Annotated in this window: 172 protein-coding genes and 6 pseudogenes; 92 read left to right on the top strand and 86 right to left on the bottom strand. The window is 72.2% G+C overall.

From position 1 onward, the window contains the following. A partial coding sequence (locus ACIP93_RS30095) for a MerR family DNA-binding transcriptional regulator (protein ID WP_401764081.1) occupies window positions 1-178 on the bottom strand: 178 nt, incomplete at its 3' end. Window positions 179-281: 103 nt separating this feature from the next. Here ACIP93_RS30095 and ACIP93_RS30100 point away from each other — a divergent pair. Both ACIP93_RS30100 and leuE read left to right on the top strand, forming a co-directional pair. Then, the gene (locus ACIP93_RS30100; RefSeq protein ID WP_401763702.1) at window positions 282-806 is read left to right on the top strand and encodes a GNAT family N-acetyltransferase; all 525 of its coding nucleotides are present in this window, start codon (window positions 282-284) and stop codon (window positions 804-806) included. 152 nt (window positions 807-958) lie between these two features. Next, window positions 959-1615, top strand: coding sequence for a leucine efflux protein LeuE (gene leuE, locus ACIP93_RS30105; protein WP_345227620.1), 657 nt, complete (start codon window positions 959-961; stop codon window positions 1613-1615). 110 nt (window positions 1616-1725) lie between these two features. On the opposite strand, the gene ACIP93_RS30110 is transcribed toward leuE, so the two are convergent. Then, window positions 1726-2775, bottom strand: a complete 1050-nt coding sequence (locus ACIP93_RS30110; protein ID WP_401763705.1) for a methyltransferase domain-containing protein — start codon at window positions 2773-2775, stop codon at window positions 1726-1728. Window positions 2776-2860: 85 nt separating this feature from the next. On the opposite strand from ACIP93_RS30110, the gene ACIP93_RS30115 reads away from it, so the two are divergent. Further along, the gene (locus ACIP93_RS30115; protein ID WP_401763708.1) at window positions 2861-3439 is read left to right on the top strand and encodes a helix-turn-helix domain-containing protein; all 579 of its coding nucleotides are present in this window, start codon (window positions 2861-2863) and stop codon (window positions 3437-3439) included. 146 nt (window positions 3440-3585) lie between these two features. Continuing rightward, a complete protein-coding gene (locus ACIP93_RS30120) occupies window positions 3586-3981 on the top strand; it encodes a hypothetical protein (RefSeq protein ID WP_401763711.1) in 396 nt (131 codons plus the stop codon). Between the two features lie 15 nt (window positions 3982-3996). Here ACIP93_RS30120 and ACIP93_RS30125 read toward each other — a convergent pair whose 3' ends face one another. The 3 genes from ACIP93_RS30125 to ACIP93_RS30135 all read right to left on the bottom strand — a co-directional run bounded on the left by ACIP93_RS30125 (window position 3997) and on the right by ACIP93_RS30135 (window position 6240). Further along, window positions 3997-4764, bottom strand: coding sequence for an N-acetyltransferase (locus ACIP93_RS30125; RefSeq protein ID WP_401763714.1), 768 nt, complete (start codon window positions 4762-4764; stop codon window positions 3997-3999). Window positions 4765-4905: 141 nt separating this feature from the next. Continuing rightward, a complete protein-coding gene (locus tag ACIP93_RS30130; protein ID WP_345227630.1) occupies window positions 4906-5313 on the bottom strand; it encodes a DUF4440 domain-containing protein in 408 nt (135 codons plus the stop codon). Between the two features lie 138 nt (window positions 5314-5451). Continuing rightward, complete coding sequence (locus tag ACIP93_RS30135) at window positions 5452-6240, bottom strand: alpha/beta fold hydrolase (RefSeq protein WP_401763717.1); 789 nt, start codon at window positions 6238-6240, stop codon at window positions 5452-5454. A gap of 75 nt (window positions 6241-6315) precedes the next feature. On the opposite strand from ACIP93_RS30135, the gene ACIP93_RS30140 reads away from it, so the two are divergent. After that, a complete protein-coding gene (locus tag ACIP93_RS30140; RefSeq protein ID WP_401763720.1) occupies window positions 6316-6960 on the top strand; it encodes a TetR/AcrR family transcriptional regulator in 645 nt (214 codons plus the stop codon). 21 nt (window positions 6961-6981) lie between these two features. Here ACIP93_RS30140 and ACIP93_RS30145 read toward each other — a convergent pair whose 3' ends face one another. From ACIP93_RS30145 to ACIP93_RS30160, 4 genes are all read right to left on the bottom strand, one after another. Beyond that, entirely contained in the window at window positions 6982-7275 is a 294-nt protein-coding gene (locus ACIP93_RS30145; protein ID WP_401763723.1) for a hypothetical protein, read from the bottom strand. A gap of 91 nt (window positions 7276-7366) precedes the next feature. After that, entirely contained in the window at window positions 7367-7750 is a 384-nt protein-coding gene (locus ACIP93_RS30150; RefSeq protein ID WP_189823634.1) for a DUF6009 family protein, read from the bottom strand. A gap of 157 nt (window positions 7751-7907) precedes the next feature. Next, on the bottom strand, window positions 7908-9551 hold the full coding sequence (locus ACIP93_RS30155) for a phage/plasmid primase, P4 family (protein WP_401763726.1): 1644 nt from the start codon (window positions 9549-9551) through the stop codon (window positions 7908-7910). After that, window positions 9548-10681, bottom strand: a complete 1134-nt coding sequence (locus ACIP93_RS30160) for a bifunctional DNA primase/polymerase (protein WP_401763729.1) — start codon at window positions 10679-10681, stop codon at window positions 9548-9550. The genes ACIP93_RS30155 and ACIP93_RS30160 overlap by 4 nt, the downstream gene beginning before the upstream one ends. 1553 nt (window positions 10682-12234) lie before the next feature. Here ACIP93_RS30160 and ACIP93_RS30165 point away from each other — a divergent pair. Together ACIP93_RS30165 and ACIP93_RS30170 are read left to right on the top strand one after the other, a co-directional pair. After that, window positions 12235-12672, top strand: a complete 438-nt coding sequence (locus ACIP93_RS30165) for an ATP-binding protein (RefSeq protein WP_380836887.1) — start codon at window positions 12235-12237, stop codon at window positions 12670-12672. Between the two features lie 100 nt (window positions 12673-12772). Beyond that, a complete protein-coding gene (locus tag ACIP93_RS30170; RefSeq protein WP_401763732.1) occupies window positions 12773-13219 on the top strand; it encodes a protein phosphatase in 447 nt (148 codons plus the stop codon). Window positions 13220-13240: 21 nt separating this feature from the next. On the opposite strand, the gene ACIP93_RS30175 is transcribed toward ACIP93_RS30170, so the two are convergent. After that, window positions 13241-14167: a LysR family transcriptional regulator ArgP gene (locus tag ACIP93_RS30175; protein WP_401763735.1), complete on the bottom strand. Its 927-nt coding sequence runs from the start codon at window positions 14165-14167 to the stop codon at window positions 13241-13243. Between the two features lie 69 nt (window positions 14168-14236). Here ACIP93_RS30175 and ACIP93_RS30180 point away from each other — a divergent pair, with 69 nt between their 5' ends. The 4 genes from ACIP93_RS30180 (at window position 14237) to ACIP93_RS30195 (ending at window position 18413) form a co-directional block, all read left to right on the top strand. After that, on the top strand, window positions 14237-14869 hold the full coding sequence (locus ACIP93_RS30180) for a LysE/ArgO family amino acid transporter (protein ID WP_401763738.1): 633 nt from the start codon (window positions 14237-14239) through the stop codon (window positions 14867-14869). A gap of 179 nt (window positions 14870-15048) precedes the next feature. After that, the gene (locus tag ACIP93_RS30185; RefSeq protein ID WP_345227652.1) at window positions 15049-16203 is read left to right on the top strand and encodes a ParA family protein; all 1155 of its coding nucleotides are present in this window, start codon (window positions 15049-15051) and stop codon (window positions 16201-16203) included. Next, entirely contained in the window at window positions 16200-17498 is a 1299-nt protein-coding gene (locus ACIP93_RS30190) for a ParB/RepB/Spo0J family partition protein (RefSeq protein ID WP_401763742.1), read from the top strand. The genes ACIP93_RS30185 and ACIP93_RS30190 overlap by 4 nt, the downstream gene beginning before the upstream one ends. Before the next feature lie 132 nt (window positions 17499-17630). Beyond that, window positions 17631-18413 (top strand): ATP-grasp domain-containing protein, encoded by a 783-nt coding sequence (locus tag ACIP93_RS30195; RefSeq protein WP_401763745.1) that lies wholly within the window; start codon window positions 17631-17633, stop codon window positions 18411-18413. A gap of 415 nt (window positions 18414-18828) precedes the next feature. Here ACIP93_RS30195 and ACIP93_RS30200 read toward each other — a convergent pair whose 3' ends face one another. After that, window positions 18829-19413, bottom strand: coding sequence for a MarR family winged helix-turn-helix transcriptional regulator (locus tag ACIP93_RS30200; RefSeq protein ID WP_401763748.1), 585 nt, complete (start codon window positions 19411-19413; stop codon window positions 18829-18831). Between the two features lie 68 nt (window positions 19414-19481). On the opposite strand from ACIP93_RS30200, the gene ACIP93_RS30205 reads away from it, so the two are divergent. Further along, a complete protein-coding gene (locus ACIP93_RS30205) occupies window positions 19482-20210 on the top strand; it encodes an SDR family NAD(P)-dependent oxidoreductase (RefSeq protein WP_401763751.1) in 729 nt (242 codons plus the stop codon). Window positions 20211-20509: 299 nt separating this feature from the next. Here the strand turns inward: ACIP93_RS30205 and ACIP93_RS30210 are convergent, their stop codons facing one another. After that, window positions 20510-21910 carry a phenylacetate--CoA ligase family protein gene (locus tag ACIP93_RS30210; RefSeq protein WP_401763754.1) on the bottom strand — a complete coding sequence of 467 codons (1401 nt, stop codon included), beginning with the start codon at window positions 21908-21910 and terminating at the stop codon, window positions 20510-20512. Continuing rightward, complete coding sequence (locus ACIP93_RS30215; protein WP_401763757.1) at window positions 21907-22551, bottom strand: TetR/AcrR family transcriptional regulator; 645 nt, start codon at window positions 22549-22551, stop codon at window positions 21907-21909. Before ACIP93_RS30215 ends, ACIP93_RS30210 begins: the two co-directional genes overlap by 4 nt. Window positions 22552-22685: 134 nt before the next feature. On the opposite strand from ACIP93_RS30215, the gene ACIP93_RS30220 reads away from it, so the two are divergent. From ACIP93_RS30220 to ACIP93_RS30230, 3 genes and pseudogenes are all read left to right on the top strand, one after another. Next, the gene (locus ACIP93_RS30220) at window positions 22686-23297 is read left to right on the top strand and encodes a YdeI family protein (RefSeq protein WP_401763759.1); all 612 of its coding nucleotides are present in this window, start codon (window positions 22686-22688) and stop codon (window positions 23295-23297) included. Between the two features lie 212 nt (window positions 23298-23509). Continuing rightward, window positions 23510-25898 (top strand): annotated as a pseudogene (locus ACIP93_RS30225) (ATP-binding cassette domain-containing protein). Between the two features lie 51 nt (window positions 25899-25949). Continuing rightward, window positions 25950-26567, top strand: coding sequence for a DinB family protein (locus ACIP93_RS30230; RefSeq protein WP_401763762.1), 618 nt, complete (start codon window positions 25950-25952; stop codon window positions 26565-26567). Between the two features lie 592 nt (window positions 26568-27159). Here ACIP93_RS30230 and ACIP93_RS30235 read toward each other — a convergent pair. From ACIP93_RS30235 to ACIP93_RS30245, 3 genes are all read right to left on the bottom strand, one after another. Further along, the gene (locus ACIP93_RS30235) at window positions 27160-27393 is read right to left on the bottom strand and encodes a ferredoxin (RefSeq protein WP_401763765.1); all 234 of its coding nucleotides are present in this window, start codon (window positions 27391-27393) and stop codon (window positions 27160-27162) included. Between the two features lie 3 nt (window positions 27394-27396). Beyond that, window positions 27397-28575: a cytochrome P450 gene (locus tag ACIP93_RS30240; RefSeq protein WP_401763768.1), complete on the bottom strand. Its 1179-nt coding sequence runs from the start codon at window positions 28573-28575 to the stop codon at window positions 27397-27399. Between the two features lie 231 nt (window positions 28576-28806). Next, complete coding sequence (locus ACIP93_RS30245; protein WP_401763771.1) at window positions 28807-29613, bottom strand: LysR family substrate-binding domain-containing protein; 807 nt, start codon at window positions 29611-29613, stop codon at window positions 28807-28809. An 87-nt stretch (window positions 29614-29700) separates the two neighbouring features. Between ACIP93_RS30245 and ACIP93_RS30250 the strand changes: the two genes are divergently transcribed. Both ACIP93_RS30250 and ACIP93_RS30255 read left to right on the top strand, forming a co-directional pair. Further along, the gene (locus ACIP93_RS30250) at window positions 29701-30093 is read left to right on the top strand and encodes a DUF5997 family protein (protein WP_401763774.1); all 393 of its coding nucleotides are present in this window, start codon (window positions 29701-29703) and stop codon (window positions 30091-30093) included. Between the two features lie 248 nt (window positions 30094-30341). Then, entirely contained in the window at window positions 30342-30794 is a 453-nt protein-coding gene (locus ACIP93_RS30255; protein ID WP_345227995.1) for a nucleoside deaminase, read from the top strand. A gap of 63 nt (window positions 30795-30857) precedes the next feature. On the opposite strand, the gene ACIP93_RS30260 is transcribed toward ACIP93_RS30255, so the two are convergent. Then, a complete protein-coding gene (locus ACIP93_RS30260; RefSeq protein ID WP_401763776.1) occupies window positions 30858-32063 on the bottom strand; it encodes a serine hydrolase domain-containing protein in 1206 nt (401 codons plus the stop codon). A 253-nt stretch (window positions 32064-32316) separates the two neighbouring features. On the opposite strand from ACIP93_RS30260, the gene ACIP93_RS30265 reads away from it, so the two are divergent. Together ACIP93_RS30265 and ACIP93_RS30270 are read left to right on the top strand one after the other, a co-directional pair. Then, window positions 32317-32814, top strand: coding sequence for a pyridoxamine 5'-phosphate oxidase family protein (locus tag ACIP93_RS30265; protein ID WP_401763779.1), 498 nt, complete (start codon window positions 32317-32319; stop codon window positions 32812-32814). Next, complete coding sequence (locus tag ACIP93_RS30270) at window positions 32802-33386, top strand: hypothetical protein (protein ID WP_401763781.1); 585 nt, start codon at window positions 32802-32804, stop codon at window positions 33384-33386. The genes ACIP93_RS30265 and ACIP93_RS30270 overlap by 13 nt, the downstream gene beginning before the upstream one ends. Window positions 33387-33399: 13 nt before the next feature. On the opposite strand, the gene ACIP93_RS30275 is transcribed toward ACIP93_RS30270, so the two are convergent. Then, window positions 33400-34680 (bottom strand): erythromycin esterase family protein, encoded by a 1281-nt coding sequence (locus tag ACIP93_RS30275; protein WP_401763783.1) that lies wholly within the window; start codon window positions 34678-34680, stop codon window positions 33400-33402. A gap of 327 nt (window positions 34681-35007) precedes the next feature. Between ACIP93_RS30275 and ACIP93_RS30280 the strand changes: the two genes are divergently transcribed. Further along, the gene (locus tag ACIP93_RS30280) at window positions 35008-35529 is read left to right on the top strand and encodes an AAA family ATPase (protein WP_401763786.1); all 522 of its coding nucleotides are present in this window, start codon (window positions 35008-35010) and stop codon (window positions 35527-35529) included. Window positions 35530-35723: 194 nt separating this feature from the next. Here the strand turns inward: ACIP93_RS30280 and ACIP93_RS30285 are convergent. Together ACIP93_RS30285 and ACIP93_RS30290 are read right to left on the bottom strand one after the other, a co-directional pair. Next, window positions 35724-36488: pseudogene (locus ACIP93_RS30285) on the bottom strand (alpha/beta hydrolase fold domain-containing protein); the annotation flags it as partial. Between the two features lie 160 nt (window positions 36489-36648). Next, window positions 36649-37206: a quercetin 2,3-dioxygenase gene (locus tag ACIP93_RS30290; RefSeq protein ID WP_401763789.1), complete on the bottom strand. Its 558-nt coding sequence runs from the start codon at window positions 37204-37206 to the stop codon at window positions 36649-36651. Between the two features lie 195 nt (window positions 37207-37401). Between ACIP93_RS30290 and ACIP93_RS30295 the strand changes: the two genes are divergently transcribed. From ACIP93_RS30295 to ACIP93_RS30320, 6 genes are all read left to right on the top strand, one after another. Then, window positions 37402-37893, top strand: a complete 492-nt coding sequence (locus ACIP93_RS30295; RefSeq protein ID WP_401763792.1) for a MarR family winged helix-turn-helix transcriptional regulator — start codon at window positions 37402-37404, stop codon at window positions 37891-37893. 138 nt (window positions 37894-38031) lie between these two features. After that, window positions 38032-38349 carry a hypothetical protein gene (locus ACIP93_RS30300; protein WP_345227697.1) on the top strand — a complete coding sequence of 106 codons (318 nt, stop codon included), beginning with the start codon at window positions 38032-38034 and terminating at the stop codon, window positions 38347-38349. Between the two features lie 50 nt (window positions 38350-38399). Further along, the gene (locus ACIP93_RS30305) at window positions 38400-39212 is read left to right on the top strand and encodes a class I SAM-dependent methyltransferase (RefSeq protein WP_401764084.1); all 813 of its coding nucleotides are present in this window, start codon (window positions 38400-38402) and stop codon (window positions 39210-39212) included. Window positions 39213-39272: 60 nt separating this feature from the next. Further along, the gene (locus ACIP93_RS30310; RefSeq protein ID WP_345227699.1) at window positions 39273-40352 is read left to right on the top strand and encodes a dihydrodipicolinate reductase; all 1080 of its coding nucleotides are present in this window, start codon (window positions 39273-39275) and stop codon (window positions 40350-40352) included. A gap of 5 nt (window positions 40353-40357) precedes the next feature. Next, window positions 40358-40837: a carboxymuconolactone decarboxylase family protein gene (locus ACIP93_RS30315; protein WP_401764087.1), complete on the top strand. Its 480-nt coding sequence runs from the start codon at window positions 40358-40360 to the stop codon at window positions 40835-40837. A gap of 404 nt (window positions 40838-41241) precedes the next feature. Next, on the top strand, window positions 41242-42186 hold the full coding sequence (locus tag ACIP93_RS30320) for a DUF4344 domain-containing metallopeptidase (RefSeq protein ID WP_401763797.1): 945 nt from the start codon (window positions 41242-41244) through the stop codon (window positions 42184-42186). Here ACIP93_RS30320 and ACIP93_RS30325 read toward each other — a convergent pair. Beyond that, on the bottom strand, window positions 42183-42779 hold the full coding sequence (locus ACIP93_RS30325; protein ID WP_401763799.1) for a GrpB family protein: 597 nt from the start codon (window positions 42777-42779) through the stop codon (window positions 42183-42185). The genes ACIP93_RS30320 and ACIP93_RS30325 overlap by 4 nt on opposite strands. 380 nt (window positions 42780-43159) lie before the next feature. On the opposite strand from ACIP93_RS30325, the gene ACIP93_RS30330 reads away from it, so the two are divergent. Further along, entirely contained in the window at window positions 43160-43975 is an 816-nt protein-coding gene (locus ACIP93_RS30330) for an alpha/beta fold hydrolase (RefSeq protein WP_401763802.1), read from the top strand. Window positions 43976-44165: 190 nt separating this feature from the next. Then, window positions 44166-45596, top strand: coding sequence for a CoA transferase (locus ACIP93_RS30335; RefSeq protein WP_401763805.1), 1431 nt, complete (start codon window positions 44166-44168; stop codon window positions 45594-45596). Between the two features lie 19 nt (window positions 45597-45615). Here the strand turns inward: ACIP93_RS30335 and ACIP93_RS30340 are convergent, their stop codons facing one another. Beyond that, window positions 45616-46824: an epoxide hydrolase family protein gene (locus tag ACIP93_RS30340; protein WP_401763807.1), complete on the bottom strand. Its 1209-nt coding sequence runs from the start codon at window positions 46822-46824 to the stop codon at window positions 45616-45618. A gap of 143 nt (window positions 46825-46967) precedes the next feature. Here ACIP93_RS30340 and ACIP93_RS30345 point away from each other — a divergent pair, with 143 nt between their 5' ends. From ACIP93_RS30345 to ACIP93_RS30355, 3 genes are all read left to right on the top strand, one after another. Continuing rightward, window positions 46968-47540, top strand: coding sequence for a CGNR zinc finger domain-containing protein (locus ACIP93_RS30345; RefSeq protein WP_401763809.1), 573 nt, complete (start codon window positions 46968-46970; stop codon window positions 47538-47540). 58 nt (window positions 47541-47598) lie between these two features. After that, window positions 47599-48327: a 4'-phosphopantetheinyl transferase family protein gene (locus ACIP93_RS30350; RefSeq protein ID WP_401763812.1), complete on the top strand. Its 729-nt coding sequence runs from the start codon at window positions 47599-47601 to the stop codon at window positions 48325-48327. Between the two features lie 79 nt (window positions 48328-48406). Next, window positions 48407-48994 carry a GNAT family N-acetyltransferase gene (locus ACIP93_RS30355; RefSeq protein ID WP_401763814.1) on the top strand — a complete coding sequence of 196 codons (588 nt, stop codon included), beginning with the start codon at window positions 48407-48409 and terminating at the stop codon, window positions 48992-48994. 55 nt (window positions 48995-49049) lie between these two features. On the opposite strand, the gene ACIP93_RS30360 is transcribed toward ACIP93_RS30355, so the two are convergent. The 5 genes from ACIP93_RS30360 to ACIP93_RS30380 form a co-directional block, all read right to left on the bottom strand. Further along, window positions 49050-50627 carry a PLP-dependent aminotransferase family protein gene (locus tag ACIP93_RS30360; protein ID WP_401763816.1) on the bottom strand — a complete coding sequence of 526 codons (1578 nt, stop codon included), beginning with the start codon at window positions 50625-50627 and terminating at the stop codon, window positions 49050-49052. Window positions 50628-50659: 32 nt separating this feature from the next. Continuing rightward, window positions 50660-51379, bottom strand: coding sequence for a phenylalanine--tRNA ligase beta subunit-related protein (locus ACIP93_RS30365; RefSeq protein WP_345227726.1), 720 nt, complete (start codon window positions 51377-51379; stop codon window positions 50660-50662). A gap of 1 nt (window position 51380) precedes the next feature. Beyond that, window positions 51381-51983 (bottom strand): LysE family translocator, encoded by a 603-nt coding sequence (locus ACIP93_RS30370; protein ID WP_401763821.1) that lies wholly within the window; start codon window positions 51981-51983, stop codon window positions 51381-51383. Between the two features lie 157 nt (window positions 51984-52140). Beyond that, on the bottom strand, window positions 52141-52791 hold the full coding sequence (locus tag ACIP93_RS30375; RefSeq protein ID WP_345227730.1) for a GNAT family protein: 651 nt from the start codon (window positions 52789-52791) through the stop codon (window positions 52141-52143). Window positions 52792-52960: 169 nt separating this feature from the next. Beyond that, window positions 52961-53545, bottom strand: a complete 585-nt coding sequence (locus ACIP93_RS30380) for a CGNR zinc finger domain-containing protein (RefSeq protein ID WP_401763824.1) — start codon at window positions 53543-53545, stop codon at window positions 52961-52963. A gap of 295 nt (window positions 53546-53840) precedes the next feature. Here ACIP93_RS30380 and ACIP93_RS30385 point away from each other — a divergent pair, with 295 nt between their 5' ends. After that, window positions 53841-54326, top strand: a complete 486-nt coding sequence (locus tag ACIP93_RS30385) for a hypothetical protein (RefSeq protein ID WP_401763826.1) — start codon at window positions 53841-53843, stop codon at window positions 54324-54326. Window positions 54327-54350: 24 nt separating this feature from the next. Then, a complete protein-coding gene (gene cutA, locus ACIP93_RS30390; RefSeq protein ID WP_401763829.1) occupies window positions 54351-54719 on the top strand; it encodes a divalent-cation tolerance protein CutA in 369 nt (122 codons plus the stop codon). A gap of 15 nt (window positions 54720-54734) precedes the next feature. Here the strand turns inward: cutA and helR are convergent, their stop codons facing one another. Next, a complete protein-coding gene (helR, locus tag ACIP93_RS30395; protein ID WP_401763832.1) occupies window positions 54735-56963 on the bottom strand; it encodes an RNA polymerase recycling motor ATPase HelR in 2229 nt (742 codons plus the stop codon). Between the two features lie 327 nt (window positions 56964-57290). On the opposite strand from helR, the gene ACIP93_RS30400 reads away from it, so the two are divergent. Continuing rightward, window positions 57291-57929, top strand: a complete 639-nt coding sequence (locus ACIP93_RS30400) for a GNAT family N-acetyltransferase (protein WP_401763835.1) — start codon at window positions 57291-57293, stop codon at window positions 57927-57929. A gap of 98 nt (window positions 57930-58027) precedes the next feature. Further along, window positions 58028-58957 (top strand): PaaX family transcriptional regulator C-terminal domain-containing protein, encoded by a 930-nt coding sequence (locus tag ACIP93_RS30405; RefSeq protein ID WP_401764090.1) that lies wholly within the window; start codon window positions 58028-58030, stop codon window positions 58955-58957. On the opposite strand, the gene ACIP93_RS30410 is transcribed toward ACIP93_RS30405, so the two are convergent. After that, window positions 58882-59820, bottom strand: coding sequence for a helix-turn-helix transcriptional regulator (locus ACIP93_RS30410; RefSeq protein ID WP_401763837.1), 939 nt, complete (start codon window positions 59818-59820; stop codon window positions 58882-58884). The two genes, ACIP93_RS30405 and ACIP93_RS30410, sit on opposite strands and share 76 nt — an antisense overlap. Window positions 59821-60031: 211 nt before the next feature. Here ACIP93_RS30410 and ACIP93_RS30415 point away from each other — a divergent pair, with 211 nt between their 5' ends. Then, entirely contained in the window at window positions 60032-60853 is an 822-nt protein-coding gene (locus ACIP93_RS30415; protein WP_401764093.1) for an NAD(P)H-dependent oxidoreductase, read from the top strand. A gap of 117 nt (window positions 60854-60970) precedes the next feature. Here the strand turns inward: ACIP93_RS30415 and ACIP93_RS30420 are convergent, their stop codons facing one another. Next, window positions 60971-62893 carry an ATP-binding cassette domain-containing protein gene (locus ACIP93_RS30420; RefSeq protein ID WP_401764096.1) on the bottom strand — a complete coding sequence of 641 codons (1923 nt, stop codon included), beginning with the start codon at window positions 62891-62893 and terminating at the stop codon, window positions 60971-60973. 324 nt (window positions 62894-63217) lie between these two features. Further along, the gene (locus ACIP93_RS30425) at window positions 63218-63841 is read right to left on the bottom strand and encodes a CGNR zinc finger domain-containing protein (RefSeq protein WP_401763840.1); all 624 of its coding nucleotides are present in this window, start codon (window positions 63839-63841) and stop codon (window positions 63218-63220) included. Between the two features lie 87 nt (window positions 63842-63928). On the opposite strand from ACIP93_RS30425, the gene ACIP93_RS30430 reads away from it, so the two are divergent. Next, a complete protein-coding gene (locus ACIP93_RS30430) occupies window positions 63929-64672 on the top strand; it encodes a metallophosphoesterase (protein ID WP_401763843.1) in 744 nt (247 codons plus the stop codon). Here the strand turns inward: ACIP93_RS30430 and ACIP93_RS30435 are convergent. Next, window positions 64654-65406 (bottom strand): sirohydrochlorin chelatase, encoded by a 753-nt coding sequence (locus ACIP93_RS30435; protein WP_401763846.1) that lies wholly within the window; start codon window positions 65404-65406, stop codon window positions 64654-64656. The genes ACIP93_RS30430 and ACIP93_RS30435 overlap by 19 nt on opposite strands. Beyond that, complete coding sequence (locus tag ACIP93_RS30440; protein WP_401763848.1) at window positions 65403-66569, bottom strand: uroporphyrinogen-III synthase; 1167 nt, start codon at window positions 66567-66569, stop codon at window positions 65403-65405. The genes ACIP93_RS30435 and ACIP93_RS30440 overlap by 4 nt, the downstream gene beginning before the upstream one ends. Before the next feature lie 182 nt (window positions 66570-66751). Here ACIP93_RS30440 and ACIP93_RS30445 point away from each other — a divergent pair, with 182 nt between their 5' ends. Genes ACIP93_RS30445 through ACIP93_RS30465 form a run of 5 tightly spaced genes read left to right on the top strand, consistent with a single transcriptional unit; the run spans window position 66752 to window position 74602 of the window. Beyond that, window positions 66752-68953, top strand: a complete 2202-nt coding sequence (locus ACIP93_RS30445; RefSeq protein ID WP_401763851.1) for a molybdopterin oxidoreductase family protein — start codon at window positions 66752-66754, stop codon at window positions 68951-68953. Next, entirely contained in the window at window positions 68950-70272 is a 1323-nt protein-coding gene (locus tag ACIP93_RS30450; protein WP_401763854.1) for an NAD(P)/FAD-dependent oxidoreductase, read from the top strand. Before ACIP93_RS30445 ends, ACIP93_RS30450 begins: the two co-directional genes overlap by 4 nt. 50 nt (window positions 70273-70322) lie before the next feature. Further along, complete coding sequence (gene nirB / locus ACIP93_RS30455; RefSeq protein ID WP_401764098.1) at window positions 70323-72866, top strand: nitrite reductase large subunit NirB; 2544 nt, start codon at window positions 70323-70325, stop codon at window positions 72864-72866. Continuing rightward, window positions 72863-73246: a nitrite reductase (NAD(P)H) small subunit gene (locus tag ACIP93_RS30460; RefSeq protein WP_401763856.1), complete on the top strand. Its 384-nt coding sequence runs from the start codon at window positions 72863-72865 to the stop codon at window positions 73244-73246. Before nirB ends, ACIP93_RS30460 begins: the two co-directional genes overlap by 4 nt. Window positions 73247-73255: 9 nt before the next feature. Beyond that, window positions 73256-74602, top strand: a complete 1347-nt coding sequence (locus ACIP93_RS30465) for a nitrate/nitrite transporter (protein WP_345227765.1) — start codon at window positions 73256-73258, stop codon at window positions 74600-74602. 115 nt (window positions 74603-74717) lie between these two features. Here the strand turns inward: ACIP93_RS30465 and ACIP93_RS30470 are convergent, their stop codons facing one another. Further along, on the bottom strand, window positions 74718-75788 hold the full coding sequence (locus ACIP93_RS30470; RefSeq protein WP_401763860.1) for a YihY/virulence factor BrkB family protein: 1071 nt from the start codon (window positions 75786-75788) through the stop codon (window positions 74718-74720). Between the two features lie 67 nt (window positions 75789-75855). Further along, entirely contained in the window at window positions 75856-76509 is a 654-nt protein-coding gene (def, locus tag ACIP93_RS30475) for a peptide deformylase (protein ID WP_401764101.1), read from the bottom strand. A gap of 82 nt (window positions 76510-76591) precedes the next feature. On the opposite strand from def, the gene ACIP93_RS30480 reads away from it, so the two are divergent. Together ACIP93_RS30480 and ACIP93_RS30485 are read left to right on the top strand one after the other, a co-directional pair. Continuing rightward, entirely contained in the window at window positions 76592-77089 is a 498-nt protein-coding gene (locus ACIP93_RS30480) for a winged helix-turn-helix domain-containing protein (RefSeq protein WP_401763863.1), read from the top strand. Between the two features lie 102 nt (window positions 77090-77191). After that, window positions 77192-77515 (top strand): L-rhamnose mutarotase, encoded by a 324-nt coding sequence (locus ACIP93_RS30485; protein WP_345227770.1) that lies wholly within the window; start codon window positions 77192-77194, stop codon window positions 77513-77515. A 103-nt stretch (window positions 77516-77618) separates the two neighbouring features. On the opposite strand, the gene ACIP93_RS30490 is transcribed toward ACIP93_RS30485, so the two are convergent. The 13 genes from ACIP93_RS30490 to ACIP93_RS30550 all read right to left on the bottom strand — a co-directional run bounded on the left by ACIP93_RS30490 (window position 77619) and on the right by ACIP93_RS30550 (window position 94683). Beyond that, the gene (locus ACIP93_RS30490; RefSeq protein ID WP_401763866.1) at window positions 77619-78428 is read right to left on the bottom strand and encodes an NAD-dependent epimerase/dehydratase family protein; all 810 of its coding nucleotides are present in this window, start codon (window positions 78426-78428) and stop codon (window positions 77619-77621) included. Between the two features lie 170 nt (window positions 78429-78598). Continuing rightward, window positions 78599-79567 carry a carbohydrate kinase family protein gene (locus ACIP93_RS30495; protein ID WP_401763869.1) on the bottom strand — a complete coding sequence of 323 codons (969 nt, stop codon included), beginning with the start codon at window positions 79565-79567 and terminating at the stop codon, window positions 78599-78601. Window positions 79568-79728: 161 nt separating this feature from the next. Beyond that, complete coding sequence (locus ACIP93_RS30500; RefSeq protein ID WP_401763872.1) at window positions 79729-80676, bottom strand: pseudouridine-5'-phosphate glycosidase; 948 nt, start codon at window positions 80674-80676, stop codon at window positions 79729-79731. A 51-nt stretch (window positions 80677-80727) separates the two neighbouring features. Beyond that, the gene (locus ACIP93_RS30505; protein ID WP_401763875.1) at window positions 80728-83229 is read right to left on the bottom strand and encodes an Hsp70 family protein; all 2502 of its coding nucleotides are present in this window, start codon (window positions 83227-83229) and stop codon (window positions 80728-80730) included. A 44-nt stretch (window positions 83230-83273) separates the two neighbouring features. Then, complete coding sequence (gene grpE, locus ACIP93_RS30510; protein ID WP_401763877.1) at window positions 83274-83948, bottom strand: nucleotide exchange factor GrpE; 675 nt, start codon at window positions 83946-83948, stop codon at window positions 83274-83276. After that, window positions 83945-84313: a hypothetical protein gene (locus ACIP93_RS30515; RefSeq protein WP_345227790.1), complete on the bottom strand. Its 369-nt coding sequence runs from the start codon at window positions 84311-84313 to the stop codon at window positions 83945-83947. Before ACIP93_RS30515 ends, grpE begins: the two co-directional genes overlap by 4 nt. Window positions 84314-84320: 7 nt before the next feature. Continuing rightward, window positions 84321-86954: a hypothetical protein gene (locus tag ACIP93_RS30520; RefSeq protein WP_401763880.1), complete on the bottom strand. Its 2634-nt coding sequence runs from the start codon at window positions 86952-86954 to the stop codon at window positions 84321-84323. A gap of 339 nt (window positions 86955-87293) precedes the next feature. Continuing rightward, on the bottom strand, window positions 87294-88526 hold the full coding sequence (gene mmsB / locus ACIP93_RS30525) for a multiple monosaccharide ABC transporter permease (protein ID WP_345227794.1): 1233 nt from the start codon (window positions 88524-88526) through the stop codon (window positions 87294-87296). Window positions 88527-88534: 8 nt separating this feature from the next. After that, window positions 88535-90097, bottom strand: coding sequence for a multiple monosaccharide ABC transporter ATP-binding protein (gene mmsA, locus ACIP93_RS30530; protein ID WP_401764104.1), 1563 nt, complete (start codon window positions 90095-90097; stop codon window positions 88535-88537). Window positions 90098-90129: 32 nt separating this feature from the next. Further along, on the bottom strand, window positions 90130-91254 hold the full coding sequence (gene chvE / locus ACIP93_RS30535) for a multiple monosaccharide ABC transporter substrate-binding protein (RefSeq protein ID WP_401763883.1): 1125 nt from the start codon (window positions 91252-91254) through the stop codon (window positions 90130-90132). Between the two features lie 4 nt (window positions 91255-91258). Beyond that, complete coding sequence (locus ACIP93_RS30540; RefSeq protein ID WP_345227799.1) at window positions 91259-92260, bottom strand: hypothetical protein; 1002 nt, start codon at window positions 92258-92260, stop codon at window positions 91259-91261. A gap of 243 nt (window positions 92261-92503) precedes the next feature. Then, the gene (locus ACIP93_RS30545) at window positions 92504-93532 is read right to left on the bottom strand and encodes a zinc-binding dehydrogenase (protein WP_401763886.1); all 1029 of its coding nucleotides are present in this window, start codon (window positions 93530-93532) and stop codon (window positions 92504-92506) included. Continuing rightward, on the bottom strand, window positions 93529-94683 hold the full coding sequence (locus ACIP93_RS30550) for a mandelate racemase/muconate lactonizing enzyme family protein (RefSeq protein ID WP_345227808.1): 1155 nt from the start codon (window positions 94681-94683) through the stop codon (window positions 93529-93531). The genes ACIP93_RS30545 and ACIP93_RS30550 overlap by 4 nt, the downstream gene beginning before the upstream one ends. Before the next feature lie 254 nt (window positions 94684-94937). On the opposite strand from ACIP93_RS30550, the gene ACIP93_RS30555 reads away from it, so the two are divergent. Both ACIP93_RS30555 and ACIP93_RS30560 read left to right on the top strand, forming a co-directional pair. Then, complete coding sequence (locus tag ACIP93_RS30555) at window positions 94938-95711, top strand: IclR family transcriptional regulator (protein ID WP_345227811.1); 774 nt, start codon at window positions 94938-94940, stop codon at window positions 95709-95711. After that, window positions 95708-96577, top strand: coding sequence for an SMP-30/gluconolactonase/LRE family protein (locus tag ACIP93_RS30560; RefSeq protein WP_401763889.1), 870 nt, complete (start codon window positions 95708-95710; stop codon window positions 96575-96577). Before ACIP93_RS30555 ends, ACIP93_RS30560 begins: the two co-directional genes overlap by 4 nt. A 4-nt stretch (window positions 96578-96581) precedes the next feature. Here ACIP93_RS30560 and ACIP93_RS30565 read toward each other — a convergent pair whose 3' ends face one another. After that, window positions 96582-98150, bottom strand: coding sequence for an aldehyde dehydrogenase (NADP(+)) (locus ACIP93_RS30565; protein WP_401763892.1), 1569 nt, complete (start codon window positions 98148-98150; stop codon window positions 96582-96584). Between the two features lie 219 nt (window positions 98151-98369). Here ACIP93_RS30565 and ACIP93_RS30570 point away from each other — a divergent pair, with 219 nt between their 5' ends. Together ACIP93_RS30570 and ACIP93_RS30575 are read left to right on the top strand one after the other, a co-directional pair. Next, complete coding sequence (locus ACIP93_RS30570; protein WP_401763895.1) at window positions 98370-98951, top strand: DinB family protein; 582 nt, start codon at window positions 98370-98372, stop codon at window positions 98949-98951. An 87-nt stretch (window positions 98952-99038) separates the two neighbouring features. Further along, entirely contained in the window at window positions 99039-99869 is an 831-nt protein-coding gene (locus ACIP93_RS30575; protein ID WP_401763897.1) for an alpha/beta fold hydrolase, read from the top strand. A 9-nt stretch (window positions 99870-99878) separates the two neighbouring features. Here ACIP93_RS30575 and ACIP93_RS30580 read toward each other — a convergent pair whose 3' ends face one another. The 4 genes from ACIP93_RS30580 to ACIP93_RS30595 form a co-directional block, all read right to left on the bottom strand. Beyond that, window positions 99879-100781, bottom strand: a complete 903-nt coding sequence (locus ACIP93_RS30580) for a carbohydrate ABC transporter permease (protein ID WP_401763899.1) — start codon at window positions 100779-100781, stop codon at window positions 99879-99881. After that, window positions 100778-101758 carry a sugar ABC transporter permease gene (locus tag ACIP93_RS30585; RefSeq protein WP_345227825.1) on the bottom strand — a complete coding sequence of 327 codons (981 nt, stop codon included), beginning with the start codon at window positions 101756-101758 and terminating at the stop codon, window positions 100778-100780. The genes ACIP93_RS30580 and ACIP93_RS30585 overlap by 4 nt, the downstream gene beginning before the upstream one ends. A 4-nt stretch (window positions 101759-101762) precedes the next feature. Beyond that, window positions 101763-103034, bottom strand: a complete 1272-nt coding sequence (locus tag ACIP93_RS30590; protein WP_401763902.1) for an ABC transporter substrate-binding protein — start codon at window positions 103032-103034, stop codon at window positions 101763-101765. Between the two features lie 80 nt (window positions 103035-103114). Further along, window positions 103115-104383: a Gfo/Idh/MocA family protein gene (locus tag ACIP93_RS30595; RefSeq protein WP_401763905.1), complete on the bottom strand. Its 1269-nt coding sequence runs from the start codon at window positions 104381-104383 to the stop codon at window positions 103115-103117. A 125-nt stretch (window positions 104384-104508) separates the two neighbouring features. Here ACIP93_RS30595 and ACIP93_RS30600 point away from each other — a divergent pair, with 125 nt between their 5' ends. From ACIP93_RS30600 to ACIP93_RS30615, 4 genes are all read left to right on the top strand, one after another. Further along, on the top strand, window positions 104509-105660 hold the full coding sequence (locus ACIP93_RS30600) for an ROK family transcriptional regulator (protein WP_401763908.1): 1152 nt from the start codon (window positions 104509-104511) through the stop codon (window positions 105658-105660). Between the two features lie 283 nt (window positions 105661-105943). Further along, window positions 105944-107938, top strand: a complete 1995-nt coding sequence (locus tag ACIP93_RS30605; protein ID WP_401763911.1) for a discoidin domain-containing protein — start codon at window positions 105944-105946, stop codon at window positions 107936-107938. A gap of 182 nt (window positions 107939-108120) precedes the next feature. Beyond that, window positions 108121-109017, top strand: a complete 897-nt coding sequence (locus tag ACIP93_RS30610) for a SigB/SigF/SigG family RNA polymerase sigma factor (RefSeq protein ID WP_401763914.1) — start codon at window positions 108121-108123, stop codon at window positions 109015-109017. A 342-nt stretch (window positions 109018-109359) separates the two neighbouring features. Beyond that, window positions 109360-109656: a DUF5133 domain-containing protein gene (locus tag ACIP93_RS30615; protein ID WP_401763916.1), complete on the top strand. Its 297-nt coding sequence runs from the start codon at window positions 109360-109362 to the stop codon at window positions 109654-109656. A gap of 69 nt (window positions 109657-109725) precedes the next feature. Here the strand turns inward: ACIP93_RS30615 and ACIP93_RS30620 are convergent. The 4 genes and pseudogenes from ACIP93_RS30620 to ACIP93_RS30635 form a co-directional block, all read right to left on the bottom strand. Further along, window positions 109726-109842 (bottom strand): annotated as a pseudogene (locus ACIP93_RS30620) (DNA-binding response regulator); the annotation flags it as partial. 475 nt (window positions 109843-110317) lie between these two features. Next, entirely contained in the window at window positions 110318-111238 is a 921-nt protein-coding gene (locus tag ACIP93_RS30625; RefSeq protein WP_401764107.1) for an alpha/beta fold hydrolase, read from the bottom strand. A 51-nt stretch (window positions 111239-111289) separates the two neighbouring features. Further along, window positions 111290-111724, bottom strand: a pseudogene (locus tag ACIP93_RS30630) (GNAT family N-acetyltransferase); the annotation flags it as partial. A gap of 131 nt (window positions 111725-111855) precedes the next feature. Beyond that, a complete protein-coding gene (locus ACIP93_RS30635) occupies window positions 111856-112845 on the bottom strand; it encodes an aminoglycoside phosphotransferase family protein (protein WP_401763919.1) in 990 nt (329 codons plus the stop codon). A gap of 39 nt (window positions 112846-112884) precedes the next feature. Between ACIP93_RS30635 and ACIP93_RS30640 the strand changes: the two genes are divergently transcribed. Next, complete coding sequence (locus ACIP93_RS30640; protein ID WP_401763922.1) at window positions 112885-113823, top strand: DUF389 domain-containing protein; 939 nt, start codon at window positions 112885-112887, stop codon at window positions 113821-113823. A gap of 92 nt (window positions 113824-113915) precedes the next feature. Here the strand turns inward: ACIP93_RS30640 and ACIP93_RS30645 are convergent, their stop codons facing one another. Then, a complete protein-coding gene (locus ACIP93_RS30645; protein WP_401764110.1) occupies window positions 113916-114293 on the bottom strand; it encodes an ATP-binding protein in 378 nt (125 codons plus the stop codon). Here ACIP93_RS30645 and ACIP93_RS30650 point away from each other — a divergent pair. Next, window positions 114199-114414 carry a hypothetical protein gene (locus tag ACIP93_RS30650; protein ID WP_345228027.1) on the top strand — a complete coding sequence of 72 codons (216 nt, stop codon included), beginning with the start codon at window positions 114199-114201 and terminating at the stop codon, window positions 114412-114414. The two genes, ACIP93_RS30645 and ACIP93_RS30650, sit on opposite strands and share 95 nt — an antisense overlap. Before the next feature lie 27 nt (window positions 114415-114441). Here ACIP93_RS30650 and ACIP93_RS30655 read toward each other — a convergent pair whose 3' ends face one another. Together ACIP93_RS30655 and ACIP93_RS30660 are read right to left on the bottom strand one after the other, a co-directional pair. Next, complete coding sequence (locus ACIP93_RS30655) at window positions 114442-114750, bottom strand: hypothetical protein (protein WP_401763924.1); 309 nt, start codon at window positions 114748-114750, stop codon at window positions 114442-114444. 229 nt (window positions 114751-114979) lie between these two features. Next, a complete protein-coding gene (locus tag ACIP93_RS30660; RefSeq protein ID WP_401763927.1) occupies window positions 114980-115549 on the bottom strand; it encodes a MarR family winged helix-turn-helix transcriptional regulator in 570 nt (189 codons plus the stop codon). A gap of 46 nt (window positions 115550-115595) precedes the next feature. Here ACIP93_RS30660 and ACIP93_RS30665 point away from each other — a divergent pair, with 46 nt between their 5' ends. Then, window positions 115596-116585 (top strand): EamA family transporter, encoded by a 990-nt coding sequence (locus ACIP93_RS30665; protein WP_401763929.1) that lies wholly within the window; start codon window positions 115596-115598, stop codon window positions 116583-116585. A 43-nt stretch (window positions 116586-116628) separates the two neighbouring features. Further along, complete coding sequence (locus ACIP93_RS30670) at window positions 116629-116958, top strand: DUF4288 domain-containing protein (RefSeq protein ID WP_345227861.1); 330 nt, start codon at window positions 116629-116631, stop codon at window positions 116956-116958. A gap of 148 nt (window positions 116959-117106) precedes the next feature. On the opposite strand, the gene ACIP93_RS30675 is transcribed toward ACIP93_RS30670, so the two are convergent. The 3 genes from ACIP93_RS30675 to ACIP93_RS30685 form a co-directional block, all read right to left on the bottom strand. Continuing rightward, complete coding sequence (locus tag ACIP93_RS30675; protein WP_401763932.1) at window positions 117107-117610, bottom strand: cupin domain-containing protein; 504 nt, start codon at window positions 117608-117610, stop codon at window positions 117107-117109. A 77-nt stretch (window positions 117611-117687) separates the two neighbouring features. Further along, on the bottom strand, window positions 117688-118209 hold the full coding sequence (locus ACIP93_RS30680) for a hypothetical protein (RefSeq protein WP_401763934.1): 522 nt from the start codon (window positions 118207-118209) through the stop codon (window positions 117688-117690). Window positions 118210-118249: 40 nt separating this feature from the next. Beyond that, window positions 118250-118597 (bottom strand): CbiX/SirB N-terminal domain-containing protein, encoded by a 348-nt coding sequence (locus ACIP93_RS30685; protein WP_401763937.1) that lies wholly within the window; start codon window positions 118595-118597, stop codon window positions 118250-118252. A 312-nt stretch (window positions 118598-118909) separates the two neighbouring features. Here ACIP93_RS30685 and ACIP93_RS30690 point away from each other — a divergent pair, with 312 nt between their 5' ends. Continuing rightward, complete coding sequence (locus ACIP93_RS30690) at window positions 118910-119881, top strand: quinone oxidoreductase family protein (protein ID WP_401763940.1); 972 nt, start codon at window positions 118910-118912, stop codon at window positions 119879-119881. A gap of 278 nt (window positions 119882-120159) precedes the next feature. On the opposite strand, the gene ACIP93_RS30695 is transcribed toward ACIP93_RS30690, so the two are convergent. Beyond that, window positions 120160-120612: a VOC family protein gene (locus ACIP93_RS30695; protein ID WP_401763942.1), complete on the bottom strand. Its 453-nt coding sequence runs from the start codon at window positions 120610-120612 to the stop codon at window positions 120160-120162. 69 nt (window positions 120613-120681) lie between these two features. On the opposite strand from ACIP93_RS30695, the gene ACIP93_RS30700 reads away from it, so the two are divergent. The 4 genes from ACIP93_RS30700 (at window position 120682) to ACIP93_RS30715 (ending at window position 124040) form a co-directional block, all read left to right on the top strand. Next, window positions 120682-120900: a hypothetical protein gene (locus ACIP93_RS30700; protein ID WP_401763945.1), complete on the top strand. Its 219-nt coding sequence runs from the start codon at window positions 120682-120684 to the stop codon at window positions 120898-120900. Window positions 120901-120993: 93 nt separating this feature from the next. Further along, the gene (locus ACIP93_RS30705; protein WP_401763948.1) at window positions 120994-121806 is read left to right on the top strand and encodes a MerR family transcriptional regulator; all 813 of its coding nucleotides are present in this window, start codon (window positions 120994-120996) and stop codon (window positions 121804-121806) included. A gap of 183 nt (window positions 121807-121989) precedes the next feature. Beyond that, complete coding sequence (locus ACIP93_RS30710; RefSeq protein WP_401763951.1) at window positions 121990-123561, top strand: serine hydrolase domain-containing protein; 1572 nt, start codon at window positions 121990-121992, stop codon at window positions 123559-123561. Window positions 123562-123614: 53 nt separating this feature from the next. Then, window positions 123615-124040 carry a hypothetical protein gene (locus ACIP93_RS30715; protein ID WP_401763954.1) on the top strand — a complete coding sequence of 142 codons (426 nt, stop codon included), beginning with the start codon at window positions 123615-123617 and terminating at the stop codon, window positions 124038-124040. A 183-nt stretch (window positions 124041-124223) separates the two neighbouring features. Here the strand turns inward: ACIP93_RS30715 and ACIP93_RS30720 are convergent, their stop codons facing one another. Beyond that, the gene (locus ACIP93_RS30720) at window positions 124224-125225 is read right to left on the bottom strand and encodes an ABC transporter permease (RefSeq protein WP_401763957.1); all 1002 of its coding nucleotides are present in this window, start codon (window positions 125223-125225) and stop codon (window positions 124224-124226) included. Window positions 125226-125367: 142 nt separating this feature from the next. On the opposite strand from ACIP93_RS30720, the gene ACIP93_RS30725 reads away from it, so the two are divergent. Next, window positions 125368-125994, top strand: a complete 627-nt coding sequence (locus tag ACIP93_RS30725; protein WP_401763960.1) for a TetR/AcrR family transcriptional regulator — start codon at window positions 125368-125370, stop codon at window positions 125992-125994. A gap of 350 nt (window positions 125995-126344) precedes the next feature. Here the strand turns inward: ACIP93_RS30725 and ACIP93_RS30730 are convergent, their stop codons facing one another. Together ACIP93_RS30730 and ACIP93_RS30735 are read right to left on the bottom strand one after the other, a co-directional pair. Beyond that, the gene (locus ACIP93_RS30730) at window positions 126345-126617 is read right to left on the bottom strand and encodes a hypothetical protein (RefSeq protein ID WP_401763962.1); all 273 of its coding nucleotides are present in this window, start codon (window positions 126615-126617) and stop codon (window positions 126345-126347) included. 37 nt (window positions 126618-126654) lie between these two features. Further along, window positions 126655-127158 carry a hypothetical protein gene (locus ACIP93_RS30735; RefSeq protein WP_401763964.1) on the bottom strand — a complete coding sequence of 168 codons (504 nt, stop codon included), beginning with the start codon at window positions 127156-127158 and terminating at the stop codon, window positions 126655-126657. Window positions 127159-127590: 432 nt separating this feature from the next. On the opposite strand from ACIP93_RS30735, the gene ACIP93_RS30740 reads away from it, so the two are divergent. From ACIP93_RS30740 to ACIP93_RS30770, 7 genes are all read left to right on the top strand, one after another. Further along, entirely contained in the window at window positions 127591-128127 is a 537-nt protein-coding gene (locus tag ACIP93_RS30740) for a DoxX family membrane protein (protein WP_401763967.1), read from the top strand. 348 nt (window positions 128128-128475) lie between these two features. Further along, window positions 128476-129399, top strand: a complete 924-nt coding sequence (locus ACIP93_RS30745) for a phosphatidylinositol-specific phospholipase C domain-containing protein (protein WP_401763970.1) — start codon at window positions 128476-128478, stop codon at window positions 129397-129399. Between the two features lie 201 nt (window positions 129400-129600). Beyond that, the gene (locus ACIP93_RS30750) at window positions 129601-130017 is read left to right on the top strand and encodes a nuclear transport factor 2 family protein (RefSeq protein ID WP_345227889.1); all 417 of its coding nucleotides are present in this window, start codon (window positions 129601-129603) and stop codon (window positions 130015-130017) included. Between the two features lie 547 nt (window positions 130018-130564). Next, complete coding sequence (locus ACIP93_RS30755; RefSeq protein ID WP_401764113.1) at window positions 130565-132208, top strand: glycoside hydrolase family 6 protein; 1644 nt, start codon at window positions 130565-130567, stop codon at window positions 132206-132208. A gap of 343 nt (window positions 132209-132551) precedes the next feature. Next, window positions 132552-133508 (top strand): alpha/beta hydrolase, encoded by a 957-nt coding sequence (locus ACIP93_RS30760; RefSeq protein ID WP_401763973.1) that lies wholly within the window; start codon window positions 132552-132554, stop codon window positions 133506-133508. Between the two features lie 169 nt (window positions 133509-133677). After that, on the top strand, window positions 133678-136533 hold the full coding sequence (locus tag ACIP93_RS30765) for an AAA family ATPase (RefSeq protein ID WP_401763975.1): 2856 nt from the start codon (window positions 133678-133680) through the stop codon (window positions 136531-136533). Between the two features lie 109 nt (window positions 136534-136642). Next, on the top strand, window positions 136643-137905 hold the full coding sequence (locus tag ACIP93_RS30770) for a hypothetical protein (protein WP_401763978.1): 1263 nt from the start codon (window positions 136643-136645) through the stop codon (window positions 137903-137905). A gap of 174 nt (window positions 137906-138079) precedes the next feature. On the opposite strand, the gene ACIP93_RS30775 is transcribed toward ACIP93_RS30770, so the two are convergent. From ACIP93_RS30775 to ACIP93_RS30785, 3 genes are all read right to left on the bottom strand, one after another. Beyond that, window positions 138080-139162, bottom strand: a complete 1083-nt coding sequence (locus ACIP93_RS30775; protein WP_401763981.1) for a chitinase — start codon at window positions 139160-139162, stop codon at window positions 138080-138082. 207 nt (window positions 139163-139369) lie between these two features. After that, a complete protein-coding gene (locus ACIP93_RS30780) occupies window positions 139370-140110 on the bottom strand; it encodes a hypothetical protein (RefSeq protein ID WP_401763984.1) in 741 nt (246 codons plus the stop codon). 231 nt (window positions 140111-140341) lie between these two features. Further along, window positions 140342-141184, bottom strand: coding sequence for a MerR family transcriptional regulator (locus ACIP93_RS30785; protein ID WP_401763987.1), 843 nt, complete (start codon window positions 141182-141184; stop codon window positions 140342-140344). A gap of 129 nt (window positions 141185-141313) precedes the next feature. Here ACIP93_RS30785 and ACIP93_RS30790 point away from each other — a divergent pair, with 129 nt between their 5' ends. Continuing rightward, entirely contained in the window at window positions 141314-142582 is a 1269-nt protein-coding gene (locus ACIP93_RS30790) for an erythromycin esterase family protein (RefSeq protein WP_345220053.1), read from the top strand. A 7-nt stretch (window positions 142583-142589) separates the two neighbouring features. Beyond that, window positions 142590-142946, top strand: coding sequence for a DUF427 domain-containing protein (locus ACIP93_RS30795; RefSeq protein ID WP_345220052.1), 357 nt, complete (start codon window positions 142590-142592; stop codon window positions 142944-142946). 73 nt (window positions 142947-143019) lie between these two features. On the opposite strand, the gene ACIP93_RS30800 is transcribed toward ACIP93_RS30795, so the two are convergent. From ACIP93_RS30800 to ACIP93_RS30810, 3 genes are read right to left on the bottom strand one after another with little or no spacing between them, the layout of a single operon-like run. Then, window positions 143020-144597 (bottom strand): sensor histidine kinase, encoded by a 1578-nt coding sequence (locus tag ACIP93_RS30800; protein ID WP_401763991.1) that lies wholly within the window; start codon window positions 144595-144597, stop codon window positions 143020-143022. Between the two features lie 34 nt (window positions 144598-144631). Beyond that, entirely contained in the window at window positions 144632-145390 is a 759-nt protein-coding gene (locus ACIP93_RS30805; RefSeq protein ID WP_401763994.1) for an ABC transporter permease, read from the bottom strand. Window positions 145391-145395: 5 nt separating this feature from the next. After that, window positions 145396-146316, bottom strand: a complete 921-nt coding sequence (locus ACIP93_RS30810) for an ABC transporter ATP-binding protein (protein ID WP_401763997.1) — start codon at window positions 146314-146316, stop codon at window positions 145396-145398. A 140-nt stretch (window positions 146317-146456) separates the two neighbouring features. Here ACIP93_RS30810 and ACIP93_RS30815 point away from each other — a divergent pair, with 140 nt between their 5' ends. The 5 genes from ACIP93_RS30815 (at window position 146457) to ACIP93_RS30835 (ending at window position 151804) form a co-directional block, all read left to right on the top strand. Then, a complete protein-coding gene (locus ACIP93_RS30815) occupies window positions 146457-147110 on the top strand; it encodes a response regulator (protein WP_401764000.1) in 654 nt (217 codons plus the stop codon). A gap of 158 nt (window positions 147111-147268) precedes the next feature. Further along, window positions 147269-148252 (top strand): D-alanyl-D-alanine carboxypeptidase family protein, encoded by a 984-nt coding sequence (locus ACIP93_RS30820; RefSeq protein ID WP_401764003.1) that lies wholly within the window; start codon window positions 147269-147271, stop codon window positions 148250-148252. Window positions 148253-148376: 124 nt separating this feature from the next. Further along, a complete protein-coding gene (locus ACIP93_RS30825) occupies window positions 148377-149345 on the top strand; it encodes a pirin family protein (protein ID WP_401764006.1) in 969 nt (322 codons plus the stop codon). Between the two features lie 799 nt (window positions 149346-150144). Beyond that, entirely contained in the window at window positions 150145-150426 is a 282-nt protein-coding gene (locus ACIP93_RS30830) for an alpha/beta hydrolase-fold protein (protein WP_401764009.1), read from the top strand. Window positions 150427-151243: 817 nt separating this feature from the next. After that, the gene (locus ACIP93_RS30835; RefSeq protein ID WP_401764012.1) at window positions 151244-151804 is read left to right on the top strand and encodes a hypothetical protein; all 561 of its coding nucleotides are present in this window, start codon (window positions 151244-151246) and stop codon (window positions 151802-151804) included. Between the two features lie 140 nt (window positions 151805-151944). Here the strand turns inward: ACIP93_RS30835 and ACIP93_RS30840 are convergent, their stop codons facing one another. From ACIP93_RS30840 to ACIP93_RS30850, 3 genes are all read right to left on the bottom strand, one after another. After that, complete coding sequence (locus ACIP93_RS30840; protein ID WP_401764015.1) at window positions 151945-152184, bottom strand: hypothetical protein; 240 nt, start codon at window positions 152182-152184, stop codon at window positions 151945-151947. A 7-nt stretch (window positions 152185-152191) separates the two neighbouring features. Further along, the gene (locus ACIP93_RS30845) at window positions 152192-152338 is read right to left on the bottom strand and encodes a hypothetical protein (protein ID WP_401764018.1); all 147 of its coding nucleotides are present in this window, start codon (window positions 152336-152338) and stop codon (window positions 152192-152194) included. A gap of 123 nt (window positions 152339-152461) precedes the next feature. Then, window positions 152462-153070 (bottom strand): HD family hydrolase, encoded by a 609-nt coding sequence (locus ACIP93_RS30850; RefSeq protein ID WP_401764020.1) that lies wholly within the window; start codon window positions 153068-153070, stop codon window positions 152462-152464. A 222-nt stretch (window positions 153071-153292) separates the two neighbouring features. On the opposite strand from ACIP93_RS30850, the gene ACIP93_RS30855 reads away from it, so the two are divergent. The 4 genes from ACIP93_RS30855 to ACIP93_RS30870 are packed head-to-tail and all read left to right on the top strand — an operon-like array spanning window position 153293 to window position 156832. Next, window positions 153293-154138 (top strand): hypothetical protein, encoded by an 846-nt coding sequence (locus ACIP93_RS30855; RefSeq protein WP_401764023.1) that lies wholly within the window; start codon window positions 153293-153295, stop codon window positions 154136-154138. Beyond that, complete coding sequence (locus tag ACIP93_RS30860; RefSeq protein WP_401764026.1) at window positions 154135-155454, top strand: cysteine desulfurase; 1320 nt, start codon at window positions 154135-154137, stop codon at window positions 155452-155454. Before ACIP93_RS30855 ends, ACIP93_RS30860 begins: the two co-directional genes overlap by 4 nt. Continuing rightward, window positions 155445-155882, top strand: a complete 438-nt coding sequence (gene sufU / locus ACIP93_RS30865; protein ID WP_401764029.1) for a Fe-S cluster assembly sulfur transfer protein SufU — start codon at window positions 155445-155447, stop codon at window positions 155880-155882. The genes ACIP93_RS30860 and sufU overlap by 10 nt, the downstream gene beginning before the upstream one ends. Continuing rightward, a complete protein-coding gene (locus ACIP93_RS30870) occupies window positions 155879-156832 on the top strand; it encodes a nucleoside hydrolase (RefSeq protein ID WP_401764032.1) in 954 nt (317 codons plus the stop codon). The genes sufU and ACIP93_RS30870 overlap by 4 nt, the downstream gene beginning before the upstream one ends. 38 nt (window positions 156833-156870) lie before the next feature. Here ACIP93_RS30870 and ACIP93_RS30875 read toward each other — a convergent pair whose 3' ends face one another. From ACIP93_RS30875 to ACIP93_RS30885, 3 genes are all read right to left on the bottom strand, one after another. Next, window positions 156871-157146 carry a hypothetical protein gene (locus ACIP93_RS30875; protein WP_401764034.1) on the bottom strand — a complete coding sequence of 92 codons (276 nt, stop codon included), beginning with the start codon at window positions 157144-157146 and terminating at the stop codon, window positions 156871-156873. Further along, window positions 157136-157522, bottom strand: coding sequence for a hypothetical protein (locus ACIP93_RS30880; RefSeq protein WP_401764037.1), 387 nt, complete (start codon window positions 157520-157522; stop codon window positions 157136-157138). Before ACIP93_RS30880 ends, ACIP93_RS30875 begins: the two co-directional genes overlap by 11 nt. 63 nt (window positions 157523-157585) lie before the next feature. Then, complete coding sequence (locus tag ACIP93_RS30885; protein WP_401764040.1) at window positions 157586-158524, bottom strand: LysR substrate-binding domain-containing protein; 939 nt, start codon at window positions 158522-158524, stop codon at window positions 157586-157588. A gap of 458 nt (window positions 158525-158982) precedes the next feature. Between ACIP93_RS30885 and ACIP93_RS30890 the strand changes: the two are divergent. The 4 genes and pseudogenes from ACIP93_RS30890 to ACIP93_RS30905 all read left to right on the top strand — a co-directional run. Then, a pseudogene (locus ACIP93_RS30890) lies at window positions 158983-159272 on the top strand (regulatory protein RecX); the annotation flags it as partial. 299 nt (window positions 159273-159571) lie between these two features. Continuing rightward, complete coding sequence (locus ACIP93_RS30895) at window positions 159572-159979, top strand: ribonuclease domain-containing protein (RefSeq protein ID WP_401764043.1); 408 nt, start codon at window positions 159572-159574, stop codon at window positions 159977-159979. A gap of 10 nt (window positions 159980-159989) precedes the next feature. Next, window positions 159990-160271, top strand: a complete 282-nt coding sequence (locus ACIP93_RS30900) for a barstar family protein (RefSeq protein WP_401764046.1) — start codon at window positions 159990-159992, stop codon at window positions 160269-160271. Between the two features lie 514 nt (window positions 160272-160785). Further along, a complete protein-coding gene (locus tag ACIP93_RS30905) occupies window positions 160786-161955 on the top strand; it encodes a S1 family peptidase (protein ID WP_345220033.1) in 1170 nt (389 codons plus the stop codon). A gap of 628 nt (window positions 161956-162583) precedes the next feature. On the opposite strand, the gene ACIP93_RS30910 is transcribed toward ACIP93_RS30905, so the two are convergent. Further along, window positions 162584-163738 (bottom strand): tyrosine-type recombinase/integrase, encoded by a 1155-nt coding sequence (locus tag ACIP93_RS30910; protein WP_401764049.1) that lies wholly within the window; start codon window positions 163736-163738, stop codon window positions 162584-162586. Between the two features lie 94 nt (window positions 163739-163832). Here ACIP93_RS30910 and ACIP93_RS30915 point away from each other — a divergent pair. Together ACIP93_RS30915 and ACIP93_RS30920 are read left to right on the top strand one after the other, a co-directional pair. Then, window positions 163833-163997: pseudogene (locus tag ACIP93_RS30915) on the top strand (pirin family protein); the annotation flags it as partial. A gap of 1094 nt (window positions 163998-165091) precedes the next feature. Then, window positions 165092-165277 (top strand): hypothetical protein, encoded by a 186-nt coding sequence (locus ACIP93_RS30920; RefSeq protein WP_401764052.1) that lies wholly within the window; start codon window positions 165092-165094, stop codon window positions 165275-165277. 93 nt (window positions 165278-165370) lie between these two features. Here the strand turns inward: ACIP93_RS30920 and ACIP93_RS30925 are convergent, their stop codons facing one another. The 4 genes from ACIP93_RS30925 to efeO all read right to left on the bottom strand — a co-directional run bounded on the left by ACIP93_RS30925 (window position 165371) and on the right by efeO (window position 170125). Continuing rightward, window positions 165371-166285: a hypothetical protein gene (locus ACIP93_RS30925; protein WP_401764055.1), complete on the bottom strand. Its 915-nt coding sequence runs from the start codon at window positions 166283-166285 to the stop codon at window positions 165371-165373. 451 nt (window positions 166286-166736) lie between these two features. Next, window positions 166737-167666, bottom strand: coding sequence for an iron uptake transporter permease EfeU (gene efeU / locus ACIP93_RS30930; protein ID WP_401764057.1), 930 nt, complete (start codon window positions 167664-167666; stop codon window positions 166737-166739). 16 nt (window positions 167667-167682) lie between these two features. Next, a complete protein-coding gene (gene efeB, locus ACIP93_RS30935) occupies window positions 167683-168942 on the bottom strand; it encodes an iron uptake transporter deferrochelatase/peroxidase subunit (RefSeq protein WP_345220028.1) in 1260 nt (419 codons plus the stop codon). Between the two features lie 22 nt (window positions 168943-168964). Then, a complete protein-coding gene (efeO, locus tag ACIP93_RS30940) occupies window positions 168965-170125 on the bottom strand; it encodes an iron uptake system protein EfeO (protein WP_401764060.1) in 1161 nt (386 codons plus the stop codon). A gap of 1090 nt (window positions 170126-171215) precedes the next feature. Between efeO and ACIP93_RS30945 the strand changes: the two genes are divergently transcribed. Next, window positions 171216-171548, top strand: coding sequence for a hypothetical protein (locus ACIP93_RS30945; protein WP_401764063.1), 333 nt, complete (start codon window positions 171216-171218; stop codon window positions 171546-171548). Between the two features lie 142 nt (window positions 171549-171690). Here the strand turns inward: ACIP93_RS30945 and ACIP93_RS30950 are convergent, their stop codons facing one another. Beyond that, on the bottom strand, window positions 171691-171825 hold the full coding sequence (locus ACIP93_RS30950) for a hypothetical protein (RefSeq protein WP_401764066.1): 135 nt from the start codon (window positions 171823-171825) through the stop codon (window positions 171691-171693). Window positions 171826-171961: 136 nt separating this feature from the next. Between ACIP93_RS30950 and ACIP93_RS30955 the strand changes: the two genes are divergently transcribed. Next, complete coding sequence (locus tag ACIP93_RS30955; RefSeq protein ID WP_401764069.1) at window positions 171962-172084, top strand: hypothetical protein; 123 nt, start codon at window positions 171962-171964, stop codon at window positions 172082-172084. Between the two features lie 64 nt (window positions 172085-172148). Here ACIP93_RS30955 and ACIP93_RS30960 read toward each other — a convergent pair whose 3' ends face one another. Beyond that, window positions 172149-172700, bottom strand: a complete 552-nt coding sequence (locus ACIP93_RS30960) for a DUF1203 domain-containing protein (RefSeq protein ID WP_401764072.1) — start codon at window positions 172698-172700, stop codon at window positions 172149-172151. An 879-nt stretch (window positions 172701-173579) separates the two neighbouring features. Between ACIP93_RS30960 and ACIP93_RS30965 the strand changes: the two genes are divergently transcribed. The 4 genes from ACIP93_RS30965 to ACIP93_RS30980 all read left to right on the top strand — a co-directional run bounded on the left by ACIP93_RS30965 (window position 173580) and on the right by ACIP93_RS30980 (window position 175779). Further along, the gene (locus ACIP93_RS30965; RefSeq protein WP_345220023.1) at window positions 173580-173921 is read left to right on the top strand and encodes a metalloregulator ArsR/SmtB family transcription factor; all 342 of its coding nucleotides are present in this window, start codon (window positions 173580-173582) and stop codon (window positions 173919-173921) included. A gap of 3 nt (window positions 173922-173924) precedes the next feature. Then, a complete protein-coding gene (locus ACIP93_RS30970; RefSeq protein ID WP_401764075.1) occupies window positions 173925-174434 on the top strand; it encodes an SRPBCC family protein in 510 nt (169 codons plus the stop codon). Beyond that, a complete protein-coding gene (locus tag ACIP93_RS30975) occupies window positions 174434-175054 on the top strand; it encodes a dihydrofolate reductase family protein (protein ID WP_345220021.1) in 621 nt (206 codons plus the stop codon). Before ACIP93_RS30970 ends, ACIP93_RS30975 begins: the two co-directional genes overlap by 1 nt. A gap of 158 nt (window positions 175055-175212) precedes the next feature. Then, window positions 175213-175779 carry a GNAT family N-acetyltransferase gene (locus ACIP93_RS30980; protein ID WP_401764078.1) on the top strand — a complete coding sequence of 189 codons (567 nt, stop codon included), beginning with the start codon at window positions 175213-175215 and terminating at the stop codon, window positions 175777-175779. The last annotated feature ends 486 nt before the right edge of the window (window positions 175780-176265 follow it).

The raw sequence follows: 176265 nt of genomic DNA on the forward strand, positions 1-176265 counted from the left end.
CCAACCCCAACCCTCCGACTTGCAGGTTCGTTATCGCCACCCCCCCCGCCTGGTGGGCGCCCCGTAACCGGGGTAACCGTTGCCCCGCGGGGGGCGGGGCCCCCCCCCCCCCCGCCTCGTAGTACCGCAGGGTCCGGGTGCTGACCCCGGCCCGCTCCGCCAGCTCACCGATGCGCATGAGGACGACGCTAAACGTTGACCCCGGCGTCAAGGCAACGGCCAACGGCACCGGAGAAGCCCCGGAACCTCCCCGAAACATGTCCCGGGCACAATGCACGCCCATGACGACCACGAAGCCCCTGACGCCGACGGGACCCGCGAAGCCCACAAGGCCCACACGGATCGAGCAAGTCGGCTGGGACGACCCCGACGCCACCGCCCTCCGCGCCCGGCAGCGCGCGGAGATCGCCGAACGCTACGGGACCCCGGACAGCGAACCGGGCACGCCTCCGTCGGCGGACGACATCGCGGTCTTCGTCGTCGCCCGCACCGAGGACGGCACCGCCGTCGGCTGCGGCGGGCTGCGCGACATCGGCGCTGGCACCGGCGAGGTCAAGCGCATGTACGTGACCCCGGACCAGCGCGGCGCGGGCGTCGCGCCCCTGGTCCTGGCGGCGCTGGAGGACTGGGCGCGGGCCCGGGGCTGGACCCGTTTGCGGCTGGAGACCGGCCTCGCCCAGCCGGACGCCGTCCGCTTTTACACCCGTCGCGGATATCGCCGGATCCCGAACTTCGGGCCGTACGAGGGTCTGAGCACCTCCCTTTGTTACGAGCGCGAACTGACGCCCTCACCCGCCTCCGCCTGACACCGCTGCCGGTGCACCGCCAGGCCGAAGCCCTCCGGAACCTCGGACGGGCGCGTCCCGGCCCAGGGCGTCCAGACGGCCCCCGGACCGGCCCGCTTCCGGTATGCGAAAAGGCGGAGCAGGACAGGGCGTGCGCATGTGACACTCCCCCCATGCTGGGTGTAACCGATCTCCCGACCTACCTCATGGGTCTCGTCCTGATAGTTCTGCTGCCGGGACCGAATTCGCTGTACGTACTGTCCGTCGCGGCTCGCCGGGGCGTCCGCTCCGGGTACAGAGCCGCCGCGGGCGTCTGGTGCGGCGACGCCGTACTGATGGTGCTCTCCGCCGCCGGCGTCGCGTCCCTGCTCCAGGCGAACGCGCTCCTGTTCGGCATCGTGAAATACGCGGGAGCGGCCTACCTGACCTGGCTCGCGATCGGCATGATGCGGGCCGCGTGGTCGATGTGGCGCACCCGGCACGAGAACACCGACGCCGTGGCCCCGGCGGCCGAGGCCCCGACCGCGGTCGAGCGCCCGTACCGGCGCGCTCTCGTGATCAGCCTCCTCAACCCGAAGGCGATCCTCTTCTTCATCTCGTTCTTCGTGCAGTTCGTGGACCCGTCCTACGCCTATCCCGCGCTCTCCTTCATCCTGCTCGGCGTGCTCGCCCAACTGGCGAGCTTCCTCTACCTCACCGCGCTGATCTTCAGCGGCACCCGGCTCGCCACGGCCTTCCGGCGCCGCAAGCGGCTGTCGGCGGGGGCGACCACGGGTGCCGGGGTGCTGTTCCTCGGGTTCGCCGTGAAGCTGACGCTGGCCGGCGCCTGACCTGGGCCGACACCGCCCTCGTACCGCACCGAAGTCCCCCCGTGCAACGACCGGACGCCCGCAGCGCCATGACGCTGCGGGCGTTCGCCGTCCTTCCGGCGCCGGGGCCGTTACCGCTGTTCCGGCCTGCGGGCCACCCACAGCGTCCGCGACGTGACGACCGTGAGGTCGTCGCGGCGCAGGATGCTCTGCGGACCGTCCTCGTCGAGGAGCGCGGCGAGCGCGGCCCGGTCCTCGGCACCCAGCAGGTCCACGAGGCGGTCCCGCAGCCGCCGCAAGGTGGCCTGCGCGTACCGCCCCGTCGCGTCGGGCAGCGGTGCGGTCAGGCGGATGTCGAAGCGCCGCTCCGACTCGACGGCGAACCCGGCGGCCGCCAGCCGCGCACCCCAGTCGGTGCCGAGGTGCGGTACGGCCTCGGCGTGTTCCCCGGCAACGGCGGTGTACAGCCGCTCCTCCAGCCCCGGCCGCCCGAGCGCGGCCTCCGCCGCCGCGGAGAGGAAGCGCGGGAACGGCGACGCGTCCATCTCCGCCACGGCCAGCAGCCCGCCGGGCCGCAGCACGGCCAGCAGTTCGGCGAGGGCACGGTCGGGGTCGGCCATGTGGTGGAGGGACGCGGAGGCCCACACCAGATCGACGGGTCCGAGGCCGCCCGGCCAGTCCGCGTCCAGATCGGCTTGTACGGTACGGAGCCGGTCCCCGGCGATCCCGGCCGCGCCCACCTTGGCGGTGACGCGCCGCAGCATCTCCTCGGAGAGGTCGACGGCGGTGACTTCGGCACCCGTGAACTGCTGGAGCAGCGCGAGGGTGCCGGTGCCGGTGCCGCTACCCAGGTCCAGGATGCGGCGCGGCGGCGTGGCCGCGGTCAGGCCGGCCAGCAGGGCCATGACCTCGGCGAGGTAGGAGTGCAGGACCTCGGCGTCGAGGTCGAGGACCTCGGCGAGCCCGGCCTCGTCCGCCGCGGAATGCCCGCCGTGTCCGTGCTCATGGCCGTGCCCGGCAGAGTGCTCATGGCCGTGCCCGGCAGAGTGACCGTGACTGTGCCCGGCCGAGTGCCCGTGCCCGGCCGAGTGCTCGTGCCCCGCACCGTGGCTCGGCAGCCCACCGGGCCCGTGCCCCGCCCCCTTCCCGTGGTTGTCCGGAACCTCGTTCTGCTGCGCCATCGTCCTGCTCCCGACTCTCGTTCCAGCTCCTCTTCCGACTTCCGACCGTACGCCGCCCTTGCGCACTGGACATACAATCTTGCGCATGACGCAAGACGGAGAGCTCGACAACCTGGTCCGCAAGAGAATCCGGGGCCTGCGCGTGGCCAAGGGCTGGTCCCTGGACGAACTCGCCGCCCGCTGCTATCTGAGCCCGTCCACCTTGAGCCGCATCGAGACGGGCCACCGCCGGATCGCCCTCGACCAGCTCGCCCCGATCGCCCGTGCGCTGGGCACCTCCCTGGACCAGCTCGTGGAGACGGTCTCGGACGACGACGTGGTGATCCGCCCGCAGCGCGACGAGGCTCGCGGCCGGACGACGTGGATCCTGAGCCGGGAGCCGGGCCCCCAGGGCATGAGCGTGGCCAGGATGCGGCTCACGCAGCCGGCCCCGCGCGGCAGCGCGGACTCCCAGCGGGTCCACCCGGGCAAGGACTGGTTCACCGTGCTGTCCGGCACCGTCGAGCTCCTGCTCGGCGAGCGGACGATTCTGGTCGAGGCCGGCGAGGCCGCCGAGTTCTCGACGATGATTCCGCACGCGTTCGGCGCGTACGACGGCCCGGCGGAGATGCTCTGCATCCTCGACCACGACGGCGAACGCACCCACCTGCGCCCGAAGCCCTGATCCGAACCCTCCCTCCGCGCCCTGGCCGGATCGCGTCCCCGCGCCACCCGGCCCCATGACACCCTCGGCATACCGCCCGCCACCTCCCCGCACCCGAAGGAGCAGCCGCGTTGGCCTCCCGCCCGGCAGTCCCCCGGAAAAGACCCGTGCTGCTCCTCCTGCCGCTGGGGCTGGTCCTCTGGCTCGCCGCGGTCTGCGTCGCCATCGCGCACGAGCCCCCGGAGGGCTCCCCGTCGGCCACGGCGCTGAGCACCGACGTCACACGGGCCGTCCGCAACCAGGACGCCGACCGCCTCCAGCGTCTCTTCGCCCCGGACACGGTCGGGGACGACTACGCGACGACCCTCCTGGCACGTCTCACCGGTGCGGGCCCGACGAGTCCCCCGGCCACTGTGCGAACCGCCGACGGCGGACAGTTCCTCCACCTGGGGACCACTGCTGCCGACGGCCGCCCCACCTGTCTGACCTGGCAGATCACGCAGACGGACGACCGGTGGTACGCCGACGGCATCCCGCCCCTCGCCCCTCCGGCCTGCCCGTGACGCCCGCCAGCGCTCCTACGCGACCGACGGCGTCACCCGGTGCCGCACCCATACGTTCGGTTCGACGTACACCGCCCGGTCGTGTTCCAGCGAGCACCGCACGGGCACGAGCGCCCCGGGAACCTCCACGTCCCCGTCCTCCTCGAAGGGCAGCCCGGTCCACTCCCGCCACTGGGCCAACGAGCCGCTCACGGTCATCGACGCGGGCGCGACCCTGTGCACCGTGCCGCCCGCCTTGACGTGCACCCTGAGCCACGGGTCGGCCGGCAGTCCGTCCTCGCGGAGGTCCTGGACGTACGAGGACAGGGGCACCGTCGGCCGCAGGTGCTTGGCATTGGGACGCACCGGTGCGAGCAGGGTGTCGTGCCCCTGCCGGCCGATCGCCCCGCGCATCGCGTCCAGCATGCGGTACGACAGCCCGCGGCCGAGGTGGTCGGCGTCGATCGTGATCTCCAGCGCGCTGGCGACCGTCGGCCGGTTCCCGGACCGCCGGTCCTCGGACGCCCACAGCAGCACCTGGTCCCAGCCCCGGTCCGGCATCTCCTCGCGGCCGTCGAGCACCGCGCTGAACGGCACGCTGAGCCCGCGCGCGACGACGCGGTCCCCGTCCGTCGCGACCACGCAGTACTCCGGGAACTCCTCGACCACCCGGCCGAGCAGCGCGTTGACGACCGGTTCGTGCGCGGTGAACTCCGGCCAGGTGTCGGCGATTTCATACGCTCGCCCGATCAGTTCGGGGCGCTCGGCGAACGAAGTGATGCGAATGCTGTCGTTCTCTTTCACGGAACGGCATTCTGCCCCGCTCGTACCGCCCGTGACCAGCGATATCGGCACGCCGTGCCCCCGACCGCACGCCCCGGAGGCCCCCGGTGCGCGGACGGCGACACCCCCACCGGCGCCGAAGCGCCGCCCGTTCCGGCGCGCCTACCGCACGTCGTCCCACGCCATCGAGCTCATCCGCCAGCCGTCCGGCGTCCTGAGGAACTGGGTCGTCTTGCGGCCCGCCCCCTCGAACCACTCTCCGTCGCGGAAGCCGGACTTGCCGTACTCGCTGAACCGGTGGGCGACCGTCCCGAAGATCTCGGTCCGTTCGGCGACCTCCCACTCCGAGAACTCCGTCAGCGTCCCGTCGCTGAGGATCCTCTCCCGGGGCGCCACGAAGCCGTCCAGGTCGTAGATCACGGTCTGCCCAGCAACGTTGCTGATGATCATCCCTTCCGGAATGAACACCTCCCGCACGACGCCGACGTTCGCGTGCCGTCCGCCCCGGTTGTCGAAAGCGCCGAGGAAGACCTCCATCAACCGGTCGAGCTCCGCCTTCACTCCGGTCACGCACTGCTCCGACGTCCCCGGGTCCAGGGAACCCGCCGGTTCGGTTCCCGTTTGCCCCGCACCTGACTCCACCACGCCGTCTCCCCGTCCGAGGGCCGCGTCCACCACGCGCCCACCGCGCCCGATGTTCGCCCACCGTCACCCCGCGAACAAGCCCCGGTGCTGTCGCGCGCCGGGTCCCTGCCCGGCCGCGCACCCCCGGTGCTCCACGACGGCCGCCAGATCCTGCACGGTACGGGCGACCGCCTGCGGGTCGGACAGGGTCGAGAGGTGTCCGAGGCCCGGCCACACCGCGAGGCGGCCGTCGCGGCAGGCGGCCAGGAAGGCGCGTTCGTCACCGCGGAAGGGGTCCCGGGAACCGTTGACCAGCCAGACGGGGCCGGGGTAGTCGGCGAGCAGGGCGACCGGATCCGTGGCGGTGACGGCGTCCGCCACGTCGCCCATGGCCTCGCAGGACAGCCCGCCCGCGCTCATGGCGGCGGCCGCGGGCGCGGACAGCACGCGCCGGAAGCCCCGGACGCTGAGCCGCTCGGCCGTCTCGGGGTGGCGGGCCCCGAGGTGGAACTGCCGACGCAAGAGGGAGGCGTACACGCCCCGAGGTCTTGCCGTACAGCCGAGAGCCAGGACGCCCGCCACCTTCTCGGGATGCCGGGCCGCCGTGGCGATGGAGACGTACCCACCGGTCGAGAGCCCCACGAGCAGGGCCCGGCCGCCGAGTTCGTCGATGGCCGCGGCCGCCGCGCCGACGGCGCCGTCCATGGTGAAGCGTTCCCCGCGCCGTCGCCCGTGACCGGGCAGGTCGGGAGCGGCCGTCCGGCGGCGCGCGGGGCCCGCGTCGAGGGCCCGCATGACGGGATGCCACATCGTGCCGCTGACGCGGACACCGTGCAGGAAGACGACGGGCAGCACTGAGCCGATGGAGGTCATGGCGGCAAGCTAACATCAAAAGCAACGCTACGTTGCGTTGTTTTTGGACTTCCCGCCTTGCTAGTGTCAGCAGCCATGAACGCCCAACAGCCGCCGCGCGCCTCCGGGGTGGGGAGCGCGCCCGTGAAGCGGACCAGCGGTCCCCGCAAGTCCCAGGAGATCTTCGACGCCACCCTCGGCCTCCTTCAGGACAAGGGGTACGAGGGCCTGACCGTCGAGGGCGTCGCCGAGCGCGCCGGCGTCAACAAGACGACCCTCTACCGCTGGTGGCCCTCCAAGGGCGCGCTGCTCGGGGCGGCTCTCGTCAACAGCACCCAGCTCGGCTTCCCGCTTCCCGACACGGGCTCGCTCCAGGGCGACCTGGAGACGGTCCTGAACTCCGTCGTCACCCTGCTCACCACCCAGCCGACCGCCAACATCGCGATCGCCTCGCTCGGCGCCGTCGCCCAGAGCCCCGAACTCGCTCTCCACGCCCGGAACTTCTTCGCCGACCGGCTGGCCAGGGAGCAGCCGATCCTCGATCGCGCGATCGCGCGCGGGGAGCTCGCCCCGGACACCGATCCGGCTCTTCTGATGCACCTCATGGACATGCTCGCCGGGGCCGCGTGGCTGCGTGTCGCCTTCCGCCAGCTCCCGCTGGACGAGGAATTCGTCACGCGCACGGTCCGCACCGCCCTGCACGGCGCACTAGAACAGCCCCGGCCGCTGGGACATCCCTAGCCGCCCGGACCGCCACGCCCCTCAGGAGGCGGCGGCGTCCATCGCTTCCCGCAGCTTCGCCACCGTCGCCGCGGCCGCCGCCCGTTCCGTCGCGTCCTCGCTGATCCGCGCGCGCTCCTCCAGCAGCACGACCGCCGCCTCCAGCACTCCGACGTGCACCGGTACCGTCCGCACGCCCGCGAGAGCCGCCCGCGCGCGGTCCGCGGCGGAGTCCACGGCCGTTCCGGGGCCGGACGGGATCAGGGTGGAGACGCCGCGCCCGAGCGCGGGACGGTCTCGGTCACGGAACGGCGGCTGCACCGGAGCTGAGGTCACGCGGCCAGTTTCACCCATCGGGGACCGTCCGCGTCCCGCGCTGCCGGCTCCCGGGACACGACACCCCGGAACATCGGGCCATGCTCGCGTATCAGGGCATCGCTATGGCCGCGGCCGACGCGCCCTGCTGCGAGCGCGGGGTCTTCTCGCCGACCTTCTGCGGATCGATCGTGCGCGGATCGACGGCCTCACCGGGCGCGCCCTCCGCGTAGTACCCGCCGGGGGCGGTGTCGCGGTCGTGCGGCAGCAGGAAGAAGACCCGGCGTTTGTGCAGTCCGCTGTCGGGGTCGGCCTCGGCGTGTTCGTCGAGCTCGGTGTAGCCGACGAGGCGGCCGTCCCGGGCGTAACGCGGCTTGCCGCGGCGGCGCGGGGTCTTGTCGAGAGCCTGACGCACATAGTCGAGGTCGTCGGGGCTCTCCAGCCACACCACCGCATTCTCGTGGGCGAGATCGCTCTCGTTCAGTAGCGAGCTCATGGCTGAAGCCCCTCCTCGTTGTGTCCGGCCACGCACCGGCCTCTGTTTTCTCGCTCCGGGCCGGGTCCGGTCTTCGGGTCCCGTGAGTGCGTCTGCCCGGAGGCTCGGTACCCATCGTAAGGCTGCCCGCTGTCACGGCACAGTGCACGAATGGGCGTCATGTGATTGCCAAGCCGTTCGAAGTACCGGAAACGGCCCCCGCGACCGCCGGATCTTCCTCGTCCGTGAGCAGGCCCAGACCCGGGTAGTACTTCTTTCCGCTGGACTTCATCATGTCGTTCGGCGACGCGAGACCGAGTTCCTGACGGATGCGGCTGGCGAAAGAACGCGAGGTCGCGGGCCGGATTCCCTCACTGGCGTTGCACCAGGTGCCGTAAGCCGCGTACAGCACTCCCTGCTCGACCCGGAGGTCGGAGGAGCGGTCGGGCCCGTTGGCGGTGGGCGGACTCTTGACGCAGCACTCCTTGAGGAATCGGCCGATGTGGTCCTCGGTCGACTCGTACGCCTCGGTGGCCATACGTACGGAATCAGGACCCGTGAGCGGGTCCCGGGTCTCCAGGTAGCTCATCGCACCCTCGATCAGCCAGTGCAGGATGCCGGGCCCCTCGTCGCGCACGAGCTCGAAGGCCAGGTTGTCGATCTTGTGCTTGTTGGGCACGACGCGCTCGAACGGGATGAGCCGGATGCGCCGCCAGAAGGCGTGGCCGCCGGTGCCGACCTCGGGGCGGTGGTTGCCGAGCAGCCACAGCTTGTGGGTGGGTGCGAACGAGAAGTAGTCCTGGCGCATCCGGCGGGCCTTGATGCGGTCGCCGCCGGTCAGCAGCTTGACCCGGGACTCGTCGAACTTGTCGTTGGGCTTGAGCTCGGAACAGACCATGATGCGCCGGCCGTGCAGTTCGGTGAGTTCGGTGGAGTGCTCGGAGAACTTGCCCTTCTCCATCAGGAAGCCGGGCGGGGCGGCGTCCGCGTAGTCGCCGAGGATCTGGATCATCACGTCGAGGAGCACGGACTTGCCGTTGGCGCCCGCGCCGAAGAGGAACGGCAGGACCTGCGCGCCGACGTCCCCGGTAATCGAGTAGCCGAGCAGCAGGTGCAGGAACCGGATGGTCTCCAGTCCCTTCTCGTCGTCGCCGAAGGTGTCGTGGAGGAACTTGTGCCAGCGCGGCGTCGGCATGTTCTGCGGGCCGACGCTGGTGGCCCGCGAGTGCATGTCCTTGACCGGGTCGGGCTTGTGCATGTCGCCGGTGTGCAGGTCCACGACCCCTTCCGGGGTGCACAGCGCGTACGCGTCGCCGTCCAGGACGTCCGGGTCGAGCGTCAGCGCGGGAGACGCCTTGGCCTGGGTGAGCAGGGCCTTCATGCCGGGCGTCGACATGGTGCGCTTGCGGTGGGCGTAGAGCTCGCGGTCGCTGAAGAAGCCGCGCGGGTCCTGCGCGGGCATCTGTTCGGCCATGTCTCCGGCAGCCCACAGGGCGGCCTTCTCGCCGCCGGTGCGCTTCCAGCGGTACTGGTCCCAGGAGTACCAGCCGAGGCCCTCGACGTGGCGGAACTGGTCGCCGTACAACTGGGCGAACAGCTTGGCGTTGCCCCGGTCGGTCAGCATGTGCGGCAACTGTCCGAGCGTGTCGTACGACTCGTTCACGGCGAGCGGCCCGGGCGCGCCGGCGGGGCCCGACGCCGGCTGGCCGGGGAGGGGCGTGCTGGCGGTCGCGGTGTCCGAATCCGGTTCGGGAACCGGGAATTCGAGCATCTGCTGAGCGGCGGCAGTGGCGTCGAAGCTCATGCTCTCGGCGCTGCTCATGGGCGTCCTTGGGGGTGGAGCGGTCGGATGGCACCTGCGGCAAGGCCGGAGTCGATGATGGTGGAGTTGCGCTGCGGCTGGTGCGGGCGAGCCGTCTGGGCCGCCTGGGTCAGGAGTTCACGTGCCTGCGGTTCCGCGAAGTGGCCGCCGGCCACCAGACCGCCCGCGGTGTACGCGGCCCTGTTGAGCTTTTCGGAGAAGCTCGCGCCCTCCGGAATCGCCGCACAGGCCGCCACCTCGGCCAGGAGAGGGTCCAGAAGCCTCTGTGCCGCCCTGGGGGCGCTGGGGGCACGTAGACCGCGCAGATGGGCCCCAAAGGCCGCAGAAGGCGCCTGAGGGGGGTTCAGAGCTTCGAGGGGCTGCTGCCCGGGTGTTTCGCGCGCCGGTACGTCGCCGGGGACGCGCGTGGCGACAGGGGTCTGGGCGCGCACCTGGACGACGTGCCCGGTGCGGGTCAGCTCGTCGGCGAGCCAGTCCGGCAGCGGGGCCGGCATCCGGGCGTCGCCGACCGGGGCGTAGGTCCCCTGCGGGATCCGGTTGGTCGGCGCGACGATGTATCCGTTGTCCGCCCGGATGTCGACCTGCCAGGCCAGCGCCACCTTGGGGCTCGAACCGGTGGAGGAGCGGAAACGGGTCTCGGGACGGGTGTTCCGGTACCAGATGTGCAGACCTCCCGAGGGAGTGCGCACACGCAGGGTCGTCTCGTCCTTCGCCGGATCCTGGTGGCCCCGGTAGGCGGCGAGCAGGGCGAGCGTGTCGAACCCGGAGGCCAGTCCCGTCAGGTCGACACGCGGGTCGATGTGAATGCCCGGCAGGAGCCGGTCCCGGTGCGGCACTTCGGCACTGTGCGCGTCCACGTCGAGCACGACCAGTCCTGCGGGGCCACAGGCGACGCCCACACCCATCGTGGGGTGCGCGCCCCACCAGTCGTCGATCCGGGCCGCGTTGGTCGTGGCGGCCCGGAAGCCGTGGCACCACCGTCCTGCGGGGATACAGGGGCAGTCCCGGGTCTGGTGGCCGACTTCCCGGCACGCGTTGCAGTTGGCGGCAGGCGTCTTCCGGCCCGGAGCCAACGGGTGCACCGGCCAGCCGTTGCCTGCGCACCAGCGGGCAACGTCGTGTGCCCGCACAGTCCCTGGAGGGACTGGGGTACTGGTCTCACCGTGGCGCGGCACGCGGTCGTCCTTGTCGGGGTCAGAGGTCGTGCGTTCTGGTGCTTTTCAGTCCCTGTCAATGAAAGCGCTGGTCAGCGCCCTATTGGTTTCTGTATGAGGGACTGAAGGGACTGAACTTTCCTATGAGCTCCTGAGCCTAGCGCAAGGGTGGGCATTCTCCGCGAGGAACTGCCGTTGTATCAGTTCTTCAGTCCCTTGAGTCCCTTTGAGCCCTCGGCGGGTGGGCGGTCTTCCTCCCGGGCCCGTTCACGTGGGCGGCGGGCGACTCCTGCGGGGCGGGCGGGTGCCCCGAGACCGTATGTCGCACACGTGTCCGAGTGTCGGTCATTTCTGCGCCTCCGTGAAGCCAGGGACTGAACGGGCGGGGACGGACAAGTTCAGTCCCCGCCCTTCAGTCCCTCGGTAAACCTGCAGGTCAGCGGGTTGCGCCTGCCGCTGGCAGGGACTGAAAGGGACTGAAGGGACTGAAAATTCTAGTTATGAGCGCTTCAGGCTTATACCTGTCTACTACACGCGTCCGCATACACGCGCGCACACAATTGGGGTGGATACTGCGAAGTTGAGTCCCTTCAGTCCCTCAGTCCCTTGATCAGAACTGGGCTGACTGCTCTGACCTGCGCTTTTACCGAGGGACTGAACGAAGGGACTGAACTTGTCCGTCCCTCCGGGTTCAGTCCCGAGCACCCTGCCGACCAGTCGGGAATGAGCCGCACGACCGAAGGGGGCACGGGTGTTCCTCATTGGGTCGTTCAGTCCCTTCGGACCCTCCTCGCGGTCTCCAGTCCCTCGGCCGGCTCCGATCGTGGCTGTCGGGTCGACCGGATGGATCTCCGGTGTCCGCGCGGCCGGGAGGAAATTTCGTACGCAGCAGCAACCGAGGATCAGGAAGCACGGCGGCCGGTAAGGGCCGCCGCCCCAGGCAGGAAAGCCAGGGTGCATTTTCGGCCACGGTTCGGATGACTCCCTCAGGGGCAGCCCAGTCGACGCCCGGCCAGGACAGCGTGAGATCCTGTCGGGTCGGGAGACGTCCGTGGCGCTGAGAAGCGGTTTTCTCTTTGTACGGGCGGAGTTCCCGGGCATCCAAAACCAACAGGGACCAAGGGACTCAAGGACTGGGAAACTCAACCGTCGTACGGAGGTTTCTTGCCAGTCCGCTCCTGGGACGGTCCTCCGGGCGGGACCGGGCCTCTTCCACCCGTTGGTACAGGATGTCGTCTCCGTCACTCGTACGAGCTGAATTTCGCACCTGCAACGCCTCAGGGATGTTCCCGCGACGACTGAGTGCCGATAGACCGGGCATACGCCTGCCTCAAGGCGGTACTACCGATCACGGATTGGGGCGTACGCGCATGAACAGCGAGCAGTTGGTCCAGCAGACCGTCGAAGAGCGCGGCCGGCGGCGGGCAGTGCAGGCGTCCCCCCAGCGCTTCTCCGGGACGACGAATCCGTTTCCCGCTCGTTCGGGGATGTCCTGGCGTACAGGGGCGGTGCGGACCCCGTCCGACCGCATGCCCGGTCCGACGCGCGGCTGGGGGACCGAAGGCGTCGCCCATGCACGGAGGGCTGCGCGGGACTTCACCGAGGGCCTCTCCCCCGCCCCCGCTGCGGACGCAGCCGATTCCCTCGTTCTCGTCGTGTCCGAGCTGGTGACCAATGCGGTCCGGCACGGCGGGGGCCGCTACACCCTCGCCTTCTCCGCCTCCCCCGACACCCTCACCGTCGCCGTGGGCGACCCCAGCCCGGAGCTCCCCCACGAACGCACTCCCGACCTCGACGACGGGAGCGGCGGCTTCGGCTGGCACCTCGTGCAGCTCCTGGCCCAGGAGGTGACGATCGTGCGGGCCCGTCACCCGCGATCCCGGTGCACGCCGAGGCAGCCCGCCATCACTGAGACCGGGACGGCACCTGTCACCGGCAAGACGATCCGTGCCGTACTCCCCCGGTAGAGGAGTCCCGACGGCGCGGGTGCCCTGCCTGCGGCTTCCTGGCGAGGGAATCTGCCGTATCGCAGCCCCACAGAGCCGAGGCGTCGCTTAACGTGAACGCATGATCGAGCCTGACACCGCAGCGCCCTGGGACGTCGCTGATCCCGGCGTGCTCCGTCTGCCGTCCGGGCGACTGGTCCGGGGCCGGGGGCTGCGCCGTCCGATGCCGCCGGGGACCACTCCGACGTACGCGATCTACCTGCTCGGCAAGCAGCCGCCCGCAGTCGCCTGGGAGGCTGCCTGGTTGCGCTGGCCGGACTTCCGCCTGCCCGCCAACCGGGCCGAGGCCCGCCGCCTGCTCACCGGAGCCTGGGACCGGGCGGGGACCGACCGGGTGGAACTGGCCTGCGAAGGCGGACGAGGACGGACCGGTACCGCACTCGCCTGCCTGGCCGTCCTCGACGGTGTCCCTGCCGCGGAAGCCGTCGACTTCGTGCGTGCGCACTACGATCCGCGTGCCGTCGAGACCCCCTGGCAGAAGCGGTACGTGCGGAACTTCACCGCCTGACCCAGGGCCGGCGTCCGCCCGTCACCCCGGTGGCAGCAACTCCTCGGCGGCGGTGGCGGCCACCGCCGCCGCGACCGCCGCCAGGGCCGGCGAGTCGAGCTTCCACTGCTGCCAGAACAACGGGACGTCCATCGTGCGGTCGGTCGCAAGGAGCGTCAGCGCCCCCGACCGCAGCAGAGGCAGTGCGTGGGCCTCCGGTACGAGCCCCCAGCCGAGCCCGGCGACCACAGAGGCACAGAAACCCTCGGAGGTCGGCATGTAGTGCCGGAAGGCGCCCGCAGTGGGCAGCGGGGCATCAGTCCCGCCCAGCGAGCGCACGAAGACGTCCTGAAGTGCGTCCCGTCGGTCGAAGGACATCACCGGGGCCTCCCGGAGCCGGTCCACCAGCCGTCCCGACGCCAGGTACCGTTCCTCGAACTCCGGACTGGCCACCGGCAGGTACCGGGCCCGACCCAGGGCTCGCACGCTGCATCCCGCCACGGGATCGGGCGACGAGGTCACCGCTGCCATCACCTGGCCTTCGCGCAGCAGGGCGGTGGTGTGGCCCTCGTCCTCACGGTGCAACTCGAAGCAGATCGCGGGTTCCCGCGGAACCCGGGTCAGAGAGGGCAGGAACCAGGTCGCGAGCGAATCGGCGTTCACGGCGACGGCCAGCCGTGTCGGTCCCTGTCGCCCCCCGGGCTCCGACGTCAGTCCCAGCTCGGTGCGCGCACCCCGCTCCAGCAGCGCGAGCTGACGGGCGAACCGCACGATCACCTGCCCCGAATCGGTGGGCCGCACCGGCTTCGACCGCATCAACAGCACGCGCCCGGTGCGCTGTTCCAAAGCCTTGATGCGCTGGCTGACGGCAGAGGGCGTGACGTGCAGGGCGGCAGCGGCAGCGTCGAAAGTGCCCTCGTCGACGACCGCGAGAAGGGTGTTGACCTGGTCCAGGGGAAGTTCTTCCATCACGAGCGCTAATGGTACGTAAGAATCTTTAGCTGGACTGAATCCACGCCGCTCCCTAGCGTCGACACCATGACAGACAGCACCTCAGGGATCGTCGCCGCAGTGCTCGCGGGTTTCGGAACGGGTCTCGCCCTCATCGTCGCCATCGGAGCGCAGAACGCGTTTGTTCTGCGACAGGGAGTACACCGTCATGCGGTCCTCGCGGTGGTCGCGATCTGCGCCGTCTCCGACGCCGTTCTCATCGCGCTCGGAGTGACAGGCGTCGGCGCGTTCGTCACGGCCTGGCCCGCCGCCCTGACCGTGGTGGGCCTCGCCGGCGGTGCCTTCCTGATCACGTACGGAGTCCTGGCCGCCCGACGAGTCCTGCGCCCCTCCCCCGAGGCCGCTCTCACCACGACCGGCAAGGCGACCGGCTCCGCCCGTGCGGCCGTGCTCACCTGCCTCGCCATGACCTGGCTCAACCCCCACGTCTACCTCGACACCGTCCTCCTGCTCGGTTCGGTCGCCTCCGATCACGGCTCTCTGCGGTGGGCCTTCGGCGCGGGAGCGATGCTGGCGAGCCTGACCTGGTTCGCCGGCCTGGGCTACGGGGCGCGCCTGCTGAGCGGTCTGCTGGCAAAGCCGGGGGCCTGGCGGGTGCTTGACGCAGTGGTGGCGGTCACCATGGTGGCCATGGGCGGAATGCTGGTCGCCGGAGTGTGAGGGAATTCTCCGATCTGCGAGGGGCTGTGGCGAACCGGCCAGGACCCCGTTCCTTCGGCCTGGCCAGGGGGTTCCGCACCCCTCACGTACCGTCAAGAACCGGTCCTGCCACCCGACACGCAGCCCGTCGGTCCCACCCATGTCACCCAAAACTCCCCGGAGGTGAGTAAGGTAACCGCATGACCGTCCCATACGCCCCGGACGACCGGGAAAAGGTAGTGGCGAAGCTTCCCGCCTCCCTGCGCCAAGAACTCAAGATCAGAGCAGCCGAGTTGGGCGTCGACATCAAGGACGCCGTCACCGAAGGGGTGCAGGCGTGGCGTTCGGACGCCTCCGAGCACCCCGTCGTCGACACGACCGGCGGCAGCTCCTTCTCGACGTACCTCCCCACCGGCCTGTACGGGGAGTTCAAGGACGACTGCAAGGAACGCGGCCTCCCCTTCAACCAGGGCATCGCCCAGGCCATCCGCCTGTGGCTCGGAGCCCACCCCTCCCCCCGTCGGCCCGCCCGCCCCAACGGCGCCCGGCGCATCATCTTCGGCAACCAGAAGGGCGGCGTCGGCAAGACGGCCACGTCCTCCGGTGTGGCCCAGGCCCTGGCCGAGGCCGGCAACCGCGTCCTGCTCATCGACTTCGACCCGCAGGGCCACCTCACCAAGCAACTCGGCTACCAGCTCTTCGACATCGAGGAGCCGAGCCTCGCCAAGCACATGCTCGGCGAGGCCAAAGGCGACCTGCGCGAGCTCCTCGTCCCGATAGAGGAGAGCGGCTTCGCGGGTCGGCTGTTCCTGCTGCCCGCGTGCAAGGACGCCTTCCTGCTCGACGCGAAGCTGGCCACCAGCCGCTTCGTGCGGGTCAAGGAGACCGCCCTGGAGAAGGCCATGGAGCCGCTGGAGAAGGAGTTCGACTACATCGTCGTCGACTGCCCGCCCAGCCTCGGCTACTCCATGGACACCGCGCTCTACTACTGCCGCACCCGCGAGGACGAGGAACCGGAGACCTGTGGAGTCTTCGTGCCGGTGCTCGCGGAGGACTCGTCCGCGGACGCCTACGACATGCTCTACGACCAGATCCAGGATCTGACCGCGGACATGGAGGTCGAGATCACCATGCTCGGCTTCATCGTCAACATGTACGACAGCCGCAAGGGCTACATCGCCACCTCCTCCCTGGACAGTTGGAAGGCGATCGGTGACCCGCCGGTCATCGGCATCATGCCGGAGCGCAAGGAGCAGCGCGAGGCCGTCCGCCTCAAGCAGCCACTCCTCAGCTACGCGCCCGACTGCGAACAGTCCGAGATCATGCGCACCATCGCACGGAGGATCACCTCATGAGCGTCGCCGACCGCCTCGGCACCGGTTCCTCCTTCGGTGGCGTACCGCGCGGCCGAAGCGCCCGTGGACGCGCCAAGGCGCTCGTCCAGGGCGATGTGCCGGAGTACGAGCTGTCCCGCATCCGACTGGAAGAAGTCGCCCCGACCCCCCTCAACCCGCGCCGCAACTTCGGCACGGAGGAGGAGATGACCCGCTTCGGCGAAGAGCTGCGCAACACCCAGCTCGCCGCCTGTGTGGCCATCTCCCGCAAGGCCTACCTCAAGGTGTGGCCGCAGCACGAACTGGCCATCGACGACGCTCAGTACGTCCTGATCAACGGCGAGCGCCGCTACCGGTGCGCCCTGCATGTGGGCCTGGAGTCACTGGACTTCGTCGTACGGGACGACCTGGCGTCCTCGCGCGAGGCCTTCATAGACCACCTGCTGAAGGAGAACCTGGAGCGCGAGGACTTCGATGTCGTCGAACGCGCCCGGGGCGTGCAGCAGTTGGTGCTGGTGTGCAGCGAGGAGTCTCCCTCGGGCGCCCGGGCGCGGGCCGCGAAGCGTCTGGGTCGGGACCGCTCCTGGATCACCAATCAGCTCGCGCTGCTGGACCTCCCCCAGGACCTGCAGAACATGCTCAGCACGGGCTCTCTGCCCGAGCGGGACGGGCGGTTGCTGGCACGGCGGTTGAAGGAGGAACCCGGACTCAGCGTGCCGGCCCTTCTCCAGTACCTCCATGACCACCGGGAGCAGGAGGCCCGAGCCCGCGAGGAAGTCAAGGCGGCCGCCGAAGCGATCAAACGCCGGGGCCGGAGCAGCGTCGAAGAGGCCCTCACGCAGAAGAACGCCGAGCTCGCGGCGGAGCAGGCCGAGGCTGAGAAAGTGTTGTCCGCGGACAACATGCCGCAGCCGGTGTGGCAGGACGCCCCTGCTCCGCGTGTGTCCGAGTCCGCCGCGCCCGTACCGACTGAAGCCGCGGCTCCTGTCGCGGTCCCGGCTCCCGCCCCCGAGCCCGTCGAAAGCCCCGCCCCGACGCCCGCCCCCGTGCGGACCGTGCCGGAAGCCGAGTTGTTGTCCGCGGACAACAACTCCCCCCGCGCGGCTGCCCCGACCACCGACAGCGTCGCTCTCCATGACGACAGTGACGCGTCCGGAGACGGCGACGTGGACACTGCATCCGTACGATCCGTCGCTGCCCGACAACTGGTACGGCAGCTCGGTGCCACGCCGAAGGAACAGGCCCGCACCCTGGCCGCAGGGCTCAGCAGTGAAGAACTCATCGCGCTGATCGAGGAACTGCACCAGCACATGTGAGGCGTCCCCACCGAATCGAAGGGGCACGTATCCGGTCGACCATGCCGGGGCGTGCCCCTTCGGCGTTCTCTACGCGGAGCGAGGAACAGGCTTGCCCCTCTCCCCCGCGCACCCCGCAGCAATACTGAGCCGATGGACAACACCACGCTCGTTCTGCCGCCCCGACTCACCGCGTCCGCCCGTACGATGCGTGAGGCCGCGCGGGAGCGTGGACTGTCCACGGAGCAACTGCCCACCTTTCAAGTGCCTCCCGGGTTGCGAGCCGAGCACATCCATGCGGGGCCCAGTTTCGCGGACGTGGTGGCACCCGTACTCGGCATCGCGCTTCTCCAAGCCCCCGAGGACTGGCTGGCCCGGTTGCCCCGTGCTTTCACTCAGCGGGACATCACTCTCATGCCGCTCCGCCAGGCTCGGGAACTGCGGCGGCCCGCGTTCATCAAGTCGCCCAACGACAAGCGGATCCGCGCCATGGTCTACACCGACGGATCACGCCTGCCGGAGGCCGACGAGATCGACGCGGAAACGCCGGTACTGGTCAGTGATGTCGTGGAGTTCACCGTCGAATACCGGCTGTACCTGCTCGACGGGACGGTCCACACCGGAAGCAGGTACGCGGAACACGGGCGGCTGAGCGTCGGCCCGCTGAGCCAGGACGCGTCTGCTTTCGGTACGGACCTGCTGTCCGCGTGCGGTACGACGTTGCCCTCCGCCATCGTCGTGGACGTCGGTCGGACCGATGGACAGTGGGCAGCGATCGAAGCGAACGCTGCCTGGGCGAGCGGTATGTACAGCGCGGACCCGCAACGTGCTCTCGACGTCCTGCTCCGCAGCACAGGCCTGATCGAATCAATGCCCGCCGACGATCACCGCTTCTTCCGGCACTCCTCTCCCCCGGCGGTCCGATCGGCGCGCTGATTCACTTCCCGGGTCGGTCGGCCCGGGCCTCCACGAACTTGCTGGAGCTTGCTGTTGTCCGCGGACAACACCCCAGAGCCTGGTTGCTCGAAGCGCTTCGGCTCTGTTGTCCGCGGACAACATCTCGGATCCGCGCTGCTCTCCTCCGGTGATGCGCCGGTCCTGTTGTCCGCGGACAACGTTTCAGCTCCACCATCGCGCTTGGTGGTGTGCCGGTCCCGTTGTCCGCGGACAACGTTTCAGCCCTGTTGCCGTTCTTGGCGGTATGCCGCTCTCGTTGTCCGCGGACAACAACTCAACCCCGTTATTGCCCTCGGTGGTGTGCCGGTTCTGTTGTCCGCGGACAACGTCTCAGACCCGCCGTTGTCCTCAGCGGTGTGCTGATTCTGTTGTCCGCGGACAACACCACGCGTGCTCAGTCTTCGCCGACGTGGGTGATGCGGGTGTCACCGAGCCGGTGCTGTACGTCCTGGAGAAGGAGTTGGAGGAGCTCCGTGAGCCGGTCCTGTTGTTCACTGTCGAGGCCACCGATCAGCTCGGCCTCCCTTCCCAGCACCTGGTCGACGGTCTCCTCGACCAGGTCGTGTCCGGCCCGGGACAGTGTGACGTCGACCGTGCGAGGGCGTCCTTCGCCCGGACGGCGCGTTACCAGGCCTTCGCGTTCCGCTCGGGCGATTCGCTGGGAGATGGCCCCCGCCGTGACCAAGGAGCGGCGACTGAGCTCTCGGGTGCTGAGGGTGTAAGGGGGACCGCTCCTCCGCAGCACGCTGAGAAGGTCGAGGGTGGCTGCGTCCACTCCCGCTTGCGCGAGAACGCGCCTGCGGTCGTCGCCGAGGAGCTTGGCGAGCCGCCAGATCGGGGTGACGATTCCGATGGAGGAGACGGGTGTGCCGGGGCGTTCACGTACCCAGGCGGCTGCGATGTCCTGGACCGGATAGCCCGAAGCGCTGTCCGTCGGGTACCGCTCGTCCTTGCCCGCCTTCACTGGTTCTCTTGCCAAAGCACCGCTCCTCTGTTTACGTTTAGATCTAAATTTAGGTCTGAACGGCAAGTTCTGGGAGGCATCGTATGTCACGCACCATCCTGGTGACGGGTGGCGGAACGGGCATCGGCCGTGCTGTCGCCGAACACTTCGCGGCCCAGGGAGACACGGTCGTGATCACGGGACGACGGCCCGGGCCCCTGAACGAGGTGGCTGCACGGAACAAGAAGATGCGTGCCGTGTCCTGCGACCACACGGACCCGGAGGCGCTTCAGCGGCTCCGGGAGGGACTTCCTGGGAGGATCGACGTACTGATCAACAATGCCGGAGGCAATACCGACTTCGACCGAGCATCCGAAGCGGAGCCCGACCTGGCGTCGTATGCCCAGGCGTTCCGGGCCAACTTGGAGGCGAATCTGATCAGTGCCGCTCTGACGACCAAGGCCCTGGAGTCACGGCTGTCGGCAGGGGCGGCGGTGGTGCAGATCGGATCCATCGCGGCCGACCAGGCTTCAGGTTCCTACGGTGCGGCCAAGGCCGCGCTCGCCAACTGGAACCTGAACGTCGCGGCAGAACTCGGGCCCCGCGGCGTCACGGCAAACGTGGTGTCGCCCGGCTACATCGCCGACACGGAGTTCTTCCGTGACCGCCTCTTCGACGACCGGCGCAGCGCTCTGATCGACGCCACCGCAACCGGCAGGGCAGGAGTGCCCGCGGACATCGTGGGCGCCGTGGCCTTCCTGGCGTCGCCGGCTGCCCGGCACATCACCGGGCAGGTTCTGAATGTGAACGGCGGCGCGCGCACCACCAGGTGACGTCGAGCAAACAGCAGGAGCGGCCGCCGAGTGAATGAGCAAGGGCACCCGTTGTTGTCCGCGGACAACAAGCGCATGTGTTGTCCGCGGACAACAGCCGGGGTCGCGGTGGTCCATTGGCGACCCCAAAATCGACGAGAGACGCAATTTTCGCGAATCCGGACAAAAATCGGCCCACAGAATGGGCGCTCAGAGGCCCGAACTCACGAGGGCTGGTGTGATGGGGTCATCGCCGCTGCGGGAGGCTCTCAGTGGCCCTCCTGGGCGTTTTTGGCTTCCTGTGAGGGCTTGGTAGTGACTCAGGAGCCTTCAGAGAGGGGGATCACGGTCCGGTACTTGCCACCGGGCGACTGCTGAGGAGGTTCCGGGGCTCGCACGATGGTCAGCTCGCCGAGGTTGTTGTCCGCGGACAACACCTTCAGCTCCGTCTCCACCGAGCCCCAGACTTCATCTGGCAACGCACCCCCGGTCAGTCGCAGTCGAACGCGGAGTACGGAGGGGGCGGTCTGGACGATCTGGAACAACTCCACTCCGGGCGTGCGGTCGAAGAGCGTGCTGAGTGCCAGCGGACTGAGCCGTACTTCTTCGCCGGAGGCACCGGGGAAGGTCAGGATGTCGCCCGCCCGGCCCTGCACTCGGATCGCGGGCAGTGGGCTGCCGCAGCGGCAGGGCGTCGGCTTCAGGAGGACGCTGTCCCCGAGGTCGTACCGAAGGAACGGTTGCACACGGTTGGCGAGGTTGGTGACGAGGACGGTGTGCGAGTACTGGCCGGGTGGGGTCGGCCGGTAGTCCGCCTCGACCGGTTCCACCACGGCCCAGTCGGAGTTGACGTGGTACCAGCCCTGCGCGCAGCTATAGCTGAGATAGGTGCACTCGGTGGCTCCGTAGGCGGTGCGGACAGCGGTGCGGCCGCCGAAGGCTGCGGCTGTCCGGTTCACGTCCGCCGTGGTCATGGTCTCGCCTGCCGGTTGCAGTAGTACGGGGTCGATCGTCAGGCGCCCGGCTTCCCTCTCCGCGGTGAGCAGCATGATCGTGCTGGTGTAGCCGATGATGACGGCCGGCCGGTATGCGTTGAGCTGGGCGACCAGTTCGGGCAGCGGGGTGTGGACGGAGAAGACGCGAAGGATCTTGTTGCGCCAGCCTCCTTCGCGGGCCGCGCGACGGTTGCCGGCGAATCCCACGTAATGCCCGCCCACTGCCACGAGTTGAGCGAATCGGCCGCCTCGGGCCGCAGCCCGCAGGATGCCCGAGGGTCCCAGCCAGGTGGTGAGGGCCTGTGACATGAGTGCGGCACCCACGTTCAGGTACCGGTCGTCGAGTACGAACAGCCCGCGTCGGCCGCTGGTTCCGGAGGTGGTGGCCACCATGTACCTGCCCAGGAAGGGCTGCCCGATCTGTTCGGGGTCGTCGACGAAGGCGCGGATGTTGTCGTACGTGATCTCCCGGTCGGTCGACCAGTCGTCGAACCGCTCCATTAACCGGCGCTTGTCAGTGACGGGGAGGAGAGCTGGGTTGTCCACCCGCCGGGGGAGGCCCCGGTAGAGATCGCGGTAGTACGGGGACCCGGCACGGGCCCGGGCCACGGCGTCGGCCAGCCGGGCGCGTTGACGGCGGGCGAGCCCTTCCGTGCCTTGTCGGCGGGCTCGTCGGATGTCCTGGCTGAGCCATGACATGTCTGCCGGAGTGTTGTCCTGCGTCATCGTGAGGTGCTCCTTCGCGGGGGAGTGGAGTGGGCAGGGGGAGGGGAGGGGAAACCGACCTGCCGGAGGACGGCGAGGAAGTACGCCTCGACGTCCTGGGCGGCGGTGGTGTCGGGATACGCAGCCAGGTGCTGAAGTGCCGCGCCGCTGAGTACCAGTTGGAGGGTCTCCGGGTCGCAGTGCGGGGGCAGCTCACCTGCGGCACTGGCGTGCTCAAGGGTGTTACGGACGGCGCGGCCGCGGTGACTTCCGTAGGCCGCGTCGTAGGCGCGCAGCAGCTCGGGCAGGTCGTCCACCGTTCCGTACAGGCGGCGGACGAGCCGGCGGGAACGGGGTTCACTGAGGTGGCGGGCCCAGTCCCGGACCATGGCAGGCACGTCCGGCCAGCTCAGTGCTTCGGGGGTGGTGTTCCGGTACTCCCACTCGATGGCGTGCACCAGGAGTTCCGTCAGGTTCGGGAACCGGCGGTACACGGTCGCCCGCGTGACCCCCGCACGGCGGGCGATCTGCTCGATGCTGGTCGCGCCGCCACCCCGTTCGATCAGCAGGTCCAGCGCTGCGGCGAGGATCGCCTCGTCCGCCTCACGGCTGCGAGGGCGCCCGGGTGGGCGGGGAGGAGGAGCGGCAGGGTCGATCGTCATGCAGAAACGATACAGTGCTGCTCCGTATTTAATCCAGAGGCGTAGAGGCGTAGAGGCGTAGAGGCGTAGAAGGGAGAACCATGGGTCCGACCGTCATGAAGACCGCAGAAAGGGCCTCCCCATAACCTGTCCGCATGACGGAGAACGGTGGAGCAGGCGGGGGCAGCGGGCTTGATCCGATCGATGGCGTCGAGGTCCGCGCCTTCCTGGACGGGAAGGCCTTCGAAAGCTGGCTGGAGGACAACTTCGGCCGCCAGGAAGGCGTTTGGGTCAAGGTGGCGAAGAAGAAGTCAGGAATCCCATCCGTCACCGACGACGAACTCGTCGACACCGGACTGTGCTTCGGCTGGATCTCCGGACAGCGTCGCTCGCTCGACGGGGACCACTATCTCCAGCGGTACGTGCCGAGGCGGCCGAGGAGCCTGTGGTCGCAGGTCAACGTCGACAAGGTGGCGGTGCTGCTCACGCAGGGGCGGATGCGCGAGCCCGGAATGGCCGAGGTGCGCAGGGCGCAGGAGGACGGCCGCTGGACGAAGGCGTACGAATCCCAGAAGAACGCCGTCGCGCCGCCCGATCTGGCGGCGGAGCTCGACGCCGACCCCGAGGCGAAGAGGGCCTTCGACGCGCTGGACAGGACAACGCGCTACCAGTTGATCCTTCCGCTGCTGCAAGCCCTGACACCGAAGGCGCGGGAGGCCCGCAGGGAGCGTGTCCTGCGCGCGCTGAGGTTGCCCGGGGGAAGCTGAGGGCTTCCCTTCGGCGCGGGCACCGCCGATCGGACGGAGAGCGGGCTGTTGTCGTGTCCCGCGTTCATCATGGGAAGCTCCCGGCGTTGCTCGAACCGCGGGGTCCGAAGCCGGATCGGACCGATCGGGCCGATCGGGCCGATCGGGCCGGCGGATGTCGTCGTAGGCCGGTAGGCCGTGAAGGCGGTCGCACCCCACATGGAGGCACCACGATGAGCAGGGCCAGGAGAGCGGACGCGGGCGCGTCCGTGCCGCACGTCGCCGACAGTCATGACGTGATCCGTGTGCACGGGGCACGCGAGAACAACCTCAAGGACGTCAGCGTCGACATTCCCAAGCGCCGGCTGACGGTGTTCACCGGGGTCTCGGGGTCGGGCAAGAGCTCGTTGGTGTTCGCCACGATCGCCGCCGAGTCGCAGCGGCTGATCAATGAGACGTACAGCGCTTTCGTGCAGGGCTTCATGCCGACGCAGGCCCGCCCGGAGGTCGACGTACTCGACGGACTGACCACCGCCATCGTCGTCGACCAGCAGCGCATGGGAGCCGACCCCCGCTCCACGGCCAGCACCGCCACCGACGCCAACGCGATGCTGCGCATCCTCTTCAGCAGGCTCGGCGAACCGCGCATCGGCTCGCCCAGCGCTTTCGCCTTCAACGTCGCCTCCGTGCGGGCGAGCGGAGCCATCACCGTAGAGAAGGGGGCGAAGAAGACGGTCAAGGCGACGTTCAACCGCACCGGCGGCATGTGCACCCGCTGCGAGGGCCGCGGCGCGGTCTCGGACATCGACCTCACCCAGCTCTACGACGACACCAAGTCGCTGGCCGAGGGCGCGTTCACCATCCCCGGATGGAAGTCGGACAGCTTCTGGACGGTGCGCGTGTACGCGGAGTCCGGTCTCCTCGACCCGAACAAGCCGATCCGCGAGTTCACCGAGGAGGAGATGCAGGACTTCCTCCACCACGAACCGGTCAAGGTGAAGGTCGAAGGGGTGAACCTCACCTACGAAGGCCTGATCCCCAAGATCCAGAAGTCGTTCCTGTCCAAGGACAGGGAAGCGATGCAGCCGCACATCCGGGACTTCGTGGACCGCGCGGTCACCTTCACCACCTGTTCCGAGTGCGACGGCCCGGCTCAGTGCGACGGCCCGGTCCTCGAAGATCAAGAAGCTCAGCATCGCCGACGCCTGCGCCATGGAGATCAGGGACCTCGCCGAATGGGTCTGCGGTCTCCGGGAGCCCTCCGTGGGCCCGCTGCTGACGGCGCTGCAGCACACTCTCGACTCGTTCGTGGAAATCGGGCTCGGCTACCTGGCGCTCGATCGTCCGGCTGGCACGCTCTCGGGCGGCGAGGCCCAGCGCGTCAAGATGATCCGCCACCTCGGTTCCTCGCTGACCGACGTCACCTATGTGTTCGACGAGCCCACCATCGGCCTGCACCCGCACGACATCGAGCGCATGAACGACCTGCTGCTCAGGCTGCGGGACAAGGGCAACACCGTGCTCGTCGTGGAGCACAAGCCCGAGACGATCGCCATCGCCGACCATGTGGTCGATCTCGGTCCCGGCGCGGGTACGCAGGGCGGCACCGTCTGCTTCGAGGGAACCGTCGACGGACTGCGCAAGAGCGGAACGGTCACCGGCCGCCACTTCGACGACCGCGCCTCGCTCAAGGCGGCGGTGCGCCGGCCCACCGGGATGCTGGAGATCCGCGGTGCGTCGGCGCACAACCTGCGCGACATCGACGTCGACATCCCGCTCGGGGTGCTCACCGTCGTCACCGGCGTGGCCGGGTCGGGCAAGAGCTCCCTGGTGCACGGGTCGATTCCGGCGGGGGAGGGGGTGGTGTCGATCGACCAGGGTCCGATCCGCGGCTCGCGGCGGAGCAATCCGGCGACGTACACCGGGCTCCTCGACCCGATCCGCAAGGCCTTCGCGAAGGCCAACGGGGTGAAGCCCGCCTTGTTCAGCGCCAACTCCGAGGGCGCCTGCCCCGAGTGCAACGGCATCGGCGTCATCTACACCGACCTGGGGGTGATGGCGAGCGTCTCCACGCCCTGCGAGGAGTGCGAGGGGAAGCGGTTTCAGGCGTCGGTGCTGGAGTACGAGCTCGGCGGGCGCGACATCAGCGAGGTGCTGGCGATGTCGGTGGCGCAGGCCGAGGAGTTCTTCGGATCCGGGGAGGCGAGCACACCCGCCGCACACCGCATCCTGGCCCGGCTCGCCGATGTCGGCCTCGGTTACCTCAGCCTCGGTCAGCCGCTGACGACCCTGTCCGGCGGTGAGCGCCAACGGCTCAAGCTGGCCACTCATATGGGGGAGAAGGGCGGTGTGTACGTCCTCGACGAGCCGACCGCGGGCCTGCACCTCGCCGACGTCGAGCAGTTGCTGGGGCTGCTCGACCGGCTCGTGGAATCCGGTAAGTCGGTCGTCGTCGTCGAACACCATCAGGCGGTCATGGCGCACGCCGACTGGATCATCGACCTCGGGCCCGGGGCGGGGCACGACGGCGGCCGGATCGTTTTCCAGGGAACGCCCGCCGAACTCGTCGCCGCCCGGTCCACGCTCACGGGCGAGCACCTCGCGGAGTACGTCGGCGGGTGACGGGGGTACCGCGGACACCGGATGTCAGTGGGGGGTGGGAAGGTGTCGCACATGACTGAGACCGATCCCAAGAAGGACCTGCACCGTTACCTCAAGTCCGCCCGGGAAGCGCTGCTGTGGAAGGTCGAAGGGCTGTCGGAGTACGACGTCCGACGGCCTCTGACCCCCACCGGCACCAACCTGCTGGGGCTGCTCAAGCACCTGGCGGGCTGCGAAGTCGCGTACTTCGGTGACACCTTCGGGCGCCCGTTCACGGCCGAGCCGATGCCGTGGCTGGAGGACTTCGACGACGATCCCAGCGTGGACATGTGGGCGACCGCCGACGAGTCCCACGCTTTCGTCGTCGGCCTCTACCGCAAGGCGTGTGCGCACGCGGACGCCACCATCGAGGCCCTGGAGTGGGACGCCACCGGCCATGTGCCGCACTGGCCGAAGGAGCGGAGCGAAGTCTCGCTGCACCGCATCCTGGTCCACATGCTCGCGGAGACGAACCGGCACGGCGGGCACGCGGACATCGTCCGGGAACTGATCGACGGGAGCGCGGGTCTCCAGCAGGGCAACGAGAACCTGTCTCCGGTCGAGGGGGTTTCGTGGGAGACGTACGTGGCACGGCTGGAGGAGGTGGCACGAGAGGCGGCGCAGGCGGCGGGGGAGTCCCCGGGGAAGTAGGGGCTCAGTCCGTCGCGGCGGTGAACGCGTCCGCACGTAACAGCAACAGGGGGACGACGTCTGAGACGTCCGTCTCTCCCGCCACCGCGACGGCTTCCGGGGACAGCGTGCGGGGCCGCCCCGCACAGGAGGTCTTCCCGCGGGGCGGCCAGTACGGCCTCGGCGCCCAGGAGGCCTTCCAGAACGGGGCCGAGGTTGCCGTCCGGCCGGCGTTCGCCCGCCGCTGCGGCGACGACCGAGCCGTCGGGCGAGGGCAGGACCGGTCGAGGGGTGAACGGGAGGGAGCCGGGGGCGGAGGCCCGGGGGCAGGCGTCTCGGATGCCGTGACGATGTGCCGTTCTTCGGTCCTTCAGTCCCTCGGTCCCTGGGCGGCCGGTAAGTGTCCTCGCGGTTCGTCGGCGTCTCAACGGGGCGATCTCGCTCGGCGCACTGGCGACGGGGTGCGCCGCCGGGCGGGGACGGAGGGAGGCCCGGTACGGGGTTCGGTGTGATCCGGGACGAGCGGAATCCAGGGTGAACGTGATCCAGGGTGTACGTGATCCAGGGTGAGCCCGTGCCGACCGGCTGCGAGCCGGGTGGCACGGGCGGGTGATCAGCGCAGGCCGATCGCTTGTGCGGGGCAGGTGCCGACGGCCTCGCGGGCGGCGGCGGCGTCGGGGTCGGTCCGCGGCAGGCGGGGGCGCAGGACCTGGACGAAGCCGTCCTCATGGTCCTGGTCGAACACTCCCGGTGCGGTCAGCGCGCACATTCCGGAGCCGATGCACCGGTCGCGGGAGGCCCGTACCCGCCACTCCGCGGCCGGGGAGTCGTCGGGGCGGGATGCCATCGCCTACACCTCGTCCCAGGTGACGGGGAGGCTGTGCACGCCGAAGATGGTCTGGTCCGTACGGAGCGGGATCTCCTCCTCGGCGGCCGCCAGCCGCAGGGACGGGAACCGGGCGAGCAGGGCGGGCAGCGCCACCTGCATCTCCACGCGGGCCAGCTGCTGGCCCAGGCACTGGTGGATGCCGTGGCCGAAGCCCACGTGGCCGATGGCCCTGCGGTGCAGGTCGAGGGTGTCGGGGTCGGGGAAGCGCCGTGGGTCGCGGTTGGCGGCCTCCATGGACAGGACGACGGTCTCCCCGGCCTTGATCAGCTTGCCGTGCAGCTCGATGTCCTCCAGCGCCGACTTGGCACCCGTGTGCGTGATGGTGAGGTAGCGCAGCAACTCCTCGACCGCCTGCGGGGCGAGGGACGGGTCGTCGCGCAGGGCGGCGAACTGGGCCGGGTGACGCAGCAGGGCGTAGGTGCCCAGGGCCAGCATGTTGGCGGTCGTTTCGAGTCCCGCGCCGAGCAGGAAGCTGCCGACACCGGTGAGTTCCTCGTCCGAGAGATCGGTGGAGGTCAGGTCGCCGAGCAGGTCGTCGGTGGGCTCGGCCCGCTTGGCGAGGACCAGCTCGTGCATGTAGCCGCCGAGCGCGGTCATCGCCTCGTGCTGCGCCTGCTGGTCGGAGACGATCGAGGTCAGCTGCAACGCGCAGCGCTGGAAGAAGTCGCGGTCGGCGGCGGGGACCCCCAGCAGCTCGCAGATCATCAGCGCCGGGATCGGCTGGGCGAACGCCTCGACCAGGTCCACCGGGCCGCCCGCGCGCTCCATCGCGTCGAGCTGTTCGGCGGTGATCTCCGCGACGCGCGCGGTGAGTTCGCGCATCCGGCGGACCGTGAACTTGCCCATGAGCAGCTTCCGGAACCGGGTGTGCTCGGGGGCGTCCATCCCCGTCATGTCGCCGGCCGGTGCGGGCGGCAGCTCGCCGATGTCCGCGAAGGGGTAGTGCAGGAGTTCGTACCGGGAGCTGAAGCGGGAGTCGGCGAAGACCGCCCGGACCGTCTCGTACCCGGTGGCCAGCCAGCCGACGTGGCCGTCGGGGAAGGTCAGCCGTACCAGCGGGTCCCGCTCGCGCAGGGCGGTCATCTCGGCGGTCGGGTCGAAGGGGCACCCGGCGTCGCGGCCGGTGGGTATGCGGGGCACCGGCTCGACGGGATGCGATGACAGGGGGCAGGTGGCTGCGGGCGCGGTCGACGTTTCGTGCTGCACGAATTCCTCCAGAGCGACAACAGACGTGTACCTCACGGGTGGCATCAGAATGGCACCAGTGTGGCATCACCGCAAGGGATTCGTGGCACTAAGCGTGTCGGCTGGGCATCCTTCGGAAGTGGTCGGGTGAAAGTCGGGAACAGGACGATCAGGAGGGCGGGGCGGTCAGCGGCGGGGCTTGCCGCGCTTGGGAGAGTTCCGGCTGTGCTTCGCGCCGGCCTTGCCGCCGCCGCTCTTCGTCCTGGCGGAACCCGTGCTCTTGGCGGCGGGCTTGCGGGCCGGCTGCTTGGCCTTGTCCGTCCGCTTCTGCTGCTTCGAGTCGGCGGAGTTCTTCGGGAGAGCCGGGCCCCGGGTGCTGTTGACCGTGCGGCCTCGTACGATCCCGATGAAGTGCTCGACCAGCTCCGTCGGCTCGCCCGATTCCGTGTGGGGCCAGGACAGGGCGACCCGGGACTCCGGGGCGCCGGTGATCGGCCGGTACGTCAGGTCCTTGCGGTGGTGGAGGCGGGCCAGGGACTGCGGCACGATCAGGACGCCGACGCCCGCCGCCACCAGCTCGATCGCGTCCGCGGTGGTGGCCGGACGCTCCTTGGCGGGCACGCCCGGGAGCCGCTCCCAGGCCAGGGTGTCGTCCAGGGGGTGCAGGACCAGCTCGTCGGCGAGGTCCTCGGCGGTGACCTCCTCGACGGCCGCGATGACGTGGTCCTTGGGGATCACGACGACCGTCGTCTCCGTGTACAGGGGAATCGCGGCCAGGTCCGCGCGGTCCACGGGGAGACGTACGAAACCGGCGTCGGCGCCGCCTTCGCGCAGTACGTCGAACACCTCGGCCGGGGCCGCCGCGACCAGGGTCAGCGGGACGTCGGACAGCCGCTCGTGCCAGATCCGCACCCACTTGGTGGGGGTCACGCCCGGGACGTACGCGAGCCGGAACGAAGGGGAGGTGGGGGAGGGTGCTTCCGAGCCTGTCACGCCGGTCAGGTTACCGGCAGCCACCCGGGCGCACCCACGGCAGCCGTGTGGTCGGCGGTGGCGCACACGCTCGATACCCTTGACACCATGACGTCGCACCAGAACACCCAGACCATGAAGCCCGCCACCGCGGCGAAGAAGCTGGGTGTGTACCTCGATGCCACCCCCGCAGAGTTCCAGGAGGGCGTGGTTTCGCGTGCCGAGCTGACCGCGCTCCAGGCCGACCCGCCGCAGTGGCTCCAGGACCTGCGCGCCAACGGCCCGCACCCTCGTCCCGTCGTCGCCAACAAGCTCGGCGTCTCCATCTCCGGTCTCGCCCGCGGCGGTGTCACCGAGGCGCTCACCACCGAGCAGATCGACGCGCTGAAGGACGAGAACCCGGAATGGCTCCAGAAGGAGCGCGCCACGCAGAACGAGGTCCGTAAGGAGACCGTGCGGATCAAGGAGATGAAGGCGGAGAAGGCCGAGAAGCCGCAGTAGTCCCGGCCCCCCGCGCGGGCGGTCGGCTGTCCTCGGGGCGCTCACCAGGGGTGATGCCACGGAAAGCAGTTTTGTAGGAGTCTACGAAGCCGAGGGCTCAGCCTGCCGGGTTTTCATGTCTTTTACCCCTCGCTGCGAACCCCCGGTTGCCTGTGTACTCCCTCACACAAGGTGAACAGAGCCAAAGGGGAGTCATTGTGACCGCGTACGCCGAAGAGAAGAGCATCCAGGAGCTGGAGCGCACCTGGATGGACGAGGCGATCCGCATCGCCACCACCAGCGTGGCGAACGGCGGCGGCCCCTTCGGCGCGCTCGTCGCCAAGGACGGCGAGATCGTCGCGCTCGGCAACAACCAGGTGACCGCGAACCTGGACCCGACCGCGCACGCCGAGGTCAGCGCCATGCGTGCCGCCTGTCAGAAGCTCAACACCTTCTCGCTGGAGGGCTGCGTGCTGGTCACCTCCTGCGAGCCGTGCCCGATGTGTCTGTCCTCCGCGCTGTGGGCGCGCGTCGACCGGATCGTCTTCGCGGCCGACCGGGACGACGCCGCGGTGGCCGGCTTCGACGACCGCAAGTTCTACGACCTGTTCGAGAAGCGGCCCCAGGAGCTGTGGCCCGCGACCATCGAGCGGCTCGACGTGCCCAACCGGAACGAGCCGTTCGAGGCGTGGCTGGCGAAGTCGGACCGCATCGACTACTGAGGCCCGGCGCTGGGGGTGTGTGGAGGGGATGCGGCCCGCACCCCCTCCACACACCCTTCCGTGCTACTTCTGGCAGAACGCGGAGTCCAGCACCTTCACCGCGTTCTCCGGGCCGTCCTTCGTCGGTGCCAGGTTCGCCGTGAGGGCGAGGGACGCCGCCCGGCCGTCGTCCGTGACGCCGTTGCGGGTCGCATGGCCCGGGATGTCGCCGCCGTGGCCCCAGATGGCACCGCCGCAGCTCAGCGGCGTACGCGTCACCCCGAGGCCGTACCGCACGCCCTTGCCGCCCCACTTCTCGGGCACCGGGACCGTGGTGCGCATCTGCTTCAGCTCCGCGGGCTTGAGCAGCTTCCCGTCGAGCAGGGCCGTGAAGAAACGGTTCAGGTCGCTGGGCGTGGAGACGATCTGCCCGGCCGCCCAGCCCCATGAGGGGTCCAGCTCGGTGAAGTCCACCAGCGGCGCCCCGGGCTTCTCCGCGTGGTACGCCTTGGGGTGCTTGCCGCGGATGCGCTCCTCGCCCACAGCGGGGAAGTACGTCTTGCGCAGTCCGGCGCGGTCGATGATGCGCTGGTGGATCTGCTCGGCCAGCGGGCGGCCGGTGACCTTCTCGATCAGCAGCCCCAGCAGCACGTAGTTGGTGTTGCTGTACGCCCAGTCGGTGCCGGGGGAGAAGAGCGCCTTGTGCTCCAGGGCGATGTCGAGGAGCGTGCGGGGCTGGAGGTAGGTGTGCCGGGCCTTGCCCAGGACGTCGGTGAACATGTACTCGGTGTAGTTGGGCAGGCCGCTGGTGTGGTTGAGGAGCTGACGGACCGTTATCTTCCGGCCGTCGATGCCCTCACCGCGCACCAGGCGGGGCAGGTAGCGCTCAATGGGGGCGTCGAGGCCGACCTTGCCCTCGCCGACGAGTTGCAGGACGGCGACGGCCGTGAAGGTCTTGGTGTTGCTTCCCGCTCTGATCTGCCCGTCGACGGGCGCGGGGGCGCCGGTCTTCAGGTCCCCCTTGCCGACCGCGTAGTTGCGGGTGCGGCCGTCGCGGTCGGTGGTGGAGGCGAGGACGGCGGGGTACTTGTCCTGCTTGACGAGGTCGTGCAGGCCCTGGCGGAAGGCGGAGTTCCGGGTGTCCTGGGCGGGAGCGGCCGGCACCGCGTTCGCGGGCAGCACGCTGCCCACGGCGAGCGCGGCGGAGAGTGCGGCCACGGCGGCGATGCCGCGTCGGCGGCGGGTGGCCGTCAGAGTGCGTGCGGGCCGCTGAGGAGAACGTACGGTCATCGGGAACCTTTCCGAGGTCGTGTGCGTGGGTCACGGTCGGACTCCTTCAGGTTCCCTGGGCGAGATCCATCGCCCCATAGGGGCAACAGGCGCATCAGGACGGGGGGCAGCTCCCCGCGGCGAGGGGGGTCAGGTACACCAAGTCCTCGGACGTGCCCCGGTTCTCAGGCACCCCGGTCCTAGGTCCAGTGGCACGGAGTCCCGCGACCGGAGACCGAGGCGCCGGGCACCGTGTCCGCGTAGCGTCCTGGACATGAAGATCACCCGGCAGCCCGACCGGCAGGCCCCGCAACTCCCCGCTCCCCGCACCCCCGAGCAGCGCAAGAAGGACGTACTGGCCCGGCTGGAGCGGGAGTCGGACATCTGGGTGGCCACGGCGGACGAGGACGGCGTCCCGTGTCTGGTGCCGCTGTGGTTCCGGTGGGACGGGGAGGCGCTCTGGCTGGCGACCCGCACTACCAACCCCACCGGCCGCAACCTGCACACGAGCGGTCTGACCAGGCTGGCGTTCGGGGACACCAGGGACGTGGTGCTGATCGACGGGACGGTGGAGAGCTTCAGCGCGCAGGAGGTGCCGGCCGGGGCGGCGGACGCGTTCGCCGCGCACTGGGGCTGGGACCCGCGCCGCTCGGCCGGTTCGGCCACGCCGTACGCGTACTACCGTGTGGTGCCCCGGGCGGTGCAGGCGTGGCACGAGCAGCACGAGCTGCGCGGGAGGCATCTGATGCGGGAGGGCGTGTGGCTGGTCTGAGGCACCGGGACCGCGGCTGGTGGACGGCGGAACTCTCGGAGCCGCTGTACGTGGTGTGCCCGGGGTGCGGGGGCCGGGCGGCGGTGGTGACACGTCCCGGGCTGCCGGACCGTGTGTACTGCACCGACTTGCTGTTCATGCCCCGGCGGCTGGTCTGTGCCGGATGCGGGACGACGGCCGGCTGGGAGGCGCCGACGGAGGGCCGGGCGCTGGTCGGGGTGACCATGGGCGGCACGGAGGACCCGTACTTCGGGCGGCCGTTGTGGTTGCAGACGCGGTGTGCGGGGCGGGTGCTGTGGGCGTACAACGAGGAGCACGTGGGGGTGCTGGCGGACTACGTCGGTGCGCGGTTGCGGGAGCGGGGCGGGTCGAGTTCCACCGGTGCGATGATCCCGCGCCTGCCGGCCTGGCTGAAGCGCGCCGAGAACCGCTCCGACGTGCTGGCGGGCCTGGAGCGGCTGCGGGACCTCGCGGACCGCTCGGCTCCCGAGGAGCGGTCGGATGCGGCGTACGTGCGGGGGGAGCGGCCCCGAGGAAATCGGAACGTGTACTTCCGGGGCGGGCCGTACTAGGCGGAGGCGGCGGTCACGGGGCGGGCCGGGCGAAGGGCTCGGACGGGGTCGAGGTGGAGACGTACGCCAGACCGTCGTACGCGTCGGTCAGGACGACCGGGGTGCGGTGCAGGCGGTAACTCCAGCGGGGGACCACCGCGCCGTGACTCCGGTGCGGGCGGGCGGCGGCGGCCCATTCGCGGACCGGGGCGGGCGCTGTACGCAGGTCCAGGAAGTGGTCGGTGGGTGTGGCCGCGGCGAGCTGCGCCTCGACGAAGTCGGGTCCCGGCGGACCGATCGGGTGGATGGGAATCGACGCGTCGCGGGACCGGGGGCGTCGCCGCCGCAACGGGCCCGGCAGCGTGCGGTGGGCGCGGAAGGCGCCGCGCCCGAAGAGGAGGGCGAGGGCGTAGTACGCGTCGCCGTGGCGGTCGCGGAGGTGGCTGCCGAGAGGCCGGGTCGCGCCGCCGTACAAGGTGGTGGCGATGTGCCCGTTGTGGGCCCAGAGGGCGACTTTCGCGGACGGGTCGGCGGCCAGTTGGGCGTCCAGGGCGTCGGCCATGTGCCGGTCGCGGACGGCGAAGAGGGTCTGCTCGGGGTCGGGGTGCTGCCGGGGTCGGGTGACCAGGTCGGCGGCGCGGACCAGGTGGTGGGCATGGCGTGCGGCGTCGGAATCGTACGGCTGGAGCAGGTGGAGGAGTTCCTCGGCCTGGCGCATCAGCCGCCGGTCGGGGTCGGGGTGCGATCCGGGCTGTGCCCCTTCGAGTACGCGAAGGGCGGCGAGGAGCGCGGCGGCCCGGGCGCGTTCCGGGAAGTGGGGCAGGGCGGCCCGGAGTGCGGTGAGGGCGGGGCCGCACTTCTGCGGGTCGATGCCGAGGAAACGTACCTGCTCCGGCTCGGGGCGTCCTTCGTTGTACGTACGCATCCACTCGACCATCGCGAGGACTTCGCGGGTCCGCCAGGTCCAGAAGCCGAGCCCGGCGACGGCTGCCGCCGCGCTGCCGGTGCCGTGACGGACGTACGCGTCGACGGCGGGGGCGGCGGACTCGCTGGCTTCCATGGCGAGGGCCGTGCAGCCCGACTCCCTCACCAAGAAGGCGAGGAGGCGGTGCTTCAACCGGAAGAACTCGCGCGTGCCGTGCGTGGCCTCGCCGAGGCCGACGATCCGTACGCCGTCGAGGACGTGGTGCAGGGGCTGGAGGTCGGCGGTGGGGGCGTCGGCGGTGAGGCTGTCGAGCGGGACGGCGGCGCGGGCCAGCCAGGTCGTGGGGTCGGCCGCCGGCTGGGCCGTCGGTTCGGGGGGTGGCGTTGACATGTCACGGGACGGTAGTCGTTTCGGTGTGCGTGGGCGGGAGGACGGTGACGAAGCGGGTGACGCAGCTCGCGTGCTGCGGGTCGGCTTCGTGGCCGGTGCCGCCACCGAGGGGGCCCCGGTCGGGTTCGCCGGGGCCCGGGAGTTGAGGGGCGGGCTCTTCGTCGCGGCCCGGTCCGGGACCGGTGGCCAACAGGGTGGTGGGTTCGGCCCGTCGGTGACGGGGCGGTGGTCGACCGGCTCGGCGGATGGCTGAGCGCGATCGTGAACGGGGACGGGGACGGGGACGGGTGTACGGGCGCGGGGTGTTCTAGCGTCCCTCGCACTCGCATGAATTCCGTTGGCAGTGCCGATACGCGGCTGATCGTTCTGCGGGGCAATTCCGCTTCCGGGAAGTCCTCCGTGGCCGCCGAGATCCGACGCCGGTACGGGCGGGGGCTCGCGATCGTGGGGCAGGACAATCTGCGCAGGGAGGTGTTGCGAGAACACGATGTGCCCGGTGGGGCGAACATCGGGCTCATTGACGTGGTGGCGCGGTATGCCTTGGAACACGGCTTCCACGTGGTCGTGGAAGGCATCCTGTACGCCGATCGGTACGGAGCGATGCTGGAGGCGCTCCGGCGGGATCATCGCGGGACGACGCGCATGTACTACTTCGACGTGCCGTACGAGGAGACGCTGCGGCGGCACGGGACGAAGCCGCAGGTGACGGAGTACGGAGACGTGCGACTACGGGAGTGGTACCGGGGGTTGGACGTGCTTCCGGGGGCGATTGAGGAAGTCGTTCCGGCGTCCAGCAGTCTGGCGCAGACGGTGGGGCGGGTGATGGCGGAGGCCTTCGGGGCGGGGTAGGTGTCTGCGGTGGGTTTGCTCGCGGGCAGGGGGGGTTCCGGTCCGGTGCAGGGTGTGCGGGCTGCGGGCTGTCTGGACAGGGGCCCGGCCTCCACCTGAACCCGTGAGCGGGAGGTCGTCGCATGTGGCCGACGGCAGTGGGCTGTCCGCCCGCGAAGCGGGTATGTGCGTGGAACGCAGAGTTCCGCGAAGGCGAGGGAGCGGTTGAAGACGGCCTCCACGGTTGACCCCGGTACGCCGTGCCAGGCGTGGTCGGCGTCCGGGACGGTCCAGAGGTCGACGGGGGAGGCGGAAGTGTTGCGCAGGGCCGTCGCCAGGGATGTGCTGTGCGAGCAGTCGACCATCGTGTCCGCCTCGCCGTGGATGAGGAGGAAGGGCGGCGCGTCGGGGTGCACCCGGGCCAGCGGGCTCGCCTCGCGGGCGCGGTCCGGGGCGGCGGCCGGGGCGCCGCCCAGCAGGAGGGCCTCGGGGGTCGCCGGGGCTTCGGGGGTGCACGGGCCGCGCGGGGAGGTCAGGTCGCTCGGGCCGTACCAGACCACCGCCCCCGCGAGCCCGGGTGCGGTCAGGGCCGGCAGCGACGCGAGGTGGCCGCCTGCCGACTCGCCCCAGACCACCGTCCTGGCCGGGTCGGTCCCCAGCTCCGGACCGCGCAGCCCGAGCCGGCGCAGGGCCGCGTGCAGGTCGTCGAGCGGGGCCGGGAACGTGGCCTCGCCGCTCAGCCGGTAGTCCGCGCACGCCACCGCGAAGCCCGCCGCCGCCAGGCGGGCGAACGGGCCGGGGGACCGGTCGCGGGTCCGGAAGCCCATGTCGTCGCGCCGCCCGCGCCGCCATCCTCCGCCGTGCACGAAGAGCACGAGGGGCGCGGGTGCGGGCGTCGGCGGCGTGGGAAGCCAGAGGTCGAGTTCGAGCGGGCGGCCGCCGGGGACCTCGGCGTAGGGGATGCCGCGCACCTCCCGCACCGAGGACGGGGGGTCCGGGAGGGGTGCGTGATCGGGATGCGGGGCCGCGATCAGTTCCCGTACGGAGGGCTCTCGTACGGAAGTCCGTGTACGGAAACCCCTTGTGCGGAGGCCTCTTGTGCGGAAAGCCCTCGTGCGGTGGGCGCGGGCGTGCGTCCCGTCACCGGGTCCGCCACTCGTGGTCGCGCAGGAAGCGCACGTCGAACTGTTCCGGCACGCTGCCGAACTTGTGCGGTTCCGGGATCACCGGCTCGCGCGGCAGGCCGAGCGCGTCGGCCGGGGCGCCGAGCGTCTCGAAGAAGCGCTCGAAGGTGCCGCCGGGGCCGGCCGCGACACCGACGACCTGGCTGTGCTCGCGCTCCATGCGGTACGCGTGCTTGCAGTTCTTCGGTACGAAGCCGAAGTCGCCCGGCGTGAGCAGCTTCTCCTGCTGGACGCCCTCGGTGTCCTCGACGAACAGCCGCACCGCGCCCTGCGTGACGTAGAAGACCTCGTGCGTGTCGGCGTGCACGTGCGCCGGGATGATGTCGCCCTTCGGGCCCTCCACGGTGAAGAAGTTGAAGGTGTTCTCGGTCTGCTCGCCGCCCGCGTAGACGGTGATCAGGTCGCCGAAGAGGTGTGCGCGGTCGCCCTCGCCCTTCTCGATGAAGTACGGCTTTGTGGGATCGGCCGGTATGCGCGATGCGGTGCGGTAGCGGGTGGCGTACTCGATGGTCATGCGGGCCCCTTGCGTCGTTCGGCGGTCACATGGAATGTCAGGCAGCCTGACATGTGAGATGGGGAAGAGGCAAGCTCCGCGTGCCGGGGGCCCGTGTGCGGGAGGGCGGGGGGCTGTTTGCCTGAGTGCGGTGTTCCGTGTGCCTGGATACGATTCCGGTTCCGCCCGTGCTCACCCGAGGAACCGACGCAGACCATGCCTCCGACCCGCCGCCACGGCTTCCCGCACCTGTTCAGCGATGCCCGGCGCTGGTTCGAGGAGGGGCTGCTGGCGGCGCTGGAGGAGGCCGGGGTCGTCCCCGTGTCGCCGACGCAGGTGCAGTTGTTCGCCGTACTCGACGAGGACGGCACGACCGTCTCGGAGCTGGCCCGGCGGATGAGCGTCACCCGGCAGACCGCGCATCAGGCGGTGCACGGGCTCATCGCCGCCGGTCTGCTCGAACAGCTTCCCGACCCGGAGTCCGCCCGGCGGCGTCTGGTGCGGCGCACCGCGGAGGGGGAGCGCACGCACCGGCAGGCGGAGGACGTGCTCACCCGGCTGGAGGGCGTGCTCGCGGACCGGATCGGCGCGGAGGCGGTGGCCGCGATGCGGGCTTCGCTGGAGCTGGACTGGGGGAGCCCGTTGCGGGCGGAGGCGGGGCAGCCCGAGGCCAGGCAACCCGAGGCGGGGCAGTCCGAGGCGGGCTGACCGGCCCATGCGGCGGGCCCGTATCGGTCAGGGTGTTCGCCCTCGCCCGTCGCGGCGCGCACCGGCCGGGGGCGGTTCCCGGCGGCGCCGCTCGCCGGCCCACCGATTTAGCCCGCCCTGCCCGGGTACGGTCCCAGGATGACCACCTACGTCGTCACCCTCCCCGGCACCCTGCTCGACAAGCTGACTCCCGCCGCCCACGCGACCCTGCTGCGCGAGCTGAGCCCCGCCGACCCCCGGCACACCGCGCTCGGCGAGGCGGAGGACATGGACAGGCTCACCCTGGACGAGGAGAACTCCACCTTCGTCATCCGCCTCGAAGTGCAGGCCGCCACCACCGGCGAGGCCGAGACCGAGGCCCGCCGGATCGCCGAGACGGCCCTGCGCGCGGCCGGTCTGGACGAGAACGCCGCGCCCATGGGCCCCGCCGCCCTGTCCGGGATCGACACCGAGTGAGCGGGGCAGGGCCCCGGGGCTCCGAGGAGTTCGCGCCCGCCGTACGCACGATGATGCGGGCCAACGAGGCGAACTGGGACGCCCGCACCCCCGTCCACCTCGCCAGCCGCTTCTACGACGTCCACTCGCCCGAAGCCCGCCCCGAGCGCTGGTTCGCGGAGTACGAGTGGGCCGACCTCGGAGACCTCGCCGGACGCGAGCTGGCGCACCTCCAGTGCCATCTCGGTACGGAGACCCTGGCCTTCGCCGCCAAGGGCGCCCGCACCACGGGCCTCGACCTCTCCGGCGAGTCCGTCGCGGCGGCCCGCCGGCTGGCCGCCGACGCCGGGCTGCCCGTGACGTACGTCCAGGCGAACGTGTACGACGCCCAGGAGGTGCTGGGCGCCCACCGCTTCGACGTCGTCTACACGGGCAAGGGAGCCCTCTGCTACCTGCCCGACCTCGACCGCTGGGCGCACACCGTCGCCGCGCTGCTGCGTCCCGGCGGACGGCTGTACCTGGCCGAGTTCCACCCCGTGCTCAGCTCCCTCGGGCCGTCCCCCGCCCCCGGTGAGGGGCCCGAACTCCTGTTGCGGGACGACTGCCTGGACGGGCGGGGCGCCGTCCGCAGGGACGCCACGTACACGTACACCGACGGTCCGCCCGTCCAGGACGCCACCGAGTGCTTCGAGTGGACCCACGGGCTGGGCGAGGTCGTGACCGCCCTCGTCGGCGCGGGGCTGCGGATCGTCCGGCTGCGGGAGAGCGACGAGCTCCCGTGGCCGCGCTGGCCGGACATGGTCCGCACCCCCGGCGGCTGGTGGAGACTGCCGGACACCGCGCCGCGCGTACCGCTGCTGTACGCGTTGCTCGCGGAGAAATGACGAGCGGCGGTATGCGCACGGCTATGGGAACCTCGGCACCCCCGCGCTACCCTCCGCCGCATGATTCCCACGGTCGTCTGGGGCACGGGGAACGTCGGCCGCGCGGCTGTCCGTGCCGTCGACGCGCACCCGGAGCTGGAACTCACCGCCGTACTCGTCCACGACCCGGCCAAGGTCGGGCGTGATGCCGGGCACCTCGCCGGAATGGGGAGGGAGGTGGGGGTGCGCGCGGTCGACGACGTCGGCGCGGTGCTGGCCGCGCGGCCCCGGGCGGTCGTCTACGCGGCCTCCGGCGACCTGCGTCCCGACGACGCCCACGCGGACGTCGTCAGGGCGCTGCGCAGCGGAGCGGTCGTCGTCACGCCCGCGCTGTACGCGCTCTACGATCCGCCGAGCGCCCCGCCCGAGCTGGTCGAACCCCTCCAGGAGGCCGCCGAGGCGGGCGGCGGCGCCCTCTTCGTCTCCGGGGTCGATCCGGGGTGGGGGAACGATGTGCTGCCCCTGCTCGTCAGCGGGCTCGGGAGCAGGATCGACGGCCTGCGCTGCCAGGAGGTCTTCGACTACTCGACGTACGACCAGCCGGAGTCGGTCCGCGATCTGATCGGGATGGGGCGTCCGCTGGACTACGCCGCGCCCATGCTGACGGAGTCCGTGCCGACCATGGTGTGGGGCGGGCAACTGCGGCTCATGGCCCGGGCCCTGGGTGTCGAGATCGAGGAGATACGGGAGACGGTGGCCCGGCGGCCGCTGGAGCGGACCGTCACCACCCGCACCATGGGCGCGTTCGAGGCGGGGACGCAGGGCGCGGTGCGGTTCGAGGTGCAGGGGGTGGTGGGGGGCGTGCCGAGGCTGGTGATCGAGCACGTCACCCGCATCCATCCGTCGTGCGCGCCGGACTGGCCCACGCCGCCGGACGGCGTCGGGGCGCACCGGGTGATCGTCGAGGGGCGGCCCCGTATCGAGGTCACCGTCGAGGCGAGCGACGAGGACGAGAACCGCTCGGCGGGCGGCAACGCCACGGCGGTGGGGCGGCTGGTGAACGCGATCGACTGGCTGGTCGGGGCCCCGGCCGGGATCTACGACGCACTGGACGTGCCCCTGCGGGCGGCGCGGGGGCGGCTGGGGAGGGGTTCGGCGTGAGCGGCATCGAGATCGACGTACCGGAGGGCAAGGACCCGATCGAGTACGTGTGGGGTGACATGGTGCCCGGCATCGGCCCGGCCGCGGCGGACTTCTCGCTGGCCGTGTACGCCCATACGACGCTCGGACTGCGCGAGTTCGAGGCGGCGCGGCTGCGGATCGCGCAGCTCAACGGGTGCCTGTTCTGCCTGGACTGGCGGACCGACCGGAACGGCGAGAAGGTCGAGGAGGGGTTCGCGGGGGCGGTCGAGGAGTGGCGCACGGCCGACTCGCTCGACGGGCGGACACGGCTGGCGGCGGAGTACGCCGAGCGGTACGCCCTCGATCACCACGGCCTGGACGAGGAGTTCTGGGAGCGGATGACGGGGAGCTACTCGCAGGGCGAGATCGTGGAACTGACCATGTGCCTGGGCTCCTGGCTGGCGTTCGGGAGGCTCAACCGGGTGCTGGGACTGGACGCGAGGTGTGTGCTGCCGGGGCACTGAGGGCCCGCTGCCTCCAGCCCGATCGGCATGCCGCGCGCGGCTGCCCTGCGAGGACCACTGCGCGCCGCCGACGATCACCCCCGGGGCGGGGGGATGCGGCGAGCGGTCGGTGTGGGCGGGGAGGAGGGGCGTCAGTCGCGGAAGAATTTTCGGGTAGGGGTGCATGCCCGTCGTGGGCGGGGGAACAAGCCCCTTCGACCCGAGCTCGCAGGCACATCCCCCCGGCCTGCTGAGCACCCTGGATGCCCCTCGGCCACTCCCCCCGGCCGCGGGGCATCCGTCTGTGCGGGCGGCCCGGACGTCTGCCTGGCCGGCGGCGGCGAGAAGTCTTCGGTTTGCCGGTCCCTCCGGTCCCTTCAGTCCCCGCCCGGGCCCCGGCGCACGGTCTGGGACAGGATGGGCGGATGACTCTCGGCGATTCGGGTGCGCGGAGGCGCGGCGGGCGTGCGCGGAACCGTGCCCGGAGGGCCGTGCTGGTGCTGGGCGCCGCTCTGCTGGCGGCGACGGCCTGTGCGGGGCCCGGCGGGGCGGAGCCCGGGCCGGATCGGCCGGTCGTGGGGGAGCCGGCGGAGCGGCCGGTTCTCGCCGTGCGGTACGAGGCGCCGGCCGCCGCCGACCGGCCCGGGGTGCGGTTCCTGCACGAGCGGCGGGTGGTGCGGGCGGCCGAGGCCGCGTTGGGTTCGCTGCTGGACTGGCGGGGGCGCGAGCCGATCGCCCTGCTGACGCGTTCCTGCGCGGGGGACGGCTCTTCGTACGACCCGGAGAAGCGCCGGATCGAGCTCTGCTACGACGAGATCGCCGAGACGCGTACGGCCCTCCGGGAAGGCGGGCAGAGGGCGACCGACGACGAGGTGGCGGCCGTACTCCTCGAAACGCTGTACCACGAGGTCGCGCACGCTCTGGTCGACCGGGCCGGTGTCCGGGTCGCGGGCAACGAGGAGGACGCGGCGGACCGTTTTGCCGCGCTGATGCTGCTGCGGGAGGGGGAGGCCGGGGTGCGGCGGGTGCTGTACGCGGCTGACGGGTGGGCGGTGCTCGCCGAGCTGTACGAGGACGATCCAGAGGGTGCGGGGGAGGGCACGGCTACGGCCGGGGGAGGGCACGGTGGGCACTCGTCCGACCGTGACCGTGCCGTCTCCCTGCGCTGCTACGCCTACGGTGCCGTCCCCGCTTCCCGCCGCCACCTGCTCGGCCTCACCGGCCCGCGCGCCCTGCCCGCCGCGCGGGCGGCCGGATGTGCCGACGAGTGGAAGGGCGTGCGCGAGGGGTGGATGAGGGCGCTGGGGCCGGTGTTGCGGACGGAACCCCCAGTAGCCGGCCCCGGAGACGGGCGGGCCCTCGGGGGCTAGGGCTTCCAGCCGGTTGCCGCAGCCCAGGGTTCCGCGACCGTGATCACCAGGTCGACCACCGGGTCCTTCACGTCCGCGTACACGTCCGTGCTGTCGACCACGCCCGCGAGTTCCTGCTTGAAGCGGGCGTACGACGCGATGGCCTCCGGGTGCGCGCGGAACCAGTCGCGGAAGAGGAGCGCGAAGCGTTCGTTGGGCGAACCTGTGCGGCGCACGTGCAGGTTGACGGCGGAGTGGCCGGCGGCCTCCCGGCGCGTCCAGAGCCGTTTGGTCCAGCGCGCCGGGTCGTCGTCGAGACCTGCCGGGACGTGGTCGTGCCGGTGCGGGGAGAGCTGGAAGCCGCGTGCCGCGAGGGGGCCGCCGAAGGCTGCCTCGGCCGCCGACAGGTCCGCGACGCTCGCCTGGAGGTCGAGGACGGGCTTGGCGGTCATGCCGGGAATCGAGGTGCTGCCGATGTGTTCGACCCGGGCGGCCAGGGGCGCGAGGGCGGTCAGCAGGTCGTCGGTGAGGGTGCGCCCCTGGGCCTGCCAGTCGGCGGAGTGCGGGACGAGGACGGGGCGGGTGGCGCCAGGCTGCGCCGGGGTTCCGGTCATTCGGATGAGTCTAGGAGGGGGCGATCGGTCGGTAGGGTGCGGGCGGTGGTCGCGTCGGCACGGCGGAGGGCGGGGATCGTATGACCGGCGAGTGCGCGGCAGGGGCGACCAGTGGCCCGGTGGCAGGGGCGACGAGCGGTCCGGTGCCGGGGGCGGACGAGCTGACACCGGAGGGAAGGCGGTTCGGGCCCGTACCGGGGGAGAGGCTGCCCGGGGCGGCGCTGGAGAAGGGGGCCGGACTCGTGCCTGAGGGGACGCGGTTCGGGTCGGCGCTGGAGGAGGGGCCCGGACCTGTGCTGGAAGGGAGAGGGTCCGGGCCGCCGCTGGAGGCAGGGGGCGGGGTGGTGCCGGAGCGGCAAGGTGTGGCGGCCTTAGGGGCGGTGCGACATGCCCCACTGGTACGGCACTTCACCTTCCCCTCGGACGGTGAGCTCCTCGCCTGCGCCCAGGCGGTCCCGGCAGTGAAGGCGGCCCCGGCAGCCCCGGCAACCCTGACCCCCACCACCCTCCCGCCCCACGCCGTACTCGTTCTCCACGGCGCCGGCAACGGTGACAAGCAGAGCCCCACCGTCCTCGCCACGGCCTTCGCCGCACGCGGGCACCACGCCCTCGCCTTCGACTTCTCCGGCCACGGCGAAAGCACCGGCACACTGGGCCGGTCGAGCCTGCGGCGGCGGTTCGAGCAGGCCCGTGCCGTCGTCGACGCCTGTCTGCCCGCCCGAGCCCCCCTCGTCCTCGTCGGCTTCAGCATGAGCGGGCAGACCGTCGCGGACCTCGCCGCGCACTACGGGCCCCGCGTCGCCGCCGTCGGCCTCTGCGCCCCCGCCGTGTACGCGGCACGGGCCTGGCCGGTGGCCTTCGGCGACGGGTTCACCGGGATCATCCGTACGCCCGACAGTTGGCGGAACTCCCCCGCGCTGGACGTCTTCCGGAGGCTGCCCGCCGGCGTGCGCGCGGTGCTGGTCACGCCCGCCGTCGACGCGGTGATTCCACCGGCGGTCACCGAAGCGGTCGCGGGGGCGCTCGATGCGTCGCGCGCCGCTTACGTGCGGATGGTGCTGCCCGCGGCGGACCACCGGCTGAGCCTGTGGTTCGCGGCGGAGGCACGGTCCCGGGAGGAGTTCGTGGACGTATTGCTGAACGGCAGGCCGAAGTCCGGCCCGGCCCACAGCATGGCCCCATGGGATCGGCCATAGCGGGGGTGGGACTCGTGATCGCGCCTCGACCCGGCCTGCCGGACGCCCGACGTATCCGGCGGCGGCCTTCGCCTGAGCGGAGCAGACCCCTCCAGAAAACCGCTCCTGAGCTCAGAGCTGGTGCGGCACGGAGTGTCGGGCCCAGCGGGACTATTGGCACCGAGTGTCAGGCAGCGGCATGCTGAGTGCCATGACGCCTACGGATCACGACGCCGCCACCCTGCACGCCTGGACCGCCGTGGGAGGGCGGCCGGAACTCGTCGGCCGGGTCTCGTACGCCGGTGCCGGAGACGTGCTGCCGGCCAAACTGCCGGTGCGGCAGCTCGCGCGGGCCACGGTCGGGGCGTGCTCGCTGGCCGCCGCCGAGCTGGTGGCGGCGCGCGGCGGGACGGGGACGCCAGGAGAGCGGGCGGCGGCGCAGCGGATACCGGAGGTGCGGGTGGCGGAGGGTGCGGTGGCCACCGCCTTCCACAGCGAGCGTCACCTCCGGATCGACGGCCGGGCGCCCACCGCCTTCGCCCCGCTCTCCGGTTTCTGGCGCACCTCCGACAACTGGGTGCGTACGCACGCCAACTACCCGCACCACCGGGCCCGCCTGCTGCGCGCGCTCGGCATTCCGGACGACGGCTCGCGCGACGACCGTGCGCTGGCCGGGGTGCTGGCCGCCGAACTCGCCACCCGGGAGGCGGCGGAGGTGCAGGAGACGGTGTACGCGGGCGGCGGCCTCGCGGTGGCGCTGGCCCCCGCGCCTGCCGCCGCCCCGGACGAATTGGTTCCGCTGGTGGAGACGCGGGAGGCGGCCGAGCGCGGCTCCCGGCGGCTGCCCGCCCGCGCCCCGGTGGCGGCCCCCGCCGACGGCGTACGGGTCCTGGACCTGACCCGGGTGCTCGCCGGGCCGGTGGCCGGGCGGACGCTGGCGCTGCTGGGGGCCGACGTGCTGCGGGTGGACGCGCCGCAACTGCCGGAGGACGCGGACACGTACGCCGACACCGGCATGGGGAAGCGGTCGACGCTGCTGGACCTCGGCGCGGCCGGGGACCGCGAGGTCTTCGAGGAGCTGCTGGCCACGGCGGACGTGGTGCTCTCGGCGTACCGCCCCGGCGCCCTGGACCGGCACGGGCTGGCCCCGGAGGCCCTGCTGGACCGCCACCCGGGCCTGGTCGTGGCGCAGTTGTCCGCGTGGGGCTGGACGGGGCCCTGGGCGGGGCGGCGGGGGTTCGACAGCCTGGTGCAGGCGGGGACGGGCATCGCGGCGATCGAGGCGACGGGCGCAGCGGCCGCGTCCGGCCGGCCGGGCGCGCTGCCCGCGCAGGCCCTGGATCATGGAACGGGGTATCTGGTGGCGGCGGGCGTACTGCGCGGGCTGACGGAACGTCAGGAGACGGGCCGGGGCCGCCGGATGCGGTACTCGCTCGCCGGTACGGCCGCATGGCTGATGCACGGGGTGCGGCGGGAAGCACCGTCCGAGGGCGCGTACGACGCCCGGCGCTGGATGACGGCCTGCGAGTCCCCGTACGGAAAGCTGGACCACGCGCTGCCGCCGGTGGGCTACCCGGGCGGTCCGGACGGCTGGGCGCGGCCGGTGGGCCTGTGGGGCGCGGACGCCCCGGCCTGGCGTTGAAAAGGGCTCCCCGCCGGTCTCACCCGGGGCCGGGCCCCTGCCGCCCGGCCGCCAGCACCGCCGCGAGTCCGGCCCGCAGGTCCTGGACGAAGGGGGCCGTGACCTCCAGGGACGGGAAGTGGCCCCCGGAGCCGGGTGTGTTCCAGCGCACGATCCGCCGGTACCGTTCCCGCGCCCAGGCGCGCGGGTACTTCTCGATGTCATGCGGATAGGTCGTGATCGCCGACGGGACGTCGACCCGGAGCCCGGGGTCCAGTGAGTCGTGGCTCTCGTAGTAGATGCGGGCCGACGACGCCCCGGTCCGGGTCAGCCAGTACAGGGTGACGTTGTCCAGGACCCGGTCCAGGGACATCGTCTCGAACGGGCTGTCCCAGGTGTCCGACCATTCGGCGAACTTGTCCAGGATCCAGGCGAGCAGCCCGACCGGTGAGTCGACGAGCGCGTAGCCGGTGGTCTGCGGCCGGGTGGCCTGCTGCTTCGCGTACGCCGTGCGGTGGCGCCAGAAGTCGTACGTCTCCTCGGTCCACCGCAGTTCGGCCTCCGTCAGGCCGTCCGTGGTGGTTCCGGGCGGCGGCTGCGCGAGTGTCGTGTGGATGCCGAGCACGTGCTCCGGGAACCTGCCGCCCAGCACCGTGGTGACGACGCCGCCCCAGTCGCCGCCGTGGGCCAGGAACTGGTCGTAGCCGAGCCGTCCCATCAGTTCGACCCAGGCGGCCGCGATCTTCTCCGTCCCCCAACCGGTCGCGTCCGGCCGGTCGCTGTACCCGAAGCCGGGCAGCGAAGGGGCTACGACGTGGAACGCCGGCGCGTCCGGGTCCTGCGGGTCGGCCAGTTCGTCCACCACGTCCACGAACTCCGCGATGCTGCCCGGCCAGCCGTGGGTGAGGACCAGGGGGATGGCGTCCGGGCGCGCGGACCGGCGGTGCAGGAAGTGGATGCCCAGACCGTCGACGGTCGTGCGGAACTGGCCGATCCGGTCGAGGCGCTGCTCGAAGGACCGCCAGTCGTACGCCGTGCGCCAGTACGTCACGACCTCGACGAGGTCGGCGAGCGGAACGCCCTGTTTCCAGCGGCCGGGACCGGGCGCGGCGCGGTGGACCGTCTCGGCCTCCGGCAGCCGCGCGTCGGCCAGCCGGGCGCGCAGGTCGGCGAGTTCGGCGTCGGACGCGCGGGCTTCGAACGCGTGGACGTCGTCGGAGCGACGGGGTGAGCGGGGCGGGCGGGGCATGAGACCTCCTGGCCGTGGTGGAGCCGGTCGGGCCGCAGGGGAGCCGAACGGGTCGTGCCGGAGCCGGTTCGGCCTGTGCTGGAACCGGCTATGACGGTTCTACTCGCTCTTGGCGTCCGCGCGCAACCGGCTAAGGTGGTTCCATGTCTGCTGCCTTCCCCGACTTCCGCCTCGGCGCCGTGCTGGCGACCAGCTTCACGGGAACCCTGTCGGAGCGTCACGGCGGCTCCGTGGAGCGCATCCCCACCCCGGGGCGGCTGGCCGACTGGCTGGCGGTGAGCGGTCTCGCCGTGGACGGCTGCACCCCGGCCCAGCTCGACCTCGCCCGGGAACTGCGGGAGGCGATCCATGCCGCCGCCACGGCCGCCGCCTTGGAACAGGCGCTGCCCGCCTCCGCGGTCCGTGTGATCAACGAACGCAGCGTCCGGGGGCGGGCCGCCGCGATCCTGACCGCGGAGGGCGAGCGCCGCTGGCAGCTCCACCCGGCCACCGGCGTGGAGGACGCCCTCGGCGTGATCGCCGCCGACGCGGTCGGCGTCATCGCGGGCGATCGGGACGGAAGGCTGGCCCTGTGCGCCTCACCGACCTGCCTCGCGGCCTTCTTCGACACCAGTCGCAGCCGCACGCGCAGATGGTGCGACATGAACACGTGCGGGAACCGTCAGAAGAAGGCCCGCTTCCAGGCGAACCGACGCGGGTCGACCGCCGCCCCGTGAGCTCGAACACCCGCGTGAGATGCTGCCCTTCCGTGTTCCGTCCACTCCCGAGGCCGTCATGTCCGCACCCGAACACCGCGCCCCGGCCCCCCTCGCGGAGCCCCGCCCCCTGACCCCCGGCGCCCTCCCCGGGCCGCTCCCGGCGCCCGGCGCCGTCCCCGACCTGTGGTCCCTGCGCATCCTGGCGTACGACGCCCCGGACGCCCCGGAGGCTCTGGTCCTCCTCGATCCCGCCGAGCGCCGGCGGCACTCCGCCTTCCGGCGCGCGGAGGACCGGGTCCGCTATCTCGTCGCGCACGCCGCCCTGCGCGGGCTGGCCGGCGCGTACCTCCGCCAGGAGCCCGCCTCCGTGCGCTTCGGGCGGGAGGACTGCCCGTTGTGCCCCGAGCCGCACGGGCGTCCCTCCCTCCCCGGCAGCGGGCTGCACTTCTCGCTCTCGCACAGCGCGGACCTGGTGATGTTCGCCTTCGGTACGACGCCGGTCGGGGTCGACGTCGAGATACTGCCGTCGCCGGGTCAGGTCGATGAGGTCGCTCAGGTGCTGCACCCCCGTGAGCAGCGGGAGTTGGCCGCCCTCCAGGGCGACGACCCCGCCCGCGCCGCCGCCTTCGGGCGCTGCTGGTGCCGCAAGGAGGCCTACCTGAAGGGCACCGGTACGGGGCTCGCCGTACCTCTGGGCGATACGTACGTCGGGGCCGGGGAGCGGCCGGGGGACGTTCCGGGGTGGCGGATCGCGGACGTCCGGGCCCCCGAGGGGTACGCCGCCGCTCTCGCGTACGTCACCTGAGCCCCTTCCGCATGAGCCCCTTTCGTACTAGAGCAAAAGTCTGTTGCTCCTAGGTCAAACCTTGGCTACGTTGGGGATCATGCCTGCCGAGACCCCGCGCCCCGTCACGCTCACCGGACGCCACGTGCGCCTCGAACCCCTCACCGAGCAGCACCTCGGCGACCTCTTCCTGGCCGGTGGCCGGGACGAGGAGGTCTGGCGGTGGCAGGGCGGTCCGGCGCCGCAGACGGAGACGGAACTCGCGGAACTGCTGCGGAGCGTGCTCGACGGGCCGTACCTGCCGTTCGCCGTGATCCACCGGGAGAGCGGGCGGGCGGTCGGCTGGACGACGTACCTGGACGTCTCGGAGGAGGACGAGCGGCTGGAGATCGGCTGGACCTGGTACGGGCGCGCGTACTGGCGCACCCCGGTCAACACCGAGTGCAAACTGCTCCTGCTCGGGCACGCCTTCGACGACCTCGGCATGGGCCGCGTCCAGCTCAAGACCGACCACCGCAACGAACGCTCACAGGCCGCCATCGCCCGGCTCGGCGCCCGGCGCGAGGGCGTTCTGCGCCGCCACCGCCGCCGCCCGGACGGCACCTGGCGCGACTCGGTCTACTTCTCGCTGCTGGCGGAGGAATGGCCGGAGGCGAAGGCGCGGTTGAGCGCCCGCCTCGGGCGGTGACCCGCTCCGCGCACGCCTTCCGGGCCTGCCGGGCCGCCGGGCCGCACCGGAGTCCTCACGGGGAGCCGACGTACCCGGGCCGCACCGGCTGCCCGGGGCCGGCCAGCTCCCGCAGGGTCCGGCCCAGGATTTCCACGCCTTCCGCGACGGCACCGGCCGGGCCCGCCGCGTAACCGAGGACGAGGCCCGGGCGGCCGGGGAGTTGGCGGTGCCAGGACAGGGGCTGGCACTTCACGCCCCGGGCGAGGGCGGCCGAGGCGAGCTCCGTGTCGGGGACGCCGTGGGGGTACGTCACCGTCAGGTGCAGGCCCGCCGCCGCGCCGTGCACCACCGCGCCCGGCAGGTGCCGCCCGACGGCGGCGATCATCGCGTCGCGGCGTCGGACGTGGCGGCCCCGGAGCAGGCGCAGATGCCGTTCCAGGCGGCCGGACTCCATCAGGTGGGCGAGCACCAGTTGGGGCAGGACGGCGTTGCCGAGGTCGGTGAAGCGCTTCGCCTCGGTGAGGGCCCGCAGGTGGCGGGGCGGCGGCACCATCCAGCCGATGCGCAGGGCGGGGGCGAGAAGTTTGGAGACGCTGCCGAGGTAGCAGACCCGGTCGGCGAGGAGGCCGCGGAGGGCGGGCACGGGGGGACGGTCGTAGCGGTGTTCGGCGTCGTAGTCGTCCTCGAGGATCAGGCCGTGTTCGGCCGTCGCCCAGTGCAGCAGTTCGCGGCGGCGCTCCCCGCTCATCACCACCCCGGTGGGGAACTGGTGCGCCGGTGTGAGCAGTACCGCCGGGGCGCCGGTGGCGCGCAGCGCGTCGACGCGGACGCCGTCCCCGTCGACCGGTACCGGCGGGGTGGTGAGGTCGCCGTGCAGCAGGTGCTGGCGGGTGCCGAGCGAACCGGGGTCCTCGACGGCGACGCTGTGGACGCCGTCGGCGCGCAGCACGGGGTGCAGGAGGGTGAGGGCCTGCGCCGTACCGGCGACGACGAGGACGTCGCCCGGCTCGACCCGGATGCCCCGGTTGCGCCCCAGCCAGTCGGCGACGGCGCGCCGCAGCCGGGGCGCGCCGCGCGGGTCCCCGTACCCGAGGTCCTCCGCCGACAGCCCGGCCAGCACCTCCCGTTCGGCGCGCAGCCAGGCCGCGCGGGGGAAGGCGGTGAGGTCGGGCTGCCCGGGCGTGAGGTCGATCCGTGCCCCGGCAGCCCGCAGGGCGTCGAAGACCTCGGGGCCGGGGGCTCCGGTGAAGAGGGCCGGCGGGGTTGGTGCGGGGGGTCCGTCCTGGCCCCCGGGCGTGAGCAGGGGCGGCCGGTTGCGAGCCGGCGGGAGGCCGAGCGGGGCGGCGACGACCGTGGTTCCGCCGCGTCGGCGGCCCTCGACGTGACCGTCCTCGGTGAGGCGGCGGTAGGCCTCGGTGACCACGCCCCGCGAGACGCCCAGTTCGGCGGCGAGGACCCGGGTGGGCGGCAGCTTGGCGCCCACGACGAGCCGTCCGTCGGCTATCGCCGTGCGGAGCCGCCGGGCGAGCCAGTCCGCCTTGCCGCCGGAAGGGGCGTCGCCGAGGTCCAGTTGGAGGAAGTCGGAGCCGTACGCGGCGGGGGCGGGGACGAGGGCCGCCCGGGTGGGCGGTGCGGTCGTGGCGTCGCTCATCCGGTCCCCCCTCGTCGGCCGGGGCCATGGTGTCACGCGGGGGAGTCCGGGGGGCCGAAGGCGAATTCCGGTGCCCCGGCGGTGAGCAGGGCCGACACTGGGGATGTGGGCCAGTGCGTGGACAGTTCGCCGGTGAGGGACTTCAGCAGCGCCGGAACCGTTTCCGACGCGCCGCCCTCGTGCATGGCCTCCGTGACGACCAGGATGCGGGTGGTGTGCGGGCCGACCGCCGAGTGCCCGCTCTGGCGGTTGGTCCAGCGGCGGGCGTGCGCCCGGTTCGCGGAGTCCACGAAGGTGACCTCGCCCGGGGCGGGGTGTTCCGTGTCGCCGCCGAAGGTGGTGTAGAGCTCGTCGCCGCGGGCGGGCCGCACCTCCAGGAGCGGGCCCGAGACGCGGTCGGCGTCCAGGGCGGCGACCGGGATCGCGTACGCGACGGAAAGGGCGTTGCACAGGTCCACCACGGGGTGGATGCGGGGGAGCGACCCCTCCTTGCGCAGGCGCCGCAGGAGGGACTCGGAGGCGCAGCGGTACTGCGTCGGCTTCAGGCCCAGACGGCTGAAGGTCCGCCGCCAGGCGAGCACTTCGGGCAACTGTCCCTCGGCGGAGTCCGCCAGCCGGTCCAGCGCGCGGGCGGTGTACTCCGCGACCCGCGGGCCGACGTCGGCGGCCGGATGAACCCCGGAGGCGTACAGCGCGCCCGCGCTCAGCTCGGGGTGGGCGGCCCGGATCGTATCGGCGTGACGAAAGCGCACGTCAGGCCACCGCCAGCCGTGCGCCCAGGCCGACGAAGGACACGGCGAACACCCGCCGGACCGCGGTCAGCACGCGGGGCCGGGCCAGCACGCGGTCCCGGACGGCGGCCGCGGACATCCCGTACGCCGCGAAGACGACGAAGGTCAGGGCCATGAACACGGCGCTCAACTCCAGCATCGCGCCCACCGAACCCGACCTCCCGGCAGGCACGAACTGCGGCAGGAAGGCGACGAAGAACATGGTCAGTTTGGGATTGAGCAGGTTCATCAGCACCCCGGAGACGACGACCCGCCCGGCCGGGCGGCGCTCGGCCGGCCCCACCTCCAGCGCCTCCCTGTCGCGCAGCGTCGCCCACGCCATGTACAGCAGGTAGCCGACGCCGAGGTACTTCACCGCCTCGAACGCCACCGGACTGGCGTTCAACAGCGCCGCGAGCCCGGTGACCGAAGCCAGCAGATGCGGTACGACGCCGAGCGTGCAGGCGAAGGCGGCCACCAGACTCGCCCGGCGGCCGTGGGACAGCCCGGCGGCGAGGGTGAACACCACGCCGGGGCCGGGGGTGAGCACCACGGCGAGGGTGGTGAGCAGGAACGCGGGACTCAAGGGGGACCTCCTGGTTTCAAGGTCCTCTCACTCTGGCGCGGTCATGGCCCGCCGAGAAGAGCCAAAGACGACCGTCCCGGCAGGTCCAATCGGGCCCGGTGCCGGGGACGGCGGGCGATCCGGAGGCGTCGTCGGCACGGGTGCCGGCCGAGCCCCGTCAGGCCCCGGAGGGAGCGGGGGACGGGTCCGAGGCGAGGCGGGCGTGGAGGTGTTCGTCGTGGTACTCGCCGTCGCCGAAGCGGTAGGAGGCGCGGAGCGTGCCCTCCGCGGGGAAACCGGCGCGCAGGGCCACCCGGCAGGAGGCCTCGTTCTCGACGGCGTGGGCGAGTTCGAGACGGCGGACGCCCGCCGTGCGGAGCGCCCATTCGGCCGCGGCGAGCGTCGCGCGGGTCGCGAGGCCCCGGCCGCGCGCGGCGGGGAGCAGCCAGTACCCGATCATCCCGAGCCCGTCGGAGCGGTCGGTCCAGCGCACGCCGAGCCCACCGAGGAAGCGGGGGCCGGCGTCGGGGCCCGGGTCCGTGCCGGGGTCCGTCGCGGGGCCGCCGAGCAGCGCGAAGGTGGCGAGGGTGCCGGCGTCCCAGGCGTCCCCCCGTACCTCGATCCACTTGACGGCGGCAGCGCGGTCGGCGGTGCGGAGGGGGTTCCAGAGGGCTGTCCGGGGATCGGCCGCGCCGTCCATCAGGCCCTGTACGAGGGAGGGCACCTCGATGTCCTTGCGGCTCCAGGGCCGCAGATGGGCGTCGCCGAGGTCCAGTGTGGTGGGCGTGAAGGCGCGCGGGTCCGCGGCGGGGGAGGTGGAGGTGCTCATGGCAGCTCTTTCTAGCGGGGGTCGCGGGGGTGGGGCCAGCGGATTTCCCGGCGGAGGGCCTTCGTTCCGTCCGTCGTGCCACGCCGTCGGTGCCGTCCTCGACCTCGCGTACCGGCCGCGTGCGGACGGGACCCACGGGGCGGAGGCGGCGGGCGGCACCCGCGATGCCTCACCGTTGCGCGTCCCGCCGGCGGGCGCGGTGCTTGGCGGCGTGCAGGCGGTTGCCGCACAGGTTCGGGATGCAGTAGCAGCGCCGGCCCGCCTTGCTGGTGTCGACGAACAGGCCCGTACAGGTCGGCGACTGACAGGGCCGGAAGCGGCTGTGGCCGAGCGTGTGCAGCACGCCGAGCAGGCCGGTGCCCACGAGGGCGGCGAGCTCGTCCGCCACGGAGGCGCCGGGGGTGGTGGCGATGTGCCACTGGAGGCGGCCGTCGTCGTCCCGGAGGAGGGAGAGGTCCGACGTGGCCCTGGCGGTGAGGCGGTTGGCGCCCTCGGCGACCTCGTCCTCGGTGGCGGCCTCCAGCAGCGCGCGCGTCTCCTGACGGAGGGCCAGTACGGCGGCCAGGTCGTCCTCGGCCGGGGCCGTCCCCGGCGGCAGCGCGTCAAGTCGTACGTCGTGCTCGGCGAGGAAGGCGGTCAACGCCTCGGGGGTGGTGAGGACTTCGCCGATGTCCGTGCGGACGCGGGCGGAGGTGTTGACGAGGTCCGTGGCGACCCCCGCCCCGGCCGCGTAATGCGAAAACTGAATTTTCAAGCCTTACTCCCGCGTTTTCCGTGCTAGCGTAATGCGTGAAAGGGAACCATACCCCTTAGCGCGTCCCGGGTCGGCCGAGCTGCCGGGCGTGCGGGAAGGACCGTCGCCCATGCGTCCCCTCTTCCGCCGTGTCACCCGGACCGTCAAGGACGTGCTGTCCGGCATCGACGCCGGGCACGCGATCCGGCACGGCGCACCGGCGCCTCCCCGGGCCGGGGCCCCGTCCCCGGCGCGAGCCCAGGGCCCGTCCCGGCCGCCCCGCCCGTTACCGGCGTCACCCACCCCGGGAGGAATCGTGAACACCCTCGAACCCACCGGCACCGCGGCCCTCCTCGCCTACCTCGACGGCCGTCAGACCCGCTGGCGCATCACCCTCGACGCGGCCGTCGACGCCGCCGGGGACGACCCGCGCGCCCGGCTGCTCGCCGTCTTCGACGCCCTGCGCGAGTGGGCCTGCGGCTCCTCCGTCGACGGCTTCCGCAGCAACGCCTTCATCCAGGCCCAGTACGAGTCCGACCATCCGCACGGTGTCGTCCGCGCGGTCGTCGCCCAGCACAAGCGCACCCTGCGCGACCGCATGCTCGCCCTCGCCGAGGCCACCGGCACCCCCGACCCCGGCCTCCTGGTCGACCAACTCCTCCTGGTCTACGAGGGGTCGACCGTCAACCACTCCCTCGGTACGGTCGCCGAAGCCGCCGCCAAGGCCCACCGCACGGCCCGCCAGCTCATCGCCGCCGCCACCCCGCAGCCGCTGGACGCGTTCTGGGCGGGGCGGGCCTGACGCGGGCTGCGTACGCTCGGTGCCATGACGAGCGCGAACCCCATGCCGGACCCGGTCCTCCCTGTCACCCCGTACGCCGTCCTGACCACCACCGCCGACAGCGAGGCCGGGGCCGCCGAGCTGGCGGACCGCGTGATCGGCGAGCGGCTGGCCGCCTGCGCGCAGGTGTACCCCGTGCGGTCCGTGTACCGGTGGCAGGGGGCGGTCGAGCGGGCGACGGAGTGGCGCATCGACTTCAAGACACGCGGCGAGCTCCTCCCCGAACTCACCGCCCGGATCGGCGAGCTGCACGACTACGACACCCCGGAGGTGGTCGCCGTCCCGGTGGTCGCGGGCAGCCCGGCCTACCTGGAGTGGGTCACGGAACAGACGCGGGAGGCGCAGGCCCCGTAGGAGACGCGAGGAGCCTCACGCGCTCGTCAGCACCACCAGCCGCTGCGTCGCCCGCGTCATCGCCACGTACCTGTCCACCGCGCCCGCGATGCCCCCGCCGAAGTTCTCCGGGTCGACCAGCACGACCAGATCGAACTCCAGGCCCTTGGAGAGCGTCGGCGTCAGCGAGCGCACGCGCGGCGAGACCGGCCGGAAGCCGGCGTCGCCGATGACGCACGCCACGCCTTCCGGGTGCTCGGCGAGCCAGCCGTCCAGGACCGCGTCCAGGTCCGCCGCCGCGCCGCGCCCCACCGGGATGCCGTTGCTGCGGATCGACGTCGGCACGTTCGCGTCCGGCAGGGCCTCCCGGATCACCGGGGCGGCCTCGGCCATGACCTCCTCCGGCGTGCGGTAGTTGACGGTGAGCGAGGCCACCTCGATGCGGTCCAGGCCGATCCGCTCCAGCCGCTCCCGCCAGGACTCGGTGAAACCGTGCCGGGCCTGCGCCCGGTCGCCGACCACGGTGAAGCTCCGCGAGGGACAGCGCAGGAGCAGCATCTGCCATTCGGCGTCGGTCAGTTCCTGCGCCTCGTCCACGACGATGTGCGCGAACGGGCCGGCCAGGAGGTCGGGTTCGGCCGTCGGCAGGCCGTCCTCGTCGATCAGGGTGTCCTTGATGTCCTGCCCGTGCAGCATGCCGAGCGCGCCCTCGCTCTCGTCGATCTCGACGTTCTGCAGGATGCTCTCCATGACGTCGGCCCGGCGCGCCCGTTCGGCGGCGACGGCCGCTTCGTGGCGCTGCCTGCGCGCCGAGGACTCGGGGTCGCCGAGCCGCTGGCGGGCCGCGTCCAGGAGCGGCAGGTCGGACACCGTCCAGGCGTGCGGGGCGTCCTTGCGCTGGAGGGCGCGCACCTCGTCGACGGTGAGGTGCGGAGCGCACTTGCGCAGGTAGGCGGGCACCGACCACAGGTCGCCGACCAGGTCGGTCGGCTCCAGGATCGGCCAGGCGCGGTGGAGGGCGCCGATCAGCTCGCGGTTCTGGAGCAGCGAGCGGCGCAGGAGCTGGGGGGAGACGCCCGAGGACTCGCCGTCCTCATCCGCGTCGCTGTCCCCGTCCCCGTACTCGTCCGCGTGCTTGTCCATGAGGATCGTGAGCAGTTCCTCGCGGATCTGGTCGCGGGCCTCGTTGTGCGGAGTGCCGGGTTCCACGGCGGCGAAGGCGGCGGCCCAGTCGCTCGCGCTCAGCCACACGTCCGCCCAGTGCGTGGAGACCGTCATGCCCTCGGCGGGCGGCTCCTCGTACAGCGCGACGGCGGGCTCGATCGCCCGCACCATCGCGGCGGACGACTTCAGCCGGGCCACCTCCGGGTCGGCCTCGGGCAGCGCGTCCGCGCCCTCGGCGACCAGGTCCGCCACGACGCAGGTCCGCACGCCCTCCTCGCCCAGGCTCGGCAGCACGTCGGCGACGTAGTCCAGGTACGGGCGGTGCGGGCCGACGAACAGCACGCCGCCGCGCCGGTGCCCCAGGCGCGGGTCCGCGTACAGCAGGTGCGCGGTGCGGTGCAGGGCGACGACCGTCTTGCCCGTGCCCGGGCCGCCGTCCACCACGAGCGCGCCGCGCGAACCCGCGCGGATGACGGCGTCCTGGTCGGACTGGATGGTGGACAGCACGTCCCGCATCCGGGACGACCGCTCGCCGCCGAGGCTGGCGATGAACGCGGACTGGTCGTCCAGGGCGGCGGCATGCCCCTCCAGGCCGTCGGCGGTGAACACCTCGTCCCAGTAGTCGCTGATCAGGCCGTCGCTCCAGCGGTACCGGCGGCGGCTGGCCAGCCCCATCGGGTGGGCGTGCGTGGCGGCGAAGAAGGGTTCGGCGGCGGGGGAGCGCCAGTCGACCAGCAGCCGCCGGCCCTCGCTGTCGGTCAGGCCGAGCCGGCCGACGTACACCGGCGCGGAGCCGTCGTCCGGTACGAAGTGGCCCAGGCACAGGTCCAGGCCGAAGCGGCGCAGGGTGCGCAGGCGGGCGGTCAGGCGGTGGATCTCGGAGTCGCGGTCCATCGCCTCACGGCCGAGCCGGCCGGGCGCCCTGCGGGCGGTGTCGAGGTTCGCGGAGAGTTCGGCGATCGTGTCGGCGAGGCTCTTCGCGATGGCGGCGAAGTGGGCTTCGTCGGCGCCGATCAGCGCGGGGGCGGACTTGGCGGAGAGAGTGTCGGACAGGTTGAACGCGCTGGAGGGCAGGGGGGGCGTGGCGGCAGCTTCGGACAACGTGGCACGCAACTCGGGGATCTCCCATTTCTGCAAGGTTCTGGTCAGCCCTGATTTCAGCCCCCGTCGACTCGCGTCGACGCCGGTCGACACCGGTCGGCTCCGGCTGAGATCCGCGATTCTGCACCAGCACCGGGGCCTTGCCGCAAGGCCCCCCATGAGCTATAAGTTGAGAGTGGCAAGGAGAGCGGTTACCTCCTTGCCTTTCTTTTTTGCCCGCCCACGGGTGCCGGACCCCATAAAACTATCGTTGATTGAACGTCCGACGGTGGAGTGTTAGTTTTGGGGGGTCGGCAAGGCAGCAGCCATGAGGGGACGGGCACGGCCATGAGCAAGGACACGGAACCGGGGCCGCACGCCGCGGTCGGGAGCGTGACGCTCCTGCGCGGGCTTCCCGCCGGGGCGCAGCGGCGGGCGGCCGAGCTGTACTGGGAGGCGTTCGGACGCAAGCTGGGCCCCGCCCTCGACCCGCCCGGCACGGCGCTCCCCTTCCTCGCCGCCCACCTCCACGCCGACCGCGCGGTCAGCGCGCTCGTCGACGGGCGGCTGGTGGGCCTCGCCGGGTATCAGCTCGGCGGGCGCTCGTTGACCGGCGGGACCCTGAGCGACGTGCTCCGGGCGTACGGGCCGCTGCGCGGCCTGTACCGCGCCGCACTGCTCGCCCTCTTCGCCCGGCGGTCCGCCCCCGGCGAACTGGTCATGGACGGCATCGCCGTCGACGCCACGGCGCGGGGCACAGGGGTCGGCACCCTGCTGCTCGACGAGGTGGCGGCGATCGCGGCCGAGCACGGGTGCCGCAGGATCCGGCTCGACGTGATCGACGTGAACCCGCGGGCGAGGGCGCTGTACGAGCGCCGGGGCTTTCGGCCCGTACGGACGACGTCGACCCCGTATCTGCGCGGACTGATGGGATTCGGAGCGGTGACGACCATGCACAAGAGCGTGGCGAAGGGGGCAAGGGCGTGACCGGCCGTATCGAGGACACCGGGGGACGGGACGCGGCCGGCCGCGCCGAGGACACCGGGGAGCAGGCCCTGACCGGCCGTGTCGAGGTTCCCACCCGCATGCTCGTCCACGCCCTCGTCCGCGAGGACGGCACCGTCTCCACCGGTGAGCTCTACGGGGTCGCCGACCTGCTCGGCATGAGCGACCAGCAGGTGCGGCTCTGCATCAAACGCCTCGTCGCCGAGGGCCGGTTCACGCATGAGGGGCGCGGACGCAAGGCCGTCCTGTACGCCACCGAGGACACCGTCCGTGCCCTCGCCCCGCACCCCGGCTTCCTCCGCCACGCCTTCCGGCAGGACGCCGGGCTCGCCCCCTGGGACGGCGTCTGGCACCTGGCCGCCTTCGCCCTCCCCGAGACCGAGCGCGCCGCCCGCGACACCCTGCGCGACACCCTCGTCCACCTCGGCGGCGCGCCGCTGCAAGGGGGCCTGTACGTGAGCGCCAACCCCTGGGAGCCGTACGTCGAGGAGGCCGTCGACCACCTGGGCGTACGCGACGCCCTCACCCTCCTCACCACCTCCGACCTGCGCCGGGGCGAGCACCACACCCCCGCCGGCCTCTCCCGCGCGCTGTGGCCGCACGACGAGATCGCCGCCCGGTACCACCGGCTGGCCGCCGTCGCGCGGCCCCGCCTGGCCCGCCTCACCGCGACGGAGCCCCTGGAGCCGGCGGCGGCGCTCACCCTCGCGGTGGAACTCGCCGCCGAACTCGGCCGGGCCATGGACCCCGACCCCCTCCTGCCGCCCGAACTGCTTCCCGCCCCCTGGCCGGGCCGGGAGGCGCGGGCGCTGGTGGCCCGGTGCTGGGAGGCCCTCGCCGTACGGACGGAGACGACGCGGGAAGATCCTCCGGTCCTCTTCCGCGCGTACGCGCAGGTGGCTCGGGAAGCGGTCGACGGCGTACGCGAACGGGCTCAGGCCGACGGCTCCGCGGCGGCCCGCAGCTCCGCCAGGGCGGCCGCCTCCGGCGTACCCTCCTCGGCGCTGTAGACGTGCACGACCAGGCCCGACTGCCCGGGCGCGGCCGGAACCTGGAGGGTTTCGAAGTCCAGGGTCAGCGGGCCGGTCGCCGGATGGTGCAGGCTCTTGCGGCCCGCCGCGCACATCGTGACCTCGCCGCTGTCCCAGACGGCACGGAACTCCTCGCTGAGGGCGGCGAGTTCGGCCACCAGGGCGAGCAGCGCGGTGTCATCGGGGTGCCTGCCGGCGGCCATCCGCAGCAGGCCGACCGCCTCCCGGGCGCGCGCCTCCCACTCGGGGTGGACGACGCGCGAGGCCGGGTCGAGGAAGAGGAAGCGGGCGTTGTTGCGGTCGCGGCGGGGGTGCGGGCCCTGGAGACCGCCGAGGAGCTCGGCGCCCAGGGCGTTCCACGCCACCACGTCCAGGCGGTGGTTGGTGGCGATCACCGGGAGCCGGTCCAGGGAGCGGAGGATCTGGCGCAGGACAGGGCCCACGCGGGCGGCGGGGACCGCTTCGGCGGTGCCGACGGCGGTGGGGACGGGGCCGGGGCCCGCGCCCGTTCCGGCGAGCGCGCTCAGGTGCGCGCGTTCGGCCGCGCCCAGCCCCAGGGCGCGGGCGAGCGCGTCGAGGACCTCGGGGGAGGGCTGGGTGGCCCGGCCCTGTTCCAGCCGTACGTAGTAGTCGACGCTGATGCCCGCGAGCTGGGCCAACTCCTCGCGGCGCAGCCCCTGTACGCGACGGCGGCGGCCCACGGCGATCCCGACCCGCTCCGGCGCGACCCGGCCGCGCCGGGCACGCAGGAACTCGCCGAGCGCGGGGCGGGCGGGCGCGGGGGCGCGGGAGCTCTCCGTGCCGCGGGTGTCTGCACTGCGGGTGTCTGCCGGGCGGGTCATGCCTCCCAGTATGGGCGGCGGCCCCGCGTGGGTGGTCCTCGCGGTACCAGGAACACCGGTCCGCCGGACGCGGAGGGTTCTGGCTCCGCGGCCGGGCCCGGGAGACCGTAACGGCATGAACTCACGTACCCGCGACGGCATGAACTCACGTACCCGCGACGGCATGAACTCACGTACCCGCGACGGCATGAACGCACATACCCGCGACGCCATGAACGCACGCACCGGCGACGGCCTGGGCGCGCGGCCCGAGGGCGAAGCCCGCAAGGTCCTCCTCGTCACCGTCCACCCCGACCCCCGCTCCCTGACCTCCTCCCTCGCCGCCTTCGCCGCCGGCCACCTGCGTGCGGCCGGACACGAGGTCACGGTCTCCGACCTGTACGCGATGAAGTGGAAGGCCGCCGTCGACGCCGACGACTTCCCGGGCCTGGCGGGCGACGAACGCCTCGCCGTGATGGCCGAGTCCGGCCGGGCCACGGTGGCGGGCACGCTGACCGCGGACGTCGCGGCCGAGCAGGAGAAGGTGCGGTGGGCGGACGCGGTCGTGGTCCAGTTCCCGGTGTGGTGGTTCGGCCCGCCCGCGATCCTCAAGGGCTGGTTCGACCGGGTCTTCACCGCCGGCTTCGCGTACGGGCCCGGGCTGCTGCCGTACTCCGGCGGCGACAGCGCGCTCGCGGGCCGCCGGGCGCTGCTGTCGGTGACGGCGGGGGCCCGCGCCACGGCCTTCTCCGACCGGGGCATCCACGGCAGCCTCGCGGACGTACTGCACCCCTTGCAGCACGGGCTGTTCGCGTTCACGGGGATGGAGCCGCTGGACCCCTTCGCCGTGTACCACGCCAACGAGCTGCCCGAGGAACGCTTCGAGGCGGCGAAGACGGCGTACGCCGCCCGCCTGGACGGCCTCTTCACCGACGCGCCGGTCCCGTACCGCACCCTGACGGGCGGCGACTACGACCACGACATGCGGCTGCTGCCGGGCGTGGAGGAGCCGGGCGTGTCGAGCCTGGACCTGCACGTACGGGCGCGCGGCTGACCTGGCTGACTGCACGTACGGGCGCGGCTGACCTGGCTGACCTGTCCGCACGGGTGCGCGGCCGAGGGTGATGCGGCGACCGGCCCCGCCCCGCCGTCGGACGCAGGGCGGCACGGCTCACGTCCCCGGCGGCGCGTACTGTTCCGCCTGCGTGCGGAACATCGCCGCGTACCTCCCGTCCGCCGCCAGCAGTTCCTCGTGCGTGCCGTGCTCGACCAGGCGGCCGGCGCTCAGCACGTGGATCGTGTCCGCGTGCCGCACGCCCGACATGCGGTGGGTCACCAGGACCACCGCCCGGTGCGGGTCCGCCAGGCGGCGGATGCGGGCGAAGGCGGCGATCTCCGCCTCCGGGTCGAGGGCGGAGGTGGGCTCGTCGACGATGAGGACGCTGTCCGCGGGCGCGGTGGCGGTACGGCGGTGGGTGCGGGCCAGCCCGATCTTCTGCCACTCCCCGCCGGAGATCTCCGACGCCCCGTGGAACATCCGGGACAGCAGAGTGCCCAGTCCCAGGGGGAGCCTCCCGACGACGCCCAGGGCCTCCGCGTACGCGACCGACTCCAGCAACTCGCCCTCCTCGGCGGGCGACCGGGGGCGGCCGATGCGGATGTTCATTCCGGCGGTCACCGGCCAGCGTTCGAAGTCCTGGGTGAGCAGGGAGACCCGGGAGAACACCTGCGCCCGGTCCACCTCCCGCACCTCCTGCCCGTCCCACCGCACCGCTCCGTCCTGCGGCAGCAACAGACCCGCGACGACCTTCATCAGCGTCGACTTGCCGGAGCCGTTCTCCCCGACCACCGCCGTCACCGACCCCATCGGGAGGGTCAACGACACCCCGTCCAGAGCGGGTTCCTCCCGGTCCGGATAGCGGTACGTCACCTTCTCCAGCCGGACGGCCGCCACCCGCTCGGCGAGCGCGCCGCCACCGCGCGGGATCGCCCGCCGCCCGGCCTCCGTGAGGAACTTCTCGTGGTCCTGGACGTACAGGCTCTCCTCGTTGAGCCGGTTCACGTGCATCACCAGCGCCCCCAGGCTCGCCGACCCGGAGCGCACCGCGATCACCGCCGTTCCGGCGACGGCCAGTTCCATGTGCCCGGCGACGATCAGCCAGCCGAGCAGCGCGTACGTGCCGACCATGACCGCGCCCGACAGGGCCGCCGCGACCAGCTCCGTCACCGCCTTGCCGGTGGCCAGGCGCTTCTGCTCGGACTCCGCGCTGTGCGCCATGTCCTCGTACGCGGTGAGCAGGTACGGGCCGACCGCGTGGATGCGCACCTCCTGCGCCGCCGACCGGGAGGTGAGGAGCTGCGCGATCAGACGGCTCGCCCGCAGGTGCTCCATCCAGGCCAGCACCGACACGTACCGCTCCTGCGCCACCCGCATCGCGCCCCAGCCGCGCGGGGCGGCGATCAGGACCAGCATCGGGAGCAGCGCCGGGTGCAGCACGGCGAGGACGCCTCCGGCGGCGGCCAGCGAGATGGTGCCGTTGAGCGCGGCGACGCACGCGCCGATCATCTGCCGGGCGGCCTGCGCCCCGAACTGCGCGACGTCGATGAGCCGCCGGAACTCCGGGTCCTCGATGGCCTCCAGCTCCACCGCCGACGCGGCGGCCAGGTACTCGGTGGTCGCCAGCCGCTCCACCATCGGCTCCAGCCGGCCCGCCCGCGACGTCGACCAGCAGGCGAGCACCGCGCCGACGACGGCCGCGCCCGCGCCCACGCACAGGGCGGGCAACGCCTCGTACAGGCGGTCGGCGGGAGCGGCGGCGCCCAGCAGGGCGTGCATGACGGCGTTCACCGCGAGCAGCCCGACGGCGGCGGCGACACCCTGGCCGATCTCGCTGACGCCGACCGCGACGAGGGCGTTGCGGTCCGCGCGCCAGGCCCGGCGCAGGGTCGCGCCGACCAGACGGGGCATCACCCGGACCGCGCCGAGCATGCTCAGCTCCAGGGGCGCGCTGTCGTACTGGGTCCAGCCCGTGTCGTACCGGAGCGGCCCGCCGAACAGCTCGCGCTCGCTGGCCGAGACGACGGGCTCGCCCACGCGGACCCGGCCGAAGAGGCGGGCGAACGCGCGGCGCGGGAGGCTCGGGTTCCTCCGGGGCTCGGTGGTGGCGATGCCGGTGGTGCCGGTGGTGTCCGTGGTGGCGCTCGTACCGTTGGCGTCGTCGGGGCGGTCGTCGGTGCGGGACTCGGTGCGGGACTCGGTGCGGGATTCGGTGTGGTCGTCCGTGCGGGACTCGGTGTGGGCCGTCGGGTCGGTCACTCGCCACCCCCTGGGTCGGGACCGTTCGAGGGTCCGGCGGCCACCCGTGCGGCGTCAACGGCGCGACCAACGGCGCAGGGAGCAGAGAGACGGCAGGGCGTGTCAGCCCGTCCCGGGTGCGGTGCGGTGGAGCCGGTAGTGGCGGGCCACCCGGGCGCGGTTGCCGCACGAGGGTTTGCAGTACTCCTGGCGGCCGTGCCGCTTCAGGTAGTAGCGCACGCAGCGCGGTGCGGTGCAGGCGCGGAGCAGTTCCCGTTCGGGTCCGGTCAGGAAGCCGATGGCGGCCCGGGCGACGGCGGCGGTGAGGCGCACGCGCGGGCCGGGCCCCGCGAGGGGCAGGAGGGTGTGGGTGAAATCGCCCCCGAGGCATGACAGTTGAGGGGTGACCGGCTGCTGTCCGGCGGCCGTGTTCAGCCGTTCCAGGGCGTCGGGCACGGACAGCAGGCGGTTCGCGTCCGCCGGGCTCGGCGGTGCCGGTGCGACCACCCGCGCGAACAGTGCCCGTACCGCCTGACGCAGCGGCACCAGGTCCTCCCGTACGGCGCCGGACGCCGCGGCGGCGGCGAGGTCGGCGGCCGTGAACCCGTACGCGGACAGCCCGGCCTCCTGAGTCCGCAGCCACCGCGCCGCGCCCTCCTCGCCGCCGTCGGTCAGGTCGTCGGCGATCCCGCCGGCCCCGTCGTGCCGGACGGTGCCGGCCAACTCCAGTGCTGGGCAAGGTTCCACGACGTCCGCCTCTCTTGATCGCTGCCGGGTGCGCAGCCTACAGTCCCCTAACGGAAGAACACTGATTATCCATTAGGGGGATGTCGCATGGCCACCTTGCTCGCCCAGATCAGCGATCTGCACCTGGACGGCAGCGCACGCGCCACCGAGCGGGCCGTCCGCGTCATGGATCATCTGCGCGCGCTGCCGCGCCCCGTCGACGCGCTCCTGGTCACCGGTGACATCGCCGACCACGGCACGATCGCCGAGTACGAGGAGGCCGCCCGGCTGCTGGAAGCGCCCTTCCCCGTGCTCCCCTGCCCCGGCAACCACGACATCCGGTCCGCCTACCGCAAGGGGCTGCTCGGCGAGAGCGCGTCGGACGCCCCCGTCAACCGCGTCCACCACCTCGACGGGACCGCTCTTCTCCTCGTCGACTCGACCCTCCCGGGCCGCGACGAGGGCCTGCTCGACCCGGTCACCCTGCGCTGGATACGGGACACCCTCGACGGGCTCCCCGCCACCACCCGGGCCCTCCTCGCCCTCCACCATCCGCCGGTCGTCCTCCACCACCCCCTCCCGGACGCCCACCTGCTCCAGAACCCGGCGGACCTGGCCGCCGTCCTCGCCGAACATCCCCAGGTCACCGCCGTCCTCACCGGCCACGCCCACACCGCGGCGGCCACCTCCTTCGCGGGCCGGCCGCTGCTCGTGGGCCCGGCGGTGACCTGGACGCTGCGGCTGCCCTGGGAGGGCGCCCGGGCCGCGGACCGCGAGCAGCCGCCCGGCCTGGCCTTCCACGTGCTGGACGACGAGGGGCGGCTGACGACGCACTACCGGGTGGTGCTGTGAGCCGGTCGCCCGACGGCGCTCCGCCCCCGGGCGCACGCCTCGTCGTACCGGTCCAGAACCAGGCGCGCCACCGCGTCGTGCGCGCCCAGCGGGGCGGAGGCGACCGTTCCGGCGGTGGCCGCCGCCTTCCGGGCGAAGAAGCCCGGCGTCATCAGGTAGCTCGCCACCGCCACCTGCCGGAAACCCCGCGCGCGCAGCGCGGCCACCGCGTCGGCCGGTGTCGGTGCGCCCCCGCACAGGTAGGAGGCGACCGCCGGGCGGCCCAGCCGGTCGGCGAGCAGCCCGGCCATGGCGGCGGTACCGGCCCGGGAGCGCGGGTCGGAGGAGCCCGCCGAGGCGAGTACCACCGGGCCGGCCGCCGGGGCCGCCGCCTCGGCGAGCCGGTCCGCCAGCGCCGACGCCAGCCGGGGGTGCGGCCCGAGCGCCCCCGCGATCCGGGCACGCACCTGCGGGGCGGCGGCCAGCGCTTCGGGGACGTCGACCCGCAGGTGGAAACCGGCGCCCAGGAGGAGCGGGACGAGGACCACCTCGCCGTGCAGGGCGGCGAGCACGTCGGCGAGCGCGGGCCGGGCGACGTCCACGTACGCCAGGACGACGGGGAGACCGGGCCGCAACTCCCGCACGCGGGAGAGCAGTTCCTCGGTGGCGGCCGTTCCTTCGGGGTCGCGGGTGCCGTGCGCGACGGCGAGCAGGGGCGGGGGCAGGTGTCGCGGCAGGGGGGCGCGCCGGCTCATCCGGGGTCCACCGCCAGCCGGTAGCCCCGCTTGGTGACCGTACGGACCAGTGAGCCGTACGGGCCGAGGGCCGACCGCAGCCGCCCCACCGCCGCCTCCACCACATGCGCGTCCGGCGGGCGGGGCGCCTCGGACGCGTCGGCGGCGGGCCACGCCCGGCGCAGCAGCTCCGCGCGACTGAGGACGGTGCCCGGACGCTCCGCGAGAGCCCGCAGGACCGCGGCGGGGAGGGGGGTCAGGTGGACCGTCCCGGCGGGGCCGGTGACGGCCGCGCCCTGGAGCGTCAGGTCGCCGCCCGCGGTGGCCAGATGGCGTCGGTGGCGGGCCGGCAGCTCCTGGTCGAGGGTGCGGACCAGCGCCCCCAGCCGCCCCCGTTCCGGCCACACGCACGGTACGTCCGCCGCCAGCAGCGGCCGTGCGCACACCGGGCCGATGCAGGCCGCCAGGACGTTCGTGCGCAGGGCGTCCAGGACCTGTTCGCGGCGGCCCGTCCCGTCCGCCGCCGCCAGGAACGCTTCGATCGCGGGCGCACTGGTGAAGGGCAGCGCGTGCACCTCGCCCCGCACGGTCGCCTCGACCAGCCGTCGTACCGCGTCCGGGTCGGCGGCCGGCCCCCACCGGTACACCGGCACCTCCACCACCTCCGCGCCGCGTTCCCGCAGCGCCGCCGTGAACTCCGGGAGCGGCGCGCCGTGTTCCTGCACGGCGACCCGCCTGCCCGCCAGGTCCCGCTCCAGCAGCCACCCCAGCATCTCGTCCACGGCCTCCGACGCGGGCGCGTAACTCTCCCGCAGTCCGGACGCCCGGATCGCGCCGGTCGCCTTCGGGCCCCGGCTGATCACGGTCGCCGCGCGGCACGCCTCGACCAGGCGCGCGCCCGTGCCCCAGCCCTCCGCCGCGCTGATCCAGCCGCGCCAGCCGACGCCGGTCGTGGCGACGACGTAGTCGAGGGGGCGGGCGAGGCAGGCGTCGGTGGCGTCCCGGACGAGAGCGTCGTCGTCGAGCGGCACGATCCGCAGCGCGGGCGCGGACAGGATCTTCGCGCCGCGTCTGCGCAGCAGGCTTTCGAGTTCGTCGCGGCGCCGGTCGGCCGTGACCCCGACCGTCAGTCCGGTCAGTGAGCCCTCCGGCGGAACGGGCGTGGCGGGCGTCGCTGTCGTCATGGCCCGACCCTGGCCGAGCCGTGTTAAGCCGCTGTTGCGGAGGTGTCTCCTGGGAGTTAGCCCTGCGCTACGGGCATGTGTCCCTCGTCTCGCACGCCCCTGCCGCAGACGTGAACGCTCTGTTCCGTCCGCGCAACGCGCGGGATGCGGGGGTGTAACGGCGCGCGGGCACGGTGGGGGCCATGAACCGGACCGCGACGGCCCTCGTCGACACCCACTGCCCGTACTGCTCGCTCCAGTGCGGCATGCGCCTCGGCGCGGCGGCATCGGGGCCCTCACCCGTGGAGATCGTCGAGCGCCCCGACTTCCCCGTGAACCGGGGCGCCCTGTGCGGCAAGGGACACAGCGCAGCCGCCGTCCTCGCCCCGGGCGTCCGCCTCACCGCTCCTCTCGTACGGGACACCAAGGACGGCCCGCTGCGGGAGGCCGGCTGGGACGAGGCCCTGGACCGGGCGGCGTCCGCCATGGCGCGGACCGGCACCCGGCACGGACGGAACGCGGTCGGCGTCTTCGGCGGCGGCGGCCTGACGAACGAGAAGGCGTACCTGCTCGGCAAGTTCGCCCGGGTCGCCCTGCGGACGGCCAACATCGACTACAACGGCCGCTTCTGCATGTCCTCGGCAGCCGCCGCCCACCGCAACGCCTTCGGCCTGGACCGCGGCCTGCCCTTCCCGCTCGCGGACGTCGCCCGTACCGGCTGCCTGGTCCTCGTCGGCAGCAACCTCGCCGACACGATGCCGCCCGCCGTCCGTCACGTACGCGAACTGCGGGACAACGGCGGGACGTTGGTCGTCGTCGATCCGCGCCGCACCCGCACCGCGGACCTCGCCGACCTCCACCTGGCCCCCGCCCCCGGCACCGACCTGGCCCTCGCCCTCGGCCTGCTCCACCTGGTGGTCGCGGGCGGTCACGTCGACGAGGACTTCGTCGCTTCCCGTACGACCGGGTGGGAGGCCGCGCGTACGGCGGCGACGGCGCACTGGCCGGAGCGCGTGGAGGCGATCACCGGGGTGCCGGTGGCCGACATGCGGCGCGCGGTCGAGCTGTTCACGGCCGCCGGATCCGGCATGGTCCTCACCGCGCGGGGGCCGGAACAGCAGTCCAAGGGCGTCGACACGGTGGGCGCGTGGATCAACCTGTGCCTGGCCACCGGCCGCGCGGGCCGCCCGTTCTCCGGATACGGATGCCTCACCGGCCAGGGCAACGGGCAGGGCGGGCGCGAGCACGGGCAGAAGGCCGACCAACTGCCGGGCTACCGGTCCATAGCGGACCCGGCGGCGCGGGCGCACGTGGCGGAGGTGTGGGGCGTCGACCCCGCGGACCTGCCCGGTCCGGGCGTCTCCGCGTACGAGCTCCTGGACTCCCTCGGCACGGAGGGGGGCGTGCGCACCCTGCTCCTCATGGGCTCGAACCCGGTGGTGTCGGCGCCGAACGCCCGGCACGTGACCTCGCGGATCGAGGCCCTCGACACCCTGATCGTGTGCGACGTGGTCCTCTCCGAGACGGCGGCGCTCGCGGACGTGGTCCTGCCCTCCGCCCAGTGGGCCGAGGAGACCGGCACGATGACCAACCTCGAAGGCCGCGTCATTCTGCGCAGGGCGGCCGTCCCCCCGGCGGGGCGGGCCCGGACCGATCTGCGCATCCTGCGCGGACTCGCGGGCCGCCTGGGCCACGAGAAGGGTTTCCCGGCCGACCCGGAGGAGGTCTTCACGGAACTCCGCGCGGCGTCGGCGGGCGGCCAGGCGGACTACTCGGGCATCGACTACGCGCGCATCGAGGCGGAGGACGGAGTGTTCTGGCCGTGCCCGGCGGGGGCGGGCGGGGTCGGGGCGCAGGGTCCGGCGGGGGCGGGCGGGGCGGTGCATCCAGGGACTCCGCGCCTCTTCCTGGACCGGTTCGCGACCCCCGACGGGCGGGCCCGGTTCGCGGACGTCTCGCACCGGCCCGCCGGGGAGGAGCCGGACGCGGAGTACCCCCTGTACCTGACCACCGGGCGGGTGCTCGCCCAGTACCAGAGCGGTGCCCAGACCCGCCGGACGCCCGAGCTGAACCGGGCCGCCCCCGGCGCCTTCGTCGAGCTGCACCCCCGGCTGGCGGCCCGGCTCGGGGTGGCGGAGGGCGAGCGGCTGACCCTCACCAGCCGCCGGGGGCGGGCGACCGCGCCGGCCCGGATCACCGCGGCCATCCGGCCGGACACCGTCTTCATGCCGTTCCACTGGCCCGGCGAGGGCCGCGCCAACTCCCTCACCCATGACGCCCTGGACCCGCAGTCCCGGATGCCGGAGTTCAAGGTGTGCGCGGTACGGGCGGAGAAGGCGCCCCCGGCCAGAATCGGCACTGCGGCGACCACGGCCGGAACCGCTTCCGTGGAGGCGGCCCGGTGACCGCCGCCCCCCGCCGCGTCGCGGTCGTCGGTGCCGGAATGGCCGCCGCCCGCCTCGCCCAGCAGACCCTGGCCCAGGCCCCGCCCGGCACCCTCGAACTCACGCTGTACGGGCACGAGCCCCACGCCCCCTACAACCGGGCCCTCCTCGCCGGAGTCCTCGACGGCCGCTACCCGCCGGGGGCCCTGACCCTGCCCACGGGCGGGGCGACGGTCCGCACCGGCACGGAGATCGTCGCCGTCGACCCCGCGTCCCACACCCTCCGCACCGCTTCCGGGGAAACCTGCGCCTACGACACCCTCGTCCTCGCCACGGGCGCCAACCCCGTCCTCCCTCCCCTCCGCAACCTCCACGCGACCCCGACCCCGGACCACCCCCACGCCGCCCCGCCCCAGCCCCGCACCCCCGACCTCAAAGCGGGCGTCCACCCCTTCCGCACCCTCTCCGACTGCACCCGCCTCGCCGAGGCCACGGGCGCGGGCACGGCAAACCCACCCCACCCCGTCGGCCGCCAGGCCGCCCCCCGCACCATCGTCATCGGCGGCGGCATCCTCGGCGTCAGCGCCGCCCGCGCCCTCACCGCCCTCGGCCTCCCCACCGAACTCGTCCACCAGGCACCCCACCTGATGGAACGCCACCTCGACGCCGAGGCCGCCGCCACCGTCCGCCACGCCCTCGAAACCATGGGCGCCACCGTCTACACCGACAACCGCGCCCGCGCCCTCCGCGGCACCACCTCCGTCACCGGCGTCGAGCTCGCCAACGGCCACGTCCTGACCTGCGACCTCGTCGTCCTGGCCTGCGGCGTCCGCCCCCGCACCGGCCTCGCCCGGGCCGCCGGCATCGAGGTCCGGCGCGGCATCGTCGTCGACGACACCCTCGCCACCTCCGCCCCCGACGTGTACGCCATCGGCGACTGCACCGAACACCGGGGCGCCGTCCACGGCGTCACCGGACCCGCCTGGGCCCAGGCCGACGTCCTCGCCGCCCGCCTCTCCGGTGCCGACCCGCACGCCGTCCACACCGGCGCGCACGCGTCCGCCCGCCTCACCGCCGGCGCCCTGGAGATCGCCGCGTTCGGCGAGGTCACGGACACCGCGGGCGACGCCCTCCGCCTCGCCGACGGCACCCGTGGCAGGTACGGCTCGTACAAGAAGCTCGTCATGCGCGGGGACCGCCTGGTCGGCGCGATCCTCGTCGGCGACCTCGCCGCGATCGGCGAACTCACCCGCACCTACGAGAGGGGCGAGCCGCTGCCGCCGCGCCCCCTCGACCTGCTCGCCGCCCTCCCCGCCCTCCCCGAAGGAGCCGCCCTGTGACGAACACGCAGCCCACGCAGCCCCGGAAGCTCGTCCTCGTCGGCCACGGCATGGTCGGCCAGCGCTTCCTCGAAGCCTTCGCCGAGCGCGGCGGCCACGCCCCCGCCTGGCGGATCACCGTCCTCGCCGAGGAGCCCCGCCCCGCGTACGACCGGGTCCACCTCACCTCGTGGTTCTCCGGCACCAGCGCCGACGAACTGTCGCTCTGGGAACCGGATTTCGGTGACAAGCACGGCATCGACCTGCGCCTCGGCGACCCCGCCGCGGACGTCGACCGCGAGGCCCGCACGGTCACCTCCCGCACCGGGCAGGTCTTCCCGTACGACGCCCTGGTGCTGGCCACCGGCTCCTACCCCTTCGTGCCGCTGGTTCCCGGCCACGACGCCCCCGGCTGCTTCGTCTACCGCACCATCGAGGACCTCGAGGCGATCCGCGCCGCCGCCGAGCACGCCCGCGTCGGCGCGGTCGTCGGCGGCGGGCTGCTCGGCCTGGAAGCGGCGGGCGCGCTGCGCGCGATGGGCCTGGAGACGCACGTCGTCGAGTTCGCCCCGCGCCTGATGGCGCTCCAGGTGGACGACGGCGGCGGTGCCGTACTCCGGGAGAAGATCCAGGAGCTGGGCGTCACCGTCCACACCGGCGCGGGCACCCAGAGCGTCGAGACCGCCGCCGACGGCACCGTCACCGGCATGGTGCTGTCCGACGGCGCGAGCGTCGACACCGACCTCGTCGTCTTCTCCGCCGGGGTGCGCCCCCGGGACCAGCTCGCCCGCGACTGCGGCCTGCCCGTCGGCGAACGCGGCGGCATCACCGTCGACGCGCACTGCCGCACCGAGGACCCGGCGGTCTGGGCCATCGGCGAATGCGCCCTCGCCGTCGACGGCCGGGTGTACGGCCTGGTCGCCCCGGGCTATGCGATGGCGGAAGCGGTGGCCGCGCAACTGACTGGGCAGCAGGGTGAGTTCACCGGCGCCGACCTCTCCACCAAGCTCAAGCTCCTGGGCGTCGACGTCGCCAGCTTCGGCGACGCGCACGGCGCCACCGCCGACTCCCTGGAAGTGCTGTACGCCAACAGCCGCGAGGGCGTCTACAAGAAGCTCGTCATCGGCGCCGACGGCTCCCTCCTCGGCGGCGTCCTGGTCGGCGACACCGAGTCGTACGACCTCCTGCGCCCGCTCGCCCTGTCCGGCGCCCCCCTCACCGCCCCGCCCGAGCAGCTCGTCCTCCCCGCCTCCATCGGCGCCGCGCCAGGTCCGGTCGCGCTGCCCGACGAGGCCGTCGTCTGCTCCTGCCACAACGTCACCAAGGGCGCGATCCGCTCGGCGGTCGCCGACACCGGCTGCGCGGACGTCCCGGCGGTCAAGAAGTGCACCCGCGCGGGCACCGGCTGCGGCTCCTGCGTGAAGCTCCTCACCACCCTGGTCAACGACGAACTGGCGGCACAGGGCGTCGAGTTGAGCCGTGGCCTGTGCGCGCACTTCGACCTCACCCGGGCCGAGATCTACGAGATCGTACGCGTCCGGGGCATCACCACCTTCGCCCGCCTGATCGAGGAGCACGGCACTCCCGGGTCCGGCTCCTCCGAAGGCTGCGAGATCTGCAAGCCGGTCGTCGGCTCCGTCCTCGCCTCCCTCGGCCCCGCCCTCGGCGACGGCGTGTCGGGCCACATCCTGGACGGCGAACAGGCCGCCCTCCAGGACACCAACGACCACTTCCTCGCCAACCTCCAGCGCAACGGCTCCTACTCCGTCGTCCCCCGCATCCCCGGCGGCGAGGTCACCCCGGCCGGACTCATCACCATCGGCGAGATCGCCCGCGACTTCGGCCTCTACACGAAGATCACCGGCGGCCAGCGGATCGACATGTTCGGCGCGTCCGTCGACCAGCTCCCGCTGATCTGGCGACGGCTGGTGGACGCCGGCTTCGAATCGGGGCACGCGTACGGGAAGTCCCTGCGCACGGTCAAGTCCTGCGTCGGACAGACCTGGTGCCGGTACGGCGTCCAGGACTCCGTCGCCCTCGCCATCGAGCTGGAGCTCCGCTACCGGGGCCTGCGCGCCCCCCACAAGCTGAAGTCCGCCGTCAGCGGCTGCGCCCGCGAATGCGCCGAGGCCCAGAGCAAGGACTTCGGCGTCATCGCCACCTCCTCCGGCTGGAACCTCTACGTCGGCGGCAACGGCGGCATGACTCCGCGCCACGCCGACCTCCTCCTCACCGACGCCGACCACGCCACCCTGATCCGCACCATCGACCGCTTCCTGATGTTCTACATCCGCACCGCCGACCGCCTGGAGCGCACCGCCCCCTGGGTCGAACGGATGGAGGGCGGCCTCGACCACCTGCGGGCCGTGCTCGTCGACGACTCGCTCGGCATCTGCGCCGACCTGGACGACCTGATGAGCCGCCACGTCTCCGCGTACGAGGACGAGTGGCGCGCCACCCTCGACGACCCGGACCGCCTCGCCCGCTTCGTCTCCTTCGTCAACGCCCCCGGCACCCCGGACCCCACCATCCGCTTCGTACCGGAGCGCGAGCAGATCCGCCCGGCCGACACCCTCGTCGCCGGCCCCGCCCTGGAAGTGAGGACCCTCGCATGACCAGCACCCCCGTCGCTTCGGCGATGGTCGAAGTGGCCGTCGGGGACGCGTGGTTCCCCGTCGTCCCCTACGACTCCCTCGTCCCCGGGCGCGGAGTCGCCGCCCTCGTCGGCGGCGAACAGATCGCCCTCTACCGCGACCGGGCCGGCGCCGTCCACGCCGTCGGCAACCGCGACCCGTTCAGCGGTGCGTACGTCCTCTCGCGCGGCCTCCTCGGCAGCCGCGACGGTGTCCCGGTCGTCCTCTCCCCGATGTACAAGCAGGCCTTCGACCTGCGCACCGGTGTCTGCCTGGACGAGGACGCGACCCCGGACGGCACCCCGGCCACCCTCCCCGTCTGGCCGGTACGCACCGACTCCCCGCCCACCCACGGAAACTAGGCGCGCCCCATGACGACCACCGTCCGCCCGCCCCGGGCCACCGCCACCCGCCCTCCCCTCGACCGGTGGGAACCGGAGGACCCCGCCTTCTGGGCCGCCACCGGCGCCGGGGTCGCCCGCCGCAACCTGATCTTCTCGGTCCTCTCCGAGCACATCGGCTTCTCGGTGTGGAGCCTGTGGTCGGTGCTGGTGCTCTTCCTCGGCCCCGAGTACGGCATCGACCCGGCCGGAAAGTTCGTGCTGACCGCCGTCCCCACCCTCTTCGGCGCGGCGCTGCGCATCCCGTACACCTTCGCGGTGGCGGTCTTCGGCGGCCGCAACTGGACCGTCGTCACCGCCCTGGCCCTGCTGCTCCCGACCCTGCTCACCGCGTACGTCCTGGAACCCGGCGTCTCCTACACGACCCTGCTGTGCGTGGCCGCCGTCGCGGGCATCGGCGGCGGCAACTTCGCCTCCTCGATGGCCAACATCAACGCCTTCTACCCCCAGCACCTCAAGGGCCGCGCGCTCGGCGTCAACGCGGGCGGCGGAAACCTCGGCGTGCCCGCCGTCCAGCTCCTCGGCCTGCTGGTGCTCGCCACGGCGGGCGCCGGGCACCCCCGTCTCGTACCGCTCCTCTACGTACCCCTGATCGTGCTCGCGGCGGTCGCCGCCGCCCTGCGCATGGACAACCTGCCCGCCCTGCGCAACGACCGGGGCGCCCTGCGCGAGGCCGCCCGGCAGCCGCACACCTGGGTGATGTCGCTGCTCTACATCGGCACCTTCGGCTCCTTCATCGGCTTCGGCTTCGCGTTCGGGCAGGTGCTGCTGGTGCAGTTCGCGGCCGACTTCCCGACGGCGGTCAGCGCCGCGTACCTGACCTTCCTCGGGCCGCTGCTCGGCTCGCTGGCCCGGCCCGTCGGCGGGGCGATGGCCGATCGCTGGGGCGGAGCGCGGGTCACCTTCTGGAACTTCACGGCGATGGCGGCGGGCGCGCTGCTGGTGTTCGTGGCGTCCCGGGCCGGATCGCTGCCGCTGTTCCTGACCGGCTTCGTCGCCCTCTTCCTCTTCTCCGGGTTCGGCAACGGGTCGACGTACAAGATGATCCCCGGCATCTTCCACGCCCGGGCGGAACGCGAGACGGCGGCGGGAGCGGATCCGGCCGGGGCCTCGAACCGTTCCCGCCGCCGGGCGAGTGCCGTAATCGGCATCGCGGGCGCGGTGGGCGCGCTGGGCGGGGTGCTGGTGAACATCGCGTTCCGGCAGTCCTTCCTGACGGAAGGCTCCGGGGACGCGGCGTACCTGGCGTTCCTCGCGTACTACGTGCTGTGCCTGGTGCTCACCTGGGGGGTGTACCTGCGGCGCGGAGCGGCCTGACGCCGGATCGGCGCTGGTGGCCCGGACACCCCGAAGCTACGGACGGCAGGTGGTGGCCATGCCTGGATAACGCAACCCGCCAAAACCCCCGAAGCCGGTGCGACTGGGCCTACAGCTACCCCTGTGCCGTCTGCCTCTGCTTCTGCTTGCGGCGCAGCCGGGCCGGCCACTTGCGGGTGTCACGCGGCTCGACGTACGGCTCCTCCTCGACCGGCAGCCCGCCGCTGATGGCCCGCTGCCGGGCCAGTTCCGCGTCGAACTCCAGCCCCAGCAGCACCGCCAGGTTCGACAGCCACAGCCAGATCAGGAAGACGATCACGCCTGCGAGGGTTCCGTAGGTCTTGTTGTACGAGCCGAAGTTCGCGACGTACAACGCGAAGCCGCCGGACGTCGCCAGCCACAGCACCACGGCCAGCACGCTTCCCGGGCTGACCCAGCGGAACCCGCGCCCGCGCACGTTCGGCGCCGACCAGAACAGCAGGGCGATCATCAGCACCACGAGCACCAGCAGCACCGGCCACTTGGCGATCGACCACACGGTGACCGCCTCGCTGCCGAGCCCGATCGCCTCCCCGGCCCACTGCGCCAGGGAACCGGTGAAGACCACGATCACCGCACTGGTCGCCAGCAGCACCATCAGCACCACCGTCAGCCCCACCCGCAGCGGGGTCACCTTCCACACCGGGCGCCCCTCCGGCATGTCGTAGATCGCGTTCGAGGTGCGTATGAACGCGCCGACGTACCCCGACGCGGACCACAGCGCCGCGAACAGACCCACGATCGCGACGACGCCACTGGTGCCGCCGCTGTTCTGAAGCTGCTGCACCGCCTGCGTGAGAATGTCCTTCACGGCGCCGGGCGCGAGGCTCTGGATGTTGTCGAGCACGGTCTTCGTCGCGGACTCGCCGACCACGCCGAGCAGCGAGACCAGCACCAGGATCGCCGGGAAGACGGAGAGCACGCCGTAGTACGTCAGCGAGGCCGCCCGGTCCGCCAGTTCGTCGTCCAGGAACTCCTTGCCGGTGCGCTTGAGCACGGCCCACCAGGAGTGCTTGGCGAAGTCAGTGGGGCTGTCCGCCTCGTCGGCGGAGCGTGGATCTGGTTCATCGGTGGAGCGCGGGACCGGCTCGTCGCCCGGCCGGGGGGCCGACACGTTCTCACGCTCATTGTCACGGCTGTCTGTCATGCCGTGCCGGGTACCCCCGTACAGGGCGCCTGACCCGGAGAATCACCGGCCGCCCGCCGGACGTCGCCTACTTCCCCCACTTCGCCGCGTTGGCGGCCCGCCGCGCGAACGCCTCCTCCTTCGCCTCCTCCATCTCCCGCAGGGCGCTCTTCCGCTCCCGCCGGGCGAGCCGGTCCAGATAGAGGCGGCCGTTCACATGGTCCGTCTCGTGCTGGAGGCACCGGGCGAAGTACCCCCGCCCCTCCACCACCAGCGGCTCACCCTCCTTGTCCCGCCCCCGCACGACGGCCCGGCCGAGCCGGGGCACCGTGCGGTAGGGACCGGGGACCGAGAGGCACCCCTCCGTCTCCTCGACCAACTCCCGCTCGTCCGCCGGGACCTCGTCCAGCACCGGATTGACGATGTGCCCGACGTGGCGCACTCCCCAGTCGTCCGTCATGTCCCAGACGAAGACCCGCAGGTCCACATCGATCTGGTTCGCGGCGAGCCCCGCCCCCTCCGCCACCTGGTTCGTGGCGAACATGTCGTCGATCAGCCGCGCTAGCCCTGGCGTCCCGAACTCCACGACCTCCCGGCACCGCCGCCGCAGGATCTCCTCCCCGACCACGGTGATCCGGCGCACCGCACCCCGCTCCACCTCCGGCGCGATCCTCGGATACGACGCCACGGGCTCGCCCTGCACCCGTACCCGACGGTCGGGCGCGATCTCGCCGAACCCCATCTCCGTCACCCTCCACCACTGCGGCGCGCGACTGCGCGCGGTGAGCTTGCCGATCGCTTTGCAAAGTAGCACTCTTTGCAAAGTGACCGACGAGATCCAGCAATCCGCCGCCCGCGACCTGCTCCGCCGCGCGGCCCCGCTTCCGCGCGCGCCCAGGACCCTCCCCGAACACCCCTTGCGCATCGCCCTTCTCGACCTGCTCGCCGAGGCCGGCACGCTGACCTCCACCCAGGCAGCCGCCCGCCTCGGCGAGAGTTCCGGCCTCTGCTCCTTCCACCTGCGCCAGCTCGCCCGGCACGGCCTGATCGAGGAGGCCCCCCACCCGGGCGGCCGCGCCAAACCGTGGCGCCTGCGCTGGGAGTCCGACGGGGTCCCGCCGCCGGCCCCCGCCGCCCTCCCCTTCCACGAGGTGCTCCACCTGACCCCGCAGGAGTGCGCCGAACTGACCGCCTCCGTACGGGACCTGCTCACCGCCTTCCGGGACCGCGTCCCGGCACCGGACACCACCCCGACGACGGTCACCGTCGCGCCGCACGCCGCACCCCCGGAGCCCCGTCGCTCACGCCCGCACCGGGCTTGACCTCGGTGAGGTGCGAGGCACCACCGGCCTCTGCGCGGACGGGGACTTCCTATAGGTTCATCCCCAGCTTCTCCCATTGGTTCTCGTGCAGGAGGTGGTCCCGTGCAGCGGGTCGCGCAGGTCATTCGGGTCAGGCCCGAGAAGCTCGCGGAGTACAAGGAGCTGCACGCGGCGGTGCCGGGTCCGGTGCTCGCCCGGTTGCGCGCCGCGCACATCGCCAACTACTCGATACATCTGCTCGGCGACCGGCTCTTCAGCTACTTCGAGTACCACGGCGACGACCTCGCCGCCGACCTCGCGGCCATCGGCGAGGACCCGGCCACCCAGGAGTGGTGGAAGCTCACCGACCCCTGCCAGGAGCGGGTGCCGGAGGCGCGGGAGGGGGAGTGGTGGGCCTCGACGGAGCAGGTCTTCCTCATGGAGTGAACCCGACGCCCGCGGGCGAGCGCCGAACCGCGCTCCCCGCACGTGCCCGGTACGCCCGTCGGCGTTCGGCGGTGCGCAGGCCCCCCGCCGGACGCCGGGCGCTTCAGTGCGGCCACAGGGTCGGCTCGACGCAGAAGTGCCCTCCGACGCGGGTCTGCGACGGGTCGTCGTCCGACAGCTCACCGTGCTCGGCGATGAGCCGTGCGGCGTACGGCTCGGAGTCGTCCCGCGGTACGTAGCCCAGCGCCCGCGCGCTCGAAAGGTCCCACCAGAGCCGGGTGTTGGCGGAGGACCCGTACACCACCGTGTGGCCCACGTCCTCCGCGGTGAGGGCCGCGTGCAGCAGCCGGGCGCAGTCGGCGGGGCTCAGCCAGAGCGAGAGCATCCGGACCGACGTCGGCTCCGGGAAGCAGGAGCCGATGCGCACGGAGACGGTTTCCAGGCCGTGCAGGTCCCAGTACAACTGTGCGAGGTCCTCGCCGAAGCACTTGGACAGCCCGTAGAAGGTGTCCGGCCGGTGCGGCGCCGTGACGGGGACCGGATCGCCGCCCGCCGCCGGGCGGGGGGTGAAGCCCACGGCGTGGTTGCTGGACGCGAACACCACCCGCCCGACGCCGGCTTCGCGGGCCGCCTCGTACAGGTGGTAGGTGCCCTCGATGTTGGCGCGCAGGACCTTCTCGAAGGGGGCTTCCAAGGAGATGCCCGCCAGGTGGACGACCGCGTCCACCCCCCGGACGGCCTCCCGCAGCGCCTCCCGGTCCGCCAGATCGGCGACGACCGCGTCCGGCGCACCGTCCACGGGACGCAGGTCCAGCAGGCGCAGCCGGTATCCGTAGGCGGGCAGCAGCTCCCGCATCAACGTGCCGAGGCCACCGGCGGCGCCGGTGAGCAGAACGGTGCGGGGGGCTGGCACGGGGAGGGCTCCTCAGGGCGGAGAAATCTGCTTCAGAAAGCGCTTTCTATGCTTCCTCGCGGGACTCTGTCAATCCCACCGACTCCTCGGGCGCGCGCGGACCCCGGCTCCACCGGCACGACGGAGCGGAGTGGAACGGAGAGGGGTTCAGGCCGACGGGACGAAGGGACTCACTCGGGCGGACGCGGTGAGGAGCAGGACGGATCGCGGTGCCGCGGCGGACGGGCGCCCACCCCGGCGACCGCTTCCGCGCCCGAACGGCAGCCCGCCGCGGCCGCCTCCGCGGCGGTCGCCCCGGCAAGGCGCGCGGCGAGGAAACCGCCGGTGAAGGCGTCGCCCGCGCCCGTCGAGTCGACCGGAGCGCGGACCGGTTCGGCCGTGACGTGCGCGCTCACCGCTCCGGAGACGGCCAGGAGCACGCCGTGGACGCCGAGGGTGACCGCGACCAGAGGGAAGCGGCGGCTCAGTGCGGCTGCCGCGTCGGCAGGTTCGGGCAGGCCGGTCAGCAGGCGGGCCTCGTCGGCGTTGGGCAGGAGGAGGCCCACGCCGTCGACGGCGGCCAGGAAGCGGTCGGCTCCCAGTTCGGCGAGGAAGCCGGCGGAAGCGGGGTCCACGCTCGTCGGGATGCCCCGGTGGCGTGCCTCCCGCAGGGCGAGGAGGGCGGCGGCACGGCTGGCCGGGGCGAAGAAGAGGTAACCGGAGACGTGCAGATGGCCGATGCCGTCGAGGAGGGAGGGGGACCAGTCGGCGGAGGACAGACGCAGGGCCGCGCCGCTGTCGGTGAGGAAGGTGCGCTCGGCGTCGGCGCCGACGAGGGCGACCACGGTGGCGGTCGGCGCCTCTTCGTCGACGACGAGCTCCGCCCGCACTCCGGCGCGGCGCAGGACGTCCAGATGCCAGGCGGCGGAATCGGTGCCGACGCGTGCGAGCAGCCGCACGTCACGGCAGCCCCAGCGCGCCGCCCAGCAGGCGACGTTCGCCCCGGCGCCGCCGGGCAGGGTGCGGATGCGGGCCGCGGTGTCCGTGCCCCGGGCGGGAGGCGTCGCGTGCCGTACGACCACATCCGTGACGACGTCCCCGATGACGAGCAGGCCGCCACCACGGCTCCCCGGGGCACACTTCCCCCGGTCACCCTTCACGGCGCCACGGCTCCCCGCGCCCCCGGTCACCGGGTCGCTGCTCCCTGCGTCCCCGCTTCCCGCGCCTCCGGTCACCGGGTCGCTGCTCCCTGCGTCCCCGCTTCCCGCGCCTCCGGTCACCTGGTCGCTGCTTCCCGCGTCCTCGCTCCCCGCGCCTCCGGTCACCCCGTCGCCGCCGCCGCTGTCGCGATCCGGGCGGCCAGTGCCACGTTTCCGCGTACCGCCGCCAGGTTGGCCTCCAGGGATGCTCCCGCCGTACGCCGCATCAGGTGGTCGAGCAGGAACGGGGTGACGGCCTGGCCCGTGATGTCCTGCTCCCGGCACGCTTCGAGCGCCTCTGCCAGCACCCGGTCGTGGAGTTCCGGATCCAACTGGTCCGCTTCGGCGACGGGGTTGGCGACGATCAGCGCCGACTCCGGGCCGCCGAGCGCGTCCCGGGCCCGCATCACCTCCGCGACGTCCTCGGGGGTGTGCACCGTCCAGTCGACGGGCACGCCCGAAGACGCGAGGTAGAAGCCGGGGAAGCGCGTGGTGCCGTAGCCGAGCACGCCCACGCCGAGCGTCTCCAGGCGCTGGAGCGTGGCCGGAACGTCCAGGATCGACTTGACCCCGGCGCAGACGACGGTGATGCCGGTGCGTGCGAGCAGCCGCAGGTCCGCGGATTCGTCCTGGGTCTCGGTCCACTCCCGGTGTACGCCGCCGAGTCCCCCGGTCGCGAACACCCGCAGCCCCGCCCGGACGGCCAGGAACGCCGTGGCGGACACCGTCGTCGCTCCGCTCGCGCCCGTCGCCAGCGCGGGTGCCAGGTCCCGGTGGCCCAGCTTCCGTATCTCCGGGTCGTCGGCGACCCTCTTCAACTCCCCCTCGGTCAGGCCGACGCGGGCGCTTCCGTCCAGGACGGCGACAGTGGCGGGGACGGCCCCGGCGGACCGTACGAGTTCCTCCAGTTCCAGGGCGACCCGGAGGTTGCGGGGGCGCGGCAGGCCGTGCGCGATGATCGTCGATTCGAGGGCGACGACGGGGCGGTGGGCGGCGAGAGCGTCGCGCACCTCCGCGGAGAGCGTGGGTTCGTACCGTCGACGGCCGGCCGTGGGCGTGTGGGATGCCATGCCCCATCCCTGGCGCGCGTGGGGCGGGCGCAAACCACCGGTACGACCTCCTCAGCCCCCGACCCCCTCCGGGCGGACCGTCCGGCGGTCCGGGGTGTCCTGTTGCTGGAGTTCGCGGAAGGCGTCCCCGTGGAGGTCGGTCATGCGGGAGAGGGCCGCGTCGCGGGTGGCCGGGTCGTTGGCGGAGGCCGCTTCCTTCAGTTGGGCGGCGACGTCGAGGACGCGGCGGGACAGGGCCGAGGAGAGGCGGCCCTGGGAGGCGGAGGCGATGGTGGAGAGGATGCGGTACAGGTCGTGGCCGAGGCGGTCCTTGAGGGCGATGATCTCCTCGGCGACGGCGCACGCGCCCGGGAGGTCGCCGTCCTTGCGGAGGGCGCGGATCTCCGCGTTGCCGCGGCGCATGGTTTCGAGGTCGTCGGCGGACATCAGGTGCGGGACGTAGCGGGGGTAGAGCGCGGAGAGGGCGCAGGCCCAGCGGACCGTGTCCTGCTGTTCGCGGCGGCGGCGGGCGTCGTCGAGGAGGTGGTCCAGGGTGCCGCTGGTGCTGCCCCCGGCGAGGAGGGCGCGCAGGCGCTGTTCCGTTTCCTCGAACCGGGCCAGTTCGGCTTGTTCGAGTTCGTGCCGCCAGTTGGCGAGGTAGGTGACGTAGTCGCGGTGGACGTTCAGGACGCGGCTGCGGAACTTGCTGGTCAGGGGGTTGCGGTTGAGTTCGACCGCGTGCCAGTCGCCGTTGTCGATGCGGAATTCGAGGTCGATGATGCGGTCGCTGTTGAGGCGGGTCCTGATGACCAGGGAACGGGTGCCGGTGATGTCCTCCTCGATCTCGTGGGTGTGGCTGGCGCAGAGGTCGTTGAGGTGGGCGGGCTGTTGGTCGCCCTCGCGCAGGAGGATCTCCAGCATGTCGCCCTTGCGGCCGGTGAGCTGGAAGTCCTTGACGTGCCAGTCGGTGGGGTAGGACTCGCCCGCCTCGACCAGGACGCGCAGGGAGCCGTCCTTCTGCTGGATGCCGAAGGGGAGGGCGGTCACTTCGAGCGGGGAGGAGACCGCGAACTCCCTGTCGCAGTGGGAGCAGGCGCTCAGGCCCGCGGAGTTGACCATTCCGCAGCTCGGGCACTTCAGGCCCGCGAAGCCGGGGAGCGGTTCCTCGCAGAGGGCGCACAGCATCGCCGCCGCCGGGTTCTCCTCGCCGCACCGCGCGCACTCGACGACCGTGGCCCGCACGGGGGGCGGCGTGAGGGCGGAGAGGTCCTCGGCGCAGACGGGGCAGGCCGCGCTGCCGGACGGGGCCGGGACGTGGCAGCCCGGGCAGTCCACCGTCGGCACGCCGACCAGCGGGGCCGCGCAGCCGCCGCAGGCGTCGGCCGCGACCGGGTTGACCGCGTGACAGCCCGCGCAGGTCAGCTCCTCCAGCAGGGCCGACTGCACCGCCGCGCCCAGGGCCACGCAGTGCATGGGGTCGATGTCGGTACGCAGCCGTTCCTCGCCGAACATCGCCGCGAGGTTCTCCCGTACGAGGGGGATCGCGCTCGAACCGCCCACCAGCAGCACCTGTTCGACGTCCTGCGGAAGGTGGTCGATGCGCGCGAGGGCCCGGGCGGTGTGGTCCATGGTCGCGGCGACCGGGGCCGCGATCAGGGCTTCCAGGACGGGACGGTCCACGCGCTGTTCGAGGGTCGCGCCGTGCGCGCCCAGGGGGGAGACGGTGACGTCCGTGGCCTGCGCGAGCGAGAGCCGGATCTTGGCCTGCTCGGCGGCCCGGCGGAGGCGGTGGCCGTCGGCGGGGGCGGGCACGTAGTCCTGCGGGTTCCTGTCGTTGCGCCAGCGCTCCTCGATGCGGGCGGCCAGCAGGTCGTCGAAGTCCGTGCCGCCGAGCAGGTTGTCCCCGCCCAGCGACATGACGTCGAGGTAGCCGGGCGCGGTGTTCAGGACGGACACGTCGAAGGTGCCGCCGCCCAGGTCGTACACGACGAAGGTGGCCGGGGGCGCGTCCTGGGGCCGGGTCAGCCCGTGGGCCAGCGCGGCCGAGGTCGGCTCCACCAGGACGCGTACGACGTGGAGTCCGGCCAGCTCGCCCGCGGCGCGGGTGGCCGCGAGCTGGCGTTCGCCGAAGTACGCGGGGGCGGTGATCACGGCGCGGTCGAAGACGACGCCGAGGCGGGACTCCACGTCCGTCTTGAGCCGGCGCAGGATGATCGCGGAGATCTGGACGGGGGTGTACCGGTGCGGGCCGAGGCGGATCAGGATGCCGCCGTCGCCGCCCTCGCTGAAGCGGGCCGCCGCCTCGCCCATGCGGCCGAGCGCCTCCTGCACCGCCGCCTCGCCGAACGTGCGGCCCATGAAGCGCTTCACCGAGGTGACGACCCTGCCCGGGTCCCGGTCCAGCCAGCGCAGGGCCTCCTGGCCCACGAGCAGACCGCCGTCCTCCGTGACGCCGACGGCGGACGCCGTGCTGAGGCGGTCGTTCGCGACGGGGAGCACTTCGGGGGCGCCGTTCTTCATCCAGGCGACCACGGAGTTGGTGGTGCCGAGGTCGATGCCGAGGGTTCTGTGCACGGTGCGTACCTTCGTTTCCACGGAGCCAGAAGGGGGAGTGGGGGTCAGGTGCGGCGCTTGCGGCGGTTGCGGCGGCTGGGACGACGGGGCTGACGCCGCGGCCGTACGGGGGTGGCCGTCGGCGGGGCGGCATCGGGTTCGGCCGTGGGCTCGGGATCGGGTTCCGGTTCGGGGTCCCGGCCCGGTACGGCGACCACCACGAGGGCCTCGCGCAGCACCTCGCGGTCCGCGTAGAAGCCGGTCACCCGTTCCTCCAGGACCGTGTCGGCGGGCACGGACGCGCGGGGCTCCCTGGCCACCACGCGCGAGATGCTCGGCACCGCCCTGCTCCCGACCAGGTCCATCGGCTCGACCCCCGCGGCGAGGAGACGCCGGCGCAGGACCCGGTGCGCGGCCCCGAGCTGCTCCTCCAGGAGTCCGGGCCCGGCCTGCGTCGCTCCCGGGCGGCCCGTTCCGTCCGCTCCGTTCGCCTCGTCCGCCGTGGTGCGCCGTACGGCGTCGGCCAGGATGTCGTCGACCTCCAGGAGACCTTCGAGGAGGTCGCGCAGCGTGCGTTCCACCGCGGCGCGCTTCTTCTCGAGGGCCTGCGCGCGGAAGGTCAACTGCTGGACGCGGCGGTCCTGTTCGGTGGGCCGCGCCCGTGCCGGGGACTCGGGCCCCCGGGGCGAGGAGTGTTCCGGGGAGGAGGAGTGTTCCGAGGGGGAGGCGGGCGGGGTCACGAATCGCTCCTGGGGAACGGGCCGAACCGGTCGGGTTCCGGCATCAGCGGGGGCAGGTCGTCCACCAGGTGCCGGGCCGCCTCCAGGACCAGGGAGGTCAGCTCCTCCTCCGACAGCGAACCCAGCAGCGGGGTGAGGAGGGCTGCCTTCAGCCGGCCGCTCGGCCTGGCGAGCGCGTTGGCCGCGCGTGACACGTCGCCGCGCCGCTTCGGGTCCGCCATCCCCTTCAGCCGTGCCGCCCTGACGGCCCCGGCGTCGGCCCCCGGAGCGAGGCCGAGCACGTCGTACGGGGTGGGGCCGAAGGCGGCGGGCCCGCCTTCGTCGGACGGGCGGGGGACGCGGGGCGGGTTCGGCTGTGCTGTCATCGCGGGATCACACGCCTTCGGGAGGGTCGACTTCGGGGGTGTCCTGCTTCCTCGGCCGGGCGCGCCCCTGGACGGCCCGGGCGGCTTCGGAGTCCCGCTCCGCCCCCGCCGGGTCGCCCGCCCGGCGCCGCCGCATCGCGCGCAACCGGTAGGCGTGCACCAGGACCTCGTGGAACTCCGTCAGGTCCCCCTCCGCACCCGTGCAGCGTTCCCGCAGCGCGATGATCTCGTCGTACGCGCTCCGTGCCAGCAGCGCGCTCGCCCACTTGGCCAGGACGTCGGGGAGGCCGGTGTTCTCTTCGAGCGGGTGGTACGAGAGGGACAGCCACAGGGTCTCCGCGTGCGCGCGAAGGCTCGGCTCGTCATAGGCCCGGTACGGTCGCCGCTCACGCCACAGCCCGCGCGCCACGTCGACTTCCGGGGACTCCCCGGAGAACCGCGCGTCCGGGCGGCCGGTCAGTCGGGACGCGGCCTCCCGCATCACGGCCAGGGCCTTGTCGCGGCGGCCCGCGCGGGCGAGGCCCAGGGCCTCCTGGTGCAGGGCCTCGGCGATCAGCCACTTCACGGAGCCGACCCCGGACGGCACGTTCCGTGCCCCCGCTCCCGCGCCCACCGGTGCCGTGCCGGTCGCCGTGCCGGTCGCCGGGCGGGACGGCGGCGGGGGCGGCGCGGGGGCCGGGGGCGCGGGCGGGGCGCCGGGCGCTCGTGCGGTCCTGGCCAGGCCGGCTCTCGCCTGGGGGTCCTCGGGGGACAGCTCCCGGGCGCGCCGGTAGCGTCGTTCCGCTTCCTCCCGTTGGCCGCGCCTCTCGGCCTGTTCGGCGAGACGGAGGGAGACGGCGGTCAGGTTGCGCATCAACTCCCGGTCGCCCGGGACCAGCCGGAGCCCCCGCTCCAGGAAGCCCGCCTGCGCGTGCCCTTCCTTGACCTGCCCGCGCACGGTGGTCCCGGCCCCCACGGCGGCCCGGCAGATCTCGTCGGCGTACCGGGTCACGTCCTGACCCGCCCGCAGCGCCTCCTCGAAGTCGCCCAGCGCCTGCGACCACCGTCTGCCGCGGGCGTGCTCCCCGGCCCGCCGGGCATGGGCGGCGCCGAGGAACCTCAGGGCGGCGGCCTCGTCGTCCGCTTCCGTACGGTCCGGGCGCGAGCGGCCGGACCCGGCCGGGGTCCCGCTGCGCGCCGCCGCCGCTCGGACCCGCCAGTCCGGGCGGGTCTCCTCGACCGCGTCGATCACCTCCTGCCAGCGCCCCTCCCGCAGCAGGGTCGCCAACACCGCGTCCGGGCCGAAGAGTTCCGCCGGCACGAGACCTCCCTGCCCGGCCGGCCGCGTGCGAGGCATGGCGTCCCGGAGTTCCCGCACGCGCCGGCTCCAGTTCGCGCCGAGTGCCCCGACCTCGTCCAGGTAGAGCGGCCCGCAGAAGAAGCCCGGGGCGGCGGGAGCGGGCGCGTCCCGCGCGGGAAGCCCGGCCCAGCGGCTCGCGGCCTCGCACTCCAGCCGCCACCTCAGCTCCAGCGACCGGTGGGGGGCGGTTCCCCCGGCCCGGTCCTGGTCGCGGCAGAGCTGCGTGATCCGGCTGCGCAGGTCGTCGACGGCGGTCGCCCAGACGCCGTCCTCGAAGTCCTCCCCGCACACCTCCCGCATGGCGGCGCGACAGGCGGGCGAGTGCAGTGCGGCGGCCCAGCAGGTCACGCTCTGCCGGGTGGCCGCGAGGCGGTCGTCCCGGTCGAGGGGGGCGCCGGAGGCCAGCAGACGGAGCGCGGCGACCCCGAGGCCGTGGGCCGACGCGAGGTCGAACGGCCGGGTCCGCCAGATCGCGAACCAGTGCCGCCACGCGCCCAGGTGGTTGCCTGCCGCGGTGAGGCGGCGCGCCGTACCGGCGGAGGACTGGCCGTACAGGGCGGACGCGTGGCCCTGGATGTCACGGGCGGTGGGGCGTCCGACGCGCTCCCACTCGGGGTAGCCGCCGCGGGTGAGGGCCCGGTGGAGGGCGAGGGTGCACACGTGCTGGCGGGAGGTGCGGTGCGCGGGGGGCGGGGGCGCGGCGCGGGTGCCGTACGGGAAGAAGGCGCTGACGAGTGAGTCGGTCTCGGCGCGGTCGGCGGGCGCGAGGCCGCGCAGCAGTTCGCTCGCCGCCGACGGGTCGCCGGGGCGTGCCCAGGACCGCAGTACGCGCACGGCCTCCGCGGTCCGTGCGGTGAGGACGGCCGCCTGGGCCAGGTTGGTCAGCGCGAGGTTCAGGCAGGGGAGGCAGCGGTGCGCCCCGTCGCCGTGGCGCACGCCGTGGGCGAAGCAGCAGCCCCCGCCGCACTGGCCGCAGCGGGAGGCGGCCACGCTGCCGCAGTCCGCGACGGAGCACGGACCCGAGACCTGGAGGGTGAGCCGGGCGTCGTGGGGGGCCAGGGAGGCGAGGTACCAGTCGTAGCAACGCCCCCAGTCGCGGACCCGGGCGGCGAGCGCCCCGTGGAGGGCCGCGTGCGCTGCCGCGCGGTGTGCGGGCACCGGTCCGTCCCGGTCGAGCAGGCGCAGATGGCCGACGGCCGCGGCGAAGTCCTCGCGCGCGTACGCGGCGACGGCCTTCCCGAAGGCGCCGGCAGCGGCCCGCTCGTCCCCTCCGGCGGCGGCGCCGGAGTGCTGTGATGTCACTGTGCTCCCCCAACACAGGCAACGGATCAGCGCGGTGGGGGCCCGGGAGGCGTCGCTGAGGCAGACGGCACCCTGGGCTCTGCGCACGCAGGCGAAGCATACGTCCTGACGAGGCGCGGAGTAAGGCCGGTCTTCCCCGCGCGCGGGAGGCCCCGCTGAGGCATGCTTCGCCCGCGAGGCCGCGGGAGGGGTGCCCGGTGAGGTGACGTTGGCGCACCTGCCGCGCCGGTGCGCACCGGAGGTCTGCGGCCCGCGCACGTGTTCCGCCCCTGCCGGTGCGTACCGGAGTTCTGCGGTCCGCGCACACGTTCCGCTCCCGGGACACGGGGTGACGGGCCGTCAGCGTCCCGCCTTGCGCTTGTTCCAGATGTCGAAGCCGACCGCGGCGAGCAGGACGAGGCCCTTGATGACCTGCTGGTAGTCGGTGCCGATGCCGACCAGCGACATGCCGTTGTTGAGGACGCCCAGCACCAGGCCGCCGATGACGGCGCCCATGACCGTGCCGACGCCGCCGCTCATCGACGCGCCGCCGATGAACGAGGCCGCGATGGCTTCGAGTTCGAAGTTCAGGCCGGCCTGCGGGGTGCCCGCGTTGAGGCGTGCCGCGTAGACGCAGCCCGCGAGGGCGGCCAGGACGCCCATGTTCACGAAGACCAGGAAGACGACGCGCTTGTCCTTGACGCCGGACAGCTTCGCCGCGGCCTTGTTGCCGCCGAGCGCGTAGACGTGACGTCCGATGACCGCGTTGCGCATCACGTACCCCAGCCCGATGAGCAGCGCGCACATGATCAGCATGACGACGGGGACGCCGTGGAAGCTGGCGAGCGTGAGGGTGAACGCGATCACGGCGGCGGCGATGGCGACGCACTTGGCGATCCACAGGCTCTTCGGCACGACCTCCAGCGCGTACGCCGACTCGCGCCTGCGGTCGCGGACTTCGCGGTACAGGAGCACGACGAGGGCCAGCGCGCCGAGGACCAGGGTCGGGTTGTGGTACTGGGTGTACGGGCCCATCTCCGGAATGAAGCCCTTGGCGATGTTCTGGAAGCCCTCGGGGAACGGGGCCAGGGACTGGCCCTCCAGGACGATCTGGGTCAGGCCCCGGAACAGCAGCATTCCGGCGAGCGTCACGATGAACGACGGAATGCCGACGTACGCGATGAAGAAGCCCTGCCAGGCGCCCGCGACGGCCCCGATGAGCAGGGACAGGGCCAGGGCGAGGACCCAGGGCATGTCCTGTTTGACCATCATGACGGCGGACATCGCGCCGACGAAGGCGACCAGCGAGCCGACCGAGAGGTCGATGTGCCCGGCGATGATGACGATCATCATGCCGATGGCCAGGATGAGGATGTAGCCGTTCTGCTGGATCAGGTTGGAGACGTTGTTGGGCAGGAGCAGCGTGCCGCCGGTCCAGATCTGGAAGAGGACGACGATGAACAGCAGGGCGACGAGCATGCCGTACTGGCGCATGTTCGTGCGCATGCTGTCGAGGAGGGCGGTGAGGGCGGCCGGACGTCCGGACGGCGGCCCGGCCGGTGCGTCCTCGCGCAGGGGAGTGGCAGTGGTCATGGCGGGCCTCAGCTCCGATTCTTCGTCTGCGTCATGTGGCGCATCAGCGTTTCCTGGGTGGCGTCCGCGCGGGACACCTCGCCGGTCAGCCGGCCCTCGGCCATCGTGTAGATCCGGTCGCACATGCCGAGGAGTTCCGGCAGCTCCGAGGAGATGAACAGGACCGCCTTGCCCGCTGCCGCGAGCCGGTCGATCACCGTGTAGATCTCGAACTTCGCGCCGACGTCGATCCCGCGCGTCGGCTCGTCCAGGATCAGCACCTCGGGGTCGGCGTGGATCCAGCGGCTCAGCACCACCTTCTGCTGATTGCCGCCGGACAGCCGCCCGACCTGCTCGAAGACCGTGGGGGACTTGATGTTCATGGAACGGCGGTAGCCCTCGGCGACCTGCCGCTCGTGGTGCTCGTCGACCACGCCGCGCCGCCGCATCCCGGGCAGGGAGGCCAGGGAGATGTTGCGGTTGATGTTGTCGATGAGGTTGAGGCCGTACTGCTTGCGGTCCTCGGTGACGTACGCCAGGCCCGCCCCGATCGCCGCCGGAACGGTGCGTACGTCGGCCTCCCGGCCGCCGACCTCGACGCGCCCGGCGACGTAACGCCCGTAGGAGCGCCCGAAGACCGACATGGCCAGTTCGGTGCGGCCCGCGCCCATCAGGCCCGCGATGCCGACGATCTCGCCCCGCCGGACGGTCAGGGAGACGTCGTCGACCACGAGGCGCTGCTGGTCCACCGGGTGGCGGACGGTCCAGCCGCTGACGGCCAGCGCGGTGCTGCCCGCGTCCTCGCCCCGGTACGTGCTGCGCTCGGGGAAGCGGTGGTCCAGGTCCCGGCCGACCATCGAGCGGATGATCCGGTCCTCGGCCAACTCGGCTGCTGAGCCAATGGACTGACGTACCGTCAGGGACTCGATGGTGCGGCCGTCGCGCAGCACCGTCACCGTGTCGGCGATGCGGCGGATCTCGCCCAGCTTGTGGGAGATGACGATGCAGGCGATGCCCTGCTCGCGCAGCTCCAGGATCAGGTCGAGCAGCTTCGCGCTGTCCTCGTCGTTCAGCGCCGCCGTCGGCTCGTCGAGGATGAGCAGCCTCACCTCCTTGGCGAGCGCCTTCGCGATCTCCACGAGCTGCTGCTTGCCCACGCCGATGTCGGCGATCGGGGTCTGCGGCTTGTCGGGCAGGCCCACCCGCTTGAGCAGGACGCCCGCGCGGCGCAGGGTGTCGTTCCAATCGACGAAGCCGCGTTTGAGGAACCGCCGTCCGCCGCCGGTCTGCTCATTGCCGAGGAAGATGTTCTCGGCGATCGAGAGATGGGGGACGAGGGCCAGCTCCTGGTGGATGATCACGATGCCGCGCTGCTCGCTGGCGCGGATGTCCCTGAACGCCACCGGCTCGCCCTCGAAGAGGATCTCGCCCTCGTAGGAGCCGTGCGGGTGGACCCCGCTCAGCACCTTCATCAGGGTCGACTTCCCGGCGCCGTTCTCGCCGCAGATCGCGTGGATCTCGGCGTCGCGGACGGTCAGGCTGACTTCGGAGAGGGCCGTGACGCCGGGGAAGGTCTTGGTGATGCCGCGCATCTCCAGCACGGGACGGGCCGCCGCCGGAGCCCTCACCGGAGCTGTCCCGCCGTGAAGTACCCCTCGTCCACCAGGAGTCGCGTGTTCGACTTGTCGATGCTCACCGGCTTCAGCAGGTACGACGGCACGACCTTCTTGCCGTTGTCGTAGTCGGTGGTGTTGTTGACCTGCGGTTTCTTGCCGTTCAGTACGGCGTCGCTCATGGCGACCGCCTGTGCGGCCAGCTTGCGGGTGTCCTTGTAGACGGTCTGCGTCTGCTCGCCGCCGATGATGGACTTGACCGACGCCAGCTCCGCGTCCTGCCCGGTCACCACGGGCAGCGGCTGGCTCCTCGTACCGTAACCGGCGCTCTTGAGGGCGGAGATGATGCCGATCGAAATGCCGTCGTAGGGGGAGAGCACCGCGTCCACGCGCTGGTCGCCGTAGTTCTTGCTGATCAGGTCGTCCATCCGCTTCTGGGCGGTGCCGCCGTCCCAGTCCAGGGTGGTGGCCTGGTTCATCTTCGTCTGGCCGCTGCGGACCACGAGCTGACCACTCGCCAGGTACGGCTGGAGGACCTTCAGGGCCCCGTTCCAGAAGTACTTGGTGTTGTTGTCGTTGGGGGAGCCCGCGAAGAGCTCGATGTTGTGCTTCTTCGCGTCCGGGTCCTTCGACGGGGCGCCCAGCTTCAGCTTGCCGACGATGTAGGTGGCCATCAGCTCGCCGACCCGCTCGTTGTCGAAGGACGCGTAGTAGTCGACGTTCGGGGTGCCCAGGATGAGCCGGTCGTAGCTGATCACGGGAATGCCCGCGTCGTGCGCGCGCTGGAGCACCTCGGTCAGCGCCGAGCCGTCGATCGCGGCGACCACCAGCAGCTTGCGCCCCTTGGTGATCATGTTCTCGAGCTGGGCGATCTGGTTCTCGACCTTGTTGTCGCCGTACTGGAGGTCGGTCCGGTAGCCGGCCTTCTGGAACTGCTTCGCCATGTTCTGGCCGTCGGCGATCCAGCGTTCGGACGCCTTGGTGGGCATCGCGAGCCCGATCGTGCCGCCCTTGCCGGTGTCCGGCCGGTAGCGGCTGCCGCCCCGCGCCTCCTGGCCGCAGGCGGTGACCGTGCTGAGCAGGAGGGCGGCGAGGGCGAAGGAGACGAGGGGTCCTGTGGTGCGGTTGTTGCGCATATGGCTACTTCTCCTCTGACGAGAGGGTTGCGTCGACGGGCCCGCCCGGCGCGGTGAACCGGCGCAGCGCCCCCGGCAGCCGTGCGCCCAGCGGCGACATCCCGCCGTCGGCGCCGTGCCGGGCCAGCAGGTCGAGCACCAGCCGCCCGCGCCGGACGCGTTCGCGCGCCGAGGCGAGCGCGGTGTCCCGGAGCTGCGCGCCGTAAGGGTAGATGCCGGGGGAGCGGCTGAGCCCGAACTTCAGGTAGAGCGGAGCGCCGCGCCGGATCAGCTCGGCGACCTCGTACATCCGGACGTAGCCGCCCAGGTCGTCCGGCGCCTCGACGTACATGTCCATGGGCGCGGCGCTGACCCGGCGGATCTCGGTGAGATGGCCGAGGGTGAGGTCGGAGGGCACGTTGAGGGAGTCCGCGCCGAGCTGCTCGTAGACGGCGTACGACGCGGGGTTGACCGGGCCGGTCAGCGCGGACAGCTTGAAGGTGACGTCGGCGGGCAGGACCGAGGCGGCGCGCATCCGGTGCAGGCTCCACAGCACGCCCTCGTCGGCGACGAGCAGGCAGCGCACCCCCAGCTCCGTCGCCCGTACGGCGTCCTCGACGCATCCGGCGAGCGCGTCGTGGCCCCGGGCGCGCAGTCCGCCGCCGCCGGAGTCGCTGCGGGTGGAGCCGCCGATGTCCCAGGTGCCGCGCGGGCCGGTGAACAGGCACAGCTCGATGCCGCGCGCCGCGCACGCCTCGGCCATCTCGGTGATCTCGGCGTCGGTGAGCATCCAGACGCCGGACCCCTGGCTGATCCGGTGCACCGGAACGTCCAGGGCGGCGCTCTCCTTCAGCACGGCGGCGAGCGCTTCGGGCCCCTCGACCGAGGGGATCTCGGTGCGCCAGGTGCCGCCGTCGGGGAAGGCGTGCGGGGAGGCGTCGGCGGGGTCGACGGCGGGGAAGGGATGCCCTATCCGGGCGAGCGCGTGGGCGCCGGGGCGGCGGGGGGAGTCGGTCGCGGGGGGCACAGGGGGCATGGTGCTCCGTAAGTAGCGTTCGGGATGTCGAACAACGGTCGGGGAAGTGGTCACGAGGCACTGCCGAAGCGAGGCATGGGGCGGAGAGTAGCCCCGGAGCGCCGAGGAAGGGATGCGGACGGCGTGAAGCGATCGTGCAGGGGGCAATTGGGGGGCGGGGTGCCCTGAAGGGGACCGCGGGGGCGGCGGGCAGGCGTGCCCCCGCGCGGTCGGCGGCCCGGCGGCCCGGCGGCGCTACGGCCTCAGCAGCACCTTCCCGGTCGCGGGGTCGCCCCCGCCCACCAGCGCGATCGCCTCCCCGAACCGCTCCAGCGGGAACTCGTGCGTGATCAGCGGCCCCGGATCCAGCAGCCCGAGCCCGAACGCCCGCACCGCCTGCGACCAGGCCGACGACGGCGCCCCGAACACACTGCGCACCTCCAACTGGCTCAGCGAGAGGTGCACCGGGTCGATCCCCGCCGCACCCGGCGCGAACATCCCCGTGAGCACCACCCGCCCGCCCCGCCGGGCCAGCAGACAGGACTCGGCGGCCGTGGTCGGCGCGCCCGCCGTCTCGACCACCAGGTCGAAGTGCCCGTACGCCGACCGGGCTTCGTCCGGCGTCAGCGCCCGCGTCGCGCCGAACCTCCGCGCCTGCTCGCCGCGCGGGGCCCGGGGGTCGACCACCGTCAGCTCCGCGGGCGAGAACGCCGCGAGCAGTTGTACGGCGAGCAGCCCGAGGGTGCCCGCGCCCACCACCGCGATCCGTCCGCCGGGGCCCGGCCGGCCGCACCGTACGGCTGCCGCGACGACCGCGGCGGGCTCCAGGAGGGCCGCCGCGCGCAGGTCGGCGTCGTCCGCCAGCAGGTGCAGCAGCCGTGCGGGCACGGTGAGGTGGTCGGCGAAGGCCCCTGGCTCGGTGAAGCCGGTCTCCGCGTACCCGCTGGTGCACAGGCTCGTCTCGCCGCACCGGCAGCGCTCGCACGCACCGCAGGACCTGAACCCCTCGGCCACGGTCCGGCGGCCGGTCAGCGCGGGGTCGACGCCGGGCCCGACCGCCGCCACGGTGCCGGACCACTCGTGCCCCGGCACCAGCGGATAGCGCACGAAGCCGGGGTCGCGGTGGCCGTCGTACACCTCGCGGTCGCTCAGGCAGAGCCCGGCGGCGGCGACCTCGATCAGCACCTCGCCGGGACCGGGCTCCGGCAGCTCGCCTGCCACCAGGCGGTGCTCCCCCGGCCGGTCGACGACGACGGAGCGGCTGCGGGCAGCTTTGGGGCTCACTTGGGCGCCCTCTTCTCCCAGCCCTCGGCCCACAGGTCGAACCGCGCCTGCTGCTGCGGGAACTCGGCCGCCGCGTCCACGTCCAGCTCCACGCCGAGCCCGGGGGCGTACGAGATCTCGAAGCAGCCCGTTTCCGGGTCCACCCGCGGAGCACCCCTGACGACCTTCTTGATCTCGGCGTCGGCGAAGTCGTTGAAGTGTTCCAGGACCTTGAAGTTCGGCGTGGTGAAGCCGACCTGGAGGGAGGCCGCCGTCAGGACCGGGCCGCCGACGTTGTGCGGGGCGATCAGCGTGTAGTGCGTCTCGGCGGTCGCGGCCAGCTTGCGGGTCTCCGCGATGCCGCCGATGTGGCCCAGGTCCGGCTGGATGATGTCGGCGGCCTGCGACTCGAACAGTTCGCGGAACTCGATGCGGTCGTGGACGCGCTCGCCCGTCGCGATCGGCATGTCCACCTTCGCGGCGACCTTCTGGAGCGCCTTGAGGTTCTCCGGCGGCACCGGCTCCTCCAGCCACGCGGGCCGGAAGGGCGCCATCTCCCTGGCGAGGCGCACCGCCGTGGACGGGCTGAAGCGGCCGTGCATCTCCAGCATGAGCTCGGCGTCCGGGCCGATCGCGTCCCGTACCGCCTCGATCAGCGAGACCGCGTACCGGCTCTGCTCGGCGTCGAGTTCGAGGTGCCCGGTCCCGAACGGGTCGATCTTCAGGGCGCGGTAGCCGCGCTCCATCACCCCGCGCGCCGCCTTGTGGTACGCCTCCGGGGTGCGTTCGGTGGTGTACCAGCCGTTGGCGTACGCCTTGACGCGGTCGGTGACCTTTCCGCCGAGCAACTGCCAGACCGGGACGCCGAGCGCCTTGCCCTTGATGTCCCAGCAGGCCATCTCGACGCACGCGATGCCGGACATGACGATCTCGCCGGCCCGGCCGTAGTCGCCGTACTTCATCCGGCGCACCAGGGCCTCGGTGTCGAAGGGGTCCGCGCCGACGACGTGGTGGGGGGCGGCCTCGTTCAGATAGCCGATCAGGGCGTCGGTGTGCCCGAGCATCCGGGTCTCGCCGATACCGGTGAGGCCCTCGTCGGTGTGCACGAGGACGTAGGTGAGGTTGCGCCAGGGGGTCCCGACGACATGGGTGGTGATGCCCGTGATGCGCACGGAAGTTGCTCCTTCTGAGCCGGGGCTCCGAGCCGGAGAGGGAACGTCTGGGATGTTCGATATTTCGACACACGTTCGAAATGTTGGCGTGACCGTAGCCAGCGGCCCGGAAGGTGTCAATGGGTGGCGCGGGAAACCCCGGAGACGCCGCCCGGCCATTGCCCGCCGCGGCCCCCGGGGCTACTGTGCGTTCGTCATACCGGTCAGCGGCCGGAATCTCGAACACTCAAGACGCGGAGAGTGGGTGGACGGCCATGGGGCGCCATGTTCCCGCAGTGACCAGAGCACTGGACATACTCGAACTGTTCCTGGAGGGCGACGGCACGCTCTCCGCCCCCGACATCACCCGCAGGCTGAACCTGCCCCGCACCACCGTCCACGAACTCGTCACCACCCTCGCCGCCCGCAACTACCTGGTGACCGTCCCCGAGCAGCCGGGCCGCTACCGACTGGGCGTGCGCACCCACCAGTTGGGCAGCCGGTACGCCGAGCAGCTCGACCTCGCGGCCGAGGGCCGGCGGGTGGCCCGCGAGGTCGCCGAGACCTGTGACGAGACCGTGCACGTCGCCGTGCTCGAAGACACCGACGTCATCTACATCGCGAAGGTCGACTCCACCCACGCGGTCCGCATGGTCTCCGCCGCGGGCCGCAAGCTCCCCGCGCACTGCACCGCCGTCGGCAAGATGCTGCTCGCCTCCCTGCCCGAGGCCGAACTGCGCTCCCGCGTCGACGGCCGGGAACTCGTCGCGATGACCCCGCACAGCATCACCGACCCCGCAGCGCTCCAACAGGCCCTCGCCGCGATCCGCGCGCGCGGCCTGGCCACCGAGCACCGCGAGTCCAACCCCGACGTGAGCTGCGTCGCCGCCCCGGTGCGCGACAGCACCGGACGGGTGGTCGCCGCGCTCTCGGTGTCCGTCCCGATGATCCGCTGGACCGAGCAACGCGGGGCGGAGCTGGCCGAGTTGGCCGCCGAGGGCGCCGCCGACCTCTCGCTGCGGCTCGGCCACCGGGGCCGTCCCGCATGAGGCCGCGTACGGAAGGGGGCTCCCGCGTGGAGGTCGCGGTACGCGAACACGCGGTACTCGGCGAGGGCCCCACCTGGGACCCGGTCGCCGGCCGGCTGATCTGGGTCGACATCCTCGGCTCCCGCGTCCACACCTACGCCCCCGGCACCGGCCGCCGCACCGTCATGGCCACCGAGCAGCACGTGGGCGCCGCGAAGCCGACCACCGACGGCGGCCTGGTCGTCAACCTCCGGGACGGCGTGGGGAGTTACGGCACCGACGGGGCCTTCCGCTGGCTCCTGCACGATCCCGTGCCCGGCCGGCGCGGCAACGACGCGGCGGTCGCCCCGGACGGCTCCCTCTGGGCCGGCACCATGCGCTACGACGAGGCTCCCGGCGGCGGGCACCTGGTCCGCGTCGACGCCGCCACCGCCGAACCCACCGCGCTCTTCCCCTCCGTGACCGTCAGCAACGGCATCGGCTGGTGCCCGCTGAGCCCCCGCGTCTACTACGTGGACAGCCCCACCCGGCGCGTCGACGTGTGCGACGTGGCGGACCACCTCCCCGTCAACCGGCGGCCGTTCGTCGAGATCGAACCCGGCGCCGGATTCCCCGACGGCCTCACCGTCGACGCCGAGGGCTGCGTCTGGGTCGCCCTCTGGGACGGCGGCCAGCTCCGCCGCTACACCCCCGACGGCCGCCTCGACCGCACGGTCCGCCTCCCCGTGCCCCGTCCCACGGCCTGCGCCTTCGGCGGCCCGGGCCTGCGCGACCTCTACATCACCACCGCCCGCTCCGCCCGGCGTCCCGCGCACCCGCTGGCGGGCTCGCTGCTCGTCCTGCCGGACGCGGGCCGGGGACTGCCGTCCCCGGCCTTCGGCGGGTGAGCGCTCAGCCCTCCCTGCGGCCGTCCACCACGCGCGGCAGGCCCAGCGGGTTGGACTCGCGGAGCTCCGGGGGGAGGAGGGCGTCCGGGGTGTTCTGGTACGTGACCGGGCGCAGCCACCGCTCGGCGGCCGTGGTGCCGACCGAGGTGGAGGTCGAGGTGGTGGCCGGGTAGGGGCCGCCGTGGTGCTGGGCGGGGGCCACGGCGACGCCCGTGGGCCAGGCGTTGACCAGGACCCGGCCCGCCAGCGGGGTCAGCCGGGCGAGGAGGCCCGGGTCGCCCTCGGCGCCCGCCGCCTCCGGGGCGGAGACGTGGACGGTGGCGGTGAGGTTGCCGGGAAGCCGGGCGAGCAGGGCCTCCGCCTCGGCGGCGTCCGTGTAGCGGGCGACGACGGTCACCGGGCCGAAGCACTCCTCCAGGAGCAGGGCGTGCGCACTCCCGTCCCGGGCGAGGGCGGCGGCGGGCACGGTGAGGAAGCCGGGGCCGACGGTGTGGGCGTCCGGCCCGGGGCCGGGCCGTACCGGGGACTCCACCTCGGGCAGCTGCGCGCGCTCGGCCACACCCGCCACGAAGTTCTCGCGCATCCGGTGGTCCAGCATCACGCCCGCGCCCGCCTCGCCCAGCGACTGCCCGAGCGCCGTGACCAGCCGGTCGCCCGCCGCGCCCGCCGGGGCCAGGACGAGCCCCGGCTTCACGCAGAACTGGCCCACCCCCATGGTCATGGAACCGGCCAGTCCCGCGCCGATCTCCTCGGGCCGCTCGGCGGCGGCCGCCTCGGTGACCAGCACCGGGTTGAGCGAGCCCAGTTCACCGTGGAAGGGGATGGGCACGGGCCGGGCGGCCGCCGCGTCGAAGAGGGCACGTCCGCCCCGTACCGAACCGGTGAAACCGGCGGCGGCGACCAGCGGGTACTCGACCAGCGCGACCCCGGCGTCGAAGCCGTGCACGAGCCCGAGCACACCCTCCGGGACCTTGTGCGCGGCCGCGGCCCGGCGCACGGCGGCGGCGGTCAGCTCGGAGGTCGCGGGGTGGTCGGGGTGGGCCTTGACCACGACCGGACAGCCCGCCGCGAAGGCGCTCGCGGTGTCGCCGCCGGCCACCGAGAAGGCGAAGGGGAAGTTGGAGGCCGCGTAGACGGCGACGACGCCGAGCGGAATCTTGTAGCGGCGCAGGTCGGGGACGGGCGGGGTGGCGTCGGCGTCCGGATGGCTGATGATGACGTCGAGGAACGAACCCTCGTCGACGGTGTCGGCGAAGGACCGCAACTGGTAGCAGGTGCGGGTGAGTTCGCCGTTCAGCCGTACGTCGCCGAGCGCGGTCTCCGCGTCGGCCGCCGCCACCAGTTCCGCGCGTGCCTGCTCCAGTTCCTCGGCGACGGTGCGGAGGAAGGCGGCCCGCACGCCCCGGTCCGCGAGGGCCGGGCGGGCGTCGTGCGCGGCCCGGACCGCCGCGTCGACGGTTTCGGGCGTGGCCTCCGTCCCGACCTGCTCGCGCCGTTCGTCGGTCCGGGGGTCGACGCTCCAGACCGCACGCGCCCGGGAGCTGGACGCGGGCCCTGCGGGTATTGCTGACACGGTGGCCTCTCCTCGCACTACATATCCGATATCTCGAACGGCGTTCACAATGTCGGATGTTGGGGTGGTCCCGGCAGATTAGGCACGGCGGAGAAGGCCGGTCAAGGGACGGGGGCGCCACGGGTGCGGGCGGCCTCCGCGGACCTTGCGGACCGGGGCGGTCCGTGCCGTGCGCGCGCTCCCGGGGCGTTGTCGGACCCCCGTGCCACAGTGAGGTCCATGAACACGATGCCCGACGGCCGACCGGTCCCCCCGCCGCACGCGGACGAACGCACCATGCTGGAGAGCTGGCTGGACTTCCATCGTGCGACGCTGGCCCTGAAGTGCCGGGGACTGGACGACGAGCAGATACGGACCGCCTCCGTGCCGCCGTCCTCCATGACGCTGCTCGGGCTGGTCCGGCACCTGGAGGGGGTGGAACGGCACTGGTTCCAGGAGGTCTTCGCGGGCGAGGCGGTCGACCTCGGTGACCTCGTGCGCCGGGACGGCGGCTTCGCACTCGACGCGGAGGAGGGCGACAGCGCGCGGACCGGCACCGGGGAGGCCGGCGGGCCCGGCGCGCGCGGCGGCATCACCGAAGCGCTCGACGCCTGGCGCGCGACGGTCGACCGCAACCGGGCCCTCTCCGCCGCGGCCCCCCTCGACGCCCCCGGCCGCCTCACCGCGGCGGAGGCGGCGATGGCCGGGAGCGACACGGTGTCGCTGCGCTGGATCCTGGTCCACATGATCGAGGAGTACGCCCGCCACAACGGCCACGCCGACCTGATCAGGGAACGCATCGACGGGGTGACGGGCCCCTGAATACCGGCGGAGGGGCCTTCCGGGCTCCTCCGCACCCGCACCGCTTCCCCCTCCCGCCATCGGTGATCAGGCTCGTATCGTGTGCCCATGCGCACCCACGAGGTCCAGAACGCCACCCTCCACTACGACGACCACGGTCCCGAGGACGGCCTCCCGGTCCTCCTCGTCCACGGTCACCCCTTCAACCGCACGCTCTGGGCCCCGCAGGTGCGCGAACTGGTGGCGCACGGCCACCGGGTTCTCACTCCCGACCTGCGCGGTTACGGCGACAGTCCGCTCCCCGCCGACGCGCCCGCGACGCACCTCTCCGCCTTCGCCGACGACCTCGCGGCCCTCCTCGACCACCTGGGCCTGCCCGGTGCGGTGGTCGGGGGAGTGTCGATGGGCGGCCAGATCGCGATGGAGTTCCACCGCAGGCACCCGCGGCGGGTGCGCGGACTGGTCCTCTCCGACACCTCGGCACCCGCCGAGACCGACGAGGGCAAGGCGTTCCGCAACGCTCTCGCCGACCGCCTGCTGGCCGAAGGCATGGCGGGCTACGCCGACGAGGTCATCGACAAGATGCTCGCCCCGTACAACGTCACGGCCCAACCCGCGCTCGCGGAAAGCGTGTTGACCATGATGCGCACCACCGACCCCCGTGGCGCGGCCGCCGCCCTGCGGGGCCGCGCCGAACGCCCCGACTACCGGGAGACCCTTCCCGGCGTCACCGTCCCCACCCTGATCCTGGTCGGCGCGGACGACGTCTACACGCCGGTCGCCACGGCCCAGGAGATCCACCGGCTGGTCCCGCACGCGACCCTCACCGTCATCGACGACGCGGGGCACCTCCCGGGCGCGGAGCAGCCGGTTCGGTTCAACGCTGCCCTGCTGGACTTCCTGCGCACGGTGGGAGACCGCGCGCCCCGCACCGGATGAGGGGTGCTCCTACTTGCCGATGCCCGCCGTCATCCCCTCCACGATCCGCCGTCCCAGCCACAGGTACAGCACGATCATCGGGTACACCAGGATCGTGATCCCGGCGAACAGCGCCCCCCAGTCCGAGCTGTACTGCATGCTGCCGTACAGGCTCAGCAGCGCCGCGGGCAGCGTCCGTTCCTCCGGGAGCGGGGTGATGAGGAGAGCGAGGAGCGTCTCGTTCCAGAGGCCGATGACGTTCAGGACGAGGACCGTCGTCATGGCCGGTTTCGCCAGGGGCAGGACGACCTGGAGGAAGGCGCGCAGCGGGCCCGCGCCGTCCAGTTCCGCGGCCTCCTCGATCTCCGAGGGCAGCGAGCGGAGGTAGCCGGTCAGGACGAAGACCGTGAAGGGGAGGGACAGCACGACCTGGAAGACCAGGAGCGTGATGCGGTTGTCCCACCAGCCCGTCACCCAGTCGGTCATGAAGCTGCTGACCGACAGCTTGATGACCACGATCGGGATGACGACCGTCTGCAACGGGATGCTCATGCCCATCGCGAAGTAGCCGGTCAGCGGCCCGGCGACCCGGCGCGTCGAGCGGGCGAGCACGTAGGCGGCCGGGGCCGCGAGGGCCACGATCAGGAAGGCGCCGAGCAGGGTGAGGACCGTGCTGTTGAGGGCGGCGGAGGAGAAGCCCGCCGCCTTCCACGCGGTGGAGTAATTGCTCCACCGCGGGCTGTCCGGAAAGCCGAACGGCGAGATCCACACCTCGCCCGACTCCTTGAGCGACTGCACCCCCACCCATCCCACCAGCGCCAGGTTGAACACCACCCAGGCCCACAGGGCGAGCGTCGTGGCCCGGGGGACGAGGAGGTCGCCGAACAGCCTGCGCGGGGTCCACGGGTCCCGGTCCGTCACGGTCGTATTCATGACAACTCCACTCGTTCGCGCCGGGTGATCCGACGGGTCAGCCACACCAGCACCACCGTCACGACCAGTACGAAGACGCCCATCGCCGCCGCCGACCCCAGGTCCGGAGCACCGCCGTTGTTGGTGACCGACAGGAACTGCTGCACCGCCACCGTCCGCGCCTGGAGCGGCGGACTGCCGGGCGTGCCGGCCGTCGTGAAGGCGATCACGATCTCGAACACCTTCAGGCTGTTGACCACCCAGAGCACCGCGCACACCGCGAAGACGTCCCAGGTCAGCGGCAGGGTGATGTGGCGGAACTGCTCCCACCGCGTCGCCCCGACCAGCTTGGCGTCCTCGTAGAGGTGGGGCGGGATGGAGTCCGCCGCCGACATCATCAGCGCCACGTAGAAGCCCGTGCTCGACCAGACGAGCCCGCCGATCACGCACCGGAACACCATGTCCGGGCCCAGCCACGGCTGCGGATCGAGCCCCAGCCGGTCGAAGACGGTGTTGACCGCGCCGTCCGGATTGAGCAGGAAGCCGATGGCCGCGCCCACCGCGATCAGCGAGATGATCATCGGCAGGAAGACCACGGACCGGATGAAGCCGCGTCCCTTGGCCTGCCGCAGCACCACCATGGACAGGAAGGTGAAGGCGAAGACCGCGAGGCCGCCGCCCAGCGCCAGTACGAAGGTGTTGACGAAGGAGGTGCGGAACGCCTCGTTCTCCAGCAGCGCCGCGTAGTTCCCGAACCCCTTCCACTCCATCGCGGAACCCGGGCCCGCCCACCTGTTCAGGCTGACCCAGAACCCGTACAGCGCGGGCAGCACGAACAGCACGCTGTAGCCGAGCAGCGCCGGCAGGAGGAAGGGCCAGAAGGCGCGCTCCCGGGCGGGGCGGAGCTTCCCGCGCTTCGTCCCGTACGGTGCCGGCGCGGCCGGAACCGGGCTTTCCGCCTCGCCGACCGGGCCGGGGGCCACCGTGGTCGTCCCCATCGCGTCAGCCCTTGTTCTTCAGGTGGGCGGCCGTCGCGGCCTTGCCCTCCTCGACGAACGCCGCCGCGTCCGACTTCCCCGACACCAGCTTGTCGTCGATCGGCAGGAATACGTCGTTCCACCACTTCTGGTCGGCGGCCGCCCCGTCGTACGTCCGGTGCGTGGCCTTGGCCCGCGTCACGTCCTGCTGTATCCCGGCCAGGTGGGCGGGCGCGGGCACGTCCTCGCGGGCGGGGATGCTCAGCGCGCTCCGCGACATCGCCTGCGCGTACTCCTTCTTCAGCGCGAAGGCGAGGAACTCCTTCGCCGTCTCCGGGTTGCGGCCCTTCGCGTTCACCCCCCAGCCGAGCGTGCCGACCTCCACCGACTCCGCGCCGCCGACCGGGAGCTGGAAGGACGTCACCTCGGCGCCGGCGGCCAGCTTGGGCTTCGTCTCGCCCGCGAGCCACGTCCCGTTGAGGTTCAGGTCGTACTGCCCCTGCGCCCAGCCGTCCTGGGCGGCCGGGAACTTGGTCGCCATGAAGTCCTTCTGGAAGTACCCGCCCCGCGCGAGCCGCTCCACCTTCTTCGCCGCCTCCAGCACTTCCGGCCGGTCCCAGGCGGCCGGGTCGGTGGCGAGCGCCTTCATGCTGCCCTCGCCGTTCGCCCGTACCAGCGCGCTGTAGAACCAGTACACGTTGTAGAAGTTGATCGTGCCGTCCTGCCCGATCGGCGTACGCCCCGCCTGCTTCGCCGTGTCCAGGTACGCGACGAACTCCTCCCAGCTCTTCGGCGTCTTCACCGGGTGCCTGCTCGCGTCGAACCACACGGCGGTGGAGATGACGGTGTGCGGAACGAAGGCCAGGCCCTTGTCCGTACTGGACGCGCCCCGCACCGCCTTCGACAGCACCTGCGACACCGGCTTCGACTCCCCGGGCACCTGCTTCTTCAGTACGTCGTCGAGCGGTGCGGCCAGGTTCTGCGCCGCGAACCGGTCGATGGTGTCGGTGGAGGTGTCGAACAGGTCCGGGCCCTGCCCCGCCGCCATCTCCGTGGCGAGGTTGTCGTTGCCCTTGCGGCCCACGAACTTCACGTCGACCTCGGCGCCGGTCTCCTTCGCGAAGTCGTCGAAGAGCGTCTTGATGGCCTTGCCCTGCGGCTCGTCCGCACCCCAGGAGGAGCGGTAGACTAGCTCCTTGCCCGCGGAAGCGCTGTCGCCGCCGCCGTTCTTCTTGCCGCAGGCGCCCACGCCCAGGGCGAGTGCGCCCACGGTCAGGACGGTCGTCAGCTTGCGCATGGTGGTAGTGCCTTTCATCGCGTCTTCGGGACTGCAAGGACTTCGGACGGGGAAGAGAGGGCCGAGAGGATTCAGGGGGCTCAGGGGGAGAGGGGGCCGGTCGGCGCGTCGAGCGTCACCACCGTGCCCGTGTGCCGCGCGCGCTCCGCCGCCCACACCACCCGGTGCGTGGCGAGGCTTTCGTCACCGCTGCTCAGGACCAGGCTCGGGTCCTGCTTGTCCACCGCGGCCACGAACGCGTCGAACATCGTGGCGTCGCCGCCGCCGTGCCCCGCCGCCGCCGACGCGTTCGCACCGGAGCCGGTCCCGACGACCGTCACCGTGTCCGTGAGGAAGTCGTGCAGCCGCAGGGTCACCCCGTCGCCCTCCACCGAGCCGAGCGTGCCGAAGATCCGCGTCTTGCGGTGCTCCAGCGCGGCGAACGCCGTCACCGTGCACGTCGCGTTCGTGCCGTCGGCGAACTCCAGGCTCACCACCTGGTTGTCCAGGACGTCGTTCCCGCCGGCGTAGGCGCACCTGCCGTACGGGCTGTCCGCCAGCGCGGCCAGCACGCCCGCCTCGGTACGCGCCCCGGTCACCGCCGACAGCGGCCAGAACTCCTTGTCGGGATCGCCCAGACACCCCAGGTAGAGGCGCTTGGCGGAGTAGGCGCAGCTCCGCTCGACCGGGCAGGACGGGCAGGAGTCCGCGGCGCCCTCGGGCCGGTGCTCGGGCCGGAAGTGCGTCAGCGCCCCGAACGAGCTGACCCGTGCGGGCAGTTCGCCCTTGATGTACGTGATCCAGTCCAGGTCGTGACAGGCCTTGGCCAGCAGCATCGGGGCCGACTCGTCCTCACGGCTCCAGTTGCCCCGTACGAACGAGTGCGCCTGGTGCCACCAGCCGATCTGCTCCAGGTGCTGGATGTTCACGACCTGTCCGATCCGGCCCGCGTCCACGATCTCCTTGAGGGCCGCGGTGTACGGGGTGTAGCGCATGACGTGGCAGACGGCGAGCAGCACCCCGGCCCGCGCGGCGGCCCCGGCGATGGCGTGCGCCTCCTCCTCGCTGTGCGCCATCGGCTTCTCCAGCAGGATGTCGTACCCCAACTCGGCCGCCCGCACCGCGGGTTCGCGGTGCATGCGGTCCTGCGTGGAGACGATCGCCGCGTCCGCGAGGCGTTCCCCGGCGAGCAGTTCGCGCCAGTGCGCGAACGTCCGCTCCGGTGGTACGCCGTGTTCCTCGGCCATCGTCCGACGGCGTACGGGATCGGGCTCGGCCACCGCGACCACCGTGGCCCGCCCGGTCTCCAGGGCGCGCCGGGCATAACTCTGCCCGCGCAGTCCGGCGCCGATGACGGCGAGTGTGACCATGGAAGTCCTTCCGAAGAGCCCGTCGCCGAACTCGCTTCACCGGCAGGGGAGATGCTTGCCAGTTACTAATGAAGACTGTTTTTATTTGTCCGTACAGACTCTGTCAAGGGAACGACGGTGACGTTTTGACACAGCACGGAGGCGACACCTCCCGGCTGCGCCGGATCAACCTGGTCACGACGCTGCGCACCGTCCGGGACCGCGGGCCGACCAGCCTCACCGAGCTGGCCCGGCGGGTCGGGCTGTCCCGGCCCACCGTGGAGAGCCTGGTGGAGGAGCTGCTGGCGGCGGGCTGGCTGCGGGAACTTCCCCCGGAGGCAGGGCAGATGGGCCGCCCGGCCAGGCTGGTGGCCTTCCACGCCGCGGGCAGCCATGTGCTCGGCGTGGACATCGGCTCGTACAGCGTGCGCGCGCAGGTCGCCGATCTGTCGGGAGCGGCGGCGGCCTCGCGCACCCGGCCGGTGGCGGCCGACTGCGGGCGCGCGGAGCGGCTGGCGGCGACCCGGGCGGTGATGCGGGAGGCCCTGGAGGAGGCCGGGCTCGGGGCGGGCGGGATCGCGGCCGTCTGCGTCGGCACCACGGGGGTGGTGACGGCCGAGGGCGTGGTGCGCATGTGCGTGGGGCTGCCGGACTGGGTGGGCGTCGACCTCGCCGGCGAACTCGGCGGCGGCTTCGACTGCCCGGTCCTGGTCGAGAACGACTGCAACCTGGCGGCGCTGGCCGAGAGTTGGACCGGACTGGCCCAGGACGTGTCCGACCTGGTCTTCGTCCTCTCCGGCGTGCGGACCGGGGCCGGGATGCTCATCGGCGGGCGCATCCACCGCGGGCGCCGGGGCACGGCGGGGGAGATCGGGGCGCTGCCGCTGGTGGGCTGGCACCGGGCCCCGTCCCACCTGGCGGGCTGCCAGGGGCTGCCGCCGGGGACCCGCCCCGAGGAGATCGCCGGGCATGTCTTCGGGCGGGCCAGGGAGGGGGACCCGGCGGCGCGCTGGGCGGTCGAGCAGTACGCGCACGACCTGGCGGAGGGGATCGCGGCGCTGGTCCTGACCGTGGATCCGGACCTGGTGGTGCTGGGCGGCGGGGTGTCCCGCTCGGGGGACGTGCTGCTGGAGCCGCTGCGCCGGCACCTGGACCCCCTGTGCCTGGAACCTCCCCGGCTGGAGGTCTCGGCGCTCGCCGAACGGGCGGTCACGCTGGGGGCGGTCCGGCACGCGCTGGACCAAGTGGACGCGCTCCTCTACGACTTCGACACACCTTTGCCTCGTCCGGCCTCTTGACGCGCGGCCCCGAAGAGGGCCATATATGCAAACACCTTTTCAATCCTCATCCCACCCTTGTGCCCCTGCCCCACCCGGCTCCCCTGCGCGACGGGGCTGTCCTCCCCTTCCTCTTCCTGCGTCCCGTCGGGCGACGGGGCCGCCCCGGAAGGGGCGGAACGAGTGGGCAAGGGGGCGGCCCCTCCCGCTCCCGGCCCACCGGGACGCCCCCCCGCCCAGCCTCCCCGCCGGACCGCCCCTCCCCACAGGCCCGGCCCCGCCCCGTACCCCTCAAGGAGCCCCCGTGCCCACCCGCCGCACCTTCCTCGGCCTCACCGTCGGCGCCACCCTCGCCCTCGCCGCCCCCGGCACCGCCTCCGCCGCACTGCCCGGCCACCCCACCGGGCCCGCACCCGCCGCCGGCCCCGGCACCACCTACTACCTCGACTCCGAGTCCGGCTCCGACACCGCGAACGGCACCACCCCCACCACCCCCTGGCGCACCCTCACCCGCGCCAACCAGCACACCTTCCTCCCCGGCGACACCCTCCGCTTCGCCGCCGGCCGCACCTGGACCGGCCAGTTCGCCCCCCGCGGCTCCGGCACCGCCGCCGCCCCCGTCACCGCCACCTCCTACGGCACCGGCCGCAAGCCCGTCATCGCCGGAAACGCCACCGTCCCCTCCGCCGTACTCCTCCACAACCTCTCCCACTGGACCCTCGACGGCCTCGAAGTCACCAACGGCACCGGCGGCACCACCTGGCGCACCGGCGTCGAGGTCCGCGCCAAGGACATCGGCCCCGTCCCCGGCATCACCCTGCGCAACCTCCACGTCCACGGCACGGACGGCATCGCCCAGGTCGGCAAGGGCAACATCGGCTCCGCCGGCATCCTGGTGAACGTCCGGGGCAACACCACCCCCACCTACTTCACCGGCATGCGCATCGAGAACAACGAGATAGCCGACACCAAGGCGTACGGCATCACCACCTGGTCCACCTGGATGCGCCGCGAGGGCTGGAACGAGCTCTGGGGCGAACTGAACATCCCCGCCACCGAGTACGGGCCCTTCACCCCCAGCACCGGCCTGGTCATCCGCGACAACTACGTCCACGACGTCGGTTCGGGCGGCATCAACCCCAACCAGGTCGCCGACACCCTCATCGAGTACAACACCGTCGCCCGCCCCACCTCGACGACCACCAACGTCGGCATCTGGTGGTCCGGGGCGGACCGCACCACGGTCCAGTTCAACGAGGTGTACGGAGCGAGATACGGCGGCCGGGGCCTGGACTGCACCGCCTTCGACGCCGACGCCTCCAGCCACGACAGCCTGATCCAGTACAACTACAGCCACGACAACGGCGGCGGCTTCTTCATCTCCGTCTCGCTCGGCACCGCCCCGGCCAGCGCCGTCATCCGGCACAACATCAGCCAGTTCGACGGCAACGAGATCTTCACCTTCTCGACCAACACCGACGGCGTCGACATCTACCACAACACGGTCTACGTCGCCCCGGCCCCGACCTCCGCCCGCCCCCTCCACAAGATCGCGCAGGTCTACCACAACCCGAAGAACGTCACCTTCCGCAACAACCTCATCGTCAACCAGGCGAAGCTGCCCTACGACACGGCGGGCATCACCTACCGCAACAACCTCTACGCGGGAGGGCCCGTCCCGCCGGACCCGGCCGCCGTCACGGGCGCCCCGAAGCTGACCGCCCCCGGCACCGCCACCTCCCGCACGGATCTCACCGGGTACGTTCCGCTGTCCGGCTCCGCCGCGATCGGCGCCGCCGTCGCGGTCCCCGGCAACGGCGGCCGGGACATTCTGGGTGCGGTCCTCCGTACTCCCGGGGACATCGGCGCGGTACAGAGCGCGGCCGGCAGCCTGCCCGCGCCGACCGCGACCACCACCCTCGGCACCGGACAGGGCTCGATCGCCGCCGTCGTCGACGGCAGCGAGGCCACCAGTTGGGGCAGCGCCGACCCCGCCGTCCTGCCCGGGACCGTCACCGTCGACCACCACACCGCCCGCACGGTCCACTCCGTCACCCTCGCCACCCACTTCGGCCAGGGGCAGGGCTTCACCAGGGTCGACGTGCAGACCTGGGACGGCTCCGCCTGGACGACCCGCCTCACGGACGCCGCGGTCACCTGGAACAGCAACACCGCCACCGTCGAGCGCCGCACGCTCGCCCTTCCCGCCCCCGTCACCGCCTCCCGGGTCCGCCTGGTGGTCAAGGCGGCGAACACCCAGTGGGGCAATGTCGCCCTGAACGAGCTGACGGTGAGCTGACGCGGCGTCGACTCGCCATCCGTGCCTCCCACTCGGCGCTCCCCGGCCCCGGCCCGCACTCTCCACCCCTCGAAAGGCTTTGGTGAAAATATGTCGAAGAAAGATTGCCTCTGCCGAGAGTGAACACGCGTTCGCGGGCAAGGCTCGGTGAGGAGACGACCGTGACTCAAGGAGGAACTGTGATGCTGTCAGCCCCCACCACCACTGCCGTCGTGGCCCCGGCCGACATCGGTTCGCAGTCCCAAGAGCCGGTCCGTCCCGCCGAGCTCCCGCACATCGCGCACCCCACCGCCGTCGCCCCCAAGGACGCGCGCCAGCTCTCCAAGCTGTTCCTCGACCGGCTGCAGGAGCTGGAGGAGGGCACGCACGAGTACCAGTACGCGCGCAACACCCTCATCGAGATGAACCTCTCGCTGGTGAAGTTCGCCGCGCGCCGCTTCCGCAACCGGGGGAGCGGCGACCTGGAGGACATCATCCAGGTCGGAACGATCGGTCTGATCAAGGCGATAGACCGGTTCGACCTCACCCGCGAAGTCGAGTTCACCTCCTTCGCGATCCCCTACATCACCGGCGAGATCAAGCGCTTCTTCCGCGACACCACCTGGGCCGTGCACGTCCCCCGCCGCCTCCAGGAACTGCGTACCGAACTGGCCAAGGCCAAGGAGCAGCTCGCGACCGTCCTGGACCGGGACCCCACCGTCGCCGAGCTCGCCGAGCTCCTGGAGCTCACCGAGGCCGAGGTCACCGACGGCCTGGTCGCCGCCAACGGGTACACGGCCGGCTCCCTGGACCTCCCCGCCGAGACCGGCAACGACAACAACGCCAAGTCCGCCGTCTCGTACGCCGACTTCTTCGGCGCGGTCGACCCGGGCATGGAACTCTTCGAGGACCTGCACACGCTGGCCCCGCTGCTCGCCCAGCTCTCCGACCGCGACCGCCGCATCCTCTCGATGCGCTTCGGCCAGGAGCTCACCCAGGCCGAGATCGGCGAGGTGCTCGGCATCTCCCAGATGCAGGTCTCGCGTCTGCTGACCCGCATCCTCGGCCAGCTCCGCACCGGCATGCTGACCACCGCCTGAGAGCGGCCCACCGGCTGTCCGACGGAGGCTGTCCGACGACGGCCGTCCGGCGGAGGCCAAAGGTTAACTCACGGGTACTTGACGGGTCTTCTGCGTAATCTCTGTTCACCGTGCGTGCCGCGGGCGACACACTCTGGCGCAAACCGGCCGGTGTGGCGCACGTGAAAGAGGGGAAGTCGCACCAAGAGCACGCGTACCCGGCGTAGACGTGCCACCACCTGACGCACGCGACGCATGCGACGCATGCCGCGACCCGCACCAAGAACGCCGAACAGAGAAGTACCCGACGCACACGACACAGGTGCACAAAACTCAACAGGACAAGAGAAGGGGAACCCTTACATGCTGGTGCCCGACCCGAAGGTGCTGCGCACACTCCTCACGCGCTATGCGGAGACCCGGTTCGCCCACGCCCAGAACCCGACACCGGAGTCCCGGCAGGCGCTGGACGACGTCACGTACACGCTGTGCGTGATGACCTCGACGAAGACGATCGAGGCCGCCCTGGCGTCGGCTGACGCCCTGCTGGCCCGCACGTGCTGCGCACGGGCCGTCGAGACGCCGGACTCCACCGTCACGCTCCCCGCGCAGAGCGCGCAGAGCGCGCAGAAGGTCTCCCAGGCGGACCTGGCTGCCTGATCCCGGGCAGCGGCGCCCGTGCCGGACCCGGCACAGGCGCCAGACCCTGAAGGCTGCTCGCCCCGGGGGCTACTCCTCCGGGGCGAGCAGCCCCCGGCCCGCCGCCGTCACCGCCGCCGTGCGGTCGTCCACCTCCAGCTCGCCGAAGACGCGCAGCAGATGGGTCTTGACCGTCGCCTCGTTGAGGACCCGGCCGGCCGGTTCCCCGGCGGTGATCCGGGCGGTGGCGGTCACCCCGCTGCCGGGCATGCGCAGGTCCATGAGGACGACGGCGGGGCTCAGGGCGAGGGTGAGGGCCTCGTCGTGCGCGATGTCCAGGTCCAGGCCGTCGACGACCGTCGTGCGGTCGTACCGCTTGGTCAAGTCCCTTACGCGAACGGCCACTTCGAGCCGGTGCGGAGTCCTGCGTGGAGTCATGGGTGCATCGTGCCGGGCCGGGGCGCGGCCGGTAGCGACCCGAGGAGGGAACGCCCTGTCCACCGATCGGTGGACAGGGGGCGGCCCGGGGCGGCGCCCGGACGCGCGGACGCCCGGACCCGGGGACCTGCGGGGGACTGAAGGGCCCGAAAGGGACTGAAGGACCGGAAAATCGAATTACGTTCGGATCATCGCGGGACACGGGCCTGGGGCGGCCGGTGAGCAGCGCCCGGGGCGGCGGGCTTCAGCGCAGGAGGTCCGCCACGGCCCGCGTGAACGCCTTCGGGTCGTCCAGCCACGGGTAATGCCCCGCCCCCGCCTGCACCCGGCAGGTCGTGTCGGCGTTCGGGAACAGGCCCGCGAACTCCTCCGTCGACCGGGGAGGACTGTTCAGGTCGTACTCGCCCGCCAACAGGCCCACCGGGACGGCGAGTCGGGCGAGCGCCGCCCGCGTCGCCTCCGGGTCGAAAGCGCCCTGCGCGCCGAAGGAGCGGCCGGAGTCCGGGTTGGTGTTCTGTGCCTGCCACTCGGCCGTGCGCGCCCGGGCCGCCTCGTCCCAGCGGCCCCAGAAGAACGGCGTGACCGCCGCGAAGTTCTCCGCCGTCGCCTCGCCCGCCGCGATGGCGCTCAGCGCGGCCGAGGCCTGCGGATACCAGTCCTCGCCCTGGCGCAGGTCCGCGCCCGCGCGCCGCATCGCGTCCGGGACCTCGATGCCGACCGCCCGGGTGCTCGGGGTGATCAGCACCAGCCGGGCCAAGCGGTCGGGGTGGCGGGCCGCGTACTGCACGGCGACGTTCGCCCCGGCGGAGTGCCCGAGCAGGTCGAGCGCGGGCAGGCCCAGGTGGACGCGCAGCGCCTCGACGTCCTCGACGAGCCGGTCACAGCGGTACGAGCCGGGGTCGGCCGGGACGTCGGAGCCGCCGCTGCCGCGGAAGTCGAGGAACAGCAGCCGCCGCCCGGACGCCTCCGCGAGACCGCCGAGGTCCCCGAGATAGCGGGAGTCGTGCAGGGGGCCGCCGGGCAGGCAGACGACGGGGGCCGCCGGGCCGTCCGTACCGCCGCCGACGACGCGGTAGGCGAGCCGGATGCCGTCGGGGGCGGCGAAGCGGGAGTACGGGGCGCTCGCCACGGGCAGCCCCCGGGCCTCCGCGCCGTCCCACGCCACCTCGAAGTACCGCACCTCCGCGTCCTCCCCGACCGGAAGCATCCCCGCTGCCCGCATCACCCGCTGCGACGCGACGTTGGCGTGGTCGGCGTCGCCCTTCACCCGGGTGGCCCCGCAGGCGCGGGCGAACCGTACGACCTCCCGCAGCGCCTCGGTCGCGTATCCCTTGCCCCACGCCTGCGGAATCAGCCCGTACCCGACCGTGACGGCGCCGCTCTCGTCCTCCGCGTCGTGGAAACCGATGCCGCCGACGGGCAGGCCGTTCTCCCGCAGCCGTATCTCGAAGTTGGCGTACGGACTCGGGTCGCCCTTCTCCGCGCACACCCGCAGGAAGCGCCGGGCCGCGGAGATGTCCCCCTCGCGGGGGTAGTCCGGGGTCCGGTGGTACGGCCCGCCCGCCACCAGGCGTTCGCTGTCCGCCACGGACAGGGGGTGGAGGACGAGCCGGTCCGTGCGGAGGTCGTTCGCATGGGGATCTGTGGTCATGGGGGCGAGACCTATCACGCGCACCCGCCCGGCCGCACCGGGATTGATGCTCCGCCCCCGCCTCGCCCCGCGCCCCGACGGCGGTCGGCGCGGCGCACGTCACCGCGATCCGGGAAGGGGAGGCCGAGTCCTCAGCCCGCCAGCACCCGTTCCAGCGCCGCCCTGCCCGCCGGGCCCCATGTCGGCTTTCCGCCGGGCAGGCCCTTGTTCCCGTTGTGCCCGACGGCGATGAGCATCAGGGCCCGCGACAGGGCCCAGCCCCTGGCCCGCCGCAGTGTCGCCTCGTCCACCTCGCCGTATCCGGCGAGGAAGCGCGCCACGGTGGCGGGGGCCGCGCCCGGCGGACCCGAGGGGAGCAGGGTCCAGACCGCCGCGAGGTCCTGGGCGGGGTCGCCGGTGGACAGGTCCCCGAAGTCGATGATCCCGGTGAGCCTGCCGCCCGTGACGACGACGTTCGCGGGGTGCAGGTCGGTGTGCCGCCACAGCGCCGGGCCCGTCCAGGCCGGTGCGGCCGCCGCGTCCGCCCACAGGGCGCGCACGCGCTCGACGCCCGCGCTCCGTACCGCCGAGGCGGCGCCCTCCGCCAGGTCCTTGTTCACCGTGTCGGCGAAACCGTCGCTCACCTGGGCCAACGACCACTCGCGCAGCGGGTTCACCGGCGCGTCCGCCGGAGCCGGAACGTGCAGGGCGCGCAGAAAGCCCGCCAGCGCGTCGGCCGCCTCCAGCCGGTGCCCGGCGGTCACGGGCGAACTGTCCGCGGGCTCGCCCGGCACCCAGGCCGCCACCGACCACGGGCGCGGGAAACGCGCGGTCGGCACCCCGGTCCGCACCGGCACGGGCGTCGGCAGCGGAAGGCGCCCGGCCAGCTCCGGCAGCCAGCGCAGTTCGTTGCGCAGCAGCTCGGGACCCCGCCGGGTGAGCGGCAGCCTTACCGCCAACTCGTCGCCCAGCCGCCACAGTTGCATGTCCCAGCCGCCCTGGACGCGACGCAGTTCCAGACCGGCCAGATCCGGATGCTGCTCCTCCAGCAACCCCCGTACCAGCGGCGCGTCGATGGCGTCCCCGTTCAGGTGGCTCGTCGCGTCGATGTCCGGCGTGCGTGTGTCATGTGTGCTGCCCATCCGGTCAATCTACGGCGGCGGGCCCGGCAGAATACGGCCATGCTGCATGTACGAGTCATCAGTCCGGCCGACCGCACCGACGCGGTGCTGGACATCGCGACGGACTGCCCCGCCGTCGTCAACGTCCTCAGACTGCCCGGGGCCGCGTACGCCCCGGCGGGCGACCTCGTCGAGTTCGACGTCGCGCGGGAGGCGGCCAACGGCGTGCTCGACGCACTGCGCGGCCTGGGGCTCAAGGACACCGGCGGCATCACCGTCGAGGCGCTCGACCTGTCGATCTCCACGGCCGCCGAGAAGGCGGAGGAAGCCGCTCCGGGCGACCCGGACGATGCCGTGGTCTGGGACGAACTGACCGCCCGCACCGCCACCGAGACCCGTCTGACCTGGGCCTTCCTCGCCTTCCTCGCACTGGCCACGCAGATCGCGGCGATCGGGGCGCTGCTGGACCAGCCCATCCTGATAGTCGGCGCGATGGTGCTGGGCCCCGAGTTCGGGCCGGTCGCGGCGATCTGCTTCGGCCTGATGAGCCGCAGGGGCGCGCTGGTCGGCCGGGCCGTCCGCACGCTCGTCGTCGGCTTCACGGCGGCCGTACTGATCACCATGGCGTTGGCCGCGGCCGGGCGGCTGCTGGGCTGGATCGAGCCCTCGATGCTGGACGGCCGGCCGCTGACCGACTTCATCATCCACCCCGACCGCTGGTCGTTCGTGGTCGCGCTGCTCGCCGGGATCGCGGGCATCCTCTCCATGACCGCGGGCAAGTCCTCGACGCTGGTCGGCGTCTTCATCTCCGTCACCACCGTGCCCGCCGCGGGAAACCTGGCGGTCGCGGTCCCGCTCGCGCACTGGAACGAGGTGGGCGCCTCCCTGATCCAGCTCGGCGTCAACCTCGCGGGAATGCTGATTGCGGGAACGGTGACCCTGTTCGTCCAGCGGGCCCTGTGGTCGCGGTACGGGATGAAGGTCGCCCGCACCCGCTGAGCGTCCCGCACCCGCCGACGCGTGCCCCCGCCCCTCAGCCCCGCGTCGGCCGGGGTCCAGGCCCGCGTCGGCCGGAGGCTGCCGGGGTCGGCTCAACTCTGCGCCGACTCCGGCAACTCCGGGGTGAAGCAGGCCGTGACCGCCTTGCCGTGCTGCTGCTCGTGGGTCTCCCAACTGTCCGCCAGCGCGTCCACGATCGCGATGCCGCGCCCCGAGGTCGCCGCCGTGGACTCGGCGCGCTGCTTGGGGGGCCGCCCGGACGTGTCGTCGTGCACGGTCACGTGCACACAGCGGCTGTCCCAGGTCAGCACGAGCTGGGCGTCGCTATGGGCGTGCAGATGGGCGTTGGTGAGCAGCTCGGAGACGGTCAGCACGATGGAGTCCACCGTGTCCGGGCAGCTCTCGTACCAGGGGAGCTGGGAGAGGTGCTCCTCCGTCCACCTTCTGCCCTCGCGCACGCCCTGCGACATCGGGAACGTCCTCGCCCAACCCACCGCGCGCATCGACATGACCCTGTTCCTCTTCCGTGTCGCCGTTCCGTGGCACGTCATCGACGTGCTGCGGTACGTGTACCCGGGAACCCGGCGGTGAACAGGGGCGCGCGGGGCGCGTGCGGAATCAGGCGGCGCCGGCGTCGGCCTCCGGGTCGCGGACCACGCGCAGTCCGCGCCGGGCGTTGTTCACCGGGCCGCCGCCCGCGCCGGTCGTGGCCGTCCAGTACGGATGCTCGTTGACGGCCATGGTCAGCTCGCGGATGCGCTCCCACAGCTCCTCCACCTGGTCCACTTCCTCCTCGGTGAAGACGGGGGCGGAGTCCGCGCCCCAGGGAGGGGCGGTGGCGAGGGTGTGGAAGTCGGCCTGGGCCTGGTGGAGCTGCTGCTGAAGGTCGATGAGGTCCTCGGGGAAGGGGGCGGAGTAGGAAGACATACCGGAAGCGTACGTCTGTTCGATTTACAGGGGCCAGTCGGGCGACTGTGATGTGCGCGTTCGTTCCGGAGGGAGGGCGATGGGCCTCTCCGCCGACCGGGCGGGGGCGCGCTTCGCGGTGCTGCGGCCGACCCCCGGCAGGAGCGAGCGCTTTCCCGGGTACGGGCAGGCGGGCGGTCGTGCCCGGCCCGCGACCGTCGTTCCGGTTCCCGCCCAAGGGCCCGTCCGGCTAGAACGTGTCGCCGAGCCCCAGCAGCAGGGTCCGCAACAGGAGGGACAACTGCTCCTGCTCGGCGGGGGAGAGGGCGGCCAGGACGCGCGTCTCGGTGGCCAGGTGGTCCGGCAGCGCGGTCTCGACCAGCGCCAGCCCCTCCTCCGTCAGGGCGACGTGGACGACCCGGCCGTCCGTGGGGCTCGGGGTGCGGGTGATCAGGCCGCGGCTCTGGAGGCGGTCCAGGCGCTGGGTGACCGCACCCGAGGTCACCATCGCGGAGGCCATCAGCTCGGCGGGGGTGAGGGGGGTGCCGGGACCGTTGCGCCGCAGGGTCGCCAGCACGTCGAAGGACGCCCGGTCCAGCCCGTGCGCGGCGAAGGTCTTCTTCATCTCCGGCTCGATGAACAGCGTCAGCCGCTTCAGCCTGCCGATCACCGCCATGGGGGAGACGTCCAGGTCGGGACGCTGGGCGTGCCACTGGTCCAGTACGTGATCCACGTGGTCGCGGACGTCCGGGCCCGCGCGGCCGGGCACCGCTTCCGTGCCGTTCCCGGCGTCTCCGTGCGTCGTCGCGTTCTCCGTCATGAGGAAGACAGTAGTCGATCCCTTAGCGGTGAGATATGTTGTCTTAGTGCTAAGAAACCGCGCGGCTCTCGTGCTGCTGACCGCCCTCGCCCCCGCCGTCTGGGGCTCCACCTACTTCGTCACCACCGAGTTCCTGCCCCCGGACCGCCCGCTGCTCGCCGGCGTGCTGCGGGCGCTTCCGGCCGGAATCCTCCTCGTGCTCCTCACCAGGCAGCTTCCGAAGGGGAGTTGGTGGTGGAAGGCCCTGGTGCTCGGCACCCTGAACATAGGCGTCTTCTTCGCCCTCCTCTTCGTCGCCGCCTACCGTCTCCCCGGCGGAGTCGCCGCCACCGTCGGCTCGGTCCAGCCCCTTCTCGTGGCCGGCCTCGCCGCCGGGCTGCTCGGCCAGCGCCTGACCCTCCGTACGGTGTTGGCGGCCGTGACCGGCATCGCCGGGGTCGCCCTGCTGGTGCTGCGCGCCGATGCCCGGCTGGACGCGCTCGGGGTGGCCGCCGCGCTCGGCGGCGCGGTCGTCATGGCCACCGGCGTCGTGCTCAGCAAGCGCTGGGTCTCCCCGGCTCCGCTGCTCGCCACCACCGGCTGGCAACTCGTGGCGGGCGGGCTGCTGCTGACGCCCGTCGCGCTCCTCGTGGAGGGACCGCCGCCGTCCTCCTTCACCGGGGAGAACCTGCTCGGCTACGGATACCTCACGCTGATCGGCGCGGCCGTCGCGTACGCCCTGTGGTTCCGCGGCATCAAGGCGCTGTCGCCGACCGAGGTCACCTTCCTCGGCCTGCTCAGCCCGCTGGTCGCCACCGTGCTCGGCTGGGCGCTGCTCGGCCAGCAGCTCACCCCGCTGCAACTGCTCGGCGGAGTGCTCGCCCTGGGCGCCGTGGCCCTGGCGCAGTTGCGCCCCCGGGGGGCCTCCGCCGCCAGGGCGGTGACGGGGCCCGCACCGGCCGAGGCGCCCGCCGACGTCCCGGCCGCACCGGCCGCCGCACCCGCCCGCCCGGGGCAGGGCGCGGTGACCGAGCGCGCCGGCCGCGGTCGTCCATGACGTAGGGTCCCTGGCACGGACCCCAGCGGAGCGGAGCAGACCCATGGCGAGCAGCTACATCGCGATCCTGTTGTCCCGGGCGACCTCGGACGCCGCCGGGCACGAGCCCCGCTACGCCGAGGACTTCGTCCTGCTCACCGCCGACAGTGAGGACGAGGCCCGCACCAAGGCCCTCGCCCACGGCAAGGCCCAGGAGACCAGCTACGAGAACGACCGCGGCGAGCGCATCACCTGGGAACTCCTGCACGTCGTGGACGTGAACGAGGTCCTGGACGCCTCCCTCGGCGACCGGGCCGACCTCTACAGCCGGAACTTCACGAACTACGACGCCTACCGCGCCTTCGAACCCCTGCTGTCCGAGGAATCGCGGTAAGTCCCGGAGAGTTGCCCAGCGGGGTCCGGGGTCCGGGGGCCGCCCAGCGGGATCTGAGGGCCGCCCAGCAGGGCCCGCAGTCCGCGCAGCGGGGCCCGTACGCCGCCCAGCAGCACCCGCAGTCCGCCCAACAGCCCCCGCGGGCCGCTCAGTAGGCCGACGTCGTCGGCAGCTCCTCCCCGCACCACGCGCAGTACCGCGCCCCGCCCTCCGCCCCCAGCCGCCCGCACTCCTGGCAGACCCGCCCCAGGGCGCAGGGGGCCTCGCCGCCCTCGTGCTCGACGGGGCGGGGGCCCACCGCCATCCCCGGGCGTCGCCGGTGCACCGTGAGGTACGTCAGTCCTCGGGCGCCCGCCGCCAGCGCCCGGGTCGCGTCCCTCGGGAGCCACACCAGCCCGCCCGGCCGCATGTCCTGCGGTGTCGGGGACCCGTCGTCGAGCTGTCCGTCGCCCTCCACCACCAGCAGCAACACGTCCAGCGCGCCCTCGACATGCGGCGTCACCGAGACGTGGGGCGGAAGCCGCACCAGATTGGCGTCGAGCTGCCGCCCCCGCTCGGCGAGCCGCCACAACGCCCCGCGCTGCCCCTCCGACGCGCCGGCGACGTACTCGTCGAGGTGCGCGAGCACCCTCGCCGTCTCCTGTGCGGGCACCACGTCTCCTTCCGACCTCCGTCAGACATACGCTACGTGCCGCCGCCGGTTGGCGGGCCCGGAGCGCGAGTGCCCGCTCAGCCCCTCAGCGGCGGGTCCGTCAGGTTGGTGATCTTCAGGTCGGAGCGGCGGACCGTGTACCAGACCTCCGTGTCCGGGACCGCGCCCCAGATCTGGGTGAGGACGACCGTGGCGGTGGTGGCCGTCTGGGCGTGAAGGCGCGCCTTCCAGCCCCTGGGGACGTTCTGCGCGCGCATCACCGGATCGGCGTGGTTCTGCTCGGCCCATTCGGTGAGGTGGGCGTCCAGTTCGGCGGTGAGGTGGGCCCTGCGGACCTGCTCGGGGGTGTGCGGGCCGGAGCCCAGGACGGCTTTGCGGTAGGCCGTGAAGAAGTGGTCGACCTGAGCGGCGGGAGTGCGGGCCTCGCCGCGCACGGCCGGGGAGGCCGGGCCGGCCGGGGTCACCGCTGCGGGTGTGGCGGCGGACGCGGTGGGCGTGGTGGCGGGCGTGGCGGACGCCGGGGTCGCGGCGAGCGGGGCCGCCAGGGCGAGGGCGGCGATCAGAGCCGCATGGGCGAGGTAACTGCGCTGCGTGTTCATACGTACCAGAGAAGCAGCCCAAATGCGTTCGTGTCATCACTCACAGTGATGAATCTGCTCCAGGGGTCCGGGGCCGCTCCGCGCCGCCGCGTACCTGCCCGCCACCAGCCGTGCGATCCGTGGATGGTCGGCGACCGGCTCCGACACCGCCCACGCCCCGCACCACGCCAGCGCGCGTGAAGCGGCCCGGCGCGAGAAGGCGGGTGGCGACCTCGACGCGGCGGTGGCCCTCCGCGCGCAGCCGGGCCACCGCCTCGGGCACCGTGGGCTCCGCCGCCGAGCAGTGGGCCGGGACCACCGGCACGCCCCGCAGGCCGCGGAAGCCGTCGACCACGGCGAGGGTTCCGTCGTTGCCGCCCGGCCGGGTCGAACCCGCGCCCGCCACCACGATGCAAGAACGCCGAGGCCCCCAGCTAGCGCGACCCCCACGAACGGGACCCTGGGTATGTCCGTGCGTACCCGGGGCCCTTCTGCGCGTGGCACGGCTACGCCACGGGACCCCGCCACGCCGCTGTTCGTACCGGCGGGATGCGAGACCCTGCGCCGCCTGCTCGCCCGACGCGGCGTCAGAACGATCACCCCGACCCGGTAATCCGTTGAGCGCCTTGACCTCGCGACGGCATGCCGACCGACACCTCTCGGCAGTTACAGTCGTGGCGGCCGAGAACGTGACGCGAAGCGAAGAGAGTGAAGAGGAAGCATGCCCACAGCAGTACAGGTTCGGCGGGCCGGAGGCCCGGAGGTGCTTGAGGTCGCGGACGTGGAGATCGGCGCGCCGGGGCCGGGCGAGCTGCTGGTCGACGTGGCGGCTGCGGGTGTGAACTACATCGACACCTACCAGCGGGCTGGGATCTACCCGGTCCCGCTGCCCTACGTCCTCGGCCTGGAGGGCGCCGGAACGGTCGTCGCGGTCGGCCCGGACGTGCGCGGTTTCGACGAGGGGGACCGGGTGGCCTGGCAGGGCGTGCCGGGCGGCTACGCGCAGCGGGCGCTGGTGCCGGCCGCTGCGTCGGTGCGCGTACCGGACGGCGTGGCCGACCAGCTCGCCGCTGCTGTGCCGTTGCAGGGCATCACCGCGCACTACCTGGTCGCATCGACCTATCCGGTCAAGGAGGGCGAAACGATTCTGGTGCACGCGGCGGCCGGGGGAGTCGGGCTGCTGCTGACCCAGTTGGCCAAGGCGCGGGGGGCGCGGGTGATCGGCACGGTGTCGACCGCCGAGAAGGAGGCGCTCGCCCGCGAGGCCGGGGCCGACGAGGTGATCCGGTACGACCGGGTGAACTTCGCCGACGCGACGCGGAAGCTCACCGACGGCGAGGGCGTTCACGTCGTCTACGACGGGGTCGGCAAGTCCACCGTGGAGGGAAGCCTGGCGAGCCTGCGCAAGCGGGGCATGCTGGCGCTGTTCGGCGCCGCGAGCGGTCCGGTGCCGCCGATCGACCCGCAACTGCTGAACAAGGCCGGTTCGGTGTATCTGACCCGCCCGAACAGCGCCGACTACGTCCAGACCCGCGCCGAGCTGGAGTGGCGGATCGGCGAGCTCTTCGCGGCGATCGCCGACGGCTCCCTCAAGGTGCGGATCGGCGCCACGTACCCGCTGGCCGACGCGCGGCGGGCCCACGAGGACCTGCAGGCCCGCAAGACCACCGGGAAGGTGCTGCTCATCCCCTGACCGCCGCTCCAGCGCTCGGCGACGTGAGCCCGGCACGCGTCGGCCTGTCGCCGGTCCCGAACGACCGGGCACCCCGCCGCGACGGCGGGAAGCCCGCCGCTCATGGCGCGGCCGAAGCCGGAAGCACCCACCCCCTCCCGCCGGATGATCTGTGCGCCGGACTCCCGCCCCCGGCCGGCGCGAGCACCCCTGGCGTGGCCTCCGGCCGGCGCGCCCCCCACGAACGGGGCCCCGGGTACGTCCTGTGCGTACCCGGGGCCCCTCTTCGCGTCACGCGGCTACGCCACGCAGAACTCGTTGCCCTCCGGGTCCCGCAGGACCCACCAGTGGCCGACTGGACCCCGGTCCACCTCGTTCACGCGGGTGGCCCCGAGCTGCTCCAGACGTGCGACCTGCTTCTCCAGCTCGCCGGGCTCGGCGTGCACGTCGATGTGCAGGCGGTTCTTGCCGCTCTTGGGCTCGGGGACGTCCTGGAAGAGCAGCCGCCGCCCGTGGCCGACGCCGCTGTTCTCGTCGAACGGGTCGTCGGGGTGGCGTACGCCCGCGTACCCGCGGAAGAGCTTGCGCCCGTTGTGCTCGGTGACGGCCTGCTCGGGGAGGCGCCCGGCGGCGAGGAGCTGCTCGATGAGCGCGCTGGGGTCCTCCACGACGTACCCCAGCGCCTCGGCCCAGAAGTCCGCGAGGACGGGGGAGTTTCCGCTGTCGATGACCAACTTCCAACCCAGTGTCATACGAGCACTTATATCGGATCCGCACCCGCCCCAGGGGCTGCGCTCCCCAAATCGAGGCGGTACCGGCCCGTGGCCGCCGCCCGCGCCGAGGGCCGGGTCGTCCGGGGCCGGCCGCGCCGCACCCGGACCTCGCACCAGTACCGCCGGGCCCCCTCACCGACCGGCTCCCACGAGCGGGCCGGGTCCCTCGGCGAGCACGGCCCGCGCCTCTTCGGCCGGGCCGGGAACACCGGCCCCGGGGCCGCACCTGGCTGGAGGAAGAACGCGCAGGCCGGAGTCGTACCGTAACCGCTGGGACGACGGCCGTGCGGCGAGCGGCGGGGAAGGTTCCCGACGGTGCTTGACCCTGACACCGTGTGAGGCCCTCAACTCGGAGACATCATGTTCACCATCGGAGACTTCGCCAGGCTCGGCCGCGTGTCGGTCCGGATGCTGCGCCACTACGACGCCACCGGACTGCTGCGCCCCGCCCGGGTCGACCCCGCCACCGGATACCGCTTCTACACCGCCGCCCAGCTCGCCCGGCTCAACCGCGTCATCGCGCTCAAGGACCTCGGCTTCACCCTCCAGCAGGTCGGGGAGATCCTCGACGAGAAGGTGACCGCCGGGGAACTGCGCGCCATGCTGCGGCTGCGCCAGGCCGAACTGGAAACCGCGATGGCGGAGTCGGCGGCCCGGCTTGGTCAGGTCGAGGCGAGGCTCCGGTCGATCGAGAGCGAGGGACGCATGTCCACGAACGACGTCGTCATCAAGAGCCTGCCGAGCGTCCGCGTGGCGGAACTCACCGGTGTGGCCGCCGACTTCCACGCGGTCGGCTCCACCATCGCCCCCCTGTACGCCGAACTGTTCGAGCGGCTGGAGGCCGCGGGCATCACGCCCAGCGGCCCGGGTGTGGCCCGCTACGAGGTCGCCCCCGGCGGCGGCCTCCTCGTGCACGCCGGGGTGCAGGTCTCCGCTCCGGTGCGGGACGACGGCACGCTGCGGGTGCTGGACCTCCCGCCGGTCGATTCGGCGGCGACCATCGTGCACCGGGGGCCCATGTCCGCGCTCCTGCCGACCGTCCAGACCCTGGGCCGGTGGATCGACGCCCACGGCTACCGCTCCACCGGGTACGCCCGGGAGGTCAACCTGGAGTGCCCGCCCGACCAGGACGACTGGGTGACCGAACTGCAGGAGCCCGTCGTCCCGGCCTGACCCTGAGCGGACCCGACTTGGGCGGCCCCCGCTCCCGCCCGCCCGGGGGCGGGGGCCGCCCGGCGGGCGGTTCACGGCGATCCCGCCATCGCCGGCCGGCCCCTCGGGGGTAGTGCCCGCACTACCTCCGAACTCCCCCGTACGCCACTGCGCCACGGACCCCTCCCGCGATGGGATGGGGGCATGAAGAAGAACGCGTCCGCACCCCGCCGCCCGCGTGTCCTCGCCGCCGCCCTGGCCGCCGCCGCGGCCCTGGTCTGCGGCACCGGTTCCGCGCTCGCCGCACCCGCCGCCCGGTCCGCTCCCGGTGCCGGGTCCCTGACCCCGGAGGCCGTCGACCGTTACGTACGGGACTACCTGGAGGACACCGCGCTGCCCGGCGCGGTGGTGGCCGTCACCCGGGGCGACCGGGTCGTCAGCGTCGCCGGTTACGGGCACACCGCGGCGGGCCGGGCCCTGACCGCGCGGACTCCGGTGCCGGTGGCCTCGCTGTCCAAGTCGATGACCGCGCTGGCGGTGATGCAACTGGTCGACGCGGGCGAGGTCGGCCTCGACCGCCCGGTACGGCAGTACCTCCCGGACTTCACCCTCGCCGACCCCCGCGCCGAGGGGATCACCGTACGCCAACTCCTCAACCAGACCTCGGGCATGGCCGACTCCGCCCACCCGGACCTGGTCGGCCCCCAGCCGGGCTCCCTGACGGAAGCGGTCGCCGCCCTGCGCGGGGTGGAGCTGGCGTCCGCGCCCGGCACCCGCATGAACTACCACAACACCAACTACGCGGTCGCCGCCCGCCTGGTGGAGGCCGTGAGCGGGAAGCCCTTCGCCGCGCACATGGCCGAGCGGGTCTTCCAGCCGCTGGGCATGACCGGCGCCACCACCGTCGACTCCACCGCCGACATGCCCGAGCAGGCACGGGGTTACGTCCGGGCGTACGGTCGGCTGATCGAGCGCGACCAGCCGCGCTGGTTCACCGCCGGCGGCTTCGGCGTCGTCGCCTCCGCCGACGACCTGGCGCGCTGGCTGATCGCCCAGAACAACGGCGGCGCCACGGCGGACGGCCGACGCGTCGTCTCCGCACGCGGCGTCACCACCATGCACACACCGCCCCGCACCCCCGAGGGCACGGCCTACGCCATGGGCTGGACCCGGTCGTCCGAGGGCGCGGGACCGCGCGAGATCCGGCACACCGGCCAACTGCTCACCCACAACGCCGCGCAGACCCTGCTCCCCGACTCCCGCACCGGCATCGCCGTCGTCACCAACACCGGCATGGTCTCCGGCGACGACGCCACCCTCCTCGCCCAGGGTCTCGCCGACCTCGCCCAGGGCAGGGCCCCGGACGGCGGCACCCCCTTCACCCTCCAGGCCGACTACGTCCTCGCGGCACTCACCCTGCTCTCCCTCGGCCTCGGGGCCACGGGTGTCGTACGCTCCCGCCGCTGGGCCCGCCGCGCGGCGGCCCGCCCCTGGTGGCGCACCGCCCTGCGCACCCTCCCGTACACCTTCCCCGTCGCCGCCTTCCTGCTGCTCGGCGACCTGGCAGGCCTGCTGACCCGCAGGGGCGCGGACCTGGGCATGATCTCGTACGTCTGGCCCGCCCTCTTCGTCTGGCTGGGGGTGTCCGCCGCCGCCTCGACGGCGGTGCTCGCCGCCCGGGCGGTGCGCACCGTGCGGGACCGGCGCGTTACCCCGGAGGTAATTGAGGGCCCCGTCGAGCCTGCCTACCGTTCAGGAGCGGTCGCGGCCCGCTGAACGAAGCGCATCCGCGGCCGGCCGACTCCCGTGCGTACGAGAGGAACACGACGATGACGACCACCACGCGCTTCGACGGAACGACGGCCTCCGCGAGGACGGCCGGGACCGACGGCCTCGCCCGGCTGGCCCTCAAGCTGGACGCGGCGGTCACCGGCCTCAACGGCCTCGCCTACCTGGCCCTCGCCACGGTTCTGGACTCCTGGTTCGGCATCGCGACCTCGGTCCAGTACCCGGTCGGCGCCTTCCTGCTCCTCTTCGCCCTGGGCGTGCTCGCGGCCGGAACGCGCCGGCGGATCAGCCGTCCGGCCCTGACCGCGATCGCCGCGGCGAACCTGCTCTGGGTCGTCCTCAGCCTGACGGTCACGGTCTCCGGGGCCCTGAGCCCGACCGGACTCGGCACGGTCTGGCTCGTGCTCCAGGCCTTGACGGTCGGCGGCTTCGCCGGACTCCAGCTCCTCGGCCTCAAGCGGCTGTGACCCCTCGCCCCACGCGGAACTGCTCCCGCACGACCGGCGGGAGCAGTGGCCCGGCCCGGCGGGGGCCAGTTGCCGGGCAGGACGCTCCGTTCGTGAGGGGGGCCTGGCTTTCGGTCCCACATCGCACAGGTCGGAGATGACGCCCTGCGGGCCGTGCGCGCGGCCCGTGCCGGGCCCGGTCCGTCAACCCCCCACCGGCGCCGGCTCCCGGAGCGCATCCGTCTCGCCCGGCGTCGTCTCCTCGTCGGCCGCCTTCGTGACGACCATGACCGCGAGCAGTCCGAGTCCGGCCCACAGGGACAGGGTGAGGGGGGCCGCGCCCGCTCCCGCGCCGTCGAAGAAGGCGACGGACCGCAGGAAGGTGCCGCCCGCGCCGGGCGGCAGCAACTGGCCCAGGAATCCAACGGGTTCCGGCAGCAGGTGCGGGGCGCTCGTCGCGCCGGAGAAGGGGTTGCCGACCAGCACCATCAGCAGCCCCCCGAGTGCCGGCCCGGCCCGGCCCAGCAGGGCGGCCAGGCCCGCGATGCCCGCGGCGACGGCCAGCACCGTCAGGGCGAGAGCGGACGCCACGGCCCACCAGTCGCCGGTGAGGACGCCGAGCCAGTCGTGGGCGAGAGCGGTTGCCACGACGCCGACCAGGACGGATGCGCCGGCCAGCACCAGGACACCGATCGCCCCGCGCAGCCGCAGCACGGTCACCAGGAGCCCGGCGGCCACTCCCGACAGGGTCAGCGGCAGGACGCTCGCTCCGAACGCGCTGCCCCGGGGGTCTTCCGGCGGTGCGGCCACGACGTCCGTCACGCGCGGTGCGGTTCCGGCCGGGGCCCGGGTGGCGGCCGCCTCCCTCAGCAACTGGGCCACCACCGGGCTCGCGGCGGACGCGGTCAGGACCTCCACGCCCTGCGGGGCGGCCACGAGCGCGCCGTACACCTCCCGGTTCTCGATCGCGGAACGGGCCGACGCGGCATCGGGGTAACGATGCAGCGCGAAGGCGCCCTCCTCCCGCGCGAAGTCCTTCTGGAGCCGCTCGACGGCGGCGGTCGGCCCCGCGATGCCGAGGGGCAGGTCGCGCGGAGCGATCCGGGCCGCGGGCCAGGCGAACGCCCACAGGGCGAGGGCCGCCACGACGGGAGCCAGGAGCAGCACCGCGAGCGTGCGGCGGGATCGGGTGAGTGAGGTGGGCATGGGTGTCCTCGTTCCCGGGTGGTGGTCGGGTCAGGGAGCAGCACGGGCGATCCAAAAAGAAGGATCGTTCGTTTTACATGCCTCCCATGGTGACCCTTCCTGTTCACTTGTCAAGAAGGAATGTTCGTTCTACGTTGTGCGCATGGCCCGTGTATCCCAGGAACACCTCGACGCACGCCGTCGGCAGATCCTCGACGGGGCGACGCGCTGCTTCGCCCGCTCGGGCTTCCACGCCGCGTCCATGCAGGACGTACTGCGCGAGATCGGCCTCTCGCCGGGCGCCGTCTACCGGTACTTCGGCAGCAAGGACGAGCTGATCACGGCCATCGCCGCGGAGGTGTTCGCGGACGTCCGCGCAGCCTTCGAGGCCGCCGCGGAGCAGAGCCCTCCACCACCGCCGGACGAACTGCTGGCCCAGGTCGTCGGCCAGGTCATCGAGGTCCGTGACGGCCTGCGCGTCGACGGCCGGGCGGCCTTTCCCGGCCTGGTCCTCCAGGTGTGGGCGGAGACCCTCCGGGACGAACGGCTGGCCGGGCTGCTCCAGCAGGGCTACGCCGACATGCGCGGGGCGTGGGCGCGCCTGGTGGGCGAATACCGCGCGGCCGGCCTGATGTCCGACGACGTACCGGCCGACCACGTGGCGCGCACCATGATCGCGGTGGCACAGGGATTCATCGCCCAGCAGGCTCTGTTCGGACCGGCCCCGACCGAGGTGGTACGGGACGGACTGCGCGCGCTGATGACGATGGGGCAACGCCCGGTGGCGTGAGGAGAACGGCGCGCTCGGGGGTGGCGGGGGCGGCCGTGTGCGTGGGGGTGGCGGGGCGGCCGTGTGCGCGGTGCGCGTCAGGACGGGTCGGCACCCGGCATCGGGCACATGGTCATGTCACGACCTTCCCCGCCCGCCTGCTGCCGGCCGCGCAGCGGGCCCTCCCGCTGGAGGCCCGCACGCCCGGCCGTCCGGCGGGACGCGGTGTTCCACGGCTCCCCAAGGAGCTGAGGGGGGATACTCAGCTCGCCGAGGGCCTGAAAGACCACCGCGCGAAGGGCTTCCGCGGCGGCTTCCTGACTGCGGGCCGAACCGGTCACCTGGCGACGCACGGCCCTCGTTCAGCTCCCTCACCCACAGGCCGCCCGTGCCGAGCGGGCGGCCGTCCGCCACGCGTACGACGACGAAGGGGCAGCCGCCGCCCGGTCCCACTGCCGCCGCACAAAGGCTTCACCCGCCTCGGGGGAGCAGGCCGAGGGGACGGTCGTGATCAACGGGATGCACGGGTCGGCCGACGCCTTCCGGGCGAGCAGCAGATCGCCGAGCTCCCAGGGGCGAAGCACATAACGGTCATCCGCGGTCAGGTGCGGGACTTCGAGCGGTGCTCCCCGGGGATCAACCATGATCCAATCCTGCGCAGCTCCCCGGAACGCGTTCCTCCTACTGTGCTCCGCCCGAGCGCGGGGGGAACGGCGTCAGGTCCCGGTCCCACTCCTCGGCCGCCCGCAGCAGTGCGTCCCGGTCCGTCTCGATCTCGATCGCGTACCGAGGGGCCTCCGGACGCCCGCCCTGCGACCGGCGCGGAGGGGCGCCCTCCCGCGAGAGGTGGACGCGCAGCACTCCCGAGCCGTCGTGCCACCGGACCTGGCTGAAGCCGAGAACCGGTTCGGTGAAGTCGAGGTCCGGGACGAGGTTGCCCTCGGAGTCCGGCGCCGCGTCCGGCCTCCTCCCGTCGGCGACGGCCCGCAGCCAGGTGGACAGCTCACGCGCCTCGTCCACGACCAGACACGGGTCGGTGAAGGACCAGTCGCCCGTCGCTGTGCTGACCTCGGCGCCGATGACGAGCCAGTTGTCGTCCCAGGGCTCACCGGTGGCCACGGGGAACTGGTACCGCAGGGGACGCAGGCCGATACCGCTGCCGCCCGCTCGCTTGCCGAGTCGCATGACCGAAGAATGCCACGCTCCCCAGGCGGCGCGAGGGCCGGCGGCCTGCGGCCCGCCACCTCGGGTTCCTCATCGGCCCGTACTCGCCCTCGGGCACCGACCGGGCGGCCTTCTCCCGGCGCTCCCACAACGGACCGCCCATGTGCCTGATCAGCACCTCGACGTCCCGCTGCTCCCCGGCACCGGTGACCCGGAAGAGGAGCAGCCCGGCGCTGTGTCGGAGCGGTCCCGTCGACATGCCGTCCAGGCACGACGCACGCCGGTACGCCACCGGTCCGGCCGGAGTCCGGAGCGGGACGGGCGAGGCGGGGCGAGTGGGGCAGGGCGGGCCGGGGTGGTGAGCCGTCTGGCGTAGTACCGCATCCCCCGGACGCCGCACCCGGCACAGAGTGGACCCGATGCCCCGTCCGCGCCACACCCCCGGGAGAGACCATGACGCCCTGCCTCCACCACCGCCGTGACCTCGGCCTGCTCGCCCTGCGACTGGGCACCGGGGCGGCGCTCGCCGCGCACGGCTCGCAGAAGCTCTTCGGCTGGTTCGGCGGCGGCGGCATCAAGGGGACCAGCGCCGCCATGGAGTCCATGGGATTCACCCCGGGCAGACAGAGCGCGGTGGCCGCCGGTCTCGGCGAGGCGGGCGGCGGCGCGCTCCTCGCGCTCGGGCTCGCCACCCCGGCGGCGGGCGCGGCGGCTGCGGGAGCCATGGCGGGAGCGGTCGCCGTGCACGCGCCGGCCGGATTCTTCGCGCAGGCGGGCGGCTACGAGTATCCCGCCTTCCTCGGTTTCACCGCCGCGGCGATCGGGCTGGCGGGAGCGGGGCGGTTTTCGCTCGACCACGTCACCGGCCACCGCTTCGACCAGCCGTGGACGGTGGCCGCGGCCTTCGTGGCCAGCGCGCTCGCCGCGACCGCGGTGGTCGGCAGGCGGCAGAGGCGTGTCGCCGAGGAGGACGGGTCCGAGTCGCGCTGACGTCTCTGGTGCCTCTGGTGTCCTTGGCGTTCCTGAGGCGTCCTTGGTGTTCCTGACGCCTTGAGGGACCTTGGTCGTACCCGGTCTGCGGCCGCTCGGTCCCGCGCCCGGTCCGTGGTCGCTCGGCTCCGTGGCCGGTCGGCCGTACGGCCGCTGGGTTTCGGCGGCCTCTGCGCCCCGGGTGCCCGTGGCCCTCGGCGGACCGGCGGTACCGTGATCTGTCCTCCGCCGTGACCGGTAGCTGTGTTTTGGTCCCAAGCGCCGTCTTTCACCCCCTGGTTGATGCGTACCCGCGTGTGTTTCGATGCGCGCCTGTGGTCGGAGCGATGCCAGGGAGACGAGTTGCGCATGGACCGAAGAGGATTCCTCAAGGGTGCGGCCGCCCTCTCCACCGCCGGGCTGGCGGCCTACGCCGGTGCGACGCCGGCGAGCGCCGCGCCACGGCCCGGCGGGACGCTCGTTCCCGGGCCCCGCGCACCCCGGACCCGCGTTCTCGGAACGCCGGACTGGATGGCCGGGCTCGACTCGGCCCGGCCCCTGCGCACCCTCACCGTGCCCGGCACGCACGATTCCGGCGCCCGCTTCGGGGGCCCGTGGGTGGAGTGCCAGAACACCACCGTCGCCGAGCAGTTGACCTCGGGAATTCGTTTTCTGGACATCCGGTGCAGGGCCTTCGACGGGTCGTTCTCGATCCACCACGGCGCGTTCTACCAGCGCCTCAACTTCGACGACGTACTGACTGCCTGCCGTGACTTCCTCGCCGCGCACCCCTCGGAGACGGTGCTGATGCGGGTGAAGCAGGAGTACTCGGAAGTCTCCGACGCACAGTTCGGCGCACTCTTCGCGGACTACCTCGACCGCCGGGGCTGGCGTTCGCTGTTCCTGATCGCGGACGCGCTGCCCTCGCTGGGGCAGGCGCGCGGCCGGGTCGTCCTGCTCGCCGACAACGGAGGGCTGCCGGGCGGAATCCGCTGGGGCGACTCCTCGGTCTTCGACATCCAGGACGACTACCAGGCCGAGCCGTTCGCCAAGTACCCGCAGATCGAGGCCCAGTTCAGGAAGGCGGTCGCGCAGCCCGGCAAGCAGTACATCAACTTCGTCAGCACCGCCGCCGGCCTGCCCCCGCGCTGGAACTCCGACCGTCTGAACCCCAAGGTGCACGCCCTGCTGGACAGTGCGGGGCCCAACGGCTGGCGGGGCCTCGGCATCGTCGTACTGGACTTCCCCCGGACGAGGACGGGCCTGGTGGAGTCGCTGATCCGGCACAACTGAGCGGCCGGTGGGCCGGCACGGCCGGGCGACCGGCAATCCGGCGCGATCCGGCGCGTCCCGTCATGCGGTGCGCGTGGCGCGTGCGGTGCGCCCACCCGACAACCAGTCACGTCCCTCCGGCCGAGGTGAAACGTGACCGAGGTGCGACGTGACCAAGGTGAACCGAGGTGCGACGTGAACAAGGTGAAACGAGGAGAAGCCATGGAGACCGCCGATCGCTTCCGCACGGCCGTGGAGAAGCGCGACCTCGCCGCGCTGGAGGAGCTGTTCACCGAGGACGTCCGGCTGTACAGCCCGGTGAAGTTCACCCCCTTCGAGGGCAGGCCGATGGTGCTGGGGCTGTTCGGGGTCCTGCTGCGCACCTTCGAGGACTTCCGTTACGTCGGCCGGCTCGACGGCACGGCCGAGACGACCGGCACCGGAGAGGAGGCGCCGTCCGACATCCTGATCTTCCGGGCGACGATCCAGGGCAAGCAGATCCACGGGATCGACCTGTTGCAGTTCGACGAGGCAGGGCTGATCAAGGAGTTCACGGTGATGGTGCGCCCGCAGTCCGCGGTGCACGCCCTGGGTGAGGCGGTACTCGCGGGCCTGGTCGCCGACGGGCTGGTGTCCTGAGGGACGGGGCCCGGGGAGCCGGCGTGGCGCGTCCCCCGGAGGCGGGACCCGGAAGGGGGACCTGGACGTGTGATCCGGTCGCGTGACGTGGAGGTGTGACCCGGCCGCGTGACCTGGAGCCGTGCCACCGACAGTGTGCGCCCGGTCGGTGCGGGGCGTCCGGAGACCGGGCGCCCCGCACCGCACTGGGTTCGTGCGTTGAATGCCTTGCACCAGTGGGAGCGCTCCCACTGTGCTGGCGTCCGCGTCGCGGGGTCAAGAAGGGTGAAGAGTCGAAGATATTCGACAGAGCAACTTGGCGAGCACGTCTGTTACTTGACGTCGCTTGCCGCTACGGTTCTGCCTCACCAGTGGGAGCGGTCCCCTTCGCTAGGTGCTCTGTCAGGAGCACCTCAGTTGTCAGGAGTCGCTCATGCATCACCCCGTGCATCCCCGCGCCACCTCTTCCGCCTCTTCCGGCTCCGCCGCCTCGGCGCGGAGACCGCTCAGGTCCTCCTCCGTCTCCTCCCTCGGCCGTACGGGCCTGGCGGCGGCCTGCGCGCTGCTCATGGCCGCCGGTGTCACCGCCGTGGCGTCCGGCCCCGCCGGTGCCGCCGCAGCCGGCTGCACCGTCGACTACAAGATCCAGAGCCAGTGGAACGGCGGCTTCGGCGCGAACGTCACCGTCACCAACACCGGTGATCCGGTGACCGGTTGGACGCTGGAATGGGTCTACGCCGGCAACCAGAAGGTCACCCAGGGCTGGAACGCGACCGTCACCCAGACCGGCGCGGCCGTCACCGCCAAGAACGTCTCGTACAACGGGAACCTGGGCAACGGCGGTTCCGCCTCCTTCGGCTTCAACGGCAGCAGCAGCGGTGAGAACGCCGTGCCCACCGCCTTCAGGCTCAACGGCGTGACCTGCAATGGCGGCACCGGCCCGGGCCCCGACCCCACGGATCCGCCCGGCGACCGGGTCGACAACCCGTACACCGGGGCCAAGGTCTACGTGAACCCGGAGTGGTCCGCCAAGGCGGCCGCCGAACCGGGCGGCGCGGCAGTCGCCAAGCAGCCGACCGCCGTCTGGCTGGACCGCATCGCCGCCGTCCAGGGCAGCGGCACCTCCATGGGCCTGCGCGCCCACCTGGACGAGGCACTGAAGCAGAAAGGCAGCGGAGAGCTCGCCGTCCAGCTCGTCATCTACAACCTGCCGGGCCGCGACTGCGCCGCGCTCGCCTCCAACGGGGAACTCGGCCCCACCGAGATCGGCCGGTACAAGAGCGAGTACATCGACCCGATCGCGGCGATCCTCGCCGACCCCAAGTACGCCGGGCTGCGGATCGTCACCGCGGTGGAGATCGACTCCCTGCCCAACCTCGTCACCAACGTCACCCCCCGCCCCACCGCCTGCGACGTGATGAAGGCGAACGGCAACTACCAGAAGGGCGTCGGGTACGCGCTGAACAAGCTGGGCGACGTCCCCAACGTCTACAACTACGTCGACGCGGGCCACCACGGCTGGCTCGGCTGGGACGACAACTTCACGGCCTCCGCCGAGATGTTCAAGCAGGCCGCCACCACCGAGGGCGCCACCCTCGCCGACGTGCACGGCTTCGTCGTCAACACCGCCAACTACAGCGCTCTCAAGGAAGACCATTTCACCCTCGACGACAGCGTGAACGGGACCTCCGTGCGCCAGTCGAAGTGGGTGGACTGGAACCGCTACACCGACGAGCTGAGCTACGCGCAGGCCATGCGCGCCAAGCTGGTCGCCCTCGGCTTCGACTCCGGTCTCGGCATGCTCATCGACACCTCCCGCAACGGCTGGGGCGGTACGGCAAGGCCCGCCGGACCGGGGCCGCGCACGACCGTCGACGCCTATGTGAACGGCGGACGGTACGACCGGCGCATCCACCTCGGCAACTGGTGCAACCAGTCCGGGGCCGGCCTCGGCGAGCGTCCGACGACGGCGCCCGCCGCCGGGATCGACGCCTACGTGTGGGTCAAGCCGCCGGGCGAGTCGGACGGCTCCAGCAAGCTCATCCCGAACCCCGACAACAAGGGCTTCGACCGGATGTGCGACCCGACGTACACCGGCAACCCGCGCAACGGGAACAGCATGTCCGGCGCGCTGCCGGACGCGCCGGTCTCCGGTGCCTGGTTCTCCGCGCAGTTCCAGGAGCTGCTGAAGAACGCCCACCCGGCGCTCTGACGGTGAGCCGCGCACAACGGTAGTCGCAGGAGTGCGGGGCGCGGTCCCTCTTCCGGGGTGCACACCGGGAAAGGGGCCCGCTCCCGCGCCCGCTCCCCAAGGCCCCGGAGCCGCCGATGGTCTTCCGGCGGGAGGCCCCGAGCGTCGGCACCGGTGCGCTTCCGGCCGGAGACCGTGCCGGCCCAAGACCGGTGAACTCGCCGATGCCCGCGCCGCGCGGCCGCCGCGAGAGTGTCCCCTGTCAGTGAAGAACAGCGGCACCCACGCGGCGCCCGGAGCCGACTGGACGACGTGCCCCGATCCCCGGCCCGGCGTGATGCCGTCACGACGAGAGGACCCCCCCGTGCAGCAGCTCCTTCCCTCCGGCGACACCACCCCGCGCCACCGTCGCCACCAGCTGACCCAGTCCCGTACCCTCCAGGGCGCGTGCGCCAGCGCGGTCGCCGCCGCGGCGCTGCTGGCCGCTTCGCTCCCCGGCGCGCAGGCCGCCCCGCTTCCCGCGGCGCGGGTCGCGGAGAACCCCTACGAGCGGGGTCCGGCGCCGACGCAGTCGAGCATCGAGGCGAGCCGGGGCTCGTTCGCCACCTCCGAGACGTCCGTCTCCCGGCTGAGCGTCAGCGGGTTCGGCGGCGGCACCATCTACTACCCGACGTCCACCGCGCAGGGCACCTTCGGCGCGGTCGCCGTCTCACCGGGCTTCACCGCCACCCAGTCCTCCATCGCCTGGCTCGGTCCGCGGCTCGCCTCGCAGGGGTTCGTCGTCTTCACCATCGACACCAACACCACCTCCGACCAGCCCGCCAGCCGGGGGCGTCAACTCCTGGCCGCACTGGACTACTTGACCAAGCAGAGTGCGGTGCGCGGTCGGATCGACGCCTCCCGGCTGGGCGTGATGGGCCACTCCATGGGTGGCGGCGGCTCCCTGGAGGCCGCGAAGAGCCGTACCTCGCTCAAGGCGGCGATCCCGCTGACCGGCTGGAACACCGACAAGACGTGGCCCGAACTGCGCACGCCCACCCTGGTCGTCGGTGCGGACGGGGACACCATCGCGCCCGTGGCGTCGCACTCGGAGCCGTTCTACGGTTCACTGCCCGGCTCGCTGGACAAGGCGTACCTGGAGCTGCGGGGCGCCTCGCACTTCACGCCGAACACCTCCAACACCACGATCGCCAAGTACAGCATTTCGTGGCTGAAGAGGTTCATCGACGACGACACCCGCTACGAGCAGTTCCTGTGCCCGCTGCCGCAGCCGAGCCCGACGATCGCCGAGTACCGGGGGAACTGCCCGCACACCTCGTGACGGGCGGGCGGTGAGGGGCCGCGCGGCTCGGCTCCCCACCGCCCGGCGGGGGCGCGGCTTGTGCCCCCGCACAGCCGTGACGGGTCCGCGTTGGGACGCCGCCCCGAACCCGGCCGGACAGGCGGACGGGAGTCTTCCGCAGTTGTTTACGCGGAAGTAACGTGACGGCGTGACCTCCTCCACGACCGTGCGCACCCCGCTGCGACTGTACGGGCGCGGCAGTGAACTCGCAGCATTGGAAGCCCTGTTGGGCCGACTGTGGGCTGGGCGCGGCGGCGCGCTCGTCGTGGCCGCCCCGCCCGGGCAGGGGCGTACGGCACTCCTGCGCCAGGCCGTCGCCCGCCATGCCGCCCGCTGCCCGGACGCGGTCCTGGACGTCACGGCCGCTCCCGCCGAACAGCGGCTGCCCCACAGCGGGCTGCACGCGCTGCTGTGCTCCGCGCCCGGGCCGCTTCCCCTGCCGCCCGAACAGGTGCTGCGCTCCGGCTCCGTGCCCGCCGCGCTGCCGGGCCTGCTGCGTGAACTCGCCCGATACCGGCCCCTGTTGGTCTGTGTGGACGACGCCCACCGCTGGGACGGCGCATCGCGCGCGGCGCTCGCCTTCGCGGCCCGGCGGCTCGGGGCGGACAGCGGGGTCGCCGTGCTGATCAGCACGGCCGACGAGACGGAGTTCGCCGGGCTGCCGGTGCTGCGCCCCGGCCCTCTCGACGACGACGCGGCCTCGGCTGTCCTGGACAGGTTCACCCGGGGAGCGGACCACGTGGAACCAGCGGTACGGGGCGAGTTGGTGCGGGAGGCCGCAGGCAACCCGAGCCTGCTCGCCGGTCTCCTCGCCCGCCTCACCCCGGGACAGCTGGCGGGCCGCACCCCGCTCTCGTATCCGCTGCCCGGCGCCGAGAGCGTCCTCCAGGCGCACGCCGCCCTGCTGGACGGGCTGTCGCCGCAGACCTGGACGGTGCTCCTGCTGGCCGCCGCCGCGGCGGAGCACGAACCGGACGGCATCGGATCGGACGCGGCGCTCATCCTGCGCGCGGGAGTTCGCGCCGGGCTCGACGCCGACCTGGTGGAACGGGTGCTCCTCGACCCCGCGGCGACCGCGCGGGCGCTCCAGCACACGGGAGAACGGGTGCACTTCCGTCACCCACTGCTGCGTCGGGCGGTCCTGCACAGGGCGCTCCCGACGCACCGCCGGGCAGCACACGACATGCTCGCGGACCTGCTGGCGGGAGCCGGGGCGCCGTCCCTGCCGGAACTCGTCCAGCGGGCCTGCGCGGCCCCCGGACACGACGAAGCGCTCGCGCGGCAGTTGGCGGCGGGTGCCGTCGCCCCGGTGCCGCACGCCGGACGCGCGTCCGCGCTCGCCCGCGCCGCGACCCTCACCGTCGACGGCACCCGGCGTGGCGCACGCTTCGCCGCGGCCGCCGAACAGGCCCGGCTCGCCGGCGACGCGGACCGGGCCCGCGCACTGCTGGCACGCGTGCACGGACCCGGCCCGGCCTCCGGGCCCGGCGGGGCTTCCGCGCCCGACCCCGCCCCCGTCCGTGGCCCGGCCCCCGCGCACCACCGCGCCTCCGCGCACGGCCCGGCGCAGTGCGTGCGCGGACTGCTCCTGCTGCGGGACGGCCCGGTCGCCGACGCCCGCGAAGCCCTCCTGACCGCAGCCGCACTGCTCCTCCCGCACGATCCGCCGAGCGCCCTGGAGGCCCTGCTCGGCGCGGCCGAGGCGGCCTGGGCGGCGGGGGACGCCCCCGCCTACCTCGACGCCATGCGGCGCGTTCCGCCCACCGCGGCCGATCCGGCGCTCGCGCGCCACCGGGCGGGCATGTGCGCGGTCCTCGGCGGGCACACCGCCGAGGGGCACGCGCTGCTGCGCCGCAACCTCGACACGGCCCGGAGCGACGGAGCCCCCGCGGAACTCCTGCGCGCCGTCGTCGCGGCACTCGTCCTCGGCGAGGTCGACACGGCTTGCCGGACGGGCGCCCGTGCGCTCGCCGCCGTACGGTCGACGGGCCCCGACGTACTGCTGCCGAAGGCCCTGGAGCACCTGGCCCACGCCGAGTTGCGGGCCGGACGGCACGCCCGGGCGCGGGCCCACGCGACGGAGGGGCTGCAGGCCGCCCGCCGTACGGGACAGCCCAACACCGCCGCCCACCTGCACGCCGTGCTCGCGCTCGTCGCCTCGGTGGAGGGCGACGCCGCCGCCTGTACCGCGCACGGCGACGCCGCCCTGGCCGGGGCCGGCCCGCACGGCCTCCTCCAGGCGGCCACCCTCGCCACCTGGGCACGTGCCCGGACCGAACTGTCCCGCGGCCGGCCCGCCGACGCGGCCGCGCGGCTCGCCCCGCTGGTACGCCCCGGCCCACGGCGGGGTCACTTCGCCACCCGGATGCTCGCCGTGCCGTGCTACGTCGAGGCGGCCGTGCTCCGCGGCCGCGCGGACGCCGGCCCGGGCGGCGCCCGCCCCGCACCGGCGGACGGCGCGGCCGAGGCCGTGGCGGAGTTCGCCCTGTGGGCCGACCGCAGCGCCGACCCGCAGGCCCCCGCCCAACTCGCCCGCTGCCGCGCCCTGTTGGCTCCTCCGGACGAGGCGGCCGCCCGGTACGAGGAGGCACTCTCCCACCACGACCGTGCGGGCGGCGACTTCGAACGGGCCCGCACCCAACTGCTCTACGGCCAGTGGCTGCGCCGGCGCCGCCGCACCCGGGAGGCCCGAGGCCCGCTGCGGGACGCCCTGGTCTCCTTCGAACGCTGCGCCGCCCGGACCTGGGCGGAACGCGCGGGCGGCGAACTGCGCGCCGCCGGCGAAGCGGTCGACGCCGGGCCGGCCGCACAGGAGACACCGCTCGCCGCACTGACCCCGCAGCAGCACCGGATCGCCCGGTACGTGGCCGAGGGCGCCACCAACCGCGAAGTGGCGGTCCGTCTCTCGGTGAGCCCGCGGACGGTGGACCACCACCTGCGCAACGTGTTCGCCGCACTGGGCGTGCGCTCGCGCATGGAACTCGCGCGGTTGCTCGGCCGTTGAGGGCGGGGGCAGGGGCGGCGGGGCCCGAGCGCGAGGAGAGGGAAACCCCCCGCGGGTCCGGGTGTTGGCCCCAGTGCGTGCGGCGGGCCGGACACGGCAGGGTCGGGTCATGAACATTTCCCGGTTACGCGCGAGATCAGCGAAGTCCGGTGCGCTCGCCCTGGTGTGCGCCGCAGCGGCCCTGACGGCGGCGGGTTCCGGCGACGGCCCGGCGTCCTCCCCGGCCGCCGCGCCGGCCGCCCACCAGCACCCGGCCGCCCACCAGCCCCCGGCGGCACGCGGCGCAGTGGTGTCCGCGACCCCCGTACTGGACCTGGACGCCGCCGAGGTCGCGGCCCGCCTGACGGCGAAGGGAATCGACGCGGGGCAGGTGCGCCACGGCGTGCGCGCCCACCGGATCGTGTACCGCACCGTCGACACCCGGGGCAGGCCCACCACCGCCAGTGAACTGGTGGCCCTGCCGAAGAGCGGCAAGCGCACCCTTCGGGTCGTGTCCTGGCTGCACGGCACCCAGGCGTACCGGGGAGAGGTGGCCTCGATGAACGACGCGGCCACCGACCGCTCCACGGCACTGCTCTTCGCCTCCACCGGCCGCGCGGTGTCCGCGCCGGACTACCTCGGGCTCGGCGAGGGCCCCGGCTTCCATCCGTACGGGCACCCGGAGGCCACCGTCAGCGCCTCGGTGGACGCGCTGCGGGCGGCGCGCGCGTTCACCCGCCGGGACGGCCGCGACCTCGACCGGCGCGTCCTCGTCAGCGGGTTCTCGCAGGGCGGGCCCGCCACCATGATGGTCGGGCGGGCCCTGCAACGGGGCGTCGACCCGTACTTCCGCCCGGGCGCCCTGGCCCCGATCGCCGGCCCGTTCGACCTGAGCGCCTTCGAGGCCGCGGCGGCGAACGACGAGGTCGAGAAGTCCTCGCTCTACCTGGCCTACTTCGCGACCGCCTGGAACCGCATGTACGGCCTGTACGACACACCGTCCCGGGCGTTCCGCGCACCGTACGACGAACGGGTGGAATCGCTTTTCGACGGCCACCACCAGGTGGGGCAGATAGCGGCCGAGCTGCCGGCGACGTCGAAGGAACTCTTCACCGAGGAGTTCCTCCAGCAGGTGCGCCGGCCCACGGGTGTCCTGCGGCGCGGACTCGCGGCACTGGACACCACCTGCGACTGGCGGCCCGACGTCCCGGTGCACCTCTTCCACGCCAAGGGCGACAAGGACGTCGCGTACGCGAACGCCCTGCACTGCCGAGGCCAGCTGATCGCCAACGGAGCCGACCACCGGCTCAGCGACGTCGGCGACGTCGACCACTCCACGACGGTTCTGAAGGCGTTGCCGCAGGTGGTACGCGAGTTCGACGCCGCCTGCTGAACCCGGGCCGGGCCCGGCCCCGTTTACCGGCTGTGTCCGAAACGCTCACCCCGCACGGGTGCGCACGGCGTCCCGCCGGACTGCGCCCGCCCCCATCCGGCCACGGGGCTGCGGAACGGGCCCGCCCCGGAAGAGGCGGGCCCGTGTGACCTGCTGGTTTGACCATCCGGGCGATCAGCGGGATTGCAGCGCCTTGACGTTGTCGCCGAAGGTCCAGTTCCGGGAGCCGTCCCAGTTGAGGGACCAGGTCATCAGGCCCTTGAGCTGGTTGTTGTAGGTGCGCCAGGCCTGGGAGACCAGCGAGGGGCTCATGTAGCCGCCGCCCGCGCCGGGTTGGGCGGGCAGGCCCGGGACCTGCTTGTCGTAGGGGACCTTGATGGTGGTGCCCTGGATGACCAGGCCCTTGTTCAGGCAGTCGGTCTGCTTGGTGAAGCCCTGGACGGTCCCGGCGGAGTAGGAGTCGCCGGAGCAGCCGTACATGTTGCCGTTGTAGTACTGCTGGTTGAGCCACCAGAGGCGGCCGTTGTCGGCGTACTTCTTGATGATCGGCAGGTACGCGCCCCAGATGGAGCCGTACGTGACGCTGCCGCCGGTGACGTAGGCGGTCTCCGGGGCCATCGTGAGGCCGAAGTTCGGGGGCATCTGGGCGAGGACGCCGTCGATGATGCGCACGAGGTTGGACTGGGAGGCGGAGAGCTTGGTGATCTGGCCGCTGCCCGTGAGGCCCGTCTCGATGTCGATGTCGATGCCGTCGAAGTTGTAGCGCTTGAGGATCGGGACGATCGTCGCGACGAACTTGTCCGCGACGGCCGAGGAGTTGAGGTCGATGCCCGCCGTCGCGCCGCCGATCGACATGAGCAGGGTCAGGCCGTTCGCCTTGGCCTGGCACATCTCGGCGGGGGTGGCCACCTTCACCGTCGAGTCCATGCCGTCCTCCCAGAGGACGGTTCCGTCGTTGCGGATCACGGGAAACGCGGCGTTGATGACGTTGTAGCCTTGCTGGGGTATCCGGGGGTCGGTGATCGGGGTCCAGCCGAAGGGCGGATGCACCCCGTTGGCCGCGCCGTCCCAGTTCTCCCAGTAACCCTGGAGGACCTTTCCGGCCGGCTTCGACTTCACCGGACAGGTGTCGGCGGCGGGGAGGGCGGGGGCGGCGGGGGCGGCCGGAGCCGGGGCGCCGGTGAGCGGGACGAGCGCGGCGGCTGCCAGGGCGGCCGTCAGCAGACGGCGGAGGGCGGTGCGGGCGCGGGGGGACATGCTGGACCTCCTGGGTGGGGACCGGGAGACGCAAGGGGGCCGAGGGGCGGCCTCTGGGGGTGTGGTGCGCCCACACGCTAGGTAGGTCCAGACCAATCGTCAAGAGGTCTGGACCAGATTGGTACGGGCCCGCCGGGCCGGTGGGACGGGGGAGTTCCCCGGCGCGACGCCCCGTCGCGCCGAAGAACTCTCCCGTACTACGCCGAATCAGTGACGGTCCGCCGTTCCGGCCACCAGGTGGCCTGCCTGCGCGGACGCCCCGGGGAGGCCGGCCTGCGCACCCGAGCCCGGGAGGCTCTGTGCTCCCCCCGCCGCTTCCGCGCCCGGGAGGGCCGGAGCCTTCGGCAGCGGTGCCGGGCCGAGCACCGGCGTCGGCGGCACGACGTCCTTCACCGCCCCGACGCCCACCTCCAGGAAGACGGCCGTGGCCAGTTGGCCCAAGTGGACGACGAGCGTCCCGCCCACCTTCGTGTATCCGGCCGCGTCCCCCTTCAGCGCGGCCTCGACCAGCGCCTTCGTGTCGGCCTTGATCAGCTCCACCGCGGCCCTCATCGCCTCGCGCGACGCGGCCGCGGCCGCCGCCCGCTCCTGCGGGGTCGCCGCGCGGCCCGCGAAGTTGGCGGGCGAGCCGCCGGGAATGATCGCCAGCAGGTTGTCGAGGCTCTCGTCGGACTCCTTGTGGGCCTTGTCGAGCTTCTGCTTGTCCTTCTCCCCCTTGACCACCATCCCGGCCAGCTCGCTCGTCTCCTGGGTCGCGTCCCCGAACTTGCCGACCGTCTGGAACGTGGACGCGAGCTTCTCGTCCGGCGGCACGACGGGGGCGGACCCGGTCGACGCCGCGGCCGGTGCCGTGCGTGCCTCGGGCGAGGCGACCGCGGCGGGAGCCAGCGTGAGGACCCCGCACAGGGCGACGGTGACGGTGGCGGAGAGGGGGGCGATGTGAACCATGGGGCGGATCCTTCCGGTGGTACGGCCAGGGGGCGGCCGATGCGTGCGTACGACGGGGGTCCGGGACGGGGCGCGGTTCGGGTGCGGCTACGGGTACGGCTCTGGTGCGGCCACGGGTACGGCTCGGGCGCAGTGCCCGGTACGGCTGGGGGTCGCGCCCCGCACCCGGCCCGTCGATCACATTCCGCCACCAGCCCATCGCCCGCAATCGCAGAACCGGCTGTCACCCCATCAGCCGCCCCCCTCCCCGGGGCCCCCGACGAGGTCCAGGTACGCGTCCAGCTCCCGCCCCGCCGCCAGCATCGCCCGGCTGCGGCGGTGCAGCCGGGCGTGCCACTCGGCCAGCACCCCGCCGAGCGCGTCCGCGTCGCCCGCACCGCGTAGCTGCTCGGTGAAGACCCGGATCCGGTCCAGCGGAAAACCGCCCCGCCGCAACTGCCGGGCGACGTACGCGTCCCGTACCGCCTCCGGCGGATAGCGGCGGTGCCCGGTGGCGGGATCGCGGCGCGGGCGCAGGATTCCGGCGGCCTCCCACTTGCGCAACGAGGCCGGATGCAGGCCGAGTTGCCGGGCCAGCGCGCCGACGGCCGGTTCCGCCCCGGTCCCGGCCCCGGCCCCGGTCCCCGTCCCCGTCCTGGCCCCGGTCCCGGGGTACGGCTGCGGCTCGGCCGTCGTCCGGGGGCACGGCTGCGGATCGCTCGTCCTCGCTGGGTACGTCACTGGGTACGCCTGCGGATCGGCCGTCAGCGCGCCCAGTGCGGCGGTCACCTCCGCCAGGGTGTCGCGCTCGCGCAGCAGCTCCGCGTGCGTCCCGTCGATCAGCCGGAAGAGCGTGCCCGTCTCGCCCCGGTGCGCACACCGCAGGATCTCGGCGGCGACCCCGTGCCCGTACCCGGGACGCAGCGCGAGGAACGCGCGCAGGGCCTGGGCGTGGACGGGGGTGTAGCGCCGGTAACCGGAGGCGGTGCGCTCGGCCGGCGGGAGGATGCCCTCGTCCTCGTAGTTGCGTACGGCCTGGGTGGACAGCCCGTGCTCACGGGCCAGGTCGACGGGGCGCAGGGCGCGCGGGCTCATGATGACCCCCGTTTGAAGGTTTCAGTGGGTCCGGCCTTGCGCGTACCGCGCAAAGTCTCAACGGGCACTTCAAGGATACGGTGGAAGGCAGAGCCCGCACCCCCACCCCTCCTCCCGAAGGGAACCTCCATGCCCTCTCCTCTTCACCCCCTCGGCCACCACTTCGACGACGACCCCGCCCAGCTCGCCGCTGCCGCCGACCAGTTGCTCGCCTCCCTGCCGCAGCCGCCCCTCCTCCTCGGGCTCGGCGAGCCCACCCACGGCGCCGAGCAGTTCCTGGAGCTCCGCAACGACCTCTTCCTGCACCTCGTGCGCCACCACGGCTACCGCGCCATCGCCATCGAGAGCGACTGCCTCGCCGCCGCCCTGGTGGACGACCACGTCACCACCGGTGCCGGTGACCTCGACGAGGTCCTGGCCACCGGCATCACCCACCGCTTCGGCGCCTTCGCCGCCAACCGCGATCTCGTCGTCCGCCTGCGCGAGCACAACGCCGGACGCCCGCCCGAGGAGCGGGTGCGCTTCCACGGTTTCGACGCGCCGCTCGACATCGGCGACACCCCCAGCCCCCGTGCCGCCCTCCTCGCCGCCCACGCCCACCTGGCCGCGCACCTCCCCGCCCACCGCGTTCCGCACACCGCCGACTCCCTGTCCGGGCTCCTCGGCGACGACGCCCCCTGGGAAGAGAGCGGAGCCCTGAAGGACCCGGCGCTCTCGATCGGCGGTACGCCCGGGGCCCGCGCCCTGCGGGCCGCCGCCGACGACGTACTCGCGGTGTACGAGACGGAACTCCCGGCCCTGCGACCGCTCGACCCCACCGCCTTCGACCGTGCGCACACCCGGGCCCGCACCGCGCGCGGACTCCTGCGGTACCACGCCGCCATGGCCTCCACCGCCCCCGACCGCATCGCCGTCATGCTCGGCGTCCGCGACGCGATGATGGCCGAGAACCTGCTCGCCCTCGCCGCCGCCCAGCGCAGCCCGAGCCTGGTCTTCGGCCACAACTCCCATCTCCAGCGCACCCGTTGCGGGATGGACTTCCTGGGCGAACAGCGCTGGTGGGGCGCGGGAGCCCTGGTCGCGGCCTCCGCGATCGGTGACCGTTACGCCTTCGTCGCCGCCGACTCCACCCCGGAGGCGGCCGCGGCCTGCGCCCCCTCCTGGGCCGACCCCGCCGACGCCGGACGCCCCGAGGGGGAGACCTTGCAGCACGCCCTCGCGGCCGCCGCCCCGGCCCGTGCCTTCTTCCCCGCCCGCGACCTGGCCCCCCGCGTACCGGCCCGGCGCGCCCCCGGCAGTTGGTGGTACGCCCCGCTCGACCCGGCGGACCTGCCCGCGATGGACGCCGTGGCCTTCGTAGGCCCGCTCCGGGAAGAAAACAGCCTCACCCTCGGCTGACATCCGTATGACGCCACTCACGCCACCCGGACGCAAGGGCCACCGCATCACCGTCGAGCAGGGCACGGCGCACGTCCGTGTCGTACGGGGAGGGCAGGTCCTGGCCGAGAGCCGCCGCCCGCTCCTGCTGCACGAGACGGGCCTGCCCGTCCGCTACTACCTCCCGCCCGAGGACGTCCGCACGGACCTCCTCACCCCGTCCGACACCTCCACCCACTGCCCCTTCAAGGGCGACGCGTCGTACTGGTCGGTGCCGGACGCGGCCGACCTGGTCTGGGCCTACCAGGACCCGAAGCCCGAAGTCGCCGCGATCAAGGGCCACTTGTGCTTCTACGACACGGAAGTCGTCGGCGCCGACGGCTGAGACGGCCGGGCCGGGACACGGGCAGAGGGTCCCCGATGCTTTCGGGGGCCCTTACGGGTGCGGAGGCGCCCCCTCACGCCCGCCCCGGCAGGACGTCCTTGGCCACCAGCCGTGGACCCGCGAAGCAGAGCCGGTACACGTCGACCCGGTCCAGGACGTTGCTGTTCGAACGGTAGTACTCACAGCGCGTCGCGGGCGGCCGCGGCACCGCCCGCACACCGTCCGGCACGTACGCGTACTCCTGGTCGGGCAGCCGCCCGGCGAAGGAGTCGCGCGGCTGCCCCGTCCGCAGCTCCGCGAAGTCCGCGGGCCGCAGCACGCAGGCGGTGAGCTGGAGGGCGAGGGCCACGGCCGAGACCAGCGCGACGAGTCCGAGTGCGGCCGGCGCCGCCAACGCCAGGGCGAAGCGCCGCCGGGTGACCCGGCGGGCTGCGACCAGACCTGCCGCCGCCCCGGGCGGTTCGGGGTCGGGCCGCGGCTGCGGGCCGACGTCGTCGGGGAGCGTGGCCAGCACCTCGTAGCCCCCGCCCCCGGGCCCGGCGCGGAAGGTGCCGCCGACCAGCCGGACCCGCTCGCGCAGCCCGGTGAGGCCGTGGCCGCCGGGGAAGGGCGGTGCGGCGGGGGAGGGGACCGGGTTGCTCACCCGTACCGACGTACGGGACCGCCGGTGCTCGACGGATATCCGGACGGGGCTGCCCGGCGCGTGCTTGAGGGCGTTGGTCAGGGCCTCCTGGACGACCCGGTGCACCGTGCGGTCGACCACGGGCGCGAGGCCCGCCCCCGATCCGGTGCGGCGCAGCTCGACCGGCGCGCCGGACTCCCGTGCCCGGGCGACGAGTTGCTCGACGGACTCCGGCGGCGCGGCCTGGGACCGTACCGCGTGCGCATCCGGTTCGCGCAGCACGCCGACGGTGTCCCGCAGGTGATCGACCGCGTCGGCGACGGCCGCCCGCAGCTCGGCGAGGTCCGCGCGGTCGGCGCCGGTGAGCGTGGGGGACAGCTCCAGGGCCCCGGCACGCAGGGCGACGAGGCTGAGCTGGTGGCCCAGGGAGTCGTGCATGTCGGCGGCGATGCGGTTCCGCTCCCGCAGCCGGGCCTGCTCGGCGACCGCGCGCTGCCGCTCCTCCAGCGCCCTCGCCCGGTCCCAGCCGTCCCGCACCAGCGCCGCCCTGGCCCGCCGGTAGCGCCCGGTCAGCCACGGCAGCAGCAGGGCGGCGGGCACCATCGAGACGGTGTAGAACCAGTACACCGCGTCCACCCGCAGCACCGCGCACACCGCCAGGTCGAGGGCCAGGCAGCCCCCGAGCGCGGTCAGCGCCCGCCCGGCGGGAGTCGTCCCGGTGCCCAGGCGGAAGGCCACGACGGCCAGCGCCAACAGGTACGGGCTGCCCGCCGGGACCGGAGCGGCGAGCCCGAGCGCGCACACCGCGCCGACGAGGAGCACGGCGGTACGGGGACGGCTCCGGCTCACGGGCACCGCCACCGCGAGCACCAGCAGCGGCAGCGCGAGGTCCCGCACGGGGGAGGGCGCGGCGGCCCGCTCCCCGTACGCGAAGATCCCCGCGCCCGCGAGGACGGCCCAGAGGGCGGTGTCCAGGAGGAGCGCCTTCCGGCGGACGACGGGCCGCTGCCGCTTCAGTCGATCGAACACGGGATCAGTCTCGGCCATCGGCCCCGCCGCTCCGTCAGGCGTCCCGGCGGCGCAGCACCGTCCGCCCCGCCAGGTGGGCCGCGACCGCCCAGCCGGCCACGATCAGCAGGCCGACCGGTGCGGGGTAGGGAGTGCCGCCGCCGCGCATGAAGTACGTTCCGGCGGTCTGCGGCAGCAGGTCGTTCACCGCCAGCAGGAACGGTCCGCCCAGCCCGGTGCACAGCACCGGAAGACCCGCGACCAGCACCACCAGCACGCTCATCGCCGCGGCGGCCGTCCGCAGCGCGAAGGCCACGCCCACGGCCAGCACCGCCAGCAGCGCGCAGTACACCCCCATGGCCAGGACCTGCCCCGCCGACTGCGCCGCGTCGAAGGTCGCCCGGCCGCCGAACGGCTGCCACGCGACGGCCAGGCCCACCACCCCGAAGACGATCCCGGCGGCGAGGGCCACCGCGGCGGCCACGGCCGACTTGGCGAGGTGCAGCCGGGCCCGCACCGGCACCCACAGCAGCGAGGCGCGGGCGCTGCCGGTGGCGTACTCGCTCGTCACGGTGGCCGCGGCGAGGATCAGGAGCGCGAACTGCCCCAGGACGAGGGAGGAGACCGGCGCGTTGCCGAGCGGCTGGACGGGGTGGGCGTTGATGCGGGCGATGGAGCCGTAGTAGAAGGTGAAGACGCCGGTGAGCACGAGTCCGGCGAGCAGGCAGGCCGCCGCCGTGCGGACGGACCACAGCTTGGCCCACTCGGCGCCGGCTGCCTGCGCCAGGGGAACGACGCGTGGTGTGCCCGTCATCGTGTTCACACTCCCGCCTTCGGCTCGCCGGTCGTCCCGTACTCCAGGCTCTGCGCGGTCAGTTCCATGTACACCTGCTCCAACGAGGGGGTAAGGGTGCGAAGTTCGTGGACGCGTACGCCGAGGCGGTGGGCCAGGTCGCCGACGGCGGACGCGGTCGTGCCCCGTGCGACGAGCGCGGTGTCACCGGTCACGTCGGCGTTCCGCAACGCGCCTGCCAGGCGCTGGAGTTCACCGGAGTCCGCCGTCCTCACGTGCACCGGTGCGGAGGCCCCGCGGGCGAGGAGGTCGGCCATCGGGAGGTCCGCCAGCAGCCGCCCCCGGCCGATGACGACGAGCCGGTCGGCTGTCAGCTGCATCTCGCTCATGAGGTGGCTGGAGAGGAACACGGTGTGCCCCCGGCCCGCCTGCTTTCTCACCAACTCCCTTACCCAGCGCACTCCTTCGGGGTCGAGGCCGTTGACCGGTTCGTCCAGCACCAGCACTCTCGGGTCGCCGAGCAGCGCCCCCGCGATGCCGAGCCGCTGGTGCATGCCCAGCGAGAACGCCCCGACCCGCTTCCGTGCCACCGCGGCCAGGCCCACCGTCTCCAGCACCTCGTCCACGCGGCGGACGGGAATGCCGTTGCTGCGGGCCTGCGCGACCAGGTGGCCGCGTGCCGAACGCGCCGGATGCAGGGCCTTCGCGTCGAGCAGCGCGCCCACCTCGCGCAGGGGGTGGCGGAGCCGGGCGTACGGTCTGCCGTCGATCAGCGCGGTTCCGGCGGTGGGGTGGTCCAGGCCGAGGATCATGCGCATCGTGGTGGACTTCCCCGCGCCGTTCGGGCCGAGGAACCCGGTCACGCGGCCCTCCTCGACGTCCAGCGTCAGATCGTCCACGGCGACGGTCCCGCCATGTCGTTTGGTCAGCCCTCGCAGGGTGATCACTGGGGTTCCTCCGGTGTCGTCGGTACTGCTTCGACGCTAGGTCCCGTACGGCCGCGACCGCATCGCCCTCAGGTCGGTGACCAGGCCCTTTACTTTCGCCAGGGGTGCCGGGCGAAAGTGACCGGGGCTACGATGCGCCGATGGTTGACGTACTGATCGCGGACGACGAGGCGATGGTCCGGGCCGGGGTCCGGGCGATCCTGGCCAGGGACCCGCTGATCGAGGTCGTCGCCGAGGCCGCCGACGGGGCCGGCGCCGTCGAGGCGGCGCGCGCGCACCGGCCGGCCGTGGCCCTGCTCGACATCCAGATGCCCGGCCTCGACGGGATCGCGGCGGCGGCCCGGATCCATCGCGAACGGCCCGGCACCGCGGTGATCATGCTGACGACCTTCGGCGAGGACGACTACATCGCCCGCGCCCTGCGCGAGGGCGCGGACGGCTTCCTGCTCAAGGCGGACGACCCGCGCGAACTCCTGCGGGGCGTGCACGCGGTGGCGGCGGGCGGCGCCTACCTCTCCCCGAGGGTCGTGGCCCGCGTCGTGGCGGGACTCCGCTCCGGCCGCCCCGCCCCGGCCCCGGGCTGCGCGCCGCCGGGCCTCACCGCCCGGGAGCGCGACGTCCTGGCCCTGGTCGGCGCCGGCCGCTCCAACGCGGAGATCGCCGCCCAACTCCACCTGGTGGAGGGCACGGTGAAGGCGCACGTGAGCGCTGTCCTCGCCAAGCTGGGCGTCCGCAACCGGGTGGAGGCGGCGATCGTCGCGTACGAGGCGGGCTGGACGGCAGGCCGGCAGTGACGGAACGTCGGCCAGACAGCCGAATGCTCGCGGAAAGCGATCTGACCAGGGGAAACAGAATTCCGCCGTGGTGCGTCGGCCAGGGGCTTTCGGTCTCCCTCGCCCACATGGCGCAATCCAGGTCGGCCCGTACGACCGGTGTTCCCTACCGTGGCTGAATGACCGTCACCTCACTGGCTCCGCCCGCGTCCTGTCGGTTCGTCAGCCGCGCCGTCGTCGGCGGAGCCGCACTGCTGCTCCTGTCCGCGCAGACGGGATTACTGACAGCGTCGGCGTCGTCCACGACCGTTCCCGCGACCTCTTCGCGTGCCGTGCCGGCGAAGAAGGTGTCCGCCCGGGCCTGGATCGTCGCGGACGCCCGCACCGGTCAGGTGATCGCCGCCCACAACCCGCACGCGAAGCTGCCCCCGGCCAGCACCCTGAAGACCCTGTTCGCCCTGACCGCACTGCCCCGCGTGCCCGGCTCGGCCGTGCGCAAGGTCAGCAAGAAGGACCTGGCGGGGATGGGCAGGGGCAGCAGCGTGGTCGGCGTGAAGGCGGGGCGCACCTACCGCGCGGCGGACCTGTGGCGGGGCGCCTTCCTGCGCTCGGGCAACGACGCCGTGCACGTCCTGGCCGCGATGAACGGCGGCTGGAAGTCGAGCATCACCCAGATGCAGGCCAAGGCACGCGCCCTGGGCGCCCGTAACACGAAGGTCGTCACGGCCGACGGCTATGACGCGCCGGGCCAGTACTCGACGGCGTACGACCTGGCGCTCTTCGGCCGCGCCGGGCTGAGGAACAAGTCCTTCGCCGGGTTCGCCGCGACCGCGCGCGCCCGCTTCCCGGACAAGACCCGCGCGGACGGCAGCCACATCTCCTCGTACGCCATCCAGAACACCAACCGCCTGCTGACCGGAGCGAACGGCGTCGGCCGCTACCGGGGCATCGTGGGCATCAAGAACGGCTATACGAGCAAGGCCGGCAACACCCTGATCGCAGCCGCCATCCGCGGCAAGCACACCTTGATCGTCACCGTGCTCAATCCGCAGCAGGGCAACGGCCTCACCGTCTACCGCGAAGCCCGCGCGCTCCTGGACTGGGGCTTCGGGGCGGTGGGCCGGGTGCGACCGCTGGGCAGCCTCAACCAGCCGGCGCGGTAGCGCGGCGACGGGCGGGGCGGGGCCCGGGGGCACAGGGGCCGGGGGCCGGGGCGTCCCGGGAGGACGGCCCCGTACCATCACCATCTCACCCGCCTGTCCACCGAAGGCCACCGAAGGGCACGTCATGAGCAACGTCGAGAAGGACCCCGCGGAGATCGTGTGCGAGCCGGGGCCCGACGGCGCGGTCCCGAAGGTCGAGGTGCTGACCCCGCGGGACGTGCCCCTCGGAGGACCGCGGGCGATGACGGTGCGCCGGACCCTCCCGCAGCGCGCCCGTTCGCTCATCGGCGCGTGGTGCTTCGCCGACCACTACGGCCCCGACGACGTGGCCACGACCGGCGGCATGGACGTGGCGCCCCACCCCCACACCGGCCTCCAGACCGTCTCCTGGCTCTTCACCGGCGAGATCGAACACCGCGACAGCCTGGGCACGCACGCCTACGTGCGCCCCGGTGAGCTCAACCTCATGACGAGCGGCCGCGGCATCAGCCACTCCGAGGTCTCCACCCCGGCGACGACCACCCTGCACGGCGTCCAGCTCTGGGTGGCCCTCCCGGAGTCCGCCCGCGACACGGCCCCCGCCTTCCAGCACTACGCGCCCTCGCCGGTCCACGTCTCCGGGGCGGAGATCCGCGTGTTCCTGGGCACGCTGGCGGGCTCCACCTCACCCGTCCCGACCTTCACCCCGCTGCTGGGCGCGGAGATCCTCCTCCCCCCGCGCGCCACCCTCGCGCTCCCCCTGGACCCGGCCTTCGAACACGGCCTCCTGGTCGACCGGGGCCCGGTCCGCCTCGCCGACACCCTCCTCGCCCCCGCGGCCCTCGGCCACCTCGCACAGGGCGCGGCCACCCTGACCCTGACCAACGAGTCCGACACCACGGCCCGCACGATCCTGCTGGGCGGGACGCCGTTCGGCGAGCAGATCCTGATGTGGTGGAACTTCGTGGGCCGCACGACGGAGGACGTCGCACGGGCCCGCGCCGACTGGACGAACGGTGACAGGTTCGGCGAGGTGAAGGGCTACGACGGCCCTTCCCTGCCGGCTCCGGAACTGCCGAACATCCCGCTGAAACCGCGTGGGAACGTACGCTGACGTGCGCGAATGCGCTGCCTGGTAGGGAATGCCGACATTGCCTGATAGGGAATGCCGACAGGGATGACCCCGATGCCAGCAGCGGCTGCTGGAGGCCGGGCGTCGGCTCGGCACCGACGGTCCCGAAGGGTCGGCTCTCGTGTCAGGGTGCCGCCTTGCGGGGGAGGGTTCAGCAGTCTTAATGCTGACCCAATGCTGACCTTTATGACGCAGGGTCAGGTCGTGTTCGTGCAGGTCCAGAACGATGCGGGGCGCTCCCTGTCGAGCAAGGAGCTGCCGTAATGCTGACCGCTGACCGCTGACCGCTGGCGGCATGACGGCCGACGACTGCGGGGAATGTGCTCAAGGGGTCGCGTACGGCTAGGTGCGGTTGTGGAACCTCAACAACCGCGCGAACGGTACTTCCCGGCGGCGGTCAATGTCGCAGCCGGGAAGGCTGCCCTCGCGTCCGCTTTCCACCGGTGGTCAGATGCAGAGGGCCGTCGTGCGGGGCGCGAAATCCGGTATCAGCAGTCCTGCGTATGTCTACCTGCCGTCGGAGTGCTTCCGGCCGGCCCACACGAAGCAGACGTTCCCTGCTTCGATCGTGCTGACGGGTTGCCCGGGCAACGCCACATCTCTGATCAAGGCGTTGAAGTACCCGATGACGGCACGCGCTCTGGCGGCGCAGGGCAGGATGCAGCCGATGATCCTGGTGATGACGCGGCCGACCGTCGCACCGCCGAGCGACATCGAGTGCGTGCACATACCCGGAGGCCCGTAGACCGAGGCCTTCTTCGCGGACGATCTGCCGCAGGCGGTGTCGGGCGGGTACCGGGTCGGCACACGCGCACGCAACTGGGGCGTCATCGGGAACTCGACCGGTGGCTACTGCGCGCTGAAACCGGGCACCCACCACCCGGGCCGATTCGCCGCGAGCGCGGGCCTGTCCCCGTACTGCAAGGCAGCCGAGAACCTGAGCGCGGGCGATCTCTTCCACGGCGACAAGAAGCCGACGAATCGCGCCGACTTGTTCCGGAGCCCGGGACAGGTGCCCGCCGGTCGTTCCCCCCTTCCTGGTCTCCAGTTCCCAGAAGGGTGAGAGGAACCTCAAGGACACTCTGAAGTTCATCAAGAAGGCGAAGGGGTCCGCCCGCATCTCGTCCATCCTCCTCGACGGCGGCGGCCACAACTTCAACACCTGGAAGCGGAAGACTCCGCCCACGCTGGAGCGGATCAGCGGGCGACTGCCGCGATGACGCCGCCGCACAGCATCACCGTCCCGGCACCTTGCTCCAGCCACTCGGCGGGGGTCCCCCCGACGGTCGTCGGATGGCGACGACCGGGGGCGGCTCGCCCTCCTGGTCGGATGTCCCGGAAGAGACCAGTCACTCGGCTGATCTGCGGGAACGATCGACCGCCAGCCGTTGACCTGCGGAAATGGTCTTTCGGTCGTTTCACGCTCGTGCCCCTTGATGCAGCTGAAAGTCCCAGAGAACTCCCAAGGAGACCAGGCGTTCTTTCCAGGTCATGCAGGCTGTGCAGGGTGCCTGGGGCTCAGCGGTTGGGGCTCTCGCGGATGCCGGGCAGGGGCAGGTCCAGAAGGCCGACGGGTGTCGGCCGGGTGCTGCGCGACCACACAGCGTTCCGTCGTGCCTGGAGGCACTGTCCGGATCGCCGTTTCATACAAAGGCAATGTGATAGCGGTAGCGATTGACGGTTCGTGACGAGTGACCGCCTGCGGTCCTTTCGTACTCCCTTTTCGTTTTCGTCCCTCGCCGACTGCTGCAGGTGTGCCGCAACTCCGATGCGGGCGCTCACCCCCGTCGGTCTGCCGGGAGGGCGGACCGACGAGTTGCCGCCCCGTCAACGGAGGGAACCCGTTCACATGGCTGCCGTCCTCGGTCGTCGGCGCCGCCGTGGTCCCGTACAACGCCGCCTACGTCGTGTCCAAGGCGGCGGTGCGTGCGCTGGGCGGCAGCCTGCGCCAGGAACTGCGCCTGGCGGGACAGGACGGCATCCACGTCTGCACCGTGCTGCCGGCGACCATGGACACCCCGTTCTTCCAGCACGCGGCGAACTACACCGGCCGGGCGGTCACCCCGATGGCACCCGTCTACACCGCGCAGCGCGCAGCCAGGACGGTGGTGCGGCTGGCGGTGCGACCGCGCAGGGAGGCGTACGTCGGGCCGGCCGGACGTGTGCTCGGCATCCAGTCGAAGCTCACCCCGGCCCTCGTGGAGCGGGCGCTGGCCCACCAGATGGACCGCGCGCACCTTTCCCGTACCCGTTCGGCCGCCCCCACCGACGGCAACGTGGCCCGCCCCTCGGACGGGCGGGCCACGACGGACGGCGGCTGGCACGGCCGCAGGCGCACCGCCGTGCGCAGGGCCGGAGCGGTGGCGCTCGCGGCGGGCCTGGTGGCCGCGGGCGTGACCGCGCAACTGGCCGCGCGCGGGCGCGGTCCGCGGCGCCGCTGAAGTCCAGTGGTGCTCCGAGCGCGGGCAGGAAGCACTTCCAGACCGGTGCCGTGCCTGTGGCGCGGCGACAGACCTATGCCCGCCACCGGTGGCACCGCTCCTCGGTGACCGGGTGACGCACCCTGCGCCCTGTGTCTCGCTCACTGTCCGGCTTCAGCCTTCCGCCGTTGTCGCACCCAGGCCCGTTCGCACCGCCCCTGTTCGCCCAGCAGGTCGGCGCCGGTGCAGGCCAGAGCGCGTGCCGAGGCCAGCATCACGCTCCGTCCACGGGGCCCCACCGCTGCGGCGGCGAACTGCGGGGTGTGGTCCGACTCCTCGGCGCCCAGGATGGCGACCAAGGGATGGATGGCGGGAACGACGTCCGTTTCGTGCGCCGTCATGGCGTCGCTAGTGCCTGCGGTGGGCGTGCAGCGCATCGCTGCGTCCGGCGGCGCGCAGTCGCCCACCGGCGGCGGCGCGGACTTTGATGAGGTGGTTGCTGCCTTCGGCGGCGGCGTCGGTGATGCCGGTGGTGAGGTCGCCATGCCGCCCCACCCCTGCTCGATCGTCTCGGCGGAGGGTGAGAAGTTCGGGCAGGTGAGGCGGTCGGCCACGTGGGCGGGTAAGCGGTGACGGGCGGGGGTCGGCGAACGCACTCAGGTCGGTCCGCGGGGATGGTCAGCTTGCGGGTGTGAGCATTCCCTGGGCTACGGCTGCATCCCTGACCTCCTGGTACAGGGAGGTGAGGACCGAACTCACTTGTACGCGCTGCATCTGGAGTTGGTCCAGCGCTGCGGCGTCGGCGCCGACGTCCTGCCATCCCTGGCCCGTCAGGAAGCGCATCAGTGCGGGATTGAGCCGGTCGACGCCGCGTACGAGCCGGGCCTCGGGCGTCTCCCCGGCCTCGTACTCGTGCCACAGCCCGAGGAGTTCCGTGCCGAGCCCGCCTGGCAGCGGAGCGAACCGGCGCTGGGCCACCGCCTCTTCGATGCGCGCCTTGTCTTCGTTCTGCTGGGTGCTCCAGGCGGAGGGGTCGCCGGCGTCGATTTCCACCAGGTCGTGCATCAGGCACATCTTGATCATTCTTTCCAGGTCAAGGGAGTGACCACACTCCTTCTCGAACTCGCGGTGCAGGATCCAGCTGATCAGCGCCAAGTGCCAGGAGTGCTCGGCCACGCTCTCCTTCCGGGCCGCAGTGGCATTGTTATGCCTCTCAACTTCTCGAAGTCGAGCAGTGAACGAGATGAAGTCAAACACTTCATGAAGGTTTTCTTGCATGGCATCCATCCTTCTTTTGTTGCATTAGTTCCGGTTTGCTTCTGGCTCAGGGGACTCTAGTGGCGATCCTTGGTGGGCCCACGTTTTTCGGACAGTGCGTTCAACCCATTTCACCCTGTATGCCGCCCTCCACTTGGGGATTCGACTGTCCTGAAGCGCATGTTGACCGATGTCGGACCACATCATAGATTCCTGCTGCACGTAACTGTCGATCACCAAAGAGGAGCTCTCATGGCGAAGTTCTATGCGGAATCCGAGCTTGACGGAATCTTGACCGGGTTTCGTTCGCGCGGCCCCGCAAGTCTGCAAGAATGCCTCGAATTAGGAACCTTATGGCAGCCGGTGTTCCAGGTCACGATCATGGCGAACACCGAGAACGGCTTCAGCGTGCTGACCGGGACCCGCCGGGCCGACAGCAATCCCACCCACCCGAATGTCATCAGCACTCCGACCAGCATGCTCCCGCTCGAATTCGCCCGATGTTATTTCGAATGTGTAGCCGAATCCGCGACGGACCTGGCGCCCGTCTACTTCCGCGGAATCCGAGCCGACGACCTGAGGACCGTGGCCCGTTTTTCCGAGACGCAGCAGCGGACTGCTGTCCCGGACCCGTCCTCGGCGCTGTCGTTCCTCGTGGGCGACCTGCTCGCCCGCAAGCTCGGCTGCGAGGGGGCAATGGAAGCGGCGTCTCGGGAGAAGCCGCTGGGCAGTTGCCACCTCTCGATGGTCGGGGCCGGATTCAGCTACGTGGCCGACCGGCCCACGGCGGATCCTGAAGCGCCCGAGCCGCTGTACGAACCACTGCTGATGTTCGGCGCGATCCTCGAACTCAAGGACCCCGGCATCATTCCGGAGCACACCTCTTCCTACAAAGACCTGTGCTGGACGTCGCCGGAGGACTTCGCGGAGGGAGTCCGCACCAAACGGATCGAAAGCTTCAATCCGAAATTCCTCGACCTGGCGGATCAGGCCGACAGCGACACCGTCACCGTGTGCGCCCGGGGCCTGTGCCTGCAAACCACCAACAAGGTGCTCGCGGACCTCGCCGCCGACGCCTCTGACGGTACGTCTTCATGAGGGCCTCAGCCCAGGATCTCGACCTCGCGCGCATTTGCTCCGACTTTCCGATACTGCACCGCAGCGTCGGCGAGGGGCAGCGGCTGGTCTATCTCGATTCGGGGGCGACGTCCCAGCGGCCCAGGCAGGTACTCGACGCCGAACGCTCCTTCTCGGAGACCTCGAACGCGGCGGTGCACCGGGGTGCACACCAGCTTTCGGAGGAAGCCACCGACGCGTACGAGCAAGCCCGCGCCCAGATCGCGCTCTTCGTCGGCGCGGACCCGGGCGAGCTGGTGTTCACCAAGAACGCCACCGAAGGGATCAACCTCGTCGCGTACGCGATGAGCAACTCGGTCACCTCGACGGACGAGGCCGCGCGCTTTCGCGTCGCTCCGGGTGACGAAATCGTGGTGACCGAGATGGAACACCACGCCAATCTCGTGCCCTGGCAGGAGTTGTGCCGGCGCACCGGTGCGACGTTGCGCTGGCTCGGGGTCACCGATGACGGCCGGCTCGATCTTTCCGAGCTGGACGACGTGGTGACGACACGTACCCGGCTGGTCGCCTTCACCCATCAGTCCAACGTGCTCGGCACGGTCAACCCCGTGCGGCGGATCGTCGCCAGGGCCGCGGAGGTCGGCGCGTTCACCTTGCTGGATGCCTGTCAGTCCGTACCTCACTCCACAGTCGACTTCCACGGCTACGGGGTGGACTTCGCGGTCTTCAGCGGGCACAAGATGCTCGGTCCTTTTGGGATAGGCGCCCTGTACGGACGGCGCGAGCTGCTGGAGTGCATGCCGCCCTTCCTCACCGGCGGCTCGATGATCGAGGTCGTCGGGATGTCGGAGTCCACCTACGCTCCACCACTCCAACGGTTCGAAGCCGGAGTTCCGATGGCCTCACAGGCCGTCGGCCTGGCCGCCGCGGTGCGCTACCTGACCGCCGTCGGCATGGACCGGATAGCCGCCCACGAGCACCGGCTGACAGAAGCCGCGCTGGCCACCCTGCAGAGCATCGACGGCGTACGTGTTCTCGGGCCTACCGACATGGCCGACCGTGGCAGCGCGCTCTCCTTCGTCGTCGAGGGCGTACACCCGCACGACGTCAGCCAGGTCCTGGACGCGCGAGGTGTCGCGGTCCGGGTCGGGCACCACTGCGCGTGGCCGCTCCATCGCCGGCTGGGCGAGCAGGCCAGTGTGCGTGCCAGCTTCTACCTCTACAACAGTCCGGCGGACATCGAGGCGCTGGCCGCGGGAATTGAGGAGGCGCAGGCGCTCTTCGGGGTCGCCGTGCCCGAAGTGATCACCAACGAGGGGACTGCGACGTGCGGCTGACGGCGGAGAACCAGGCAATCATCCTCGACCACTACCGAGCCCCGCGGCACAGCGGACTCCGGGAGCCGTGCAGCGTGGAGGTCCACCACTTCAACCCGATGTGCGGAGACGAAATAACCCTTCGCGTCAGCCTGACGGGAGAGGGACCCGCGGCCGTCGTCGACGACCTCTCCTACGACGTGAAGGGCTGCTCGATCAGCCAGGCGTCCATCTCGGTGCTGACCGGACTGGCGATCGGTCGGTGCGTCAGGGAAGTCTTCGAGCTGCACAGTGCATTCGAAGCCCTGCTGCGTGATCGGGCACGTGCGTCAGGAGCCTGGCCAACGGAACTGGCCGACGCGTCCGCATTCTCTGACGTTTCCCGTCATCCGGCCAGGATCAAGTGCGTGCTGCTCTCCTGGACAGCGCTGAGGAAGGCGCTGACGTGAGCCAGCGCGTCATCCTGGACGGTGACTACGGAATCGACGATGCATTGGCGCTGCTCTACCTCGCAGGCACGAGTACCGTCGAAATCCTGGCCGTGGGCAGTGTGCACGGCAATGCCGGGGCCGACCAGGCTGCGGACAACGCTCTCCGCGTCCTTGGCCTGGCGGGGATACCGGATGTGCCGGTGGCGGTCGGAGCTCGACAACCGCTGGCCCAACCGGTTCGTCTCAGCTCCCTGGTTCACGGGGAGGACGGGCTCGGCGGGGCGGTGCTTCCCCCGGCACGCGGGCGGCGAGTGGTGTCCGTCTCCGCTGCGGAACAGATGGTTCAGATGGCCCGTGCGTACCCCGGCGAGTGCTCGATTCTGGCCACCGGCCCGTTCACCAACCTGGCGCTCGCACTGCTGATGGAACCCGAACTTCCCCACCTCATCGAGCGAGTCGTACTCATGGGTGGAGCTGTCGCAGAGCCAGGAAATGTGACGCCCAGCGCTGAGGCGAACATCTTCTGCGACCCGGAAGCCGCAGCGGCGGTCCTTTCCGCGCCCTGGCCGGTGACCATGGTGGCGCTCGACGCGACCATGGGCACGTGGTTGGAAGTCTCGGACCTCGACCGCATCGAGTCCACAACGACTCCAGCAGGAAAATTCGTCCAGGCGTCGCTGTCGCACTACCTGGACTTCCACCGCAAGAACTACGGCCGGCACAGCTGTCCCCTGCATGACCCGTCCGCGGCCGTCGTGCTCACACACCCTTCCACGGCTACCTGCGTGAACACACCGGTAAAGGTCGAATTATGTGGGGAACACACCCGTGGCATGACCGTGGTCGACAGGCGTGGCAACGCCGGTCCGCGGCAGCCCGGGACACCAGAGGTGCAGGTAGTCGTCGCGCTCAACCGCGAGCAGGTGGTTAACAAGGTCCTTGACACCGTGCTCGGGCCGCCGACCTAGGACTTGCCCGGCCGATCATGTCGGGGGCTGCTCCGTCCTTATAACTCGGGGATGGTCAGCCGTAGGTGATCAACGCCGTCGAAGTTCTCTGCCTGGACTTCGACGGCTGAGGCATCGAAGCGAAGAGTGAAGTAGGAGTCTGCGTCGATGAGCTGTTTCAGGTTCTCGCGGACGTCTTGGTCGAGAGGGGGCGAGAACAGTGCCTCCCACTCACCCGTGCCGGCGGTAGTCATCACTCTGATCGGGATTCGAGCCAGGCAGGTGAATGGGTTGGCCCACCACTCCAGATGCGCTGTCTTCTCGTCACGGTCCATTCCCCGAGCGTAGAGGCCGGTACTCCCCGGCTGGGCTGCTCGTTGTTCCAGGCATGGGGCAGGGCGATTTGAGCGGCACGCCGATGACGGGCGTGAGCCGTATCGTCGTGGTCGCGCTGGCTTCAACGCCGTCTGGGCCCCCGGGCCACCCACGGCCGCGGCCCATTTTCCGCAGGGCGGCGCGGGCCTGGTCGGCATCGAGGAGGAGTGCGAACTCACTGAACGCCCTCGCCACCATGTCGTCCGGGGTGGGCTGCTGATCATCGGGTGCGCGCCGGACGGTGAGCTGGGCGGCGCCGCAGGCCAGGATCTCCTCGTGCTCGGTGTCGCCGAGGGTGTCGTTGAGGGCGGCTAGGACCTGCCGCCACAGTGCCACCGCTCGCTCCTGTCCGTGGGGGCGGAGTTGGGCAGCTCCCACTACGCCCGATGGGTGCGGCGGTCAGGGCGTAGGTCCGAAGACGGGGGGACCTATCGTCTTGTAGAGGGGGGCCTGGTCGGCTACTTCTCGGTAGGCGGTGACCAGGTCGTCGTAGACGGCGTCCAGGCAGACGTCGCTGCGTGCTGCCAGGAGCCAGCGGGCTGCTATCGGGTCGCCTTCCAGACGGCGCACCACCGCACCGTTGCGGCCGGTCGAGGTGCCGTTGCACACCATGACGGCCTGACCGGTGCTGACCAGCATGGAGATCGTGGCGAAATCACCGTGCAGGATCTGTGGTGTCACGCCTGCCGCCCGGAGCACTCGGTCCAGCTGTTCCCATTCACCGTCGGCTGTTTTGTCGATCATCCATCGCTCGTCCGCCAGGTCCTGAAGCCGCACGGTCTTCTGGCGGGCCGCGGGGTGATGTTCGAAGACGCCCAGGAGCTGAGGTTCACGCTCCAGCAGTACGCGCAGCCGCACATCAGCCGGGATACGCAGGGGGCAGCCTTCCGGCTCGTGGACGAGTGCGGCGTCGAGCTGGCCGGCGGCCACCATCCGCAGCAGCGCGCAGGAAGACGCCTCGGCGTGAACCGTCGGTCTGGCTTCGGGAAAACGTTCACTCAATAGCCGCAACCACGGGGCCACCGCGTGCGTGGGTGTGGAGCCTATACGCAGGTGGGAGTTCCGCTCGGCTCTGGCCGCGGCCCGCATCTGGTCGGTCAGCTGGTTCATTTCGGCCAGCACGGGTCGGGCGCGGGCGAGGAGCTGGTGGCCGAGGAAGGTGGGTCGGCAGCCCTCTGGCAGCCGGAGGAACAGCGTCCCGCCCAGGCTCTCTTCGATCCGGCGCAGCTGCGCGGTCAGGGTCGGCTGGGCCACGCCCAGCACGCGTGCCGCCTTGTGCAGGCTGCCGGCATCGGCAATGGCGGTCACCGCGCGTAGATGCCGTATCTCCAGATCCATGGGGGCGAGAGTATGGCGGTATTCAGCATCCGCCAAGGGCTTGGCGGATGCGAACCCACCCTCGGATGTGACGACATCTCCTCGCCCAATAGTGCTGCGCTATCAGGTGATCGCAGCCTCCCACCGCTGTCATGTCCAGGGCACACTCTCCCCTCATGCCACCTTCGGCTTCCCCGAAGAACACGCAGCGAGGAGTCCCCCTCACCATGCAGCTTCGCAAACTCTCCACACGCGCCACCGCCTGTGCCGCTGGGCTTGCCGCAACTGTCACCCTCGGCGTCGTCGGCCAGGCCACCGCAGCCCCCATCCCCGCCGATACTCCGGCGCATACTGCCGCCACACACTTCACCGCCGGCGCCACCGGCACGGCGGCCGTGTCACCGAAGAAGACCGGTGCAGGGCCCATCGGATCCGTTCTCCTCACTGCTGCCGGCTGGTCGTCCCCCTGATTCCTCCTCGAAGAGGTCGGGCTGATCAATGACAGCGCCTTCGCGGACGCCTGGGGGGAGTCCGGCACCATGGCCGGGGCCTGGCCCGGCGCGCGCTCGCCCGGGAGCCGCGTACCAAGGGCGTGGAGTCCACGCTGATTGACGAAGCGGTGGGGCAGCTCGACTCGGAGCAGGAGGAGGCGATGGCGCGAGAGCTTGTTGCCAGCAGGGGCTACGGGTAGGGCGTGGCGCTCAGGGCGGTCCGGCAGGCACTGGCAGAAGAGGGCGAGGACACAGAGGGCTTGGGGTACGAGGCGTTCTGCGCGGGCCGCTCCTACGGGGGTGGGGCGGCATCCAGAACGGTCCACGTACCCCAACTCGCTCTCTGGAAAGGGGGGTTATCCCTCCTGCGGAGATGCCGGACCACCGCAGTGCACAGGCATGTGTGCTCAGGCGACGGGGGCGTTCACGATCGGCGACCACGCCCTGGAGGTCGAGCCGATCAGGCGGACACGGAACCTTCACGTCCCACCCCGTGCGTGTCGACTACGCCAACAACCGCGGAACACCGGCTCACTGGCGTTGACGTGGACACATCTGCACGCCTCATCATCGGCGCATGCGAAACCCCTCACGGCTTATCCTGCCCGTCGCCGCCGCGCTGCTGTCCACCCTGTTCGTCGGACCGGCCACGGCCGCCACACCCGCCTCCGCCGCCGTATCCGCTCCCGCTGCCTCGGCGGCCGGCAGCATCTGCTACTCCCGTCTGCCCTCCCAGGCCCACGACACCCTCAACCTCATCAAGAGCGGAGGCCCCTACCCCTTCGCCCAGGACGGCACCGTCTTCCGCAACCGCGAAGGCATCCTGCCGAACCGGAGTACCGGCTACTACCACGAGTACACCGTCATCACCCCCGGTTCCCAGACCCGCGGCGCCCGCCGCATCGTCACCGGCAGCGCCCAGCAGGAGGACTACTACACCGCCGACCACTACGCTTCCTTCGACCTCGTCAACCACACCTGCTGAGTACACCGCCATGCCAATCAAGTACGTGATCGAAGGCCACCGGATCACGGGGCCGGCCGCCTTCTGGCAGGCCGTCGGCGAAGCCGTCAACGGACCTGGCGGCTACTTCGGCCGTAACCGCGACGCGTTCGCCGACTGCCTCAGCGGCGGCTACGGAACCCCACAGGACGGCGACTTCACCATCGAGTGGCGCGACCACGACGTCTCACGCCGCGCCCTCGGCACCACCTTCTTCGACGAGCTCGTGGAGATCATGGAAGAGCGGGCCCCGGGAGCGCTCCGGTTGCGCTGACCCCCGGGCCGGACAGGCCCCGGCCGCGGGCAGGCGGCGCCCCAGTACCGCCTGCCCGAGGCTGCGGCAAGCCGCACCCGGCTCTTGCTGCTGCCGTCCGATCACCCTGCCGTGGGTGCCTATCGAGGGGGCTAGGCAAGCCCACCCGCGAAACGGCCGTGGTCCTCCCAGCATCCCCGCCGGTGAGCCGCACCCGGCGGCGCTCTACGGGAACTCACCGCCAGGAATCAGCTCGACACCTAGCAGGGTTCCGCAACACTGGCGTTCCTACCGCACTGTCCGCACGGGCATGGTGACGGCGTATCCCCGTGCCATTGCGGTACCGCGCCCGGCACCTGGCGCGCACATCAGCCTCCCGCGCGGGCGGACTGCATCCTCAGCATGTGTCATCTGCCCGATAGTCCCGGGCTATTGAACGATCGCAGCCTCCCGGGCCTCACCCTCCCGAGTACAGACTCGTCGTGCACCACCTCAGCTTCCCCGTTCTTCCCCCCACCAACGGCAGAGGACTGTCATGAACCTTTCACGTACATATCTGGCGGCGGCCACCGCCGGCGCGCTCCTGTCGGTGTCGGCGGCCACCAGCGCACAGGCCGAAGGACCGGCGACGGCCGAGACCCGTTACCAGCCCCAGATGATCAGCGCACTGGCCGACTCACTGGGCACCTCCGAGCAGGCGGCCGTGCGGCGTCTGGACCGGCAGGCCGAGCAGCAGCGCATCCTGTCCGGCCTCGGCAAGGACACGGCCCAAGGCGGCGCGTTCTTCGACACCGCCGGCACGCTCACCGTCAACGTCGAGGACCGCAAGAGCGCCCAGAAGGTGGAGGAAGCGGGCCTGCACGCCCGGATACCGCAGCGCGGCCAGAAGGCGCTCGACCGCATCAAGGCCCAACTCGACACCAAGGCAACTCAGCAGACGCCCACCGGCGTCTCCGCCTGGTCGGTGGACCTGGCCTCCGACACCGTCACCATCGAGGTCCACAGCGACACCGGCACCGCGGCGCGCGCCTTCCTCAACACCGCGCGATCCCACGGTGACGCAGTGCGGATCGTCAAGGGCAAGCAGCCCTTGGAGCCGCAGGCCGTCGTCGCCCCGGGCAGCAAGATGACCATCGGCGGCGGATACTGCTCGGTCGGGTTCGGGGCCAGAACCTCCTCCGGCAAGCAGTACCTGGTGTCCGCAGGCCACTGCGTCGAGGGATTGCCGGACCTGTACTCCAACAGCGCGCACTTCGCCAAGGGCACCCACACCCGCTACACGACCGGCCAGTCCAGCGTGGACGTGGGGGTCGCGGCCGTGGACTCCGACGACTCGATCGCCACCGCCGTCACCACCTACGGCCAGGCCGGCACCGTCGCCGTCAAGGGCAGCACCCGCGCGGCGGCAGGAGCAGCCCTGTGCAAGTCAGGTGCGACCACCGGCTGGACCTGCGGCAAGGTCAAGTCCTACAACAACACCGTCAACTACGGCGGCACGATGGTCTCGGGCCTGGGCAGCTCCAGCGTCTGCACGGAGCAGGGTGACAGCGGCGGTGCCTACATCTCCGGCAACCAGGCTCAGGGCATGACCTCCGGCGGCCCCGTCGGACAGCAGTGCTCCGGCGTCAACGGCACCGGCTCCTCATACTTCCAGCCCCTCGACGACGCACTGGCCTACTACGGCCTGACCCTCAACACCAACTGAAGTACCCCTCCCCGCAAAAGGCCAGGTGCCGCTCACCGAAGCAGGTGAGCGGCACCAGCACGTCACACCCAACTGGTCAAGCAGAGCGGAACGGACGCTAGCCTTCGTCGGTGAGGGCCCAGCCACAGAAAGCCCGGCACGTTGCCCGGGCTTTCTCACCGCAGTACAGGACGTGCGCGCCATGCTTGTCCCGTGACGCTCGAGGGGCGTGGTGCAGCTGCTGGCCGGCCAGCTAGCTCACACATACACATCCGGCCCGTGCCTGCTGGAGCGGGAGATCAGCGGCGGGGCCGTTGCGATCAGCATGCGGCGCACGTGCCTCACACGCGCTGTCCATTTTGCGTCTCTGCGTTGCCGGTGCCCTGATGGTCCACCGCCCACGCGAGGAAACTTGGCAGCAGAAGCTCCCCTTTTCATCCGACATCGGCAGATCTAACACCCCAGGGAGGACGTCATACCGAAGGACCAGTGGTTTTACCCCGACGACCTCAAGGACTGCGCTTTTCACCTGAGGAGTACTCCTTTTGCGCGACGACCAAAACCCTAGACAGGTCCCATCATTGCAGTTTAGAAGTATTCTTCACATTTCCGATCACGCATCGGAAAGCCAGCCCGTAAAAGATCGAGGTTAGGCTGCGAGATCGATGTTCAGTATTTTCGCGGCAGTGTTGATGGATCCGGGCATGAGGTGCCGGTAGATCTTGTAGGTGATGTCGATGCTGCGGTGGCCCATCCATTCGGCGACGTCGGTGATGGGGATGTTGTGGGAGAGGCAGTTCGACGCGAAGAAGTGCCGCATCCCGTACAGGACCATCCCGTCGGGGATCTCGGCCTCGCCGGCCTTCTTGATGTGCGCCCACTGATTGCCCAGGTAGTAGTACGGCAGCGGCCTGCCCGGGTCGTTCGGGTGCCGCAGGAGGCAGCCGTCGACGGTGCCGTACTTGTCGGCATACCACTCGACGGTCTCCCGGGTGCGGGCCGGCAGGGGAACGTCCCGGTACTCGTTCACCTTGCGGTGCTTGAGCCGCGCGTACGCATGGGTGGTGTGATTGACCTGCTCGGTGATCCGGTGGACGTCGTCGGCGACGATATTGCGGACATTGACCGCCAGCGCCTCGCCGTTGCGCAGGCCGCTGCCGCTCATCAGATCCGCCACGAGCCGGAACATGTCGTCGCCCGCCACCCGTATCCCGGCCAGCTGGGCGGTCGAGGGGATCACCGCCCGGGCGGGGTCGTACTGGGGCGGCTTGACCCCCTCCAGCGGACTGGTGTCGTACAGGCCCAGCCGGTGCGCGTACAGCAGGACCGCCCGCAGCTTGTCGAACGCGTTGGCCTGCGTCGCCAGACCAGCACCAGCACGCTCCATGGCACGGATGAAACCGTCGACGACCTCGTGGTCGAAGGAATCCATCCGCCGGCTCCCCAGCACCGGGAGGATGTGGTGCTTCATCAACGAGTCCAGGCGCACCAGCGAGCCCACCTCAAGGTGCCGCTGCCCGCCACGCCACTCGGCCGCGTACTCCCCGAACCGCATCGCCCCGTACTTCGCGACCCGCTCCGCACGCCCTCCCCGCCCCCGCGCAGCCCGCTTCGCGTTGTACACCTCCAACAACCGCCCCACCGCAGCAGTTTCGGTCTGGAAGCCGGACTCGACACGCTGCCTTTCGGTGATGTCCCTGAACTGGATCTTGTACGGGTGGGGGCATTTGGGCCATCTGGACTTGGCGTGGGCGCACTCCTTGAAGAAGGTGCCCATGCCGTGGGTGAGGGTTTTGGTGACCATGGTGTTGCTGACTCCCGGGTGCGATGCTGACGTTTTGCTGACAGCTGATGCACCGGAGGGCCTCTGACCTGCGAAGTGCCTCGACCTATCCGGATTGTGGTGGAACTTCGTGGGCCGCACGACGGAGGACGTCGCACGGGCTCGCGCCGACTGGACGAACGGTGGCAGGTTCGGCGAGGTGAAGGGCTGTGGCGGCCCTTCCCTGCCGGCTCCGGAGCTGCCGAACATCCCGCTGAAACCGCGTGGGAACGTACGCTGACGTGCGCGAATGCGCTGCCTGGTAGGGAATGCCGACAGGGATGACCCCGATGCCAGGAGCGGCTGCTGGAGGCCAGGCGTCGGCTCGGCACCGACGGTCCCGAAGGGTCGGCTCTCGTGTCAGGGTGCCGCCTTGCGGGGGAGGGTCCAGCAGTCTTGATGCCGATCCAATGCCGATCTTTCTGACGCGGGGACAGATCGTGATCGTGCAGGTCCAGCGCGATGCTGTACCGGCCTCTTGCACCACCTGACAAAGTACTGCTGGGGCATGTCTGACAATGATCACGTCGGGGGGATTTCCCGGTGGAGCCAGCTGGCTGTCTGTGGGAGGGTCCTGCATGTGATCAGTCGGAATGGCGCCTGGGCCCGCGAGCTCGTACTCGCGGACGGAGTTCGCCCTGCGGACGTTGTGCGTGTTCATCGCGAAGCGCTTCACGTGCTGCGTTCGAGCATCGATGCAGCCCACATCGATGCGTACAGCGATGACGCCTGGCCGTCCGAAGTCCTGGACTCGTACGAGCGTGCCCTGTCACTGGCTCGGGAGGAGGTCGTGAGCGGTGCCCGCTCCAGGCGCTCCGACCTCGGGACGGGGATCGACCTTGATGTTCGAGACGACGGGCACTTCAAGATGCTGTCGGACCTGGCTCCCTACACGATCCACGCGGAAGGCTGGCGGGACGGTCGGCAGGTTTTCAGCGCCAGCGACTCGGGAACGTCCCTGTGGGTCGAGGTGACTCAGGAACAGGAGATACCTCCGGCGACGCGTCAGCTCACGCCGCTGTCCGGGGTGTCGGAGGCGGCGGCTGACCGTATCCTCGCCCACCCCGGGCCGACGCTCACTCTCCAGCCCCGCAAGCGGTTCGCGGAGGGCGCCGACCGGCGTCTGCGCCGCCTGCCACCGCGCATTGCCGTCGTCCGCGGGCAGGGATCTCCTCCATACGTACTCGACGAGCGGACCCGGCCGGTGCTCATCGCGGTAGAGGTCGGGCTGGAGCCGAAGCTTTCGGCCCCCCTCCGGTTGTCCGTTCCAGCAGCTCGGCCGGGTTCCGTGGGAGGTCGTCGCGGGCAGCCCGGGACGCGCAGAACAGTCCGTCCATGCCCCGCGGTCCCCCCGGCACCGACCTGGAGAACCGCGTCCAGGACCTCACCGGGAACGGCGTCGCCGCGCTGCTGGACGCGGCCTGCGCCCATAGCCTCAAGACGGTGCTGCCTGCCTGTGGTCGGGCTGCTGCCGTCCACCGGCTCCCCACCCCCACACCGCCCCAGGAGAGCGCTCGATGAAGGGACCGGCTCGCCTCCTCCTCGTAAGTACTCACCACAGGGCTCGACACCCTGGTCGACCGGCTGGATCGGTTCGGCGACCTCGTCCCGGGTTCACAGCCCTCCGAGTCCTGGTGGATCGAGGTTGATGATGCGCTGGGGCTCTTCGCCCCGGTCGGCAGTGCGGGGCGAGACAGGGGGCGGTGGATGCTGCGGAGGCCTGGCGAACGGGTGCCAGTGGGGCAGCGCGCTCAGGCCACCCAGCGCAACGGTCACGAGCGCCTGGGCTTCCTCCGAAGCGGTTGCCGCTGCGCGGGCGGTGCGCGCTGCGGTCCTGCCCGCCTCGGTGACCGTCACAGCCGGGGGGCGGACGACGGGCCTGTTGAACGCGGGCAGGGCCGACAGAAGGGCGATGTAGAGCACGAGCAGCAGCCAGAGCTCGGACAAGAGGGCCGCCACGGCTCCCGCAGTCAGGGCCCCGGCCAGCAGGCGGCGCCTCCGGCGGTAGGCCCTTGTGCGTGCGTTCCTCCAGGCGGATGCATGCGGCGAGTCGGCGGAGATGCCCTCGGGAAGACCCCGTTCACGCAGCAGGCCGTCTGCGATCAGGCGCTCGTGCAGTGCCCGCCATGGCGGGACGGAGAGGTCATAGGGGCCGAAGGAGGTGGAGAGCCAGCCGCGCCCCTTGCCCAGCAGGTCGAGCAGTACGACTTCCACCTCGTCACGCGGCTCCGGGTCGTCTATCCGGAACCTGTACCCGTCGTAACTCCTGCCCAGGAATGTCAGGCGCTGCTCGGCATGCATCCGCACCAAGGCCACGCCCAGGACATTGCCGGGGCCGAAACGATTTTCCATATAGGCGAGCTCGTACAAAGACAACCGTTGTGCCAACGGCCGGCCCGGACCCGCGCTTGCGGCCAGCGCACGCCACTCACGTTCCTCGGCCGACCAGAAGCTCACCATCACGACCGCTGACAACACCGCCACACAGATCCCGGTTGCCACGCCGACCCACATATCGACCACGGCCACCTCGACCCCACCCCCGTCTCACTCCCCGGACGAAGCCCTCGTTCGGGGGCCAAGGATGAACTGCCCACTTCCGGCACCTCCCACGCTGCGACCCGTCGGTTCGGCCGGGAGCGGCCCGGTGGTGCCGCTCCCGGAGCGCTCTGGACACCGGGCCTGACCCGCACACCCATGTCGGCACGGACCGTCTGGGACGCTAGACCGGGCCGGGCGCGCGCGTGCCGGGATCTGGTGAGGCGCAGCCTGGCGTGACCCCTGTGGCCGATGTACGAGAGGCTGTTCTCGACGGTGTCAGGCGAGGCTGGAGATCTTCCAGTGGCTGACCTGTCGCACCGCCCGCAGGCGGCACAGCGCCCTCGGCCACCTCTCGCCCGCTGAGCTCGAACAGCAGCACCGACAAGAACGTGGAATCACGCTCGCCGCGAACCCCTGTGTCCACACTCCGGGGGACGCCTCACCGACGCCTGCGCCCGTCAGCGCGGTCACCGCCGCCAGAGCGGTCGGCAGCCGCCGACGTCCGTGCGTGCGCCTGGTCGTCCGTTGCCCTCTGCGTCCCCGTCGTCGCTGCCGTCACCGACGACCGGAACCCTGCCGGGGCGAAGAACAGCACGAGCATCGGGACCAGGTACAGCGCCCACACCGCGACCTGGAGGACCGTCGGGTCCGGCTGGAAGTTGAAGACGCCCTTCAGCAGGGTGCCGTACCAGCTGTCCGGCGGGACCTGCTCGCTGACGTCGAAGGCTTTGTCGGACAGGCCGCCGAGGAAGCGGGCCTCCTGGAGGTCGTGCACTCCGTACGCCAGCACGCCCGCCGCGACGACCAGCAGCATCGCGCCGGTCCAGGTGAAGAACTTCGCCAGGTCGATCCGTACCGCGCCCTTGTAGAACAGCCAGCCCAGCGCCACCGCCGTCGCCAGCCCGAGGGCCACGCCGATCACCGGGCCGTGGGTGCCGTCGCTCAGCGCCCGCACCGACGACCACACGAACAGCGCGGTCTCCAGCCCCTCCCGGCCCACCGCCAGGAACGCGGTCGCCACCAGGGCGCCCGTGCCCATGCGCAGGGCGGCGTCCAGTCTGCCGGTCAGCTCCGCCTTCAGGTGCCGGGCGGTGCGCCGCATCCAGAACACCATCCACGACACCAGGCCCACCGCGACGATCGACAGCGAACCGCCGAGCGCCTCCTGCGCCTCGAAGGTCAGCTCCTGCGACCCGTAGGTGAGGGCCGCGCCGAAGCCCAGCGCGAGCAGCACCGCGATGCCGATGCCGGTCCACACCGGCTTCAGGGCGTCCCTGCGGCCGGTCTTCACCAGGTAGGCGACCAGGATGCAGACGACGAGACTGGCTTCGAGCCCCTCGCGCAGGCCGGTCAGATAGTTCGCGAACACGTCGGTTCCCGTCCTCTCAGGATTCTCGGGGCTGCGTGAACAGCGCCCGGCCCCACCAGTCGTCCGCGTCCCGGACGCCCGGCGGGACGGCGAAGTGCGCCGAACCCACGTGCTGGATGTATTCGTTGAGCGCGTCGGAGCGCGCCAGAGTGCGCTGTACGGGAATGAAGGCGTCCCGCGCGTCGCGCTGGTAGGCGAGGAAGAACAGCCCCGCGTCCAGGCGGCCGAGCCCGTCCGTGCCGTCGGTGAAGGAGTAACCCCGGCGCAGCATCCGGGCTCCGGAGTGGGAGTCCGGGTGGGCGAGGCGCACGTGCGAGGTCGGCAGCATCGCCTTCAGCAGCGGCTCCTCGTGCTCCGTGGACCTGCCGACCGCGGCCCCCTCCCCCTTGTCGCGGCCGAATACGTCCTCCTGCTCCTGAAGGGAGGTGCGGTCCCAGGTCTCGATGTTCATCCGGATGCGGCGCGCGACCAGGTAGGAGCCGCCCGCCATCCATGTGCACCCGTCCTTGGCCGACGCCCACACGTGCTGGTCGAGCGAGGCGGCGTCGGTGCCCGCGATGTTGCGGGTGCCGTCCTTGAAGCCGAAGAGGTTGCGGGGGGTCTGCGTGTCCGGCGTCGTCGAGGACGTCTTGCCGAAGCCGAGCTGGGACCAGCGCACGGCGACCTTCCCGAAGCCGATCCTGGCGAGGTTGCGGATGGCGTGCACCGCGACCTGGGGGTCGTCGGAGCAGGCCTGCACGCACAGGTCGCCGCCGCTGCGCGCGGGATCGAGGTTGTCGCCGGGGAATGTGGGCAGGTCGACCAGGGCTGCCGGGCGCCGGTCCTTCAGCCCGAAGCGGCCGTCGAAGAGGGAGGGCCCGAAGCCGACCGTCAGCGTGAGCCGGGACGGCTTGAGGCCCAGGGCCTCGCCCGTGTCGTCCGGCGGGGCCTCCGGCAGACCGCCGTACGCCCCCTCGCCGACCGCGCGGCCCGCCGTCAGCCGGGCCGCCGCCGCCGTCCAGTCCTTCAGCAACTGGACGAGCTCCGCCCGGTCCCCGGTGGTCACGTCGAACGCGGCGAAGTGCAGCCGGTCGGGGACGGCGGTCGCGATGCCCGCTTGGTGCGGGCCGTGGAAGGGCACGGCCGCGCCGCCGGACGCGGCGGGCTCCGGGTCCTCGTCACGGCCGAGCACCACGGCTGCCCCGCCCGCCGCCGCGGCACCGAGCGCGAGCCCGGCCCCGCCCCAGCCCAGTACCGAACGCCGGGACGGAGAGGGGGAGTTCACTTCGTCAGACACGGGGCCGCCCTCTTCTCCGGGGTTACTTGGTGACCGCTGCGGCGAGCTTCGACAGCGGCTCCGCGAGCGCGTTCACGCCGTCGGACAGCTCCTTGCGGTCCGCCTTCCCGACCTTGTCGTACGAGGTGAACTCGTACGAGGAGGCGTCCGGGCGGTGCTTGTCGAGCAGCTTGTTCAGCGCGGCGAACTGCTTGTCCAGGGTGTCCGTCAGCTTCGGGTCGCCCTTGGCGGAGATCGGCCGCAGCAGCGTGTACGCCTTCTGCGCGCCCTCTACGTTCGCCTTGAAGTCCACCAGGCCGGTGTGGCTGTACCGCTCCTCCTCGCCCGTCACCTTGCCGGTGGCGACCTCGTCCAGGAGTTCCTTGGCACCGTTGGCCATGGAGGAGGGGGTGATCTCGGCGGTGCCGACCTTCTTCACCCAGGTGTCCAGGTCCCTCATCAGGGTGTCGGCGAGCTGCTTCTCCTCGTCGCCGATCTTCTTGTCCTGCCACAGCGCTTTCTCCAGGCGGTGCCAGCCCGTCCACGGCTTGCCCGACTCCTCGACGCCGTCCTCGCGCAGGTCGACCATCGGGTCGATGTCGCCGAACGACTCCGCGACCGGCTCGGTGCGCTCCCAGCCGATGCGCGAGGGCGCGTACGCCTTCTTCGCGGCCTCCAGGTCGCCCGCCTTCACCGCGTCCGCGAACACCCGCGCCTTGGGGAGGGTCTGCTCGGCCTGCTCGCGCACATAGGTGCGGTACGCGGCGACAGCGGTGTCCTTCTCGGGGCTGCGCCGGGCGGCCGTGGCGCCATCGCCGCCGCTGGCGGTGACCTTCTGCCGGATTCCGTCGCCCTTCATGCCCGGCTTGCAGGCGATCTCGTACGCACCGGCCTTGATCTCGGCGGTGAGGTCGGCCTTGGTGCCCGGGCCGATGTTCTCGCGTTCGGTGACGATGCGGTCGTCGGGGAACAGGACGTAGACCTCGGTGACCTTGGAGCCCTTGTTCTCCACGGCCAGCTCGACCTTCCCGGCGGGGAACTCCTTCTTCGACACCTCGCACGAGTCGTCCTTGGCGACGACCCGGATCACGCCGTCGCCTTCCCCGCCGCCTTCGGCGCCCTGGCTCTTCTGAGTGCAGCCGGTCGCGGCGAGGACGGTCGCGGCGGCGGCCACGGCCAGGAGGGAGAGACGTACGGGACGCATAACGGGACTCCACGCGGGGTGAAAGGTCTACGAGGCCCACAGGTCTACTGAGGCTCACCTAAGTTACGCTCCCCTTACTCCGGACATCACCACCCAGGCAGTGATTCAGCTCTCACTCCCGGCCCGCGAATACGGGACGGTCACGGGAGCCCCATGGGCCTCCCGGTGCGTGGTCAAGAAAGAGTCAAGCGGTGCGTGCGGCCCTCCGCCGCCCGGGAACGCGACGGCCTCGACGGCCCGCCGCGAGCCGTGCCCCGGCCCGCGGCGCGGCTCCAGCCCCGACCCGGCTCCGGCGGGAACCGCGCCGCACACCCTCCGCACACCCTCCGCCCGTCCTCCGTTCGTCCTTCGCCCGCCCTCAGCCCATGAGCGGTCACGGCGCATCCAGCCCACCGCCGACGGACGCGTCCTGGTGGGCCGCATGTCGAATGCCACCGCAGCACCCGGGCGGTGGCAGTTCCCCGGCGAATCCGTCGAACTGGTGGTGCGGCGCGACGGACGTGAGCCGACGGGCCCGGGCGCGGCGATCGGCGTGCTGGTCACCGCGCGGGCCTGGGAGCTCCCGGCCGCCGACGCTTCCCTGCGCGAGCGCTGGGCGGCGGCCGCTCCCGGTCCCCTCAACCACGACCTGGGCTGGTCGGCGCGTTTCCATCCCGAGCACGGGCGCACCGTGCTGCTGATGCACGACAACGACATCTCCCCCTGCACAGCCAGTGGGGGATGCCGAACTGCTGTTCCGGGCGGGCGGCTACTGGCGGGACGGCACCGCCTGGTACCGGCCGGCCCAGATCTGGGACCCGGTCGCGCAGCGGCACGAACGGCACCGGGCTCGCGCGGCTGCCACCGTCACCGCCGCCGACATGCTCGGCGGCCGCGCCGATGCCTCCCGCGCGTACGTCGGCAAGGTCACCGCCTTTGACCCCGAGGCCCCGGCACCGGACAACTGGCTCGACCACCTGGCCCTGGGGGCCGAGCGCCGCCAGGAGCGGGACGAGGCGCAGCCCGACGGGGCCGCCGCCCCTGGAGCGGTGCGTGGTCGACGTCTCCAGCATCGAGCTGACCGGAGCCCAGTTGCTGGGGGGGGGCGAAGATGGCGGAGCTCGGCGGCAACACCGCCTCGACGCTGCGCGCCTGCATCTCATGCGGCAACAGCGAAGTCCCCCAGCCGCAGACCGCCGTCGGCGGCCGCGACCAGTGGCCGCGCGCGGTCGCCGAGGACTGGGTCGAGGCCCGCCAACGCTCCCACGAGGGCATCAGGGCAACCATGTCCGCCGGCGACCGTGACAACCTCTCGCCCGGCGCGGCCGAGGTGCGCGACCGGTTCGCCGCCGATTCGCTCGCCCGGGACGTCGCCGTCAGTCTCGACCGGATCCCGCCCACCGACGTCCTCGGGCCCGGCGTCGAGGGCACGGTCCCTGAGTGACTCCACCGAGGCCATCGGCCTGCACGCGCGCGTCGAGGCCCGGATGAAGGGGGAGCGGGGCAGCGACTGGTGGCACCTGGGCCTCACCGTCCCGGTGGCGAAGATGCTCGACTTGTCCGTCGAGTGCCATAGGTACAGGCGGTCAGCCATGGAGGGTCTTCCGCTCCCGGCCGGCACCGGCCTGCACGACGCGCGCCCAGTCGGCGAGTCGGGTGGCCAGGCGGTGGGTGTCGCCTGTTGTTGAACGGTTCGGACCCTGGCACCATGTCGTGGTCATGGCGAGAAGACTTCCTTTTCCGGTCCCGGTCCTCACCGTCGACACCCCCCTGCGGACAGACCGCCCCGTAACTTCCAGCTGGGTCGTTTGGGGCGACGAGCAGGTTTTCCCCGGCGAGGCGTTCTCTTCTCTGAGCGTGAACGCGAACGAGGTCGGGGCCGACGAGGTCGTCGGCGCGCGTCTGACGACCTTCCAGAAAGGGAGGGATCCTGGCTCCTTCTACCTGGTGGCCTACGGAACCGCGATCTCGTACGGGTAGGTCAAGTAGGCGGACAAGGCGATGGAGGTCAGGACCGGGGCATGGAGTTCGGGAAGAGCTACGACTACCGGGCGGCGTTCTTCTGCTGGCTGCTGCCGGACCGCTCCTCGGCGGAGGGCCGTCGCAACTCGAAGTGGAAGCATCCGTATTCCAGTGCCCTGACGTGTACGAGCACCACCTCCGGATCGTTGAACGCATCGTCGAAGGCTGCATCGAAGCCAGTCGTGGCGTCGGTGGGGATCTCCAGAAGGCGGCCACCTGCGATGTGGCCCCGGGCGTCATAGCGGCGCACGGTACGCAGGGCGCCCGGCCGGGCGAAGGGGTAGTCCTCGCCGGGGATGAACCCGCCGCAGTCATCGGCGTGGATGAAGACGGGGCCCTGTTCGTCGTACGCACCCGGATCTGCACCCTTCGCGGCGGCCCAGCGACGCAATGGAGCGTACGAGACGAGGGCGATCCGCTCACCGAGCGTGATGGGGCGCAGGCAGCAGCGCAGCGGGGAGCCCACGTCGTCGCCGGTCGCGGTGTACGGGGCGCAGGGACGGCCCGCATCGTCGACAACCCGCAGTTCCTTCATGACGGCTGGGTCAACGGGGAGCACGGTGTATTTGGTCATGTGCCCATGCTGGATCGACGGATGGGCGGTTGCTGGCAGGAAACCGACGTCACGTTGGTGCGCGCCCACGCAGACGGCGGGCCGCAAACGTCACACCCGCTGAACGCAGTCCGCCTACGATCGCCAATCCCTTGGAATCGATCACCTGGGCCGCGGCTTACGCCGACTACTTCCCTGGGGCATCCTCTGCGGCGGACCGACGCTCCGAAGGGGGGACGCCTCCGGCCGCAGCGAGCGCCGCCGCAGGCGTGGGGTGTCGGGTATGCCGGCTGACGGCCCTCCCCGGCCGGGTCAGCGGGCTCGGCAAGGCCACGGGACACGGGCAAAGAGGGCCTCTGACGGTTATGCCCGGGGGTCGGCTGGCCGCCGGAACGGTGCAGCGTACAAGAAGGTGGAAGGCGGGCCCCAGGCTGCCGTCCGCGCGCGGGGGCAGTACCTGGTGGCGCGTGCTCCCCGGGCCAGTGCTCAGGTGCCGTCCACGCGCACAGGGGGAGCCCCGCTTCCGGTGGTCATCAGAGCTGGCCTTGCAGGTGAGTGTGCGGGGTGAGGTCTGGGGGCGCCGTCGATGCCGTACGTGCTGGGCGCCGTCGGTCCAGTGCGCTGGGGAGGGGTTTTCGGGGGGCGGGCCGGCCATGAAGTGGGCGGGGGTGCGGTAGTGGGCGTAGTCGCCGTCACGGGTGGTTTCGCGGAGTCGGGCGAGGGCCGTGGCCGCTTGGTCCCGGTCGTCTTGGGCGGTGTGGTGGAAGGCGAGGGTGAGGTCCAGGACGAGGTCGGCGTACGTCATGAAGCCCCGGTCGGGTTCGGGCGCACGCGTCCAGGCCGCTGGCATCTCAGCCCCGAGCGCTTGACGCATGCCGATATGGGAATATGATTTTGTCCATGGCACGAGCAGCGACGACGTCGGACGTCTTCAACGCCATCGCCGAGCCCCAGCGCCGGGAAATCCTGGTGCTGCTGCGGGCGGGTGAGCTTTCGGTGACGGAGGTGGCTCAGGGGTTGGGGACGACCCAGCCGGGGGCGTCCAAACACCTGCGGGTGCTCCGGGAGGTCGGGCTGGTGCGCGACCGCAAGGCGGGCAAGCAGCGCCTGTACGGCCTTGACGCCGGCGGGCTGCGGTCCGTCCATGAGTGGACCGGCGGTTTCGAGCAGTTCTGGAACGAGAGCTTCGACCGACTGGACGCCTACGTGCAGGACCTGAAGCAGACACGGAAAGCGGAGTAGCCGATGAGCACGACAGAACGAGGAACGCCGACGCGGTCGGCGACAGCCGACCGGGAGACTGTCATCTCCCGGATCATCGACGCCCCACGGGAGCTGGTGTTCGAGGCGTTCACCGACGTCCGGCACCTGTCGCGGTGGTGGGGGCCGGAAGGGTTCACCACCACCACGCAGGCATTCGAGTTTCGCGTCGGCGGCGAGTGGGACTTCGTGATGCACGGACCGGACGGGACGGACTACCAGGAGTGGATCACCTGGACCGAGATCGTCCCGTCGGAACGGATCGCGATGCTCCACGGTGAGACCCGCGACGACCCGAACGCCTTCGAGTCGGTCCTGACGTTCGAGGCCGACAGCACGGCGACCCGGATCGAGATGCACACCGTGTTCCCCACCAAGAAGCAGCGCGACGAGGCGGTCGGGAAGTACCACGCGATCGAGGCCGGCCGGCAGACCCTGAGCAACCTCGCTGCTTATGTCACCGAGAACATTCAGAAGGGAGCTGAGGACGGCTGATGGCCGGGAAGGTGTTCTTCAGCGTGTCGATGTCGCTGGACGGTTTCATAGCGCCCGATTCTCCCGAGGAGCTGATGGGGCAGCAGTGGATGGAACTGCAGCGGTGGGTATTTCCGCAGCGGTTCTTCCGGGAAAACCTGAAGCTCGGCGAAGGCGGCGAGGAGGGGCGCGACAACGACATCGTGCGGGAGGCATTCGAGCGCACCGGCGCGAGTGTGATGGGCAAGCGCATGTTCGACGCCGGCGAGCAGATGTGGCCGGAAGAGGCGCCGTTCCACACCTCGGTCTTCGTGGTGACGCACGAGAAGCGTGCCCCCTGGAAGCGGCCGGGCGGGACCACCTTCCACTTCGTCAACGATGGCATCGGGGCCGCGCTCGACCGGGCCCGCGAGGCCGCCGGCGACCGCGACGTCCGCATCGCGGGCGGCGGCGCGACGATCCTGGAGTACATGAACGCGGGCCTGGTCGACGAGTTCTCGATCGCACTGTCACCGGTGCTGTTCGGCTCCGGAATCCGCCTGTTCGAGGGCGTGGACGCGGGCCGCGTGGCCCTGGAGGCGGTCCGCACGGAGCCCTCCCCGAAGGTGACGCACCTGACCTACACCGTCCGTGCGCGGTAACGGTCCCGAACTCGGCGCTCTCCCGCGGACAAGCCGGTTCACCCTGGCGGCGGCCGGCGACGCGTGTTCCTCTACGGGCGGGGAGTTGGCCCAGGGCGAATCGATGCCGAGCGCACGAGTGGCCAACTGAAGCACTCAACGAGACCTGGGGTGATGGGATGAGCGACGGTCCCGTGATACTGCGTCCAGTGGTCGAGGAGGACTTGTCGGTGCTTGAGCGGTTCCTGACAGATCCGGAGGCGACCGGGCCGTTCCAATGGCTGGGCTGGTCGGATCCGGGGCGCTGGCGACGCCGCTGGGCGCAGGACGGCCTGCTGAACGATGACGGCGGCCAGCTGATGGTGACGACTGGCACCGACCGGCTCGGTTTCGTGGCATGGCGGAAGGTCATGACCTCGCGGAGTTCGTACTGCTGGAACATCGGAGCCCAGTTGCTGCCGGACGGCCGGGGACGTGGTGTCGGCACGCAGGCTCAGCGGTTGCTGGTGCGCTATCTGTTCGCGCACACTCCTGTGGTCAGACTCGAGGCGGACACCGAGACGGAGAACATCGCCGAGCAGCGCGCACTGGAGAAGTCCGGCTTCACCCGTGAGGGCGTGCTGCGCAGCACCGTGTTCCGGGACGGGCAGTGGCGCGACGTGGTGCGCTACAGCGTGCTCCGCGCCGAAATCGCCTCGGATGAGGCTCTGGAAGAACCCCGCACCACAGGCGGGCAACTGGTCTGAACCGGGGCCGGCCGAGCACCCCAGAGGCGAGGCGCCGCCGGTGACAGCGACCCCGGTGGGGTAGCGCCACCGGGCGACGACCTGCTGTCCGGCACCCAGAGGCCGGCGGGGTTGCTCACCCAGCGGAGTGTGCCGCAGGGGGAACTGTCCGAGCCCTGCAGGGCGGTGCGGTACGAGGCACCGAGCCGGAGTGATCAGCGGCGAGGCCCGTATGCCCAGGGGTGTGGTGCGGACGGTCGTGCTGCCCGGTCGGGCCCGTGGCAGTCCTCGGCGAAGCCGGTGCGGAGCGAGGAGAGCCCGTTGGCCTGTGTGTCGGCGCAGGGCGGGTCAGCGCCGGGCGGTCTCCAGGACCGCTTCCAGCTGCCGCAGCGGCTCGGCGCCGACGAACCGGAGGACGACGGTGTCGGCGCCCGACTCCCGCAGCGCGTCGATCCGTGCCGCGGCCCCGGCGGCGTCGCCGGAGACGGTGAAGACCTCCTCCTGCGG

The organism is Streptomyces sp. NPDC088745, assembly GCF_044751045.1.
Classification (GTDB): domain Bacteria; phylum Actinomycetota; class Actinomycetes; order Streptomycetales; family Streptomycetaceae; genus Streptomyces; species Streptomyces cremeus.

Excerpts from the sequence above, each read along its gene's own strand:
- ACIP93_RS30310 (WP_345227699.1), top strand. The coding sequence starts at position 39,273 with ATGATTCCCACGGTCGTCTGGGGCACGGGGAACGTCGGCCGCGCGGCT.
- ACIP93_RS30885 (WP_401764040.1), bottom strand. The coding sequence starts at position 158,524 with ATGGATCTGGAGATACGGCATCTACGCGCGGTGACCGCCATTGCCGAT.
- ACIP93_RS30610 (WP_401763914.1), top strand. The coding sequence starts at position 108,121 with ATGCTGTCAGCCCCCACCACCACTGCCGTCGTGGCCCCGGCCGACATC.
- ACIP93_RS30580 (WP_401763899.1), bottom strand. The coding sequence starts at position 100,781 with ATGAATACGACCGTGACGGACCGGGACCCGTGGACCCCGCGCAGGCTG.
- ACIP93_RS30295 (WP_401763792.1), top strand. The coding sequence starts at position 37,402 with ATGCCTCCGACCCGCCGCCACGGCTTCCCGCACCTGTTCAGCGATGCC.
- ACIP93_RS30805 (WP_401763994.1), bottom strand. The coding sequence starts at position 145,390 with ATGACGGGCACACCACGCGTCGTTCCCCTGGCGCAGGCAGCCGGCGCC.
- ACIP93_RS30470 (WP_401763860.1), bottom strand. The coding sequence starts at position 75,788 with ATGACAGACAGCCGTGACAATGAGCGTGAGAACGTGTCGGCCCCCCGG.
- ACIP93_RS30945 (WP_401764063.1), top strand. The coding sequence starts at position 171,216 with ATGGCGGAGCTCGGCGGCAACACCGCCTCGACGCTGCGCGCCTGCATC.
- mmsA (WP_401764104.1), bottom strand. The coding sequence starts at position 90,097 with ATGCGCGGCATCACCAAGACCTTCCCCGGCGTCACGGCCCTCTCCGAA.
- cutA (WP_401763829.1), top strand. The coding sequence starts at position 54,351 with ATGACGAGCGCGAACCCCATGCCGGACCCGGTCCTCCCTGTCACCCCG.
- ACIP93_RS30855 (WP_401764023.1), top strand. The coding sequence starts at position 153,293 with ATGGCGAAGTTCTATGCGGAATCCGAGCTTGACGGAATCTTGACCGGG.
- ACIP93_RS30815 (WP_401764000.1), top strand. The coding sequence starts at position 146,457 with ATGGTTGACGTACTGATCGCGGACGACGAGGCGATGGTCCGGGCCGGG.
- ACIP93_RS30790 (WP_345220053.1), top strand. The coding sequence starts at position 141,314 with ATGCCCTCTCCTCTTCACCCCCTCGGCCACCACTTCGACGACGACCCC.
- ACIP93_RS30165 (WP_380836887.1), top strand. The coding sequence starts at position 12,235 with ATGCCCGGTCCGACGCGCGGCTGGGGGACCGAAGGCGTCGCCCATGCA.
- ACIP93_RS30350 (WP_401763812.1), top strand. The coding sequence starts at position 47,599 with ATGTCCGCACCCGAACACCGCGCCCCGGCCCCCCTCGCGGAGCCCCGC.
- ACIP93_RS30155 (WP_401763726.1), bottom strand. The coding sequence starts at position 9,551 with ATGAGCAGCGCCGAGAGCATGAGCTTCGACGCCACTGCCGCCGCTCAG.
- ACIP93_RS30560 (WP_401763889.1), top strand. The coding sequence starts at position 95,708 with ATGAGGCCGCGTACGGAAGGGGGCTCCCGCGTGGAGGTCGCGGTACGC.
- ACIP93_RS30615 (WP_401763916.1), top strand. The coding sequence starts at position 109,360 with ATGCTGGTGCCCGACCCGAAGGTGCTGCGCACACTCCTCACGCGCTAT.
- efeO (WP_401764060.1), bottom strand. The coding sequence starts at position 170,125 with ATGCGTCCCGTACGTCTCTCCCTCCTGGCCGTGGCCGCCGCCGCGACC.
- ACIP93_RS30410 (WP_401763837.1), bottom strand. The coding sequence starts at position 59,820 with ATGACCCGCCCGGCAGACACCCGCAGTGCAGACACCCGCGGCACGGAG.
- ACIP93_RS30260 (WP_401763776.1), bottom strand. The coding sequence starts at position 32,063 with ATGACCGTACGTTCTCCTCAGCGGCCCGCACGCACTCTGACGGCCACC.
- ACIP93_RS30445 (WP_401763851.1), top strand. The coding sequence starts at position 66,752 with ATGAACCGGACCGCGACGGCCCTCGTCGACACCCACTGCCCGTACTGC.
- chvE (WP_401763883.1), bottom strand. The coding sequence starts at position 91,254 with ATGCGCAACAACCGCACCACAGGACCCCTCGTCTCCTTCGCCCTCGCC.
- ACIP93_RS30920 (WP_401764052.1), top strand. The coding sequence starts at position 165,092 with ATGCCCCGCGGTCCCCCCGGCACCGACCTGGAGAACCGCGTCCAGGAC.
- ACIP93_RS30460 (WP_401763856.1), top strand. The coding sequence starts at position 72,863 with ATGACCAGCACCCCCGTCGCTTCGGCGATGGTCGAAGTGGCCGTCGGG.
- ACIP93_RS30215 (WP_401763757.1), bottom strand. The coding sequence starts at position 22,551 with ATGACGATCGACCCTGCCGCTCCTCCTCCCCGCCCACCCGGGCGCCCT.
- ACIP93_RS30965 (WP_345220023.1), top strand. The coding sequence starts at position 173,580 with ATGGCACGAGCAGCGACGACGTCGGACGTCTTCAACGCCATCGCCGAG.
- ACIP93_RS30895 (WP_401764043.1), top strand. The coding sequence starts at position 159,572 with ATGCGAAACCCCTCACGGCTTATCCTGCCCGTCGCCGCCGCGCTGCTG.
- ACIP93_RS30465 (WP_345227765.1), top strand. The coding sequence starts at position 73,256 with ATGACGACCACCGTCCGCCCGCCCCGGGCCACCGCCACCCGCCCTCCC.
- ACIP93_RS30570 (WP_401763895.1), top strand. The coding sequence starts at position 98,370 with ATGAACACGATGCCCGACGGCCGACCGGTCCCCCCGCCGCACGCGGAC.
- ACIP93_RS30300 (WP_345227697.1), top strand. The coding sequence starts at position 38,032 with ATGACCACCTACGTCGTCACCCTCCCCGGCACCCTGCTCGACAAGCTG.
- ACIP93_RS30250 (WP_401763774.1), top strand. The coding sequence starts at position 29,701 with ATGACGTCGCACCAGAACACCCAGACCATGAAGCCCGCCACCGCGGCG.
- ACIP93_RS30185 (WP_345227652.1), top strand. The coding sequence starts at position 15,049 with ATGACCGTCCCATACGCCCCGGACGACCGGGAAAAGGTAGTGGCGAAG.
- ACIP93_RS30980 (WP_401764078.1), top strand. The coding sequence starts at position 175,213 with ATGAGCGACGGTCCCGTGATACTGCGTCCAGTGGTCGAGGAGGACTTG.
- ACIP93_RS30860 (WP_401764026.1), top strand. The coding sequence starts at position 154,135 with ATGAGGGCCTCAGCCCAGGATCTCGACCTCGCGCGCATTTGCTCCGAC.
- ACIP93_RS30115 (WP_401763708.1), top strand. The coding sequence starts at position 2,861 with ATGACGCAAGACGGAGAGCTCGACAACCTGGTCCGCAAGAGAATCCGG.
- ACIP93_RS30110 (WP_401763705.1), bottom strand. The coding sequence starts at position 2,775 with ATGGCGCAGCAGAACGAGGTTCCGGACAACCACGGGAAGGGGGCGGGG.
- ACIP93_RS30405 (WP_401764090.1), top strand. The coding sequence starts at position 58,028 with ATGCTCGTCCACGCCCTCGTCCGCGAGGACGGCACCGTCTCCACCGGT.
- ACIP93_RS30900 (WP_401764046.1), top strand. The coding sequence starts at position 159,990 with ATGCCAATCAAGTACGTGATCGAAGGCCACCGGATCACGGGGCCGGCC.
- ACIP93_RS30585 (WP_345227825.1), bottom strand. The coding sequence starts at position 101,758 with ATGGGGACGACCACGGTGGCCCCCGGCCCGGTCGGCGAGGCGGAAAGC.
- ACIP93_RS30440 (WP_401763848.1), bottom strand. The coding sequence starts at position 66,569 with ATGACGACAGCGACGCCCGCCACGCCCGTTCCGCCGGAGGGCTCACTG.
- ACIP93_RS30730 (WP_401763962.1), bottom strand. The coding sequence starts at position 126,617 with ATGGTTGATCCCCGGGGAGCACCGCTCGAAGTCCCGCACCTGACCGCG.
- ACIP93_RS30850 (WP_401764020.1), bottom strand. The coding sequence starts at position 153,070 with ATGGATGCCATGCAAGAAAACCTTCATGAAGTGTTTGACTTCATCTCG.
- ACIP93_RS30355 (WP_401763814.1), top strand. The coding sequence starts at position 48,407 with ATGCCTGCCGAGACCCCGCGCCCCGTCACGCTCACCGGACGCCACGTG.
- ACIP93_RS30950 (WP_401764066.1), bottom strand. The coding sequence starts at position 171,825 with ATGACCACGACATGGTGCCAGGGTCCGAACCGTTCAACAACAGGCGAC.
- ACIP93_RS30255 (WP_345227995.1), top strand. The coding sequence starts at position 30,342 with ATGGACGAGGCGATCCGCATCGCCACCACCAGCGTGGCGAACGGCGGC.
- ACIP93_RS30650 (WP_345228027.1), top strand. The coding sequence starts at position 114,199 with ATGGAGTCCACCGTGTCCGGGCAGCTCTCGTACCAGGGGAGCTGGGAG.
- ACIP93_RS30265 (WP_401763779.1), top strand. The coding sequence starts at position 32,317 with ATGAAGATCACCCGGCAGCCCGACCGGCAGGCCCCGCAACTCCCCGCT.
- leuE (WP_345227620.1), top strand. The coding sequence starts at position 959 with ATGCTGGGTGTAACCGATCTCCCGACCTACCTCATGGGTCTCGTCCTG.
- ACIP93_RS30825 (WP_401764006.1), top strand. The coding sequence starts at position 148,377 with ATGAGCAACGTCGAGAAGGACCCCGCGGAGATCGTGTGCGAGCCGGGG.
- ACIP93_RS30400 (WP_401763835.1), top strand. The coding sequence starts at position 57,291 with ATGAGCAAGGACACGGAACCGGGGCCGCACGCCGCGGTCGGGAGCGTG.
- ACIP93_RS30910 (WP_401764049.1), bottom strand. The coding sequence starts at position 163,738 with ATGGTCACCAAAACCCTCACCCACGGCATGGGCACCTTCTTCAAGGAG.
- ACIP93_RS30305 (WP_401764084.1), top strand. The coding sequence starts at position 38,400 with ATGATGCGGGCCAACGAGGCGAACTGGGACGCCCGCACCCCCGTCCAC.
- ACIP93_RS30575 (WP_401763897.1), top strand. The coding sequence starts at position 99,039 with ATGCGCACCCACGAGGTCCAGAACGCCACCCTCCACTACGACGACCAC.
- ACIP93_RS30280 (WP_401763786.1), top strand. The coding sequence starts at position 35,008 with ATGAATTCCGTTGGCAGTGCCGATACGCGGCTGATCGTTCTGCGGGGC.
- ACIP93_RS30645 (WP_401764110.1), bottom strand. The coding sequence starts at position 114,293 with ATGTCGCAGGGCGTGCGCGAGGGCAGAAGGTGGACGGAGGAGCACCTC.
- ACIP93_RS30150 (WP_189823634.1), bottom strand. The coding sequence starts at position 7,750 with ATGAGCTCGCTACTGAACGAGAGCGATCTCGCCCACGAGAATGCGGTG.
- ACIP93_RS30290 (WP_401763789.1), bottom strand. The coding sequence starts at position 37,206 with ATGACCATCGAGTACGCCACCCGCTACCGCACCGCATCGCGCATACCG.
- ACIP93_RS30975 (WP_345220021.1), top strand. The coding sequence starts at position 174,434 with ATGGCCGGGAAGGTGTTCTTCAGCGTGTCGATGTCGCTGGACGGTTTC.
- ACIP93_RS30695 (WP_401763942.1), bottom strand. The coding sequence starts at position 120,612 with ATGACACTGGGTTGGAAGTTGGTCATCGACAGCGGAAACTCCCCCGTC.
- ACIP93_RS30770 (WP_401763978.1), top strand. The coding sequence starts at position 136,643 with ATGAACATTTCCCGGTTACGCGCGAGATCAGCGAAGTCCGGTGCGCTC.
- ACIP93_RS30515 (WP_345227790.1), bottom strand. The coding sequence starts at position 84,313 with ATGACAGCACAGCCGAACCCGCCCCGCGTCCCCCGCCCGTCCGACGAA.
- ACIP93_RS30750 (WP_345227889.1), top strand. The coding sequence starts at position 129,601 with ATGGAGACCGCCGATCGCTTCCGCACGGCCGTGGAGAAGCGCGACCTC.
- ACIP93_RS30590 (WP_401763902.1), bottom strand. The coding sequence starts at position 103,034 with ATGCGCAAGCTGACGACCGTCCTGACCGTGGGCGCACTCGCCCTGGGC.
- ACIP93_RS30840 (WP_401764015.1), bottom strand. The coding sequence starts at position 152,184 with ATGACGGCGCACGAAACGGACGTCGTTCCCGCCATCCATCCCTTGGTC.
- ACIP93_RS30795 (WP_345220052.1), top strand. The coding sequence starts at position 142,590 with ATGACGCCACTCACGCCACCCGGACGCAAGGGCCACCGCATCACCGTC.
- def (WP_401764101.1), bottom strand. The coding sequence starts at position 76,509 with ATGGGGTTCGGCGAGATCGCGCCCGACCGTCGGGTACGGGTGCAGGGC.
- ACIP93_RS30785 (WP_401763987.1), bottom strand. The coding sequence starts at position 141,184 with ATGAGCCCGCGCGCCCTGCGCCCCGTCGACCTGGCCCGTGAGCACGGG.
- ACIP93_RS30320 (WP_401763797.1), top strand. The coding sequence starts at position 41,242 with ATGACTCTCGGCGATTCGGGTGCGCGGAGGCGCGGCGGGCGTGCGCGG.
- ACIP93_RS30415 (WP_401764093.1), top strand. The coding sequence starts at position 60,032 with ATGAACGCACGCACCGGCGACGGCCTGGGCGCGCGGCCCGAGGGCGAA.
- ACIP93_RS30190 (WP_401763742.1), top strand. The coding sequence starts at position 16,200 with ATGAGCGTCGCCGACCGCCTCGGCACCGGTTCCTCCTTCGGTGGCGTA.
- ACIP93_RS30960 (WP_401764072.1), bottom strand. The coding sequence starts at position 172,700 with ATGACCAAATACACCGTGCTCCCCGTTGACCCAGCCGTCATGAAGGAA.
- ACIP93_RS30100 (WP_401763702.1), top strand. The coding sequence starts at position 282 with ATGACGACCACGAAGCCCCTGACGCCGACGGGACCCGCGAAGCCCACA.
- ACIP93_RS30775 (WP_401763981.1), bottom strand. The coding sequence starts at position 139,162 with ATGTCCCCCCGCGCCCGCACCGCCCTCCGCCGTCTGCTGACGGCCGCC.
- ACIP93_RS30970 (WP_401764075.1), top strand. The coding sequence starts at position 173,925 with ATGAGCACGACAGAACGAGGAACGCCGACGCGGTCGGCGACAGCCGAC.
- ACIP93_RS30555 (WP_345227811.1), top strand. The coding sequence starts at position 94,938 with ATGGGGCGCCATGTTCCCGCAGTGACCAGAGCACTGGACATACTCGAA.
- ACIP93_RS30210 (WP_401763754.1), bottom strand. The coding sequence starts at position 21,910 with ATGACGCAGGACAACACTCCGGCAGACATGTCATGGCTCAGCCAGGAC.
- ACIP93_RS30740 (WP_401763967.1), top strand. The coding sequence starts at position 127,591 with ATGACGCCCTGCCTCCACCACCGCCGTGACCTCGGCCTGCTCGCCCTG.
- ACIP93_RS30500 (WP_401763872.1), bottom strand. The coding sequence starts at position 80,676 with ATGGCATCCCACACGCCCACGGCCGGCCGTCGACGGTACGAACCCACG.
- ACIP93_RS30170 (WP_401763732.1), top strand. The coding sequence starts at position 12,773 with ATGATCGAGCCTGACACCGCAGCGCCCTGGGACGTCGCTGATCCCGGC.
- ACIP93_RS30595 (WP_401763905.1), bottom strand. The coding sequence starts at position 104,383 with ATGGTCACACTCGCCGTCATCGGCGCCGGACTGCGCGGGCAGAGTTAT.
- ACIP93_RS30705 (WP_401763948.1), top strand. The coding sequence starts at position 120,994 with ATGTTCACCATCGGAGACTTCGCCAGGCTCGGCCGCGTGTCGGTCCGG.
- ACIP93_RS30435 (WP_401763846.1), bottom strand. The coding sequence starts at position 65,406 with ATGAGCCGGCGCGCCCCCCTGCCGCGACACCTGCCCCCGCCCCTGCTC.
- ACIP93_RS30720 (WP_401763957.1), bottom strand. The coding sequence starts at position 125,225 with ATGCCCACCTCACTCACCCGATCCCGCCGCACGCTCGCGGTGCTGCTC.
- ACIP93_RS30660 (WP_401763927.1), bottom strand. The coding sequence starts at position 115,549 with ATGACGGAGAACGCGACGACGCACGGAGACGCCGGGAACGGCACGGAA.
- ACIP93_RS30180 (WP_401763738.1), top strand. The coding sequence starts at position 14,237 with ATGACAGACAGCACCTCAGGGATCGTCGCCGCAGTGCTCGCGGGTTTC.
- ACIP93_RS30175 (WP_401763735.1), bottom strand. The coding sequence starts at position 14,167 with ATGGAAGAACTTCCCCTGGACCAGGTCAACACCCTTCTCGCGGTCGTC.
- ACIP93_RS30745 (WP_401763970.1), top strand. The coding sequence starts at position 128,476 with ATGGACCGAAGAGGATTCCTCAAGGGTGCGGCCGCCCTCTCCACCGCC.
- ACIP93_RS30715 (WP_401763954.1), top strand. The coding sequence starts at position 123,615 with ATGACGACCACCACGCGCTTCGACGGAACGACGGCCTCCGCGAGGACG.
- ACIP93_RS30275 (WP_401763783.1), bottom strand. The coding sequence starts at position 34,680 with ATGTCAACGCCACCCCCCGAACCGACGGCCCAGCCGGCGGCCGACCCC.
- ACIP93_RS30690 (WP_401763940.1), top strand. The coding sequence starts at position 118,910 with ATGCCCACAGCAGTACAGGTTCGGCGGGCCGGAGGCCCGGAGGTGCTT.
- ACIP93_RS30710 (WP_401763951.1), top strand. The coding sequence starts at position 121,990 with ATGAAGAAGAACGCGTCCGCACCCCGCCGCCCGCGTGTCCTCGCCGCC.
- ACIP93_RS30640 (WP_401763922.1), top strand. The coding sequence starts at position 112,885 with ATGCTGCATGTACGAGTCATCAGTCCGGCCGACCGCACCGACGCGGTG.
- ACIP93_RS30430 (WP_401763843.1), top strand. The coding sequence starts at position 63,929 with ATGGCCACCTTGCTCGCCCAGATCAGCGATCTGCACCTGGACGGCAGC.
- ACIP93_RS30375 (WP_345227730.1), bottom strand. The coding sequence starts at position 52,791 with ATGAGCACCTCCACCTCCCCCGCCGCGGACCCGCGCGCCTTCACGCCC.
- ACIP93_RS30820 (WP_401764003.1), top strand. The coding sequence starts at position 147,269 with ATGACCGTCACCTCACTGGCTCCGCCCGCGTCCTGTCGGTTCGTCAGC.
- ACIP93_RS30345 (WP_401763809.1), top strand. The coding sequence starts at position 46,968 with ATGTCTGCTGCCTTCCCCGACTTCCGCCTCGGCGCCGTGCTGGCGACC.
- ACIP93_RS30725 (WP_401763960.1), top strand. The coding sequence starts at position 125,368 with ATGGCCCGTGTATCCCAGGAACACCTCGACGCACGCCGTCGGCAGATC.
- ACIP93_RS30360 (WP_401763816.1), bottom strand. The coding sequence starts at position 50,627 with ATGAGCGACGCCACGACCGCACCGCCCACCCGGGCGGCCCTCGTCCCC.
- ACIP93_RS30205 (WP_401763751.1), top strand. The coding sequence starts at position 19,482 with ATGTCACGCACCATCCTGGTGACGGGTGGCGGAACGGGCATCGGCCGT.
- ACIP93_RS30780 (WP_401763984.1), bottom strand. The coding sequence starts at position 140,110 with ATGGTTCACATCGCCCCCCTCTCCGCCACCGTCACCGTCGCCCTGTGC.
- ACIP93_RS30875 (WP_401764034.1), bottom strand. The coding sequence starts at position 157,146 with ATGGACCGTGACGAGAAGACAGCGCATCTGGAGTGGTGGGCCAACCCA.
- ACIP93_RS30195 (WP_401763745.1), top strand. The coding sequence starts at position 17,631 with ATGGACAACACCACGCTCGTTCTGCCGCCCCGACTCACCGCGTCCGCC.
- ACIP93_RS30680 (WP_401763934.1), bottom strand. The coding sequence starts at position 118,209 with ATGAACACGCAGCGCAGTTACCTCGCCCATGCGGCTCTGATCGCCGCC.
- mmsB (WP_345227794.1), bottom strand. The coding sequence starts at position 88,526 with ATGACCACTGCCACTCCCCTGCGCGAGGACGCACCGGCCGGGCCGCCG.
- ACIP93_RS30670 (WP_345227861.1), top strand. The coding sequence starts at position 116,629 with ATGGCGAGCAGCTACATCGCGATCCTGTTGTCCCGGGCGACCTCGGAC.
- ACIP93_RS30235 (WP_401763765.1), bottom strand. The coding sequence starts at position 27,393 with ATGGCATCCCGCCCCGACGACTCCCCGGCCGCGGAGTGGCGGGTACGG.
- ACIP93_RS30135 (WP_401763717.1), bottom strand. The coding sequence starts at position 6,240 with ATGACCTCCATCGGCTCAGTGCTGCCCGTCGTCTTCCTGCACGGTGTC.
- ACIP93_RS30755 (WP_401764113.1), top strand. The coding sequence starts at position 130,565 with ATGGCCGCCGGTGTCACCGCCGTGGCGTCCGGCCCCGCCGGTGCCGCC.
- ACIP93_RS30335 (WP_401763805.1), top strand. The coding sequence starts at position 44,166 with ATGACGCCTACGGATCACGACGCCGCCACCCTGCACGCCTGGACCGCC.
- ACIP93_RS30220 (WP_401763759.1), top strand. The coding sequence starts at position 22,686 with ATGACGGAGAACGGTGGAGCAGGCGGGGGCAGCGGGCTTGATCCGATC.
- ACIP93_RS30140 (WP_401763720.1), top strand. The coding sequence starts at position 6,316 with ATGAACGCCCAACAGCCGCCGCGCGCCTCCGGGGTGGGGAGCGCGCCC.
- ACIP93_RS30905 (WP_345220033.1), top strand. The coding sequence starts at position 160,786 with ATGAACCTTTCACGTACATATCTGGCGGCGGCCACCGCCGGCGCGCTC.
- ACIP93_RS30735 (WP_401763964.1), bottom strand. The coding sequence starts at position 127,158 with ATGCGACTCGGCAAGCGAGCGGGCGGCAGCGGTATCGGCCTGCGTCCC.
- ACIP93_RS30325 (WP_401763799.1), bottom strand. The coding sequence starts at position 42,779 with ATGACCGGAACCCCGGCGCAGCCTGGCGCCACCCGCCCCGTCCTCGTC.
- ACIP93_RS30635 (WP_401763919.1), bottom strand. The coding sequence starts at position 112,845 with ATGGGCAGCACACATGACACACGCACGCCGGACATCGACGCGACGAGC.
- ACIP93_RS30340 (WP_401763807.1), bottom strand. The coding sequence starts at position 46,824 with ATGCCCCGCCCGCCCCGCTCACCCCGTCGCTCCGACGACGTCCACGCG.
- ACIP93_RS30655 (WP_401763924.1), bottom strand. The coding sequence starts at position 114,750 with ATGTCTTCCTACTCCGCCCCCTTCCCCGAGGACCTCATCGACCTTCAG.
- ACIP93_RS30230 (WP_401763762.1), top strand. The coding sequence starts at position 25,950 with ATGACTGAGACCGATCCCAAGAAGGACCTGCACCGTTACCTCAAGTCC.
- nirB (WP_401764098.1), top strand. The coding sequence starts at position 70,323 with ATGGTCGGCCAGCGCTTCCTCGAAGCCTTCGCCGAGCGCGGCGGCCAC.